Source organism: Selenomonas sp. WCT3 (genome assembly GCA_900100835.1).
Lineage (GTDB): Bacteria > Bacillota > Negativicutes > Selenomonadales > Selenomonadaceae > Selenomonas_A > Selenomonas_A ruminantium_E.
In genome coordinates this window covers 170643-332654 of the sequence record FNCM01000001.1, presented here as the reverse complement: position 1 = coordinate 332654, position 162012 = coordinate 170643, and the positions used below count along the sequence as shown (strand labels likewise).

The following is a 162012-nucleotide window of genomic DNA, read 5'->3' as shown; positions in this document are numbered from 1 at the left end:
TATATCCCGCAAACTGCCTTCACCATTCAAATAACTGATAACGGCCCGAGTTTTGAGTTCTGCTGTATAAACACGATTGCGTTCACGCGACAAAAAAGCTGAGGGGCCCTCAGATTCGTACTGATCTATCCAATCGCTAATGGTAGTGATATCTACTTGTAATAATGCTGCTGCTTCACTACGTGTCATTCTACCTGAGAGGCATTTCTGGGTAACTCTGGTTTTCTCTTCTGCTGTTGCTTTTTGCTTATGAGGCATGAAAAACTCCCCCTATGATGACAGTTTTATTTTTTACTGTCTCTCATAAGGGGAGCATATCATACTGGTTTATGCGGTATTTTTTGCTGTTGTTATTTCCCGTTGGATTTTAGTGGGGTGATGAAGGCGATTAGTGCGGAAAGCAGCATGGGAATGGTGGTCAGCAGCAGGGCGGTGAAAAGGCCGATGAAGTCAGCCATCCAAGCAGTTAGTGCGGTGCCGATGCTGCCGAGTCCGAAGGAGAGGCCCATCATCATGCCAGAAGCCATGCCGGCATTGCCGGGCATCAGGCTATGAGCCCATACGATGGAGCTGGGCTGGGGGGCCAGCAGGAAGAACCCTGAGAAGAACAGGGCAATAAGTGCCAGCAGGTTTGTGCCGGCGTGGGTGAAGAAGTAATAGGTTGGCAAAGTGCCCAGCAGCAGGGAGGCGATAATGACCCTTTTGTGGGAAAGATACCTGCCGCCAGTCCAGCCACCAACTAAACCACCTGCCGTGCAGCCCACCAAAAATAAGGTGAGCAGGAGGCCTGAGTTAAGTGAACTGTAGCCGGCATGAATCAACAGCAGGGGCAGAAAGGTGGCTACGGAGGTATGAGTCCAGCAGCGCAGTCCCATGGAAAGATTGAGTTTTATGACGGCGCGGTTGGCAAGCAGGGCAGCAAGTTTTGGTGGTTTGGGGATCGCAGTGCTCTTGGTGGGCCGCGTGGAAATCGTTGACAGTTTGCTGATGGAGAATATCCAGGCCAGAAGCAGGCTGGGCAGGATGAGCCAAGGCAGGGCGGTCAGTGGCTGAGTTTCCGTAAAGGCAACCAGGGCAATGGGGGCAAAGGCAAAACCGAAATTGCCCCCGGCAATATAATAGGACATGGAGCCAGCCAGATTTTTGGCTGCCACCGATTTTTCCACCAAGGTCGAACCCAGCGGGTGGAATAGGGAAACGGAAAGCCCCGTTAGGGCAATCAGCAGGAATAATAGGGCCTTGGACTCGACGAAGCCAATGGTACAAATGCAGGCGGCGCCAAAGGGGAGGACCGGGACCAGAACTTTATGCCAGTTATGGCGGTCCATAAAATAGCCGAAAACCGGCTGCAAGAGATTGCTGGTAATCGACATGACCATGACCAAAAGTCCACTTAGCGTAAGGGAAAGCCCCAGCTTAGGCATGATGATGGGCAGCAGGATGGGGAGAAAATTGCAGTAGAAATCGTTGAGCATATGGCCAGCGCTTAGCAGCAGGGTGTTTATGCGTGGGGTACTGGGAATCATTAAGAGGCCTCCATGGCGGAAACAATCCGCTTGACGGGCAGGAGTTTCAAAATCACACAGCAAATCAAGAATTCTGGCACGAGATAGGTGATGTTAAAGAGAAAGGAATAGAGATAGACCGAGGTGCCAGCTGGGGCATAGGAACCAAAGAAAACAACCCCCGAGAGGAAATGGCAGGCAAAGCGTCCGCAAAAGGCCGCTGTCGTGCCGAGAAATGGATGATGGGGGCTGAGACCCGCCAGTCCCATGGCCATAAAGGGCAGAGGATAGTCGAAGAGAACCTGTACAGGATGCAGGATAAAGGGGTCCTGCAGGAGATTTATCATCCCGTAAAGGAACCCCGTCAGCATGCCCATGCCGGGTCCGAAGCGGTAGGCAATCAGCAGCAACGGCACCATGGAGCCAGCGGTTATGCTGCCCCCTTGGGGCATGTGAAAGAGACGGAGCTGCTGCAGGATGACTGCTAGTGCCAGCATTAAAGCGGAAAAAATAATGGTATGGGTGCTGAGCTCTTCCTGACGGATGCGGATGAACCCGAGTACCAGGGCAAGCAAGCCAATCAGCAGTGCAGTAGCAGCTGGATTTGCAAGTAAATCGTTCAAGGAAAGCACTTCTTTCTATAGAAATCTTAATAAAAATAATCGCTTCAATTGTAACATAATTTACGAAAAGAAACGATACAATTTTACAGGTCGTCACCAAAAGGAAAAGAAGGGGTGTTGTAACAAAACACACGGCTTGGAATTTTGTTTTATGGTAAACTGTTGCTAAGGAACAGGGAGGAGCGTATTTATGACAAAATGGGCTGTGATTTATTCTTCGGTTACTGGCAACACGCGGCAGATTGCTGAGGCGATTGCCCAGCAGGCTGGTGATGCCGATATATTTCGGGTACAGGATGCACCAACAGATGTATCGGGCTATGATGTGGTAGCGCTGGGGTATTGGCTTCGTTTGGGGCAGCCGGATCCGTTGATGCTTAAATATCTGCCTCAGGTAAAAAATGTCCGGGTGTGCTTTTTTCAGACCCATGGAACTGCCCCCACCAGTGAGCATGCGATTACTTCCTTTGCTCGGGCGGGCTACTATTTGGGAGAGGGCTGTGAAATCCTGGGAACCTTTGGCTGCCGGGGGAAAATCAATCCGGCGATGCAGAAGAAACGGGCTCAGGCCGGCCCCGATGACCCTCATGGCGGGGCCAAGAGCATCGAGCGTTGGAAATTAGCCTCGACCCATCCCGATGAACAGGATATTGTCGAGGCGAAGGATTTTGTCCTGCGCATGGAGCACAAGCTGGTCATGAAGGAACGGTTTCTGGCAAAGCAGGCGGCCAAGCGCAAGGATGTCTGCAAATAAGTCAAACGATTGAGGGAAATAGACCATTTTTGCCAAGAAAGTTGGGAATATGGTCTATTTTTTTTGCAGGAAGTTAATATCTGAAAGTTATGATAATTATCTATTTAGTGCAAAAAAGTATATTAATTGCGTTGACAATAAACAACATTAATGTTAATATAAAATGCGTAAACGGAAAAGAAAATAATTGTGAAGATATTCTTACGAAAAGCAGTCGGTTGCGGAATTCAAACGCCGGCTGCTTTTCCTATGAGTAAAAAAATTATTATTTTCAATTATCACCGTTTACGAATTCCTACAAGTTTCTATTATTAAATCCTGTTTTAGAAGGGAGTCTTTGGACTACATGGAGGCATTTTGTATCGCAGTCGCTTTGCTGGGGTTGATGTACTTTGCCTACCGCGGCTGGTCAATCATCTTGATTGCGCCTTTCTTTGCGGGGCTGGCAGCCTTGGCAAGCATGTTTGATATTCTGCCGGTGTACAGTGAGCTGTACATGACGCGACTGGCGGAATACGTCAAAACCTACTACCCGGTATTTTTGTTTGGTGCAGTATTTGCACGATTGATGGAAAAGGGCGGGCTGGCATCAGCAGTAGCCGCTAAGATTGTCGATGTGCTTGGGGAAAAGCGGGCAATACTGGCTGTGCTGATGGGCTGTGGTGCGCTGACTTACGGCGGACTCAGTGTGTTCGTTGTTGCCTTTGTCATGTATCCCTTTGGTGCGGTAGTATTCAAGAAGGCCGATATTCCGAAACGGCTGCTTCCGGCAGCCCTGTGGGTGGGTATCTTTTCCTTTGCCATGGTATCCTTGCCTGGTACGCCGCAAATCCAGAATATTATTCCGTCCTCTTATTTTCAGACCAGTACTTGGGCGGCTCCGGGCATCGGTGTGTTTGCTTCCCTGCTCTTCCTGTTGATTGGCTGGGGCTGGATTGGCCGCCGGGCAAAGCTGCTAAAGGCCCAGGGGGAGGGCTATGGAAACCACGTTACCGAGGGGCGCAAAAAGCGTAATCCGAAAATCCACATTCCCTGGTATTGGGCGTTGTTGCCACTGCTCATGGTCATTGTCATCAACGTGATTCTGTCCAATCCCTTTGGCTGGGAATGGGGCTTCCATTGGAATGAAGAAAGTCTTGAGGCATTCAAGCCCCTTCATTTATCCCTGCTGGCTGCGAAGGTCGGTAAGGTATCGGCAATCTGGTCGATTAGCGTTGCCCTTATCCTGAGCAGCTTTGCGGCTGCCTACATTGGCCGCAAGCGCTTTATGGTTATGGATGGCTTCTTAGCACCCATCAACTACGCGGCCCTTTCTTCGGGAACGGCTGTGTTGAATGTTGCTTCTGGTTACGCCTTTGGCTGCGTCATTACGGCTATGCCGGGATTCCTGCCGGTCACCGATTGGCTCATTGGCATTGCTGATTCCTTTGGTCCGCTGTTGTCGGCGGTTATTACGACGAATATCATGTGTGGCATTACCGGGTCAGCATCCGGTGGCTTGACCATTGCCCTGTCGGCATTGGGAGACCAATGGGCGGCAATGGCAACGGCGGCTGGAATCCCCTTGGAGGTCCTCCACCGCATCGTCGCCATTGCATCGGTGGGGATTGACCCGGTTCCCCATTGTGGTGCCTTGGTCACCTTGCTGGCAATATGCGGCCTTACCCATAATGATTCCTATTACGATATTGCCGTGATTATGGGGCTGAAATTTTTCGTTCCGTTCTTATGTATTCTATTCTATATGTTGACGGGAATATGCTAAAAAACTTAGGCCCGAAACCAATTTGGTTTCGGGCCTAAGTTTTTTTACTGGATTTTGTCAATCGTTCGGAACTGGTGATTGTGAATTGTGTTGAATGCTGTTGATTGTGGACTTATGCATTATCATGGCGATGGTTCCAGATGATTAACATCTCGATGCTGCCGAATAGTAACAGCAGCACGGAAACCAAGCTAAATGCATGGAAAGATTGGGAATGATAAGAATACATGGACAGCGCTAAAATCGTTCCTCCGATTAAGAGCATGGCCAGGATTGTAATTATCATAAGAATCGTCTTCATCGTATTCATGGTATCACCTCGGAAAAGAAGATTTGTGATACCAGCTCCAAAGAAAAAAGGACTAAAATCCTTATTGGGATGATACCAGGTATACGGACCTTTTTAGATACGTAATGGGGTTGTATCCTTAAGGGATGTATTGATTATAGCATAGATAGGTCTTTAGTCGCAAGAGGAAAATTAAATAAAAAATAAGGGAAAAGTTTCGGAAGGTGGTTCCAAAGCTTTTCCCTTGCGGATACTAAGCAGATCAATGCTGCAGCGTGAGCCGCTTTTCGTAAAAATGTTGACGGCGTTGTGCGACTATAGTCTTAGCTTCGCTATCCCGATCCATCTGATGCCGGGTGAAACGATGGTGGCGGCCAAGCAGATAGTAATAAAGTCCGATACCCAGGAGGGCAATGGCGCCAGCGCCGATGTATACGACTTGGAAGCCGAAGTCTGGGACGAAGCTCCCTAAGGTATAAGGACCAACGCCGATGCCCAGGTCGAGCAGGACGAAATAGGTGCTGGTGGCAATGCCCACCTGATGCATGGGGGCGCAATGGACGGCAAGTGCGTGGCAGGAAGCTGTCACGGTTCCATAGCCAAATCCCAGGAATAAGGCGCCAATCAGCAGAGGGATATCCGAAGTTGCCCGGGCGATGATGCTCATGGCGATGGCCATGCAGAGCAGGGACGGATAGATGACGATGTTGCCGCCGTAGTTATCCAGCAGGAAGCCGGTGAGGGGGCGGCTGATAAAGGACGTGGCAGCAAAGCAGAGGAAGAAACAGGTAGCCCCGATGCCCGTGACGCCGATGGCATTGGTATAAGCACCTAAGAAACTCAAAACCGTCGAGTAGCAGACACCACCCATAAAGGCAATGGTGGAAATGCCAAGGGCCTTTATGGAGAAAAAGCGGTCAAAGGAAATATGGCGCAAATCTTCCCGCTCCGAGGGCAAAATGACGCGCTCCGGTGTTTTTAGGAAGAAGGAAAGAAGGAAAATCAAAAACGTTGCGGCAGTACAGATCTCAATGCCAAGGGAAAAAGCACCGGCCTGGGTGATATTCATGGCCAGGAAAGGGCCGATGGCCGATGCCAGCGTAACCCCCAGGGTGAAATAGCCAATGCCGGTACCCATGCGCTTTAATGGAACCAGTGCAGCCACAACGGTGCTGGCAGCGGTGGAGGTGGTTCCAAAGGCAAGGCCGTGAAGGAAACGAACCACCATAAAAGTTCCCAAGGTTGGCGCCAGTTCATAACACAGCACCAACAGGAAGAACATGGAGGTGCCGCCTAAAAACATTTTGCGGCGGCCTACAAAGTCAATAAAGCGCCCCGCAGGAATCCGGGCGAAAAGTGCGCCCACAATAAAGAGGCCAGAGGCAAGACCTGCCATACCGATGGAGGCGTTCCAGGTATGGATGGCATAAGCCGTAGACCAAAGCATCAACAGGAAATGAACGCTGTAAACAAGGAAGTTGATGCCAATATCGAAAACATAATCTTTGCTCCAGAGACGTTCTGGAGCTGCTTCAGAAACAGATGACATGGATAAAGTCTCCTTTCGCACTGCGTGACGGCACCGGAAAGGACGGCAGACGGGGAAGGGCAATGTTTGCAGATAATCTGCCGCATCCGTTGCGTCGACATGAGCTGTGACGCTTAGCTCATGAATGTAATCTCGTGAAATCTGACTGGTCATAGATTCACCTTTCTATCATATATAAACTACAAGTTTCAATCAGTCATTATAGGAGGGGCGGTGAACAATGTCTAATGCATAATAGGCAAAGAAAACCTGCAAATCATGCATATTGACAAGTAATTGTCAAAAAACAAAGCATATATGAGAAAATTTCACCATAACTATGCATAAAAATCATTGAAAATAGCCCTCGTTTCTTGAAAGAGCAGATTCTGCTGGGTATAATATATTTATCTGTATATTATTATGCATATGATGCAAACTTGACCGGTCAATTTTTGGAGGAGAGACGTAACGACAATGGAGTTAACGCAATTAAAATATTTTCAGGCTTTGGCACGTCATAAAAACTTTACCCAGGCGGCCAAATCCATTTTGGTATCGCAATCGGCACTGAGCCGCTCCATTGCCAAATTGGAACAGGAATTGGGGGCGCCCCTGTTAAATCGCCATGGGAAAGAGACCGAACTCACGGCAGCCGGTGAAAAATTTTTGTTTCATGTGGACCGGGTGCTTCGTGAGATGGATGTAGCCCGGCAGGAAATCAAGATGGATAACGGCGGTGAGGGAACGGTCAGCGTGTCCTTCCTTCATTCCTTGGGGGATACCTATTTGCCATTGATTCTAAGCCGGTTCCATGCCCGTTATCCTCAGATTGGCATCAAGCTCAATCAGCAAAATTCGGCGGTGATGTCTGAGGAAATCATGGAGGGGGATACGGATATCTGCCTTTGCTCCATGTTAAATGGTGATGATATTGCCTGGATGTATCTTTGGTCAGAGGAGCTTTTCCTGGTGGTACCGGATTCCCATCCTTTGGCCCAGCGGGAAACCGTTCGGTTAGAGGAAATTGATGGGGAGCCCTTCATTACTTTGAAGACGGAGTACAATCTGCGGCAGCAGGTCAATCAGTTGTTGGATTTGGCTGAAAGTCAGCCCCAGGTTATTTTCGAAGGGGATGAGGTTCACAATTTGATTTCTTTGGTGGCGGCAAAACTGGGGGTCAGTCTGCTGCCACACATTCCCTGCACCGAGCAAATGGGGGTCAGTTACATTCCCGTATCTTTTCCTGCCTGCAAGCGGGCGGTGGGGATTGCCTGGAATACCCGGCGGCCGTTGACACCGGCGGCAATTTGTTTTCAGCAATTTACAATCAATTATTTCCGTGACCATCAGGAAGCGGAGTAAACTATGGGGATTGAGGAGTTATTATGCAATTAAAAGGTTTGTTGCTGCTGCTTATAGCGGCGTTTATCTGGGGAACAACTTTTGTGGCACAGATGGTGGGCATGGAAGATTTGGGGCCCTTTACCTATGCCATGTCGCGTTATTTCCTGGGCTTTTTGTTTTTAATCGGTCTATGGCGGCTGCGTCGGAACCAGCGGGAGCAGGAAAAAAAGCGGGGAACCTATCATCCGGGCTGGCGGGCTGGTTTTGGTGCTGGAGCCATCATGTTTGTGGGAACATCCCTGCAGCAGGTGGCCATGCTCTATACCACTGCTGGTAAGACGGCTTTCATTACGGCGCTGTACATCATTCTGGTTCCCATGGGGGCGGCACTGCTGGGGAAAAAAATCTTTGGTGAAAACTGGGCCGGCGCTGGAATTGCACTGGCTGGCCTTTATTTGCTTTCCATTCACGGCGAATTTTCGTTAAGCTATGGCGATGGCTTGGTTCTCCTCAGTGCACTTTTCTGGGCGGCTCAGATTTTGTTCATCGACCGCTATGCGGAGCGGGTGGATGCTATTGAACTGTCGGTCGCTCAGATTGCAGTTTGCTGGCTGGGCAGCACTTTGGCGGCATTATTGTTCGAGACTATCAGCTGGGGGCCTATTGCTGCTGCCTGGTTTGCTATTTTTTACGGCGGTGTTATGTCAGGCGGTGTAGCCTTTACCTTGCAGATTGTCGGTCAGAAATATGCTGAACCGGGACCGGCGGCCATTGTCATGAGCTTTGAAGCGGTCTTTGGTGCGGTATCGAGCTGGCTTATTCTGGGGGAACTCATGAGCAGTACCCAGATCGCCGGTTGTGCGTTGATGATGGCAGGTGTTTTGGTTACCCAGTCACGGCTGTTGTTTGCCAAACAAAGAAGATAATGAGGTGGGAAGATGAAAAGGGAGAAGTGCTGGCGGTGGGCACTGGTTCTTTTGGTGCTGGTGGCAGGAATCCTGGTCTTGGGCAGTTGGCAGCTGTTGGGCCAAGAGGAAGAACAGGCTGAGGATTTGCCGGAGCTGGTGATTTATTCGCCGCATCCGTTGGAATTTACACAGCCGCTATTGGACGAGTTTGAAAAGGAGGCGGGTGTTCGGGTTCGCTTGATAAATGGTGGTACGGGAAAGCTGTTGCAGCGGGTCAAGGAGGAACAGGAAAATCCCCAGGCGGATATCCTCTGGGGCGGTTCGGTTTCCATGATAAAACCGGATGCTGGCTTGTTTGAAGACTATGAATCGGTCAATGAACCTATGATGCGGCCGGAGTTTAAGAATCGGGAAGGCTCTATGACACGGTTTACTGATGTTCCTAGTGTACTGCTGGTAAATACCGATTTGGCTGGGGATTGGAGTATTGATGGTTACGAAGATTTGTTAAACCCGCGCCTGCGTGGCAAAATCGCCATGGCGGACCCTGCCGTGTCTTCGTCTTCTTATGAACAGCTTATCAATATGCTTTATGCTATGGGGAAGGGAAATCCAGAACGGGGCTGGGATTACGTCGGTTCTCTGGCGGCAAATCTCGATGGCCGGTTATTGGAACGTTCCGCGGATGTCTATGATGGCGTGGCCCGGGGACGTTATGTGGTAGGATGTACCTTTGAGGAAGCGGCGCTCACCTATCAGCGCGCTGGGGCACCCGTGCGGATTGTCTATATGAAGGAGGGCGTCATCAGCGAACCGGATGGGGTCTATATCCTGCGGAATGCCAAACATATGGCGGTGGCAAAGCAGTTCGTGGATTTTATTACGGGACATGGCGCTCAGTCCTTTATTGCCCGGAATCTTCATCGGCGCAGTGTGCGCAAGGATGTGGCGGCGCCGGAAGGTTTGCAGGAGAAGGATAATCTCGTGATGCTTTCCGCAGCTGCTGGCGATACAGGGGAGGTTCGTCAACAGTGGCTGGAACGGTTTCGGCGGATTTTTCATGGTGAGAAGGAATAAGGAGAAGCGCTATGCACCAATTTCAAGATGAATTGCGGCAGGCCCTGTGGAAGTATGCACTTCTCCCGGTGCTGCTCTTAACCGTTGCGGGACTGCTCTTGATGGTGGGCAGTTGGCAGCATTATGTGGTGAAAGACAATGCTCGCCATCGCACCCAGCTGGTCAGCGGCATCGAGACGGTTATGGAAGATGGTGCCCGGCGGGTGGAGCGGATTGGGAACCAGCTGGAGAAGTCTCCTGGGAGTATCGAAAAAATTCAGCGGGATGGGAAAAGACGGGCAGAAATTATGGCCGCGGTGTATCCAGAATTGGATAACACCGATGCTGGTTTGACTTTTTATCTGCTGGACAACCAGGGAAAGGTGGTGGCGGGCAGCCGGCAGCAGCTGCCCCCTGAACTGCAGGATTTATCCGAAGAGTGGGGATTTTTGCAGCGCATGGGAAGGTCACCGGCAGAGATGCAAGCGGAGCTGGCGGGAGGAAGCCCTCGAACCAATCGGTATTTGCTCATGGGAAAGGCCGTGAAGACGGCGGGGCAGGTAGATGGCTTTATCCTGCTGGTGCTGCCAGGGGAGGCTTTGCAGAATCGGTTAATGAGTGGCAAGCAGGATGCTATTTTGCTGGACCAATTTGATAATCTGCTGTTTCCTTGGAGCCAGCAGACGGCGGCGGGGAAAGCTCCTGCTGTTTTTCGGCATAACAAGGCATCCTTGGTCCATTATGACCAGCAGCTTTACTACGCCACGGGACGGGACGTGGGGCATGGCTTCACGGTTTTAGCTGTTACGCCGGTCACCAATCTGCTTTCCCGTTATGTGCTGGGAGCTGCCCTTTTGTTGGCTCTCTTTATCCTGATGGTTCCGATTATCGGCGTCAGTGTCCTGCGGGAAAGCCGGGGAAAAGCAAAATCCATCGACGAACTCGTGGAGGCTTTTGCTGCTGTAAAGACTGGGAATTGGACCCATCCCCTCAATCTGCAGCCGGCAAGCGGCTTGGCGGTGGTGCAGGAAGCTTACGAACACATGACCCGAAGCCTGCAGGAATTGATGAGAAAGAACGAAGAGGAGGCCAAAGCCTCGGTGATTTCAGAAATCCGGCAGTTGGAGTCACAGTTTAATCCGCATTTTTTGTTTAATACCCTGGAGAATATCAAATTCATGGTGAAATTGGACAGTGATGCGGCCATGAGCATGATAAAATCCCTGTCGAAATTGCTGCGGTACAGCATCAATAATACGGTTCGCCGGGTGAAGCTGGCCGATGATTTGGCCTATGTGCGGGGCTATATGGAAATCCAGCAGCGCCGCTTTGGAAACCGGCTGGTTTATCAGGAACAAATCGACCCGCAAAGTCTTTCCTGTGAGATTCCCAAGCTGATTTTCCAACCAGCTTTGGAAAATGCCGTGAAATACGGTGCCGATGCCAAGGGCCGGATTGCTATCTCGCTGCAGGTGGAATTTGGCAGGGATACGCTGCAGATTCGCATCCAGGATAGGGGCCGTGGGATGGATGTGCCCACCATTTCTAGGCTGCAGGCTTTGTTGGATTCAGAGGCAAATGATTCTGTCCATATGGGAGTCTACAATATTCATCGGCGCATCCGGCTGATGTATGGGAAGCCCTATGGTGTACAGGTGAAACAAAGGGAAGGCGGCGGAACCGAGGTGTTACTGGTGCTGCCCATTATCTGGGAGGAAGGAAAACATGCTGAAACTGGTAATCGTGGAAGATGAAGATATCATTCGGCGGGGGCTGATGGAAACGATAGACTGGCAGGCGATGGGGGCTGAAGTGAGCGGCAGTGCGGCCGACGGCGAGGAGGCACTGGCGGTGATAGCTAAAGTGTCCCCGGATGTGGTGCTCACCGATGTGCGAATGCCAGTTATGGATGGCTTGGAACTGGCGCGTCACTTGCAAGAAATTGCCCCGTCCATTCAGGTGATTTTTTTAACCAGTCACGCCGACTTTGAGTACGCCCGGGAGGCCATGCGGCTTCATGTGGATGACTACCTGTTGAAGCCCGTGGATGAAGAGGAATTGGCGGCGGTGCTAAAACGGCTGGCAGAGGAACGGGGCGAAACTTCACTGCCGTTTACCGAAGAACTATCCATGGCCAGGAGAAGTCAGAATCCTTATGTGCGGGTGGTCTTGGCTGTGATTGAAAAGAGCTGGCAGGAGCGTATCAGCCTTGAACCCATTGCGGAAAAGCAGCAGGTATCGGTCAGTTATCTGTCGCGGAAGCTCAAGGAGGAGACGGATAATACCTTTAGCAGTCTGCTGGCCAAATACCGGCTTCAGCAGAGTATTAGCATGCTCAAGGAAGGAACTTGGCGTATCTACGAAGTGGCCGCAGAATGCGGGTTCAGTGACTATAAGAACTTCTGCCAGGTATTCAAGAAATATCTGGGAATGGCGCCTAGTGAGTTTTTGTCCGGGATGGGAAAAGAGCAGGATTAAGGGGGGAGTTCAAAATAAAGGATAAATGTGTATTATTTAGTATTGTTCGCACCGGCAATATTTGTTAGAATGCAGACAGATAAAGAATTCAGCGCTGAAAACTGCCTTTGGGAATTGTATAGGAGGAAGTATTTATGTTGAAACCTTTGACTGCCTTTTGTTGTCTGACCCTTATGGCTGCCGGAACTGTTGTGGCGGCAGCGCCCCATTCCGATGCCTTTGAATCCCAGTACAAGCTGCAGGAAATGGTGGTGCTTAGCCGCCATAATATCCGTTCGCCCCTGAGCGGCAATGGTTCTGCTCTGGCCAATCTGACGCCTCACAGCTGGTTCAATTGGACCTCGGCTCCCAGTGAACTTTCCCTTCGTGGCGGTGAACTGGAGACGATGATGGGCCAGTATTTTCGCAAATACGCAGTGGCAGAAGGGCTGATGCCAGAGAATTACCAGCCGGAAAATGGTGTGGTGCGGTTCTATGCCAACTCCATGCAGCGCACCATTGCGACGGCTCAGTATTTTTCCAGCGGCATGCTGCCGGTGGCCAATGTCAAAATCGAGCATAAATATGCGCCAAGCAAGATGGACCCGGTGTTTAATCCCCAGCTGACTTTTGTCAGTGAGGCTTTCCGCAACCAGGCCATGAAGGAAATCAGTGCTATGGGTGGAAAGGACGGCTTGCAGGGCATTGGCAAGAACATGGACAAACAATACCGTTTGATGGAAAAAGTTTTGGATCTGGCCAAATCTCCCGCTGCCCAAAAAGACGGGATGACAAAATTCCGGGATGACGATTTGAAGATTATTTTGGATGTGAACAAGGAACCGGCCATGAAAGGCTCGTTAAAGCAGGCAAATTCAGCCAGTGATGCCTTTATCCTGCAATATTATGAAGAAAAAGATCCGGTAAAGGCAGCGTTTGGCCACAAGCTCAAGAAAAGTGACTGGGAAACCATAGCCAGTGTCAAGGATATTTATGGGGATGTATTGTTCACGGCGCCGTCAGTGGCTGTAAATGTTGCGCATCCATTGCTGCAGGAGATGAATAAGGAATTATCCATGAAGGACCGTAAATTTACCTTCCTGTGCGGTCATGATTCCAATATTGCCAGCGTGCTGGCTGCCCTCGATGCCGAGCCTTATGAGCTTCCGGACAGCATTGAAAAGAAGACTCCCATTGGCTGCAAGCTGGTGGTTGAAAAGTGGGCTGGCAAAGACGGGGCAAGTTACGCCTCCCTTAACATGGTTTATCAGTCCACCAGCCAATTGCGGGACCGTGAGATGTTAGACCTTAACAATCCACCGAAAATCTATCCGGTGAAGCTCAAGGGATTGGAAGAAAACAAAGATGGCCTGTATCGCCTCCAAGATGTTCAGCAGCGTTTTGAAGAAGCGATTAACGCTTATGACAAGCTGCCCAAGGATACGCCGGCAGCAGCGGAACAGAAAGCGGCCTGAGAATAAGAGAAAGATTGCTACACTTGGCAGTCTTTCTTTTCTTTTTTAGGCATTGAAATTTTGCAGGGACAAGTGTATAATCGGTATAAACGGTAGACCTATTGCTAGATGCGAAGATTAAGCTGGATGCGAAGTTAGGAAGTGTTTGGCGTGAAGCTTGACAGCTTGAAGATTGTTCTGGCTTGTTTAGCGGTATTTCTCTTCAGCTGACTGTGGATAGACAGGTGGAGAGGGGAGGCAGGATTGCTTATCGATAGGCAGTCCTGCCTTCTTTTTTATCGGGAAATAGGTACGATGACTTTTCTTGCGCGATAGGCAGGAATAGCCCCTGATTGTGGAGAATAATTATAAAAGTATGTTGAAATGAGAGGGGAATGTTCCATGACAGCAGATGAAACATCAATCATAAAACCAAAAGTCAAAATTAAAGTCTTTGGCGTCGGTGGCGGCGGCAATAGCGTTCTTATGCGCATGGGACAGCATAACGATTTAGAGATTGAGCTTATTGCCATCAATACGGATGCTAAGCAGCTGCAGTTGGTAGATGAGGCAGGAGTCCGCTGCATTCAAATCGGTGAATCCTTGACGCGTGGACGCGGCACCGGTGGGGATGCAGCCCTGGGAGAAAAAGCGGCCAAGGCCGAGGAAAAGAAAATCAAAGATGCATTAAATGGGGCAGATCTTGTCTTCATCACGGCTGGTATGGGTGGCGGTACCGGTACAGGTGCCGCACCGGTGGTAGCTCGGATGGCAAAGGAAATGGGGCTGCTATCCGTGGGTGTGGTGACGGTGCCCTTCTCCTTTGAAGGCAACCGCAAAAAGCGCACGGCCATGGAAGGCATCGTAAAGATGCAGTCCCAGATGGATGCTTTGATTGCCGTGGAAAACGATAACCTCATGAAACTGCCGGAGAATCGCCGGATGACGTTGGTTTCGGCCTTCGAAGCGGCGGATAAGGTGCTCAAGCAGGCCATCAACTGCGTAGCGGAATTGATTCTTACCACCGGCGTTATCAATGTGGATTTTGCTGATGTTACTACCATCTTCCGCCAGAGTGACAGCAGTGATGCACTGCTGGGAATTGGCAGCAGCAGCCGCAGCGCAATGGATGCGGTAAAGGCCGCCGCCGAAAGTCCCCTCATCGAAAAGGGCCTCAAGGGGGCCCGCGGCGTTATCCTCAATCTTACTGGCGACAGCAGCCTGAGTCTCTACGATGTGGATGAGGCAACCCGCTACATCATGGATAACGCGGATGATGAAGTCAATATCATTTTGGGTACCGTCATCGATAACTCGATGGGCGGCAAAGTTCAGGCGACGATTATCGCTACGGATTTTGTCGACAGTGTCGTGATGAAATCTCCGACGGTAAAGGTTCCGGAGAGCAAAGTGAAAAAGGAGACGTTTTCCCTGGATACACCGGCATTCATGAGCAAGCCAGCAGCGGCAGCCGATGAGAAACCTTCGGGGGCTTTCGCGATTCCGGCATTTCGCTTGACGGTGGATGACAAAGAAAAAAAATAATCAGGAAGAGGAATTGCAGGAGGTATTCCTGCAGTTCCTTTTTTCGTCGTAAGTGAAAAGGCGATTTTGTCTTTGGCAAAATCGGGCTGGTGGCGTTATAATTATAGTGTTTATACGAAGACGAGAAAGGAAATGACAGTGAGCAATTTGGGTAGATTTTCCCGGACGGAACTTTTGCTGGGAGAAGAAGGTATGGAAAAATTGGCGAAAAGCACCGTAGCAATTTTTGGTGTGGGCGGTGTTGGTTCTTTTGTGGCTGAGGGGCTGGCCCGGGCTGGGGTAGGTCATCTGGTACTGATTGACAACGACCTCATCTGTTTGACCAATATCAACCGCCAAATTCATGCCACTTCAAAAACTGTGGGCCAGGCAAAGACGCAGATGATGAAAGAGCGCATCTTGGATATCAATCCCAAGGCCATAGTGGATACCATCGAGGATTTCTATCTGCCGGAAAATGCCGATAAGTTTTTCACCCAGCATTATGATTATGTGGTGGATGCGATTGATACGGTTACGGGGAAAATTAATTTGGTATTGCAGTGCCGGGATCTTAACATCCCCATCATTTGCAGCATGGGGGCTGGCAACAAACTAGACCCTACTAAGTTTGAAGTAACGGATATCTACAAAACCAGTGTGGATCCGATTGCCCGGGTTATGCGCAAGAAAATGAAAGAAAACCGCGTAAAAAAGCTCAAGGTGGTTTATTCGAAAGAGAAACCGCTGGCTGTCAAGCAAAGTGGCTGCGGCAAAAATTGCATCTGTCCGCCGGGCAGTGCCAATAACTGTGATAGGAAACGGGCGGTGCCGGGCAGTATTTCCTTTGTTCCGTCGGTGGTTGGTTTGATTATTGCCGGTGAAGTAGTACGGGATATAACCGGCATCAAAACGGAGGTATCGGCATGAAGGTAACGGTTTTAGGCTGTGGTCGCTGGGGATCATTTCATGCATGGTATGCAGATTTTATCGGCCATGATGTGATGCTTTGGGGGCGTGAGGGCTCCAGGCATTTGCAGGAATTAAGGGAAACGCATAAAAACGAATACCTGGAGCTGCCGGAATCTGTGGTGTTGACGGATGATTTGTCGGCGGCGGTGGATTATGCCGATGTCATCGTGATTTCCATCAGCAGTCAGCAGCTGCGCAGTTTCGGTGCCCAGCTGAAGGCGCTGGGAAATCTGGCAGGCAAGCGCTTTGTCCTTTGCATGAAGGGATTGGAAATCGGCACGGGCAAACGACTGTCGGAGGTTTTTCATGAGTCCGTTGGCACGGAGGTGCCGGTGGCTGTCTGGGTGGGGCCAGGCCATGTGCAGGATTTTATCCAGAAGATTCCCAACTGCATGGTCATTGCTTCGGACAATATGGATTTAACCAAGGAACTGGTGGATTCCTTTTCCAGTTCCCTTATACGCTTCTATTATGGGGAAGACCTGCTGGGAACCGAAATCGGCGCTGCGGCGAAAAATGTCGTGGGCCTGGCGGCAGGCATGCTGGATGGCTTTGGCTACGGCAGCCTCAAAGGGGCTTTAATGGCCCGGGGGACCAGGGAACTGTCCCGGCTCATTGAAAAAATGGGGGGCGATAAGATGACCGTTTATGGGCTCTCTCATCTTGGGGATTACGAAGCGACGCTGTTCTCTCCCCATAGCAACAATCGCCGCTTTGGTGAAGACCTTATCATCGGCAAGCCGTTTGCCAAATTAGCGGAAGGCGTCTATACGGTGGAGGCGTTGATGGAGCTTTCCGAGAAATATCAGGTGGAACTTCCCATTTCGGCAACGGTTTATGAAATTGTCCACCATCATAAGGACCCGAAAGAGCAGCTGACTCAGCTGTTCCTGCGGCAGACCAAATCGGAATTGGCTTGATTTTTTATATTTTTGAAATTAATTTCTTCAATTTATGCTGTTTATGACATACATCCCTTGACGTGGTTATATTAGTATGCTAAAATACAAGATTTACTTTTGAAAAAATCGGTAAATGATGCTATAATATAGTGGCAGGCAGCGCATGAGGCTGTCACGTCATATTGAATATAGGGGGTGTGTGTTTGCTGCAGGTAGGAGACAAGGTAGTCTATCCGATGCATGGCGCCGGAGTGATTGCCGGAATCGAGAATTGTGAAGTTCTGGGTGAAGGAAAATCGTATTATGTTCTACAGATGCCGCTGGGGAATATGAAGGTGATGATTCCAACCGACAATGTGGATAACATTGGGTTGCGTGATGTCATCTCCAGTTCTCAAGTGGATGAGGTTCGGAATGTGCTTGAGGATAAGCCTGAACGGGCCTTGGGAAGCTGGAATAAGCGCTTCCATGAGAATCTTGACCGGATGAAGAGTGGAGATATCTGTGATGTGGCCGCTGTTGCCCGCAATTTAATCTTGCAGGATCAGAGGCGGAAGATTTCCTCCGGGGAACGCCGTCTGTTGGACCTTGCCAAACAAATCCTGGTCAGTGAACTCGTATACGCCTGTCATAAGACTCCGGAGGAAGTCGAAAGTTGGCTGGAAGATATTTTATCCCAGAATCGATACAAGCATTGATTCCCGCCTGGAAAGGGGGCTGTACCTATGGTACGGCCCTCTTTTTTGTATCGCAGGACTTGCTGAAAACCGCTGAGATTGGCATTTGATTAAGAATCGTCAGGATTGGCGTCGTTAGGTTGACAGTACAGGGATAAATTGTCTATACTGATTTTATAGTATCAATAATATAAGTAGGAAAGGAGGTGAACATATGCTGGATCGTGTATTGCGCTTTTTTATTACGCTGTTTATGGCAATCGCTGGTGGTGCCCTTTTAAACCTGGCTTCGCCGCTGTTGACATCCTTCATCAGCACGGAGATTCTCCAGGCGGATATGGGGTGGATTAAACTCACGGTGGCTGGCTTTGTCTGCATCCTGTTGGGAGCAGTTCTGGGCGGAGTCATTGGCTTTATCCTGTCCTCGTATTTTATCCATAAGCTCAAGCGGTTTTCGGCTAAAGTGGAAGTACAGCTGAATAAGATGCCGACTCACGATGTGATTGCCGGTGCAGTGGGACTTCTTCTCGGACTTATCTTTGCTAATCTTTTGGGCTATGCCTTTTCAAAAATCCCCGTCGTCGGCGAGTATATCCCGGTTATTTTTAGTATCGTATTTGGCTATTTGGGAATCACGATTATGATTCGCAAGCGCAAAGAGCTGGCAGGGGCCTTTGATTTTATCCCCAAGTTTATGAAGGCGGTGGCTAAAAACCATGAGCCGGAGAAAGAGACTTCGACGGAAACTGTGCCGATGCTGGAGGGAAACACCCAGTATAAACTGCTGGATACCAGCGTTATCATCGATGGCCGCATTGCCGATATCTGCGATACGGGATTCATCGAAGGAACGCTGCTCATTCCGGTTTTTGTCTTGGAGGAATTGCAGCATATTGCGGATTCTTCCGATGTTTTAAAACGTACGCGGGGACGGCGTGGCTTGGATATCCTGCAGCGCATTCGTCAGGGAACCCGGGTACGGGTGGAAGTGACCAATGTGGATTTTGATGACATTGCGGAAGTGGATTCCAAGCTGGTTCGCCTGGGTCAGCAGGTGGGCGGCAAGATTATCACCAACGACTTCAACCTGAACAAGGTGGCTCAGTTGCGCGGCGTGGAAGTCCTCAATATCAATGAGCTTTCCAATGCGGTTAAGCCTGTGGTTATTCCCGGAGAGAATATGCGAGTGACGGTGGTCAAATCGGGAAAAGAGCCAGGACAGGGCGTTGCTTATCTTGACGATGGGACGATGATTGTCATCGAGGGCGGTCACCGCTTCATGAATGAGATGATTGACGTGGAAGTTACGTCGGCTTTGCAGACAGCAGCAGGCCGAATGATTTTTGCAAAACCAAAAAATTAAAGCCATAGCCTTCTCCTATGCCGTGTTTTGACACAAAATGGGAGAAGGCTATCTGAGGCTATATTAGGAGTGATGGGAATGGTCAGTGTCATCTTCCCCGCAGCGGGACAGGGAAAGCGGATGAATGCCGGAATTAACAAGGTTTTTCTCGAGCTGGCCGATAGGCCAATGCTGATTCGTACCCTGCAGAAATTCTCGGCAGTACCAGAGGTGGGGGAACTCATCGTAGTGGTAGGTGCCGAGGAAGTGGAGCCGGTGACGAATCTCTTGAAGAAATTCCCGGGATTAAAACCTTGGCTGGTGACAGAGGGCGGTTCGGAGCGCCAGTATTCGGTTTGGAATGGCTTAAAGCAGGTTTCCGCGGAGGCTGATGTGGTTCTGGTTCACGATGCAGCCCGGCCCCTGGTAACGGTCAAGACCATTGAAGCAGTCATTGGGGCAGCCCGGGAATACGGCGGTGCAATCGCGGCGGTTCCAGAAAAGAACACCGTCAAGGTGGTATCGGAAAATGGCGTGGTCAAGTCGACACCGGCCCGGTCAACCCTTTGGGCAGTGCAGACGCCCCAGGGATTCCGTAAGCAGATTTTGGTGGAGGCCAATATCAAGGCGGAAGCAGACGGTTTTCTGGGTACAGACGATGCCAGCCTGGTAGAGCGTTTGGGGCGTCCGGTTCACGTGGTTATGAGTGAATACAGCAATATCAAGGTGACGACGCCGGAGGATTTGTTGATTGCCGAGGCATTCCTGCGGCAGGAACAGGGAAGTATGCTAGATGCAGTCCGGTCAGCGGCTAAGTTTGCCAAGGATACGATGAGGGGAAAAATTCCTCACCGGCAGAAGGAGGAAAAGTGATGACTCGATTTGGAATGGGCTACGATGTCCACCGCCTGGTAGAAGGGCGGAAGCTGATTATTGGCGGGGTGGAAATTCCCCATACGTTGGGGCTGTTGGGACATTCCGATGCCGATGTACTGTTGCATGCCATAGCGGATGCCTTGTTGGGGGCAGCAGCTTTGGGGGATATTGGCCGTCACTTTCCCGATACGGATCCGCGGTTTGAGGGGGCTGACAGCTTGAAACTGTTGGCTCATGTGGGGGAGCTCTTAGCGGAAAAGGGCTATAAGGTCGGCAATGTTGATGCGACGATTGTGGCCCAGAAACCGAAGATGAAGGACTTCATTCCCCAGATGAATGAAAATATTGCACGAGTGCTCGGAGTGGAATCCGACCAGATAAATGTCAAAGCAACGACGGAAGAGAAATTAGGATTTACCGGAACGGAGCAGGGCATTTCTGCTTATGCTGTAGCCGGAATTGAAAAAGCCTGACGCCTATAACAGCGCCGGTAAGATAGTTGGAGGAAGAAATATGCTGAAAGTCTATAACACCATGTCACGCAGGAAAGAAGAGTTCAAGCCGCTCAAAGAAGGCGAAGTGAGCATCTACTGCTGTGGTGTAACGCCGTATAATCATCCGCATATCGGCAATGCGCGCCCCTTTGTTACCTGGGATGTCATTCGCCGCTATTTCGCGAAAAAGGGGTATACTGTTCATTACATCCAGAACTTTACGGATGTGGATGACAAAATCATCAATACGGCTAACAAAGAAGGACTGCAGTGGAGCGATATCTCCGGCCGCTATATCAAGGCCTATTTCGAAGCCATGGATGCGCTTAATGTAAAGCGTGCAGATGTCTATCCGCGGGTCAGTGAAACGATTCCGGATATCATTGCCATGGTACAGCAGCTTATCGATAATGGTTACGCATATGCTGTGGATAACGGCGATGTTTTCTACAGTGTGGAAAAATTTGCGGGCTATGGCAAGCTCAGCGGCCGCAAATTGGAGGATATGCAGGCTGGCGCCCGCATTGAGGTCGACACGCGCAAACACCATCCCATGGATTTTGCCCTTTGGAAATCGGCAAAACCGGGCGAGCCGAGCTGGGACAGCCCCTGGGGAAAAGGCCGTCCGGGTTGGCACATCGAATGCTCCACGATGTCGCTTAAATATCTTGGCAAGAAATTCGACTTCCACGGTGGCGGAAGTGATTTGATTTTCCCGCATCACGAAAATGAGATTGCTCAGTCCCAGGCCTGCATTGGCGATGAGCACAGCTTTGCCCAGTATTGGCTGCACAACGGTTTCATTACCATCCACAACGAAAAGATGTCCAAGTCGAAGAATAACTTCTTCACGGTTAAGGACATTCTAAACGAATATCCGGGCGAAGTGGTACGCTTTTTCATTCTGCAGACTCACTACCGCAGCCCGCTGGATTTCAGTGATGAACGCCTCAAGGAAGCACAGGTTAGCCTGGGCCGCTTGGAACAGTCCAAATCCTTTATGGATGAACTCTTGAAGAAAGAGGGCACTTCGGATACCGCCAAGGATTTGGCCGCGAAGGCAGCGGAATATCGTCAGAATTTCTACGAGGCCATGGATGATGACTTCAATACGGCTTTGGCTATCAGTCAGCTTTTTGGTCTCTCCAAGGACATCAACATCTACTATCAAGAAGTTATGAACAAGGGCGTAGCCTTCGATGCTGCCGGATTTGCACGGGTAAGTGAGATTTATATGGAAATGGCTTCGATTATCGGCATTTTTGAGCAGGAAGAGGCCGCTGCTGACGATGGCCTCACCGATAAGCTGATGGAACTCATTATTGGCATCCGTCAGGACGCCCGCAAGGAAAAGAATTGGGCTATTGCCGATAAGATTCGTGATGAACTCAAGGAAGTTGGCATTGTTATCGAAGATACGCCAAATGGGGCACGGTGGAAAAAAGCATGAAGTTTGAACATTTTCAGAAACTCGTTGCTATGATGTTTGAGCCTGATGGGGATAATGGCATTCTGCAGCGTTATCGTGAGGTGGATGTTAAGCAGCTCAATCCGCTGGTGCTAGCCTATGTGGGGGATGCGTATTTCCATCTCTATGTCCGCACCCGCCTGCTTTCCTATGAGCAGTGCAAGGTACAGGCACTGCATTCGTTTAGTGCTCAGATTGTGTCGGCGGTTTGGCAGGCAAAGGCCTATCGTGGCATCGAAGGGATGCTTACGGAGGAGGAAAAGGGAATCTACCGCCGTGGCCGCAATGCTAAAAGCCATGCTCCGCGCAGTGCCAGCGTTGCCGAATATCATGCAAGTACCGGCTTTGAGGCCCTTTTGGGCAGTCTCTATCTGTCGGAACAGAATGAACGGCTCTATGAACTGGCAGAAGCCTCATTCCAAGTGATTTCACAGGCTATGATGAAGGAAATAAGGAGTAAAAAATAATTTATGATAAAAGTCAAGTTGTTGGAGTATACGCCAAATCCGGAGCATGTGGTGGCAATGGCTGCCCGCCTTTGCTATTCCTCGGCGGGGGCAGAAGAGCTGGCCGAGAAAATCAGCGATGAAAAGGCCAAGGAAATGGTGCGAAAGATGGTTACCTTGGGGCATGGTTCGACGATTGAGCATGTCACCTTCACCTTTGGCATCGAGGGCGTAAGCCGTGTCTTAACCCATCAATTGGTACGTCATCGCATCGCGTCCTATGACCAGCAGTCCCAGCGCTATGTGGCGGCGCATGGCTTCGAATACATCACGCCGCCAACGATTGCGGAAAAGCCAGAGGCCAAGGCGAAATATGAGGCTTTGCTGGCTGAAATCCGCAAGACCTATGATGAGCTGACGGAGATGGGGGTGCCTAAGGAAGACGCCCGGTATGTGTTGGCCAACGCTACGGAGACCAAAATCCTGGTGACGATGAATGCCCGTTCGTTGCTCCATTTCTTCAATCTGCGGTGCTGCAATCGCGCCCAGTGGGAGATTCGCGATATGGCGTACAAGATGCTGGCAGAAGTCAAGAAAGTTGCACCGACGCTATTCCACAATGCAGGGGCAAGCTGTGTCAACACCGGGCGCTGTCCGGAGGGGGCTATGACCTGCGGCAAGCTTCAGGAAATGTTGAAGCTTCGGGAGAAAGATTGATATGAGAGATTTTCGTGAGAATAAGAAAAAGTCCCTTCACGGTGGGAAGAGCCGTCAGGATCAGGCGGAACGGCGTGAACGGGGCAAGCAACGTGAAAAGCATGCTGCTCATAGCGTGCGGCCGGCAGCTGAGCGCCGGGATAATCCGGCCAAGGACCGGGAATTGCCAGAGGATGTATTGATTGGCCGCAATGCTGTTGCCGAAGCCTTGAAGGCCGGCCGTACCATCAACAAATTGATGGTGGCTGAGGGGGATCGGGAAGGTTCCATTGGGGAAATCCTGGCCTTGGCAAAGGAGCGCGGGGTTATCACCCAGTTTGTGGACCGCAGCAAGATTGAGTCGGTAGCTGGCGGTTTGCGCCATCAGGGCGTTATGGCTTATGTGGCGCCAGTAGCTTATGCCGAATTGGAGGATATCCTGAAGGCAGCGGAGGAAAAGGGAGAAGCCCCCTTCCTGCTGTTGTTGGATGAGTTGGAAGACCCGCATAATCTCGGCGCTTTATTGCGTACCGCCGATGCTACGGGAGTCCATGGCGTGCTGATTCCAAAGCGCCGCAGTGTGCCCCTTACGGCGACGGTGGCTAAGACTTCGGCCGGAGCAATTGAATATGTGCCTGTGGCTCGTATAGGAAATATAGCCCAGACTTTGAAAAAGCTTAAAGATAAAGGATTCTGGGTGGCTGGAGCCGATATGGATGGCAGCCAAAACTATAATGAAGCCGATTTAACTGGGGCTTTGGTCCTAGTGGTAGGCAGCGAAGGCAAGGGGATGAGCCGCCTGACCAAGGAAGCCTGTGACTTTATTGTCAAGATGCCGATGGTGGGGAAAATCAACTCTCTTAACGCATCGGTGGCGGGCTCTATTTTAATGTACGAATCCATGCGTCAGCGTTTGGCAAAGAAAGGCTGATTCTTATGAGCAGGAAAAGGGAGCACTATATTATTGATGGCTATAATGTCATCAATTCCTGGCCGGAACTTATCCGCCTGCGCAATGATTTATCTGAGGCCAGGGACCAGCTGATTCATCAGCTGGCGGAATATGGAGCATACGAAAAATACGATATCACCATTGTGTTCGACGCGATGTTTACCGATGACGAAGAGCATTATGACCAGGTCAACGCCCACATGAAAATCATCTACACCGGTGAAGGGGAAACTGCTGACAGCCGTATTGAACGGCTGGCCTATGATTCCGTTCGCCAGGGCCGGGAGGTTCATGTGGTCACTTCCGATGGAGCTGAGCAAAGCGTGATATTGGGCGCGGGGGCCTATCGAATTCCTTCACTGGAATTTCGAAAGGCAGTTCACCGGGCCAAAAAGCAATTAAAGAAAGAATATTTGGGTCATGTTACCCTTCCCGTCACTCGTTTGGAAGTTGAAGACCGTTTGGATAGCGAGACCGTCAAAAAATTGGATATTTTACGGAAAATGCGTCATTGATGAATTTCTAATTGGTTTTGTCCGTTTATTGCTAATAAGTAGTCGAAAAGTCCCAGAGGATTTCTTGACGATACCAACAAAGAGGGAGTATAATTTTCTTATTAGGGGAGTTATAAATTGAAAACGGGGGTTTTCAGCAAAGGGGAAAGTGCGATGGAAGCAGAACGTACTACAGAACTATTTAGTGATGATTTATATGGGGGATTCGCTAAGCTGACAGACGAAGAAATTCTTTTAGCAATCAGAGACAATGACGATAAGGTCGCACTCGATTATCTTATCCATAAGTATCGGAACTTTGTACGTGCCAAGGCTCGTTCTTATTTCTTGATTGGAGCGGACCATGAGGATATCATCCAGGAGGGAATGATTGGTTTTTATAAGGCCATTCGGGACTTCCGTAACGATAAATTATCCTCGTTCCGGGCATTTGCAGAGCTTTGTGTGACGCGTCAGATTATCACTGCTATCAAGACGGCGACTCGTCAGAAGCACATACCGCTCAATTCGTATATCTCGCTTAACAAGCCGATCTACGATGAGGATTCAGACAGAACCCTTCTGGACGTGTTGTCTGGTGCAAAGGCAGCCGATCCGGAGGACCTCGTTATCAGTCGAGAGGAATTTATTGATATTGAGAAAAAAATGGAAGAGATTCTGTCTGACTTAGAGTGGAAGGTTCTGATGAGCTATCTTGATGGAAAATCCTATCAGGAGATTGCCGAAGAGTTGGATCGTCATGTCAAATCGATTGATAATGCGCTTCAGCGGGTAAAACGCAAGTTAGAAAAGTACATGGAAAACCGTGGAGATGAGATTGACATCAGTACGGTCTACCGTGGCCTTAGTTCCATCAACCGCCGCTTGCGTGGTGTAAAAGATAATGATGGCTTGAATCATTGAGTTTTTTTCGCTCCTGCCTTCGGGTGGGAGCTTTTTGTTTGTTGTGAGATTTGGTATAGTTTTTTTTTCGCCATTATCGTATAATGAATACCGTAACTCCGAGCAAAAGCATCTAAGGTCATGCGCTATGATGCTGCGCCTGGGTAATACCCACAGGGGAGCACAGGAAACCGCGCTCCCTTCCGTTTTGAAAAGGAGGAAAATAACGGATGAAAAAGATTTTGGTATGGATGATGGCCGTGGCCATGACAGTACTGGCAGGATGTGGCAGCCAACAGGCGGGAACATCCTCAGCGACTGCTGGAAACGAAACGATCGAATTGCATGTTTCGGCAGCAGCAAGCTTGACCGATGTTATGAAGGAACTAGCTGCTGCCTACGAAAAGGAGCATCCGAACGTCAAAATTGTATTTAACTTTGGCAGTTCGGGTGCTTTACAGCAGGCAATCGAAAATGGCGGAGAGACGGATTTGTTTTTCTCAGCAGCACAGAAGCAGATGAATGCATTGGAACAAGCTGGCTTGCTGGCTCCAGAAACACGGCGGGATTTGCTCCAAAATGAGGTCGTGCTCATTGTGCCGAAAGATGGGGGCAAAGACCTCAAGGTTTTTAAACAGGTAACGGGGAATGAGATTTCGCATATAGCGCTCGGGGAACCCAAAGGGGTGCCCGTTGGCCAGTATTCGGAAGAAGTGTTCAAGAAACTCGGTATTCTCGATGCGGTTAAGGCGAAAGCCGTTTACGGTTCGGACGTACGTCAGGTCCTTTCCTGGGTCGAGAGCGGAGAAGCGGAATGCGGCGTAGTCTATGCGACCGATGCGGCGGTGTCGGATAAGGTACGGGTAGCGGCCAAAGCACCGGCTGAGACGCATAAGCCGATTATCTATCCGGCGGCAGTTCTCAAGGCATCAAAGCAGGCCAATGTGGCCAAGGATTTTCTCGCCTTTGCCGCCAGCGGCTCGGGCCGGAAATTGTTTGAAAAATATGGGTTTGAGGTAAAATAATATGGAATTATCACCGCTGGTCATTACGCTGGAAACAGCAGGAGCAGCAACGGTGGTGACGTTTTTTGCCGGCATCGGTCTGGCCTGGATGGTGGTGCGCATGAACCACTTCAAAGGTCTGGCTGATGCCATTATTACGTTGCCGATGGTGCTGCCACCTACTGTGGTTGGCTTTTTCTTATTGCTTTTCCTGGGAAAGCGCAGTATGGTGGGGAGATTTTTGTTGCAGTGGGATGTCTCGCTGGTTTTCACCTGGCAGGCGGCTGTCATTGCGGCAATCGTCGTATCTTTGCCACTTATGTATCGGACGGCGCGAGGCGCTTTTGAGCAGTTGGAACCCAATGTCATTTATGCAGCGCAGACGCTGGGCGTATCGGAGTGGCGCATTTTCTGGCAGGTGTTGCTGCCCAATGCCCGCTCGGGAATTTTGGCCGGATTGGTGCTGTCGTTCACGCGTGCCTTGGGGGAATTTGGTGCAACCATTATGTTTGCGGGCAATATTCCGGGGAAGACGCAGACGATGAGTACGGCGATATATGCTGCCGTTCAGGCAAATGACTATGCTTTGGCTTTTGATTGGGCAATGGTAATTGTGTTCTTTTCCCTGTTCTTTGTGGTGCTGATGAATTGGTGGATTGCCCGTAGTGGCAAGGAGGGCTGTCTATGGAATTGATGGTGCGGATAAAGAAGAAGCTCCGCAATTTTACCCTGGATGCCGATTTTGCCGTGAAGGATGAAGTGTTTGCCCTGCTCGGGGCTTCGGGGTGTGGCAAGAGCATGACCTTGAAGTGCATTGCGGGAATTGAGACACCAGACAGCGGCTATATTGTATTAAACGGGCGTGTGCTGTTTGACAGTGAGAAGAAAATCAACCTGGCTCCGCAAAAGCGCCGCGTAGGTTATTTGTTTCAAAATTATGCGTTGTTTCCCAATATGACGGTTCGGGAAAATATCCGGTTTGCGGCTAGTGGTACTGATGCCGAAAAGAAACAAAAGGTGCAGGCGAATCTGGAGCGCTTTTCCTTGCTGGATTTGGCGGATGCCTATCCGGCTGAGCTTTCGGGAGGACAGCAGCAGCGGACCGCTTTTGCCAGGATTCTGGCTTCGGACGCAGAATTGCTCCTCTTAGATGAGCCCTTTTCGGCTTTGGACAGCTATCTGAAATGGCAGTTGGAATTGGAACTGGGCAAGGTGCTGCAGTCCTATGAGAAAACGGCCCTTTTGGTTTCACATGACCGAGGGGAAGTGTATCGGCTGGCCGATAAAGTGGCGGTCATCAATCAGGGGAAAATGGAGAAGGTTCATGAGAAGAAGGCACTTTTTAAGCAGCCGGAGTCACTGGCGGCAGCGCTTTTGACTGGCTGCAAGAATGTATCCGTCGCCAGCCCCCTTGATAACCAGCATGTCCGGGCCGACGATTGGCAGGTAGATTTGCTGGCAACGAATGTGCCAGCAAAAAGTAAATACGTGGGGATACGGGCCCATTTTCTAAAATTTCGCCCCGGCCCAGGAGAAAATACCATTCCCGTTGATATTGTCCAAGTGATTGAGGATACCTTTTCGATGCTGGTCATGGTTCGAAAAGCCGGCAGTGATGGCAAGACCATCCGCTGTGAGCTTTCCAAACAGGAGTGGCAGGAATGGCAGCAGTGGCAAGAAACTGGAAAACCAATTTACCTGCATCTGCCACCGGAAAAAATCATGGTGCTGGCCGATTGAAAATTATGTAGCGTTGTTTTAAATATGCGTGTTTTCTTGTAACATTCGTTCAAGATGAAAGGGGGATGTTGTTATTGGGAGAGGCCGTGTTTATAATGAACTTGTAATGAAAGACAGGCTAACCTGTTGCAATTACAGTTCGAATAATGATTAATCCCCTTTATCATTATGAGGACTTTCCTGTTTTTTCCCTATAATATTTTTTCCCAACCCCAAAAAAGCAGCTGCGTAGGCAGCTGCTTTTTTTATGGCAGTATGGATTTTCGGGGAATCAGGCAAAGGGATTCTCGTCGGGATAGAGCATGCCTTTGGGCTGATTGAACGCGATATCGGCAATGCCGAGGTATTGGAAGACCGACCAGAGGGATTTTCCAAAGTGACCAAAAGCGACGGCACCGTGATGCGGGTAGCGTTTGGCAATGAGTACATGACGATAGAAGCGGCCCATTTCAGGGATGGCGAAAACACCAATACCACCGAAGGAATGTGTCGGAGTAGGCAGAACTTCACCTTCGGCAACATAGGCACGAAGTTTGCCATCCGAGGTGCTTTGCAGACGGAAGAACGTGATGTCGCTGGCGGCAATATCGCCTTCGAGCGTACCGCGAGTGAAATCAGGCGTACCGCCATTTTCGAGCAGACGGTTCTGAATCAGCTGATATTTTACGCCGCCCTTGCGAAGTTTGCAAAGTGGCGTGTTACCGCAGTGGAATCCCATAAAGGTATCTTCGAGTTTGTAGCTGGTAGAAGGCTTGATATCGGATTCATAAAGATCTTTTGGTACGCTGTTGTTGATGTCGAGCAGCGTTACGGCATCGCCGCTGACGCAAAGACCAATGTATTCGCTAAGGGCACCGTAAATGTCGACTTCGCAGGATACGGGGATGCCCTGGGAAACCATGCGGCTGTTGACATAACACGGCTCAAAGCCGAATTCCTTCGGGAAGGCCGGCCAGCATTTATCGGCAAAGGCGACATAATCGCGAGCACCTTTGTGCTCCTTCATCCAATCCTTCAGTGTGAGCTCAAATTGTGCCATGCGTGGCAGCATTTCCGGATAAGGATTGCCTTCATGACCTAGTTCTTTGGCCATCTCTTCAACGATAGCTGTGATTCGCGGATCGTCTTTATGAGCTCGATAGGAAACGAGCAAATCGAGTTCGGAATTTTCCTCGATTTCCACACCGAGGTCATAGAGCGGCTGAATCGGAGCATTGCAGGCGAAGAAGTCCTGCGGGCGTGGGCCGAAGGTGATGATTTTCAGATGGGAAAGACCGATGAGGGTGCGGGCAACCGGCTGGAACTCGGCAATCATCGCAGCGATATCGTCGGCCGTACCTACTGGATATTCCGGAATAAAGGCTTTCAAGTGACGCATGCCCAGATTGTAGGAACAGTTGAGCATGCCGCAATAAGCATCACCACGCCCGTTGATGAGGTCTTTGCCGCTTTCCTCAGCAGCCGATACGTACATAACGGGACCATCAAACTCCTTGGCAATCAGTGTTTCCGGTGTTTCCGGGCCAAAATTGCCGAGGAATACTACCAAGGCGTTGCAGCCAGCATCTTTGGCTTCTTTTACTGCCTCGAGCATATCCGTCTCATTTTCAACGGTTTTCTTTACTTCGTAAAGGGAACCGTATTTTTTGGTATAACTTTCCACAATCGCGTGACGGCGGTTCTCGGAAAGAGAAATAATAAAGCAGTCGCGGCTGACAGAGAGGATGCCGCATTTGACAGTTGGAATGTTGCTCATGGTCATGGTAAACGCTCCTTTATGAAATATTAACACAGATAACTTTTACGTGCGTTCATGTGCACGCTTATCACGATTCCTAGGATAACACCGGAATATCGCATTGTCAATTGTTTTATTTTTATTTATCGTAAAAATAACAAGATTTTCGGAGAAACTACCTATTATAGCCCTAATTTTTTATTAATCATTCACTTTATTAAATTTTTAGAAAAATACAAAATCGTATTGACTCGTATTTTATCTTGTGTTATATTGATTACGAGCTTGAGCGTGCATGAGCACGCAATAGAGACACGAAAGCAAAAAAATGGGGGGCAAAAGCAATGAACTATCTGATTGGCATTGATATTGGTACTTCCGCGACCAAGACGGTGCTTTTTGACGAAACCTGCCGGGTGATACAATCTGCTTCGCAAGAATACCCGCTGTATCAGCCACAGAATGGCTGGGCAGAACAGGAACCATTGGATTGGTACAGTGCAGTGGTGCGTACCGTAAAGAAAGTGGTTCAGGAGTCTGGTGTACCCGCTGAGGCAATCAAGGGCATTGGTCTTTCCGGACAGATGCATGGCCTGGTCATGCTGAATGAAGCTAACGAAGTCATTCGTCCGGCTATTATCTGGTGTGACCAGCGTACGGGCAAAGAGTGCGAGGAGATTACCCGCCGGGTGGGGGCGAAACGGCTGATTGAGATCACGGCGAATCCGGCTTTGACTGGCTTTACGGCATCCAAGATCCTCTGGGTGCGCAACCATGAAGCAGAAAATTACAAGGCCTGCCGTCATATTCTACTGCCGAAAGATTATGTGAGATTCCGCATGACTGGCGATTATGCAACAGAGGTATCCGATGCCAGCGGCATGCAGCTTCTGGATGTTCCAAACCGCTGCTGGTCCAAGGAAATCTTAGAGAAGCTGGAGATTGATGAATCCCTCTTGCCGAAGGTCTATGAGTCGCCGGAGGTGACGGGCCATGTATCGGAGGATTTTGCGGAAAAGACTGGCTTGACGACGGCTACCGTAGTAGTAGGTGGTGCTGGAGACAATGCGGCGGCTGCTGTGGGGACAGGCATTGTGGAAGATGGCCGGGCTTTTACGACAATCGGCACTAGCGGTGTGGTGTTTGCCCATACCAGTGAGCCGCGCATTGACCCGAAGGGCCGGGTTCATACCTTTTGCTGTGCGGTACCTGGGTGCTGGCATGTTATGGGTGTCACCCAGGCTGCTGGTTTGTCGCTCAAATGGTTCCGGGATACTCTGGCAGAGAAGTACAAAGATGAAGCTGTCCTGAAGGGGGTCGACTCCTACGACCTTATCAATCAGGATGTAGCCAAGGTGCCAATCGGCAGCCGCCGGCTCTTCTATCTCCCGTATCTGATGGGTGAGCGTACGCCGCATCTCAATCCGGATTGCCGGGGTGTATTTTTCGGGCTGTCGGCCATTCATACCAAGGCAGATATGCTGCGTTCGGTTATGGAAGGGGTCAGCTATTCCCTGCTCGATTGTTTCGATGTGTTGAAGGAAATGAAGGTTGACGTCCAAGAAATGATGGCCTGTGGCGGCGGTGGCAAGAGCCGTATTTGGCGGCAGATGTTGGCGGATATGTACGCTTGCGAGGTCAAAACCATCAAAGCCCAGGAAGGACCGGCTTTGGGGGTGGCAATCCTGGCCGGTGTTGGCGCTGGATTGTTCCCGGATGTTCCGACGGCTTGCCGGCAGTTTATCGAGCAGGATACCTGGTGCCAGCCAGAACCATCGGCACATGCTTACTATGAGAAAGGGCATAAGCTTTACCAGAAACTATATAGCCAGCTCAAGGAGTGCTATAGCGAGTTAGCAGTATTATAAGGGAGGAATTATCAATGGATGCTTCGTTACCTAAGAATATGGCCGATAAGGCAGCCGGGCGGGCTGCTGCGCATGTCCGCATGTTCATCTATTTTGCCGCTGGTATGGCGGGGCTGCTGTTTGGCCTGGATCAAGGTGTCATATCTGGTGCTTTGCCGTTCATCAGTCAGGAATGGAATTTATCCAGTGCGGCCCAGGAATGGGTCGTCAGCTCGATGATGGTAGGAGCGGCTACTGGTGCAATCGTAGCATCGGTTATGGCCAAGAAAATCGGCCGCAAAAAGAGCTTGATGATAGGCGCGACCCTGTTTATCGTCGGCTCGCTCGGTTCCGGTTTTGCTGTCAGTGCGGATATGCTCATCGGTTTTCGGTTGATTTTGGGCCTGTCCGTTGGTATTGCATCCTATACGGCGCCGCTTTATTTGGCTGAGATGTCGGATAAAAATGCCCGTGGACGGGTAATATCCGGTTATCAGTTGATGGTTACCGTGGGTATCCTCGCCGCTTTCCTTTCCGATACGGCATTCAGTTACAGTGGCAACTGGCGTATGATGCTGATGGTCATTGCCCTGCCGGCTGTCCTTTTGCTGCTGACGGTTATCCGCCTGCCGGACAGCCCACGCTGGCTGGCAGCTGTAGGACGCATCGAGGAAGCTTCGGGTGTCTTGGAAGCACTGCATGGCAGTGTCGAAATCGCTCGGGAAGAAATGACAGATATTAAAGACGCCCTGAAAATCAAACAGGACGGCTGGGGGCTTTTCAAGGCAAATAAGAATGTCCGCCGGGCAGTATTTTTAGGGGTACTATTGCAGGCAATGCAGCAGTTTACCGGGTTTAACGTCATCATGTATTACTCGCCGAAAATTTTGAGTCTTGCAGGTTTCTCGACCACGGAAGATCAGATGATTGGTACGGTTATCAATGGCATCGTCTTCGTGTTGTCCACGTTTATTGCCATCTTTATGGTAGACAAAAACGGTCGCAAACCGACGCTCAAGATTGGCTTTGGTGTTATGGCGCTCTCCATGGCGGTGGTAGGTGTCTGCATGTCGCTGCTCGAAGCTGGCACGGCCGATGTGTCAATTTCGTATTTGGCAGCCATTATGACGATGGTCAGCATTGCTGGTTTTGGTATGAGTGCAGGCCCGATTGTCTGGGTTCTCTGCTCAGAAATCCAGCCGCTTAAATCCCGTGAGTTCGGTGTCGCCTGCTCGACGATGACCAACTGGATTACCTGTGCGATTGTCGGGGCAACCTTCCTGACGTTGGTCGATACGCTCGGCTCGGCTCATACGTTCTGGCTTTATGCATTGCTTAATGGTTTCTTTATCGTTTTGACGATGGCGTATGTGCCGGAGACGAAGAATGTCACGCTGGAAAATATCGAGAAAAACCTCATGGAAGGCAAGAAACTGCGCAATATTGGCTGTTGAGTATCTGCAGGAAGAGAGGGAAAAATGGAAGCTTTGAAAAATTATAAGCTGAGCATGCGGGAAAAGACGGGCTACGCTATGGGCGACCTGGCCTGCAATCTCATCTATACTACGGTTTGCACCTATCTCTTGTTTTTCTATACCAATGTTTATGGCCTGCCGGCGGAAATCGTTGCGACGATGTTCCTCGTCGTGCGCGTGATGGATGCCATTGTCGATCCGATTGTCGGCACGTTTGTGGATAAGCATACCTTCAAGTACGGCAAGTTCCGGCCTTATCTGCTCTACGGTGCGTTTCCGTTTGCGGTGCTCGGCATTCTTTGCTTCAGCACGCCGGAGCTCACGCAGGGGGCGAGCGTCATCTATGCGTATGCAACCTATATTGGCCTGTCCTTGGTTTACACGACCATCAATATTCCGTATGGTGCGCTTACGGCGGCGATGACCCGTGATAACAAGGAAGTCGTCAGCATGACTTCGATTCGCATGCTCTGCGCGAATCTGGGCGGCCTTATCGTTTCGTTTGGCATCCCGGTTTTGGTTACGATGATTTCTGGCAGCTATACGGGGGAGGAGTCCCGCTTTGGCTGGCAGGTGACCATGGGACTTTACAGTGTTATTGGCGCGCTGTTGCTGCTCTACTGCTTCTCGCAGACGAAGGAGCGCATCAAGATTGACCCGTCCAATGATGAGAAGCTGCGGTTTGTCGATGTGTTCAAACAGTTCAAGGTAAATCGTCCGCTGGTTGTCCTGAGCCTGTTCTTCATCATCCTCTTCGGTATGATGGCGGTTATGAATTCCATTGGCACGTACTTTGTTACCTATAACTGCAACCGTCCGGATCTCATCCAGTGGTATGGCCTTATCGGTACCTTGCCGGCTTTCTTCCTGCTGCCGATGGTGCCGACCTTCAATAAGCTCGTCGGCAAAATCAATTTGCTGCGCATTTCCCTGGCGCTGGGCATGATTGGCTGCATCGTCACCTATCTGGTGCCGGCAGACAATATCACGCTGGTGCTCATCGCGCGCTTTATCGGTTCGTGCGGCATCATCGTTGCAGGCGGCTTTATGTGGGCGCTGATTCCGGAGACCATCGAGTATGGTGAGTACAAGACGGGCAAGCGGTTAAGCGGTATGATTTATGCCATTATCGGTTTCTTCTTCAAGTTCGGTCTGGCCCTGGGCGGCATCGTCCCGGGCTTCATGCTCGCGCGGTTTGGCTATGTGGCCAATCAGGTGCAGACGCCGGAGGCCCTGCAGGGTATCTTGCTGACGACGACCTTGATTCCGCTGCTGTTCTTGGCGGTAGCATTCATTGACATCTGCTTCTATGGCTTGGATGATGAACGCTATCATGAGATTGTAGCAGAGCTTGAGAGCCGTCATGCGCAGGAACACGAGCAGGAACATGAGGGCATGCCAGCAACGGGAACCATGTAAGTAAAAGGAGCACTTACCATGAAGATAAAGAATCCAATCTTGAAAGGTTTCAATCCGGACCCGAGCATTGTGCGGGCCGGCGATGATTACTATATTGCCACGTCGACGTTCGAATGGTTTCCGGGCGTGCAGATCCATCATTCCAGAGATTTGGTGCATTGGCAGCTGATTGCACATCCGCTCGATACTACGGACATGCTGGACATGAAAGGCAATCCGGATTCGGGTGGAATCTGGGCGCCAGACCTCAGCTATGCCGATGGCAAGTTCTGGCTGATTTACACCGATGTCAAGGTCGTCGATGGCATGTGGAAGGACTGCCACAACTATCTTACGACGGCCGAAGACATCAAGGGGCCGTGGTCAAAACCGGTGCTTTTGAATGGTGCTGGCTTTGATGCGTCGCTGTTCCACGACCCGAGCGGCCGCAAATACCTGGTCAATATGTATTGGGATCAGCGCGTTTATCACCATAATTTTTATGGCATTGCCCTGCAGGAATATTCGGTGGCGGAAGAAAAACTCATCGGCCAGCCGGAAATCATCTATAAAGGCACGGATATCGCCTATACCGAAGGGCCGCATCTTTACCACATCAATGGCAGGTATTATCTGATGACGGCCGAAGGTGGTACGACGTATCAGCATTCGGAGACGATTGCACGGAGCAAGGATATTCAAGGCCCTTATGAAATCCAGCCAGATTATCCCCTGCTGTCGGCCTGGACGGATATCCATAATCCGTTGCAGAAATGCGGCCATGCGTCGCTCGTAGAAACGCAGGATGGGCAGTGGTATCTGGCGCATCTGACGGGGCGTCCGCTGCCGGCACCGGCTGGGTTCCCGAGCCGCGAACGCGAGCAGCATGCCTATTGTCCGCTGGGTCGGGAGACGGCAATCGAGAAAATCGAATGGCGCGATGGCTGGCCCATCGTAGTCGGCGGCCGTCAGGGCAGCCTGGAGGTCGAAGCTCCGAATCTTCCAGCGCAGGAATGGGCTGCCACCTATGAAGAAGTCGATGATTTTGATGCGGCAAGTTTAAATATCAACTTCCAGACGCTCAGGATTCCGTTTACGGAAAAGCTCGGCAGTCTTTCGGCTCGGCCAGGATTCCTGCGGCTCTATGGCCGTGAATCCCTGCAGTCGAAATTCACGCAGGCGCATGTGGCTCGCCGCTGGCAGTCGTTCCAGTTCGATGCACAGACAAGCGTAGAGTTCCAGCCCGTATCGTTCCAACAGATGGCCGGGATGACCTGTTATTACAACACAGAGAATTGGTCGAGCATCCATGTGACCTGGAATGAGAGCAAGGGGCGCTGTATCGATTTGGTCGTAGCCGATAATGGCAGCTTCTCGATGCCGCTGGCTGGTCAGGAAATCCCGGTGCCGGAGGACGTAAAGACCGTCCATTTCAAGGTGGAGGTCCGTGGACGGAATTATCGCTATGCGTATTCGTTTGATGGCAAGGCGTTTACATATCTGCCGGTCACCCTTGACAGCTGGAAACTGTCCGATGACTATGTGCGGGGCGGTGGCTTTTTTACCGGCGCGTTTGTCGGCATGAATTGCATCGACATTACGGGAACGGCGCTGCCCGCTGACTTTGATTATTTCAGCTATAAAGAAATCGAAGAATGATTGTTAACTAGAATCGCGAGGTGTAGAACATGAAAATCAGTAATGTTAAGGAAAAAGAATTTCGTCCGTATGGCCGTGTGTTGCCGCTGGATGTCGAGGGCTTTGTAAAGACAATCAAAGCCCGTCCGGCAGTGAAGAAAGGCGAGGTGGTCTATGAGCCATCGGTGCGTGAGTTTGAGGAGCTGCCTCTCTATCAGGAACTCAAGGACAAGACGTATGGCGAGCAGGCTATCGAGTTCGGTCATTGCAGCGGCTGGAATGAGAAGCTCAATGCCGTCGAATATCATCGTTCTTCGGAAATCGATATTGCGGCTACCGACCTTTATCTGATTCTGGGACGCCAGCAGGATATTGATTATGAGACCAATACTTATGACACGAGCAAGATGGAAGTGTTCTTTGTGCCAGCCGGCACAGCTGTCGAGCTCTATGCAACGACGCTTCACTATGCGCCGTGTGGCAAGGAAGGCCAGGAGTTCCGCTGCGGGGTGGTACTGCCGAAGGGAACGAATGAAGAGCTCCATGAACCCGTGGGAAAAGAAGCAGAAGATCGGCTGCTCTTTGCTGAGAATAAATGGTTGATCGCTCATAAAGAAAGTGGCCTGGAACAGGATGGAGCCTGGATTGGACTAAAGGGGAAAAATCTTACGTTATAAGCCAGTAATTGGCAAAAGTACGAGCCGTCCTCGTCGGAGGAGGGCTCGTACTGGTTTTCACATTCTTCGTTATTTACGAATGATAAAAAAATTGCTAAAATACGACTGAAGAGATTATGAGAAGCAGATAGCAGGGAAGAAATAGTATGGTTACAATGAAGAAAATTGCCGAACTCTGCGGCGTCTCACGAGGAACTGTCGACCGTGCCTTGAATGGACGTGGACGCGTAAACGCCGAGACAGCAGCAAATATCCGTAAAATGGCCAAACAGCTTGGCTACGAACCCAATCCGGCCGGCAAGGCGCTGGCAGCCCGCAAACACCGTCCGGTGATCGGTATCATCCTTTCCTCGGAGGGAAATGCCTTCTTTGATCGTGTGATTGAGGGAATCAAGGACGCAGCCGAAGAATATAAGATTTACGGCCTGCAGGTTGAAATCCATACCATGAAGGGCTATCTGCCCGAAGATCAATTGGCACTGATTGAATCCATTCAGTCGGATGTCAATGCGTTGATTTTGAATCCTATCAATGATAAACGGATTGTCCAAAAGATTGATGAGCTGGTGGATGCTGGGGTCTTTGTGGTCAATCTAAATAATGATGTGGATGGGTCAAAACGCCATTGTTATGTGGGCAGTGATTATTATAATGGCGGAATTACTGCCTGTGCGCTTTTGGAGGCGATGATTGGAACCTCGGCCAAAATCGGGCTTATCCTGGGAAGCCGACAGGTACTTGGTCATAAGCAGCGATTGGAGGGGTTCTTTCACCGCATGAAACGGGTCAAGGACTTCTATGCTATCGATGTGATTGAGCATGACGATGATGAGATCTTTGCCTATGAGCGGACCAAGGAATTCCTGCGCATTCATCCAGAGACAACGGCAATCTGTTCGCTGGCGGCCGGCGTATACGGCATCGGTCGGGCTGTTATGCAGCTGCCGGAGGAGAAGCGGCCGATGGTCATTACTTTCGACAGTGTGCCCACAACGGTGGAGATGATGAAATTCGGTGTCGTGCGGGCGACGATTTATCAGCATCCTTACCGGCAGGGGCATCTGGCAGTCGATATCGCTTTTGCGTATCTGGTCAATGGACGACTTCCGGAAAAACGGGAATACATCATGAAGAATGAGATTCGCCTGCTGGAGAATCTGTAACAAGAACGACAAAAGCCAGCCATCTTTCCAGATGGCTGGCTTCTTTTATTTTGCCGTAACGTTTAGCGGCTGATTTTCTTTGGTCGTCTGGGCTGTGGAAAGTTCCTGCCGCAGACCGTGGTAGAATTGGATGAGGCCGCCTAGAATTGCATCGCGGTCGGTATCTTTGAGGCCGGCAGTCTTTTTGAGTTCGCGTGTGGTTTCCAAAACATTGCCGATGGTCAGGATGTAATTATATTCTTCCTCTAAGATTTGAGCTGCATCGAACGGATCAAGGCATTTGACATCCTGGCTCAATTTATCGTATTCGCGCGAGAGAGCTTTGAGGTTTTTTTTCTGGGTGAGTGCCAGCGAGAGATTGTCTTCGGTTACTCGGGAAAGGGCTGTATTGATATCGTCACGCATGGCATGCATATCGCGGAGGCGTTTTTGCAGGGCCTGAATATTGCGGGTCATGCGCTGGGCTTCCATCGGGGAAAGGTCGATTTGTTTATCGGTCATATTTACATCTCCTTATCGATTCTGATAGAATCTATTGTAGCGGATTTTGGGTGGAAAGTCCAAGACCTTGACGAGTTTGCTACAATAACTATGGTAGATATATTAACGGAGAAAACCCATGATTCAAATCGAAAATCTGGTGAAGAAATTCCCCCATAAGACAAAGGCGGGGAAAAATAGCGAGAAAACGGCGGTGGACAATCTGTCGCTTTCGGTGAAAGCGGGGGAAATCTTTGGTTTGTTGGGACCCAATGGTGCCGGCAAGACCACAACCATCCGCCTGCTGACGATGCAGACGCAGCCGACGAGTGGCTCAATAAAGTATAAGGGCATGGAGCTGGTAGAGCATGCACAGAAGCTAAAGAGCATCATTGGCGTGGTGCCGCAGCATGTGAATTTTGACCAGGATTTGACGGTCCGGGAAAATTTGGAGCTCCATGCTCGGCTGCATCATATAAAGCGGGCGGAGCGTCAGCAGCGTATCCGCGAACTATTGTCCTATGTGGAACTTACCGAGGTGGTAAACGATGGCGTGCGCCGTCTGTCGGGCGGCATGAAACGCCGGCTGCTCATTGCGCGGGCACTTTTGCATCGTCCGCGGATTTTGTTTATGGATGAGCCTACGGTGGCACTTGACCCGCAGGTGCGGCGCCGCATCTGGCAGCTAATCCGCCAAATGGCCCGCGATGGGGTTACGGTCTTTTTGACGACGCATTATATTGAAGAAGCAGAATCGCTCTGTGACCGAGTGGCCATCTTGAATAAGGGAAAACTCGTAGCCCTGGATACCCCGCAGAATTTTTGCGAAACGCTCGGCGGTTATACGGTGGAGTGGGATGGCAGCGAGGGGCGTCAGTATGAGTTCTTCGCGGAAAAGCAGGCGGCAGCGGAATTTGCCGGTCAGCAAGAAGGGGATGGTTCCATTCTCATCCGGCCGACGAATCTTGAAGACGCCTTCATCGAACTCACGGGCCGAAGGGAGGGCATCTGATGCTTTACGATATCTGGACGGTGTTTTGGCGTGACTGGGTGGTACTCAAGCGCCGGATGACGAAATTTATCCTGTCGCGTATGGTGGCACCCATGCTCTATCTGGTCGCTTTTGGCTGGGGGCTGGGGCGCAGTATTTCGGTGGATTCGGGGACGTATCTTGATTTTCTCGTGCCGGGCATTCTAGCGCTCAATTCGATGAATATCAGCTTCAACAGCATTACGCCGGTGCATGCCGAGCGTATCTATCATAAGAGTCTGGAAGAATACATCCTGGCGCCGATATGGCCGGATGCCTTTGTCATTGGCAAGGTGCTGGCCGCAGTGCTTCGCGGCTTGATTTCATCGGCTATTATTGTGATACTGGCCTTGGCCTTTGGCGCGCATTTCACGCTTACGCCGCTCTTTTTGTTTGTGCTAATCCTAAACTGCATCATCTTTGCGGAAATCGGCTTTATTGCGGCGATGAAAATCCGGACTTATGAGGAGATGAGCCAGGTAAACACCTATATTCTGCTGCCCATGTCGTTTTTGTGTGGAACTTTCTTTTCCACCCAGGCGCTGCCGGCTTTTCTGCGCTGTATTATCGAGATTTTGCCGCTTACCCATACGAGTTATTTGCTGCGCGGGATAGGCAGCGGCAGTGAGATTGCACTGGGGTCAGTGCTGGTGCTGGCCGTTTATGCGGTGTTGGGCTTTGCCATCGGCAGCCGGGCCTTTCGCCAGTTGACCCATTGATTATGAGGAGTAACGAATTTGTTTAAGAATATCATGCATCATCATGCAGCTTCGAGTGAAGACTGCACGAAATTATGCTGCACCCGGATCGAAGATTTTGCGGTCAAAATTGGTCGATTGACTATCTTTGACCATGTGAATATCCATATCCATTGTGGGCAGCTGACGGCCATAATCGGTCCGAATGGCGCGGGCAAGAGTACGCTTTTGAAGGCGATCTTGGGCGAAGTGCCTCATGAGGGAAAACTCCATTATGTCGATGCCAAGGGAAAGCATACGGGACATCCGGTCATTGGTTATGTGCCGCAATACCTGCGGTTTGATGTCAGTGCGCCGACGAGCGTCATGGATATCTTCATGGCGTGCCTTTCCAAGCGTCCCGTTTGGCTCTGCTCGGATAAGAGTCTGCGTCCGCGCGTCGAAAAGAGCCTGGCACGGGTTCATGCGGAGCATCTCATCGATCGCCGCCTCGGCGCGCTATCAGGTGGTGAGCTGCAGCGGGTACTGCTGGCATTAGCGCTAGATCCCATGCCGGATTTACTGCTGTTGGATGAGCCGGTGTCAGGCGTTGACCAGAATGGATTGGAACTCTTTTATGAAATATTAACAGAACTGCGTGAGAAAGAGGATATGGCGATTATCTTGATTTCGCATGACCTCAATATGGTCGCACGGCATGCTGACCAGGTGGTATTGATGAATAAGAGTGTCGTCATGAGCGGCACGCCTCAGGAGGTATTCCGTGATTCGCGTACCCGCCGGATCTTCGGGATGCTCGCGGGGGGCGATGCAGCCTTAATGGATGCGCAAGCGGAAAAGACTGGGAGGGAAGACTGATGGAATTACTATATGACATCATGGATATGGTGCTTCCCTTCGAATGGGTTAGTCACATGTTCATGAAACATGCATTACTCGCTATCCTGCTGGTTACGCCGCTGTTTGGCCTTTTGAGCACCATGGTGGTTTCGAATCGCATGGCCTTCTTTTCGGATTCCTTGGGACATGGTGCCTTCACCGGTATTGCGCTGGGAGTATTGCTGGGGGTGGTATCACCACTGGTATCCTTGGTCGTCTTTTCCATCTTGTTTGCGCTGTGCATCACGTATATCAAAAATAAGAGTACGGCTTCGACGGATACGATTATAGGGGTGTTTTCCTCGACGGCAATTGCGCTGGGGCTTATGATTATGACGAGTGGCGGCGGCTTTAACAAATTCTCTTCCTTCTTGATTGGCGATGTCCTAAGCATCACCGAGGAGGATTTGCAGGCGTTGGTTGTTGTCTTTGGTCTGGTGTTGGTTGGCTGGGCTTTCCTCTATAATAAACTGCTGGTCCTATCCATTAATTCGTCCTTTGCCCGCAGCCGTGGGATTGAGACCTTTTTGGTGGAGGGAATGTTCGCGGCAATCCTGGCAGTGGTTGTATCCATCAGCATCCAGTGGGTCGGCATTCTGATTATCAATGCCCTTTTGGTACTGCCGGCGGCAGCCGCCCGCAATGTGACCAATAACGTCAAACAATATCATGCGGTGTCGGTATGTCTGGCACTTTTTACTGGCGTCAGCGGCTTAATTCTGGCTTATTACTTCAATATGGCAGCTGGTGCAACCATCGTGGTGCTGTCATCGCTGGTGTTTTTTGTGACGATTGTCCTCAAACCATGGTTTATCCGATAAACATTTTTCCCTAATGGGCTATGCAGGTAGTTGCGGCTTCCGGCATAGCCCGATTTTTTTAGGGAGGAATTTTATGCAGCAGTTATTAGGATATGTGCGGGTGAGCACCAGGGAGCAGAATCTAGACCGCCAATTGGCGGCAATGGAACGCATGGGGATAAAACCGAAAAATATTTATATGGACAAACTTTCCGGCAAGGATTTTTCCCGGCCCCAGTATCAAAAACTTATGCGGCGCATCGATTCGGAAACAATCCTATGTATCCATTCGATTGACAGGCTTGGGCGAAATTATCAAGAGGTATTGGAACAATGGCGTCAAATCACGAAAATCAAGGGAGCAGATATTATCGTTCTGGATATGCCGCTGTTAGATACGCGAAAGGGGCGTGACTTGCTCGGAACTTTCGTCAGTGATGTAATTTTGCAGGTGTTATCCTTTGTCGCGGAGAATGAGCGGCGCAACATTCGCAAGCGGCAGGCCGAAGGCATTGCCGAGGCTCGCAAGCGCGGGGTACGCTTCGGACGCCCCTGCAAGCCGCTGCCTCCGGGATTTTTGCAGGCCTATGCTGCGTGGCGGGAAGGGCGGATGTCAATGAATCAGGCCGCAAGACAAATCAATATGCCTGTATCGACTTTTTACAACAAATGTCAGCAACGAAAAAAGCGCGAACGGTAAACGCTCGCGCCTTGAGCCTATTCAGAAAGGTATACTTTTCTGAATAGGCCTTTTTCTTTATTAATCTACTATATCTATCGGTGAAAATGCTGTTTTTCTTAAATAAAAATTTGTCATTCCAAAAAGTATAGGTTTTAAAAATCCAGATGAAGGTTGAGGCATATATGAAAGAAATCAGCAAAGTACCAGCTAAGGCCGAGCAGGGAATGGCAGGAATCGGCAGGAGACAGGGAAAGTCGCCAAGACCAGACGAAAAGGCATTTGACCGTGAACTGCATGCGGCGGAACATGGCGTTAAATTTTCGCATCATGCGGCCAAACGCATCGAAATGCGTGGCGTGGAACTAAGTGACAGCGATATGAATCGCCTGAATGATGCGGTGGAGCGCATGGCGGAAAAAGGTTCCCGCGACGCGCTGATATGGATGAAACAGACCGCGCTGGTTGTCAGCGTGAAGAATCGCACCGTCATTACCGCAGTAGACGAAGAAAGTGCCAAAGAAAACATATTCACGAATATAGACAGTGCCGCCATACTCTAAGGCACAAGGGATAAAGGAGAAGTGATTTATTATGATGCGTTCGTTATATTCTGGTGTATCGGGACTTAAAGGACATCAGACGCGAATGGATGTAATCGGCAACAATATTGCCAACGTAAATACGACCGGTTTTAAATCAAGCCGCGTGACCTTTGCGGATACGTTGAGTCAGACTTTATCAGGAGCTGGTTCTCCTAGTGCAAATCTTGGAGGAACAAATCCTAAACAAATTGGCTTAGGTACAGGGGTATCGAGTATTGATATGTTGTTTACAGACGGAGCAGTACAATCAACAGGAAAGAATACAGATTTGTGTCTTTCGGGTAATGGGCTATTTGTGGTAAAAAAAGGAAATGAAACTTTTTATACTCGTAATGGTGCGTTTGAGTTTGATGCTAATGGAAACTTGGTAATGCCGGGAAGTGGTATGAAGGTCCAGGGGTATATAGCTAATAATGGTGATATTAGCAATGTTGCTGGGGACCCTGATGGAGATATTCAAATTCAGGTAGGTAAAGGAATGGATGCTGCAGCAACCACTTTAATATCATATACGAAAAATTTGCAGGGAGATATGACTGGCTATGACATTAGTAATATGATTATAAAATATGCTGATGGCACACAGGAAACTATAAACTCGTATACGCCGACTAAGGTAGATAAGGGGACGATTTCACTCACTACTGATACCGGTGAGGTAATTGAAGTGGATGATACTGCAGGCTTTAATTTTACGACCAATCAGGTTTTGGATGGTGTTAAATTGTGGACGGAGAATATAGATTCTGTTACTGCAAATTCTTCTGGAACAGTTGATGTGCAAGTAAAATCGGGAGCTTCGTCAACTTTAGTTAGTCCTAGCCCTTTGGATCTTAAAGGTTTGACAAGTGGTAATTATTCTTATGGCGGTTCAATAGCTCTTTCAGGAACAATTATTACTAATGGTGTTACCGCTATAGGCCCAGCTACAAATCCAAATTCTGCTGTGGAAGTTAGTTTTAAGCTTGATGATACTTATGGGACTTCGGCTGGAACGGTGGTTAAAGTCCGTATTCCAAATCCACAAAATGCTACATATAGAGATGGTGATACGGTAGCTTTTGGTGGATTTACAATTGGTGATATAACGGCTAATACTGGTGCTGTAGTTAATTGTGCTAATGGAAGGACAGATCCGTTGCCAGCACCGTATAGCGTTACATCGTCTGCTCAGTTATATGAGCGGAAGGGCAGAGGTACGGATGGTTCGATAACAGCAATTACCCGAAATGGAAAGGGAACAGCATATAAATATAACGGTAAAGAGGTTAATTCTTTAAGTATCGTAACATCAGATGGCAAGACTTTGTCTGGGTTATTGGGGAAAAATTATTCGAGTGGTGATACGTTCTATTCGTCTATAACCACAACGGTAACGTTATATGATACTGATGGTGGTGTTCATTCTGTACCTGTTCTGTTTACGCGTACTGCAGGTGCGGAGAGTACTTGGGAGTTAAGTTTAGCTGGTGGTAGTGATACCTATAATACTGTAGAAGATGATGGAACAACATTCTCGGTTTCCTTGAGCAAAAGTGATTTAGTTTTTGATGGTAATGGTAGATATGTATCAGGATCTGCATCATTATCAACTTCTAGTTCGGGTGATAGAGCTTATGATGATGGAGATGTAACTTTAAATTTAAGCGGTCTTACTCAGTATGCAGGTACAAGTACAATTTCTAATAAAGGGGATGGAAATGCTTCTGGAACATTGCAGAGTGTTTCTATTGACAGCACTGGCGTTATAACGGGAGTATATTCTAATGGCGTAAAACAAGCTGAGGCTAAAATAGCAATAGCTACGTTTAATAATGCCGCAGGTTTGACTAAAACAGGAAATAGTCTTTATCAAGAATCGAATAACTCGGGGAAGGTATCGTATGATTCGACAGGCTCTACAATTACATCGTCGGCTCTGGAGATGTCCAATGTCGATATTGCCAACGAGTTCTCGGATATGATTGTCACCCAGCGCGGTTTCCAGTCGAACTCCAAGATTATCACGGTCAGTGATGAAATGCTTGAGACAATGATTAATATGAAACGCTAATACAGGCAAGCGGCAACCAATTCGGTTGCCGCTTGTTTTGGCTAAAAGGAAAAAGTAGTAGATTTTGTATAGTTTTCTCAGTGAAATGAAAAAACTATACAAAATCTACTACTTTTTGATATAATATAGAAAAAGGAGGTGGTTGCGATGATACAACGCAAGGATTACTTACAAGAACTATGTCGTTGGCGGGATAAGCAAGTCATTAAGGTGATTACAGGCATTCGACGCTGTGGCAAATCGACGTTATTTTCCCTTTTTATCGATAAACTGCGAGAAGAAGGTGTGTCATCAGAACAGATCATCTGGATTAATTTAGAAGACTTGGCTTATGAAGAATTATTGGATTACCGTAAGCTTTATGCCTACGTGAAGGAAAGATTACAGCCAGGAAGAAAGACATATATATTCTTGGATGAAGTTCAAAACTGCCAAGATTTTGAGCGAGCCGTTGATAGTTTATTCATCCAGCCGGATACGGACGTATATATCACAGGTTCTAATGCTTTTATGTTATCTGGTGAGCTGGCAACCCTTTTATCCGGGCGCTATATTACGATTACGATGCAGCCATTATCCTTTGCGGAGTATTATTCTACGACGTCTCAGCAAAACAGAGGTGAGGCCTTTCAGGAGTATATGCGCTTTGGTGCTTTTCCTTATGTAACGCAGTTGAATCGTAATGAGGAGTCGGTGCGCATTTATTTGGAAGGCATTTATAACACGATTCTCGTCAAAGATGTTGCTATGCGAGAAAAGATTACAGACTTGACGATTCTGGAGAGTGTTGTGCGGACGCTGGCCAGCAATATCGGTAGTCCGATTTCGATAAAGAAGATAGCCGATACGCTGGTTTCTAGTGGACGAAAAATATCGGTCAATACGGTGGAGCGGTTTGTACGGGCGCTTACAGACAGTTTTATTTTTTATAAGGTAGACCGGTATGATGTCAAGGGGCGGCAGTATCTTAAAACTTTGGGGAAATATTATATCGCGGATACAGGATTACGCCGGATATTGACAGCAGAAAGTACAGCTGATTTAGGTCATTTGCTGGAAAATATTGTGTACTTGGAGTTGATGCGGCGTAATATGCGCGTCAATATTGGCAAGGTAGCGGAGTATGAAGTTGATTTCGTCGCTGAAAATGGAGAGGAAGTCACCTATTACCAAGTATCTGCTAGTGTGCTGGATGAGAAGACTAAGGAACGTGAATTGCGTGTCTTGCAAAAAATAAAAGACAATCACCCCAAAATTTTGCTGACCCTCGATGTGGTTGGTGCCAATGCGAACTATGACGGGATTCGCCAGTATAATCTGATTGATTGGCTATTGAAAAAACAAACACCCTAAAGGTGGGGGAAAAGGATTTCGACCTTCAGTGACGAATTGATACCTAGAGATGATGTGGGAAGTGTGAAGGGAAAAGTTAAAAGCGAGGGGTGACTATGGCGAAGGACACAGAGTGGAGAAAGCGGCGGGAACTTATGCGGGATTTGTTCGAAGAGATGATGGACCTGCATAAAAAAATGCTGCTGGCGGCAATTGAGCTGCACAAGGCCATGGAGGAAGATAAAGACCCAAGAGGAATCAGACACAGCAAGGAGTTTTTGGACCTTATGCGTCAACAGCGCACACTGATGATTCTCGGCATGGTCCACAAGGTCAATGCCTTGAACTCCGAAGAGGAGGGAGGTAAGTTAATTCCCTTCCCTCTTCGCCCTACCCGGGAAAATATGGAGGCCACCGTTCGGCAGTACATTCCCCGGGACAAAGAGCGGCTGGCGAAGGAACATGCGGCTATCATGCGCATGGCTGAAAAGATTGGCTATTATGCCTGGTCTTTGCCAAAGTCCTGCGTGCAGCATGCGAAAAACGGCGGTGTCACAACCTATGAGTGTTCCCGTTGCAGTGTGCTACGCAAGGCAAAGCTGGAGCAGGGAGGAGATGGACAGGGCTATGAGTTGCAACATCGCCAGCTGCTGCGGCTCTATGAAAAATGGGATGCCTGGATGCTGCAGTTTGTGAAGGAAGAACCCAAGACGAAGGAGGAGCTTCAGGAAGAGGTGGTATCGCCGGCTTGCGCGAAACACCTTCGCGAACACTTTGCGGAACGGGAAACCTTTGATGGGGCGGACTGCTATGGCTGTCCCGTCATTCGCCAGTCCTTTATGCCACTACAAAAGAATATTACAAAGGAATAAAAGGAAGCGGTCTTTTGGCAGGCCGCTTTCTTTTATTTTTGATTGTTTGTTTCGATAAGGAATTGATCCTTTTGAAACAGTGTTTCAAGGGCGGGGTTTTTTGCTGGCAGGCGAGGCGTTTTTTATGTAACGTCGTTTCAGTTCATCGGGTATCGATTGTTTAATATTATTTGTTAGTGGTAAGCTTAAAACGAATTAAAGAATACATTATAATACCAAAAGAGAGAAACAGGGGGAGAAGAACGATGAAACTGAAGAGAGAAAGAACTACAGCTCTCGCACTGACGGTTTTGCTTGGTCTTTCGGCTGGTTACATGCCGTCGACGGAGGCTGCCAAAACTACGGCAGAAGAAGCTTTGGAAAAACAGATGGAGTCACCGGTTCAGGAGTCGCTTTCGGAAAAGGCACAGCGCCTGGCCCATAGTACGGTAAAACTTACCGGAGTCGATGTTGCGGATGGCTCGGCTTACGATAAAGACAAAATCCTCCTGTTGGTACCACAGCTCAAAGGGGACAAGGTAAACGTACAGGAACTCAGCCGGACTATTGCCCTGTATAACGATGACGGCGCCATCAAACTGCATGTCAACTTCCAGCCGGATGGCGATGGTTACCGGGCGGTAGTAAGTGCCGTAACGGGGAAGAAAGTCGTCTATGGCGTTCAGTTTGCCAATAACGGCAACAAGTACAGTGGAAACTGGCGTGGTACGACGACCTATGTCAACCGCAACCTCACGGGTCGCGGGGATACATTGGGCGCAGCATTTGTCAGCACCACTTCCTTGGATAAAGACAGCAATGTCAGACAGGGAGCCGTTTCCTATCGTTGGAATTTGCCAAGCTCCGGCGATACGCTGACCTTCTCCGCCAGCCATTCGGATTCGAAGCTTACGAATCTTTCCACGACGCCGCTCTTTGACTTGTCCGCTACAGGTAAGAGTACTCGTGCCGGCGTTTCCTATCAGCATTATTTTAAGCACAGCCAGCGTGAGCGCGACTTCCTGGATTTCGGACTGAACTATCATCAGACGGATAATGGATTAGAGCTTGCCCTTCCTGGTGGTGGCGGTGCGAAAATCAATTATGACCTCCACCATGAAGATGCAACGGTGGCTTTCTATCATCGTGACCGGGGCGCATCTCATAATTTCGGTTATCGCCTGGGACTACAGGGAAATGTGGCCGGCAATAAGACGGATTTTAGGGCCATGACCGCCGATGCCGATACGAAATACCTGATTTTCCATGGGAATGCCAACTATCTGAAACGTCTAAGTAAGGAAAAGAATTCCTGGTTGCTCAGCACTCGGGCCGCTGGCCAGTTGGCAAACAAGAACCTCATCAGCTGTGAGAAGTTCGGCGTAGGCGGTATGGACAGCGTCCGCGGCTTTGATGAAAATATCCGCACGGCGGATAATGGCGTATCGGGAAGCGTGGAATTCTACACGCCGGAGAAGAGCGGTCTGCGCGGTGTTGCCTTCGTCGATGGTGCCCGCATCAAAAATCATCATGGCAATATGACCACGAATCTGGCCTCGACGGGTCTTGGCCTTCGTTATAATACGGCGAATTTCTCCCTGGCCACGGATTATGCCTGGGTTCTGCATGAACCGGATAATGTCGAACATGACCCGGCCGGTCATCGCCGTTGGAATTTCTGGGCTGGATTGAGTTTCTAAGTAAGGAGCGGAAGTAAGATGAAAAAGACAACCTTCTCGAAAAAGATTCTTCGTTTTGCCGTGGCCAGTGGCCTGATGTTTTCCCTGAGTGCTCCGCTGGTGCAGGCAATGCCCCAGGGCGGTGAAGTCTTAAATGGCGGCGTTTGGGTCAATGGCTCGAACCGTTACCTCGACAATAGCAGTGGGAAGTTTGACGCTGTTTCCGGGGATGAATTCCAGGCCCAGAAGGTCTATGACCCCAATGATAAAGCGCTGGTTATTAAATGGGATTCCTTTGATATCGCAACTGGCGAGAATTTGGTTTTAAATGGCCAGGGCGTGCCCTTCATCAATATCGTCAACAGTGGGAAAATGTCAACCATTGCCGGCACCCTGGCAACCACGGGCCTTTATCAGGTTTATGTGGTAAACACCAGTGGCATCAATGTGACGGATACGGCGAATTTGACAGCCACGAATCTGACCCTTTCCACGGTGAATGCTACGGATGCGGAATGGAAAAGTTTGTCCTTTAGTGAGTCTGCAAAAGCCAAAGGCGATATCAAGATTTCCACGCCGAACGTCATCGATGTATATGGCAACTTTACGACCAATAGCGTCAATCTGGAAGTAGCTGACGGAGTGTCCTTCAAAATCAATACGGAGGACAGCAATTCCTCGTGGTGGGATGATACCAATAAGGTAAATGTGCCCTACGACAAAACTTGGGATCGTTCAACGGTAACCTTCCATGCGGAGAATAATATTACCTTTAATGGTTATTTCGATACGGCTTGGATCGACCAGAAGGGGGATGTGGCTGGTCATGGCGCAAAAGGTCCTATTGAAGCAACGTTTTCGGGCAAAAATGTGACGTTCAATGTGCCGACCAAAACAACGGAATATACGGTAGGCATGAATTTCAATTTATATAATGATGCCAACACGATAACGGTAAATGGAACGGACAGCATTGCAATAAACGGTGGGAAATTTGCAGCTGGTTCGGGAAGCATCAATCTCAACAGCCCGAAAATCACGGCAGCCAGCGGAACGGTATTTGATGCTGCGACCAAGAAATCCTCTTCGCCGATTGAGGCAGCCGAAGGCGTTGATATCAGCGGCTTTACGGTAACGGGGGCGGATTTACCGAATGATGATCCAGGTGATAAACCGGGAACGGACCCGTCGGATGATCCAGGCGTTGATCCGAACACCAAACCGTTGAGTCATAATGAGGCGGTAAATAAAGGGTTGAATACTTTGCCGGCTTCGGTAACGCAGGAGACGAAAGAACAGATGGCGGCAACCATTGAGGAAGAAAATGATATGGTAGTCGCTGCTGTAGACCAGGAGGCTGCTCCGGCAGAATCGGTCGATGCAGAGGATAAAGATGTCAGAGGCCAGGCTGCTGCCATCGAGAGCACGTCCAATGCTCCGGCAAATGCAAATGGACTCGAAGTGGCGGATAACGTATCCTTTACGGCTTGAGGAAACGATGCGTTAACTAGCAAAACTTAGATCAAGAAGGAGTTGCAGAAAGAGTGTGTGGTTCTTCCACATGCTTTTTCGCAACTCCTTTTGTCGTTGTTTCCATAAAAGTGGCAGGAGAAAGTAGACAAACGGTGTAGTATTTTTATATAATAGCATTTATGAATAATTATCATAAATAACTCAGATGTGGAGGATGTAGAAAATGGCAAGAACAGTCAATTACGAAGTAAAGATGAAACAGGTTTCGGAAAAGATTGAGAAGAAGCAGCGCGAAATCAAGGCGCTTAAAGCTGAGTTGGAAACGGTCAAAGAGAAACAGGCAAAAGTAGAGTACGCAGAACTGCTGGAATACATGCAGGCCAACAATCTTTCGGCGAAAGAGATTCTCGAACTTATCAAAGACTGATAGAAAACAAACAAAAAAGCCATCCTTAATGATAAAATCAAGGATGGCTTTTAACATTCAAAATGGTGCGCTCGGGCAGAGTCGAACTGCCGCCTTCGGCTCCGGAGGCCAACGTCCTATCCACTGGACTACGAGCGCGACGTTGTGTTTAACAACAGTAGTTATTATATCATTGTTGCAATTTAATGTCAAACGGAGAAAGATTTGTTGAAATATTAGGGAAATGAGACAAAACATGATATAATTACTTTAGAATGTGCTAGGAGGGGGTTAAGATGGAACTTAAAAATTATATGGAAGATTTGGTCCTCGAGAAACTGGATGATGTTATGGCGCAGTATCCATTTTGCTGCACGTGCGATCTGTGTAAGCGGGATATTGCCACCTTGGCGTTGAATCATCTGAAGCCGCGTTATATTTCCTCGCGTAAAGGCGATGTTTATACGCGACTGGATGAAATGAGCGTTCAGTATGAGGTGGAAGTCATACAGGCCATTGCCCAAGCTATCGAGGTTGTGCATAAAAATCCGCGACATGCCGAAGAGGAATGATTGTGCTCAACGACAACGAGGTATTGCCAAGAATTTTGGCAATACCTCGTTGTCGTTTTTTATTTACTTTTTGTGATTTTTCAAGAAGTTCTCGATACGGTTCAATGCTTCGGAAATTTTATCAATCGAAGTAGCATAGGAACAGCGTACATGACCTTCTCCGCAGGTGCCAAAGGCACTGCCTGGGACGAGGGCAACGTGTTCGGCTTTTAGCAATTCTTCCGCAAACTCGTTGGAAGTGTAGCCCGTGGAGCTGATGTTGGGGAAAATGTAGAAGGCGCCTTTCGGCTCGAAGCATTCGAGCCCCATTTTGGTCAGGCCATCATAGATTAGACGGCGGCGCCGGTCGTATTCGGCAACCATTTTTTTCATGTATTTTTCCCCGTGACGAAGCGCTTCGACGGCGGCAATTTGCGCGGTGATTGGTGCGCAAAGCATCGTGTACTGGTGGATCTTCGTCATGGCAGCGGTGAGCGTGGGATTGGCTAAGGCGTAGCCGATGCGCCAGCCGGTCATGGCATAGGCCTTGGAGAAGCCATTTAAGAGAATGGTCCGCTCCTGCATACGGGGCAGGGAGGAGAAGCAGACATGTTCCTCGCTGCCATAGGTGAGATCGCCGTAGATTTCGTCGGAAATGACGATAAGGTCGTGTTTTTCAGCGAAGTCGGCAATGGCCAAGAGGTCTTTGCGGGTCATGATGGCACCCGTGGGATTGTTGGGATAGCCAATCAACAGGACTTTGGTGCGGTCGGTGACGTGCTCCTCCAGTTCTGCCGGTGTAATGCGAAATTCGTTTTCAATCTTTGCGGGAACCGCTACCGGGACACCGCCGGCCAGCGTGGTGCAGGCCTGGTAGGAAACGTAGCATGGCTCTGGAATCAGAACTTCATCGCCCGGGGCCAGAATGGCACGCATGGCAATGTCAAGAGCTTCGCTGACACCTACCGTCACCAGCACATCGGTGGCGGCGTCGTAGGTTACGTTGTAGTTTTTCTGATAGTGGCTGCAGATTTCTTCCCGCAGTTCCGGCAAGCCGCGATTGGCTGTGTAGGAGGTATAGCCCTGCTCTAATCCATAGACGCAGCTTTCGCGGATAGACCAAGGGGTGACGAAGTCTGGTTCGCCAACACCCAGGGAGATGACATCGTCCATCTGGGCGGCAATGTCAAAGAATTTGCGGATGCCCGAGGGGGCAATGGCGTTTACGCCCGGTGAGAGGCGGCTGGCCCAGTCTTTTCTCGTTTCAATCATGGGCTCACCACCAGTCTGCGGTCACGTTCTTCATCGTCGATAATTGTGCCGTCTTTTTTGTAGGGTTTCAACATGAAGTGGCTGCGGGTCTGGGTGACGCCTTCGATGGTGGAGAGGCGTTTGGCAACGAAGTTTGCTACTTCTTTCAAGGATTTGCCCTCGATGATGACCATCAGGTCAAAGCTGCCGCTCATGAGATAGACGGTACGGACTTCGTCAAAGCGGTAGATGCGTTCGGCAATGGCATCAAAACCGACTTCGCGCTGTGGCGTCAGATTGATTTCAATCATGGCAGTGACCGTGTCGTCACCAAATTTTTCCCAATTAATCAGTGTATTGTAGGACAGAATGATTTTGTTCTTTTCCAGGTCCTTGATGTTTTTTTCGACTTCATACTCACTGCGATTGAGCATGGAGGCAAGTTCGCCTACTGGACGGCGGGCGTCGTGTTCGAGAAGCTCCAAGAGTTCGCGCATGAATATTCCTCCTTTATTGTTCGCTACAACAAAAGCCCTCATCCTGTAAAAGGACGAGGGCTTATTCCCGTGGTACCACCTTAATCGGATTCACGCTGTGAATCCACTCGAGGCCTTAACGCGGCAAACGGCAGAACTTATTCGGCTCTGCAGGCTCGTGAGCAGCTTTCTCTGGTTCTGTCTGACGATTCGCACCGGCCATCGTCTCTCTGAAAGGAAAGAATTCAGATACTTATTCAGTCATTGCCTCTAACCATATAAGCTAATCATATCACAGTGAAACAGTTTTTGACAAGTCAAAATTAGCCACTGTCTGTTTGTGATAGACAGATGACGAAGATAAACAGCTCATATGTCCCTTTGTTGAAAAATTGTTGTCTTTTTGATAAAGATGGCGGTGTGTTCTTGCAATACGCAGTTGTTTTAGGTAAAATGATAATGAAATACTAACACGAATAGTATTTTCAGGAGAAAGAAGCAGAAATAAGGAAGAAGGTTATTGCATGTTTATCGGCAGCATTGATTCGTTGGATAACGGTCACGCAGACTACCCGGAGATTGTACAGAAGGCGTTGGAGTATCTGCGGAGCCATGACTTCACGAAATTAGAAGATGGACGCTATCCGATTGATGGCGATAAATGCGTGGCGAATCTGCAGCGGTATACGACCCGTGTCCTTGAGAAATGTCGTCCGGAGACCCATAAGAAGTATGTGGATATCCAGTTTGTCGTTGAGGGCGAGGAATACATGGGATGGTGTCCGTTCAGCCCGGATCTTAAAGTGGCGGAGCCTTACGATGCGGAAAAGGACATAACCTTTTATGAAGAGTTGATACCGGACAGCAATATCGTGCTGACGCCGGGGCGTTTTGCTGTGCTTTATCCGGAAGATGTACATCGTCCGCAGGGGGCAGTAGAGGGCGAGCCGGGCCCTGTAACCAAAGTGGTGGTTAAAATTTCGGTGGATTGTTTGTGATGCAATAGGCATAGCAGGCCTTTCGGGGGTTGCTATGCCTATTTTATCTATATAAAGCTTTATGGTTTCATTATTTCTAATTCTATTGGAGGAAAAGAACACTCATGACTGTAAGAAGAATTTTCGTAGAGAAACGACAGGGATTCTTTGACATCCCGGCCCAGCAGCTCTGCAGCGACCTAAAGGAGACCTTCCAATTGGAAGAACTCAAGGCCGTCCGCATCATCAAACGCTATGATATCGAGGGTTTGAGTGATGAGGAGTACGCTGCGGTCAAGTCGGTGGTTTTTTCTGAGCCGCCGGTGGATGTGGTATATGAGGAAAAATTGCCGCATTTCCCGAATTCGCGGGTCTTTGCGGTCGAATATCTGCCGGGACAGTATGACCAGACGGCAGACTCGGCAGCGCAGTGCGTGCAGCTCGTTACGCAGAAAGAGCGCCCGCAGATTGCCACCGCACGGGTTATCGTCATTGTAGGAGACGTGAGTCGTGAGGATTTCAACAAAATCAAGGATTACTGCATCAATGCTGTGGAGAGCCGTGAGGCAAGCCTTACGAAACCAGAGTCGCTGAATGTAACCTATGAGGAACCGGCTGATGTTGAAGTGCTGGAAGACTTCAACGGATTGGACGAAGCTGGGGTCAAAGCGTTTTGGGAGCAGAAGGGCTTTGCGATGAGTCTGGAAGACTTGCTCTTTTGCCAGCAGTATTTCCGCGATGAGGAGCATCGTGCGCCGACGATTACGGAACTTCGCGTTATCGATACGTATTGGTCGGATCATTGCCGTCATACTACTTTCACGACGGCAATCGATATGGTCGATATTAAAGATGGTTACTTTTCTCCCGCTATCACGAAGGCTTATGAGAAATATTTGGCAGACCGCAAGGAAATTTACGCCGATAAACCGCGCGATGTGACCTTGATGGATATTGCCGTCATCGGGATGAAAGCCCTCAGAAAGCAGGGCAAGCTCGCGGATTTGGATAAATCGGAGGAAATCAATGCCTGCAGTATTGTGGTAACGGCGGATATCGATGGCAAAGAGGAAGAGTGGCTCGTGATGTTCAAAAACGAGACGCACAATCATCCGACGGAAATTGAGCCTTTTGGTGGCGCGGCTACTTGTCTTGGTGGTGCAATCCGTGATCCGCTTTCGGGACGTTCCTATGTCTATCAAGCGATGCGCGTAACGGGGGCCGCTGATCCGCGCCGTCCGCTTAAAGATACGATGGCCGGAAAACTGCCACAGAAGAAAATTACCCTGGGAGCAGCTGCTGGCTACAGTGCTTATGGCAACCAGATTGGTCTGGCTACGGGACAGGTTCGCGAGGTCTACCATGAGGGCTATATGGCAAAGCGCATGGAAATTGGTGCCGTTATCGCTGCGGCGCCGAAGGTCAATGTTGTCCGCGAGCGTCCAGCAGCTGGTGATTTCATCGTGCTTGTAGGCGGCCGGACGGGCCGTGACGGCTGCGGCGGTGCGACGGGGTCCTCGAAAGAGCATACGGAAGAGTCGTTGACGAGCTGCGGTGCAGAGGTGCAGAAGGGAAATCCGCCGACGGAGCGCAAGATTCAGCGCTTGTTCCGCAATCCGGAAGTCAGCCGCATGATTAAACGCTGCAACGATTTTGGTGCCGGTGGTGTGGCCGTAGCTATTGGCGAGTTGGCCGATGGCCTGATTATCGATTTGGATGCCGTCAAGAAAAAATATGCCGGCCTCGATGGTACGGAACTGGCAATTTCGGAATCCCAGGAGCGTATGGCTGTCGTCATCGACCCGAAGGATTTGGATGCCTTCGTCAAATTCGCCGATGCAGAAAATCTGGAGGCTACCAAGGTCGCTGATGTCACGGAAGAACCGCGGCTTATCATGCAGTGGCGTGGCAAACCGATAGTCCAGATGAACCGTGAATTCTTGGATACCAACGGTGTTCGCCAGCATGTCACGGCTGTTATCGATATGCCGGATGCAGGCAAACGCTATCTGCGCGAAATCCCGGAGACTGTCAAAAAGTGCGGGGGCGATGTGGAGAAAGCATGGCTGGAAAATCTGCGCGACCTCAATGTTTGCAGCCAGAAGGGATTGGCTGAGCGCTTCGATTCTACCATCGGCGGCAATACCGTGCTCATGCCCTTTGGCGGCAAGAAACAGCTGACGCCGGCCGAAGGTATGGTAGCGAAGCTGCCGGTCCTTGGCGCGGAGACGAATACCGCTACAGCGATGACCTTTGGTCTTAATCCGGCTTTTACGGAATGGAGTCCGTTCCATGGTGCTTTGTACGCTGTGGTTGAGGCTGCTGCCAAAATGGTTGCCTTGGGCGGCCGGGCAGATAAGATTCGCCTGACGTTCCAGGAATATTTCGAAAGCCTGGGCAAAGAGCCGGAGAAGTGGGGCAAACCGTTTGCTGCTCTTATCGGTGCGCTTTGGGCACAGCATGAGCTGGAGATTCCGGCCATCGGCGGAAAGGATTCGATGTCGGGAACGTTTGAGGATATTCATGTACCGCCGACGCTGGCAGCTTTTGCTGTTGATGTCATGAAGGCTGATGTTGCGATATCACCGGAATTTAAATACGCGGGCAATAAGGTTTATCTGGTACCGGCCCCGAAGGACGACCAGGATTTGCCGTTGTTTGGCAAGATGCGTCACAATTGGGCGAAAATCAGTGAGATGACAGCAGGACATAAAGTGTTCTCTGCGCAGAGCATTGGCGTAGGCGGTATTGCTGCTGCTGTTACGAAAATGTCGTTGGGCAATGGCATTGGCTTTAAATTTACGAACTTTATTGCCAAAGAAGACCTTTTCAAGCCGGATTATGGTTCTATCCTGTTGGAAGTTGCCGACAATACGGATGTGGAAACGATGTTGGCTGGCACCGGGTATCGTGAACTCGGTGAAACCACCGCAGGCCCGAGTATTGTCTGTGGTGATACGGTGGTCATGATTGCCGATGCGGAGGAGGCTTTCACGGCGCCGCTGGAAAAAATCTTCCCGACGCAGGTCAAGGTGCGTTCCAAAGATAAAGCAACCTACATTCCCTACAACAAGGGCAATGTGATTAAGGCACAGCACAGCATCGTTCGTCCGAAGGTATTCATCCCGGTATTCCCGGGCACGAACTGCGAATACGATTCGGCAAGAGCTTGGCAGCGTGCTGGTGCTGAGACGGAGACGCTGATTGTCCGCAACCTTACGCCGCAGGCTGTCGAGGAAACGGTGGAGGCAATCGTCAAGGGGATTCAGAATGCCCAGATGATTATGTTGCCGGGCGGTTTCAGCGGCGGCGACGAGCCGGATGGTTCGGGAAAATTCATAGCGGCCATGTTCCGCAATCCGCGCATCAAGGAAGAGGTTATGAATCTCCTCAACAAACGTGATGGTCTGATGCTTGGTATCTGCAATGGTTTCCAGGCACTCATCAAATTGGGGCTGGTACCCTATGGCGATATTCGGGACCTTTCGGAATCTTCGCCGACGCTGACGCATAATAACATCGGCCGCCACGCTTCCTGTATGGTTCAGACAAAAGTCGTATCGAATCTTTCTCCTTGGTTTAACAACGTCAAAGTGGGAGATACTCATACGATTGCGATTTCGCATGGCGAAGGCCGTTTTGTTGCCGATCAGGAAATCATCGCGAAACTGCGTGTACGCGGGCAGATTGCTACCCAGTATGTCGATGCGGCCGGAAATCCGTCGCTTTCTATTCCGTTCAATCCTAACGGTTCGGTCAATGCCATTGAAGGCATTACAAGCCCCGATGGCCGCGTCTTAGGCAAGATGGGACACTCGGAGCGCATTGGCGAAAATGTCGCCTGCAACGTACCAGGCTGCAAAGATCAGCAACTCTTTGAAGCTGGCGTGGCTTACTATAAATAATAAGAGCCCTTACGAAAAAAATGACCGGTCATTTGACCGGTCATTTTTGACTCGTCAATTGTCAAAATTTATGTTACAATAGTAAAAGTGTTTAATGCGGTCAGGTCCCTGACCGCATTTTGACTAAGACTGAAAGAGGTGAATGGGTTGGTTGGTATTGTAATCGTGTCCCATAGCCAGAAATTGGCGGAAGGGGTCAAGGAGCTGGCTGAGATGATGGCTAGGGATGTACAGATTGCAGCAGCTGGAGGGCTTGACGATGGCATGCTGGGGACCAGTTATGGAAAAATCATGATGGCGGTGGAAGATGTTTGTGGCCGCGATGGTGCCGTAGTTTTGATGGATATGGGCAGTGCTGTCATGACGGCGGAATTGGTTCAGGAAAACCTCAAAGATGACCAAGTGAAACTGGTGGATTGTCCGCTGGTGGAAGGGGCTGTGATGGCTGCTGTAGCAGCAGCCGGTGGAGCAGACGTCATGGAAGTCGTGCGGCAGGCGCAGGCAGGACGAGAGATGATGAAACTTCAGTGAGCGAGTTACGGTTCACGTTTGACGGGTTTGTTATAATGATAGGGTATACTGTTAACGATAGGGATTATCATCAGGAGGATGAGTATCATAGAATTCCAGGATTTAACGAAAGCCGATAAACCGTTACTGGATCGGTATTTTCAAAGTCGTTATTACGAAAATTCCCATTTTACGTTTACAAATCTTTTTATGTGGCGTGAACCGTATCAGGTGAAATGGTGCGAAGAAGATGGCGTCCTGTATATGACTTGTCAGTGGGAAGGGCAGCTGATGGCGTTGCAGCCCTATGGCCCTGAGGAGAAAATGCAGGAGGCTACCGAAAAGTTCCTGGCGTATTTTGAGCAGCAGGGAAAGCCCTTCGTCATGACCGGAGTCGAGAAGAGTTATGCCCAGGTGTTGGAAAATTTCGCTGGGGCTTCCTTTGTCATTGAAGCGGATAGGGACAACTTCGACTATGTGTACCTGGCAGAAAAGCTCATAAGTCTGTCGGGGCGCAAGCTGCATTCGAAGAAGAATCATCTCAATGCTTTTCATAAGCTTTATCCGCAGGCGGAGTACCTGCCCATCACGGAGGAAATCCTGGCCGACTGCCTGGAAGAACTTCAGCGCTGGTACGACATCCGCATTCAGGATGAGCCCGATGACCCTTTTATCGGTTGGGAAAGCCGGGCCATTCGCGAAGTGTTTGAGGACTATACTTATTTTGACCTCAAGGGAGGTGCGATTCGTCTCGATGGACGTATCATTGCGTTTACCTTTGGGGAACAGCTGAATACGGATTCGGTGGTTGTCCATGTGGAAAAGGCCGATCCGAATATCCGCGGAGCATACCCGGCTATCAACCAAGCCTATGTGGAGAATTGCTGGCAGGGGATGACTTATATCAATCGGGAAGAAGATATGGGCCATGAGGGGCTTCGTAAGGCAAAGGAATCCTATAAACCGGTCAAGATGATTGAGAAATTCAACGTAAAGCGGTTAGCGTAAATAACAGAAAAATGGTGTGGCAAAATGCTAAGGCAGTTTGTCACACCATTTTTATTGGCAGTTAATGGGCCCCGCAGGTGCCGTTGTTTATGCGGGTATCCTGCTGGTTGGTAAGGCCGAGTTCTTTCAGCATCGCCATATCTTCTTTGATGGTGGTGCCGGAGGTGGTCAGCATATTGCCTGTAATGGAGGCGGAGGCACCTGCTCGGAAGGCTGTAGCGCCATTTTGGGGCAGGAGCTTGCGGCCGGCTGCCAGGCGGATGTTGGCCGTGGGATTTACGAAGCGGAAGATGGCGATGGTGCGCAGGATATCCTCCGCTGGCAGGGCGGGACGGCTGGCAAGTCCCGTGCCGGGAATGGCCATAAGGGCGTTGATGGGAATGGATTCGATTCCGAGTTCTTGCAGGCTGATGGCCATATCGATGCGGTCTGCCCAGGTTTCCCCCATGCCGATGATGCCGCCCGAGCAGACGCAGAAGCCTTCCTCCTGGGCGATTTTTATCGTGTCAATCCGGTCTTGGTAGGTATGGGAGGTGCAGATTTGCGGGAAAAAGCGGCGGCTGGTTTCGATATTGTGATGGTAACTGGTCACTCCCGCCGCCCGAAGCCGCTTGAACTGCTGACGAGTCAGCAGCCCATGGGAGGCACAGAGGTCAATGGAGAGGGTATCGCGCATGGCTTCATAGGTGGCAATGGCCTTGTCAAAATCCGCTCCGGCCAGGGCACGGCCAGAAGTTACGATGGCAAAGCGGTTGGCGCCAGCTTCCTGGTTGGCTTTGGCATTTTTGATGATTTCCTCCTGAGGAAGAAAGGGATATTCCTCAATGCCTGTGTGATGGCAGGCGGCTTGGGCGCAGTATTTGCAGTTTTCGCCACAGCGGCCGCTGCGGCCGTTGATGATGGTGCAAAGGTCGATGTGATTGCCGCAGAAGTGATCCTGCAGCCGGCAGGCACCCTCCTGCAGCTCTGTTAGCGGTGTCGTCAGGAGATACGAAAGGTCATCCCCGCGCTTTAGGCGCAGTCCCGCGATAATTTTATCCGTAAGCAGTTTGATGTTCGTGATTTTCATAGCAGTCAGCCTCGCTTTATTATTTTTGAGGATAAAATCCATTGTTAACATTTTATATCTATAAAAGTTGACAGTCAACCTAGTAAGCTAAAACAGAGAACCAAAGGGAACGTTTAAGGGGGGGGCGGCTGGTTTCTGCTTTTGAGGTTTGCTGTCAGATATGATAAAATTATTAGATAATAAGAGGAGGGGCAGTTCGTATGGCATATTCCAATTTTGATTTCTTGTCAGAAAAATTTCCAGTGCTGGCTCATTTGGGGCGGTTGGCAGAAAAATATGTGTACAGCGATTCGAATTCCTGTCTGTTCAAGTTGGGGATGATGGGCGAGACGATGATCAAGCTCATGTTTGATTATGATGGAATCGAACTGCCTCATGAAGATAAAGCGGTAAACCGCATCAATAAATTGCGGCGGGAAGATTTGTTGGATGCAGATACGGCCATGCTTTTCCATTCCCTGCGCAAGATACGCAATCAGGCAGGACATGAGGGCTATGAATCTGTAAGGGATGCCCGCAACTATTTAGGCATTACGTACGGTCTGTCCGAATGGTTTATGCAAACTTATGGCGATTACCAATATAAGAATCGCCTGTTTGTGATGCCGCAGGAAACGCCGGCCCCTGTCAGGGAAGATAAAGGGGAGGAAGAGGCACTGGAAAAAATTCTCCTGCAGCAGGCGGCAGAAAATGCCGCCAAAGCTCCCAAAGTAAACAAGGCGGACCGTCAAAAATATGCCCGCAAGGCCAGCAATCAGCGGTACAAATCCGAAGCGGAAACCCGCGTGCTGATTGATGAACAGTTGCGGCAGGTTGGCTGGGAGGCTGACACGGAGAACTTGCGTTACAGCAAGGGCACAAGACCGCAGAAGGGCAGGTGCTTGGCCATAGCCGAATGGCCGACAGATTCGGTGAGCGGCAAAGGCGGCTTTGCTGATTATGCCTTGTTTATCGATTTGCAGCTGGTGGCCATCATCGAAGCCAAGGCTGAACATAAAGATGTAGCCGCAGTGATTGACGGCCAATGCAAGGACTATCCCAAGCACATCAAGAGTCAGCATAGTGAGTATGTCGTGGGGCAGTGGGGCGATTATCAGGTGCCCTTCACCTTTGCCACCAATGGCAAGCCTTATTTGGAGCAGCTGCGCACGAAGTCCGGCATCTGGTTCCTGGATTTGCGGCAGAAAACCAATCGTCCGCAGCCGCTGCGGGGCTGGTTCAGCCCTCTGGGACTGGCGGAGTTATTGGCCCGTGATACAGGCAAGAGCAACGAAAAATTGCAAGCTATGCCTTACGCTGTCCTGCAAGACCCGGATGGCTTAAACCTGCGTGCTTATCAGATTGCGGCGATTCAGGCAGCGGAAAAGGCGGTACTCAGCGGCCAGCAGAATATCCTGCTGGCCATGGCTACGGGCACTGGTAAAACCCGTACCGTGTTGGGGATGATTTACCGCTTCCTCAAGACCAATCGCTTTCAGCGGATTTTGTTCCTCGTTGACCGCAATTCTCTGGGAACGCAGGCCCATGATGTATTCAAGGATGTGAAACTCGAAGAGCTTATGTCCCTGAATCAGATTTACAACATCAAGGGGCTGGATGAAAAACTTATCGACCGGGAGACACGCGTGCAGGTAGCTACGGTACAGGGCATGATTCAGCGCATTGTCTTCAATGAGGAGGAACGCAAGCCCTCCGTGTCCGATTATGACCTGATTATTGTCGATGAAGCCCATCGCGGCTACACGTTGGACAAGATGATGGATGAGGAAGAACTGGTCTATCGCGACCAGCGGGATTACCAGAGTAAGTATCGGGCGGTTATCGAGTATTTCACGGCGGTGAAAATCGCTTTGACCGCAACGCCTGCCCTGCATACCACGCAGATTTTCGGCGAACCGATATTTAAGTACACCTATCGGGAAGCTGTGATAGACGGATTCCTCGTGGATTATGATGCACCACATATCATCAAGACGCGCCTGAGCGAAGAGGGGATTCATTATGGCAAGGGTGACACCGTGGCCATCTATGACCCGGCTACAGGGGAAATTACCAACAGTGAAGCACTGGAAGACGAGCTGGACTTTGATGTTGAGAGTTTTAACCGGCAGATTATCGTGCCGGACTTCAATCGCAAGGTACTGGCCGAAATTGCCAAGGATATTGACCCCACGGATGAATTCGGCGGCAAGACCCTTATCTATGCCGTCAATGATGCTCATGCGGATATGATTGTAGACATTCTGCGGGAAATCTATGCCGATATGGATATTGACCAGGATGCCATTATGAAAATCACGGGCAGTATCGAAAACGGCAATCAGAAGAAAATACAGGAAGTCATCCGGCAGACCCGCAACAACCAGTATCCCAGCATTATCGTGACCGTTGACCTGCTGACAACAGGTATTGATATCCCTGCCATTACGCGGCTGGTGTTCCTGCGGCGGGTGAAATCCCGTATTCTCTTTGAGCAGATGCTGGGGCGTGCCACGCGCCTGTGTCCTGCTATTGGCAAAGACCATTTCGAGATTTATGACCCCGTGGGCACATTCGCCAGCTTGGAGAAGGTCAACACGATGAAACCGGTGGCCGCGAATCCGGCAGCTACCATCACCAAACTGATTGACACGTTAGTGCCAGAGGCACAGTCAGAGGATAAGTCTGTACTGACGCATCAGATTGACCAGCTGTTAGCGAAAATCCAGCGCCAAGGCCGCAATCTGACCACCGAGCAGGAGCAGCAGTTCATGGCTATGACCGGGGCAAAATCCTATGCAGATTATGCCCGCGACTTGGCCGAGCAGGATGATAAAACGGCTCGGGACAGACTGATTAAAGACAGGGCCGCATTCAGTTACTTGGAAAACTATATCCGTCCGGGCAGGCCGCAGGTGGTATCGGAAGCCACAGATGAAGTGACCTATCATGTGCAGGGCTATGGTAACGCCCAACAGCGGCCCGAGGATTATCTGGACGAATTCACCAGCTACATAAAAGAACACATCAATGAAATAGCGGCAATCAATATCATCTGCACCAAACCGGCAGAACTTACGCGGAAAAGTTTGAAGGAATTATCCCTGCTGCTTGACCGGGAAGGCTATGCCCCGACACAGCTGGATTCTGCGATTACCGCCCTGAATGCGGAAGAAGCCGGTGCCGACATCATCAGCATTATCCGCCGCTATGCCATCGGTGCCCGCCTGATGAATCATCGGGAGAAGGTGGAAAAGGCCGTGAAACGCCTGCGGGCTAACCATAAGTTCACCAAAATGCAGGATACATGGATAGAGCTGATGAAAAACTATCTAATCAATGAACCTGTGCTGAACCGTGAAGCCTTGGACGAAGATTCCCGTCTGCGCAAACAGGGCGGCTCGGCACGGGCGGACAAACTTTTGCAGGGACAGCTAAATGGGATTATCGCCGAACTTAATGAATATATGTATGACGACGGGGGAAGAAGCGCGTGACAACTCAGGAGATTGTAGGCAAATTATGGAAATTATGTGATGTACTGCGGGATGATGGCATTACCTACCATCAATATGTAACGGAACTGACCTATATCCTATTCCTTAAAATGGCTAAGGAAACGAGGGCGGAGGACAGCATTCCCGCAGGCTATCGCTGGGATGATTTGGCGGCATTAGATGGCATTGAACTCAAAAAGTTTTATCGGGAGCTACTGGAATATCTGGGTACGGAATGTCAAGGGCGCATCCGCGAAATCTATAACGGAGCCAGCACCAGTATTGACGAACCGGCCAACCTCAAAAAGCTCATTACCAGCATTGATGAGTTGGACTGGTACAGTGCCAGAGAAGAAGGGTTGGGCAATCTCTATGAAGGTCTGCTGGAGAAAAACGCCAACGAGAAAAAATCCGGTGCTGGCCAGTATTTCACGCCGCGTCCGCTGATCGATGTGATGACGAAACTCGTGAAACCACAGGCGGGCGAGAAGTGCAATGACCCTGCGTGTGGCACCTTCGGCTTTATGATTGCCGCTTTCCAGTACGTTTACAGCCATACCAATGGTTTCATGGATTTGGACGGCGACCAGGCGCAGTTTGAATATGAAAAAGCGTTCACGGGCTGCGAACTCGTACACGATACGCACCGTCTGGCGTTGATGAATGCCATGCTCCATGAAATCGAAGGCAGAATCATGTTGGGCGATACGCTCTCACCTTTGGGGAAAAATCTGGATGGCTATGATGTGGTGCTTACCAACCCGCCTTTTGGGACGAAAAAAGGCGGCGAACGTGCGACCCGCGATGACCTCGATGTCCTCACGAGCAACAAACAGCTCAACTTCCTTCAGCACATCTATAAGAGCCTCAAAAAAGACGGCAAAGCGCGGGCGGCGGTAGTCCTGCCGGATAACGTGCTCTTTGCCGATGGCGATGGCGCAAAAATCCGCGCCAACCTCATGGATAAATGCAACCTGCATACCATCCTGCGCCTGCCCACGGGTATTTTCTATGCGCAGGGGGTTAAGACCAATGTGCTGTTCTTTACCAGAGGAACGAGCGACAAGGACAATACCAAGGAAGTGTGGTTCTACGACCTGCGCACCAATATGCCGTCCTTCGGCAAGACCAATCCCTTGAAGCAGGAGCACTTCGCGGACTTTATGAAGGCCTACGAAGCCGAGGATAGAACAAAAGTGGAGGACGAACGCTGGAGCGTGGTGAGCCGTGCAGAAATTGCGGCAAAGGGAGACAGCCTTGACCTGGGGCTTATCAAGGATGACAGCATTGTGGACTACGAGGACCTGCCCGACCCGCTAACCGCTGCGGAAAATGCCGCAGACACCTTGGAAGAAGCCGTGGATATGCTGCGGGCGGTGGCCAAGGAGCTGAAAGGGCTGGAGGCGTAAGGGAAAAACGTTGATTTTATTTCCAAAACTGATATAATGAGGTAAACAGGGAGTATTGTCTTTGAAATGGTGTCATAAATGGGCGCCTCGTTCGGCAACAGGAAAGAAGTTGTAGTCCAGTCGGGGGACTTAATGATACCCGAACCGGAATATTATAATGAAGGGGCTTCTCAATGTGCTCTTATAAACATTGGCAAAAAGGAGGAGGCGAGGAGCTTCCTCCTTATTTTGAGTTCTGTGCTAAGAGGAAAAGACAGGGGTGAGAGTATGACTGTGGCTAGGGTGAATATCAATCCTGATGTTTTGCTTTGGGCAATAGAATATAGCCAGCGTGGGATGGAGGCATTCAAGGCCAAGTTTTCTCATGTGGAAGATTGGTTGAAAGGAAACAGCCAGCCAACTGTAAAACAGTTAGAGGATGTGGCAAAGTTTGCCTATATCCCCTTTGGTTACTTGATGCTTTCTGCCCCTCCCCATATCGATGTTAAAAAAATTGCTGATTTCCGCACATTAAATAATCATGGATTTGCTGCTACGGGGGAATATAGTGCGGCATTGCGTGATACGATTAACATCATACGCAAACGGCAGGAGTGGTTGCGTGACTATAAGAAGGACAATGCTTATGCCCCCGTAGATTTTATCGGTAGTATAAATCGAAATATGCCTGATGATGAAATCGTTGAACACATAACCAAGACTTTGAAAATCCCTGTTGATTGGCGTAGTAATTTTCATAACAAAGAAAGTACACTGCGTTTTTTTGTGGATATGGTGGAAAATAGTGGTATAGCTGTCTTTATAAATGGTGTGGTAGGGAATAATACCAAACGGAAATTAAATGTTGATGAATTTCGTGGCTTTGCTTTGGTAGATAAAATAGCACCAGTAATATTTATAAATGGTGCTGATGCTGCTGCCGCTAGAATCTTTACGCTTTTTCATGAGGTGGTACATATTTTCCTGGGGCAAGATGGATTGGATGACCGTTCTGAACCGTTTTGTAATCGGATTGCGGCAAGAATATTGGTTCCGAAAGCGCTTTTTAACAAGGTGTGGGAAGATAACCCTCATGATTATGATGAGCTGGAAAAATATTTTAAGGTCAGTCAGCTGGTTTTGTACAGGGCGGCGCTGACTTATGGAAAAATAAACGATGAAGAATACGCTGGTTTGATTAGTCAGTATCAGGCTAAGCACAGCAAGCTGCCGAAAAGCAGTGGCGGCGGCGATTTTTATAAGATTATTCCCTATCGTGCAGGACGAGGGTTTTGCCGTTATGTGAATGAAGCACTTAACAATGGAGGGTTATCTTATACAGAGGCATATCAGCTCGTTGGGGTCAAAGGGGATACCTTTGCTAGTGTTATGAGTATGGCAAAGGAGGGCTAACAGGATGTATATAATGGATACGAACACGTTTATTACAGCAAAAAATACATTTTATGCTTATGATATAGTCCCTTCCTTTTGGTTAACATTATTAGGGATGTTTAAGACTGGTAAGGTGAAAGTTATAGATGCTGTTGCTGATGAAATAGCTGATGGCAAGGATGATTTAACAGAATGGTTTGGTGAAAACATAAAGAAATCTGCGGATGATGCAGGCAGAGCGTATGTTATCCAAGCTAAACAGGATGGAACAGTCCTTCAATACTATCAAAATATAGCTAACCTGATCATGAAAAATGCGCAATATAACGATGCGGCAAAGGAATGGTTTCTATCAAGAGCTGACCTTTGGCTTATTGCAACTGGGAAGGCTTTGAATGCGACGGTAGTAACACAAGAGAAAATGCCGGGGAAAGGGACAACGAAGGTGAAAATTCCAGATATATGCCAACAGGTTGGTGTAAAATATGTTAATTTGTACGACATGATGAGAACTGTAGGAATAAAAATATAAATTAGTTATATGCAAAACAACTAGGAAAGGCACACAGTAGATGGCAAAGAAGCAACTGACAATAGAAGAAAAATTGCAAGCGGCACTGGTGCCAGTCGAGGAACAGCCATATAAGGTGCCGGAGAATTGGTGCTGGGTGAGACTGGGAACTGTAGCCTCACTGTATAGGGGTGTTTCATATAAGAAAGCGGACGCACATTCGATAAAAAAAGAGAATGATTGTCTTATTATGCGTGGAGGAAATATAGGTGAAGGATATATTGATATTGATGTTGATGCAGATAATGTCTATGTATCTTCAGAATTGGTAAATGAAGAACAGCTTATAAAAGAAAATGATATTGTTATTGTAGCATCGACAGGAAGTAAAAAAGTTATTGGTAGAGCTGGGATTTCATTTGCAAATTACTCTAATGTGGCTTTTGGTGCATTTCTTATGCTGGTTAGACCAAATGGAAAAACGAATGCTTGTTTTATAGATTATTATTTTCAAAGTGAATTATACCGAAATAAAATTCGTAATTTGGCTGTTGGTGTAAATATAAATAATATCAGAGCTAATTATATAACGGAGTTACCTATTCCATTTCCGACATTGAACGAGCAAAATCGAATAGTAAGATGTATTGAATCCCTTTTCGCCAAGCTGGACGAAGCCAAGAAAAAAATACAGGAAGTTCTCGATGGAGCCGACCTGCGCCGTGCCGCTATTCTTCATCAGGCTTTCACAGGCAAGTTGACGGAGAAGTGGAGAAGGGAAAATAGTGTGAGTGATGCCGGCTGGCAAGATGTATATATTGAAGATATTGCGCAAGTTAAGGGGGGGAAACGTGTTCCTAAAGGAATGAGTTTAACTGTTGAAAATACTGGACATCCATATATAAAGGCAGGTAATTTGAAACAGGGAACGGTAATATCTGATAATATAATGTTTGTTCCCGATGATGTTTTACCATATATAAAAAAATATACAGTCAATGTTGGAGATGTGTACATAACGAATGTTGGAGCGTGTATCGGTGATTGCGGAGTAATACCTGCTGAATTTGATGGTGCTAATCTTACAGAAAATGCAGTGAAACTTACGGATTTGGAATGTGATAGTAATTATTTGGCGAAATATATAGCATCTGAGTTTGTTCAAGTTGAAATAAAAACAAGGATTGCATCAGCTACATTGGGGAAACTTTCTATAGCAAATATAAAAAAAATCAAAGTAAAATTACCGACATTTTCAGAGCAACAAGAAATTGTCCGTCTGCTGGATAACCTGCTCTCCCGCGAACAATCCACGGTCACTGCTTGCGAAAAAGCCCTAGCCACCATCGGTGTCCTCAAAAAATCCATCCTCGCCCGTGCCTTCCGTGGCGAACTGGGCACTAATGACCCCAGCGAAGCCGGCGCCCAAGAACTTCTGCAAGAAATACTAGCAAGCTAGAGTGCAGAATTTGACAAGTCAAACTTGACCGGTCAAAGATTGACTTGTCAAATGCAGACTGGCGGCATGTTACGCAAAGAAAGCAGTGGAAAACTTGCAGACATAGTGAGCGATTATGCCTGCCATGACAGATAAGAAGAAATCAGCTAGTGTAATGGTATAGGCCGTGAGGGCGTGGTCACTCTCGCGGCTTTTCACGTGTCTGCATCTTCTGTCGGAGGTGCAGGCTTTTTTCTTTGGGTAGTATTTTGGTTGCGGGCTGGATATGTGGTACAATGGGACTGTATTTATTGTTTATTCGATAAGAGAGAAGCAGGTGAACAGATTCTTTGCAGCAGGCATTAGAAAAGCAGATTGTTTTCCAAGACCATAAAGAAGCGTATTCCCTTTTGGGTGAGCGCGATGAGTTCCTGCAGGCAATGCGGGATAATTTTGATTGCCAGTTTATAAGCCGTGGCGACCGCATCGAGATACTCGGTGAGGCCTGCATGGTGGAACCGGCAGCTAAGGTGCTCACGGAGTTGCAGTATCTCTACCGTCAGGGAACGACGATTACGATGCATGAAGTGCGTTATGGCATCGGTCTTGTGAAGGGCGGCAAGGGGGAAGCCCTCCACACCTTGTTTGGTGATACGATTCTCGTGACGTCCCGGGGCCGTCATGTCCGCCCCAAGACCCTCGGCCAGCGGCTTTATCTCGATACGATTCGCCGTAATTCCATAACCTTTGGCATCGGGCCGGCTGGTACAGGTAAAACCTATTTGGCGGTTGTCATGGCAGTGGCTGCGCTACGCAATAAGGAAGTAAACAAGATTATCCTGACCCGTCCGGCAGTGGAAGCTGGCGAGCGCTTGGGCTTTTTGCCCGGCGATTTGCAGGATAAAGTAGACCCTTATTTGCGACCGCTTTACGATGCCCTGCAGGATATCTTAGGTCAGGACACCTATCAGAAGTTTATGGCCAAGGGCATCATCGAGATTGCGCCGCTGGCTTATATGCGCGGCCGTACGCTCGAGGATGCGTTTATCATTCTCGACGAGGCCCAGAACACGACGGATAAGCAGATGAAGATGTTTTTGACGCGTTTGGGTTTCGGTTCCCGAATGGTAGTTACCGGTGACCTGGGGCAGGTTGATTTGCCTCGGGGGGTGACCTCGGGACTTCGGGAAGCATCGGAAGTATTGAAGGGCGTAAAGGGCGTCGGCATTGTTCGAATGGCGCCCATGGATGTCATTCGTCATGAGGTGGTTACCCGCATTGTGGAAGCCTATGGCGATTGGGAAGCCAAGAAGAAAAAGGCCAAGGCCAAGGCTGAGGCAGAGAGACAGGGAAAGGCATAAGGAATGGAAGTAATCATTAGCAATTATCCGGAGGAGCTTACGTTTCCCCAGGAGTATATCGATAACGTCAAGGCTGCTGCCGAAATGGTGGGCAAGCTGTACGATGTGGAAAATGGTGAGGTTAGTGTCACCTTGACCAATAATGAGTATATTCACACGCTCAATAAACAGTATCGGGGCATCGACCGGCCGACAGATGTATTGTCCTTTGCCCTCAACGAGAGCGAAGAGCCGGAAATCGAAGGTGAACCCGAAGTGGATGTGCTGGGGGATTTGATTATCTCGGTGGAACGGGCGGAAGAACAGGCGGCTGATTTTGGGCACAGTGTCCGCCGGGAGATGGCTTTCCTGACGGTCCATGGCATGCTGCATCTGTTGGGCTATGACCACATGGAAGAGGCCGATCGGCTGGAGATGGAGGAAGAACAGCGCTATGTGATGGAGCAGCTGGGCATCTCCCGGGACGATGATGGGGCGAAGAAGGCACCAAAGGCGGACCCCCAGCAGCCAGCTATGGCGAAGCAGGGAAAACATAAATCTGGTTTCATTGCGGTAATTGGCCGGCCGAATGTGGGAAAATCCACGCTGGTCAATACCCTTATTGGCCAGAAAATCGCTATCATGAGCGATAAGCCCCAGACTACCCGCAATCGCATTATGTGTGTGCTGACGGAGCCGGATGCCCAGATTGTGTTCCTGGATACGCCGGGCATCCATAAACCGAAGCATAAGCTCGGCGAGTATATGGTAAAGGCTGCTGAGGGTACTTTAAAGGAAGTCGATGCTATTCTCTTTGTAGTGGATGCCACCCAGAAACTGGGGCCGGGAGAGATGTATATCTTGGAGCGCCTGCAGGCGACGAAGCGCCCGGTTATTCTCGTGGTCAATAAGATTGATTTGATTGACCGCGAGCAGGCTTTGCCGATTATTGCTCATTACACCAGCAAGTATTCCTTTGCTGGTGTTGTGCCAATCTCGGCGATGGAAAAGATGAATCTCGACGGCTTGCTTGATGAGGTAAAGGGGTATCTGCCGGAAGGTCCCCAATATTATCCGGAGGATATGATTACGGATCAGCCGGAGCGCCTGATTGTGGCGGAATTGATTCGTGAGAAGGCTTTGCATCTCACGCGAGATGAGATTCCCCATGCTATTGCGGTGGATGTGGACGAGATGACTACGCGTCCGAATGAGGATGTCTATATCCGAGCAACGATTTATGTCGAGCGTGATTCGCAAAAGGGAATCATCATCGGGGCGAAGGGCTCTATGCTTCGTGAAATCGGAGCGTTGGCTCGGACGGATATCCAGAATCTCTTGGGATCGCGGGTGTTCTTGGATCTTTGGGTCAAGGTGCGCAAAGATTGGCGTGACCGGGATGGGATTTTGCGTAATTTTGGATTTGGTGACGAGCGATGAGTGAAAACGAAGGAAAGAAAAATAGCAGCAGTATTTCCGGCCGGATTTCCCGGCGCTTTATCAATGGCCTCATTCTGTTGGTTCCGGTGGCCATTACCTTTTTTGTCATTGAGGAGACGCTTCATTTTACGGAAGGGGTACTCGGAAAACATCTGCCGTTTTATTTCCCTGGCATGGGGATTATCACGCTGCTGGCCTTCATCTATCTGACCGGTTGGGCGTCGTCCTATTGGGCTACCCGCCGGCTTATCCATCTGGGTGAGAAGCTGCTCGGAAAGATTCCCGTCGTTAAATTTATCTACAACAGTGTCAAGCATCTTTCCACGGCAGTGTTTGAGTCAAATAACATGTTTGACCATGTGGTGCTGGTGCCTTATCATCAGTCGAAGGCGTTGGGGTTCATCATGGCCGATGTGCCGCCAATGCTCAAGGAGCAGTTAGGGGACGATTACGTCTGTGTCTTTGTGCCCTGGAGCCTCAATATGACGTCGGGGACGAATCTCTTTGTGCTCAAGAAGGATGTTATTTATCTGGATATCAGCAGTGAGTCGGCACTGCAGTACATGCTGACGGCGGGGGCGGTTATGCCGAAGCGGTTGAGCAATAAGAGCCCGCAGGAAAATCCGGTCGGGAATATTTCGCCGGAAGCTGCGCAGGAACTTGCGAAGAAGGAAGTAAAATAATGGCCCTTTATCAGACGGAAGCGGTAGTCCTGGGGGCGAAGAACTGGGGCGAGGCGGACAAGATGATGACCTTTTTCACCCGGGAACGAGGTTTGGTACGGGCAGCCGCCTTTGGCTGCCGCCGGCCGCGCAGTGCCCTGGCGGGAGGCATGCAGATGTTTTCGCACCTTGACTTGCAGCTGGCTGAGGGCCAACGGGTCGATACGGTGAAGCAATGTACCTTCAAACAGCATTACCGGAAACTCAGCGAAGATTTGACGGTAATGTCCTATGGAAGTTTTGTGGCGGAGTTTTTGCGGGAATTTCTGCCCGAGGGGCAGCCGGAAGCGCAGATGTTTGAACAGTTGCTGCTTATCTTGGGGGCGTTTGAAATACGCAATCCGCGCGTGACGGCAGCTGCTGCTGTTTACCAGCTGCTGGAATTCACTGGTATGCAGCTCCATTATGAACACTGTGTCCATTGTGGCAGAGCCATAACGGGGGATGCGTTTTTTTCGCAGTCAGCGGGAGGCATTCTCTGCGAAGAGTGCCGGGAGGCAGGCACGGTTCCCTTTCCCGATGATTTGCGGCGCTTTATCTTGAGTTTGCGGGATTTTAACTGGCAGGAAGGAGAATCCCTTACGATAAGTTCTCGGCTGCTGGTTCAGGCGGAGCAAATCCTGCTCAATTATTTGCAGTCCCTGTTGGGGCGTCCCTTAAAGTCCCTGGCTTTTATCCAGGCGTTAGGTTAATTGCGGTTATAACAAAGGCCTTCTCCAGTTGGGAAGGCTTTTCCTTTGAGGTGTTATGATGAAGAAAAAAATGATTCCCTTGCTGGCCGTTTTGTTTTTGAGTCTTTTGCTGTCGGTGGGATGCTTTGGCGATAAACCGCTGCAAGCCACTAGTGCCAAGGGAGAGGTATATACCATGGAGCTGGAACTTCCCGTTTCCCTAGGGAGCCAGTCAAAGGAAATTCCCTTAAATCCCCAGTTCAAGGAATTTTTGCGCAAGGGGCAGAGCTATATGGAATGCCCCACTGGCGAAGATATCCATATGGTGGAGGTAGTGGTCAATACCATGAACACCGAGGCCATCGAAAAGAAATATGGGGCCCTGGCGGGGGAGAAGGCACAGAAATTCTATGGCGATATGGGGAAGGCTTTGACCGATTCTTACGTTCAGTCCATGAGCAAAGCGGCCAAGATGACAAATGTGGCGACAAGTTCTGCCGAAAGGACTATCGATGGCCGCCAGGCAATGGTCACGACGGTGAACTGCAAAATGCGTGGCGAAGATGAGGTCATGAAGGTCATCTATCTATACGACAACGAGGAATCCTGGCTGGTGGCCATTGCTTACCCTAAGGAAAAAGAGGATGGCATCGGCAAGCAGCTGGAGGAGAAAATTATCCCGGGCATAAAACTGGTTCGTTGAGTTGACATTTGTCCGCGTTTTTGTTAAACTCGTAGTCAGCAATGATAAAGAGGAGTAGTCTCATCTTTAGCGAGGCGGCGATGGTGTAAGGCCGTCAACGAGACGAAAGGCACTTTGGAGCAGAACCCAATACTTTGAGGTGGGTTTTCTATAGGAAAACCAATCAGGGTGGAACCGCGGGATATTGAAATTCAAGTCTCGTCCCTGTAACGATAACGTTACGGGGGCGGGACTTTTTGCGTTTCCGTAGCAGATTTATTAGAAGAGGAGTTGTTCCCATGAAATTTCAGGAAATCATCCTGGCCCTGCAGAAATTCTGGTCGGAACAGGGCTGCATCCTGGCCGAGCCCTATGATGTCGAGAAGGGCGCCGGCACGATGAATCCGTCCACGTTCCTGCGCGTACTTGGGCCGGAGCCGTGGCATGTTGCCTATGTCGAGCCGTCGCGCCGTCCGGCAGATGGCCGCTATGGCGATAACCCGAACCGCCTGTATCAGCACCATCAGTTCCAGGTCATCATGAAACCGTCGCCGGATAACATCCAGGAGCTCTATCTGGAGAGCTTGGAGCGTCTCGGCATTGACCCGAAGAAACACGATATCCGTTTCGTTGAGGATAACTGGGAATCCCCGACGTTAGGTGCTTGGGGACTGGGCTGGGAGGTCTGGCTCGACGGCATGGAGATCACGCAGTTCACGTATTTCCAGCAGGTCGGCAGCCAGGACATCAAGCCGGTAGCTTCGGAGATCACGTATGGCCTGGAGCGTCTGGCCATGTATATCCAGGGCGTCGAGAACGTTTACGACATCCAGTGGACGGATGACTACACCTATGGCGATGTCTTCCATCAGAATGAGTATGAGCAGTCGGCTTATGCCTTTGACCTTTCCGATGAGAAGCTCTTGTTCGAGCTCTTTGATAAATATGAGGCTGAGGCTGTCCGCGTCATCGCCGAGGGCTATGTCCATCCGGCTTATGACTACGTGCTCAAGTGCTCGCATACGTTTAACCTGCTCGATGCGCGCGGTGCTATCTCCGTATCACAGCGCACGGCCTTCATTGGCCGCGTCCGCAAGCTGGCCCGTCTTTGCGCTGAGTGCTATCTGAAACAGCGCGAGGAGCTTGGCTATCCGATGTTGCATAGAGGGGAGAAGTAAGCATGAGCAAGGATTTATTACTCGAAATCGGCACGGAAGAAGTTCCGGCCCACGTCATGCCGGGCATCCTTGCCCAGCTGAAAGAGAATGCCGAAAAAGCATTCCAAGAGAACCGCATTGCCTTTGGCAGCGTTCGTACGATTGGTACGCCGCGTCGTACGGCACTTCTGGTAAAAGATTTGGCAGATAAGCAGGAAGATATTTCCAGTGAGAACCGCGGCCCATCGGTCCAGATTGCCTTTGATGCTGATGGCAATCCGTCCAAGGCAGCACAGGGCTTTGCCCGCGGCCAGGGCGTTGACCCGAAAGACCTGGTCGAAAAAGACGGCTATGTCTATGCGATGGTTCATGAGGAAGGCAAAGCTACGGCTGAGCTGCTGCAGGATCTCTTGAAAGATCTCATCTGCGGCCTGTCCTTCCCGAACAACATGCGCTGGGCGGACCTTGATTTCAAGTTCATCCGTCCGCTGCGCTGGATCGTGGCTCTGCTGGATGATGAAGTCATTCCCTTCGAGGTGGCTGAGGTCAAATCGGGCCGCACGTCTCGTGGTCACCGCTTCCTGTCCCAGGGAGATTTTGAGATTGCGGATGCTGACAGCTACGAAAAGGCCTGCGAGGAGAACTTCATCCTCGTCGACCAGGACAAGCGCAAGGCGCTGATCCGCCAGCAGATCGAAGAAGTTGCCAAGGCTAACGGCGGCACGGCGGAAATCACGGAAGACCTCTTGGAAGAGGTTCTGTATCTCGTTGAGTATCCGACGGCGCTCTGCGGCAAGTTCGAGGACAAGTATCTCAAACTGCCGGCTGAGGCAGTGATCACGCCGATGCGCGATCATCAGCGCTACTTCCCGGTCAAGGCCGCTGACGGCAGCCTGCTGCCGCTCTTCATCACGGTCCGCAATGGCGGCAAGGAGCATCTTGAGACCGTCCAGCACGGCAACGAGCGCGTGTTGCGCGCCCGCCTCGAAGATGCACAGTTCTTCTTCGATGAAGACCGCAAGAAGAGCCTCGAGGAGCACCGCGAGAAGCTCAAGACGGTCGTGTTCCAGCAGGGCCTTGGCACGATGTACGAGAAGTCCGAGCGCCTCATGGAGCTGGCTGAGTTCATCGCCGATGAGCTCGGTGCTGATGAGAAAGCCCATAAACATGCCAAACGGGCAGCTGAACTCTGCAAGGCTGATCTGGTGACGGGCATGGTCCAGGAGTTCACGGAGCTCCAGGGCATCATGGGCCGCGAGTATGCCAAGCTCGATGGCGAGTGCGAGAAGGTTGCCATCGCTATCGATGAGCACTACATGCCGCGCTTCGCTGGGGACAACCAGCCCCAGAGCGAGGCTGGCCGCATCGTTTCGCTGGCTGACAAGATCGACACGATTGTGGGTACTTTCAGCCGTGGCAAGATCCCGACGGGCTCCCAGGACCCGTTTGCCCTGCGCCGTCAGGCTCTTGGCCTTGTGCATATGATGATCGAGGCGAAATACACGCTGAGCCTTTCCAAGGTCGTAGCTAAGGCTATGGATCTCTATGATATCAAGGACGAGACTGTTCGTACGAAGATGCAGCAGGATGTGGCTGACTTCATGCGCCTGCGTCTCAAGAACGTTCTGGAAGACGTTCGCTATGATGTTGTTGATGCTGTACTCGAGAATGTCGATGACCTCTATGCGGTCAGCCTGCGTGCTGAGGCAGTAGCCAAATTTGTTGCCAGCAATGCAGCTGTAGCCAATATCCAGGCGTTTGTCCGCGCTGCTAATCTGGCGAAAAAATCTGAGTCGGCAGCAATTGATGAGGCTCTCTTTACCACGGACGAAGAGAAGAACCTCTATCAGGTATACACCGCTACGGCAAGTTCTCTTGACAGCCTTGTAGCTGGCCGTGATTATACAGGTGCTATTGATGCCCTGACGGAGCTTTCGGCTCCGATTGATGCTTTCTTTGAAGGTGTCATGGTCATGGACAAGGACGAGAAAGTCAAGAACAATCGCCTTGGCTTGTTGAAATCCATCGATGCGCTGGTAAAACGCGTAGCGGATTTCTCGAAGGTGGTACTGTAATTTCTTTTGGGATTATTCAAAACTCCCCCGTGTTTTCGGGGGAGTTTTTCTATAAAAAGGGAGGACTATTATGAACGGGAAATTTGTTTCAAAATACATCGATCTCCATGCACATCTGGATGGTTCGATTACAGTGGAAATCCTCAAGAAATTGGCGGAAATCCAGCAGCTGGAGCTGCCGGTGGCAACGGATGCCGAACTGGAAAAACTCATTACGGTGTCGGAGAATTGTCAGAGCCTCAATGAATTTTTGCAGTGCTTTGAACTGCCGGGAAAATACATGCAGACGGAAATAGGAATCCGCGAGGCGGTAAAATTGGTCCTGGCCAATATGGCAGCAGGCGGTGTTGTCTATGCGGAGATCCGCTTTGCCCCCCAGTTGCATACGTTCAGGGGACTGACTCAGGAAGAAGTCATACAAGCGGCGCTGGCTGGTCTTAAAGAAGCATCGATTCCGGCCAATTTGATTCTCTGCTGCATGCGCGGGGATGACAACGCCGCGCAGAATAAGGAGACAGTGGAACTGGCCAAGAAATATTTGGTAGCGGATGGCGGTGTCGTGGCTGTCGATTTGGCGGGAGCTGAGGCGCTGTTCCCCAATGAGGGGTTCCGGGAACTTTTGCAGGCTGCTCATGAGGCGGGGATTCCGCTTACGATTCATAGCGGCGAAGCTGGTGGCCCGGAAAATGTGGAGAGTGCCATCGAAATGGGGGCTCTTCGCGTAGGACACGGCGTGCGAATTGCCGGTAACGACCGCATTATGCAGCTGGTCAAGGAAAAGGGAATTACGCTGGAGATGGCTCCTACCAGCAATCGTCAAACGAAAACTGTGGTGGATATGAAGGCAGAATATCCGCTGAAACAATTTCTCCAGTACGGGTTAAAGGTCACCATCAACACCGATGATATGGCTGTAGAGGGGACAACCCTGGCCGACGAATTCCGTTATATCGAGCGGGAATTTGGCATAACGCCGGAAGAAGAGAAGCGTATGCTGGGGAATGCGGTAGCAGCAGCCTTTACGTCCGAAGCACGCAAAGAAGAATTGAGAAAAGTGCTAGCCTTATAAAGGAAAAGCAGGTCGTTCCCAGGAGGAAGACCTGCTTTTGTGTTATCGTATTTTTTCAGTATCCAAATCGTATTCCATATGGCCGGCGGTGCGTTGTTCTCCTTTTTGGATGCAGAGGACATGGCCGTCGAAGGACGCGATTCGCGTGCACCAGTTGTAGACCATGTTATCGGAGTGGATGGCAAGGCCGGGGCGTTCGAGACTGCAGTTTGGCCCGAAGAACCAGGACACATTGGCCTGCAGGTCTGCGTAAACGGCACCGCCGGTGAAGTGAAGGTCTCCTTCCATGAGCTGAGTGTTGTTTTCGGTCCAAAGCTGCAGGGTTTTGGTGCTGATTTTCGCTGCATCGGTGCGAAAGGTTCGGCTGCCAAATTGGATGGTGACGTTTCCCCGCAGGGTGTAGCGGGCGGTGTCGGGATTATAGCTGCTGTGGTCGGCCGTTACAATCGCTTTGTCGTGTCCCTGGATGATGCTGTCGGTGATGCTTAGGGGGATAACCTGCCGGGCATCGGCTGCTTGAGGCAGCGTTGCTAGGCTAAGGCCGACAATCCCAGAGGCAAGGAACAGTCTGGCATATTTTCTCATGGTGAAACCTCCTTATCGTTGGGGCTTTCTGTTTCTTTTATTTTACCGTAAAGAAAAAACTTTTGCAAAAAATGGCAAAAAAGCAAGACTTTTTTGGTCAAATAGTGTAATATAAAAAGGAAACCCTGTAAAAGGAGGATTGACTATGAATGTAAGAGAGCGTTTGGAAGCGCAGGAATATGATATTTTATCGCCGCATGCTGCCAAAAGTCGTGACGCCCGTCGGAAATTTCCGATGGAGGAATGTCAGTTCCGGACGAAGTTTCAACGAGACCGCGACCGGATTTTGCATTCAAAGTCTTTCCGGCGTCTCAAACACAAGACCCAGGTTTATATCGTGTCGGGAGATCATTATCGTACTCGCATGACGCATAGCCTGGAGGTTTCGCAGATTTCTCGGACCATTGCCCGGGGCCTGCGCCTCAATGAGGATTTGGCTGAGGCGATTGCCTTGGGCCATGATGTGGGGCACACACCCTTTGGTCATGCCGGTGAGGCGGCCATGGCCAAGTTAACCGGTCATTTTGCTCACAATGAGCAGAGTCTTCGGGTGGTGGAGTTTTTGGAACGCAGTGGACAGGGGCTAAACCTTACCTTTGAGGTTAAGGATGGTATTGTGAACCATACGGGGCCAGTAATGCCGAAAACTTTGGAAGGGCGTATTGTGCGCACCGCTGACCGCATCGCCTATCTTTGTCATGATTACGATGACAGTTTGCGGGCAAGACTGCTGCAGCCAGGGGAACTTCCCAAGCTAGTCTATGAACGGCTGGGGGAGGATACTTCGGCGATGATTACGAGCATGGTTTCCGATATGATTGTAAGTTCCATGGATAAGGACGACATTTCCCTTTCGGCGGAGGTCAAAGAGGCGATGGATACCTTCCGCAGTTTCATGTTTGAACACATCTATCATTCGGAGACGCTGGCTCATGAGCGCCGTCAGGCAGTCTATGTATTGCGGGCGCTGTACGAATGGTTCTTGGAACATTTCGATGAACTACCGGAGGAATTTGTCCGTCGGGAAGAACGCTGGGGTCGGCAGAAGATTGTTACCGATTATGTAGCTGGCCTTACCGATAGTTATGCGGTGCAGTTGTTCAATGAGATTTTTATGCCGCCGGTTGGGTTAATGGTTCATTGAGATATTATTTTTCAAATTTGTCAAGGGGAAAAAAGGATATTGGCAAATTATGAGGAATATAAATATTGTAAAAAGGGCTGTATACGCGATGGCCCCTGGAGAACTTTTGCTGGCAAGCAGGAGTTTTTCTATGGATGGCGAAAAGTATACAGGTGCCTTATTATAAAGTATCTGATTGGTCAATGAGGGGTCTAAGTATGCGCAGCGAGAGAATGGACGAATTTGTGGAACAGGTTCGTTCACAGTCTGATATTCTGAACGTGGTTCAGAGCTATGTTCCCTTGAAGCGTAAAGGCAATCGTTATTGGGGCTGCTGCCCCTTTCATAACGAGAAAACCCCCTCATTTTCTGTGGTTCCGGACAAGGGATTTTTCTATTGCTTCGGCTGTCATGCTGGGGGAAATGTTTTCAAGTTCCTTTCGATGATTGAAAACGTCACTTATTTTGAAGCAATCAAGCTTCAAGCCGAAAAGTTGGGGATTCCGCTGCCGGAGCGTCAGCGTACACCGGAGGAAATTGCCCGGGAACGGGAACTGACGGATTTACGCAAGGTCAATGAGATGGCCCGTGATTTTTTCCATAACTGTTTGACGATGACATCTTATGGACAGGCTGGCAACGCTTATTATGCTGGACGTGGCATCTCAAAGGAGACCATTGAGGAGTTTAAGTTGGGATATGCCCCAAATGCCTGGGATAAGTTGTCTACAGCTTTTTTGAAGCGTGGAGTAAAGCAGGAATTTTTGTTGGCGAGCGGGCTCTCGGCTGAACGCAATAACGGCGGTGGCCTTTATGACCGGTTTCGCAATCGCGTGATTATCCCCATTGCGGATGAGCGCGGGCGTGTGGTCGGATTCGGCGGCCGGGTGCTGGATGACAGCAAGCCGAAATACCTCAATACACCGGAAACGATACTATTCAATAAGCGAAAACTCCTTTTTGGACTGGATCGCTCCCATCGGGCAATCCAGCAGGCAGGCTATGCCATTGTCGTAGAAGGCTACATGGATGCGATTTCTGTATTTGGTGCTGGCGTGCGCAACGTCGTGGCATCACTGGGAACTGCATTTACTGTGGAGCATTGCAAGAAGCTCCTGCGCTATGCGCCGGAGATATATTTTTGTTACGACAGTGATGAAGCCGGTCAAAAAGCAACGATTCGGGCCCTTTCTATTGTGCGGGACACGGGAGCCATAGTGAAGGTTATCGTGGTGCCAGATGGCAAGGATCCGGATGAATATATTCGCAAGCATGGAGCGGATGCTTTCCGCCAGTTGGTGAAGAAGGCATTGCCCCTGGTGGAATACCGTTTGAAGTATGTTCTTGCTCACAACAATATCGATACGTTGGAGGGCAAGGTCAAGGCGCTTCATGAAATGCTGCCGGTTTTGGCCGGTATCCGCGAAACTGCGGTTCGCAGCGAATATGAAAAGAAGCTTGCGCAGACCTTATTGCTGGACGAGGGTGTCGTGCGTACTGAGCTTCAGCACTTTGCCCGTGGGACGGAATTTCAAGAGGAGATGCCGTCACGTGTACCCATCAGACAGGTGGTAAAAAAACAGGACAATGCGCTCAGGCGGGCTGGGCGCGTTGTCATCCGCATGGTATGGCAAGATGTTTCCCTGATCTATCATGTGGGTTCGGTACTGCCGATTGAAGGGATTGGAGACCCCGTCCAGCGGGAGATCCTGAAGTTCCTGCAGGAATTGGGCAGCCAGGGGCAGGCTCCGGATGATGTAACGGCCGCGGAAAACCTCAGTGAGGACGCGGCGGCAGAACTCTCCCGGGCACTGGTAGAAGATTTGGGTGGACGTGAGGAAACCGAAGCCTACAACGACTCCCTGAAAGTGCTCAGAAAATCGTACCTCTACACGCTTTTTATGGAACATTCCCGCAAGGCCGATGCGATGATGCAGGCTGGGGATATGGCGTATGTTGAGGAATTGAATGAGGTTATGAGAATAAAAAATGAAATGGATGAATTGTAAGTTGGATAGAGTAGCAGGTATGGAATGTGAGGAAAGGGGGATGCTGAATGGCTGAGGCTAAGAAAAAACAGGCTGAAGCTGGCAGCAAGAACCGCAGCTCGGAGATCGTGGACAATCTCTTGTCAAAAGGCAAGAAAAACGGTGGGACGCTAACATATGGTGAACTCGTTGAGGCACTGCAGACGCAGGATTTGTCGCCGGACGAGATTGATAATATGTATGATATGTTCAGTACGAAAGGTATTGAAATCATCGATGATTCCAATAGCGGGGACCAGCAGGACGACGATGTGGACCCGGATGATAAAGACGAAGAGGTCGAAATTGACCTGTCTGTTCCGGAAGGTGTCAGCATTGATGATCCGGTTCGCATGTATCTCAAAGAAATCGGCCGGGTACCTCTTTTGACGGCGGAAGAAGAAGTAGCACTGGCTAAGCGTATGCAGGATGGCGATGAAGTAGCCCAGAAACGTCTGGCAGAAGCCAACCTGCGTCTGGTAGTCAGCATTGCCAAGCGCTATGTGGGCCGCGGCATGCTGTTCCTGGATTTGATTCAGGAGGGCAACCTGGGTCTTATCAAGGCCGTTGAAAAGTTCGACTATACCAAGGGCTATAAATTCAGTACCTATGCTACCTGGTGGATTCGTCAGGCCATTACCCGTGCAATTGCGGATCAGGCCCGTACGATTCGTATCCCGGTTCATATGGTTGAGACGATTAACAAGCTCATTCGCGTATCCCGTCAGCTCCTGCAGCAGCTGGGCCGTGAGCCGGCTCCTGAGGAGATTGCCAAAGAGATGGAGATTACGGTGGAGCGGGTCCGTGAAATCATGAAGATTGCCCAGGAACCTGTTTCCCTTGAAACCCCAATCGGTGAGGAAGAAGATTCCCATTTGGGAGATTTCATCGAGGATCAGGACGCACCGGCTCCGGCTGATGCTGCATCCTTCATGCTGCTCAAGGAACAGCTGGAAGAAGTTCTCGATACCCTGACGCCGCGTGAGGAAAAGGTTCTGCGCCTGCGCTTTGGTTTGGATGATGGCCGGGCACGCACGCTGGAGGAAGTTGGTCAGAACTTCGGCGTTACTCGTGAGCGAATCCGTCAGATTGAGGCGAAGGCACTGCGCAAACTGCGCCACCCAAGCCGCAGTCGCAAGTTGAAGGATTTCTTGGATTAAAAATTTTCTTGACATTAATCCGACAGACAGCTATAATAGTTACTGTTGATGCGCGAGCTTCAATAATTATTCCTCGATAGCTCAGCCGGTAGAGCACCTGACTGTTAATCAGGCTGTCGCAGGTTCGAATCCTGCTCGAGGAGCCATTGAGAGCACAAGGGTGTAACGAAATGTTACACCCTTTTTTATTTTCGTAAAGAGGGGAGACTCTTATGCAGCTGGATGACAGACTACAGGCATTGGCAGATTTCGTGCCGAAGGGCTGCCGCGCAGCAGATATCGGTACGGATCATGGCTATCTTGCTATTGACTTGATACGAGAGGAGAAGGCGACCTTTGTGGTGGCCGGAGATTTGAACCAGGGTCCCTATGAGGCGGCCAAGCGCACGGTTCATGAAAACGGCATTGCCGAAGACCAGATTTCCGTCCGCTTGGGCAACGGATTACAGGTCTTAGCACCGGGTGAGGTGGATACTGTTTGCATTGCCGGCATGGGCGGAATTTTGATGACCCAGATTTTGGAGCAGTCCATGGACGTGACCGATAAGCTCACGACGCTGGTATTGCAGCCGATGAATGGGGCTATGGAACTGCGTTCCTGGCTCTATGGACACAAATGGCATATTGTCGATGAGGCCTTGGCGGTGGATGACGGCCGCATCTATGAAATCATCAAGGCGGAGCCTGGTGCCGAGAAGCGCCCGGAGCCCTTGGACCTTTTGATTGGCCCCATGCTTTGGAAAAACAAGCCGGCATTGCTCAAACATCATATTGAGGCACTGCTGTTCCAGCAACGCCGCATTCTTTCGGGGATGGAGAACAGTGCCCGGGCAGTAAAAAGCAAGAAGTATGCGGCCATCAAAAAACAGGTGGAAGAATTGGAGGCGCGGCTCACATGGTAAAATGTCAGGTAGTTATGGATGCGTTGGAGACAATTGCACCGAAGCGAATGGCAGAAGAGTGGGATAATCCAGGGCTTCTGGTGGGGGCACTCAATCAGGATATCCATAAAATTCTGGTGTGCCTCGATGTCAGCGATGAGGTGGTGGAGCAGGCTATTGAGGCAGGGGCCGATATGATTGTGGCGCATCATCCCCTGATATTCCGCGGTATCAAGAAACTGCGGACGGACCTGCCCTTAGGTCACCGGCTCCAGCAGCTTATTAAGCATGATATTGCTGTGGTGGCGGCTCATACCAACTTGGACATTGCCGAAGGCGGTGTCAATGACGTGCTGGCTCAGGCCATTGGCTTGTCGAAGTTGTCCTCCTTTGTGATTGAACGCCAGGATGTGGATGGCTCAGTGCTCAGCATGGGCCGCATGGGAAGTTTGCCCGCCCCTATGACGGTACAGGATTTTGCCCGTCAGGTGCGTGATGCCCTGCCAACGGAGCATGTGCGTCTCGTGGACGCCGGTCCGCGTCCAGTCCGTAAGGTAGCCCTTTGCAGTGGCAGCGGTGCTGAGTTCATCCAGAAGGCGGCTTTTATGGGAGCTGATGTCTACGTCACTGGCGATGTGAAGTATCACGAGGCCCAGCAGGCGGTGGAACAGGGCATGCACATCATTGATGCAGGACATTTCGGTACGGAATTTCCGGTGGTAGAGGTATTGAAAGAGCGGCTCACGGAAGAGCTGGCTGAGGCAAAGGGAACCGTAGAAGTCATCGCAGATCAGTCGTCGAGGGACTTTTTCACGGTAGTATGATTTTGCCGGGTAAGGAAGCGTGAAATTAATGAGGAAAGATTCGGGAACGCAGTATGAGTAAAATTGCTATCAAGAAACATATGGGACGGTATATGCAGATTGTGCTGGGCTGTTTTATCGTATGCCTGGGATTCAATCTGTTCATCATTCCGGCGCATCTTTTGACAGGCGGCATCAGTGGTATTGCACTTATTGTGTATTATCTGACAGGTCTTCCTGTCGGTGCCCAGAACCTCCTGTATAATCTGCCGATTTTGTATTTGGCGTATCGGGTTTTTGGCAAGCTCTATGCTTGGGATACGATTGTCGGTACGGCAGTTTTGTCCATCATCCTTGACGCTACGCATTTCATGGTGGATTGGAACCTCACCGGTGATGGCATGTTATGTGCCATTTTTGGTGGTGTGCTGGCCGGCATTGGCTTTGGAATGATTTTCCGTGCCAATGCGAATACCGGTGGTTTGGATGTTGTCGGTGCGGTAGCTAAGAAGTTCTATTCCCTTGATGTGGGGACGGTGGTGTTTGTGCTGAACTTCATTATCGTCATGGCATCGGCGTGGATGTTCAGTGTCAATGAGGCACTCTATACGCTGGTATCCATCTATGTGACGGCAGAGCTTACGAACCGTGTGGCGGCTGGCCTTAATCGGGAAAAGTCCATTTTCATTGTTTCGCCGGCGGCCGAACAGATTTGCCAGGATATCATGGAAAATGTTCATCGTGGCGTCACCTATCTCGAAGGGAAAGGCGGCTTTGCCAAGGAACGCAAAGACATCCTCTTTATCGTCGTGCGCCTCACGCAGGTAAGCCGCGTCAAGACTATCGTGGATCATTACGATCCACAGGCCTTTATGATTGTTTCGGATACATCGGAAGTGTCAGGGAAGGGCTTTACGTTGGAATGTGAGTCGTATGCCGATGCCCGTCGTAAATGGCAGGAAGCTCAGGAAAAACAAAAGGAGCTCATGGATGGACATGAGTAACTGACTGTTGACGCTATGCCCATAGTTACGGTATAATAGGCTTTAGCTGTAAAACGCGAATTTCAATCCCCGGCTGCATTTTGCAGACGGGGGTTTTTCTATCTTTTAGGAGGAGATCGTTTTGGAGAAGTATTCACCGCAGGAGATCGAGAAAAAATGGCAGGACAAATGGGAAAGTGAGCAGGTATACAAGACAGAGGCTGACCCGAATCGTCCGAAGTATTACGCCTTGGAGATGTTCCCGTATCCGTCGGGCAATCTGCACATGGGACATGTCCGCAACTATGCCATCGGCGATGTCATGGCCCGCTACAAGACGATGGAGGGGTTCAACGTCCTTCATCCGATGGGCTTTGACTCCTTCGGTATGCCGGCTGAGAATGCCGCCATCAAGCATGGCGTAAGCCCCGCGGACTGGACGTTCAGCAATATCGAGAACATGGAGAAGCAGCAGAAGAAGATGGGCCTCTCCTACGATTGGGATCGTGAAGTCCTGACCTGTACGCCGGAATACTACAAGTGGACGCAGTGGCTTTTTGAGCTTTTCTACAAAAAGGGACTGGCTTATAAGAAAAAGGCATCGGTCAACTGGTGTGACACCTGCGGTACGGTTCTGGCAAATGAGCAGGTCATCGATGGCAAATGCTGGCGCTGCGATTCGGATGTCCAGAAGAAAGATCTGTCGCAGTGGTTCCTCAAGATTACGGATTATGCCGATGTGCTCTTAAAGGATCTCGATAAGCTCGAGGGCTGGCCGGAGCGCGTCAAGACGATGCAGGACAACTGGATTGGCCGCAGCGAAGGCCTGGAGATTACGCTGGATGTACCGGAGCTCGATGAGAAACTCGTCGTCTATACGACGCGTCCGGATACGGCTTATGGTATCACGTTCGTGGCACTGGCACCGGAGAATGCTCTCGTTGAAAAACTGATTGAAAAGAGCGACAGGGCGGAGGAACTCAAGGCGTTCTGCCAGAAGGTCCGCAATCAGTCCGATATTGAGCGTACCTCGAGCGAATCGGAAAAAGAGGGCATGTTTACGGGCTTCTATGCCGTTAACCCGTTCAACGGCGAGAAGGCACAGCTCTGGATTACGAACTATGTTGTCGCTGACTATGGCACCGGCGCAGTTATGGGCGTTCCGTCCGGTGACTCCCGTGACTGGATGTTTGCGAAAAAATACGACCTGCCGATTATCCTGACGTTGCAGCCGAAGGATAAGGAGCTGGTGCTCGAGGAAATGACCGAGGCTTATGTCGAAAAAGATGGCCGCTTGGTTAATTCGGCACAGTTCACGGGCATGGATATGCATGAAGCCGTCAAGGCTATCATGGACTATGCCGAGGAGCAGGGATTCGGTAAGCGCAAGGTCAACTTCCGTCTGCGTGACTGGCTGATTTCGCGTCAGCGCTATTGGGGGGCACCGATTCCGGTCATTAACTGCCCGCACTGCGGCGAAGTCCTCGTGCCGGAAGACCAGCTGCCGGTCATGTTGCCGACGGATGTATCCTTTGAGGCTGGTTCGGTATCGCCGCTGGCCAGCAGCGAGAAATTCCTGCACTGCAAGTGCCCGAAATGCGGCGCTGATGCAATGCGTGAGACCGACACGATGGATACGTTCATCTGCTCGTCTTGGTATTTCCTGCGCTATACGGATCCGCATAACGATAAAGCTCCGTTTGACAAGGATAAAGTTAATTACTGGGCACCAGTCGACCAGTACATCGGCGGCATCGAGCATGCCATCCTGCACCTCCTGTATTCGCGCTTCTTCACGAAGGTCCTCAAAGACGCCGGGCTGGTCGATTTCGATGAGCCGTTCAAGAATCTGTTGACGCAGGGCATGGTCCTCAAAGATGGTTCGAAGATGTCGAAGTCAAAGGGCAATGTCGTGTCGCCGGAGGAAATCATTGGCAAGTACGGTGCCGATACGGCCCGCCTGTTCATTCTGTTCGCAGCACCGGTTGACCGCGACCTAGAGTGGAGCGACCAGGGCGTTGAGGGGGCATACCGCTTCCTCAACCGCGTATGGCGCATCCTCGGTCACTTCGAGGAGAGCATCAAGGCTGGCAAGGACAGCTATGATGTATCGGCGCTGACGAAGGACGAAAAGGAACTGCGCCGCATCCTCCATGTCACCATCAAGAAGGTAACGGAGGATGTTCGCGACCGCTTCATGTTTAATACGGCGATTTCGTCGGTCATGGAGCTTGTCAACGCGTTCTATGGCTTCCAGGACAAGGAGCTCAATGCAGGTCTTGCCCGTGAGATGGCAATAAATCTCGTGAAGATGCTCGCACCGTTCGCACCGCATATCACGGAGGAACTTTGGAGCCATCTGTTCGTTGAAGGCAGTGTCCATCAGCAGAAATGGCCGTCGTATGACGAGGCAGCTATGAAACAGGATGAGATTGAAATTGTCCTGCAGATTAACGGCAAGGTTCGCGACAAGATCATGGTATCGCCAGATCTTGACCGTGAGTCTATGGAAAGGGCAGTCATGGAACTGCCGCGTGCCAAAGCGCTCACCGCTGGCAAGCAGATTGTCAAAGTCATCTGTGTGCCGAAGAAACTCGTCAATATCGTGGTAAAGGGCTGATATCCTTGGCGGGGATATTATCTTAATGACCTGGCGTTAGTAAAAGGTCCGTTGATTCGTTAAGAGTCAACGGACCTTTTTAACATTTTTGTAATAGTATATACGAATCACGAGTAAATATGATATAATAAATTGTCATATTTATAAACTAGGATGTGTAAATAATCCTCGGAAGGGTGATTGTAGTGTTAAAGTCATACGCAATCGAAGATTTGCGCGCCGGCATGGTAGTGGGGCGCGACGTAATGGACGAAAGTGCCAATATCCTTATCGGTTCGGGGACCGTAATGACAAAGGAATTGATTTATAATTTGTTGGACCGCCCCATCTTTAAGGTTTATATTGAGGAAGAAGAGGCTGTTATCGATATTCCGGGGAATGAGTTCCTGCTCGATGATGACTATATTGCCTGCTATAACGAAGTGTATCACAAACTGGAGCATATGTTTTTGGCGCTTTCGGAGCGGGGCGAATTCGATGCTGCGGAGCTGCAAGCCATCATGGATGAGAAGAATTTCCGTGAGCTCTGCGATGGGGCAAAAGCGGTTTCGCAGATTCACAATATGACGCGGGAAGGCAGTGTGCTGGTCAATCATTGCCTGCATGTGGGCATCCTGGCTGGTCTGATGGGAAAATGGCTCAACTGGTCGGTGCTGGATCAATATAACCTGGTCATTGCGGGGCTCTTCCTGGACCTGGGCAAGATGCGCATTTCCCAGGATATTTTGAACAAGAAGGGGCGCTTGACGCCGGAAGAGTTCGATATGGTGAAAAAGCATACGCAGTTTGGCCACGACATGATTGGCATGACGACCCTTAGCGCCAATCGGGATATCATGGAAGGGGTATTGCAGCATCACGAGCGCTGCGATGGTTCCGGCTATCCCCACAATTTGACCAAGGATCAGATTTCCCGCTTTGGCCGAGTGCTGGCAATTCTCGACATCTATGACGCCATGGCTGGCGACCGGGTCTTTGCCAAACGCCGTTCGCCCTTTGATGTATTCGTAATCCTTTACGATGATATTGTCAATGGCAAGCTGGATACGGAGTATGGCGTGCTGTTTATCAAGAACCTCTGCCATGCGTTAAATGGCAATTGGGTACAGCTCAGCAACGGTGAGCGCGGCCGTATCGTCTATATCGACGAAAGTCGTGTTACGAGCCTGCCTGTAGTTCAGACCACTCGCGGAGAGTTCATCGATCTCAATACCACCCGCAGTATCAAGATTGATTCCATTCTTACCGCCCGGGAAGTTTCTGCTTGAGTTAAATCCGAAAGGCAGCTGGCAATGAATGGGAGAGGTATTGACGAGTAAGCTTCCGAAGACGTATAATAAAAAAGGCCGCCGTGGGCAAAGTGCTCGGCGGTTTATTTTTTTGCAAATTAGATATAATTTGTAGGGAGGAATGATTATGAACAGTATTTTGGAAAGGCTCCAGAGCATTGGTAAGGCATTAATGCTGCCGGTTGCTGTACTTCCTGCAGCAGCCCTCTTGTTGCGTCTCGGTGCGCCGGACGTATTCAATATTCCGTTCATCACCAAGGCTGGCGGTGCGGTTTTTGACAATTTGGCACTTATTTTTGCGATTGGTATTGCCGTCGGCTTGGCCCGTGAGAACAACGGTGCCGCTGGTCTGGCTGGTGGTATCGGTTATCTGGTCCTGACCTCGGGGCTCAAGGCAATCGATGAGACCTCAACATGAGTGTACTGGCTGGTATCGTCAGCGGTATTGAGGCAGGTATTCTCTATAACCGCTTTTACGACATCAAGATGCCGGAATTCCTGGGCTTCTTCTCGGGGCGGCGATTCGTGCCGATTGTGACGGCTGTCGTATCGATCGTGCTGGCTGGAATCTTTGGGGTAATCTGGGGCCCTTGCCAGACCTTTATCCATGGTATTGGCGAGTGGATTATCGGCGCTGGCGTCGTGGGAACTTTTGTCTATGGTGTATTGAACCGTCTGTTGATTCCCTTTGGTCTGCACCATATCCTCAACAGTTTCATCTGGTTTGTCTTTGGTGAGTATACGACGCCGGCTGGTGTGGTGGCTACCGGTGACCTCAACCGTTTCTTTGCTGGTGACCCCCATGCCGGTATGTTTATGGCTGGCTTCTTCGTCATGATGATGTTCGGTATGCCGGCGGTAGCCTTGGCTATGTATCGCGCGGCCAAGCCGGAAAATCGTCCGGTGATTGTTGGTGCTCTGGCCTCGGTGGCTTTCACCTCGTTCCTTACGGGTATTACGGAACCTATTGAGTTCATGTTCATGTTCTTGGCACCGGCCCTTTACGTTGTCCATGCCATCCTTACGGGCCTTGCCTTGTCGGTTACCTATAGCATGGGTGTCCTGCATGGCTTTGGCTTCTCTGGTGGTGCCATCGACTATGTGCTCAACTGGGGCTTGGCTACGAATCCGGTACGCATCATCGGCATTGGCGCTGTATTCTTTGTGCTGTACTATGTGATTTTCAGTTGGAGCATCCGTCATTTCGACATTCCGACCATTGGCCGTTATGATGATGAAACCAACGAGGACGATGAAGTTGAGGCTGCTGAGGAAGGCGCCTATGTTGAGGCAATGATTACGAATTTGGGCGGCAAAAAGAACCTGCTGGAAATTTCTTCCTGCATTACTCGTTTGCGTCTCAAGGTGGAAGACAGCAGCTTGGTGGATGAGGCGGCCCTCAAGAAGCTTGGCGCTAAGGGTGTTGTCTGCAAGGGCCAGGCGGTTCAGGTCGTTCTGGGAACCCAGGCGGAGCACATCGCCGATGCGATGAAGAAGGCTTGTCGCTAAAACGAAAGGATTTACATTATGTTTGGATTGTTTGGATTTGGAAAAAAAGAGAAGGCTATTGCTTCTCCGGTTGCAGGTAATATCCTCGATATCACGGAAGTCAATGATGCGGTATTCTCCCAGAAAATGATGGGGGATGGCTTTGCCGTTGAACCGGCAGAAGGCGCCGACACCATAACGGCTCCCTGTGATGGCACGATAAAGCTTTTAGCCGATACCCTCCATGCGGTAGCAATTGAATCGGAGGGCTTGGAAGTGCTCATCCATGTTGGCATTGATACCGTAGAGCTGGGGGGACGCGGTTTTGAGGCCCTTACCCAGCAGGGGGCAAAAGTCAGCCGGGGGGATGCGCTGATTCGCTTTGATGCTGCCTCCATTAAACAGGAGGGCAAACCCCTTACGACGATAATCGCCCTTACCAACGGGGATGAAAAAGCCAAAAAGATTGAAAAGCATTTGGACGATGCCCAGCGCGTCCTGACGGTGCAGCTCTAAATCCATAGGGACCAAGAGGTGGTCAGATGAAGCGAATTTGGACGATGCTGGCCATGTTTTTGGCTATTGCGCTGCTGGTTCAGAGTATCCGGCTCTTTATCCCCATGATTCCAGGTCCCGTCAATATGTTTTTGATTGGGAGTCTGCTCAACGGGATTATGGTGCTGGGGATCTGGCAAACAGGGAGCCGTTGGGCGGCGGTGATTGGCGGGCTGTTGCCCTTGGGGGCTTTTGTCCAGGGACAGCTGCCCATTGTCTGGATGATTCCGGTGGTGGCTGCTGGAAATATGGCCTTTATCCTTTGGGCGGGAGCGTTTCGTCATAACAGCTTGTTGTATTGTGCCCCTGTCATTAAGACGGGGATTTTATACGGTGGCGCGAGAGCGGTTTGCCAGCTGCTGGATTTGCCCGAGGCAATGATAGCGCTACTGCTGTTTATGATGAGCTGGCCGCAGCTGGTTACCGGCACAGTGGGAATTGTGCTGGCCAGGAAACTGAGCCGAAAACTCCCCCTGCCCACGGATTTCTTATAACACAAAAAAGCTGACAATTGACAAGTCAAATTTGACCAGTCAATTGTCAGCTTTTTATTATAATGCCTTAGGCGTTGCTTTCCGTTTGGAAACTGGTGAGTTTTTTCTCCAGCCAGTCTTTGCCGTCGGTATAGCGCGAGACGATATAGGTGGCGACATAGTCACCAGCGGCGTTGACCATGGTAGCTGGTGGGTCAATGAGATTGCCGATGGCCAGGGCCAGGGTGTAGGCAATGGTCATTTGTTCGGCACTGTTGTTAAAGAAGAAGGAGCAAAGCACCAATTCGCCGACACCGCCGCCTCCTGGGATGCCAGACATGGCTACCGAGGAGAATACGGCGATGATGATGGCCAGGATGGCGTCGCCGCTGTTGAAGTCCATGCCCGAGATGCCGAAGAGGAAGGCGACCTTCACGATGGCGCCCATAGCCGAGCCGTCCATGTGCATGGTGGCACCCAGTGGCATGACAATATCGGTGACTTCCTTGGAGACGCCGCTGGCTTTGGCGGCCTCCATGTTGGTAGGAATGGTGGCGACTGAGGAACAGGTGCCAAAGGATACGGCTGCCGGCTTGAACAGGTTGCGCCACATGACAGGGATGGCATGACGGCCACCGCCATACCAGGCATAGAGCGGGAAGAAGACAAACATGTAGAGAAAGCACATGCCGTAGTATACGAGCAGCGTCTTGGCATAGCCCCCCATAAGGTCGGTGCCGTAGGTGGCGGCAAGGTTGGCAAAGAAGCCGAAGAAACCAATGGGAGCATAGTAGGAGATGATCGTGACCGTCTTCATGATGCAGCGCGACAGGTCATCGAGCAGTTTGGCCGTCATGGTCTTTTTGCCGCCTGAGAGCTGAACGCCGAAGCCGAAGATGACGGCAAAGATGATCAGCGGCAGCATGGCGCGGCGAGAGAGCAGTTCGGCAAAGTCAGGCTTTGTGAAGAAGTTGACCAGCAGTTCCCCGGCGGTAACCTTGGTGAGTTCTTCGGTAGAGGTCACCATTTCACTAACGGAGAAGCCAGCTGGCACGATGTTAATGCAGGAGACGACTCCATACATGACAATGGCGGCAATCAGTGCCGTAAAGGAGAAGGTGGCTACGGTAATGCCCATGACTTTACCGGCGCGGCCCGCAGAGTCCATGTTGGCGATGGCCGAGGCAATCGAAACGAAGACCATGGGCACGACGATGCAGAACATCAAGTTGATGAAGAGGTCGCCCAGAGGTTTCAGGCCTTTGGCCTCAGGGAAGTAAAGGCCCAGCAACGTGCCTGAGACGATGCCAATCAGCATGAAGAGCACAAAGCCGTAATTCTTGAGATAAGACAAGAAGGAGCCTGTTGAAGTTGGGGAAGTTTTTTCCATAGTAATCACATCCTATGCGTAAAAAAATAAATAAATGCTTATGCTTTTATTATAACCTGCTGTATTTGCTTAGAAAAGCGGGAAAAGAAACCATTATCGTGCAAAAGATGCGGAATTGGAGTGCTTTTGCTGGTCGACAAAAGGGAGAAAATGGCGTTATAATAGAGTACACACATTCGATAAAAGGCAGAGGAGGTCTTGTCATGGCGATGGTGCCGAAACTGAATACAACCCAATTCGATACGAATATTCCCTTCAAGGTGGTGGCACCGTTTGCCCCCATGGGCGACCAGCCCCAGGCTATCGACGATTTGGCGGCGGGCATCACGAACGGCCAGGATGCCCAGGTGCTGCTCGGCGCCACTGGTACCGGCAAGACCTATACCATAGCCAAGGTCATTGAGAAAGTGCAGAAGCCGACGCTGGTCATTGCTCATAACAAGACCTTGGCGGCTCAGCTGGCTAGTGAGTTCAAGACCTTCTTTCCGGACAATTACGTCGGTTACTTTGTCAGCTACTACGATTACTATCAGCCTGAGGCCTATATCGCCTCGACGGATACTTATATTGAAAAGGATTCCTCCATCAACGATGAAATCGATGAACTGCGTCACTCGGCGACCTGTTCCCTGTTCGAGCGGCGTGATGTCATCATCGTGGCCTCGGTTTCCTGCATCTATGGCTTAGGCTCCCCAGAGAGCTATCATGAGATGGTGCTTTCCCTGCACAAGGGGCAGGAGGTGGAACGGGAGGCCATCCTGCGCAAGCTGGTGCAGATTCGCTACGAACGCAACGACATCGCTTTTGAACGCGGCCGTTTCCGAGTGCGCGGCGATGTGGTGGAGGTATTCCCCGCTGGCTATAACAACCGGGCAGTGCGCATTGAGTTGTTCGGTGATGAGATTGACCGCATGGTGGAATTTGATGTGGTTACAGGGGAGGTCTACGGCGAGCGCACCCATGTGATGGTCTTCCCGGCTTCCCACTATGTCACCGAGGATGAAGACCTCAAGATTGCCATGGCGGATATCCGCACGGAGCTGGAGCAGCAGGTGGCAATGTTCCAGCAACAGGGGAAGCTCTTGGAGGCACAGCGCATCGAGCAGCGCACCAAGTATGACCTCGAGATGATGCAGGAAATGGGTTACTGTTCGGGTATCGAAAACTACTCGCGTCATCTCACTCACCGCAAGGCCGGGGATGCGCCTTATACGCTGCTCGACTATTTCCCCGAGGATTTCCTGATTGTCATGGATGAGTCCCATGTCACCTTGCCTCAGGTTCATGCGATGTACGCTGGTGACCGCAGCCGCAAGGTTTCCCTGGTGGAAAACGGCTTCCGCCTGCCCTCGGCCTTTGACAACCGGCCCCTGACCTTCGAGGAGTTTGCCGCGCGCATCAATCAGATTATTTACGTTTCGGCCACGCCAGGCAAATACGAGCTGGGTAAAGCCCAGCAGGTCGCCCAGCAGATCATCCGTCCGACGGGACTGTTAGACCCCGAGATTGAGGTACGTCCTCTGGAAGGGCAGATTGATGATCTGTTGGCAGAGATAAAGATTCGCATCGCGAAGGACGAGCGCGTGCTGGTCACGACGCTGACCAAGAAAATGGCCGAAAACCTCACCGATTACCTTAAGGAAACAGGTGTCAAGGTTCGCTATCTGCACTCGGATATCGCCACCATTGAGCGCGCTGAGATCATCCACGATTTGCGCGCTGGCGAGTTTGATGTGCTGGTGGGTATCAATCTTTTGCGCGAGGGTCTCGATATGCCGGAAGTTTCCCTTATCGCCATCCTCGATGCCGACAAGGAGGGCTTTTTGCGTTCGGATACCTCCCTTATCCAGATTATCGGCCGGGCGGCGCGCAATGCCAATGGCCATGTCATCATGTATGCGGATCGCATCACGGACTCGATGAAACGGGCCATTGATGAAACCGAGCGCCGCCGGGAAATCCAGCAGGCCTATAACAACGAGCACGGCATCGTGCCCAAGACCATTAAAAAGCCCATCAAGCCGCTTATCGAAACGACGTTGGTGGCAGAATCCTCCGCGGATTATTCTGCCGATGGCAAGCGCAAGAAGAAAAAGCTCACCAAGAAGGACAAGGAAAACCTCATCAAGACCCTTACCCGCGAGATGCAGCAGGCCTCCCGGGCACTGGAATTCGAGCGGGCCGCAGAGCTTCGCGATATGATATTGGAACTCGATGGCAGCCTGCCACCGAAGAAATAAGAGGAAAAGGCAATGGAAAACAGCATCAAAATAAAGGGCGCGAGAGCCCATAATCTCAAGAATATCAATGTGGAAATCCCGCGGGATAAGCTCGTGGTCATCACGGGGCTGTCGGGGTCGGGGAAGTCGTCACTGGCCTTTGATACCATCTATGCTGAGGGTCAGCGGCGCTATGTCGAGTCCCTGTCGTCCTATGCCCGCCAGTTCCTCGGCCAGATGGATAAGCCAGATGTGGACAATATCGAGGGGCTTTCGCCGGCGATTTCCATTGACCAGAAGACGACGAGTCACAATCCCCGTTCCACGGTGGGCACGGTGACGGAAATCTATGACTACCTGCGCCTGCTCTATGCGCGGGCGGGGCGTCCCCATTGCCCGAAGTGCGGCAAGCCGATTACCCAGCAGACTGTGGATCAGATGATCGATCAGATCAAGGAACTGCCGGAACGCACGAAATTGCTTATAATGGCCCAGGTAATTCGCGGCAAGAAGGGAGAGCACAAGAAGGTACTCGAGCATATCCGCCGCGAGGGCTATGTGCGTGTGCGCATCGATGGGGAAGTCCACGATGTCAACGATGAAATCCAGCTTGAGAAAACGAAAAAGCACACGATCGAAGTGGTCATTGACCGCCTAATCGTTCGCGAGGGTATGGAACAGCGGTTGGCTGACTCCCTGGAGACGGCGCTGAAACTGGGCGAGGGCGTGGTCTACGTGCAGATCGTCGACGGGGAACTCTTGATGTTCAGCGAGAATTTTGCCTGCGTGGATTGCGGCGTCAGCCTGCCGGAAATCACCCCGCGCATGTTCTCCTTTAACAGTCCTTATGGTGCCTGCCCGGTCTGCATGGGCCTTGGCAGTCATATGGAGTTTGATGAGGAGCTCGTCGTGCCCGATGTGACGCTATCGGTGGCAAAGGGCGTCTTTGCGCCGCTGTCGAAGAATCCTCACTCCTATGGCATGTGCGTAATTGGGGCGGTGCTGACGGATTATGGCTATACGGTGGATACGCCATGGAAGGATATGGACAAGAAGACCCGCCATGTCCTGCTGCATGGTGCCGGTGATGAGAAATTCCGTTTTCACTATACGAATATGTTTGGCGAGCGCAAGGAGTACAACGTGGAGTTTGAGGGCGTACTGCCGATGCTCAACCGCCGCTATCAGGAAACGGATTCCGATGAGATGCGCGAGTCCTATGAGAACTATATGACCGAGATTGACTGCCCGGTCTGCCATGGTGCGCGGTTAAAGCCCGAGACGCTGTCGATTACGGTGGGGGATAAGAATATCGCGGAACTTACGGCTATGACCATCCGTGAGGCCGATACTTTCCTGGCAGGCGTGGAGTTTACGCCCCGGGAGCAGAAGATTGCCGTGCAGATTCTAAAGGAAATCCATGCGCGTCTTAGTTTCTTGCTAAACGTTGGCCTTGACTATCTGACCCTCTCCCGGGCCGCAGGAACCTTGTCAGGGGGGGAGGCTCAGCGCATCCGTCTGGCCACGCAGATTGGTTCAGGGCTCCAGGGAGTGCTCTACGTGCTCGATGAACCGAGCATCGGCCTGCATCAGCGGGACAACAACCGCCTGCTGGCGACGCTCAAGAATCTGCGAGACCTTGGCAATACGCTGATTGTGGTGGAGCATGATGAAGACACGATGTATGCGGCTGATCATATCATCGATATCGGCCCTGGGGCTGGTGCCCATGGCGGGCAGATTGTCGCGCAGGGCACGGCCAAGGAAATCATGAAGGTCAAAGAGTCGGTGACCGGTCAATATCTGTCCCGGCGCAAGTTCATCCCGGTGCCAAGCAAACGCCGTCCGGGAAATGGCAAGTTCATCGAGGTGGTAGGGGCCCAGGAGAACAATCTCAAGAACATCGACGTCAAATTCCCGCTGGGGACGATGACGCTGGTGACTGGTGTATCGGGCTCGGGCAAGAGTACGCTGGTCAATGAAATCCTGTATAAAGGCATCGCCTCACGGCTCTATCATTCCAAGGGCAAGCCGGGCAAGCATAAGAAAATCAAGGGGCTGGAGCATATCGACAAGATCATCGATATCGACCAGCAGCCCATCGGACGCACGCCGCGTTCCAATCCGGCAACTTATACGGGTGTCTTTGATGCAATCCGTGAGCTGTTCAGCCAGACTCCGGAAGCCAAGATGCGTGGCTACAAGGCCGGGCGGTTCAGCTTCAATGTCAAGGGCGGCCGCTGCGAGGCCTGCAAGGGCGATGGCATCTTGAAAATCGAGATGCATTTCCTGCCCGATGTCTATGTGCCCTGCGAGGTCTGCAAGGGGGCGCGCTATAATCGCGAGACCCTTGAGGTGCGCTATAAAGGCAAGACCATCTCCGATGTTCTCGAAATGACGATTGACGAGGCCGTGGAATTCTTCCAGAATGTACCGCGCATCGCCCGCAAGCTGCAGGTAATCCAGGATGTGGGCCTTGGCTATATCAAGCTTGGCCAGCCGGCTACGACCCTGTCGGGGGGCGAGGCCCAGCGCGTCAAGCTGGCAACGGAGCTCTCGCGCCGTAGCACGGGCCGCACCCTCTACATCCTCGATGAGCCCACGACAGGCCTGCATACGGCTGACATCCATAAGCTGCTGGACATCCTGCAGCGCCTCGTCGATGGTGGTGACACCGTCGTCATCATCGAGCACAATCTCGATGTCATCAAGACGGCCGACCACATCATCGATTTGGGGCCGGAAGGCGGCAATAAAGGAGGAAACATCGTTGCTGAAGGGCGGCCGGAGGATATTGTCAAAGTCAAGGCGTCCTATACAGGGCAATTCCTCAAACCATTGTTAGAAGAAAAAAATGAATAAGCAGGTTTTGTGGAAGGAAAAAACGAATTATGCAAACTGTGAGTAATGTAATCAATCTGATGCATCAAGCTATCCTGCCAGCTGTCAGACAGGCGGATGTCATCGTGGATGCCACGGCTGGTAATGGTGGGGACACATTGTTCTTGGCGCAGAATATGAAGGCTTCCTGCCAGCTATATGCCTTTGACATTCAGCCGGAGGCCATTGCCCGGACGAAAGAGCGCACCAGGGATTTTGCGGCACAGATTTGTTATCTGCAGCGAAGTCATGAGGAGATTGATCGGCATGTTGACCGGTCAATCGATGTGGCGATGTTCAATCTCGGGTATTTGCCGGGAGCTGATCATGAAGCTGTGACTAATCACGAAAGCACCCTTAAGGCGGTAAAATGTGTGCTGGCAAAACTTCGCATTCAGGGGATTTGCGCGATTATGGTCTATCCGGGACATCCCGAAGGCAGGATTGAAGCCGATTATTTGGCCGGTTTTTTCCAGAAACTTCCGGCCAGGGATTACACCGTTGGTTGCTACCGGCTGTGGAATCACCGTCCGGAGGCACCTTATGGTTTTATTCTTGAGCGTACCCGCTAAGGGGAATAGAAAGAAGGGGAGAGAATGAAGACGATGCCGATTCGCTGGAGCCATTTCCTAATGGCCATGGTGCTGAGTGCAGCTCTGCTGCTGCCGGTGCCAGCCGTGGCCTCGGTACAGAAAGATGGGGTTCATATCACCATTTTTCATACCAATGACATGCATGGCCGCGTGCTAGAGAGTGATGACAATGGAAAGGCCATTGGCATGAAATGGATTGCCGCTGCCATTTGGCAGCAGAAGGAGGCCGATGCCGACACTTTAGCCTTTGATGCCGGGGATACGCTGCACGGCATGCCGATTATCAATGCCAGCAAGGGGGAGAATATGGCACGTCTCATGAATCTGTCCGGCTATGATGGCATGACGCCGGGAAATCACGATTTTAATTATGGTGCGGTGCAGCTGCAGAAGTTGGCGGGAATGCTGAACTTTCCCATGCTAAGTGCCAATCTGGTGGACCGGGACGAACAGGGCTATGTATTCCGCCCCTATAAAAGCTTTGAGCTAAATGGTGTTCGGATAGCGGTGTTTGGCCTCAGTACTCCGGAGACGGCTTATAAGACCAACAAGGTCAATGTGGAACTGGTTAAATTCCTGAATCCGGTGGATACCGCCAAGAAGCTGGTGCCGAAACTGCGCAAGAATCATGATGTGGTAATCGGTCTCATGCACATGGGACTTGATGCCAGTTCGGAATACACTTCGGCGCGCATCGCTAAGGAAGTGCCGGGAATCGATTTGATTTTGGATGGACACAGTCATACCAAATTGCAAAAGCCGGAAAAAGTGGGAAAGACGCTGATTTGTCAGACTGGTGCCCAGGGGGATTTCCTGGGTAGAGTGGAGCTTATCGTGCGGAACCATAAGCTGCGGAAAGTCAAATCTGTCCTGTTGGACCGGGCGGCTATCGTCAACGAAGTGGAAGGCCCGGATGAAGGCGTCAGCGAAGCCTTGCAGGCAATCGAGGCTGATAATCAGAAGACGGTGGGAAAAGTAGTTACCCAGTCGCCGCGGGAGCTTTCCAGCGCCCGTGAATTGGTGCGCACTCGGGAATCGGAATTGGGAAATCTGACGGCCGATGCCCTGCGGTGGGCGGCACAGGCCGATATCGGTTTAGCCAATGGCGGCGGCCTGCGGGCAAATCTCCCGGCTGGGGCGGTAACCCAGGGAGACCTCTGGAAGATTTTCCCCTTTGGCAATACGCTGAAGCGGGTGGAAATTTCGGGAGCAACTGTCCAAAAGGTATTGGAGCATTCGGTAGAGTATGTTCCCGGTGCCTTTGGCGGCTTTATGGATGTCAGCGGACTTACCTTCACGCTGGATATCGCAGCGCCAGCAGGTAGCCGGGTGAGCAATGTAAAAGTGGCCGGTGAGCCCTTGGACAACCAGCGGCTGTACCAGGTGGCAGTCAGTGATTTTACCGCTGCCGGTGGAGATGGCTATGACATGCTCAAAAATGCCAAGGTGACTGGAGAGTTTGGAACGCTGGAAGAGGTGTTTTCCCAATATCTGAATCAAAAAGGTATCGGCGATATCGCAACCGGCCGCATTCAAATCAAAAAATGAGCAGCAAAAAGCCGTATGCCTATCGGAAAGGATAAGGCATACGGCTTTTTGTTATGTTGGTTTATTTTTGCAGGGCGATATACAGGATATCGTTGGCTAATTTGTCCTTGGAAACTTTTTTCCAGTAAACTTCGTATAAAAAAGGCTATGAAGCTTTGCCCTGGTGGGGGGCTTCATAGCCTTCGGTTATTTTTCTTAGAATGTATCCGTATGCAGGAATTCGCGTTCTACGACTTTGCCGTCCTGTTTCCAGATACGATAGACGGAAGGCCGGGTGCTGGGGCCTTCACTGACCAGCGAAATGGTCTTGCCACCCAGGTCAGCTTTGGTGCCGAGAACGTAAATCGTCAGGGCACTTCCGGAATTGGATACCCGCAGCATTACCGGATGGGGAAGTGGATTCTGGAAGACGAAATCCAACAGACCATCGGCAACGGTGGCATCACGGCCTGCCGGCACATAGCTGGATGGCAGGGAATGATTGGAGCGCTCCGTGGGCTTGAGTCCTGCCAGCAAAATTGCATTGTAAAGGGTGCTGCTTACTTGGCAGACACCACCGCCAACGTCAACGGCTGGTTCGCCGTTGACGATAACGCCGGCATTCTTATAACCCGCCGCGCGGGTGCGCTGGCCGACGACGTTGTTAAAGGATAGGGTGGCCTGGCTGCGAATCAGTGCCCCCTGCAGGTGGCTGGCCGCCAAGCCGATGTTGTCCCCACGGTCGCCGGGATAGAACCGGGTGGTATAGGAGCCAAGAACGGAATCGATATTGGCGATATCTTCATCTAATACAAAGGGCTTGTCTTCTTTGGGCTCAAGTTCGACTTTTGCCGTAAGTTCCAGCGCCTCAAATTTTGGGGCGAGTTCCTCGGCAATGGGAGCTGTATCGAGGGTCAAGCCAGTGACTGCCGGTTTTTTCTGAATAGAGCCGTTGGCCTGCAGGCTGACTTCCGCGTTGGCTGGCGGGGTATCGACTTCTTTTTCGATGGCAGCTAGTTTTTCCTTGAGTTTCTCTTTATCAAAGCTGGCAGTCATGACCACATTTTTGCCGAAAATGGCCAGCTTCATCTGATTGATGAGGTTGGTGGCCGGATTGCTTTCGCGGCCAATGCTGTAAGCCGCGTCGGCAGCTTCATCGACTTTGGCCTGCAAATCGATTTCATTGGGTTGGATATTCCAATGGCGCTCTTTATAGGAAAGCACTGCGGCATTTTTGCTCAGTGCCTTTTTCGCTTCTTTATCAAAATATTTGCGTACTTCTTTTTTGCTCATTCCTGTCAGGGTAGTGCCATTGGACTGAACGCCCATGACCACGCAATCTTGGTTTGCCGTGGATACAGAAATGCAGCTGACTGCAGCTGCGGTAAAGGCTAGTCCTACGATGCCAAGGGCGATAGCCTTGTTCGTGGAAATGGATGAGAAATTCATGATAACCTATACACTCCTACAGTAAATTCTAATATATAGTATAATGCTTAGAATGCTGGGTTGCAATTGGTATTTTCTTAAAGTTGCAAGAAGAAATGAGATATGATAAAATAAACGCCGTATAACAAAAAGGCGAGGAAGAAGAGGAGTACGGCTATCGGTGCTCAAGAGAGAAGACGGTTGGTGTGAGTCTTTGCATCCGATATCGGAAGGTAGCTTTGGAGCTGTCCGGCTGAAAGGGAGTAAGCGGGAACGTTGGCCGCGTTATGGCTAAGAGGCACACGGTTTTTGCCGGTGTGTAAAGATTGGTGGTACCACGATAGCAAGCGCTTTCGTCCTTTTGGGCGAGGCGCTTTATTTAGTTTTAGGAGGTTTATCATGGCAGAGAATCAGGAACAGGGAAACAACATCCCAAAGGTTTATGACCCGCAGTCGTTTGAGAAGAAATGGTATCAGTATTGGGAAGAGAATAAATTCTTCCATGCCGAGGTAGATAAGAGCAAGAAACCCTACAGCATGGTTATTCCGCCGCCGAATGTTACGGGCCAGCTGCACATGGGCCATGCGCTTGACAATACGCTGCAGGATATCCTGATCCGGTATCATCGCATGCAGGGATTCAACACGGTTTGGGTACCGGGCTGCGATCATGCCGGTATTGCGACGCAGGCCAAGGTCGAGGGCGCTCTGCGCGAAGAAGGCACGAACCGCTATGAGCTCGGCCGTGAGAAATTCCTCGAGCGCGTTTGGGATTGGAAAGAGCAGTACGGCAACCGCATCATGTACCAGCTGCGTACGCTTGGTTCTTCCTGTGACTGGGATCGTCAGCGCTTCACGATGGACGAGGGCTGTTCGAAGGCTGTCCGCGAGGTGTTCGTGAGCCTCTATGAAAAGGGACTCATCTATCAGGGCACGCGTATCACGAACTGGTGCCCGGACTGCAATACGGCTATCTCGGATATCGAGGTTGAGCACGAGACGGAGCAGGGTCATCTCTGGCATCTGCGCTATCAGGTCAAAGGTACAGACCAGTATGTCGAAATCGCTACGACCCGTCCGGAGACGATGTTCGGGGATACGGGCGTTGCCGTTCATCCGGACGATGAGCGCTATAAGGACATCGTTGGCAAGACGTTGATCCTGCCGATTGTCAACCGTGAGATTCCGCTGTTTGCCGATGAATACGTCGATAAATCCTTCGGTACTGGTGCCGTAAAGGTTACGCCGGCTCATGACCCGAACGACTTTGAGATGGGACAGCGCCATCACCTCGAAGAAATCAAAGTCATCAGCAATACGGGCAAGATGATGGAAGGTGCCGGCAAGTACGAGGGCATGGACCGCTATGAATGCCGCAAGGCACTCGTCAAAGAGCTCGAAGAGCTCGGCGTTCTCGTTTCGGTGGAAGAGCATGAGCATGCCGTTGGCCATTGTTCGCGCTGCCACAGCACGATAGAGCCGCTGGTTTCCAAGCAGTGGTTCGTCAAGATGGAATCGCTGGCCAAGCCGGCTATCGAGGCGGTAAAGAGCGGCAAGATCCAGTTCGTGCCGGAGCGTTTCTCCAAGACCTATATCCAGTGGCTCGAAAATATTCGTGACTGGTGCATCTCGCGTCAGCTCTGGTGGGGCCATCGCATTCCGGCCTGGTACTGTGACGACTGTGGGCAGACGCACGTTTCGCGCACGGATCTCACGGAGTGCCCGCACTGCCATAGCAAGAACATCCATCAGGATGAAGACGTTCTCGATACCTGGTTCTCGTCGGGCCTCTGGCCGTTCGAGACGATGGGCTGGCCGGAAAAGACCGAGGAACTCGAACATTTCTATCCGACGGCTACGCTCGTTACGGGCTATGATATCATCTTCTTCTGGGTTGCCCGCATGGTCATGATGGGTCTCGAGTTCGGCAAGGATATTCCGTTCAAGCATGTATTTATCCATGGCCTCGTTCGCGACAGCCAGGGCCGCAAGATGAGCAAATCCCTGGGCAATGGTATCGATCCGGTTGAGGTTGTCGAAAAATACGGTGCCGATACGCTGCGCTTCATGCTGATTACGGGCAACACGCCGGGCAACGATATGCGCTTCTATTGGGAACGCGTCGAGTCGGCGCGCAACTTTGCCAATAAGATTTGGAATGCATCGCGCTATATGCTCATGAATCTTGAGGGCTTTGATAAGGATTTCGTGCCAAGCGAAGAAGACTATACGCTGTCTGACCGCTGGATTCTCTCGCGTTATGCGCGCACGGTTCGCGACGTCACGGAGAACCTCGACAAATTCGAACTCGGCGAAGCTGGCCGCATGATTTACGAGTTCCTCTGGAATGAGTTCTGCGACTGGTATATCGAGCTTACGAAAGCCCGCCTTTACGATACGGAAAATGTCCGGGCCCGCAATACGGCGCTCTATGTGCTTTCCCATGTCCTCGAGGGCACGCTGCGCCTGTTGCATCCGTTCATGCCGTTCCTCACCGAGGAAATCTGGCAGAAAGTGCCGCATGCGGAAAATGTCAAGAGCATCATGATTTCCGAGTGGCCGCAGGCTGATGCTGCCCGTATCAGCGATGAAACGGAAGCACAGATGACGGCTATCATGGAGAGCATCAAATCCATCCGCAACATGCGCGCAGAAGTTGGGGCGGCTCCGAGCAAGAAGAGCGAAGTCATCCTGAACTTCAAGGATGAGTCGCTGCGGGCAGTATTTGCTGAGAATACGGGCTACCTCGACAAGCTGGCTTCTTCGGATCCGGTTACGATTTTGCCGGCTGGTGCAGAGGCACCGGAAAACGCCATGGCTGGTGTCGTAAACGGCGTCGAGATTTATCTGCCGCTTAAAGGCCTTATCGATGTGGAGAAGGAGACAGCCCGTCTCAATAAAGAGCTGGAGAAACTCGAGAAGGAAATCAAACGCCTTACGGGTAAGCTCAGCAATGAAGGCTTCTTGAGCAAAGCTCCGGAGCAGGTTGTTGCTGGTGAGAAAGAGAAACTCGCTGGCTATGAAGAAAAGAAAAAATCGGTGGAGAGCCGCATTCAGGATTTGGCGAAGCTCTAAGATAGGAGAATCGTAACATGAATTATCAGGAAGCCCTCGCCTATCTGGAGGGGCTGAATATCTTTGGCATCAAGCTGGGGCTTTCGCGCATCCAGCGGCTGCTGGAGCTCCTGGATGTGCCGCAGGACCGGTATCGCACCATCCATGTGACTGGTACGAATGGCAAAGGCTCGGTGTCGGCGATGCTCGCCGGCATCCTGCGCCGTTCGGATATCCACACGGGCATGTACAGTTCGCCGCATCTGGTCTCCTATACGGAGCGCATCCAGGTGGATGGCCAGCCCATAAGCGAGCAGGAATTTGCCGACTGCCTGAGCACCATCCGCACCTATGTGGAGCAGATGGTAGCCGAAGGCGATGAGTGCCCGACCCAGTTCGAGGTGCTGACGGCGCTGGCATTCTTCTATTTTGCCATGCGTCATGTGGAGTACGCAGTCATCGAGGTTGGCCTCGGCGGTCTGCTTGATTCGACCAACGTCATCACGCCGGAGGTTTCGGTCATCACCAATGTGACTTTTGAGCATGCGGACCGCTGTGGCGGAACCCTGGAGGGGATTGCCCACCATAAAGCGGGCATTATCAAAGATGGTGTTCCGGTGGTTACGGCTGCCAAAGGGGTTCCGCTGGATATTCTCCGCCAAGAGGCAGCCAAGCGGAATGCCGATATCTTTGTGGCTGGGGAAGATTTCCATACTGAGTATATTTCCTGTGACGGACGCACGCAGCAGCTGGAATTTACTTCCGAACTGCTGGGGGTTATGAAAGTTCCCTACGAGCTTCATCTACTCGGGCGTCATCAGGTAGAGAACAGTGCTTTGGCGGTGATGGCAGCCAATCTGATTCACAACATCGATGAACGAGTCAAGGAGGAGCATATTGCGGAAGCCTTGAAACTGGTCACCTGGCCGGCGCGCTTTGAGCGCGTGGACATAAAAGACCAGGTGGTAATCGTCGATGGTGCCCATAATCCGGCTGGCATGGAGGCCTTGCGCAGCAGTCTGGACTTGTATTTTCCGGCAGAGCAGCGCGTGCTGCTGTTGGGAATCTTGAAGGATAAGGATATCGAGGCAATGCTCGATATCCTGCTGCGTCCTAATGATACGGTGGTGGTGACCGTTCCCGATTCGGAGCGGGCAGCCGAGCCTCAGGAATTGGCGAAGCAGGTGGCACCCCATGTGCAGCATGTGGAGGCAATTGCCGACAATGGCGAAGCACTGAATCGCGCCTTGGAATTGGCCAATCAGGAAAAACTGTTGGTCATAGCCGGTTCTTTATATCTCGTTGGCGGAGTCCGTCAGCTCTTATTGAAACGGAAGGGGTGATAGTATGTCATCAAAATCCGAAGCGGCAGCTATGCGGGAGTTGCGCCAACGCCGTCGGCAGGCTGCCAGAGAAAAGTGGTGCCAGCGCTTCAAAAAATGGTCCTGGTTTGCCGTTCTGGCAGAGGCCTTTTTGCTGGCACTATGGCCGCCAGGAGCAACGATTGCCTTGCTTCTTGGTGTCGTTTTTACCCTTTTGCGGTTTCGCACGGATAAGGAATTTAAATACCGGCATTTTCCGTTCGATGTTCCCGTCTGTCTGTTCATCCTAATCAGTGGGGCTTCGGTGCTGGGGTCACCAGACCGGGGATTCAGTTTTTACAACTGGTATAACCTGGTTGGTGTTTATGCTCTGACGTATTTCTTGGTGGGGCAGCAAGTGCGGGAGGTAAAGCAGTTCAAACAATTGCTGATGGCCTTAGGGACATCAGCGCTGGTGGTTATCCTTTACGGTTTTTACCAGTACATCTTTGGCATTGATATCAGTGCGATGAAGTGGGTGGATGGTGACGCTTTCCCAGAGCTTCGCAAGCGGGTTTTTTCCACCTGGGAGAATCCGAATATCTTGGCAGGTTATCTGGATATCGTTATCTGTCTTGCCTTTGGTCTCTTTGTCAAGGCTGACAGCAAACCCAAGCGCATCGTGCTGGGAACTTTCATATTGGCAGCAGCAGCCTGCCTGGCCATGACTTATGCCCGGGGAGCCCTGCTGGTCATTGTGGCGATTTTTATCCTGTATGGCATGGTAAAGGACTGGCGGGTACTAGCAGCCTGTGTGGTGGTAGGCGGCGTGCTGTTGCTGGCCGACCCGGTGCTCTATGAGCGGCTGGCGTCGGTGTTTACCAAGGTGGACACCTCGTCAGAAATGCGTTTGGCCTTTTGGGAGAGTTCTATTGCCATGATTCAGGACCATCCCTTTCTGGGCATCGGTTGGGGTGCCTATTGGATGGTTTATCCGGAATACGACTTTTATCTTCAGGGGGCTGATATTCGCATCGTTCATGCCCATAACTTGTATCTTAACTATGCGGTGGAAATCGGTATTCCGGGAGCAATTGCCTTCTTGTGGTATCTGTTTGGAACCATGATTATGGCTTTGCGCCAGAAATTCCAGCCCCCGGCGCCGGAACCACTGGAGGAGACTCCTTTTGATTACAACGAAGAAGCTGCTGCCGATGTGGAATTACAGAAGGTGGCAGAAAGTGTAAAACAAGAAACTGCAGAACCGGTAATTCCCTTTTGGCAGGACTTTGCCGGTTGGCTGGATTACCGTCTGCTGGCTGGGTTGTCCCTGGGCGTGGGACTGGCAATCCTGTCGGTGGCCCTCAATGGCTTTACCGATGATTTACTGTTTAACATTCCATCGTCGATGTTCTTGTGGATGTTGGCAGCGCTGGCGGCAACAGTGGCGGCCGTTAATGCCGGAGATGAGGACATAAGCGAAGAAGAATAAGGGAGGCGTTACGATGAAGGGTCAGGTAAATATATCCAAGGCAACGATTGACCGCCTTCCGTTATATTTTCGTACCCTGCGGCTGGCTCAGGATGAGGGGATTGATATCATCTCCTCGGATGAGCTGGGGCGCAGGCTGGGAATCACACCAGAGCAAATCCGCAAAGACCTGGCGTCATTCGGTCAGTTTGGTAAGAAGGGCGTAGGGTATTACGTCAACGAGCTCAAGCGCAATGTGGGTGAGATTTTAGGACTGGACAACCATTGGAACATTGCCGTGGTTGGCATCGGTCATCTCGGCGAGGCGCTGGCGAACTACCAGAATTTTGTAAGTCTTGGCTTCAATTTGGTGGCGCTGTTTGACCAGGACCCCAAGGTCATTGGCAAAACCGTCAATCATGTTGTGGTAGAAGATATCCGCAATATGCAGAAGGTGGTCAAAGAGCGCAACATCCAGATTGGCATCATAGCGGTGCCGGCGGCCTTTGCTCAGGGCGTAGCAGATAAGCTGGTGGCAGCCGGGGTGAAAGGGATATGGAACTTTGCACCAATCAAGATGGAAGTCCCCGATTCGATGCATATCATCAATGAGGATTTATCAATTGGTCTTAGTAGTTTGTCCTATTATATCACGCGGAAGTGATTCATAAAATTTATCTCATAATGTTTTTGACACAGTTGTGTGAAAATGTCGGAAAACGGCGTCAAGTCAATCTTGACGCCGTTTTCTTTTCGTGTTATTCTTAGGCAAGGGACATAATTATAGCATACTGTTACGATAATCTATGATTATAATTCATCGTGTCAATAACTTCATGTTATACTTTGTGGACACAATGAATCGTAAAAAAGAATACGAAACAAGATGCGGCGTCCTAATCGTTAAAATCTGTTGCCGGAACCGAAGATGGGTCGGCACTGATGAGGGAGGATTTTCTATGATTGATATTCTCGATCGCGTGCGTAACAAAGCATTGCAGGCGAAAATTGTCACGGCTGAGGAAGCAGCAGCATTCTTCAAGCAGGACATGAACGTCGCCATGAGTGGATTTACAGCATCGGCTTATCCGAAGGCTGTTCCACTGGCACTCGCTGAGCGTATGAAAAAGGAACCATTCACGATTAACCTTTGGACAGGTGCCTCGACGGGCCCGGAGCTTGATGAAGCTCTAGCGGCTGTTCATGGTATCAAGAAACGTCTGCCGTACCAGACGGATAAGATTTTGCGCAGTGAAATCAATGATGGCTCGGTGGATTATCTCGACCTTCATCTTTCGGAATCTGCGCAGCTGGGCCGTTGTGGGTATCTCGGCAAGACGGACGTAGCTGTTGTTGAGGCATGCGCCATTACCGAGGAAGGTAATATCATCCCGACAACGTCCTTGGGTAACGCCGCTTCGTATGTACAAAGTGCTGATGTGGTCATCGTTGAAGTCAATACTTCCCAGCCACTGGACCTGGAAGGCATGCATGATGTCTATGTGCCGATGGACCCGCCAAACCGCCTGCCGATTCCTATCGTAAAGGCTAATGACCGGGTGGGAACGCCTTACATTCCCTGCACACCGGAAAAAATCAAATACATCGTTCCTTGCGATATTCCGGATCATACCCGTCCGCTGAAGCCGATTGATGAAGATTCTAAGAAGATGAGCCAGTTTACACTGGAGTTCCTTAACAAGGAAATCGAAGCTGGCCGTATGCCGAAGAATTTGCTACCCCTGCAGTCTGGTGTTGGCAACGTGGCCAATGCAGTTATCGCTGGTTTTGTGGATTCTGACCTGAAAGACCTGACGGTTTACACCGAAGTCATTCAGGACGGTATGCTGGATCTTATCGATGCGGGCAAATTGAACTTCGCATCGGGCACGGCCTTCAGCCCATCGCCGGAGGGCATGGCTCGTTTCTACAAGGATGTAGCAAAATACAAGAAATATTTGCTGCTGCGTCCGGAGGAAATCTCCAACAGTCCGGAAGTTGTCCATCGCTTAGGGGTCATTGCCATGAATACGGCCATCGAAGTTGATATCTATGGCAATGTCAATTCGACCCATATTACGGGCACGAAGATGATGAACGGTATCGGCGGCAGCGGCGACTTTGCCCGCAACGCATACCTCACCATCTTCTACACGCCGTCCATTGCCAAAGAGGGCAAGATTTCGGCAGTAGTTCCTTTCTGTTCCCATATCGACCACACGGAGCACGATGTGGACATCATCATTACGGAGCAGGGCATTGCCGATTTGCGTGGCAAGGCACCCCGTGAGCGCGCTTTAGAGATAATTAACAATTGTGCGCATCCAAGTTATCGTCCTATCCTGCTGGATTATTTCAAACGGGCCGATGAAAAACTCAAACACGTCCATACGCCGCATCTTCTTCACGAGGCGCTTTCCTTCCACGAACGCTTCATTGAGAATGGCAGCATGGCAAAATAAAAATTGAACATCGTATAGAAATAGATACTGAATGAATCAGGAGGAATTTCCTAATGAGCAATGAGAAAATCCAAGCTGAGCTTGAAAAATACGAAGCCAGTGTAGAAAAAGCAATCGCACGTTTCCCCGAGCGTGAACATCTGCCGGAGAAACGCCTTTATACGCCGCTAGACATTAAGGATACGGATTATGCCGATGAGTTGAGTTTCCCTGGTGTTTATCCATATACCCGTGGCGTTCAGCCCACGATGTATCGCGGCCGTTTCTGGACGATGCGTATGTATGCTGGTTTCTCTACTGCTGAAGAGTCCAACAAGCGTTATCGCATGTTGATTGAAAATGGTGCAACGGGCCTGTCCTGTGCTTTTGACTTGCCGACGCAGATTGGTTATGATTCCACGGATCCAATCTCCGAAGGCGAGGTCGGTAAAGTCGGTGTTGCCATCGACTCGCTGGCAGATATGGAAACGCTCTTTGACCAGATTGACCTTGGTAAGGTCTCCACGTCGATGACCATCAATGCTCCAGCTTCGGTTCTTTTGGCTATGTACATCGCTGTAGCTGAGAAACAGGGGGTACCTGCTGACCAGCTGCGTGGTACGATTCAGAACGATATTCTCAAGGAGTATGCTGCCCGCGGTACGTATATCTTCCCGCCGCGTCCATCCATGCGCCTTATCACGAACATCTTCGAGTATTGTTCGAAAAACGTACCCAAATGGAATACCATTTCGATTTCGGGCTATCACATTCGTGAGGCAGGTTCCACGGCTGCCCAGGAAATCGCCTTCACGATTGCCGATGGCATCGCTTACTGCGAGGCGGCTATCAAAGCTGGCCTAAAAATTGACGATTTTGCTGGCCGTCTGTCCTTCTTCTGGAATGCGCATAACAACGTTTTGGAAGAGGTAGCCAAGTTCCGTGCTTCTCGTCGTATTTGGGCGAAAGTCATGAAAGAGCGTTTCCATGCTCAGAGTGACAAGAGCATGAAACTGCGTTTCCATACGCAGACGGCTGGTTCGATGCTGACGGCTCAGCAGCCGAACAACAACATCGTTCGTGTTGCCTTGCAGACGGCAGCTGCTGTCATGGGCGGCACCCAGTCCCTGCACACGAACTCTCGGGATGAGGCTTTGGCTCTGCCAACCCAGGAATCCGTTACGATTGCTCTGCGTACCCAGCAGATTGTTGCGTATGAGAGCGGCTTGGCTGATGTCATCGATCCGCTGGCTGGTTCCTACTATGTGGAGGCTATGACGAACAAGATTGAGGCGGAAGCTTGGGATTACATCAAGAAAATCGATGACCTCGGTGGTGCAGTTGCCGCTATCGAGAAGGGCTACATCCAGAAGGAAATTCAGGATTCTGCTTATAAATGGCAGATGGATGTGGAATCTGGTGCCCGTACGATTGTCGGTGTCAATAAATTCCAGATGGAAGAAGAACCTCCAAAAGGCCTGCTGAAAGTCGACGAAGCTGTCGGCGAGCGTCAGAAGGCAAAGGTTGAGGCTATGAAAGCGAAACGTGATAATGAGGCGGTAAAAGCGGCCCTGGCTGATCTTAAGAAGGCTTGCCAGGATGAGAATGAAAACCTCATGCCGCATATCCTCGCTGCCGTTAAGACCTATGCAACCCTTGGTGAGATTTGCAACGTCATGCGTGAGGTATTCGGCGAATATGAGGCTCATGTCAGCCTGTAATCGCCCGCTTTAAAAGAATCGTACAGTAATAGCGTTTGCGTTTTTGGAGGAATTCACAATGGAAAAGAAAATCAGAGTTTTAGTTGCTAAACCAGGCCTTGACGGTCATGACCGCGGGGCGAAGGTCGTTGCCCGCGCCCTGCGCGATGCTGGCTTTGAGGTTATCTATACGGGCCTTCGCCAGACGCCGGAGCAGATTGCTGAAGCAGCGCTGCAGGAGGACGTCAATGTGGTTGCTATGAGCATCCTCTCGGGGGCCCACGGTCATCTCTTCCCCAAAGTCGTTGACCTTGTCCGCAAAAACGGCATGACAGATGCGCTTATCATCGGTGGTGGCGTTATTCCGGAAGGCGACATCCCGGCCCTTAAAGAGGCTGGTGTTTCGGCGGTATTCACGCCGGGAACGCCGACCAGCGAAGTGGTCAAATACATCAATGAGAATGTAAAACTTTAAAAAGGCAGCGGTGCTGGGAACAGGACCAGGGGAGCGGGTTCCGGTCCTCTGGCCCAAACCTGGCACTGTTTTACTGTTTCGCACTGTGAACTGGTTTTTCCGTTAGAGTTCACAATAAATACTACCGAAAAGGTGGTGGCAGGATGGACATAGCAGAAGAATTACTTAAAGGCAATCGGCTGGCACTTTCTCGGGCAATTACTGCCATCGAGAATGAGTACGATGAAGCGACGGATATCATGAAGAAGCTTTATCCCCATACTGGCCATGCCTATGTATTGGGTATCACGGGTCCACCGGGGGCAGGAAAAAGCACGTTATCGGATAAGATAGCCCGCGAATATCGTGCCCAGGGCAAGACCGTTGGTATTATAGCTGTCGACCCGACCAGTCCATTTACGGGCGGCGCCATATTAGGTGACCGCATTCGCATGAATGGGCTGACTCTTGACGAGGGAGTCTTTATCCGCAGTATGGGCACCCGTGGCAGTCTCGGTGGTTTATCCCATAAAACCGCTGACGCGGTCAAGGCCATGGATGCTTTTGGAAAGGACATCATTATCGTCGAAACTGTTGGCGTCGGTCAGTCAGAAGTGGATATCGTTAAAGCTGCCGATACGACCATGGTCGTATTGATTCCCGGCATGGGGGATGATATCCAGGCAATTAAGGCCGGCATTTTGGAGATCGGCGACCTGTACTGCATCAACAAGTCAGACCTTGATGGGGCAGACAAATTGGTTCGCGAAATCAACATGATGCTGGACCTGGACAGCCTGATGACGGAATGGCGCCCACCGATTACCAAGGTGGTGGCCAGCCAGAATGAGGGCATTACAGAACTCTTGGATACCGTAGAAAAACACCGGACGCATATCGAAGGCAATGGACAATTGACTGAGCGCCGCACGAAGCGTACCCGTGATGAAATGCTCGATATCCTCAGCAGCAACATCGGCACATACATCAAGGGCAAGATCGTGGACAGCGGTCGCCTTGATGGCTATGTCGAGCAAATCAAGCAGCATGAAACAGACCCGTATACCGTCATCGGTCAGGTCATGGATGAGATGCTGAAATAATTATTAATCCGAATGGAGGGTTCATTATGTTTAAAGTATTAGGCGTAGATCATATCGGTATTGCTGTTTCGGACCTCAAGGAAGTCGGTTCTTTCTGGGGCGGTACGTTGGGACTTCCCGACAACGGTGAGGAAACCGTTGCCGAGCAGAAGGTAACTACGGGGTTCTTCCCCACGCCGAATGGCAGCGAAATCGAGTTGCTGGCAGCAACGGATGAAACCTCTCCTATCGCTAAATTCATTGAAAAGAATGGTGGCCGCGGTGGCATTCAGCACATTGCTCTGCGGGTGGATAATCTTGAGGCCGCTTTGGCCGACCTCAAAGAGCAGGGGGTTCGTCTGATTGACGAGAAACCGCGTATCGGTGCTGGTGGTGCTAAAATTGCTTTTGTTCATCCGAAGGCTTCCCATGGTGTTCTCCTGGAACTTTGCCAGCGTGATTAATACCTGGTATTAAATTAGTCTTGCAATTTTCACACAAATAGTGCAAAATAGAGATTGCAGTACATGAGAAATATGTCGCAGACTATTTTCTCACAAGCTAATTATAGGAGGTATATAATGGCTACTGTTCAGGAAAAAATTGACTTAATGAATGCAAAGAAAGAGCATATCATGCAGGGCGGCGGTCAGGCCCGCATCGAGAAGCAGCATGCAAAGGGCAAACAGACTGCCCGCGAGCGCATCAACAAGCTGTTCGATGAGGGAACTTTCGTTGAGCTCGATATGTTTATGAAGCATCGTTGCACGAATTTTGGTCAGGACAAAAAAGAACTTCCGGGTGAAGGTGTAGTAACGGGATATGGTACGGTTGATGGCCGTCTTGTCTACGCTTATGCACAGGATTTCACCGTTGAGGGTGGATCGCTGGGTGAAAAACATGCGCATAAGATCTGGAAAGTTATGGACCTTGCCATGAAGATGGGCGCACCGTGCATCGGTATCAACGACTCGGGCGGCGCTCGTATCCAGGAAGCCGTTGACGCCCTGTCTGGTTATGGCGGTATCTTCTATCGCAATACGGCAGCTTCTGGTGTAATTCCGCAGATTTCCGTAATCATGGGACCCTGCGCAGGCGGTGCTGTATACAGCCCGGCTATCACGGACTTCATATACATGGTAAAGAACACCAGTCAGATGTTCATCACGGGCCCGGCAGTTATCAAGTCGGTAACGGCTGAGGAAGTTACGGCTGAGGCTCTGGGCGGTGCTATGACCCATAATACCCGCAGCGGTGTTGCTCATTTCGCAGCTGAGGATGAGGACGACTGCATCAAGCAGATTCGTTACCTGCTTTCCTTCCTGCCCAGCAACAATATGGAAGATGCACCCATCATGGAGACCGGTGATGACCCGGACCGTCAGGATGAAAGCCTGAACTCGGTAATTCCGGACAACCCGAACATGCCATACGATATGAAGGATGTAATTCGTTCCCTCGTTGATAACGGTGAGTTCTACGAAGTACAGGAATTCTTTGCTACGAATATCATTTGCTGCTTTGCCCGTTTCGATGGCCGCAGCGTAGGTATTATCGCCAACCAGCCGAAAGTTATGGCTGGCTGCCTGGATGTTGATGCGTCGGATAAATCCGCCCGTTTCATCCGCTTCTGCGATGCCTTCAATATTCCTCTCGTCAACCTCGTTGATGTACCGGGCTTCCTGCCAGGTGTCAACCAGGAGCACAACGGCATTATCCGTCATGGTGCCAAGATGCTGTACGCTTACAGTGAGGCTACGGTTCCTAAAGTTACGGTCATTACCCGTAAGGCTTATGGCGGTTCCTACATCGCTATGTGCTGCCGCGAACTTGGCGCTGATCAGGTTATGGCTTGGCCGACGTCGGAAATCGCTGTTATGGGCCCGGCTGGTGCAGCAAACATCATTTTCCGCAAAGACCCGGATAAGGATGCTAAGACGGCAGAGTATGTTGAAAACTTCGCAACGCCGTATGTTGCCGCAGAGCGTGGCTATGTTGATATGGTTATTGAGCCGAAGGAGACGCGTCCGCGCATCATCACGGCCCTCAATGCACTGGCTAGCAAGCGCGAAGTTGGCCCGTCCAAGAAACACGGCAATATTCCGCTTTAAGCAAAGAGGTGCACGTTATGAAAACCGAAGCAAATGGCGTATCGCCTGAGGTAGTAGCCGCTATCACGGCTGCTGTTCAGATGATGATGTCGAATAAAGTTATCGCTGTCCGCATCAAGCGCAGCGACGTTTGGGCATTGTCCGCTAGAGGCGGCTTGGTCAAACAGTTCTGATTGATTCCGAAGTAGAACGTATTTGGAGGAATTCTTAATGAAAAAGTTCAATATCACCGTTAACGGCACGGCTTATGAAGTAGAAGTTGAGGAAGTAAAATCCGCAGCTGCAGCAGCTCCGAAAGCTGCTCCGGCTCCGGCAGCACCGGCAGCTCCGAAAGCAGCCCCGGCTCCAGCAGCACCAGCTGCTCCGGCTAAAGCTGCCGTTGCCGCAGGTGCTGGTGAGCATTCCATCGATGCTCCGATGCCGGGCAAGATCGTGAAGCTCGTAGCCAGCGAAGGCCAGGCTGTTAAAGCTGGTGACACGCTGCTGATTCTCGAGGCTATGAAGATGCAGAATGAGATTGCTGCTGATGCTGACGGCGTTGTTAAGACGTTCAACGTAGCAGCTGGCCAGAGCGTAAAAGCTCATGATTCTCTCGTAATTCTTGGCTGATTTGCTGATGAACAGGCCTTCCCATTTGGGAAGGCTTTTTTGCTGGATATTTGCTTTGCGATAGGCAGAGGGACGGCAATCACCGAAAGGAGTTTCCTGTGAAGAAATTAGCTATTATCGTATCGTTGTTGGTGTTGTTTTGCTTTGCTGTGACGGGATGCAGTAAACCACAGCCGGCAGCCAAAAAGAATTTCACCATCGTCACATCTTTCTATCCCATGTACATCGATGTCATTAATATCACCAAAGATGTCGATGGGGTTGAGGTCATCAATATGACGAAGCCGCAGACGGGATGTTTGCATGATTATCAGCTGACCACGGAAGATATGAAAACGCTGGAAAAGGCGGATGTCTTGGTGGCAAATGGTGCTGGCATGGAAAACTTCCTGGAGAAGGCGGCCAAGCAGAATAAGAAATTAAAGATAATCGAAGCGTCAAACTATGACCACATTCAATTATTGAAGGATGGCGAGGAAGAGAACCCGCATGTTTGGACAGCTGTGACGTATGCCATTGATCAGGTAAAGGCAATTACGGTGCAGCTCTGTGAGGCGGATCCGGAGCATAAGGAACAGTACCGCAAGAATGCGCTGGATTATGTCATGAAGCTCGAGGCTTTGCGCAAGGAAATGCATGAGCAGCTGGACGATTTGCCTCATAAGGATATTGTGACCTTTCATGAGGCGTTTCCTTATCTGGCCAGGGAGTTCAAGCTGAATATCGTGGGCGTGATTGAACGGGAACCGGGCACGGAACCGACGCCGCAGGAGCTGGAGCAGGTTATTGCGAAGGTAAGGGAACTGCCGGTAAAGGTTTTGTTCGCAGAACCGCAGTATTCGCCAGCAGCTGCGGAAACCATAGCCCGGGAAACTGGAGCAAAGATTTATACGCTGGACCCGGTGGTGACTGGTGAGGCAACCCCGGACGCCATGGATGCCTATATAAATGCAATGAAAAGGAACATGGAAGTACTGAAGGAGGCCTTGAAATAAAATCCGAACTCCCGGATTGGTGTGTTTGACAGATTCCGTGTGGTTATTTACAATAGGTGTATCAAAATCATATCTCGTTTTTAAGGGTGACTGACCAATGCATTGGAGGTCCCAGACAACGTTGTCAAAACGATGTCTGGGATTTTTTATATGGAGGGAAGAATATGGTTCCAGAATATGAAATTCTTTTTCGGTTGGCACTGGCTGCTGTTTTGGGGGGCTTGGTAGGGTATGAACGGCAGTCTAGAAAAAAGTCTGCTGGGCTTCGCACTAATTTGATTGTTTCGCTGGGGGCCTGCCTGATGATGATTCTTTCGTTAGCTATGTATTGGAGCATGGAGGATAAGAGCAATGGAGATCCTGCCCGGATTGCTGCTCAGGTTGTGAGTGGTATGGGTTTTTTGGGGGCAGGGGCGATTATGAAGGAAGGACTGACGGTTACAGGCCTGACAACTGCGGCTTGCCTGTGGATAGTGGCAGGAATAGGCCTGGCCGTGGGGGCTGGTTTATATATCGAGGCATTGTTTACCACGGCATTTGTTTTTGTGGCTTTGAATGCTTTGACGCATATCGATGATTTTTTTGAACACAGAAAGAAAACAGCGGTAGAAATTTGTCTGGTCAATAATCCTGGGGAGCTGAAGCGTATTCATAAGAAGCTGGAGGTATTTCAGTTAAAGGTTGGACGGTTTAGTGTGCAGGAAAATGGTGAGGGGCTGGGGGCAGATAGTGCCTATTTGATTCTAAAAATGGATTTGCTCTTTGAAAAAGAAGAAGCAGTCACGGATATTATTGACTATCTCAATACCTTGGATACCGTGCTGTGGGTGGAGAAACGCTGCTAGTAGGATTTTGCCTATGGCAAAATTTGAGCAATGGCGTTATAATAGAATAAAAGTCAAATGGTCAATTTTTATAGAAGGTGATTATCGTGAGCAATATCGCAGATTTGATTGAAGCATATATCCTGCGGCAGCTGGCAGCACAACAGGACGGCAAAGTAGAGCTTCGGCGTACGGACATTGCCGATGAGATTTCCTGTGCGCCCTCTCAGATTAGCTATGTGCTTTCCACGCGGTTTACGCAGGACAAGGGGTTCGTGGTGGAATCCCGCCGTGGATTGGGCGGATTTATCCGCATCGTGCAGGTGCCGACGCGCAATATGGTCTATCAGGACATGCTGGATAAGATTGATAAGGATACGGAGATGCCGATGGTGCAGTCCATGGTTCATTACCTGCTCCAGCATCAGATGATTACGAACCGTGAAGCAGCGTTGATGATGCAGGTGGTGGTTTTTGCCTATCAATCGGATCATGTTACGGCTGAGGAACGGGTTCATTTGCTAAAATCCATGTTCCTAACCTTGGAGAATTTTTCCTGAACCCAAATGACAGGATTTTGAAGTAGTTTTATCATAGAAAAGAGGGATTCCGGATGTTGTGTGATGATTGTGGACGCAATGAAGCGGTAGTCCATATCACCCAGATTGGGCCGGATGGACGGATAGAAAAAAATTTATGTGAAAAATGTGCGGCTGCCTATGGAGAATTTGTTCCTTCGGCCAAACAGGGCCGAAGGGTATCCATGGACGATTTCCTCAAGGGAATCTTCAGCAATGCAGCTGAACGCGGGGAGAAACGGCCCTTGGATCAGAATCAGCTGGTATGCCCGAGCTGCGGCATGAGTTATCGTGATTTCCAGCAGACGGGGAAGATTGGCTGTGCAGAGTGCTATAATACCTTTCGCCAGCAGATTGAGCCGCTCTTGCGGCGGATTCATGGCTCCAGCGTACATCGGGGCAAAATTCCCCATCGTAGTGGTAGTGCCTTGGAAATCAAGCACGAAATTGGCCTGCTGCGGCAAAAACTCCAGGACAGCGTAGCCCGGGAGGAATACGAAAAGGCTGCCGAGTATCGGGATAGGATTCGCAGCCTGGAGCAAAAGATAGAATCCCAGGAAGGAGGCGTGGCGAATGGCAATCAATGACTTGCTTCGCAGCAATGAACTGACCTGGCTGAAAAGCGGCGGTACTGATGGTGATGTAGTAGTGGCAAGCCGCATACGCCTGGCTCGCAACCTCAAGGGGGTTCCCTTCCCAAATCGGGCGGATATGAATCAGCTTTCCCAGGTGCTGGTGGCTACGGATGAAGTGCTTCCGGAACTGGAAAAGTCCATGGGGATGCCCTTTGATCGGGTGGATGTCGAACGGTTGTCGCCCCTGCAGCGGGAGGTTTTGCTGGAAAAGCAGCTGATTACGGAAAACCTCATTAAGAACCCGCAGTATCGCGCGACCTATGTGTCCGATGACCGTTGCATCAGCATTATGGTCAATGAGGAAGACCATCTGCGCATTCAATGCTGGGCACCGGGACTGAATCTGGACCTTCCCATGAGCACGGCCTTTACCCTCGATGACCTGGTAGAATCCCGGCTGGATATGGCCTTTGATGAGAAGATGGGCTATCTCACCTCCTGCCCCACCAATCTTGGTACAGGCCTTAGAGCGTCGGTATTGTTGCATTTGCCTGGGCTGGTATTTACCCGCAATGTCAGCAGTATCATCAATATTTCCCCGCAGCTTGGGCTGGCGGTTCGCGCCTTGTACGGGGATGACAAGGAGCCAGTGGGCAGCTTGTTCCAGATTTCCAATCAGCTGACCTTAGGGTTCTCAGAGGAAGAACTCATTGCTAATCTCAAAAGTGCCGTAACGGAAATCGTGGCCCATGAACGCCGGGCGCGTAAAGCCTTAGCCCTTTATCGCAAAGAGCAGCTGGCGGATGAAGTTTGGCGGGCTTATGGTACTTTGGCATATGCACGCATGCTTTCCGAGCGTGAGGCGATGGAACTTTTATCCAAAGTCCGCTTAGGAATTGACTTGAAATTGATTCATGAGGTGAAAGCTGATTGTTATGCCGATATTCTCGTGGCTTGCCATCGCAGTTTTCTGCAGAATCTGGCGGAAAATGAGAATATGTCCAAAATCGAAATCGACCAGCTCAGAGCGCGCAAGGTAAGAGAAATACTTGGCGAGCATCGCGTGAGCTCGGAGGATGAATCATGAATTATCGAAATCACTTTACCAATCGTGCCATCAAGGCGGTGGAGTTTGCCCAATACGTGGCCCAGGATTTGCAGCAGGACTACATTGGTACGGAGCACATCCTGTTAGGGCTGCTGCATGAGCGCAATGGCGTGGCTGCCCAGGCCATGTATTCTCTAGGGCTTACCTTTGAAAAAGCCATGACCATGGTCAGCAATATGGATTCCCAGGAAGCCGAATACCCGTCGGATAATCCATACTACACCCCCCGGGCTAAACGGGTCATGGAGGGGGCGATGGAGGAGTCGCAGACCCTGGGGCACACCTATATCGGGACGGAGCATATCCTGCTGAGCCTGTTGTCGGAAACGGAAGGGGCTGCCATTGAGGTGTTGAACCGTTTGGGCATCGACCCGGACAACCTACAGGACGAAGTGCTTGAGCGCATCGATATGCCTCATCCTTCCGACGATGGCCCGCAGCTGGAAAAAGCCAATGGCAGGGGCCGCATCCGCCGGGAAGGGGGCGCGCCTTTGCTGAAAAAATACGGCCGCGACCTCAACCGCCTGGCAGAAGATGCCAAGATGGACCCGGTTATTGGCCGGGAAAAGGAAATCCAGCGGGTCATACAGATTCTTTCCCGGCGAACGAAAAATAACCCGATTCTGTTGGGAGAGCCGGGGGTAGGCAAGACGGCAATTGCAGAAGGCTTGGCCCAGCGCATTGTAGAAGGGGCCGTTCCTTATATGCTGCAGGATAAGAAAGTCATTTCCCTATCCATGGCGTCGCTGGTGGCAGGGGCAAAATACCGCGGCGAGTTTGAGGAACGGTTAAAGGGCGTCATCGAAGAGATTCACCAGTTGGGCAATATCATCCTGTTCATTGATGAAATGCATACCCTGGTGGGAGCCGGTGCTGCCGAGGGGGCACTGGATGCCGCCAATATCTTAAAACCGGCCCTTTCCCGGGGAGAGATTCAGATTATTGGCGCTACGACATTGGATGAATACAAGAAGTATCTGGAAAAGGATGCCGCCTTGTCACGGCGTTTCCAGACGGTAATGGTGGAGGAGCCATCGCCCGAGGATGCCGTGCGTATTTTGCAGGGCCTTTGCAGCAAGTACGAAGAATTTCATCGGGCGAAAATCGAAGGGGCTGCCATCGAGGCGGCGGTATATCTTTCCCATCGCTATATCACCGATCGGTTCCTGCCCGATAAGGCAATCGACCTCATGGATGAAGCGGCTTCGAAGGTGCGCATGGGAAAAGTTGCGCCCACAAGTCAGGTTCATTCCATTCGTGAGCAGCTGGATAAGCTCCATACGGAAAAGGAAGCGGCCATTGCTGCTCAGGATTACGAACGGGCAGCCAAACTGCGCGACGAGATGCAGGCGGTAAAGGAATCCTTGGATGAAGCGCGCCGCAATTGGGAGAAAAAAGACCATAACCGCATCAAAGTGACTGCTGATGATATCGCCGATGTGGTGGCCCAGTGGACGGGAGTTCCCGTCCGCCAGATTGCGGCAAAGGAATCGGAACGGCTGCTCAACATGGAGAAAATCCTCAGCCGCCGGGTCGTCGGCCAGGAAGCTGCTGTCCAAGCGGTAGCCAAGGCAATTCGGCGGGCTAGAGCCGGCCTCAAGGACCCAAAGCGTCCCATTGGCTCCTTTTTGTTTCTGGGGCCTACGGGTGTGGGCAAGACGGAACTGGCCCGGGCGTTGGCTGAGGCACTTTTTGGCAGCGAAGATGCAGTCATCCGTTTCGACATGTCCGAGTACATGGAAAAGTACAGTGTATCGAGGATGGTGGGGGCTCCTCCGGGCTACGTGGGCTATCAGGAGGGAGGCCAACTGACGGATGCTGTGCGCCGCAAGCCTTATTCGATTATTCTGCTGGATGAGATTGAAAAGGCTAACCCCGATGTGTTTAATATCCTGTTGCAAGTCCTCGACGACGGCCGCCTGACGGATGGTCAGGGCCGCACGGTGGACTTCCGCAATACGGTTATCATCATGACCTCCAATGCTGGTGCAAGTTTCCTGCGAAAACAGAATCAGGCTATGGGCTTTTCCGTCAGTGGGGATAAAGAAGAAGCCCAGCAGGCGGAAGAAAACGGTCGCAAGCGGATGCTTAGCGAGGTCAAGCGCATCTTTAAACCGGAATTTTTAAACCGCATTGATGAGATGCTGGTCTTCCATCCCCTGGGACGGAAAGAATTGGTGAAAATTGTGGATATCCTGCTCAAGGATGTAAAGAAACGCTTGCTGGAAAAGGATATCAAGATGGAAATCAGTCCTTCCGCCAAGAATAAACTGGTGGAAGCGGGAACCGACTTTAAATACGGTGCTCGCCCGTTGAAGCGTGCCCTGCAGAAGCATATCGAAGATGAAATAGCCGAGCGGTTGTTACGGCATCGGTTTAAGGCTGGGGATACCATCTGCATCCGCAAGAATGGCGATATGTTGGATTTCACCAAGAAAGAAGTGAAGAAGAAAGCAGTCAGGAGGGTGACAGTGGATGCCAAGAAATAAACTGGCACCGGCCAGCCTTACCGGGAAAATCCTCGATTTTGCAGCCAATCTCCTGTGGTCCATCGTCTGGTTGGGGCGATGGACCATTCGGTTGCTAAAACGACTGCTGAAGAATTTTTCCCATTGATGGGATTGGAGAAACTTTATGCCTAAGAAAAAGAAAACTGTATACGTCTGCCAGGATTGTGGGTATGATGCACCAAAATGGCTGGGGCGATGCCCGGGGTGCGGTGCCTGGAACACTATGGTGGAAGAAGTAGTGGCACCGGAACCTAAGGGCAGCGGTGGGCTTCGCCTGGGCCTTTCGGATGCGGTGAAGCCACAACCCATAGGGGAAGTGGAGCTGGAAGATTTGCCCCGGTTCCTGACGGGGTCAAGCGAGCTTGACCGGGTGCTGGGAGGCGGCGTCATCCCCGGTTCCATGGTGCTGATTGTCGGCGACCCAGGGGTGGGTAAATCCAGCCTGACCCTTAAAGTGTGTGCCGATGTGGCGCGCTCAGGGCGCCGGGTGCTGTATGTGACGGGGGAAGAAAGCACCCGTCAGGTACGCATGCGGGCGGATCGGCTAGGGGCAATTGCCGACAGTCTGCTGGTGGTCAGTGAGACAAATCTGGAAACCATCGAAGCCCATGTGTCCAATACCAAGCCAGACCTGCTGGTCATTGACTCAATTCAGACGATTTTTAAACCGGAAGTACAGAGTGCCCCGGGAAGTGTTTCCCAGGTGCGGGAATGTTCGGTGGAACTTTTGCGCATTGCCAAGACTAATGGCATTGCCGCCTTTGTCATCGGTCATGTGACGAAGGATGGAAATCTGGCAGGCCCCCGGGTACTGGAACACATTGTGGATACTGTCCTTTACTTTGAAGGTGAGCGCAATGCCGAGTACCGGGTACTGCGGGCCGTGAAGAACCGTTTTGGCAGTACCAATGAACTGGGGCTGTTTGAGATGCGGGATGTGGGACTGGTGGATGTTCCCGATGCGTCGAAGATGTTTTTATCGGAGCGTGAGTGTGACAGCGGTACGGTCATCATTCCTACAGTGGAGGGAACCCGGCCTCTGCTGGTAGAGCTGCAGGCACTGGTGGCGCCTACTCCTTACGTTCCGCCACGGCGGACGGCAGATTCCGTGGATATCAAAAGAATCCAGCTGCTGCTGGCGGTTTTGGAAAAGCGGGTTCATCTGCAAATCGGAGCCTGTGATGTTTACGTCAAAGTCGCTGGCGGCATTCGCATTGATGAACCGGCGGCTGATCTTGGCATCTGTGTGGCCATGGCTTCAAGTTTTGCCAATCGGTTGATTCGTCCGAAGACCATCGTGTTTGGTGAAGTAGGCCTTTCCGGGGAAGTCCGGGCGGTGGGCCAGGCTGATATCCGCATCAATGAAGCCAAACGGCTGGGCTTTGAGCATGTAATCCTGCCCATGAAGAATTACCGTCAGCTGGCCAAAGAAATAACGGGAATCAAACTCTACGGTGCTGAGACCATTGGTGATGCCTTGCGCTTAGCCATGCCAAAAGATTGAGGATTCCCTGTGCAGAACGGTTCATAAAGTGTTATAATATTAGAGCCTTCCTCTTAAATGAGTGAGGCTCTTTACTATTTTTGGGGAGGATTAGCGAGAAGTGAAAGCGTTTCGAAAAGTTATAACAGGCATAGTCATTCTGTGTCTGCTAACCATACAACTGCCGATGGCTTGGGCCCAGGGCTGTGATGAGGGGCCTAAGGTTACGGCCCAGGCGGCAATTTTGATAGAGGCCTCTACGGGGCGGGTAATCTGGGAGAAAAATGCCGATGAAGAACATTATCCAGCCAGCACTACTAAGATGATGACCGGCATTCTGGGGCTGGAGAATATCGGCCCGCGGACGGAAGTCTTTATTTCGCCTCAGGCATCGGGAACCGAGGATTGTTTTTTGGATATTCACGCTGGCGAGCGAATGACGGCTGAAGAACTTATTACCGGCATGTTGATGGTCTCGGATAACGGTGCGGCAGTGGCCGTTGCCGAGCAGGTTGATGGTAGTGTTCCGGCCTTTGCCAATCGCATGAATGCCAAGGCCAAGGAATTGGGAATGGAACATACCCATTTTGAAAATCCCAATGGGTTGCCCAATCCGAATCATCACTCCACCGTTCGTGACATGGCAAAATTAGCCAAATATGCCATGGAAAATCCGAAATTCCGTGAGATTGTCGGCACCAAAAATCGCCGAATCCAGTGGGCCTTTCCGGCGACTAAACAGTTGCAGGTGGAGAACACCAACAAACTATTGGGCAATTACAAGGGCATGACGGGAATCAAAACGGGCTGGACCAGTGCCGCAGGTGGTTGTCTAGCGGCATCGGCCAAGCGAAATGGAGTGGAACTTATCGTGGTGCTCATGAAGACCCCGACTCCCGATGACCGCTTCCGCGATGCCGAAAAAATTCTGGATTATGGTTTTAGCCATGTGACGATGGTCAAGGGAATATCCAAAGACCGTGTTGCCCAGAATGTATGGGTTAAGAATGGCAAGAAGGCTTCGACTACGGCGCATTTGGTCAGCGATATCGATTATCCGCTGATTAACAACGAGAGCCCGGAAAAATACTCGGTGTCCTATGATATTCCTCGGGTGGTGTCGGCCCCGGTAAAAGAGGGGGAAATCATCGGCAAAGCGGTCATCAAATACGATGGCAAATCGGTGGGCAGTGTGGACATCGCAGCGGGCAAAGTGAGTAAGGGGGCTAGCATTGGTTCCTGGCTTGTCGGCTTATTCGAGGGCTTGCTGGTTCGGCTATAAGGCCGTCGGCATTATTCAACCGATGTGTTGAAAGCGTACAAGGGGCAACAACAAGGAAAATTTGACGCGTCCTGTTTCTTGTGATAAAATATTTATTGTTTTGTGGAACCTTGTATTATGCGGATGTGGCGGAACTGGCAGACGCGCTGGACTTAGGATCCAGTGTCTTACGACGTGCAGGTTCGACCCCTGTCATCCGCACCACTACAGATTATAAAATCCTTCCCAGTGGGGAAGGATTTTTTGTATGGGAATATGGGAAGTTTTAAGTTGACAATAAGAGAAAAACAATATAAAATGATACCTAATAAAGAGTAACGATAATAAGGGCCCATGCCCGTTCTTATTGTTACGACATTAATCCCTCTTGAAGCCCTGCGGTGCAATACTGCAGGGTCTTTTTAATCCTATCGGTAACGTAACAAAAGAGCCGTTGACTTCATCGAGTCAACGGCTCTTAGTATCCGTGGTCTGTTACATAGGCCAGCTAGGAACAATCGCTTATGCGAAGTATTTGCCTTTGTTGTCTTCTTCCTGGGCTTCATAGACGGCGATACGGTTCTTGATGAACTGGGTATCGATATTGCCAGTGCGGAAGTAGGTATCTTTGAGGATTTTCTTGTGAAGAGATACCGTGGTTTTGACACCGTCAATGCGGAATTCCTTCAAGGCGCGCTCCATGATTTTGATGGCGTCACCGCGAGTGCGGCCATGGACGATAATCTTAGCAATCATCGAATCGTAGTAGGGTTCGATGGCAAGGCCGGCTGTCACACCGCTGTCAAAACGGACGCGGGGGCCGCTGGGTTCATGGAGGAAGGTGATATCACCCGGGGACGGCAGGAAGTTGTTGTCCGGGTCTTCGGCGTTGATACGGCACTCGATGGCATGCCCCGTAAAGGTGACGTCTTTCTGCGTGAATTCGAGGGCCTCGCCAGCAGCGATGCGAATCTGTGTGCGGACGAGGTCAATGCCCGTAACGGCTTCCGTGATGCCATGTTCGACCTGGATGCGCGGGTTGATTTCCATGAAATAGAACTCGTTGTTCGAAAGGTCCAGCAGGAACTCTACCGTACCGATGTTGGAGTAGTGGACGCTTTTAGCGGCTTTGACAGCCAGCTGGCCCACACGCTCGCGCATATCCTGGGTCAAAGCGATGGAGGGAGATTCCTCCAGCAGTTTCTGGTTGCGGCGCTGCAGGGAGCACTCACGCTCGCCGAGATGAAGGACTTCACCGTAGTTATCGGCAACAATCTGAACCTCCACGTGACGGGAACGCTCGATGTAGTGCTCGAAGTAGTATTTCGTCTTGGTAATATCCACGAGCATGGAGAGGATGTTGCGCAGGTCCTCCTCGTTGTGGGCTACGCACATGCCTTTTCCGCCGCCGCCCGATACCGGTTTTAAGATGACCGGATAGCCGACTTCTTTGGCAACTTCGATGGCCTCTTCGTTGCTGGTCAGCGGGTCGCTGCCTTTGGCCATGGGGATACCTGACGGGGCGATGGAAGCCCGGGCGATATCCTTGTCACCTACGAGGCGAATGGTTTCCGGCATAGGTCCAATCCAGGTAATACCGGCATTGGTCACCTGCTCGGCAAAATCCGCATCCTCGGAGAGGAAGCCATAGCCCGGATGGATAGCATCGGCCTGAGACTGTTTGGCAGCCGACAGCAGGGCTTCTTTGTTCAGATAACTTTCCATGGCATCAGCCGGACCTACGCAGACAGCCTGATCAGCCAGCTGGACGTGCAAAGCGTTGGCATCCGCCTCGGAGTAGACAGCGACGGTTTCGATGTCCAGCTCCTGGCAGGCACGAATAATACGAACGGCAATTTCGCCGCGGTTAGCAATAAGAATGCGTTTAAACATAGGATTACCTCCTAGATTTACAAATAGGTTTATATTATTGACGATTATTTGGTATAGTTGTAAATTAACTGGTATTAGAACCAGCTGCTAAAACAACTATGACATGAATTGTAGCACAATTTGAAAAAGGGGTCAATGATAAAGTGAAGGTATAAGCACCATGCTTGAAAAGAATAATGAATGGTGTATACAGATTCAGAGACGGATTTGTGGTAATATAGAAGAATGGAAGGAAGTGAGCGTGTGACTGATGTGGTAGAAGAAAAACTGAAGCTGTTGCCGGACAGTCCCGGCGTCTATATTATGAAGGATAATCAAGGTAAGATTATCTATGTAGGCAAGGCCGTCGTGCTCAAAAATCGCGTGCGGCAGTATTTCCAGTCCAATAAAAATCACACGCCGAAGGTCCGGGCGATGGTGTCCCATATTGCGGATTTTGAAATCATCATGACCCATACGGAAGTCGAAGCGTTGATTTTAGAATGCAATCTCATCAAGAAACACCGCCCGCGGTATAATATCAGTCTTAAAGATGACAAGACCTATCCCTATGTGAAGGTCACGGTGCAGGAGAAGTTTCCCCGGGTGTTCATCACGCGGCGGGTTTTAAAAGATGGGGCTCGTTATTTCGGTCCCTATACGAATGCGACGGCTGTTCACGAGAGTTTAAAGCTTTTGCGGCGGCTGTTTCCGCTTAGAACCTGCAAACATCTTCAGGAGCGTCCCTGTCTCGAATATCATATCAAGCGCTGTTTGGCCCCCTGTGCCGGCAAAGTTGAAAAGGCCGAATACGATGGGATGATTCGGGCGGTGCTGCTGTTCTTGGAGGGACGGACGGAAGAAGTCGAAAAGGAATTGCAATACCGTATGGAGGCGGCAGCCGGGGCTTATCATTTCGAGATAGCTGCCCGGCTGCGGGACCAATTGCTGGCCGTCCGCAAAATTGCGGAAAAACAGAATATCGTAACAGGTTCCGGTGACCAGGATGCAGTAGGAATGGCACGGTCAGAAATCGGTGTTGTGGTACAGATTTTCTTTATTCGCGCCGGCAAAATGATCGGTCGGGAACATTTCCTGCTGCGGGGGAGTGAAGAGGAAAGCGATGAGGCAATCCTTACGGCCTTCTTGCAGCAGTATTACCATCGGGCCGCCTTTATTCCGCGGGAAGTGCTGCTGCCCCGGGAACTACCCGACGAAGAGCGGCAGCTCATGGAGGCCTGGTTGTCAGAGAAGAAAAAGCGAGCCAAGGTACAGTTGATTTGTCCCCAGCGTGGCACGAAACACGATATCGTGGTTATGGCGGCAGGCAATGCCGCCAAATATTTGCAGGACGAAGCGGCACGGATCAAGCAGGCAAATGACCAGACCCGCGGGGCTGTGGAGGAGCTGGGGCGTTATTTGGGGCTGAAACAGCCGCCGGAGCGCATGGAGTGCTTTGATATTTCCCACATCCAGGGAAGTGAGACTGTGGCATCCATGGTGGTATTTGAAGGCGGGTTGCCGAAAAAATCCGATTACCGCCGGTTTAAGATTAAGAGTACCGAGGGCAAGCCCGATGATTTTCTGTCCATGCGGGAGGTAACCACCAGACGCTATGTGGGACTTCCCAAAGAAGAGCTGCCTGACCTTATCGTCATCGATGGTGGCAAGGGGCAGCTTTCATCGGCGCTGGAAATCATCCGCCAGCAGGCCGGTCATAAAGAAGTACCGGTGGTGGGCTTGGCCAAGCAGTTTGAGTTGGTGTTCCGGGAAGGGGAATCTGAGCCAGTGGTTTTGCCACGACACAGCCAGGCGCTGTATCTCATCCAGCGCATTCGTGATGAGGCCCATCGTTTTGCCATTACCTATCACCGGAAATTGCGCGGCAAGCGCAATCTGGTTTCGGTTTTGGACCATATTGTGGGAATTGGCCCCAAGCGCCGACAGGCATTGTGGTCTCACTTTGGCACCTTGGCGAAAATCAAGGCGGCCAGTGTAGAAGAATTAGCCGAAGTGGAGGGCATGAATCGGCCATCGGCAGAGGCAGTCTATAATTTTTTCTCAGCCCAGGAAAAGTTTCGAGGAAAGGATAAAGAAACATAATGAAGATAGTGGATTTACATGTTCATTCCAGAGTATCGGATGGCAGTTTTCGTCCGGAAGAGTTAGCTAAGGAGGCGAAAAAATGCGGTTTGTCGGCTTTTACCTTGACTGATCATGACAACATTGCCGGCAACGATGAAGCTGCGGCAGCCGCCAAACGGGAGGGAATTGAGTTCATCAATGGCATGGAACTGACGGCAGAATATAGCGGCCGCAAGATTCATATCGTCTGCATGGGTTTTGACCCCAATCATCCGTCGTTTCAGCTGATTTATCAGCGGATTCGTTCCATCAAGGAGGGGCGGATTCCGGAGATGATTGATTTCGTAGCCCATAAAGGCGTGGATATATCGTTGGACAAGGTAAAGAAATTTGCCCAGGGACGTTCTGTTGACCGGTATGCAATCATGCGGTATTTGGTTTCCCTGCACTTGTATGACCGGGCGCAGCCTCTCTGGGACAATTATCTTGACCCTGCTGCAGCAGCGCTGGGACTGGATGTGAACATCACTGCCGAAGAAGCACTGCCCCGGATACAGGAAGCGGGGGGCGTGACGTCGCTGGCCCATTTCCATAAAGATATCGGCCTTAAGGGACTTACACGCAAGGAGCAGGAGACTGCTATCCTGCATTTGCACAGCATGGGACTAAATGGTATGGAACGCTTCTATCCCAATTATTCCGAGGACGATGCTGCTTTTGCCGGCTATATGATCGAAAAATATGATTTGATGCCTACGGGGGGCACGGATTTTCATGGGGAAAACCGTCCGGATGTTGCCATGGGGACTGGCATCAATGGCAACATGGCAGTGCCCTATGATTTCTTTGCCGGTGTAAAACGACGCTGTGGCAGAATTTAATTTTTCCCTGGCAGGATTTCATTTTGACCAAGGCGAAACCTTCCTAATAGAGACGATTCTATTTATATTGTTAGGAGGGGCATTATGAAAACTTGGGTTTGTACGGTTTGTGGCTGGATTTACGATGAAGAAAAGGGAGACCCGGATTACGATTTGGCGCCAGGTGTACCCTTCGAAGAGCTGCCGGATGATTTTGTTTGCCCACTCTGCGGAGTTGGTAAAGAGGACTTTGAAGAACAGTCCTGAGGTGATAGACTTTAGTGGCTTTTGCCCACTGTTGACGGGAAAGAGACCCTATTTAGAAAGGGGTCTCTTTTGTTGTCTGACTACTTATTAGCAGGTCTTAAAAATATAATCTTAATTTATGATAAAATAAAAAAACTAAAGGAAAAAGATTGATTTTTACAACCGACTTTGTTATAATTTACACGTAATGAATCATAAGTGTGATTCATGATAAAAGGCATTCCGAAAGCGGTTTCTGTTATGGTAAAAGAACAGGCCGTTTTCAAATTATAAGGAGGCAATTTATTATGAAAGTAACAGTTGTTGGTGCAGGTAACGTAGGTGCTACCGTTGCAAATGTTCTCGCAGTCAAGAATTTCTGCAGCGAGGTTATGCTCGTGGATATCAAGAAAGGTTTTGCCGAAGGCAAAGCTATGGATATCATGCAGACGGCTCATATGCTGAACTTTGATTCGACGGTTGTCGGTGTAACGGCTGAAATCGGGGATGAGAACGGCTATGCTCCGACGGCTGGTTCTGATGTAGTTGTCATCACTTCTGGCATGCCGCGTAAACCGGGCATGACTCGTGAAGAGCTTATCGGTGTCAACGCTAAAATCGTAAAGAGCGTTGTAGACCAGGCTGTCAAATATTCTCCGAATGCCATCTTCATCATTATTTCCAACCCGATGGATACGATGACCTTCCTGACTCTTAAAGATTCCAAACTGCCGCGCAACCGCGTCATTGGCCAGGGCGGTATGCTCGACAGCAGCCGTTTCCGTTATTTCCTGTCCAAGGCTCTGCAGGAAGCAGGCTATCCGGCTACGCCGACGGATATCGATGGCATGGTTATTGGTGGTCACAGCGACAAGACCATGGTCCCACTTACGAGCATTGCTACGTATCGCGGCATTCCGGTTACGAATTTCCTCTCCAAAGAGCAGCTGGATGATGCCGTTGCTCAGACGAAGGTTGGCGGTGCTACGCTGACGGGGCTTCTCGGAACTTCCGCTTGGTATGCTCCGGGTGCTGCTGCTGCCGCTATGGTTGAGGCTATTGCCCTCGATTCCAAGAAACTCATGCCGTGCTGCGTATACCTTGACGGCGAATACGGCGAGAAAGACCTCTGCATCGGTGTTCCGGTCGTCCTCGGCAAAAACGGTATGGAAAAGATTGTCGAGTATAAACTCGAAGGCGATGAGAAAGCTAAGTTCGATGAGAGCGTAGCTGCTGCCCGCAACACCAATTCCAAACTGGGCGACGCTCTGAAATAAGTTTTGTGTTGCTGAGTTGCCATAGTAAGTGAGATAGAAAGAGCTTGTACGTTGGTACAGGCTCTTTTTTTATAAAAAGTAGGTCAAAAGACTTAATTTTTATCGTCAAGTTGACGATATATAAAATGTAGGGTAATATTGATTGCATTAGCAGAAATGCACCGAGGAGGTGTTTACTGTGGTAGACCGTATTGAGCGAGTATCCGCTTTAAAACCTGTTGAGTCAGGAATTGGCAAGTTCTTCGAGCGCAAGGAAGGATATGAGGACCATCCCAAGAACAAAAAGCAGTTTGCGGAGATTCTCAACCATGAGATGGAAAAAGAGGCACGCCCGGATAACGAAGCAGGGCCGGGAGTACCGAATGCCTATCGATTGGAGTTGAGGGCTCGGCCAACACAGTCGCTGTTTTATCAAAGTGATGTAGATCTTAGCAAAGCAGAAGGGAAGATACACGACGCTGGATGACGAGAAGTATATGAGACTGGCGCTGGAAGAGGCCCAGTTGGCCTATGATAAGGAAGAGGTGCCTATCGGAGCCGTGCTTGTGGATGAGAACGGCTCTGTGGTGGCCCGGGGACATAACATGCGGGAAACTTGGCATGATGCTACGGCCCATGCTGAGCTCATTGCGATTCAGGAGTGTTGCAAGAAATTAGGCCGTTGGCGTTTATCGGGGCTGACTCTCTATGTGACGATTGAGCCGTGTCCCATGTGTGCCGGAGCAATTGTCATGAGCCGGGTAGATCGGGTGGTCTATGGCAGTACTGATGCCAAGGCCGGCGCTTGTGAATCGGTATTTAACATCCCTGGCAATCCCACGCTGAATCACCGTCCGGAGATTACGGCAGGAGTCCTGCAGCAGGAATGCGCCGATATTATGAAGCGATTCTTCAAGATGCGCCGCGAGCAGCGTAAGGCAGCAAAAAAACAGCCTTCTCAGTAGGGAAGGCTGTTTTTGCTTGTTATGGTTTAGATGTCCCAGTGTAGTTTTTCTGGGTTAGGGGTGGCTTTATCGACTTCGCTGAGAATCCAGGAAGCGTTGTCGTGGGTGGCGGCGAAGGCCGTTTCCAGGCCCGCTTCGTACTGGGCCGGAATTTCCATGGAGTGAATGGCCATGTGCATGTAATCCTTGGCCACCAGCGTAACGCCGCGTTCTGCAGATAGCTGGGCTTTGAAGCGGTAGCCGTAGTAGAGATAGCTGTTGTGTTCCACGGGAATATCCTTGTAGAAATCGATGCGTTCATCGGCTTCGGCTTCGGCTTCTTTGGTCATGCCCATTTTATGGAGCAGATTCCAACGGTCCGCCCAAAGCTCGCCGCGCAGAATGTATTTGTAAAGGAAATCCGTGGATTCAGCCAGCTCGATGGCCTGATTGATGTGCGTGAGAGCCTCATCGTTTTGCTTCTGGTCCCGTTCCATGAGGCTGAGGCGCTGGAGGGCATAAACTTTTTCCTCGACATCCTCCGCATTTTCCTCGTCGATTTCTGCTTCCACGACGCTGTGGAAGAGCTCTAAGGCTTCTTCCGTCTTGTCGATTCCCTTCATGGCCAGAAAATGAGCCAGCCGGGCTCGGGCATGCCAATTGTCCATGCCGCCGACAAAGAGGGAATGAGGCGGTTTGGCTGGAGTTTCCATTACGAAGTGGACTAATTTATGAAATTCATCTTGTGTCATGAAATTTTCCTCCCATATCATGATATAATAATGACATTATATCATGAATTTCGCAGTGGGGGGCTTTTTTGTGCGTGGGAAGGCATTTTTCCTAAAGGTATGGGCGCGGATGCAGCAGGCAGTAGAGTTGCAGACGGGAGTCATACTGGGGATTTTTGGCTTGAATTTCTTTTCGATTGTTTGGCAGAACATCCATATGTATAAGGCACAGCAGCTGCCGGTATTGGCGATTGATGCGATTTTTCTGCTGGCAGGTGTGGTGCTCTTTGTCATGGGAATTGGGCTGATTCCCCAGCGAAAGCTGCGCTGGGGCCTTTGGCAGGCTGCGCTGGTGGTGTCGGCAATTTTGGGAGCACTGGAGTGTTTTTCCATTTATAATTATCAGACCCTGGTGGGGGCGGGAATCATCACGGCGCTTTTGCAGACGAATTTCCACGAGGCCGGGGAGTTCTTGCGGATGTATGTCGGCTGGAAGGGGGCAGCTGTTGGCGTTGGTGCCCTGACTTTTTTGGCCGCTATTTATCGCTATGGATATCAGCCACGGTTTACCGTTATGACCCGTCATAACCGGAACCGGCTGTTGCCAGCTTTTTTGTTGGCGGGGCTGGGGGCTGGCATTTGCCTTTGGCAGCAGTACCACTCCTTTGTCATCAACGATTCGCTGGATATTCCCGCAGTGCGGGTGGGACGGGCTATTGATACCTCCGTGCGGAATATTCAGGCCTTTGAGGAACTCAAGCAGCAGGCTGCCGCCGATGTGGAAATCACGGAAAACGACAGTGATGTTCCGTATGTGGTGTTTATATTGGGGGAGTCGACCAATCGCGACCGGCTGCATCTTTATGGCTATCCCCTTGACAATACGCCAAACCTTGACGAGCTAAGCCGCCAGGGGGAGCTGGCGGTATTTCGCGATACCATCAGCCCCCAGGGGGCTACCGTCGCCGTGCTGCGGGAGCTCTTTACCTTCCACGATGTGGAATCCGATAAGGAATGGTATCGGTACAACAATCTCATCGATGTCATGCGGGCTGCTGGCTATAAGACTTATTGGCTTTCCAATCAGGAAAGTTCGGGTATTTGGGGAAATGTGGCGCAGCTCTTTGCTGGCCGAAGCGATGTAAAGCGTTTTACCCAGCTGCGGGAGTCCCACGAAGACGGCGGGCGGCTGGATGAGGAGCTCTTCCCTCTAGTGGATGAAGCCTTGCAGCAGCCAGCGGAAAAGAATTTCTACGTGCTGCATCTCATGGGAGGGCATGGCCTTTATTACATGCGCTTCCCGTATCTCTTCACGAAATTTACCAAGGATGATATTCCCGCGCCACAAAAAGACTTGTCCGAAGAAAAGCGCACGGAAATAGCTCAGTATGAAAATGCTATGTTTTACAATGACTTTGTGGTAAGCTCCCTGTTGGGAAAATTCCAAGACAAGGAAGCCATTGTGATTTATTTGCCAGACCATGGGGAGACCATCTACGACAACGGCAGCAATTTTGCCGGGCATGTGGAGGAAAATCCGAACCATCAGCAGCTAGAGGTTCCGTTGATATTCTGGGCATCGCCAAAATACCGGGAAAAGCATCCGCAAAAATGGCAGGCAGTTTGCGCGGCAGTCAATCGTCCCTATATGACCGATGATATGATTCATACGATTATGGACTTGTTGGGAATCCGTACGGCAGAGTTCAATCCGGCCAAAAGCGTGATAAACCCGAAGTTTGACGGGGGGCGCAAGCGTATTGTCCGCGGCAAAAATTACGATACAGAAATGAAATAGTTAAAGATGGATAACCTGCTTCATCCTGGCAGCAGCCGGTGAATCATGGGTAATGAGCAACAGCGTCCGTTGCTGCTTATCAAGCTCTATGAGGAGCTCGGTAAGCAGTGCGGAGGCTGTTTTTTTGTCCAGGCCGGCCGTTGGTTCATCGAGAATTAAAAGTTCGCCAGGTTTCGCCAGGGCTAGGGCAGTGAGCAGGCGGTTTCGCTGGCCGCCAGAGAGATTTTGGGCGTTCGCTGTAAGGCAGGTGTCAAGTCCGGCAGGTTGATTCGTAAGCCAGCGGTCAAGTTTGGAAATCCGCAGGCAGCGAAGAATGGCTGCATCGGAAATCCCGGGGATGAGGCGCTGAAAGTTGTCACGGATGGTGCCGGTGAAGAGAAAAGAGGTTTGAAGGTTGGCTGATATTTGACCGGTCAGATAGATAGAACCACTATCGGCGGGCCAAAAGCCGCAGATAAGTCCGGCCAGCGTGGTCTTGCCCGAACCGCTGTCGCCTACGATGGCGGTGTGCTGGCCGTGAGCTATGCGGAAGGAAAGGCCCTGGAGAATGGGAATCGCTGGCTGATAGCCAAAATCTACCTGTTGAATTGTCAGCAGGGAATTTGACTTGTCAATGGGAGCGGTGGATTCTACTGGTGTTTGAGGGAGAGGCTTGGTTAAAATTACTTGGGCGGCTTGTTGGCTTCGTTGGATGGTGCGGGCGGCCTTAGCTAGTGGCTGCAGTTCTTGCATCGCTGCCAAAAGTATCATCAGCCAGAGAGAAAGGTCAATAAAGCTTAAGGAAGCGTTATGCAGGACGCATTGAGCAAGGCCAGCCAATAACAGCAGAAAGACAAGGACATCGAGCAGCTGGAGCAGAAAATCGGTGCGGTAATCTTTGGCCGATTCCTGCTGTTGCTGCAGGTTCAAGGATTTTGCCTGCTGGTCTAAATGGGGAAGGAAGGCAGCCCAGCTGCCTGCGGCAGCGAGCTCGTCGCGGCCGTTTACCGAATCGGACAGTAGGGTCCGATAAGTACCGGCAGTTGGTGCCGGGAGAACTGCTGCCCAATAGGGGAGCAGCAGGTGAAGGAGAAAGAGCGGCAGGAGAAGTAGCGCCAGTTTGCCCACCAGTGGATAAAGGCCGGCGCTGATGGCGATGAGCAGCAGCAGGGTGATGAGGGGCGGCAGCAGACCGCGCAGGTAGAAATCCCGCAAAGTGCCGCATCCGGTGGTGAGGGCCTGCAGCCACTGCCCTTGGGCGATCAGTCCTTCGCGCAGGGGCAGGGCAGCAGCCGCCCGGTCGTAGAGGAATAGTTGCAGTTTGGTGAAGCTGTGAAAGGCCAGCTTATGGGAAAGATAGCGTTCCAGGTACCGGAACCCGGCCCGGCCAATACCAAAGGTGCGAACGGCGGTGATGGCAAGGGTAAGCGTGGCTAGAGGCGGATGCAGGGCGGCGGAGGAAATAAGCCAGGCGGCAGTCCCCATAAGGCCAATGGCGCAGATAGCGGCAGCAAGGGCGGCCAGGGTGGAGGACAGCAAGGTGGTGAACCGTGGCAGTTTCACGAGCTTAGGCAGAAAGGATGGATGGGAAATCATAGCGGGTCACCTCCTGGTTCTAGTTCGACGATGGTATCGGCAATGTCTTTGACTGACGGGCGATGGGAGACGATAATTACCGTTCGATGGCGGGAAAAGACCGTGATGGCACGTAAGACTTGGGCTTCTAGGGCTTCATCCATGCCAGCTGTAGGTTCATCGAGGAGCGTAATGGGACGGTTTTGCAGCAGGGCTCTGGCCAGTCCCAGGCGCTTGCGCTGGCCCTCTGAAAGGGGAAGCCCGCCTTGGCCCAGGGGGGTATCGAGGCCCTGGGGCAGGGCGTGATACCATTTTTCCAGTGAGGCGAGCCGCAGTGCCTGCCGAATGCGTTCATCGGGAATGGATTGAAACAGGCAGGTATTATCCCGCAGGTTGGCGGCAAAGAGATGAGGTTCCTGGGGAACGTAGGCAATCAGTTTTTGACGGCTTGCTTCTGCCATGGTGGCAAGAGGGTGGTCGTTCAAGGATATGGTGCCGGAATCCGGCTGGCATAGTCCGGCCAGGAGTTTTAGCAGGGTGGTTTTTCCACTGCCACTGGAACCGGTAATCAGGGTAATTCTGTCTGCGGGAATGGTGAGGGTCAGCTGCTGGATAACAGCTGTGGGGGTACCTGGATAGCGGTAGCACAGCGCGTCGAGGAATACCGCCGGTGGTATCTGTAGTTGCTCCAAGTGACCGGTGGGGGAAGCTAGGACGCCATCAAACAGGATATCCTGTAATTTTTGCCAGGCCGTATGTGCATCCATAAAGGCGTGGAAGGCAAGGCCCCCCTGCCGCAGGGGTTCATAAAATTTTGGCGCCAGCAGCAGTACGAAAAAAGCTGTGGCAAAGGACAGGCCGTCCGAAAGCAGCCGCAGGCCAGTACTTACCGCAATAAGGGCAATGGATAAGGTGGTGATGAGTTCGAGGGCAAAGGAACTGACAAAGGCGAGCTGCAATACCGTTAGGGAGGCCGTGGCAAAGGACTGGCTAAGGGAAGCCAGTTGTTCTCGCTGGTGACGGTCCTGCCGGAAAAGCTTTAGCATCACCATGCCCTGCAGCAGTTCATGAAAACCGCTAGTCAAGGCTTCTAAGTGATGCCATTCCCGCTGGCTGGCTTTTTTCGTTGCCTGGCCGATGAGATAGAGCAAAAATGGAGCAATGGGCAGAGTGAGAGCAAATAGGAGGGCGGTGAGTGGGTCAATGACCAGCATGGCCGTAAGCAGAAGCGGCAGGCGTATCAAAAGGGCAGTCAATAGGGGAAGTATTTTGGTATATAGATTATCCAGGGCATCAACAGTTTCTAAGGCTAGCAGGGAATAGTCCCGGGGGGCAGTTGGCGAGCAGGGCAGTCGTTGATGAAGGAGCTGGCGGTAGTGTTCCCGCATGTCCGCCGAAATTTTTTTCCAGAAAGTCTGCTGCCGATAGTTTATCCCCGTCTGCAGGCAGAGCATAAGAAACAGCGCCAGTAGAACTGGCGCCGTTTCGGCTATGTGGGTGATGTCTTTGGTATAAAAATGGTTCAAAAGCCCGGTGAAATCCTTGGCAATGGCCAGAATGAGCAGGCTGGTTGCCAGCTCATAGCCGGCTGGGATTACGAAGGTTTTCTTGGGCAGCTGCACAAGCTGCTTTAGCAGTTGGTTGGTCATAATTCGTTACCTGTATAAGTTGAAAGTCAATGGGTCTCTTCGCAATCCTTGGGGGATATCCGCTGACGGAAAATCCAGTAGGTCCAGCCTTGATAAATTAGTACGATGGGAACCAGAATTGCAGCGGCTATGGTCATGATTCCCAGGGTGTAAGGGGTGGAGGCAGCATTATAAATGGTGAGGCTCCAATCCGGATTGATGCTGGAAACCATGAGCCGCGGGAAGAGACCTGCAAAGAAGGCCAGGGTGGTGGCGACAATCGCCAAAGAGCTTAGGATAAAACTGCTTTGGTAATGGCCGCTAAACATCTGCCGATAGCCGAGAAGGAAGAAGACGCCAGCGGCCAGCAGGGCGGTTCCGCCTAAACAGCTGTGGAACAAATCCGTTTTTAGGAGGGTCATCAGCAGGCAGAAAACAAAGGCGATAATGGCCAAGGCACCAGTACGCTGAGCAAACAGCTGGGCTTTTTGGATAAGACCCCTATTGGTTAGCCGCTGGGTGAGGAAGGCCGCGCCATGGAAGGTAAAGACCAGCAGAAAGGTGATGCCGCCAATGATGCTATAGGGCGTCAGCAGGTTCAGAAAACCGCCGGTATAAATCATTTTTTCGTTGATGGGAAGGCCCTGGATGAGGTCGATGACGGCCACACCCCAGAGAAATGCCGGGATGGCACTGCCAAAGCAAATGGCGCCATCCCAGAAGCGGCGCCAGCAGAGGCTGGTGTGCCGTCCGTGGAGCTCAAAGGCAACGCCGCGCAGGATAAGAGCCACCAGCATTAGGAAAAGTGCCAGGTAAAAGGTGGAAAACATGGTGGCATAGACATGGGGAAAGGCGGCAAAAAGCGCACCGCCGGCGGTAATCATCCAGACTTCGTTGCCATCCCATACTGGAGCAATGGTGCGCAGCACCTGGGTGCGTTCCTCATCCCGGGAACTAAGGAAAGGCAGCAGAGTCCCTACACCGTAATCAAATCCTTCCAGAAAGAAGAAGCCGGTAAAAAGAACCGTAATTAATATGAACCAAATAATTTGAAGTTCCATCATGCATTCCTCCCTTCATCGGGAATCGTGGTCGTTTGGATATGGCGGAACACAATGTAGAGTGCCGCCAGAATGAGCAGCAGGTAGAGTACCGTAAAACCAATGAGGGTGAGCCATACCGAGCAAGCCGTAAGATTCGGCGAGACGGCTTCGGCAGTGCGTTGGAGCCCTACGACAATCCATGGCTGCCGGCCGGCTTCAGTGATAAACCAACCCGTGGAATTGGCAAGGAAGGGCAAAGGCAGCAGGAAAGGCAGAATTTTAAGCAGCAGTGGGAAGGAAAGAATACGTCCCTTCACGGCCAGCAGTGTGGTCACGAGGGCTAGCAGCAGCATAAAGCCGCCGGCCCCCACCATGATACGGAAACTCCAGAACAGGGCTGGCACGTCTGGACGATAATCCCCGGGACCGTACTTGGTCTGATATTCCTTTTGGAGTGCATTGATGCCCCGGACTTCGCCACTGGGCTTATTGTAGAGCATGAAGGAAAAAACGCCGGGAACGGCCAGTTCCGTATCGTTGCGGGATTTATCCATATTGATATCAGCGGCGATGGCAAAGGGGGCTGGGTCAGCCGTTTCCCATAGGGCTTCCATGGAGGAGAGTTTCATGGGATTGGCAGTGGCTAGATATTGGGTATGCATGTGACCGCTTCCCATAACGCCGAGAAGGCCCACGGCCATGAAGATAGCACCGCCTTTCAGCGACTGGGTGAAGGCGTAACGGGAGGCTTCATCGTGAAGCAGTTTCCAAGCCGATATTGCCAGCACCACAAAACCGCCGGTGCTGATACCCGCGAAGAGGGCATGGGAATATTCTCCGGCGACATAGGGATTGGTGACAAGGGCCAGAAAATCGGTCATGACGGCCCGGCCGTTTTCGATGGCAAAGCCAGCAGGATGCTGCATGAAGCTGTTGGCAACGAGAATCCAGAAAGCGGAAAGATTGCTGCCGATGGCTACAATCCAGATGCAGGCACAGTGCAGTTTTTCCGAGAGTTTGTTCCAGCCAAAGACCCAGATTCCGAGGAAGGTGGATTCCAGGAAGAAGGCGGTAAGTGCTTCAAGAGCTAGTGGTGCCCCGAAGATATCGCCCATGAAGCGGGAATACTCGGACCAGTTCATGCCAAAGTGAAATTCCTGAACGATACCGGTGACTACACCTAGGGCAAAGTTGATGAGGAATATGGTGCCAAAGAAGCGTACCAAGCGCTTGCTGGCAGCTTTCCACTGGGGACGTTTGGTGGTGACGTAACAGGTTTCAAGCAGTGCGACGAAAATCGATAGGCCCAAGGTGATGGGGACAAACAGAAAATGATACGTCGTGGTGATGGCAAACTGCCATCGAGATAAGAGCAAAGCATCCATGAAATCTTCCCTCCTTTATGGGAATTCAAGAAATGAAAAGATATAACTTCGATTTCTTTTATTATATGTCAGAATATTGGGAATTACAACAAAATAAAAAAAGACCTTCTATTAAAAATAGAAGGTCTTTGGGTTAAGCACGTAAAGAGTTGAAGAGAATCATCAGCGAGGCACCAATTTGACCGATCAAAGCGGCCTCTGGTGGTAGGAATGGTCCGCCAAAGGTTTTGACAAGTCCCATGGCTGGGGGCAGCAAAAGTACCCAGAAGAGAAGGGCGACAATCCGGTTTTGCTGGACAACATCCATGACTTTGTGACTGACCTCAAATAGATGAAGGAAATCGCTAAGGCTGCTGTTTTTAAGGACAATCGAACTGTTTTCGGGCAGGTCGATGTCGTGAGCGGCGTCGCCGGTTTTTGCTGGTACGGGGCCGAGATGGATGCGCAGGTCGGCTTCGGCCATAGCGGCTTCATCGCGGATGCCGTTGCCAATCATGGCGACGGTGCAGCCATGGGTTTGCAGCAGTTTTATTTCCCGGGCTTTGCCCTGATCGGTAAGTTCGGAACGGGCGGTATCAATGCCGGCTTGTTTGCTGATGGCATTGGCGGTCCGTCGGCTGTCACCGGACAGCATGACAACCTGGACACCCTTTTGCTGCAGCTGGTTGAATGCTTCGGCAGTTTCCTGGGGAATGTTGTCGTCCAGCACGATGATGCCACGGCAGTATTTTCCGTTGGCCACAAAGACGGTGGATTGCCCCCGCTGGGCAATCTGGTCAGCTCGGGTTAAGAGGTCAGCGCCAATGTCGACGCCTTCTTCTAACAGCCATTCTGCCTTTCCAACGCGGACTGGGGCCCGGTTAATCAGTGCTTCCATGCCGCAGCCGGGAATCTCATTGGATGCGGAAAGAGGTTGCATGCGGGCTTGCCGGGCAATGGCTGCTTGATAGATAGCCTGGCCGAAGGGGTGCTTGGCTTCGCGTTCTGCTGAAGCCGCCAGCCCTAATAGCGTTCCCTGGCTAAGGCCTGCGGGAACAATGCCGGCAACATAGGGCTTGCCTTCGGTGACGATGCCGCCTTTGGAGACGGCCAAAGCGTTGATTTTATCGAGGGTAGCCAGCACATCCGGCGTCTCCAGTTCGATGTTCAATTTTTTAGCTTTGGCTGTACCCCGGGCAAGGGGCAGGGCTTGGGTGAGCCAAAGGGGAATGGGGAGCCCCACAATGAGAATCGAAAGGAAGATATGGATGACCGTTTCTTTCGATTCACCAGCGGAAAACCAGTAGGCACTTATGGCAAACGCCAAAAAAACGGCCAGGGCGGTAAAATAACCGATTGATGTTTGTTTTTTCATGGTATTTACCTCGATTTTACAGTATTCTAATCCTATTATCCTGCAAAACTTGGAAATGTGCAACAGAATCCATGGAAACACTTGAACCCATGGGGAAATATTGCTATCCTAGTATAGATAAAGATTTCGAAAGGATGTGTCTATGGTGATTCAAGTTGATGGAAATGCGAAAATCAACCTGACCCTCGATATCCTCGGCAAACGTCCGGATGGTTATCATGAGGTAGCCATGGTCATGCAGGCAATTTCCCTCCATGACACGATAGCGATGGAAAAGACAGCGGGAGAAATTACCCTGTCGATTAACGTCCCCTGGCTGCGGGCAGATGAAAAAAATCTGGCCTGGCGGGCAGCAAAACTCATAAAAAAGGAGTACGGCCTGGAAGGCGGCGTGGCCATGAAGCTGACCAAACGGATTCCCGTGGCTGCTGGATTGGCTGGCGGAAGTACCGATGCGGCGGCTGTATTGCGCGGCATGAACGCACTCTATGAATTGAATCTTTCTGATGAAACCCTTTGCCAGTTAGGGGCTCGTCTCGGTTCGGACATTCCCTTCTGCCTGATGGGAGGGACCATGTTGTCCACTGGCCGAGGTGAGGTGCTCACGCGCCTGCCGGATATGCCGGATACCTGGGTGGTGCTGGCAAAACCGCGTATTTCGGTTTCGACGGCATGGGCCTACACGAATTACGATGAGAAGGGTGCGGAGAAGCATCCGGACAACGAGCAAATCCAGCAGGAAATTGCCCGTGGCGACCGAAAAGCCATAGCCGGATTGTTGTGCAATGTGCTGGAAAGTGTTACTATTAATAAGTATGATGTAATTTCTGAATACAAGCAGATGATGATGGAACAGGGAGCACTGGCCAGCATGATGTCCGGCAGTGGCCCCACCGTCTTTTGCTTGGCGGAAAGCAAGGCATCAGCTGAGAAAATAGCCGCATTCCTGCGGGAAAATACCGACGCCAGCGTATTTGTAACGCGCACGGTGGGTATGACGAAAAAATCCTAACAGTATCAAAACCAGAATTGAGGGAATCGTAAATGGACAACAGATTAGCTCCCATTAAGCTTGACAGCTATCAGCCGCTGCGAGAGGTTGTATGTGAATCCCTGCGTGAGGCAATTCGCACGGGGATTTTGAAACCTGGTGAGCGCATCATGGAGATACAGCTCGCCGAGGAATTAGGGGTAAGCCGTACGCCGGTGCGTGAGGCTATCCGCAAGCTGGAATTGGAGGGCTATGTAGTCATGATGCCGCGCCGCGGTACCTATGTGGCTAACATGTCTATCCGTGATATCAATGAAATCTTTGAAATTCGTACGGCCTTGGAATCCCTTTCCAATGGGCTGGCTGCAGACCATATCACCGATGAAGAGCTGGAGCATTTGCAGCGCTTGTTGGTCATGATTGGCGGCTATATCAAGGAAGGTAACATGGAAAAGATTGTCGAGACGGATATTGAGTTCCATGACACCATGTACCATGCGGCCCGCAATAACCGTTTGGTGGGGATTATCTCCAACCTGCGCGACCAGCTGACTCGCTTCCGTACCTTGTCCATGTCCTATCCGGGACGTTTGGAAGCGACGTTAGAGGAGCATCGTCTGATTGTGGAAGCAATCGCTCAGGGAGACCGCAAGGCTGCCAGCAAGGCGGCGGAACGGCACATGGAAAATTCCGAAAAGACCCTTCTTCAGGCAATGGAGGCCATGAAAAAGAAGAATGAGTCCAAAGCCAAATCGAAAAAGAAAAAAGCTGAGGCGTAAACCTCAGACGCATAAAGGAGTATTGTAAGCATGTCTGATTTAGTAACAGTTATTCTGGCTGCCGGTAAAGGTACCCGTATGAAATCCAAATTGCCGAAGGTCCTGCACAAGGCTGCTGGCAAATCCATGGTACAGCATGTCATTGATGCGGCAAAAGCTGCTGGTGCTAAGCGCAACATCGTGGTAACGGGGTTCGGTGGCGATATGGTTCGCGAGGCCATCGGTGACCAGGCTGAATTCGCCCAGCAGAAAGAGCAGCTGGGGACGGGCCATGCCGTTATGCAGACGGCTGACCTGCTGAAAGATGAGACGGGAACAGTCATGGTTCTCTGCGGCGATACGCCGCTGCTGACGGGCGAACTCTTGAAGAAACTCTTCGATTCCCATGTTGAGGCTGAGGCAAAGGCTACGGTGCTGACGGCAATCATGCCGGATGCTACGGGCTATGGACGCATCATCCGCACGGCTGATGGTTCGGTCCAGAAGATTGTAGAGCACAAAGATGCCACGGAAGAAGAGCGTCAGGTAAAAGAGGTTAACTCTGGTATCTATTGCTTTGATGCCAAGGCACTGTTTGAGTCTCTGAAGAAAGTTACCAACGATAACGCGCAGGGCGAATATTATCTGCCAGATGTTTTGGAAATCCTGCAGAAACAGGGGGAAAAGATCTGGGCAGTAGCTGCGGACGATTACGAGTCCACGCTGGGCATCAATTCCCGCCAGCAGCTGGCCGGTGCCGAGAAAATCCTGCGCCGCCGCAAGAACGAGGAACTCATGGCCGAGGGTGTAACGCTTATGGATCCGGATACGACCTATGTGGATGCAGATGTCAAAGTTGGCCGCGATACGGTGATCTATCCGATGACTTGGCTTGAGGGCAATACGGTAATCGGTGAGGAATGCGAAATCGGACCGAGCATCCGCTTCCAGAATGTCAAGGCAGGCAACCATGTGACGGGCCAGTTCACCTATGCTCATGACTGCGAATTGGAAGACGGGGTTATTTTGGGCCAGTTCACCCATATTCGTCCGGATACGCATCTGGCTGAAGGCGTCAAAATCGGCAACTTCGTCGAAGTCAAGAATTCCACCGTTGGCAAAGGCTCCAAACTGCCGCATCTTTCCTATATTGGCGATACCGATATGGGTTCGGGTTGCAACATGGGCTGCGGTACCATTACGGTCAATTACGATGGCAAGACGAAATTCCGCACGAAAATCGGCAACGATGCATTCATCGGTTGCAACTCGAACCTCGTCGCACCGGTTGAGGTGGAAGATGGTGCCTATGTAGGGGCAGGCTCCACGATCACCAAGACGGTTCCAAGCAATACGCTGGCAATTGCCCGCGCTCGCCAGAAGAATATCGAGGGATGGGTCGATAAACGCGATCGTTAATTCTTAATAATTTTTTAAAAACAAAGTAAAGCTTTATGTTATTTTGGTACAAACAGTGCTATACTGTTGTATAAAGGGTGACTTTGCTCACTCAGGAGAAGAAACTACTAGTAGAACGATTTGGAGGATTTTTACAAAATGGCTTTAGACACTGGAAACTTATGCATCCTTACCGGTAACGCAAATCCGGAACTGGCAAAAGAAATCGCTGATCATATCGGCGTCAATCTCTGCGATGCATATGTCGGTCATTTCAACAACGGTGAGACGCAGGTCATGATTAGCGAAAGCATTCGTGGCAAGGACATTTTCATCATTCAGCCGACTTCTTATCCGGTCAATGACAACCTGATGGAACTTCTGATTATGGCAGATGCTTGCAAACGTGCTTCCGCGCATAGCGTTACGGCAGTAGTACCGTATTATGCTTATGCACGCCAGGATCGCAAGACCCGCGGCCGTGAGCCGATTTCGGCTAAGCTCGTTGCAAATCTCATGGTTACGGCAGGTGTTACCCGCGTCGTTACCGTTGACCTCCATGCTGGTCAGATCCAGGGCTTCTTCGATATCCCGGTTGATCATCTGGCTGCAGCTCCGGTTATTGCCAACTATTTCCGTGAGCAGAAACTTGAGGATGTTGTCGTCGTATCGCCGGATCTCGGTGGTGTTACTCGTGCTCGCATCTTGGCAGATCACCTCCATGCACCGATTGCCATCATCGAGAAACGCCGTCCGAAACCGGGCTGCGCGGAAGTCATGAACCTCATCGGTGATGTGGAAGGCAAGACGGCCATCATCATCGACGATATCGTTGATACGGCTGGTTCTCTCTGCGAGGGCGCTAAGGCGCTGGAGAAACGCGGGGCAAAACGTATCTTCGCTTCCTGCTCCCATGCAATCCTCAGTGATCCGGCAGTTTCCCGCATCAATGAGTCTCCGATCGAGAAGCTCGTTATCACCAACACGATTCCGGTACCGCCGGAGAAAAAATCCGAAAAAATCGTTTCGCTGTCCCTGGCTGATGCTCTTGGCGATGTTATCATGCGCATCCAGAGCCATCGTTCGGTCAGCCAGTTGTTCCGCTAATTGACGAAATAGGCAATAGCAGCAGCCTGCTCCTTCGGGAGCAGGCTGTTTTTGTGCATAAGTTACAGAAAAGAAAAGGGGGATGAGGTATAATAAAAACAAGGAGTTTGGAAGAGGAGGAATTGTTTTGGAAAAAGTGCAGACAGCTACGGATCTTTTTATTGAACACTTTAGTTTTTGGCCTCATCTGTCAACGCAGGAAAAAGAAATTATCAATGCACATAGCCGTATCGTTCATTATAAAAAGGGTACCCAGGTCCATCAGGGGCCGTTGGATTGTATCGGAGTATTGCTGGTAAAGCATGGTCAGCTTCGGGTATATACGATGTCTGAGGATGGACGGGAAGTAACCCTTTACCGCCTGTTTCCCAATGATGTGGGAATTTTATCGGCATCCTGTGTATTCGATGCGGTGACCTTTGATGTCTATATCGATGCCGCTGAGGATACGGAAGTATTGCTGACGGATGCCGTGGCCTTTCGCAAGCTGGCTGACGAGAATATCTACGTGCGCTGCTATGGCTACGAAATGGCGTCGAACCGCCTGTCGGAGATGCTCTGGAAGATGCAGCAGGTTTTGTTCTTGTCGGCGGACCGGCGGCTGGCAATTTTCCTGTTGGAGGAAAGCAACAAGAAGAATAGCCGGGAAATCCATATGACCCATGAGGAGATTGCCCGCTTTATGGGAACAGCCCGGGAAGTGGTCAGCCGGCTGGTGAAGTATTTCAGCCAGGAAGGCTGGGTAAAGACATCCCGGGGATGCATTTCCCTGACGGATTACGATGCCTTGAAGGAATTAGCAGGTTAAGAGCGAAATAAACGTTGAGAACCAATGGAAAGATGGTTTCTCAGCGTTTTTTTATTATCGCGTTGTATGATGGCTGTATAGTTTTAGGATAACGAAGAAACATCCAATAAATGGGAGGATATTATCATGGGACTTATCAAGGCAGCTGCTGGTGCGGTTGGCGGCGTTTTAGCTGACCAGTGGAAGGAATTTTTTTATTGTGACAGTTTGACGACGGATACGCTGGCCGCCAAGGGGCAGAAGCGAACCAGCGGGCGTAGCTCGAATACCAGCGGGGAAGACAATATCATTTCCAATGGTTCAGCCATTGCCGTCAACGAGGGGCAGTGCATGCTCATCGTCGAGCAGGGCAAAGTGGTGGATATCTGCGCAGAGCCCGGCGAATACATTTATGACAGGTCAACAGAGCCATCCGTCTTCGGTGGCAATTTGCGGGAGGATATCAAGGCGGTCTTTGCGCGGATTGGAAAGCGCTTTACCTATGGCGGCGATACGGGTAAGGACCAGCGGGTTTACTATATCAATACCAAGGAAATCATGGGGAATAAATACGGTACCCCAAGCCCGATTCCCTTCCGGGTGGTTGACCAGAATATTGGTCTGGATGTGGATATCTCCATCCGGTGCTTTGGGGAATACAGTTATCGGCTCACCAATCCGATTCTTTTCTATTCGAATGTTTGCGGGAACATCGAGGAACGCTATGACCGCAGCGAAATTGATGGACAGCTGAAAACGGAACTCATGACGGCACTGCAGCCGGCTTTTGCCAAGATTTCGGCCATGGGAATCCGCTACAGTGCTCTGCCGGGACATACCCAGGAAATTGCCGATGCCTTAAACGATGTATTGAGCACCAAGTGGGGAGAACTTCGCGGCATTGATGTGATATCCTTTGGTGTCAGCAACGTCAGCGCCAGTGATGAAGACCAGCAGCTCATCAAGGAGATTCAGCGCAATGCGGCCTTCCGGAATCCGAATATGGCCGCCGCCCAGTTAGTGGGAGCTCAGGCGGATGCCATGCAGCTGGCTGCTGCTAACGAAGGCGGCATGGGAGCCGCCCTTGGCTTTATGGGGATGAATATGGCAGGACAGGCTGGGGGCATGAATGCGGGGAGTCTGTATGCCATGGGAAATGCACCGGCCGCAGGAAACTCTGCCACCGCTAATCAGCCGCCAGCTGCGGCGAAGTGGACTTGTGTCTGCGGTGCCGTAAACGAGGGCAAGTTCTGCTCGGAATGTGGTAAACAGAAACCGGAACCGGCAGCTGGCTGGGATTGCAGCTGCGGACATAAGGGCAATACGGGCAAGTTCTGTTCGGAATGCGGGGCACCAAGACCCGCTGGCCCCTGGACTTGTGCCTGTGGTGCGGTAAATGATGGCAAGTTCTGCTCGAACTGTGGTAAGCCGCGCCCGTAATCGGAGAGGGGGAAATGCCGATGGCAGAGAGCTCGGTAAGTTACAAATGTCCCAATTGCAGTGCACCGCTTACTTTCCTTCCTGGTCATGAGCAGGTGACCTGCGAGTATTGCGGTAACGAATTTGCGGTAAAGACCATCGAGGAATTATTCCAAAGTCAGGAGAAACGGGTGGCCAAGGAGGCGGAAGCCAAGCAGACAAAGTGGGCCACCGAACAGGCTGGCTCAAAATGGTCAGCAGATGAGGCGGCGGCCCTGCACGTATGTATCTGTTCTTCCTGCGGGGCGGAAGTGGTTACGGATAATAACACCATGGCTACGGAGTGCTGTTATTGCGGCAATCCCACTATGATTCCCAAGAATTTTGCCGGGATGCTGAAGCCGGACTACATCATTCCCTTTAAAAAGACTAAGGAAGATGCGGTGGCTGCGCTGAAGGAATTTTACAAGGGGAAAATCCTGCTGCCCTCAGCCTTTACTGCCAACAACCGCGTGGAATCCATCCAACCGATGTATGTGCCATTTTGGCTGTTTGATTCGGCGGTTTCGGCCCATGCAAATTTCCGGGCCACCAAGTCGGTGGTTTATGACGATGGAGATGAAACGGTCACGGAGACATCGCATTTCGCCTGTGAACGTGGCGGCCGCATGGCCTTTCATCGCATTCCCGTGGATGGAAGCCAAAAGATGGATAACGATTATATGGAGAGCATCGAACCCTTTGATTATCGGGATTTGGTACCCTTCAGCACGGCGTATCTGACAGGTTACCTGGCAGATCGCTACGATGAAGATGCCGAAACTTCGGCACCACGGGCCGATAAACGTGTTGAACATAGTGTTCTTGCGGTCCTGGAAGAAAGCGTTAAAGGCTATGAATCGGTGAATCTTCAGGATTCGGCCATTGTCAAGGAGAAGAGTGAGGTCTCCTATGGCATGGTACCCGTGTGGATATTGACCACCCGCTATAAGGACCAGCCTTATACCTTTATGATGAATGGCCAGACTGGCAAGATGGTAGGAAGCTTGCCAGCTGATGGAACCAAGGAGTTCCTGTATCCGGCGATAGTATTCCTGATTACTCTGCCCTTACTCTATTATCTTGCGAAATATATCGTAGTGTAAGGAGGGGGAGAAATGATTAGAAAGAAACTACCGCTTTTAACAGCGCTATTATTGGTAATATTTATCGGATTGACGGCTTTTGCGGCGAAAAGTTTTGCTAATGTTCCAAGTGCAGAATCGGTACCGAGTGTTGTCGATCAAGCCGGACTGCTTAGCAAACAGCAGAAAGATGATTTGCAGAAACGGATACAAAAAGTTGAGCAGGAACACGGCGTCCGCATTGGCATAGTGACTATGAAATCCCTGCAAGGGAAAGAGCCCAAAGCGGCGGCCGATGAGATTGTGCTGCGGGATTACCAGGACGGCACTCACGGCGGCATGGTACTGCTGCTGGCGATGGAGTCCCGCGACTGGTATGTGTCGACGGACAGCCGCATGCGAAAAATGATAACCGATGAGGAGGGTTTTCCTCATTTGACAGATCAGTTCCTGCCGGATTTGAAAGATGGCAATTATGCCGATGCCTTTATGGCGTATGTGGATACAACCGATGAAATGTTAACCTATTATGAGGTAGAGGGGGAACCCTATGATCCCATGGTGGAATTCAGCTTGCTTTCGTTGATTATCGCCATTTGTTTGGCAGGGCTTATCGCCGCGCTGACTTGGGGCATTCTCGTTAGCCAGCTCAACAACGTGCAGCCAGCTGAGTCGGCAGACGATTATCTGAAGAAAGACAGCATCCATCTCACCGACTGCAAAGACACTTTTCTCTATATGAACGTGACGCGGGTAAAAAAATCCAAGAGTCGGGAAAGTTCTTCCTCCGGCAGCAGCAGTTGCGGCGGAGGCGGTGGAAAGTTTTAAGAAATACGCATTACCACAATAACGGATTGATGGTAATGCGTATTTTTATGTTTTGAAGTGTTTGTAATTATTGGAGGAATTTACAATGTTTTTTTGCAAGTATCAGGAAACGAGGCCAGTGTCGTTATAGCTGATAGATTAAAAATATTCTATTGTACAAAATGCAATTTAAAAAAATCTGTTTGATTTACTAGCGGGATGATGGTAGAATGGGAGTTAGAAAGATTTATCGGTAACATTGAGGTGCAAGAAATGAGTGACAAGAAGAAGTTTGACCCGCTGCTTTTAGAAAATCAGCTGTGCTTTCCTGTGTATGCATGTGCCAGAAAGATTGTGGCAGCGTATAATCCGTTCTTGAAGGAACTTGGACTTACCTATGCCCAGTACATCACTATGATGGTATTGTGGGAGGAGCAGGAAGTAGTAATGCGTGACTTGGGAAAACGGCTTTATCTGGATTCGGGAACCCTGACTCCGGTACTGAAAAAACTGGAGGCCATGGGATATCTGAAACGATATCGGAATCCTCAGGATGAGCGTGTGCTGATGGTATCGATTACCGAGAAGGGAAAAGCCCTTCGGAGCGAAGCCGAAAAGGTTCCTTATCAGATGGGATGTCTGGTGAATCAAAATGGGGAGTTGTTCTCTAGTGACGAGGTTGAAAAGTTAAAGGAACAGCTGTATCAGATTATTCATACGTTGGCGTGAACGCAAAAAAGCGGCGTCTGCACTTAGAGAAGGTGCAGACGCCGCTTTTTTATGGGAAATATCTGTTACTGAATCAGTTCGACAATTTTTTCTTTGGGAACCAGGCCGATAGATTCGTTTACTTTTTGTCCGTCCTTGAAGACGACAAGCATCGGGATGCTCATGACATCGAACTGGGATGCCAGTTCTGGCTCTTCGTCTACGTTTATTTTGCCGACTTTAACGTCGGGATGTTCTTCGGCAACTTGGTCAACAATCGGGGAGAGCATGCGGCAGGGACCGCACCAGCTGGCCCAGAAATCAATCAGTACAGTGCCCTTTGTCTTAAGAACTTCGGTTTGAAAATTATCTTTGGTAATGGTAATGGTATCCATGGTTGACCTCCTTGTAGTTCGTATTATATTAGGACTTTTCGTTGTCTTGATTATAGCATTCCGATAGGTCGGCTTCCGTGATTGGCTCACACAAATGGCAGGCAGAGGATAAAAGTATGGAGATTTCAGCAGAAAGTCATGCACAAGTTTTCCTGGCTGTGCTATAATGGGACTTGCTTTGAAATTTTAGCACAGGATATGTTTAGGAGGACGCATTACAGTGGATTTGAGCATAATGGATTTGTTAAAGACCATCATTCTCGGGGTGGTTGAAGGCTTGACGGAATGGCTGCCGGTATCAAGTACGGGGCATATGATTCTGGTGGATGAGTTCATTCAATTGGATGTTAGCCAAGCGTTTATGGATATGTTCCTGGTGGTTATCCAGTTGGGGGCCATTTTGGCGGTCGTAGCTCTTAATTTCGAAAAACTCAATCCCTGGTCCTCGTGGAAGACGAGACGAGAGAAGAAGGATACCTTCAGTCTTTGGAAAAAGGTTATTTTTGCCTGTGTTCCGGCGGCTGTTATCGGACTCTTGTTCAATGATTACATGGAAAAGCATTTCATGACGGCGCCGGTGGTAGCGGCAACACTTATTTTCTATGGTATCATGTTCATCTTGGTTGAGAATTATAACAAGCATCGCCGGCCTCGCGTCAGCGATTTGGCGCGGCTCGATTACAAGACCGCCTTTATCATCGGCATGTTCCAGGTGCTGTCGTTGATTCCGGGTACGAGCCGTTCTGGTTCCACGATTCTTGGTGGTATCATCTTTGGGACAAGCCGTTATGTGGCTGCAGAGTTTACGTTTTTCTTAGCGATTCCAGTTATGTTTGGCGCCAGTCTGCTGAAAATCGTGAAGTTCGGCTTGGACTTTAGTGGTTCGGAATTGGTGATTCTGCTGGTAGGAATGGTCACGGCATTTATCGTTTCGATCATCTCCATCAAATTCCTGATGGACTATATTAAGACCAATGACTTTAAGGTTTTTGGCTGGTACCGTATTGTCCTCGGTATTGTGGTTGTCGCATATCTGTTGATGGTTGGCGATCCAACAGCGAATAACTGATAAAACGAGAGTCTCATTTTGGAGCCGGTGCTCAAAATGGGATTCTCGTTTTCGTTTATTGGAGGCTGGGGGAAGATTTGCCTTTGGCAAAATGGGAATGATAGCGTTATAATAAGGAATACAGTTTTGAAATGGAGTGAATACGACAATGAAAATAATTGCTGGTCTGGGAAATCCCGGCAGTGAATATGAAAAGACAAAGCACAATGTTGGCTTTATGTTTGTGGATGCTTTAGCAAAAAAATTGGGCGTTACGGATTGGAAGGATAAGTTCGATGCAAAGATTGGTGAAGCTCGTATTGGCGCGGAGAAAGTTTTGCTGGTGAAGCCCCAGACCTATATGAATGAGAGTGGTCAGGCGGTGGGGCCGCTGATGAATTTCTACAAACTCGAGGTAGAGGACCTCATCGTGGTCCATGATGATATGGATATTCCAGCGGGAACAATCCGCATTCGCAAGAAGGGCAGTGCTGGTGGTCATAACGGAATCAAGTCGGTGCTGGCCCACGTGGGGGATGAGCATTTTGCCCGGGTGCGTATCGGCATTGGCAGGCCGATGCCAGGCTGGACGGTAGTCAATCATGTGCTGGCACCCTTTGTGCCGGAGGATGTGCCGAAAATTGACGAGGCCATCAAATATTTGGTTCCGGCGGTGGAATGCATGGTAACGGATGATGTGGATAAGGCCATGAATCAGTATAATCCGAAGAAGGCCAAAAAGAAGAAAGTCAAGCCAGAAGAGGTACAGGAGGGAGAAGCAGTCAATGGGTGAAAGGATTACCGCTGTCTATGCTGATGAAGACGGCAATATTTTGGATGCGCCGGGGATGCAGGGAATGGGCCGCACGGGGCGTGAGAACATCCTGCTGAAACCGGAAGATTTGATACCGCTGCCGGAGAGTGCGGACCTCATGCTGTTACCGGACCATTTGGCGGTGGGCTGTGCGGAGGATGGCGAAGTCATGCCAATAAGCGGACTGGCGGTAGCCGCCATTCTGCCAGCAGGCTATACTCGACTTTATCTGCCAGCCTATGAGCGGGCTGAGGAGGCCCAGCGACTGCCCTTATACGGGTACACGGCGGTTGTCGTCTACAAGGACGAACTCTATTGTGCGGCGGTCTATACCGATGAAAATCATAAATGGGACCCGGTTCACTACAATACGAAGGACTTGAAGAATCTGGTCAAACGTACCAAGAAGGACTTGCCGGGAAACCGCATTGTGGAGCAGGTGGGAGGCTGCAGCCTCAAGTGGCACTGCTGTACGGCCCAGAATCTCTTTTACCGCCGCTGGGAGTGCGGGATTCCGACTTCGCCGGTTTGCAATGCCAACTGCTTTGGCTGCATTTCCCTGCAGCCTGCTGAGTGCTGCCCGTCACCTCAGGAGCGCATCAAATTCCGTCCGACGCCGGAGGAAATTGCCGAAGTAGGTGTTTATCATCTTTCGGTGGCACCGGATGGCATCATCAGTTTTGGCCAGGGCTGCGAAGGCGAGCCTTCACTGGCTGCTGATAATATTGCGGCTGGCATTAAGCTGATTCGCGAAAAGACCGATAAGGGTCAGATTAATATGAACTCCAATGTGGGCTGGACGGAAGGCGTCAAGAAAATCGTCGATGCGGGGCTGGATTCCCTGCGGGTTTCGATTATCAGTGCCCGGGATGAGGGCTATGATGCCTATTATCGGGCCAGCTATCATCTGGAAAATGTCAAAGAGTCGATTCGCTATGCCTTGGACCACGGTGTCTATGTCTCGCTGAATCTCCTTTACTTCCCGGGATTCAATGACCGGGAGGAAGAATTGGCGGCTTGGCAGGAATTCTTCCGCGAGCTACCGGTGCAGATGATTCAGGTGCGCAACCTCAATATCGATCCTGATGCGTTCCTGGATATCATGCCGGAACCGCAGGGGAAAGCGGTGGGAACCCGAACTTTTATCGAGACCTTGCATAAAGAATTTCCGCAGCTGGTCATCGGTAGTTTTAGTCATTATGTGGAGGATTGAAGATGCTGGCAATAATCAATGGCAAATGCATTCTGCCGGATGAGCAGGGTGATTTTACAATACAGACGGGAAAGGTGGTTCTCTGCGAAGGCGAGCGAATCAAGGGGATCGTTTCTGAAAGCGAAGCGGCAGCTATGGCGATTGAGAAAACGATTGACGCCAAAGGCGGCTATGTTTCGCCGGGGTTCCTCAATGTGCATATTCACGGCTGTGACGGCATGGACACCATGGATGATGAGGAAATGGCATTGCCGCGCATGAGCCGCTTGCAGGCTAAGACCGGTGTCACTGGGTTCCTGCCCACTACGATGACTTGTGCCTGGGACGACGTGGCAAAAGCCTTTGCCCATATCCGTCACTATCAGCAGCAGCCCCCAGCAGGGGCAAGAATCTTGGGGGCCCATATGGAAGGGCCCTTCATCAGCCCTGCCAAGAAAGGGGCTCAGGCTGAGTGCAATATCCGCCCGGCTGATTTTGAACTGGTGGAGCCTTGGCAGGATGTTGTCCGCATCATAACACTGGCACCAGAGGAGCTGTCCGATTACCGTTTTGTGGAGCTTTGTGAGGAAGCCGGGATTACGGTTTCCATCGGGCATACGGCTGCAGATTATGAGACGGTGATGGAGGCGGTAACAAAGCATGGCGTTCATCATATCACGCATCTTTACAATGCCATGACGCCGTTCCACCATCGCAATCCTGGTGTGGTTGGTGCGGCGTTGGACTCGACGGCGAATTGTGAAATCATTGCCGACAATGTCCACTCTCATCCAGCGGCCCAGCGCCTTTTGTATCATGCCAAAGGCGGCAAGAATATCGTTTTGATTACGGATTCGTTAAGAGCCTGTGGCGTTGGTGACGGGCCCTCCGAGCTGGGGGGACAGAAAGTGTTCGTCAAGGGGGAACTGGCAACCCTGGAAGACGGCACGATTGCGGGCAGTGTGGCAACTATGAACCGCTGCATCAAGCTGTTCTGGGAAAACACCGGTGCTCCGCTGGCAAAGGTTATTGAGATGGCAACTAAGACACCGGCTGTCGAGCTTAATCTTTACGAAGAACTTGGCTCGCTGGAGACGGGCAAGCGGGCAGACCTGGTCATTTTCGATGAAGAAGTGAATATAAAACATACGATTATCGGCGGAAAACAGTTCTGCTGATTGAAAAAGCGGCGCAGACTTTTAGTCTGTGCCGCTTTGCTTAAAGGAGCTGTTTTACGATTCCGAGGACGAGGCCGGCAAGGCCGGAGGCAGCCAACAATTTTATAACACCGACCTTTTGGCGGACGGCCATGAGAGAGACAGCCAGAATCGCAATGCCGATGGGGTCGATGGTGGAGAGGTCAGCTGGTAGTTTTTCCTCGTTCCAGAGGGCAAGGGTGATAAAACTTATGCCAGCTGCGGCAATCAGGGCGATTACTGCCGGGCGAAGGCCGTTCAGGATGCCACGGATCGGCCCGATGTCGCCGTATTTGAAAAATAGTTTTGCCAGCAGGATACCGAGCAGAAAGGATGGAGTGCAAAAGCCGAGGGTGGCGGAAATAGCGCCGGGGATGCCGGCAATCTTCATGCCGGCAAAGGTGGCAGCGTTGATGCCGATTGGTCCCGGCGTCATCTGGGAAATGGTGAAAATATCCACAAATTCAGACAGGGTCAGCCAGTGATAGGTGTCAACGACAGCAGACTGAATCAGCGGCATGGAGGCATAACCTCCGCCTACACAGAAGATGGCCACTTTGGCAAATTCTCCAAACAGAGTCAAGTAAATCATGATAAAACCTCCTTAGTTCCCGTACTCGCGGCTGCGCAGGAACAGGAGTCCCAAAAGGCCGTCGAAGATAATCAGCAGCATGATGTTGACATCGAAGCAGAAATTGGCAAGGAAGGTGCCGGCGATGATGGCCAGGGGAAGAAGCAGTTTCTTCTTCAGCTGTTTGTGCAGCAGATCAATGGAAACGTTGACAATCAGTGCGGTAGCGCCGCATTGCATGCCCTTTAGCAGGTAGCGTACATATTGATTGGAAGCAAACCAGTCATAGGCGCAGGCGATAAGGGAGAGGGTGAAGAGGGGGGGCAGGATGGTGGCGGACAGGGCCGTCAGGGCGCCGCGTACCCCCGCCATGCGGTAGCCAAGAATAATTGAAGCGTTGACGGCTACGATGCCTGGCATGGACTGGGCAATGGATACGAGATTCAGCGTGTCTTTGTCATTAAGCCAGCCATACTCGTCGACGTATTTGGCCCGCAACAGCGGGATGATGACAAAGCCGCCGCCTACGGTAAAGGCACTGATTAAAAACGTCGATTGGAACAGTTTCCAATAGAAGTTGGGACAGGATGCGGCGATGGATTTCAATTCTTCGTTAGACATAATGATTCCTCCTGCTGGTTATTTCGCGTCAGGGATTGGTTTTCCGCATAGGGCGGTCAGAAACTTTTGGCCGATATGGGATAGATAGGTGTCACGGCGCCAGATGACTGCAATTTTTGTTTCGAGAGATGGCTCTTCGATGGTTTTGATATGAAGATTTTCATGGGCGGCAAGCTTCATGGCTGATAAGGGCGCTAGCGCGATGCCAAGACCTGCATTGGCCCAAAGCACAGTAGTGCGGGCATCGTCGTTGCGGCAATAGATTTCCGGCTGGATGCTCTGGGCAGTAAAGGCGTCAGCAAGCAGCTGATTAAAGCGGCGATAGACAATCAGCGGCCGTTTCGCTAGTTCCGCCAGCTGGATAGACGTTCTATTGGGACACCAGTCAAATTGGCCGGTCATTGCCACGGCCATGGGCTCAGAGTTAAGGTATTCGCAGTGGAATTGGCTGGCATTGAAGGGGGTACGGACGATGCCGATTTCGATAATTCCCTGCTCCAATAATTCGATGAGCTGGTAAGTGTTGGCGTCGTGAATTTCGAAATGGACATCGCGGAACTCTTTATGGAAGTCCTGTAGTCCCTGGCTAAGTAGGATGCTGCCCGAGGAAGAAATCGTTCCGATGGAGAGAGTGCCACGAAGGCCTTGGCAAAGGTCGGCGATTTCCCGGGTGGTGGAGTCGGCCATGTCCAGCATTTGTTGGGCCCGGCGGGCTAATAGCCGGCCAGAATCGGTGAGTTCGATGCGATGAGGTCCACGTTTGAAAAGCTGGGTACCGAGTTCTTCTTCTAAAAGCTTCATTTGCTGGGACAACGGTGGCTGTGCCATATGAAGTTTTTTGGCGGCCGCTGTAATCTGTTGCTCGTTTACAACGGTTAGGAAATAATTCAATTGTTTTAAGTCCATAGGTGTAAAATATCCTTTCTATATATTTATAATATACTGAACCGGCGGTATATATTTTTTAAATATATTAAATAACCGCTTCTATCATAATGCCTGGAAAGGAAATTTGCAAGGGGGAGAGAAAAACAATTAGCAGAGAGCTATGTAACCGTTGCAACAGACGGGTGTAGAAGCAGTTCGTATAATAAAGGGGTAATTTGGATTAATGTAAGAACAGCAGAGATGAGGAGATATAATGAAGCGAATCGATTTGAAGCTGACAGTAGCAGAATTGGTAAAGGCTTATCCCGAATTGATAGATATATTGGCAGAACTTGGGTTAGAGAAAATCTTGAACCCCGCTGCATTGAAGGCAATGGGAAATATTATGACATTGCCGCGTGGTGCAGCTGTGCGCAATATTCCGATGGAAAAGGTGATTGCGCTGCTGGCGGCACATGGTTTTGAAACTGTGGGGAATGATATCAACGAAGTCTGTCAGTTGAAAACGGCACAAATTGAAACGGCAGCTGGCATGGTGTTGGAAGAGGGGCATCCAATCGCCTTGATGCGGGCAGAAAATGATGGTATGGAAAAAATCCGGACGATAATCGAAGGACAGTGTGTAGGTGCAACAATCGATACCGCGGTGGTAATCGAGGCTATGACGGCATTGAATGCTATCCGTAACCACTATGCCAAAAAGGAAGAATTGCTGATGCCGATCTTGTACAATTATGGTGTTACGGGCCCTTCACAGGTCATGTGGAATGAAGATGATGAAATCAAGAAAGAGCTTGGAACTCTGACGCGGGCGATAAAGGAAGATGCAGACAACGTTCTGTTATATAAAGGTCGGATTGCTGCGCTGATGAAGCGCGTCCAAGGAATGGCTGCCAAAGAAGAGCGTATTTTGTTCCCGCTTTGCTTAAACTATTTCACCACAGAAGAATGGATGCGTATCTATCGGGATTTTCCGGACATGGGGATCGTGTTTGTTGAGGAGCCACCGGTATGGGATGCGGGCGCTGCTTGGGCAGATTCAGAACTCCAGAAGACGATAGAGCAGGAAATTTTGGCGGGGAAAGTTCAGCTGCCGACTGGTGAACTTACTGTAAAGCAGTTGCGGGCAATGTTTTCCTTGCTTCCGGTGGACATAACCTTTATTGATGAGCAGGATAGGTTGCGCTTCTTCATTAATGAAGGCAATGTTTTCCCACGGCCGAAAGCCGCGCTAGGGCGGTTGGTTTTTGAGTGTCATCCACCGCAGATTGTTCCAGTGGTCAAGAATTTACTGGCAGATTTTCGGGCCAAGAAGCGTGAATCCTTGGTAGTTGCCCGCTATATCATGGGGAGACCCATACTGGTGAAGTATATGGCAGTTTACGGGGAAGAGGGAAATTATCTGGGAACAGTGGAAGTCGTTCAGGATTGCAGCGAAGTTTTGGCAAAGTTTCCCCAGCGAAAATAAAGGATAATGTCTATAGGATGTCTCTGGCTTAGTGCTGGAGACATTTTTTAGAATTTTGTTGGGAAAGATTTTGTCTGTCGACAAAATTCGGACAATAGCGTTATAATAGTACTGACAGTAGGAAATGTTCTATTATGGAGGCGATTTTTATGTTCCGGACAGTACCATTTAACCTGCGAGAAAATGCTGAACGTGGCCGTGAGGCATTGGAGAAAGCCTTGGAATTTATGGCAGACCAGCCATTCAATCCGATGGGGAAAGTCAGCAGCGCCTTATCGCCATTTCGCGTGGATGTGATTTCGACAGAGGCGGCCTATGAGCTTTTTGCTGAGCTGCCCGGGTTCTATAAAGAACAAATAAACGTATCCTATGATGACAACCATTACCTGCGGATCCGAGCCGAGCGGCAGGATGGTGACATGCAGGTCAAATTCCTTTGCCGGGAACGCCGCACAGGGGAGTTTGAGCGGACGTTCCTGATTGATGGAATCAAAAAAGAAGATGTATCGGTTTCCTATGAGAATGGTGTGCTTCATATCATACTTCCGAAAGAAGAGGCGAAAACGTCCCGGACGGTGTTTGACATCGATTAATTTATTTTCGTTCCCCGCCCGTCCCTAGCAGGAATTTCGTGGTGTATCGTGAATACTATAAAGTATAGAATTATTGTTACGTATACTTTACGATGCAGGAATATGGAATAGGAAATAGGGAGGGAGCTGCTCATGATGGATGAAAAAGACTGGGAAGAATTTAAACGGAAGCTTAAGATGAAGACGGAGATCGATTTGGATCTCTACAAAGAGCCGCAGATGAAGCGCCGTATAGGCAACCTGGTTACCAGAGCTGGGATGGATTCGTATTGCGAATACTTTGACCAGGCTGCAAAGGATAAGGACGATTTTGCTTCGTTCATTGAGTATCTGACAATCAACGTGTCGGAGTTTTTCCGCACACCGGAGAAATTTGGCAAGCTGGAGACGGATGTTATTCCCGATCTCCTGACGCGTTCTTCGAAGCTCAATATCTGGAGTGCTGGCTGTTCTATCGGTGCTGAGCCGTATTCTTTGGCGATGATCATGAAAGAGATGACCCCGAATGTTCGTCATCGCATCCTGGCTTCGGATTTGGATGTTGAGATCCTTGCCAAGGCAAAACGCGGGATTTATACGGATAATGAGCTCAAGGCGATGACGCCGCAGCGCCGGGCAAAATATTTTGATGTGGTAGAGGGCGATAAGTACGCGGTAAAGCAGGAAATCAAAGACTGCATTGAGTTTAAACGCCATAACCTCTTGAAGGATAAATTCGAAGAGGGGTTTGACTTGATTCTTTGCCGCAATGTTGTCATTTACTTTACGGAGGAAGCAAAGGATCAGCTTTATGCGAACTTCTTCAAAGCGTTGAAACCGGGTGGTATCTTGTTTGTCGGTGCGACGGAGGCAATCCTGAACTTCCGCAAATTGGGCTATACCAGTTTCCAACCGTTCTTCTACCAGAAACCATTGACGTAAAAAGTCATTATTAACGTTGAACGGAGCCAAGACATGTACGCAAATCAGCAGATTGAACAATTAGATATGGATAGGATGCGCGAGCTCCAGCTTCAGCGATTGAAGAAACAGTTGAGGTGGGCCGAGGAGAAGAGCCTTTTCTATCAGGAGCAATTCAAGAAAAAGGGCGTCTCCCATGAGGATCTTCATAGCCTTGAGGATATTGCGAAATTCCCCTTCCTGGAGCGCAACATGCTTTACCAGATTGGGGCCATGGATATCCTGACGATACCAATTTCAGGAATTTTGCGCTTCAATGTCATGCAACAGGAGATCGGGGAGATTACGAAACTTTATACCAATGGAGATGTCGCGCATAATGTGGAGATGATGACCCGCTGTTTGGTGGCTGCTGGCATTACCAATGCGTCTATTGTTGCGCTACAGGGAGATTTGTCGGACAGCCGGTTGTTAGATGTCCAGTATGCATTGGAAATAATCGGGGCAGCGGTCGTCCCGATGGGAACGGACTACCGGCAGTGGCTCCGGCTGATGGAGTCGGTAGGCATGGATACTTTGGTGAGTACACCACAGCTTATCATGCAGTTGATTATCCAGTTGCAGGCTACGGGCAAGAACATTGCGGATTATCCGCTATCTCGTGTGATTTGCCGCAATGTGCAGGGGGTTCAGAATCCCATG

At 50.6% G+C, this 162012-nt stretch carries 143 protein-coding genes, 3 tRNA genes, 2 pseudogenes, 1 riboswitch and 2 other annotated features (1 of these 151 cut by a window edge); of the genes and pseudogenes, 123 read left to right on the top strand and 25 right to left on the bottom strand.

Annotated features, from left to right (window positions below; translation table 11 throughout):
• From BLQ36_RS01640 to thiT, 3 genes are all read right to left on the bottom strand, one after another.
• Positions 1–258 (bottom strand): helix-turn-helix domain-containing protein (locus BLQ36_RS01640; protein WP_143558646.1); only part of this gene is annotated, 258 nt, incomplete at its 3' end.
• Positions 259–350: 92 nt separating this feature from the next.
• On the bottom strand, positions 351–1526 hold the full coding sequence (locus BLQ36_RS01635) for an MFS transporter (RefSeq protein WP_074513659.1): 1176 nt from the start codon (positions 1524–1526) through the stop codon (positions 351–353).
• Positions 1526–2128: an energy-coupled thiamine transporter ThiT gene (thiT, locus tag BLQ36_RS01630; RefSeq protein WP_318260890.1), complete on the bottom strand. Its 603-nt coding sequence runs from the start codon at positions 2126–2128 to the stop codon at positions 1526–1528. Before thiT ends, BLQ36_RS01635 begins: the two co-directional genes overlap by 1 nt.
• 190 nt (positions 2129–2318) lie before the next feature.
• On the opposite strand from thiT, the gene BLQ36_RS01625 reads away from it, so the two are divergent.
• Complete coding sequence (locus BLQ36_RS01625; protein WP_074513657.1) at positions 2319–2882, top strand: flavodoxin family protein; 564 nt, start codon at positions 2319–2321, stop codon at positions 2880–2882.
• Positions 2883–3228: 346 nt separating this feature from the next.
• A complete protein-coding gene (locus BLQ36_RS01620; protein ID WP_074513683.1) occupies positions 3229–4647 on the top strand; it encodes a GntP family permease in 1419 nt (472 codons plus the stop codon).
• A 112-nt stretch (positions 4648–4759) separates the two neighbouring features.
• Here BLQ36_RS01620 and BLQ36_RS13365 read toward each other — a convergent pair whose 3' ends face one another.
• Both BLQ36_RS13365 and BLQ36_RS01610 read right to left on the bottom strand, forming a co-directional pair.
• Positions 4760–4933: a hypothetical protein gene (locus tag BLQ36_RS13365; protein WP_180364818.1), complete on the bottom strand. Its 174-nt coding sequence runs from the start codon at positions 4931–4933 to the stop codon at positions 4760–4762.
• A 265-nt stretch (positions 4934–5198) separates the two neighbouring features.
• On the bottom strand, positions 5199–6485 hold the full coding sequence (locus tag BLQ36_RS01610) for an MFS transporter (protein ID WP_074513655.1): 1287 nt from the start codon (positions 6483–6485) through the stop codon (positions 5199–5201).
• Between the two features lie 456 nt (positions 6486–6941).
• Between BLQ36_RS01610 and BLQ36_RS01605 the strand changes: the two genes are divergently transcribed.
• The 22 genes from BLQ36_RS01605 (at position 6942) to BLQ36_RS01500 (ending at position 28176) form a co-directional block, all read left to right on the top strand.
• The gene (locus BLQ36_RS01605; RefSeq protein WP_074513654.1) at positions 6942–7829 is read left to right on the top strand and encodes a LysR family transcriptional regulator; all 888 of its coding nucleotides are present in this window, start codon (positions 6942–6944) and stop codon (positions 7827–7829) included.
• A 23-nt stretch (positions 7830–7852) separates the two neighbouring features.
• Entirely contained in the window at positions 7853–8737 is an 885-nt protein-coding gene (locus BLQ36_RS01600) for a DMT family transporter (RefSeq protein ID WP_074513653.1), read from the top strand.
• A gap of 12 nt (positions 8738–8749) precedes the next feature.
• On the top strand, positions 8750–9796 hold the full coding sequence (locus BLQ36_RS01595) for an extracellular solute-binding protein (protein ID WP_074513652.1): 1047 nt from the start codon (positions 8750–8752) through the stop codon (positions 9794–9796).
• Positions 9797–9807: 11 nt separating this feature from the next.
• Positions 9808–11529 (top strand): sensor histidine kinase, encoded by a 1722-nt coding sequence (locus tag BLQ36_RS01590; RefSeq protein ID WP_074513651.1) that lies wholly within the window; start codon positions 9808–9810, stop codon positions 11527–11529.
• The gene (locus tag BLQ36_RS01585; RefSeq protein ID WP_074513650.1) at positions 11501–12253 is read left to right on the top strand and encodes a response regulator transcription factor; all 753 of its coding nucleotides are present in this window, start codon (positions 11501–11503) and stop codon (positions 12251–12253) included. Before BLQ36_RS01590 ends, BLQ36_RS01585 begins: the two co-directional genes overlap by 29 nt.
• A gap of 134 nt (positions 12254–12387) precedes the next feature.
• Positions 12388–13707, top strand: coding sequence for a histidine-type phosphatase (locus BLQ36_RS01580; RefSeq protein WP_081342174.1), 1320 nt, complete (start codon positions 12388–12390; stop codon positions 13705–13707).
• A 381-nt stretch (positions 13708–14088) separates the two neighbouring features.
• Positions 14089–15231, top strand: a complete 1143-nt coding sequence (ftsZ, locus tag BLQ36_RS01575) for a cell division protein FtsZ (protein WP_074513649.1) — start codon at positions 14089–14091, stop codon at positions 15229–15231.
• A gap of 132 nt (positions 15232–15363) precedes the next feature.
• Positions 15364–16140: a tRNA threonylcarbamoyladenosine dehydratase gene (locus BLQ36_RS01570; protein ID WP_074513681.1), complete on the top strand. Its 777-nt coding sequence runs from the start codon at positions 15364–15366 to the stop codon at positions 16138–16140.
• Positions 16137–17102, top strand: a complete 966-nt coding sequence (locus BLQ36_RS01565; RefSeq protein WP_074513648.1) for an NAD(P)H-dependent glycerol-3-phosphate dehydrogenase — start codon at positions 16137–16139, stop codon at positions 17100–17102. Before BLQ36_RS01570 ends, BLQ36_RS01565 begins: the two co-directional genes overlap by 4 nt.
• 185 nt (positions 17103–17287) lie before the next feature.
• Positions 17288–17782, top strand: a complete 495-nt coding sequence (locus BLQ36_RS01560; protein WP_074513647.1) for a CarD family transcriptional regulator — start codon at positions 17288–17290, stop codon at positions 17780–17782.
• A gap of 193 nt (positions 17783–17975) precedes the next feature.
• The gene (locus BLQ36_RS01555) at positions 17976–19124 is read left to right on the top strand and encodes a PIN/TRAM domain-containing protein (RefSeq protein WP_074513646.1); all 1149 of its coding nucleotides are present in this window, start codon (positions 17976–17978) and stop codon (positions 19122–19124) included.
• 78 nt (positions 19125–19202) lie between these two features.
• Positions 19203–19976 (top strand): 2-C-methyl-D-erythritol 4-phosphate cytidylyltransferase, encoded by a 774-nt coding sequence (gene ispD / locus BLQ36_RS01550; RefSeq protein ID WP_074513645.1) that lies wholly within the window; start codon positions 19203–19205, stop codon positions 19974–19976.
• Positions 19976–20452: a 2-C-methyl-D-erythritol 2,4-cyclodiphosphate synthase gene (ispF, locus tag BLQ36_RS01545; protein ID WP_074513644.1), complete on the top strand. Its 477-nt coding sequence runs from the start codon at positions 19976–19978 to the stop codon at positions 20450–20452. Before ispD ends, ispF begins: the two co-directional genes overlap by 1 nt.
• A 40-nt stretch (positions 20453–20492) precedes the next feature.
• Positions 20493–21923, top strand: coding sequence for a cysteine--tRNA ligase (gene cysS, locus BLQ36_RS01540; RefSeq protein WP_074513643.1), 1431 nt, complete (start codon positions 20493–20495; stop codon positions 21921–21923).
• A complete protein-coding gene (locus tag BLQ36_RS01535) occupies positions 21920–22408 on the top strand; it encodes a Mini-ribonuclease 3 (protein ID WP_074513642.1) in 489 nt (162 codons plus the stop codon). The genes cysS and BLQ36_RS01535 overlap by 4 nt, the downstream gene beginning before the upstream one ends.
• 3 nt (positions 22409–22411) lie before the next feature.
• Positions 22412–23104: an FAD-dependent thymidylate synthase gene (thyX, locus tag BLQ36_RS01530; RefSeq protein ID WP_074513641.1), complete on the top strand. Its 693-nt coding sequence runs from the start codon at positions 22412–22414 to the stop codon at positions 23102–23104.
• A 1-nt stretch (position 23105) separates the two neighbouring features.
• Entirely contained in the window at positions 23106–24014 is a 909-nt protein-coding gene (gene rlmB, locus BLQ36_RS01525; RefSeq protein ID WP_081342173.1) for a 23S rRNA (guanosine(2251)-2'-O)-methyltransferase RlmB, read from the top strand.
• A 5-nt stretch (positions 24015–24019) separates the two neighbouring features.
• Entirely contained in the window at positions 24020–24550 is a 531-nt protein-coding gene (locus BLQ36_RS01520) for an NYN domain-containing protein (protein ID WP_074513640.1), read from the top strand.
• 153 nt (positions 24551–24703) lie between these two features.
• Complete coding sequence (sigH, locus tag BLQ36_RS01515) at positions 24704–25453, top strand: RNA polymerase sporulation sigma factor SigH (protein WP_074513679.1); 750 nt, start codon at positions 24704–24706, stop codon at positions 25451–25453.
• An 84-nt stretch (positions 25454–25537) separates the two neighbouring features.
• Positions 25538–25667, top strand: a riboswitch (molybdenum cofactor riboswitch).
• A complete protein-coding gene (gene modA, locus BLQ36_RS01510) occupies positions 25663–26457 on the top strand; it encodes a molybdate ABC transporter substrate-binding protein (RefSeq protein WP_074513639.1) in 795 nt (264 codons plus the stop codon). Its footprint overlaps the riboswitch before it by 5 nt.
• Before the next feature lies 1 nt (position 26458).
• Positions 26459–27130 (top strand): molybdate ABC transporter permease subunit, encoded by a 672-nt coding sequence (gene modB / locus BLQ36_RS01505; RefSeq protein ID WP_074513638.1) that lies wholly within the window; start codon positions 26459–26461, stop codon positions 27128–27130.
• Positions 27121–28176, top strand: coding sequence for a sulfate/molybdate ABC transporter ATP-binding protein (locus BLQ36_RS01500; RefSeq protein ID WP_074513637.1), 1056 nt, complete (start codon positions 27121–27123; stop codon positions 28174–28176). The genes modB and BLQ36_RS01500 overlap by 10 nt, the downstream gene beginning before the upstream one ends.
• A gap of 271 nt (positions 28177–28447) precedes the next feature.
• On the opposite strand, the gene BLQ36_RS01495 is transcribed toward BLQ36_RS01500, so the two are convergent.
• The gene (locus tag BLQ36_RS01495) at positions 28448–29938 is read right to left on the bottom strand and encodes an L-fucose/L-arabinose isomerase family protein (RefSeq protein WP_033170283.1); all 1491 of its coding nucleotides are present in this window, start codon (positions 29936–29938) and stop codon (positions 28448–28450) included.
• A 320-nt stretch (positions 29939–30258) separates the two neighbouring features.
• On the opposite strand from BLQ36_RS01495, the gene xylB reads away from it, so the two are divergent.
• The 6 genes from xylB (at position 30259) to BLQ36_RS01465 (ending at position 38112) form a co-directional block, all read left to right on the top strand.
• A complete protein-coding gene (gene xylB, locus BLQ36_RS01490; protein ID WP_074513636.1) occupies positions 30259–31782 on the top strand; it encodes a xylulokinase in 1524 nt (507 codons plus the stop codon).
• A 14-nt stretch (positions 31783–31796) separates the two neighbouring features.
• The gene (locus tag BLQ36_RS01485; protein ID WP_074513635.1) at positions 31797–33215 is read left to right on the top strand and encodes a sugar porter family MFS transporter; all 1419 of its coding nucleotides are present in this window, start codon (positions 31797–31799) and stop codon (positions 33213–33215) included.
• A 24-nt stretch (positions 33216–33239) separates the two neighbouring features.
• Positions 33240–34655, top strand: a complete 1416-nt coding sequence (locus BLQ36_RS01480; RefSeq protein WP_074513634.1) for an MFS transporter — start codon at positions 33240–33242, stop codon at positions 34653–34655.
• Between the two features lie 18 nt (positions 34656–34673).
• Positions 34674–36293: a glycoside hydrolase family 43 protein gene (locus BLQ36_RS01475; RefSeq protein WP_074513633.1), complete on the top strand. Its 1620-nt coding sequence runs from the start codon at positions 34674–34676 to the stop codon at positions 36291–36293.
• A 29-nt stretch (positions 36294–36322) separates the two neighbouring features.
• Positions 36323–36949: a DUF4867 family protein gene (locus tag BLQ36_RS01470; protein WP_033170287.1), complete on the top strand. Its 627-nt coding sequence runs from the start codon at positions 36323–36325 to the stop codon at positions 36947–36949.
• A gap of 146 nt (positions 36950–37095) precedes the next feature.
• Positions 37096–38112 carry a LacI family DNA-binding transcriptional regulator gene (locus BLQ36_RS01465; protein WP_074513632.1) on the top strand — a complete coding sequence of 339 codons (1017 nt, stop codon included), beginning with the start codon at positions 37096–37098 and terminating at the stop codon, positions 38110–38112.
• Between the two features lie 45 nt (positions 38113–38157).
• Here the strand turns inward: BLQ36_RS01465 and BLQ36_RS01460 are convergent, their stop codons facing one another.
• A complete protein-coding gene (locus BLQ36_RS01460) occupies positions 38158–38613 on the bottom strand; it encodes a hypothetical protein (protein ID WP_033170289.1) in 456 nt (151 codons plus the stop codon).
• Between the two features lie 118 nt (positions 38614–38731).
• Between BLQ36_RS01460 and BLQ36_RS01455 the strand changes: the two genes are divergently transcribed.
• The 12 genes from BLQ36_RS01455 to BLQ36_RS01400 all read left to right on the top strand — a co-directional run bounded on the left by BLQ36_RS01455 (position 38732) and on the right by BLQ36_RS01400 (position 51098).
• Positions 38732–39604, top strand: coding sequence for an ABC transporter ATP-binding protein (locus BLQ36_RS01455; protein WP_033170290.1), 873 nt, complete (start codon positions 38732–38734; stop codon positions 39602–39604).
• Positions 39604–40341 (top strand): ABC transporter permease, encoded by a 738-nt coding sequence (locus BLQ36_RS01450; protein ID WP_033170291.1) that lies wholly within the window; start codon positions 39604–39606, stop codon positions 40339–40341. The genes BLQ36_RS01455 and BLQ36_RS01450 overlap by 1 nt, the downstream gene beginning before the upstream one ends.
• Positions 40342–40359: 18 nt before the next feature.
• Complete coding sequence (locus BLQ36_RS01445; protein ID WP_074513631.1) at positions 40360–41178, top strand: metal ABC transporter ATP-binding protein; 819 nt, start codon at positions 40360–40362, stop codon at positions 41176–41178.
• Positions 41178–42020 (top strand): metal ABC transporter permease, encoded by an 843-nt coding sequence (locus BLQ36_RS01440; protein WP_074513630.1) that lies wholly within the window; start codon positions 41178–41180, stop codon positions 42018–42020. The genes BLQ36_RS01445 and BLQ36_RS01440 overlap by 1 nt, the downstream gene beginning before the upstream one ends.
• Positions 42021–42093: 73 nt before the next feature.
• Complete coding sequence (locus BLQ36_RS01435; protein ID WP_033170294.1) at positions 42094–42699, top strand: recombinase family protein; 606 nt, start codon at positions 42094–42096, stop codon at positions 42697–42699.
• 164 nt (positions 42700–42863) lie between these two features.
• On the top strand, positions 42864–43241 hold the full coding sequence (locus BLQ36_RS01430; RefSeq protein WP_033170295.1) for a TIGR02530 family flagellar biosynthesis protein: 378 nt from the start codon (positions 42864–42866) through the stop codon (positions 43239–43241).
• A 31-nt stretch (positions 43242–43272) separates the two neighbouring features.
• Positions 43273–45336 (top strand): flagellar hook-basal body complex protein, encoded by a 2064-nt coding sequence (locus tag BLQ36_RS01425; protein WP_074513629.1) that lies wholly within the window; start codon positions 43273–43275, stop codon positions 45334–45336.
• A gap of 147 nt (positions 45337–45483) precedes the next feature.
• Entirely contained in the window at positions 45484–46689 is a 1206-nt protein-coding gene (locus BLQ36_RS01420) for an ATP-binding protein (RefSeq protein WP_074513628.1), read from the top strand.
• A gap of 95 nt (positions 46690–46784) precedes the next feature.
• Positions 46785–47540: a hypothetical protein gene (locus tag BLQ36_RS01415; protein WP_074513627.1), complete on the top strand. Its 756-nt coding sequence runs from the start codon at positions 46785–46787 to the stop codon at positions 47538–47540.
• 245 nt (positions 47541–47785) lie between these two features.
• Positions 47786–49219: a ShlB/FhaC/HecB family hemolysin secretion/activation protein gene (locus BLQ36_RS01410; protein WP_074513626.1), complete on the top strand. Its 1434-nt coding sequence runs from the start codon at positions 47786–47788 to the stop codon at positions 49217–49219.
• An 18-nt stretch (positions 49220–49237) separates the two neighbouring features.
• On the top strand, positions 49238–50689 hold the full coding sequence (locus BLQ36_RS01405; RefSeq protein WP_074513625.1) for a filamentous hemagglutinin N-terminal domain-containing protein: 1452 nt from the start codon (positions 49238–49240) through the stop codon (positions 50687–50689).
• Positions 50690–50894: 205 nt separating this feature from the next.
• Positions 50895–51098: a hypothetical protein gene (locus BLQ36_RS01400; protein WP_033170301.1), complete on the top strand. Its 204-nt coding sequence runs from the start codon at positions 50895–50897 to the stop codon at positions 51096–51098.
• Positions 51099–51161: 63 nt separating this feature from the next.
• Here BLQ36_RS01400 and BLQ36_RS01395 read toward each other — a convergent pair.
• Positions 51162–51236, bottom strand: a tRNA-Arg gene (locus tag BLQ36_RS01395).
• Between the two features lie 137 nt (positions 51237–51373).
• On the opposite strand from BLQ36_RS01395, the gene BLQ36_RS01390 reads away from it, so the two are divergent.
• Positions 51374–51649, top strand: a complete 276-nt coding sequence (locus tag BLQ36_RS01390) for a late competence development ComFB family protein (RefSeq protein WP_074513624.1) — start codon at positions 51374–51376, stop codon at positions 51647–51649.
• Positions 51650–51712: 63 nt separating this feature from the next.
• Here BLQ36_RS01390 and BLQ36_RS01385 read toward each other — a convergent pair whose 3' ends face one another.
• Both BLQ36_RS01385 and BLQ36_RS01380 read right to left on the bottom strand, forming a co-directional pair.
• Positions 51713–52900, bottom strand: coding sequence for an aminotransferase class I/II-fold pyridoxal phosphate-dependent enzyme (locus BLQ36_RS01385; RefSeq protein WP_074513623.1), 1188 nt, complete (start codon positions 52898–52900; stop codon positions 51713–51715).
• Positions 52897–53376 (bottom strand): Lrp/AsnC family transcriptional regulator, encoded by a 480-nt coding sequence (locus BLQ36_RS01380; RefSeq protein ID WP_033170304.1) that lies wholly within the window; start codon positions 53374–53376, stop codon positions 52897–52899. Before BLQ36_RS01380 ends, BLQ36_RS01385 begins: the two co-directional genes overlap by 4 nt.
• Before the next feature lie 46 nt (positions 53377–53422).
• Positions 53423–53629: a binding site (T-box leader), on the bottom strand.
• A gap of 250 nt (positions 53630–53879) precedes the next feature.
• On the opposite strand from BLQ36_RS01380, the gene BLQ36_RS01375 reads away from it, so the two are divergent.
• The 4 genes from BLQ36_RS01375 to BLQ36_RS01360 all read left to right on the top strand — a co-directional run bounded on the left by BLQ36_RS01375 (position 53880) and on the right by BLQ36_RS01360 (position 59755).
• On the top strand, positions 53880–54353 hold the full coding sequence (locus tag BLQ36_RS01375) for a YhcH/YjgK/YiaL family protein (protein ID WP_051635245.1): 474 nt from the start codon (positions 53880–53882) through the stop codon (positions 54351–54353).
• Positions 54354–54457: 104 nt separating this feature from the next.
• A complete protein-coding gene (locus BLQ36_RS01370) occupies positions 54458–58237 on the top strand; it encodes a phosphoribosylformylglycinamidine synthase (protein WP_074513622.1) in 3780 nt (1259 codons plus the stop codon).
• Positions 58238–58375: 138 nt separating this feature from the next.
• Positions 58376–58768: a dihydroxyacetone kinase phosphoryl donor subunit DhaM gene (gene dhaM, locus BLQ36_RS01365; RefSeq protein WP_318260888.1), complete on the top strand. Its 393-nt coding sequence runs from the start codon at positions 58376–58378 to the stop codon at positions 58766–58768.
• 78 nt (positions 58769–58846) lie between these two features.
• Entirely contained in the window at positions 58847–59755 is a 909-nt protein-coding gene (locus BLQ36_RS01360) for a DUF2156 domain-containing protein (protein WP_074513620.1), read from the top strand.
• Between the two features lie 61 nt (positions 59756–59816).
• On the opposite strand, the gene bioB is transcribed toward BLQ36_RS01360, so the two are convergent.
• The gene (gene bioB, locus BLQ36_RS01355; RefSeq protein ID WP_074513678.1) at positions 59817–60824 is read right to left on the bottom strand and encodes a biotin synthase BioB; all 1008 of its coding nucleotides are present in this window, start codon (positions 60822–60824) and stop codon (positions 59817–59819) included.
• Positions 60825–61024: 200 nt separating this feature from the next.
• On the opposite strand from bioB, the gene hsdR reads away from it, so the two are divergent.
• The 14 genes and pseudogenes from hsdR to add all read left to right on the top strand — a co-directional run bounded on the left by hsdR (position 61025) and on the right by add (position 78188).
• Positions 61025–64300, top strand: coding sequence for a type I restriction-modification system endonuclease (hsdR, locus tag BLQ36_RS01350; RefSeq protein ID WP_074513619.1), 3276 nt, complete (start codon positions 61025–61027; stop codon positions 64298–64300).
• Positions 64297–65709, top strand: a complete 1413-nt coding sequence (locus BLQ36_RS01345) for an N-6 DNA methylase (RefSeq protein WP_074513618.1) — start codon at positions 64297–64299, stop codon at positions 65707–65709. Before hsdR ends, BLQ36_RS01345 begins: the two co-directional genes overlap by 4 nt.
• 132 nt (positions 65710–65841) lie before the next feature.
• Entirely contained in the window at positions 65842–67101 is a 1260-nt protein-coding gene (locus BLQ36_RS01340; protein ID WP_180364817.1) for an ImmA/IrrE family metallo-endopeptidase, read from the top strand.
• Positions 67102–67114: 13 nt separating this feature from the next.
• Complete coding sequence (locus tag BLQ36_RS01335; RefSeq protein ID WP_180364816.1) at positions 67115–67615, top strand: DUF4411 family protein; 501 nt, start codon at positions 67115–67117, stop codon at positions 67613–67615.
• Positions 67616–67655: 40 nt separating this feature from the next.
• Positions 67656–69053, top strand: a complete 1398-nt coding sequence (locus BLQ36_RS01330; protein WP_074513616.1) for a restriction endonuclease subunit S — start codon at positions 67656–67658, stop codon at positions 69051–69053.
• A 329-nt stretch (positions 69054–69382) separates the two neighbouring features.
• Positions 69383–70393: a PhoH family protein gene (locus BLQ36_RS01325; RefSeq protein WP_074513615.1), complete on the top strand. Its 1011-nt coding sequence runs from the start codon at positions 69383–69385 to the stop codon at positions 70391–70393.
• Between the two features lie 3 nt (positions 70394–70396).
• Positions 70397–70858 (top strand): annotated as a pseudogene (ybeY, locus tag BLQ36_RS13510) (rRNA maturation RNase YbeY); the annotation flags it as partial.
• A gap of 48 nt (positions 70859–70906) precedes the next feature.
• Positions 70907–71812, top strand: a complete 906-nt coding sequence (gene era / locus BLQ36_RS13505; RefSeq protein ID WP_074513676.1) for a GTPase Era — start codon at positions 70907–70909, stop codon at positions 71810–71812.
• On the top strand, positions 71809–72495 hold the full coding sequence (locus tag BLQ36_RS01310) for a DUF502 domain-containing protein (RefSeq protein WP_074513614.1): 687 nt from the start codon (positions 71809–71811) through the stop codon (positions 72493–72495). Before era ends, BLQ36_RS01310 begins: the two co-directional genes overlap by 4 nt.
• A complete protein-coding gene (gene recO / locus BLQ36_RS01305; RefSeq protein ID WP_074513613.1) occupies positions 72495–73226 on the top strand; it encodes a DNA repair protein RecO in 732 nt (243 codons plus the stop codon). Before BLQ36_RS01310 ends, recO begins: the two co-directional genes overlap by 1 nt.
• A 55-nt stretch (positions 73227–73281) precedes the next feature.
• A complete protein-coding gene (locus tag BLQ36_RS01300) occupies positions 73282–73908 on the top strand; it encodes a hypothetical protein (protein WP_143558644.1) in 627 nt (208 codons plus the stop codon).
• Between the two features lie 278 nt (positions 73909–74186).
• Positions 74187–75065, top strand: a complete 879-nt coding sequence (glyQ, locus tag BLQ36_RS01295; protein ID WP_033170319.1) for a glycine--tRNA ligase subunit alpha — start codon at positions 74187–74189, stop codon at positions 75063–75065.
• 2 nt (positions 75066–75067) lie between these two features.
• Positions 75068–77119 carry a glycine--tRNA ligase subunit beta gene (glyS, locus tag BLQ36_RS01290; protein WP_074513611.1) on the top strand — a complete coding sequence of 684 codons (2052 nt, stop codon included), beginning with the start codon at positions 75068–75070 and terminating at the stop codon, positions 77117–77119.
• A 70-nt stretch (positions 77120–77189) separates the two neighbouring features.
• Positions 77190–78188, top strand: a complete 999-nt coding sequence (add, locus tag BLQ36_RS01285; protein ID WP_074513610.1) for an adenosine deaminase — start codon at positions 77190–77192, stop codon at positions 78186–78188.
• 42 nt (positions 78189–78230) lie between these two features.
• On the opposite strand, the gene BLQ36_RS01280 is transcribed toward add, so the two are convergent.
• Positions 78231–78773 carry an LptA/OstA family protein gene (locus tag BLQ36_RS01280; protein ID WP_074513609.1) on the bottom strand — a complete coding sequence of 181 codons (543 nt, stop codon included), beginning with the start codon at positions 78771–78773 and terminating at the stop codon, positions 78231–78233.
• 145 nt (positions 78774–78918) lie between these two features.
• Here BLQ36_RS01280 and BLQ36_RS01275 point away from each other — a divergent pair, with 145 nt between their 5' ends.
• From BLQ36_RS01275 to BLQ36_RS01220, 12 genes and pseudogenes are all read left to right on the top strand, one after another.
• Positions 78919–79917, top strand: a complete 999-nt coding sequence (locus BLQ36_RS01275; protein WP_074513608.1) for a deoxyguanosinetriphosphate triphosphohydrolase — start codon at positions 78919–78921, stop codon at positions 79915–79917.
• A 197-nt stretch (positions 79918–80114) separates the two neighbouring features.
• The gene (gene dnaG, locus BLQ36_RS01270; RefSeq protein WP_074513607.1) at positions 80115–81905 is read left to right on the top strand and encodes a DNA primase; all 1791 of its coding nucleotides are present in this window, start codon (positions 80115–80117) and stop codon (positions 81903–81905) included.
• A 47-nt stretch (positions 81906–81952) separates the two neighbouring features.
• Positions 81953–83083, top strand: a complete 1131-nt coding sequence (gene rpoD, locus BLQ36_RS01265; RefSeq protein WP_074513606.1) for an RNA polymerase sigma factor RpoD — start codon at positions 81953–81955, stop codon at positions 83081–83083.
• Positions 83084–83153: 70 nt separating this feature from the next.
• A tRNA-Asn gene (locus tag BLQ36_RS01260) sits at positions 83154–83229 on the top strand.
• 66 nt (positions 83230–83295) lie between these two features.
• Positions 83296–83985 (top strand): tRNA (adenine(22)-N(1))-methyltransferase, encoded by a 690-nt coding sequence (locus tag BLQ36_RS01255; protein ID WP_074513605.1) that lies wholly within the window; start codon positions 83296–83298, stop codon positions 83983–83985.
• A complete protein-coding gene (locus BLQ36_RS01250; protein ID WP_074513604.1) occupies positions 83979–84788 on the top strand; it encodes a Nif3-like dinuclear metal center hexameric protein in 810 nt (269 codons plus the stop codon). The genes BLQ36_RS01255 and BLQ36_RS01250 overlap by 7 nt, the downstream gene beginning before the upstream one ends.
• A 53-nt stretch (positions 84789–84841) precedes the next feature.
• A complete protein-coding gene (locus tag BLQ36_RS01245; protein WP_074513603.1) occupies positions 84842–85771 on the top strand; it encodes a YitT family protein in 930 nt (309 codons plus the stop codon).
• 121 nt (positions 85772–85892) lie between these two features.
• Positions 85893–88370, top strand: coding sequence for a leucine--tRNA ligase (leuS, locus tag BLQ36_RS01240; RefSeq protein ID WP_074513602.1), 2478 nt, complete (start codon positions 85893–85895; stop codon positions 88368–88370).
• 185 nt (positions 88371–88555) lie between these two features.
• Positions 88556–89638 carry an HD-GYP domain-containing protein gene (locus tag BLQ36_RS01235; protein ID WP_074513601.1) on the top strand — a complete coding sequence of 361 codons (1083 nt, stop codon included), beginning with the start codon at positions 88556–88558 and terminating at the stop codon, positions 89636–89638.
• A gap of 148 nt (positions 89639–89786) precedes the next feature.
• Positions 89787–91168 (top strand): annotated as a pseudogene (gene nagE, locus BLQ36_RS01230) (N-acetylglucosamine-specific PTS transporter subunit IIBC).
• Between the two features lie 18 nt (positions 91169–91186).
• Entirely contained in the window at positions 91187–91663 is a 477-nt protein-coding gene (locus BLQ36_RS01225) for a PTS sugar transporter subunit IIA (protein ID WP_074513600.1), read from the top strand.
• Between the two features lie 26 nt (positions 91664–91689).
• Positions 91690–92196, top strand: coding sequence for a hypothetical protein (locus BLQ36_RS01220; RefSeq protein ID WP_074513599.1), 507 nt, complete (start codon positions 91690–91692; stop codon positions 92194–92196).
• Positions 92197–92263: 67 nt separating this feature from the next.
• On the opposite strand, the gene BLQ36_RS01215 is transcribed toward BLQ36_RS01220, so the two are convergent.
• Entirely contained in the window at positions 92264–93565 is a 1302-nt protein-coding gene (locus BLQ36_RS01215; RefSeq protein WP_074513598.1) for a dicarboxylate/amino acid:cation symporter, read from the bottom strand.
• A 203-nt stretch (positions 93566–93768) separates the two neighbouring features.
• Here BLQ36_RS01215 and uvrB point away from each other — a divergent pair, with 203 nt between their 5' ends.
• The 4 genes from uvrB to BLQ36_RS01195 are packed head-to-tail and all read left to right on the top strand — an operon-like array spanning position 93769 to position 100805.
• On the top strand, positions 93769–95805 hold the full coding sequence (gene uvrB / locus BLQ36_RS01210) for an excinuclease ABC subunit UvrB (protein ID WP_074513597.1): 2037 nt from the start codon (positions 93769–93771) through the stop codon (positions 95803–95805).
• 12 nt (positions 95806–95817) lie between these two features.
• On the top strand, positions 95818–98646 hold the full coding sequence (gene uvrA / locus BLQ36_RS01205) for an excinuclease ABC subunit UvrA (protein WP_074513596.1): 2829 nt from the start codon (positions 95818–95820) through the stop codon (positions 98644–98646).
• Positions 98647–98675: 29 nt separating this feature from the next.
• Positions 98676–99236: a tRNA (mnm(5)s(2)U34)-methyltransferase gene (locus BLQ36_RS01200; protein WP_074513595.1), complete on the top strand. Its 561-nt coding sequence runs from the start codon at positions 98676–98678 to the stop codon at positions 99234–99236.
• A gap of 24 nt (positions 99237–99260) precedes the next feature.
• Positions 99261–100805, top strand: a complete 1545-nt coding sequence (locus BLQ36_RS01195; protein WP_074513594.1) for a bifunctional metallophosphatase/5'-nucleotidase — start codon at positions 99261–99263, stop codon at positions 100803–100805.
• 195 nt (positions 100806–101000) lie between these two features.
• Here the strand turns inward: BLQ36_RS01195 and BLQ36_RS01190 are convergent, their stop codons facing one another.
• Positions 101001–102233, bottom strand: a complete 1233-nt coding sequence (locus tag BLQ36_RS01190) for a VanW family protein (RefSeq protein ID WP_074513593.1) — start codon at positions 102231–102233, stop codon at positions 101001–101003.
• Between the two features lie 126 nt (positions 102234–102359).
• Positions 102360–102576 (top strand) — a binding site (T-box leader).
• Between the two features lie 35 nt (positions 102577–102611).
• Here BLQ36_RS01190 and BLQ36_RS01185 point away from each other — a divergent pair.
• The 22 genes from BLQ36_RS01185 to BLQ36_RS01085 all read left to right on the top strand — a co-directional run bounded on the left by BLQ36_RS01185 (position 102612) and on the right by BLQ36_RS01085 (position 125994).
• On the top strand, positions 102612–105287 hold the full coding sequence (locus BLQ36_RS01185) for a valine--tRNA ligase (RefSeq protein ID WP_074513592.1): 2676 nt from the start codon (positions 102612–102614) through the stop codon (positions 105285–105287).
• A 17-nt stretch (positions 105288–105304) separates the two neighbouring features.
• On the top strand, positions 105305–106609 hold the full coding sequence (locus tag BLQ36_RS01180) for a bifunctional folylpolyglutamate synthase/dihydrofolate synthase (protein WP_074513591.1): 1305 nt from the start codon (positions 105305–105307) through the stop codon (positions 106607–106609).
• Between the two features lie 4 nt (positions 106610–106613).
• Positions 106614–108059, top strand: a complete 1446-nt coding sequence (locus tag BLQ36_RS01175) for an O-antigen ligase family protein (protein ID WP_081342170.1) — start codon at positions 106614–106616, stop codon at positions 108057–108059.
• Positions 108060–108072: 13 nt separating this feature from the next.
• The gene (locus BLQ36_RS01170; RefSeq protein ID WP_074513590.1) at positions 108073–108702 is read left to right on the top strand and encodes a redox-sensing transcriptional repressor Rex; all 630 of its coding nucleotides are present in this window, start codon (positions 108073–108075) and stop codon (positions 108700–108702) included.
• Between the two features lie 295 nt (positions 108703–108997).
• A complete protein-coding gene (locus BLQ36_RS01165; protein ID WP_074513589.1) occupies positions 108998–110500 on the top strand; it encodes an acetyl-CoA hydrolase/transferase family protein in 1503 nt (500 codons plus the stop codon).
• Between the two features lie 53 nt (positions 110501–110553).
• Positions 110554–112200: an acyl-CoA mutase large subunit family protein gene (locus BLQ36_RS01160; protein WP_074513588.1), complete on the top strand. Its 1647-nt coding sequence runs from the start codon at positions 110554–110556 to the stop codon at positions 112198–112200.
• Between the two features lie 58 nt (positions 112201–112258).
• Entirely contained in the window at positions 112259–112654 is a 396-nt protein-coding gene (locus BLQ36_RS01155; RefSeq protein WP_033170865.1) for a cobalamin B12-binding domain-containing protein, read from the top strand.
• Positions 112655–112797: 143 nt separating this feature from the next.
• The gene (gene meaB, locus BLQ36_RS01150; protein WP_074513587.1) at positions 112798–113736 is read left to right on the top strand and encodes a methylmalonyl Co-A mutase-associated GTPase MeaB; all 939 of its coding nucleotides are present in this window, start codon (positions 112798–112800) and stop codon (positions 113734–113736) included.
• A 26-nt stretch (positions 113737–113762) separates the two neighbouring features.
• Positions 113763–114179 (top strand): methylmalonyl-CoA epimerase, encoded by a 417-nt coding sequence (gene mce / locus BLQ36_RS01145; protein WP_074513586.1) that lies wholly within the window; start codon positions 113763–113765, stop codon positions 114177–114179.
• 117 nt (positions 114180–114296) lie between these two features.
• The gene (mmdA, locus tag BLQ36_RS01140) at positions 114297–115826 is read left to right on the top strand and encodes a methylmalonyl-CoA decarboxylase subunit alpha (protein ID WP_074513585.1); all 1530 of its coding nucleotides are present in this window, start codon (positions 114297–114299) and stop codon (positions 115824–115826) included.
• 17 nt (positions 115827–115843) lie between these two features.
• A complete protein-coding gene (locus BLQ36_RS01135; RefSeq protein WP_074513584.1) occupies positions 115844–115999 on the top strand; it encodes a methylmalonyl-CoA carboxyltransferase in 156 nt (51 codons plus the stop codon).
• Between the two features lie 37 nt (positions 116000–116036).
• Positions 116037–116435, top strand: a complete 399-nt coding sequence (locus tag BLQ36_RS01130; protein ID WP_074513583.1) for a biotin/lipoyl-containing protein — start codon at positions 116037–116039, stop codon at positions 116433–116435.
• A gap of 98 nt (positions 116436–116533) precedes the next feature.
• Positions 116534–117430: a metal ABC transporter substrate-binding protein gene (locus BLQ36_RS01125; RefSeq protein WP_074513582.1), complete on the top strand. Its 897-nt coding sequence runs from the start codon at positions 116534–116536 to the stop codon at positions 117428–117430.
• Between the two features lie 164 nt (positions 117431–117594).
• Complete coding sequence (locus BLQ36_RS01120; protein ID WP_074513581.1) at positions 117595–118275, top strand: MgtC/SapB family protein; 681 nt, start codon at positions 117595–117597, stop codon at positions 118273–118275.
• 86 nt (positions 118276–118361) lie between these two features.
• Complete coding sequence (locus tag BLQ36_RS01115; protein WP_074513580.1) at positions 118362–118814, top strand: CtsR family transcriptional regulator; 453 nt, start codon at positions 118362–118364, stop codon at positions 118812–118814.
• A 53-nt stretch (positions 118815–118867) separates the two neighbouring features.
• Positions 118868–119419 carry a UvrB/UvrC motif-containing protein gene (locus tag BLQ36_RS01110; protein ID WP_074513579.1) on the top strand — a complete coding sequence of 184 codons (552 nt, stop codon included), beginning with the start codon at positions 118868–118870 and terminating at the stop codon, positions 119417–119419.
• Positions 119406–120494 carry a protein arginine kinase gene (locus BLQ36_RS01105; RefSeq protein ID WP_074513578.1) on the top strand — a complete coding sequence of 363 codons (1089 nt, stop codon included), beginning with the start codon at positions 119406–119408 and terminating at the stop codon, positions 120492–120494. The genes BLQ36_RS01110 and BLQ36_RS01105 overlap by 14 nt, the downstream gene beginning before the upstream one ends.
• Positions 120491–123004, top strand: a complete 2514-nt coding sequence (locus BLQ36_RS01100) for an ATP-dependent Clp protease ATP-binding subunit (RefSeq protein WP_074513577.1) — start codon at positions 120491–120493, stop codon at positions 123002–123004. The genes BLQ36_RS01105 and BLQ36_RS01100 overlap by 4 nt, the downstream gene beginning before the upstream one ends.
• A complete protein-coding gene (locus BLQ36_RS13360; protein WP_180364815.1) occupies positions 122991–123131 on the top strand; it encodes a hypothetical protein in 141 nt (46 codons plus the stop codon). Before BLQ36_RS01100 ends, BLQ36_RS13360 begins: the two co-directional genes overlap by 14 nt.
• A gap of 18 nt (positions 123132–123149) precedes the next feature.
• Complete coding sequence (radA, locus tag BLQ36_RS01095) at positions 123150–124529, top strand: DNA repair protein RadA (RefSeq protein ID WP_074513576.1); 1380 nt, start codon at positions 123150–123152, stop codon at positions 124527–124529.
• A 100-nt stretch (positions 124530–124629) separates the two neighbouring features.
• On the top strand, positions 124630–125790 hold the full coding sequence (locus BLQ36_RS01090; protein WP_074513575.1) for a D-alanyl-D-alanine carboxypeptidase family protein: 1161 nt from the start codon (positions 124630–124632) through the stop codon (positions 125788–125790).
• Positions 125791–125909: 119 nt separating this feature from the next.
• Positions 125910–125994 (top strand) — tRNA-Leu (locus tag BLQ36_RS01085).
• Positions 125995–126291: 297 nt separating this feature from the next.
• Here BLQ36_RS01085 and BLQ36_RS01080 read toward each other — a convergent pair.
• Entirely contained in the window at positions 126292–127662 is a 1371-nt protein-coding gene (locus BLQ36_RS01080; RefSeq protein WP_074513574.1) for an acetyl-CoA carboxylase biotin carboxylase subunit, read from the bottom strand.
• A 243-nt stretch (positions 127663–127905) separates the two neighbouring features.
• Here BLQ36_RS01080 and uvrC point away from each other — a divergent pair, with 243 nt between their 5' ends.
• From uvrC to tadA, 6 genes are all read left to right on the top strand, one after another.
• The gene (uvrC, locus tag BLQ36_RS01075; RefSeq protein ID WP_074513573.1) at positions 127906–129744 is read left to right on the top strand and encodes an excinuclease ABC subunit UvrC; all 1839 of its coding nucleotides are present in this window, start codon (positions 127906–127908) and stop codon (positions 129742–129744) included.
• Complete coding sequence (locus tag BLQ36_RS01070; protein WP_074513572.1) at positions 129744–130607, top strand: PHP domain-containing protein; 864 nt, start codon at positions 129744–129746, stop codon at positions 130605–130607. The genes uvrC and BLQ36_RS01070 overlap by 1 nt, the downstream gene beginning before the upstream one ends.
• Positions 130608–130691: 84 nt before the next feature.
• Positions 130692–130853 carry a rubredoxin gene (gene rd / locus BLQ36_RS01065; protein WP_033171277.1) on the top strand — a complete coding sequence of 54 codons (162 nt, stop codon included), beginning with the start codon at positions 130692–130694 and terminating at the stop codon, positions 130851–130853.
• 287 nt (positions 130854–131140) lie between these two features.
• Positions 131141–132109, top strand: a complete 969-nt coding sequence (locus BLQ36_RS01060; RefSeq protein WP_033171278.1) for a malate dehydrogenase — start codon at positions 131141–131143, stop codon at positions 132107–132109.
• Between the two features lie 178 nt (positions 132110–132287).
• Positions 132288–132575 (top strand): hypothetical protein, encoded by a 288-nt coding sequence (locus BLQ36_RS01055; RefSeq protein ID WP_074513571.1) that lies wholly within the window; start codon positions 132288–132290, stop codon positions 132573–132575.
• A gap of 10 nt (positions 132576–132585) precedes the next feature.
• Positions 132586–133053: a tRNA adenosine(34) deaminase TadA gene (gene tadA, locus BLQ36_RS01050; protein ID WP_318260885.1), complete on the top strand. Its 468-nt coding sequence runs from the start codon at positions 132586–132588 to the stop codon at positions 133051–133053.
• A 26-nt stretch (positions 133054–133079) separates the two neighbouring features.
• Here the strand turns inward: tadA and BLQ36_RS01045 are convergent, their stop codons facing one another.
• A complete protein-coding gene (locus tag BLQ36_RS01045; protein ID WP_074513569.1) occupies positions 133080–133784 on the bottom strand; it encodes a hypothetical protein in 705 nt (234 codons plus the stop codon).
• Positions 133785–133854: 70 nt separating this feature from the next.
• Here BLQ36_RS01045 and BLQ36_RS01040 point away from each other — a divergent pair, with 70 nt between their 5' ends.
• Positions 133855–135561 (top strand): phosphoethanolamine transferase, encoded by a 1707-nt coding sequence (locus tag BLQ36_RS01040; protein ID WP_318260884.1) that lies wholly within the window; start codon positions 133855–133857, stop codon positions 135559–135561.
• Here the strand turns inward: BLQ36_RS01040 and BLQ36_RS01035 are convergent, their stop codons facing one another.
• The 5 genes from BLQ36_RS01035 to BLQ36_RS01015 form a co-directional block, all read right to left on the bottom strand.
• A complete protein-coding gene (locus tag BLQ36_RS01035; RefSeq protein WP_074513567.1) occupies positions 135562–137136 on the bottom strand; it encodes an amino acid ABC transporter ATP-binding/permease protein in 1575 nt (524 codons plus the stop codon).
• Entirely contained in the window at positions 137133–138764 is a 1632-nt protein-coding gene (cydD, locus tag BLQ36_RS01030) for a thiol reductant ABC exporter subunit CydD (RefSeq protein ID WP_074513566.1), read from the bottom strand. Before cydD ends, BLQ36_RS01035 begins: the two co-directional genes overlap by 4 nt.
• Positions 138765–138790: 26 nt before the next feature.
• Complete coding sequence (gene cydB, locus BLQ36_RS01025) at positions 138791–139804, bottom strand: cytochrome d ubiquinol oxidase subunit II (RefSeq protein WP_074513565.1); 1014 nt, start codon at positions 139802–139804, stop codon at positions 138791–138793.
• Positions 139804–141171 carry a cytochrome ubiquinol oxidase subunit I gene (locus tag BLQ36_RS01020; RefSeq protein ID WP_074513564.1) on the bottom strand — a complete coding sequence of 456 codons (1368 nt, stop codon included), beginning with the start codon at positions 141169–141171 and terminating at the stop codon, positions 139804–139806. Before BLQ36_RS01020 ends, cydB begins: the two co-directional genes overlap by 1 nt.
• A 133-nt stretch (positions 141172–141304) precedes the next feature.
• Entirely contained in the window at positions 141305–142525 is a 1221-nt protein-coding gene (locus BLQ36_RS01015; protein ID WP_074513563.1) for an HAD-IC family P-type ATPase, read from the bottom strand.
• A 145-nt stretch (positions 142526–142670) separates the two neighbouring features.
• Between BLQ36_RS01015 and ispE the strand changes: the two genes are divergently transcribed.
• The 9 genes from ispE (at position 142671) to BLQ36_RS00970 (ending at position 151645) form a co-directional block, all read left to right on the top strand.
• Positions 142671–143537: a 4-(cytidine 5'-diphospho)-2-C-methyl-D-erythritol kinase gene (gene ispE, locus BLQ36_RS01010; protein ID WP_074513674.1), complete on the top strand. Its 867-nt coding sequence runs from the start codon at positions 142671–142673 to the stop codon at positions 143535–143537.
• A gap of 32 nt (positions 143538–143569) precedes the next feature.
• The gene (locus tag BLQ36_RS01005) at positions 143570–144295 is read left to right on the top strand and encodes a GntR family transcriptional regulator (protein ID WP_074513562.1); all 726 of its coding nucleotides are present in this window, start codon (positions 143570–143572) and stop codon (positions 144293–144295) included.
• A gap of 30 nt (positions 144296–144325) precedes the next feature.
• Complete coding sequence (gene glmU / locus BLQ36_RS01000; RefSeq protein ID WP_074513561.1) at positions 144326–145693, top strand: bifunctional UDP-N-acetylglucosamine diphosphorylase/glucosamine-1-phosphate N-acetyltransferase GlmU; 1368 nt, start codon at positions 144326–144328, stop codon at positions 145691–145693.
• Between the two features lie 138 nt (positions 145694–145831).
• Positions 145832–146779 (top strand): ribose-phosphate diphosphokinase, encoded by a 948-nt coding sequence (locus BLQ36_RS00995; RefSeq protein ID WP_074513560.1) that lies wholly within the window; start codon positions 145832–145834, stop codon positions 146777–146779.
• A gap of 136 nt (positions 146780–146915) precedes the next feature.
• Entirely contained in the window at positions 146916–147587 is a 672-nt protein-coding gene (locus BLQ36_RS00990) for a Crp/Fnr family transcriptional regulator (RefSeq protein ID WP_074513673.1), read from the top strand.
• Between the two features lie 126 nt (positions 147588–147713).
• A complete protein-coding gene (locus BLQ36_RS00985) occupies positions 147714–149006 on the top strand; it encodes an SPFH domain-containing protein (RefSeq protein WP_074513559.1) in 1293 nt (430 codons plus the stop codon).
• A 20-nt stretch (positions 149007–149026) separates the two neighbouring features.
• A complete protein-coding gene (locus tag BLQ36_RS00980) occupies positions 149027–150130 on the top strand; it encodes a hypothetical protein (RefSeq protein ID WP_074513558.1) in 1104 nt (367 codons plus the stop codon).
• Between the two features lie 12 nt (positions 150131–150142).
• Positions 150143–150937 carry a TPM domain-containing protein gene (locus BLQ36_RS00975; RefSeq protein WP_074513557.1) on the top strand — a complete coding sequence of 265 codons (795 nt, stop codon included), beginning with the start codon at positions 150143–150145 and terminating at the stop codon, positions 150935–150937.
• A gap of 252 nt (positions 150938–151189) precedes the next feature.
• A complete protein-coding gene (locus tag BLQ36_RS00970) occupies positions 151190–151645 on the top strand; it encodes a MarR family winged helix-turn-helix transcriptional regulator (protein WP_074513556.1) in 456 nt (151 codons plus the stop codon).
• A 65-nt stretch (positions 151646–151710) separates the two neighbouring features.
• On the opposite strand, the gene trxA is transcribed toward BLQ36_RS00970, so the two are convergent.
• Positions 151711–152043 (bottom strand): thioredoxin, encoded by a 333-nt coding sequence (trxA, locus tag BLQ36_RS00965; RefSeq protein WP_318260891.1) that lies wholly within the window; start codon positions 152041–152043, stop codon positions 151711–151713.
• Between the two features lie 211 nt (positions 152044–152254).
• Here trxA and BLQ36_RS00960 point away from each other — a divergent pair, with 211 nt between their 5' ends.
• The 4 genes from BLQ36_RS00960 (at position 152255) to nagA (ending at position 156251) form a co-directional block, all read left to right on the top strand.
• The gene (locus BLQ36_RS00960) at positions 152255–153088 is read left to right on the top strand and encodes an undecaprenyl-diphosphate phosphatase (protein ID WP_074513554.1); all 834 of its coding nucleotides are present in this window, start codon (positions 152255–152257) and stop codon (positions 153086–153088) included.
• Positions 153089–153236: 148 nt separating this feature from the next.
• The gene (pth, locus tag BLQ36_RS00955) at positions 153237–153860 is read left to right on the top strand and encodes an aminoacyl-tRNA hydrolase (protein ID WP_074513553.1); all 624 of its coding nucleotides are present in this window, start codon (positions 153237–153239) and stop codon (positions 153858–153860) included.
• The gene (locus tag BLQ36_RS00950) at positions 153853–155094 is read left to right on the top strand and encodes a radical SAM protein (RefSeq protein ID WP_074513552.1); all 1242 of its coding nucleotides are present in this window, start codon (positions 153853–153855) and stop codon (positions 155092–155094) included. The genes pth and BLQ36_RS00950 overlap by 8 nt, the downstream gene beginning before the upstream one ends.
• Before the next feature lie 2 nt (positions 155095–155096).
• Positions 155097–156251 (top strand): N-acetylglucosamine-6-phosphate deacetylase, encoded by a 1155-nt coding sequence (gene nagA / locus BLQ36_RS00945; protein ID WP_074513551.1) that lies wholly within the window; start codon positions 155097–155099, stop codon positions 156249–156251.
• Positions 156252–156291: 40 nt separating this feature from the next.
• On the opposite strand, the gene BLQ36_RS00940 is transcribed toward nagA, so the two are convergent.
• From BLQ36_RS00940 to BLQ36_RS00930, 3 genes are read right to left on the bottom strand one after another with little or no spacing between them, the layout of a single operon-like run.
• A complete protein-coding gene (locus BLQ36_RS00940) occupies positions 156292–156861 on the bottom strand; it encodes a chromate transporter (protein WP_074513550.1) in 570 nt (189 codons plus the stop codon).
• A 12-nt stretch (positions 156862–156873) separates the two neighbouring features.
• On the bottom strand, positions 156874–157461 hold the full coding sequence (locus tag BLQ36_RS00935; RefSeq protein ID WP_074513549.1) for a chromate transporter: 588 nt from the start codon (positions 157459–157461) through the stop codon (positions 156874–156876).
• Between the two features lie 18 nt (positions 157462–157479).
• On the bottom strand, positions 157480–158367 hold the full coding sequence (locus BLQ36_RS00930) for a LysR family transcriptional regulator (protein ID WP_074513548.1): 888 nt from the start codon (positions 158365–158367) through the stop codon (positions 157480–157482).
• A gap of 232 nt (positions 158368–158599) precedes the next feature.
• Between BLQ36_RS00930 and BLQ36_RS00925 the strand changes: the two genes are divergently transcribed.
• The 4 genes from BLQ36_RS00925 to BLQ36_RS00910 all read left to right on the top strand — a co-directional run.
• Complete coding sequence (locus tag BLQ36_RS00925) at positions 158600–159817, top strand: PAS domain-containing protein (protein WP_074513547.1); 1218 nt, start codon at positions 158600–158602, stop codon at positions 159815–159817.
• Positions 159818–159966: 149 nt separating this feature from the next.
• On the top strand, positions 159967–160410 hold the full coding sequence (locus BLQ36_RS00920) for an Hsp20 family protein (protein WP_074513672.1): 444 nt from the start codon (positions 159967–159969) through the stop codon (positions 160408–160410).
• A 132-nt stretch (positions 160411–160542) separates the two neighbouring features.
• Positions 160543–161331: a CheR family methyltransferase gene (locus BLQ36_RS00915; RefSeq protein WP_074513546.1), complete on the top strand. Its 789-nt coding sequence runs from the start codon at positions 160543–160545 to the stop codon at positions 161329–161331.
• A gap of 33 nt (positions 161332–161364) precedes the next feature.
• On the top strand, positions 161365–162012 hold the 5' portion of the coding sequence (locus tag BLQ36_RS00910; RefSeq protein WP_074513545.1) for a phenylacetate--CoA ligase family protein. 330 nt of this gene lie beyond the right edge of the window; only the first 648 of its 978 coding nucleotides appear in the window; its start codon is at positions 161365–161367; the stop codon falls past the right edge of the window.

Coding starts and splice junctions, on each gene's coding strand:
- BLQ36_RS01565 (WP_074513648.1), top strand. CDS start 16,137: ATGAAGGTAACGGTTTTAGGCTGTGGTCGCTGGGGATCATTTCATGCA.
- BLQ36_RS01410 (WP_074513626.1), top strand. CDS start 47,786: ATGAAACTGAAGAGAGAAAGAACTACAGCTCTCGCACTGACGGTTTTG.
- modB (WP_074513638.1), top strand. CDS start 26,459: ATGGAATTATCACCGCTGGTCATTACGCTGGAAACAGCAGGAGCAGCA.
- BLQ36_RS01495 (WP_033170283.1), bottom strand. CDS start 29,938: ATGACCATGAGCAACATTCCAACTGTCAAATGCGGCATCCTCTCTGTC.
- BLQ36_RS01375 (WP_051635245.1), top strand. CDS start 53,880: ATGTTTATCGGCAGCATTGATTCGTTGGATAACGGTCACGCAGACTAC.
- BLQ36_RS01555 (WP_074513646.1), top strand. CDS start 17,976: ATGCTGGATCGTGTATTGCGCTTTTTTATTACGCTGTTTATGGCAATC.
- BLQ36_RS00960 (WP_074513554.1), top strand. CDS start 152,255: ATGGATTTGTTAAAGACCATCATTCTCGGGGTGGTTGAAGGCTTGACG.
- rd (WP_033171277.1), top strand. CDS start 130,692: ATGAAAACTTGGGTTTGTACGGTTTGTGGCTGGATTTACGATGAAGAA.
- thyX (WP_074513641.1), top strand. CDS start 22,412: ATGATAAAAGTCAAGTTGTTGGAGTATACGCCAAATCCGGAGCATGTG.
- BLQ36_RS01200 (WP_074513595.1), top strand. CDS start 98,676: ATGCAAACTGTGAGTAATGTAATCAATCTGATGCATCAAGCTATCCTG.
- dnaG (WP_074513607.1), top strand. CDS start 80,115: ATGCGCAGCGAGAGAATGGACGAATTTGTGGAACAGGTTCGTTCACAG.
- BLQ36_RS00950 (WP_074513552.1), top strand. CDS start 153,853: ATGGGTGAAAGGATTACCGCTGTCTATGCTGATGAAGACGGCAATATT.
- BLQ36_RS00940 (WP_074513550.1), bottom strand. CDS start 156,861: ATGATTTACTTGACTCTGTTTGGAGAATTTGCCAAAGTGGCCATCTTC.
- BLQ36_RS01220 (WP_074513599.1), top strand. CDS start 91,690: ATGAAGCGAATTTGGACGATGCTGGCCATGTTTTTGGCTATTGCGCTG.
- BLQ36_RS01595 (WP_074513652.1), top strand. CDS start 8,750: ATGAAAAGGGAGAAGTGCTGGCGGTGGGCACTGGTTCTTTTGGTGCTG.
- BLQ36_RS01440 (WP_074513630.1), top strand. CDS start 41,178: ATGGAATTACTATATGACATCATGGATATGGTGCTTCCCTTCGAATGG.
- BLQ36_RS01130 (WP_074513583.1), top strand. CDS start 116,037: ATGAAAAAGTTCAATATCACCGTTAACGGCACGGCTTATGAAGTAGAA.
- BLQ36_RS01330 (WP_074513616.1), top strand. CDS start 67,656: ATGGCAAAGAAGCAACTGACAATAGAAGAAAAATTGCAAGCGGCACTG.
- BLQ36_RS01425 (WP_074513629.1), top strand. CDS start 43,273: ATGATGCGTTCGTTATATTCTGGTGTATCGGGACTTAAAGGACATCAG.
- BLQ36_RS01470 (WP_033170287.1), top strand. CDS start 36,323: ATGAAAATCAGTAATGTTAAGGAAAAAGAATTTCGTCCGTATGGCCGT.
- bioB (WP_074513678.1), bottom strand. CDS start 60,824: ATGAAAATCACGAACATCAAACTGCTTACGGATAAAATTATCGCGGGA.
- modA (WP_074513639.1), top strand. CDS start 25,663: ATGAAAAAGATTTTGGTATGGATGATGGCCGTGGCCATGACAGTACTG.
- BLQ36_RS01160 (WP_074513588.1), top strand. CDS start 110,554: ATGAGCAATGAGAAAATCCAAGCTGAGCTTGAAAAATACGAAGCCAGT.
- BLQ36_RS01385 (WP_074513623.1), bottom strand. CDS start 52,900: ATGATTGAAACGAGAAAAGACTGGGCCAGCCGCCTCTCACCGGGCGTA.
- BLQ36_RS01245 (WP_074513603.1), top strand. CDS start 84,842: ATGAGTAAAATTGCTATCAAGAAACATATGGGACGGTATATGCAGATT.
- ispD (WP_074513645.1), top strand. CDS start 19,203: ATGGTCAGTGTCATCTTCCCCGCAGCGGGACAGGGAAAGCGGATGAAT.
- ispF (WP_074513644.1), top strand. CDS start 19,976: ATGACTCGATTTGGAATGGGCTACGATGTCCACCGCCTGGTAGAAGGG.
- BLQ36_RS01165 (WP_074513589.1), top strand. CDS start 108,998: ATGATTGATATTCTCGATCGCGTGCGTAACAAAGCATTGCAGGCGAAA.
- BLQ36_RS01430 (WP_033170295.1), top strand. CDS start 42,864: ATGAAAGAAATCAGCAAAGTACCAGCTAAGGCCGAGCAGGGAATGGCA.
- BLQ36_RS01405 (WP_074513625.1), top strand. CDS start 49,238: ATGAAAAAGACAACCTTCTCGAAAAAGATTCTTCGTTTTGCCGTGGCC.
- BLQ36_RS00980 (WP_074513558.1), top strand. CDS start 149,027: ATGGCAGAGAGCTCGGTAAGTTACAAATGTCCCAATTGCAGTGCACCG.
- BLQ36_RS01600 (WP_074513653.1), top strand. CDS start 7,853: ATGCAATTAAAAGGTTTGTTGCTGCTGCTTATAGCGGCGTTTATCTGG.
- BLQ36_RS01390 (WP_074513624.1), top strand. CDS start 51,374: ATGGAACTTAAAAATTATATGGAAGATTTGGTCCTCGAGAAACTGGAT.
- BLQ36_RS01585 (WP_074513650.1), top strand. CDS start 11,501: ATGCTGAAACTGGTAATCGTGGAAGATGAAGATATCATTCGGCGGGGG.
- BLQ36_RS01080 (WP_074513574.1), bottom strand. CDS start 127,662: ATGTTTAAACGCATTCTTATTGCTAACCGCGGCGAAATTGCCGTTCGT.
- BLQ36_RS13365 (WP_180364818.1), bottom strand. CDS start 4,933: ATGATAATTACAATCCTGGCCATGCTCTTAATCGGAGGAACGATTTTA.
- BLQ36_RS01100 (WP_074513577.1), top strand. CDS start 120,491: ATGAATTATCGAAATCACTTTACCAATCGTGCCATCAAGGCGGTGGAG.
- BLQ36_RS00930 (WP_074513548.1), bottom strand. CDS start 158,367: ATGGACTTAAAACAATTGAATTATTTCCTAACCGTTGTAAACGAGCAA.
- BLQ36_RS01280 (WP_074513609.1), bottom strand. CDS start 78,773: ATGAGAAAATATGCCAGACTGTTCCTTGCCTCTGGGATTGTCGGCCTT.
- BLQ36_RS01360 (WP_074513620.1), top strand. CDS start 58,847: ATGAGTATCATAGAATTCCAGGATTTAACGAAAGCCGATAAACCGTTA.
- BLQ36_RS01335 (WP_180364816.1), top strand. CDS start 67,115: ATGGATACGAACACGTTTATTACAGCAAAAAATACATTTTATGCTTAT.
- BLQ36_RS01045 (WP_074513569.1), bottom strand. CDS start 133,784: ATGACACAAGATGAATTTCATAAATTAGTCCACTTCGTAATGGAAACT.
- BLQ36_RS01625 (WP_074513657.1), top strand. CDS start 2,319: ATGACAAAATGGGCTGTGATTTATTCTTCGGTTACTGGCAACACGCGG.
- BLQ36_RS01420 (WP_074513628.1), top strand. CDS start 45,484: ATGATACAACGCAAGGATTACTTACAAGAACTATGTCGTTGGCGGGAT.
- BLQ36_RS01225 (WP_074513600.1), top strand. CDS start 91,187: ATGTTTGGATTGTTTGGATTTGGAAAAAAAGAGAAGGCTATTGCTTCT.
- xylB (WP_074513636.1), top strand. CDS start 30,259: ATGAACTATCTGATTGGCATTGATATTGGTACTTCCGCGACCAAGACG.
- BLQ36_RS01400 (WP_033170301.1), top strand. CDS start 50,895: ATGGCAAGAACAGTCAATTACGAAGTAAAGATGAAACAGGTTTCGGAA.
- BLQ36_RS01455 (WP_033170290.1), top strand. CDS start 38,732: ATGATTCAAATCGAAAATCTGGTGAAGAAATTCCCCCATAAGACAAAG.
- BLQ36_RS01120 (WP_074513581.1), top strand. CDS start 117,595: ATGGTTCCAGAATATGAAATTCTTTTTCGGTTGGCACTGGCTGCTGTT.
- BLQ36_RS01605 (WP_074513654.1), top strand. CDS start 6,942: ATGGAGTTAACGCAATTAAAATATTTTCAGGCTTTGGCACGTCATAAA.
- ftsZ (WP_074513649.1), top strand. CDS start 14,089: ATGACAGCAGATGAAACATCAATCATAAAACCAAAAGTCAAAATTAAA.
- hsdR (WP_074513619.1), top strand. CDS start 61,025: ATGGCATATTCCAATTTTGATTTCTTGTCAGAAAAATTTCCAGTGCTG.
- BLQ36_RS01580 (WP_081342174.1), top strand. CDS start 12,388: ATGTTGAAACCTTTGACTGCCTTTTGTTGTCTGACCCTTATGGCTGCC.
- BLQ36_RS01520 (WP_074513640.1), top strand. CDS start 24,020: ATGAGCAGGAAAAGGGAGCACTATATTATTGATGGCTATAATGTCATC.
- BLQ36_RS01340 (WP_180364817.1), top strand. CDS start 65,842: ATGATACCCGAACCGGAATATTATAATGAAGGGGCTTCTCAATGTGCT.
- sigH (WP_074513679.1), top strand. CDS start 24,704: ATGGAAGCAGAACGTACTACAGAACTATTTAGTGATGATTTATATGGG.
- BLQ36_RS01415 (WP_074513627.1), top strand. CDS start 46,785: ATGGCGAAGGACACAGAGTGGAGAAAGCGGCGGGAACTTATGCGGGAT.
- BLQ36_RS01380 (WP_033170304.1), bottom strand. CDS start 53,376: ATGCGCGAACTCTTGGAGCTTCTCGAACACGACGCCCGCCGTCCAGTA.
- BLQ36_RS01015 (WP_074513563.1), bottom strand. CDS start 142,525: ATGAAAAAACAAACATCAATCGGTTATTTTACCGCCCTGGCCGTTTTT.
- BLQ36_RS00985 (WP_074513559.1), top strand. CDS start 147,714: ATGGGACTTATCAAGGCAGCTGCTGGTGCGGTTGGCGGCGTTTTAGCT.
- glyQ (WP_033170319.1), top strand. CDS start 74,187: ATGAAATTTCAGGAAATCATCCTGGCCCTGCAGAAATTCTGGTCGGAA.
- BLQ36_RS01005 (WP_074513562.1), top strand. CDS start 143,570: ATGGACAACAGATTAGCTCCCATTAAGCTTGACAGCTATCAGCCGCTG.
- BLQ36_RS01175 (WP_081342170.1), top strand. CDS start 106,614: ATGTCATCAAAATCCGAAGCGGCAGCTATGCGGGAGTTGCGCCAACGC.
- BLQ36_RS01435 (WP_033170294.1), top strand. CDS start 42,094: ATGCAGCAGTTATTAGGATATGTGCGGGTGAGCACCAGGGAGCAGAAT.
- mmdA (WP_074513585.1), top strand. CDS start 114,297: ATGGCTACTGTTCAGGAAAAAATTGACTTAATGAATGCAAAGAAAGAG.
- BLQ36_RS00915 (WP_074513546.1), top strand. CDS start 160,543: ATGATGGATGAAAAAGACTGGGAAGAATTTAAACGGAAGCTTAAGATG.
- BLQ36_RS01215 (WP_074513598.1), bottom strand. CDS start 93,565: ATGGAAAAAACTTCCCCAACTTCAACAGGCTCCTTCTTGTCTTATCTC.
- BLQ36_RS00970 (WP_074513556.1), top strand. CDS start 151,190: ATGAGTGACAAGAAGAAGTTTGACCCGCTGCTTTTAGAAAATCAGCTG.
- BLQ36_RS01195 (WP_074513594.1), top strand. CDS start 99,261: ATGAAGACGATGCCGATTCGCTGGAGCCATTTCCTAATGGCCATGGTG.
- BLQ36_RS01535 (WP_074513642.1), top strand. CDS start 21,920: ATGAAGTTTGAACATTTTCAGAAACTCGTTGCTATGATGTTTGAGCCT.
- BLQ36_RS01500 (WP_074513637.1), top strand. CDS start 27,121: ATGGAATTGATGGTGCGGATAAAGAAGAAGCTCCGCAATTTTACCCTG.
- BLQ36_RS01185 (WP_074513592.1), top strand. CDS start 102,612: ATGGCAGAGAATCAGGAACAGGGAAACAACATCCCAAAGGTTTATGAC.
- BLQ36_RS01060 (WP_033171278.1), top strand. CDS start 131,141: ATGAAAGTAACAGTTGTTGGTGCAGGTAACGTAGGTGCTACCGTTGCA.
- glmU (WP_074513561.1), top strand. CDS start 144,326: ATGTCTGATTTAGTAACAGTTATTCTGGCTGCCGGTAAAGGTACCCGT.
- BLQ36_RS01105 (WP_074513578.1), top strand. CDS start 119,406: ATGGCAATCAATGACTTGCTTCGCAGCAATGAACTGACCTGGCTGAAA.
- BLQ36_RS13360 (WP_180364815.1), top strand. CDS start 122,991: ATGCCAAGAAATAAACTGGCACCGGCCAGCCTTACCGGGAAAATCCTC.
- cydD (WP_074513566.1), bottom strand. CDS start 138,764: ATGACCAACCAACTGCTAAAGCAGCTTGTGCAGCTGCCCAAGAAAACC.
- radA (WP_074513576.1), top strand. CDS start 123,150: ATGCCTAAGAAAAAGAAAACTGTATACGTCTGCCAGGATTGTGGGTAT.
- glyS (WP_074513611.1), top strand. CDS start 75,068: ATGAGCAAGGATTTATTACTCGAAATCGGCACGGAAGAAGTTCCGGCC.
- BLQ36_RS01460 (WP_033170289.1), bottom strand. CDS start 38,613: ATGACCGATAAACAAATCGACCTTTCCCCGATGGAAGCCCAGCGCATG.
- BLQ36_RS00920 (WP_074513672.1), top strand. CDS start 159,967: ATGTTCCGGACAGTACCATTTAACCTGCGAGAAAATGCTGAACGTGGC.
- BLQ36_RS01180 (WP_074513591.1), top strand. CDS start 105,305: ATGAATTATCAGGAAGCCCTCGCCTATCTGGAGGGGCTGAATATCTTT.
- BLQ36_RS01275 (WP_074513608.1), top strand. CDS start 78,919: ATGAATGTAAGAGAGCGTTTGGAAGCGCAGGAATATGATATTTTATCG.
- meaB (WP_074513587.1), top strand. CDS start 112,798: ATGGACATAGCAGAAGAATTACTTAAAGGCAATCGGCTGGCACTTTCT.
- BLQ36_RS01110 (WP_074513579.1), top strand. CDS start 118,868: ATGTTGTGTGATGATTGTGGACGCAATGAAGCGGTAGTCCATATCACC.
- BLQ36_RS01475 (WP_074513633.1), top strand. CDS start 34,674: ATGAAGATAAAGAATCCAATCTTGAAAGGTTTCAATCCGGACCCGAGC.
- BLQ36_RS01480 (WP_074513634.1), top strand. CDS start 33,240: ATGGAAGCTTTGAAAAATTATAAGCTGAGCATGCGGGAAAAGACGGGC.
- BLQ36_RS01135 (WP_074513584.1), top strand. CDS start 115,844: ATGAAAACCGAAGCAAATGGCGTATCGCCTGAGGTAGTAGCCGCTATC.
- BLQ36_RS01620 (WP_074513683.1), top strand. CDS start 3,229: ATGGAGGCATTTTGTATCGCAGTCGCTTTGCTGGGGTTGATGTACTTT.
- BLQ36_RS01250 (WP_074513604.1), top strand. CDS start 83,979: ATGGTAAAATGTCAGGTAGTTATGGATGCGTTGGAGACAATTGCACCG.
- BLQ36_RS01590 (WP_074513651.1), top strand. CDS start 9,808: ATGCACCAATTTCAAGATGAATTGCGGCAGGCCCTGTGGAAGTATGCA.
- BLQ36_RS01370 (WP_074513622.1), top strand. CDS start 54,458: ATGACTGTAAGAAGAATTTTCGTAGAGAAACGACAGGGATTCTTTGAC.
- BLQ36_RS01170 (WP_074513590.1), top strand. CDS start 108,073: ATGAAGGGTCAGGTAAATATATCCAAGGCAACGATTGACCGCCTTCCG.
- nagA (WP_074513551.1), top strand. CDS start 155,097: ATGCTGGCAATAATCAATGGCAAATGCATTCTGCCGGATGAGCAGGGT.
- cysS (WP_074513643.1), top strand. CDS start 20,493: ATGCTGAAAGTCTATAACACCATGTCACGCAGGAAAGAAGAGTTCAAG.
- BLQ36_RS01310 (WP_074513614.1), top strand. CDS start 71,809: ATGAGTGAAAACGAAGGAAAGAAAAATAGCAGCAGTATTTCCGGCCGG.
- BLQ36_RS00975 (WP_074513557.1), top strand. CDS start 150,143: ATGATTAGAAAGAAACTACCGCTTTTAACAGCGCTATTATTGGTAATA.
- BLQ36_RS01155 (WP_033170865.1), top strand. CDS start 112,259: ATGGAAAAGAAAATCAGAGTTTTAGTTGCTAAACCAGGCCTTGACGGT.
- rpoD (WP_074513606.1), top strand. CDS start 81,953: ATGGCTGAGGCTAAGAAAAAACAGGCTGAAGCTGGCAGCAAGAACCGC.
- BLQ36_RS01635 (WP_074513659.1), bottom strand. CDS start 1,526: ATGATTCCCAGTACCCCACGCATAAACACCCTGCTGCTAAGCGCTGGC.
- mce (WP_074513586.1), top strand. CDS start 113,763: ATGTTTAAAGTATTAGGCGTAGATCATATCGGTATTGCTGTTTCGGAC.
- BLQ36_RS01610 (WP_074513655.1), bottom strand. CDS start 6,485: ATGTCATCTGTTTCTGAAGCAGCTCCAGAACGTCTCTGGAGCAAAGAT.
- BLQ36_RS00995 (WP_074513560.1), top strand. CDS start 145,832: ATGGCTTTAGACACTGGAAACTTATGCATCCTTACCGGTAACGCAAAT.
- BLQ36_RS01255 (WP_074513605.1), top strand. CDS start 83,296: ATGCAGCTGGATGACAGACTACAGGCATTGGCAGATTTCGTGCCGAAG.
- recO (WP_074513613.1), top strand. CDS start 72,495: ATGGCCCTTTATCAGACGGAAGCGGTAGTCCTGGGGGCGAAGAACTGG.
- pth (WP_074513553.1), top strand. CDS start 153,237: ATGAAAATAATTGCTGGTCTGGGAAATCCCGGCAGTGAATATGAAAAG.
- tadA (WP_318260885.1), top strand. CDS start 132,586: ATGAGACTGGCGCTGGAAGAGGCCCAGTTGGCCTATGATAAGGAAGAG.
- rlmB (WP_081342173.1), top strand. CDS start 23,106: ATGAGAGATTTTCGTGAGAATAAGAAAAAGTCCCTTCACGGTGGGAAG.
- BLQ36_RS01020 (WP_074513564.1), bottom strand. CDS start 141,171: ATGGATGCTTTGCTCTTATCTCGATGGCAGTTTGCCATCACCACGACG.
- BLQ36_RS00935 (WP_074513549.1), bottom strand. CDS start 157,461: ATGTCTAACGAAGAATTGAAATCCATCGCCGCATCCTGTCCCAACTTC.
- BLQ36_RS01450 (WP_033170291.1), top strand. CDS start 39,604: ATGCTTTACGATATCTGGACGGTGTTTTGGCGTGACTGGGTGGTACTC.
- BLQ36_RS01570 (WP_074513681.1), top strand. CDS start 15,364: ATGACAGTGAGCAATTTGGGTAGATTTTCCCGGACGGAACTTTTGCTG.
- era (WP_074513676.1), top strand. CDS start 70,907: ATGGCGAAGCAGGGAAAACATAAATCTGGTTTCATTGCGGTAATTGGC.
- uvrB (WP_074513597.1), top strand. CDS start 93,769: ATGGCGATGGTGCCGAAACTGAATACAACCCAATTCGATACGAATATT.
- BLQ36_RS01070 (WP_074513572.1), top strand. CDS start 129,744: ATGAAGATAGTGGATTTACATGTTCATTCCAGAGTATCGGATGGCAGT.
- BLQ36_RS01035 (WP_074513567.1), bottom strand. CDS start 137,136: ATGATTTCCCATCCATCCTTTCTGCCTAAGCTCGTGAAACTGCCACGG.
- BLQ36_RS01465 (WP_074513632.1), top strand. CDS start 37,096: ATGGTTACAATGAAGAAAATTGCCGAACTCTGCGGCGTCTCACGAGGA.
- add (WP_074513610.1), top strand. CDS start 77,190: ATGAACGGGAAATTTGTTTCAAAATACATCGATCTCCATGCACATCTG.
- cydB (WP_074513565.1), bottom strand. CDS start 139,804: ATGGAACTTCAAATTATTTGGTTCATATTAATTACGGTTCTTTTTACC.
- uvrA (WP_074513596.1), top strand. CDS start 95,818: ATGGAAAACAGCATCAAAATAAAGGGCGCGAGAGCCCATAATCTCAAG.
- BLQ36_RS01300 (WP_143558644.1), top strand. CDS start 73,282: ATGATGAAGAAAAAAATGATTCCCTTGCTGGCCGTTTTGTTTTTGAGT.
- BLQ36_RS01485 (WP_074513635.1), top strand. CDS start 31,797: ATGGATGCTTCGTTACCTAAGAATATGGCCGATAAGGCAGCCGGGCGG.
- BLQ36_RS01190 (WP_074513593.1), bottom strand. CDS start 102,233: ATGAATTTCTCATCCATTTCCACGAACAAGGCTATCGCCCTTGGCATC.